Origin of the sequence: Cellulomonas sp. NPDC089187 (assembly GCF_040685135.1) — a bacterium.
Lineage (GTDB): Bacteria > Actinomycetota > Actinomycetes > Actinomycetales > Cellulomonadaceae > Cellulomonas.
In genome coordinates this window covers 397,497-628,182 of record NZ_JBFBHI010000004.1, presented here as the reverse complement: position 1 = coordinate 628,182, position 230,686 = coordinate 397,497, and the positions used below count along the sequence as shown (strand labels likewise).

Below are 230,686 nucleotides of genomic sequence, written 5' to 3'. Positions count from 1 at the left end.
GGGAGCGCGCTCAGGCCCACCAGCATCAGGGCAGCGGCCACCACGGCGGCGACTATCGATCGGGCACGCGCGGTCCATGACCGTGGTGCCAGTTCTTGCGTCCTCATGTCCAACCTGCTCTGCTCGACCCGACTCTCGGAGCGCCCCCCGTCCGGACGCAGGGGTCCGGCGCTGAGGGAGAGGCGCGGAGCCGCCTTCTCTGACCCGGTTCCCGTTGTGATCTGCGTCACACCTGCTGTGGGTGCCGGATTCACCCTGAGTCACGGCGTCACCCCCCGGTAAGGACCGTGACGAATACGGCGACTTGGGCGGCAGCACTGAGTAGCGGCCGGCGATCGATTGAGTGCACCCACGCTGAACGGGCAGGACGGTCCCGCCCGCCGTAGGGTCGCTGGTCACACCCCCGACTCACGGAGATGAGCACCTTCATGTGGTGGTCGAGCAGACCCACGGCCGAACAGGCACCCACCGACTCGGCCGCTGGTCGACTGTGGTCGGACGGCTTCGGACGGGTCGGGACCCGCGCGGTGCAGGCGCTAGCCCTGATCGCCCTGGTCGCGGTGGCGGCCTTCGCGCTGACCCGGCTCACGTTGGTGCTGATCCCGGTGCTGATCGCCCTGGTGTTGGCCAGCGCGATCCACCCGCTGGTCTCCTGGCTACGTCGGCATGGCTGGCCGTCGATCCTGGCCACCTGGACCGCACTGCTCGGCATCGTGGCGGTGTTCGGCGGGGTGCTGACCGCGGTCGTCTACGCCGTCGCGAACCAGTGGCAGGAGCTGGCGGACCAGGCGGTGGCCGGACTCGGCGAGTTGCAGGAATCACTCGGCGACCTGCCGATCCAGATCTCCGACCAGCAGATTGAGGACGCGAAGGACGCCGTCACCGGGTTCCTGACCTCCAGCAGCTTCGGCTCCGGGGCCATCGCCGGATTCTCCGCCGGGGCGAACTTCGTCACCGGGATGGTGCTGACCTTCGTGGTGCTGTTCTTCTTCCTCAAGGACGGGCCGCGGATCTGGGAGTTCCTGCTGCGCCCCTTCGACGGGCCCGCCTATGAGCGCGGCCAGCGGGTCGGCGGCCGCACCGTCACCACGATGGGCGGGTACGTGCGCGGCACCGCCATCGTCGCCGCGGTGGACGCCGTCGGCATTGGGGTCGGACTGGTCATCATGGGGGTGCCGCTGGCGATCCCGCTGGCCGTGCTGGTGTTCCTGCTGGCATTCATCCCCCTGGTCGGTGCCACCCTCGCCGGGGTGCTCGCAGCACTGGTCACCCTGGTCGCCAACGGATGGGTGGACGCACTGATCGTGGTCGCCATCGTGATCGCGGTGAACCAGCTGGAGGGCAACCTGCTTCAGCCCATCGTGATGGCCCGTTCCCTGGCGCTACACCCGCTGGTGATCCTGGTCGCGGTCACCGTCGGCACCGTGCTCGCCGGGATCACCGGAGCCGTGCTGGCCGTCCCGGTCGCCGCGTCGATCTGGGGTGCGATCCAGGTGTGGAACGGCCCCGACGAGCCCGCACGACCGATGCGCAAGAAGAGAGTGGAGACCGCCGAGGGGCGATGAGCCTCAGTCCAACGTCAACGGCAGCCGACGCACACTGCGGAACTCGCGCTCGGTCCCGTCCACCGGATCGATGAATCGCAGCTCCCCCGCCAGCAGCTGCAACGGTGCCGAGAAGTCGTCGACGTCCACCTCCCGCACCACCGGGTACAGCGGATCGTTCACGATCGGGATGCCCAGGCCGTTCAGGTGCATCCGCAGCTGGTGCGTCTGCCCGGTCCGCGGCGACAACCGGTACACGCCATGGCCGTCCAGCTCGGACTCCAGCTCGATCAGCGTCTCCGCGTTCACCGGCGCCCCGGGCACCACCTGCACCTGCCACTGCCCCCGCTCCTTGCGCAGGTGGTTGCGCACGGTCATGGGGAAATCCAGCTCCGGGCGGACCGGGGCCAGCGCCCAGTAGGTCTTCTCCATCGCCCGACGCTCGAACGCCGTCTGGTACGGCCCGCGCCAGCGTTGCTCGGTGGCCAGCATCAACAGCCCGGAGGTCACCCGGTCCAACCGGTGCAGCGGCGACAGCTCGGGCAGCCCGAGTTCAGCCCGCAACCGCACCACCACGCTCTGCATCACATGTCGCCCGCGCGGGATCGAGCTCAGGAACGGCGGCTTGTCCACCACCACCAGACGGTCATCGCGGTGCACCACATGGATCGTCCCCGGCACCTCCGGCTCCTCGCGCAGGTCCCGGTGGAAGAACACGAACAGCCGAGGACGGAACGGGTCCTCCGGGCGCACCGGGCTGCCGTCCTCGGCGACGAACCTGCCCTCCGCCAGCATCGCGTCCACGTCCACGTGCTCCGGGAGGCGGTGATGCAGCCACTGGGCCATCGTGCGCCACGGCGTCGCATCCGGGCGGGTGCTGTCCGGGTCCGGGGTGCGCAGCCACGCGGCACTCAGGCCGTGACGGGGTGGGAGCGGGGAGCGGGGCGGCACGGTCAGGAGGGTACGGGGGTCGACATGGCGGCGATCAGCACCTCGGCCACAGCCCGCGCGGTCGCGGTGTCACTGCCCGGCTCCCGCAGACGCATCGCCAGCGATCCGGTCATCAGCAGCAGCATCCGCTCCGCCAGCTCGGCTGCATCCTGCGTCACTGGCTCGGCCAGTGCGGTCAGTCGGGCGCGCAGCGTGGCGGTGTCCCGCTGGACAGCAGCCGCGACCTCCGTCGGCGGGTCGGCATACTCGGCTGCGGACCCGAGGAACGCACACCAGCGCGCCCCGTCCGGTCGACCCCGGAACTCGTCCAGTGCGTCGAAGACCGCCAGCAGCCGGGTCCGTGCCGTGCGTCGACGCCGCACCGCTGCCTCCCAACAGTCGAGCCAGGCACGGTGCCGCCGGTCCAGCGCCGCCGCTACCAGCGCCTCCTTGCTCGGGTAGCCCCGGTACAGCGTCGCCGCGGACACCCCCGCCCGGGCCAGCACCGCATCGACCGGGGTGGCCGCGATCCCCCGAGTGAAGAACAGCTCCTCGGCGGCGTCGAGCAGCCTCGCCTCGGTGCTGATGCGGATCGCCATGACCTGATCCTAGGCTGCCGTGATGAAACGGTCGTTTTCGTTCATCGCCGCCGGGACGCTGCTGATCGCCGCCACCTACGGCCTGGTCCGGCTCGCCTACGGGCTGTACCTGCCGGACATGCAAGCGACCCTCGGATTCGACGACGGCGCGGCCGGACTCATCTCCTCCGGAGGGTCGTTGGTCTACTGCGCGGGTGCGCTGGTCGGCGTCGCCACCGCCACCCGATTCCCCCGCGCACTCGTCGCCGCCGCCGGACTCACCGCCGCCACCGGCAGCCTCGGCATGGCCCTCGCCTCCGGCACCGCACTGCTCGCCGCCGCGGCGGTGCTCAGCTCCGCCGGTGCCGGACTCGCCTCCCCCGCCCTGGTCGAGACCGTGCGCCGCTCGGTCCCCGCCGCGGACCGCGACCGCGCGCAGACCCTGGTCAACTCCGGCACCGGCCCCGGACTGATCGCCGCCGGAATCCTGGCCCTGGCGCTGCTCCCGCACTGGCGGGCCGGATGGTGGGTCGCCGCCGGGGTATCCCTCTGTGGTGCGCTCGCCGTGCTCACCACCAGCCGCAGTCGACGCTCGGCCGGCTCCCGGGTCGACCTGCTCCCGGTCCAATGGCTGCGCACCCACCGCGCACCCATGATCGCCGCCCTGCTGCTCGGTGCCGGGTCCGCCGCCGTCTGGTCCTTCGGTCGGAACCTGCTGGATTCCGCCGGATCGACCTCAACCCTCGCGTGGATAGCCCTCGGCGTCGGAGGCACCCTCGTCCTGCCGACCGCCCCGTTGATCGTCCGACTCCGGGTCGGCCACGCTTGGGCCCTGACCACCGGCAGCGTCGCTGTGTCGACCCTCGTCCTACCGCTACTCGTCGACCACCTGCCGCTCGCACTGCTGGCCTGCACACTCTTCGGTTGGGGCTACACCGCCGCCACCGGAGTCCTGATCACCTGGACCGGACGCCTCGACCCCAACCGAGCCGCCACCGGCACCGCCGTGCTGTTCGTGCTGCTCGTCCTCGGTCAAGCCATCGGTGCCGCCGCCGTCGGCGCCCTCATGACCAGCAGCACCGTGGCCTTCACCGCGGCTGGCCTCACCGCTGCCCTCAGCACCTGCCTCGCGGCGACTGCCCCGCAGCCCTCGCGGCAGGCCACCTGACCGCCTACCGTGCGATCCATGGGGCACGGGGGCGAGCGTCTACTGCGGGCAGCCTGGGCACTGGTCGGCATCGCCGTCCTCGCCCTCGGCTCCGCCGCCCTACTCAGCGCCCACGTCGGCGTCGACCCCTTCACCGCCGCCAACATCGGCGGCAGCTCCCGCCTCGGCATCGACCTCGGCGTCTACCAGCTCGCCGTCAACGCCGTCCTGCTGATCCCCGTCCTGCTCTGGGGCCGTCGCTACCTCGGACTCGGCACCGTCATCAACATGGTGCTTACCGGCTTCTTCGTGCAGTGGTTCACCGCCGCGATCGACCCCCTGGTCCCCGACCCGCCCACCCACCTCATGCAGGCCGGGCTGTTCCTGGTCGGCATCCTGCTGTTCGCCGCCGGAGCCTCCGCGTACATGACCGCCGGGATCGGCACCGCGCCCTACGACGCGGTGGCACCCATCGTCGTGGACCACAGCCGGTTCCCGTACCGGGTGGTGCGGGTGGCGCAGGACCTGGTGTTCGTGGGGTTGGCCGTGGCGCTCGGCGGGCCGGTGGGGGTGGGGACGGTGATGACGGCGTTCTTCGCGGGGCCGCTGATCGACTTCTTCACGCGGCGGGTGAATCGGCCGCTGTTGGGGCGGGTGGTTGGCACCGAGGGTGCGCCCTGACAGCCTGCTCAGCGCCGTCGCCGGTCAGCCCTCCGCGCGACCCTCGCGCCAGTACCCCATGAACGCCACCGCCTTTCGATCCACCCCGCACTCGGCCACCAGGTGTCGCCGCAGCGTCTTGATCGCCCCGGCCTCCCCAGCGAGCCAGGCGTACAGCGCCGCGTTCTGCCGCAGCGGCTGACCCTCGGCGTCGACGGGCAGCTCCCAGAGCAGCCCGTTCTCGATGTCGACGTCCTCCAGTTCGATGCCCTCGGTGCGCGGAGCCTCGCGGGGCATGAGTCGGACGCAGGCGGCCTGGACGGCGGGGACCAGGCGGGAGCCGTGGGCGGCACCGTCGCGGGGCAGCCAGGTGATGGCGATGCCGGCGGGGGCGCGCAGGTCGAGGCGATCGCCGGAGACGGGGACCTCCAGGACGACCTCGCCGCGGGCGTCGGCGGGCAGACGCTCCAGGATGCTGGCGATGGCGGGGACGGCGGTCTCGTCGCCGGCGAGCAGCAGGCGGTCGGTGTGGGCGGGCGGGATGAAGTCGACGCCACCGGCGTTGCCGTCGTGTTCGGCGTTGGGGCCGAGGATGGCGAGCGGGTCGCCGATGCGGGCTTCGGTGGCCCAGCGGGAGGCGGGTCCGGTGGCACCGTGCAGCACCAGGTCGACGTCGATCTCGCCGAGCTGCTGGCGGACGGCGCGGACGGTGTAGGTGCGGATGGGGTGCCGCAGTTCCTCCGGCAGGTCGCGCCACTCGGTGTACCACTCGGGGCCGGTGGGGAGGGTGTCGTAGCCGCAGGGCAGCGGGAGGAAGAGTTTGATCCGCTGGTCAAAGCCGTTGTCGGCGAACAGGTGCAGGTCGTCGCCGGTGAAGGTGATCCGGCGGAAGGACGGGCACATGTCCTGGATGCGCGACACCCGCACGTCGAAGGTCCGGAAGGGCAGGACGGGCGACGGGGTGACCTCGGCGGCGACTGCGGTCATGGCACCACGGTAAGGGCAGCCAAACCTCATCTGACAGCCCTGTGACTCAGATCACCCGATAGTGGTGCCGAAGGCCAGGCCCAACAGGTAGGTCGCGGCGGCGGCACCGAAGCCGATGGCGAGCTGCCGCAGGGCTCGACGGCCCGGTGCGGCACCGGAGAGCACGCCGACGGTGGCACCGGTGCCGAGCAGGGCGATCCCGACCAGTCCGCTGGCGACGGCGACCGCGGCGAGGCCGGTCATGCCGAACAGGTAGGGCAGCACCGGGATCAGGGCACCGGAGGCGAAGAAGCAGAAGCTGGACACCGCGGCGGCGATGGCGCTGCCCACCGTCTCGTGCTCGTCGACCTCGGGCAGGTCGGCGTCGGTGGTGGTGAGTGCCTGGTCGATGGGCAGGTTCTGCGCGATGTCGTTGAGCACGGCGGCGGCACGAGCACTGGCGGCCTCGGGGTCCATGCCGCGAGCGCGGTAGACCAAGGCCAGCTCGTTGGCGTCGATGTCCAACCGGCCGAGGGCGGCGCGGGCCTCCGGGCTGGGGCGGGCGGCGTCCAGGAGTTCACGCTGGGAACGCACGGAGACGTACTCCCCCGCACCCATCGACAGCGCCCCGGCGAGCAGTCCCGCCAGGCCGGTGACCAGCACGGTGGCGGCGCTGACCCCGGATGCGCCGATACCGAGCACCAGAGCCAGGTTGGACACCAGACCGTCGTTGGCACCGAAGACCGCCGCACGGAAGGTGCCGGAGATCCGACTGCGACCGCGGATCGCCAGTGCCCGGACGACCTCACCGTGGATCCGCTCGTCGGCGGCCATCGAGGCGGTGGCGTCGGCGTCCTGCTCGTACTCCGACCGCAGCTCGGCCCGCTGAGCCAGCGCGAGGACGAACACCCCGCCGAACCGGCGCGCCAACCAGCCGAGCATCCGGGAGCGAATATCCCCGGGCAGCGGACGACCCACACGGTCCCCGAGCAGGTCCAGCCAGTGCGCCTCGTGGCGACCCTCCGCGTCGGCGAGCGCCAGCAGGATGTCCCGTTCCTCACCGGTGCGGCGGGAGGCCAGGTCGCGGTAGACCGCAGCCTCGGCGCGCTCGTCAGCCAAGTACCGCCGCCACCGGCGGACCTGACGGGCGGTCGGGGCAGCGCTCGAGGTCATGCGGTCATGATTCCAGAGCCGGAGCGGCGGCCCGGAGCTTGTCGAGCAGCGGACCAGCAGCCTCGTCCAGGAACCGCTGCTGTGCGGCGTCGCCGACCTGGACCAGGGCGATGTCGGTGAACCCAGCCTCCCAGTACGCGGACACCGCCTCGACGATGGCGTCCAGATCCGGTCCGCAGGGGATGGACTGAGCGACATCCTCGGGTCGGACGTACTGGGTCGCCGCGTCGAAGGCCTCGGTGGTGGGCAGGTCCGCGTTGACGTGCCAGCCACCGGCGAACCAGCGGAACTGCTCGTGTGCACGCTGTGTCGCGACCTCCGGGTCGGGGTCCCAGCTGATCGGGATCTGACCGATCGCGCGCGAGGGGCCGTCGTGGGCGTCGTTCCAGCGCTGGATGAGCGAAGACTCCGGGTCGGTGGCGACCAGGTGGTCGGCCAGCGGGGCGAAGCGGGAGATCGACTGCGCGCCGGAGACCGCCACCGCAATCTCGACCGGGTCCTCCGGCAGGTCCCAGAGCTGCGCGGAGTCGGTGCGGAAGTGCACGCCGTCGTAGGTCAGCCGCTCACCCTCCAGCAGGGAACGAATGACCTCGATGGCCTCCTCAAGCATGTCGTGCCGCTCGCCGACCGCGGGCCAGCGCTCTCCCACCACGTGCTCGTTGAGGTTCTCCCCGGCACCGAGTCCGAGCGTGAACCGCCCGCCGGAGAGCACGCCGAGAGTGGCGGCCTTCTGGGCGACGACTGCCGGGTGGTAGCGGACGGTGGGACAGGTCACGTAGGTCATCAGGTCAACCCGGGATGTCACCTGGCTGACCGCGCCCAGCACCGACCAGGCGTAGGGCGCATGGCCCTGCTCCTCGATCCACGGGAAGAAGTGGTCGGAGCTGACCTCAAAGTCGAATCCCACCCGCTCGGCATCGGCGGCGTACCGCACCAGCTCCCGCGGGCCGGACTGCTCGGTCATCAGGGTGTAGCCGAATCGCGTCATAGGACGACCCTCACCCCGGACCTGTCACCGCGCACCCGGAGACGGGCCGAGGGTGCCTGACCCCGGCCCGTCCGCGTGGGCTCAGCCCCGGGCGGCGCGCAGCGCGTCCACCAGCGGCGTGGTCGGACGACCGATCAGCCGGGACAGCTCGCCGGTGACCTCCGCCAGCTCCCCGGTCGCGACCCGCTCGTCCATGGTCAGCAGGAACCCGATGGTCCCGGCGTCCACCCCGGCGGACTCCAGGCCGGCGCGGCGCTCGTCGAGGGTCACCCGCTGGTAGGTCACCGGGCGGCCCAGCACCTCGCTGGCCGCGGTGGCGAGCTGGTCGAAGTCCCAGGCCTGGTCGCCGGTGAGCTCGTAGACCGCACCGTCGTGCCCCTCAGTGCGCAGGACGACCGCAGCAGCAGCCGCGTAGTCGTCCCGGGCGGCGGAGGCGACCCGACCGTCCCCGGCAGCGGCGACGATGGTGCCGGACTCGGCGGCCTGCGCCAGATCGCCCAGGTAGTTCTCCGAGTACCAGCCGTTGCGCAGCAGGGTGATCACCAGGCCGGACTCCCGGAGCATCGCCTCGGTCTCGACGTGCTCGGGTGCGACCGGCAGCGTGGAGCGGTCGGCGCGCAGCACGGAGGTGTAGACGATCCGGCGCACCCCGGCGGTGACGGCGGCGTCGATGGCGTTGCGGTGCTGGGCGGTGCGCTGACCGACCTCGGAACCGGACACCAGCATCAGGGTGTCGGCACCGGTGAAGGCCTCGACCAGGCTGTCCGGTCGGGTGTAGTCGGACTCGACCACCCGGACCCCCTGCTCGGCCAGGTCAGTCAGCCGCTCGACCCGGCGACCGGTGGCGGTGATCTGCTCGGCGGGCATCCCGTCGGCAAGCAGGTGCTGGACGATCAGGCGGCCGAGCTGGCCGGTGGCCCCGGTGACGACGACAGACATGGGAACTCCTTGCGAACGTGGCCGGGCGGTCCGGCGACCAGCGACAACGCGGCATCGGCGCTCAACCCTTCCGGATCACAGGTACCCACTTTCTGGTCAGGTGCTGTCGCCACGGTAAGGATCGAGGTCACAGCGGCGTACTGTGAGCGGCATGACCATCGTCGACTCCCCACGGTCCCTGCTGACCGCGCTCAAGGCGGACGGAGTGCTCCAGCAGGGCTGCCCGAGCCGGACCGTGCTGGATCACATCTCCAGCAAGTGGGGGGTGCTGGTCCTGGTGGCGCTGGCCGAGCGGGGACAGCGCTGGGGTGAGCTGCGCCGCAGCGTGGAGGGGATCAGCGAGAAGATGCTCGCCTCCATCCTGCGCACCCTGGAGCAGGACGGGCTGGTGCACCGGGAAGCCCAGCCGACCATCCCGCCACGGGTCGACTACTCGCTGACCACACTGGGTGAGGAACTGGCCACCGTGCTGCTCCCCCTGGTCGCGTGGGTCGCCCAGAACGCGACCCGAATCGTGTCCGACTGACCTACTCAGTCCAGCCACACACACCACTCAGATCCGCCCAGATCGTCTTGCGTCCACCCCGATCACTACCCAGGTCTGGCCCGATCCACCGAAGCCTGTGATCCCCGGGCGAAGACTGGGCGTCGACACCGCCACCCCGGGCCGTGTCCTCAGCCGCGGAGGTGGACGATGCACGCACGCCAGTCGACAACGACCCGGGTGGACCTGCCCGCCGCACACCGCGGCGTCGTGGCGGTGACCGCCGAGCAGGCAGCCGACCTCTACCGCGCACTGCGCGAACTCGACCAGTGGCAGCGGGCCAGCGCGCTTGACGGTGCCCCGGTGGACATCGAGCAGGAGTGCCGCACCCAGACCGCGCTGCTGATGGTCGAGCTGATCGCCGCACGCGGCGGGGAGATCTCCGCCGAGCTGGCCTCGGTGCTCGCGGCTCTGGGGCTGGCCCGCCTCGGCTGACCCAGGACTGGCCCGGCCTCGCCTCGAGCTGGCCTGGGACTGATCGAGGCACCGATCGGCACAGCTCGCCGGTCTACCATCGACCCCGCCCGGCCTCGGCGTCCTGCGTCGACGGCCCGCCCCTGACGTAAGGATTCTCTGTGCGCCGTACGGCTGCCGTCATCATCGCCGCCACCCTGCTGCTCGCCGGTTGCTCCGGCGGCGGTGAGGACCCCGCGCCGTCCGCCAGTGCGTCGAGCAGCGCGAGCGCCGCCTCCGGTTCACTGGACGACGTCACCGTCACCGGTGAGCCCGGTGAGGAGCCGCAGATCACCGCCGAGTGGCCCTTCGAGCTGAGCAAGGAAGCCGCCAAGGTGGTGGACGCCGGCGACGGTGAGCAGATCGCCGACGGGCAGCTGATCAGCATCCACCTGCGCGCGGTCAGCGGCATCGACGGGGAGGACCAGGGCGGCTCCTACGCGGGTGCCCCGCAGAGCTACTGGCTCAGCGACCAGGCCACCACCGGTCTGCCAGCGGTGCTGTCCGACACCCTGATCGGTCAGCAGGTCGGTGCCCGCGTGCTCTACGCCGGACCGGGCACCGCCGCCTCCGGCGATGACGCCACCCTGATCTGGGTCGTCGATGTCACCGCCGCGCAGAACGTGCTGGACGCCCCCAGCGGCGAGGCAGTCACCCCGCAGGACGGCCTGCCGACGGTCACCCTGGCCGACGACGGTGAGCCCTCGATCACCCCGGTTGACGGCGAGGCCCCGACCGACCTGATCGTGCAGCCGTTGATCGAAGGCACCGGCCCGGAGGTCACCGCCACCGGCACCGTGGTCGCGAACTACAGCGGCTGGCTGTGGGACGGCACCGCCTTCGACTCCTCCTGGTCGCGCGGTGCGCCGACCGCGTTCGGCCTGAACCAGGTCATCGCGGGCTGGACGCAGGGTCTGGCCGGGCAGAAGGTCGGCAGCCAGATGCTCCTGGTCATCCCGCCGGAGTTGGGCTACGGCGACGAGGACACCTCCTCGATCCCGGGTGGGTCGACGCTGATCTTTGTGGTGGACATCCTCGCCGGGAGCTGACGAGCGGGATCGGTGCGATCCCTCTAGCGTCGAGGGGACCCACCCGTCGGCGATCAGGGAGATCCGATGAAGCTCCGCCACCTGCCGCTCCGCCTCGGAGCCGGCGCGTACATCCTCAACTCCGGGCTGGACAAGCTGTCCGCCTCCGACGATGCCGCCTCGGGCTATCACGGCATGGCCGCGGGCGCGTTCCCGGTGTTCAAGGACGTTGACCCCAAGACCTTCACCACCGTGCTCGCGGGGACGGAGGTCGCATTGGGTGCATCCCTGCTGGTGCCGGTGCTGCCCCGGACCGTGGTCGCCGCGGGATTCACCGCGTTCTCCGCGGGGCTGGTCGGGCTGTACCTGCGCACCCCGTCGCTGCACCGCGGCCCCGGCGACTACCGGCCGAACGCGGACGGCATCGGGGTGGCCAAGGACGTGATCATGCTCGGGGCTGCCGCGTCGTACCTGCTGGACGCGCTGGGTTCCAAGGCGAAGAAGTCCGCGAAGAAGGCCTCCAAGAAGGCCAGCAAGGCGCTGCACCACTGAGCGCGGTCGGGCGGGGCTACGCTCGGCCCCGCCCGACCCCGCGATGAAGGAGAACCATGCGCCAGCCGACCCGCTGGGAGCAGATCGGCCAGGCCAACCCGGACCGCTCGGTCTGGTACATCGAGCGATTCCGCACGATGGCCGCACAGGGCGCGGACCTGGCCGGTGAGGCGCGGATGATCGACGCCATGGTGCCGCGCGGGTCACGCATCCTGGACGCCGGGTGCGGACCGGGCCGGGTCGGTGGCGAACTCGCCGCCCGCGGACATGTGGTCACCGGTGTCGACGTGGACCCGCTGCTGATCGAGGCCGCCCGCACCGACCACCCGGAGTCGACCTGGCTGATCGGCGACCTGGCCGAACTGGAGCTGGATGAGCGCTACGACATCGCGGTGATGGCCGGGAACGTACTGACCTTCGTTGCGGAGGACACCGAGGTCGAGGTGCTGCGCCGGCTCGGGAACGTGCTGACCGCCGAGGGTCGCCTGGTGATCGGATTCGGGGCTGGGCGCGGGTACGCCTTCGAGCAGCTGACCGGCGATGCCGAGGCGGCTGGGCTGCGGATCGATCACCGGTTCAGCACCTGGGACCTGCGGCCGTTCGGGCCGGAGTCGGAGTTCCTGGTGGCCGTGCTGTCCCGCGCCTGAGCTGCCCCCAGGCGATCCGCCACGGGCCGTCATCGGCGGTCCGGCCTACGCTCGGAGGCATGGCCCGCTACCTGGACGTCCACCCGCACGACCCGCAGCCCCGCGCGCTGGCGCAGACGGTGGCGGCGCTCCGGGACGACGACGCGCTGATCGCCTACCCCACCGACTCCGGCTACGCGCTGGGCTGCCGGATCGACTCCACCACCGGGCCGGTCCGGATCCGCACCCTGCGCCACCTGAACGACAAGCACCACTTCACCCTGCTGTGCAGCGACTTCGCGCAGCTCGGCCAGCTGGTGCACCTGGACAACGGGCCGTTCCGCGCGATCAAGGCGGCGACCCCCGGGCCGTACACCTTCATCCTGCCCGCCACCAAGGAGGTGCCGCGGCGGTTGGCCCACCCCAAGAAGAAGACCGTCGGCGTGCGTATCCCGGACAGCCGACTGGTCCAAGCACTGCTGCGAGAGCTGGGCGAGCCGCTGCTGTCCTCCACGCTGATCCTGCCCGGCCAGGACGCCCCGATGATCGACGGCTGGACGGTCAAGGAGGAGCTGGACCACCAGGTGGATCTGGTGATTGACACCGGCGAGTGCGGCACCGAGCCCACCACGGTGATCGACTGGTCCGACGGCTTCCCCGAGGTGGTGCGGGTCGGGGCGGGTGACCCCGACCGGTTCGCGTGAGCAGGTCGGCCGTGGGCCTCACTGACGGGCCCGTCCCGCGACGCGACCTGGGTCCCCGCCGTGAGTCCTGAACCGTCACCCCGGGTCCCCGACGACCCGGACTTCCCCGCCGCGACCGCTCCCCGGGCGCTCGACCTGCTGGAACTCGACGGTGCCATCGCCGAGTGCCGGGCCTGCCCACGCCTGGTCGAGTGGCGTGAGCGGGTCGCGGTGGACAAGCGCGCGGCCTTCCGTGACCAGACCTACTGGGGTCGACCGGCACCGGGCTTCGGTGATCCGACCGCAGGCATCCTGATTGTCGGACTCGCCCCGGCCGCCCACGGCGCGAACCGGACCGGGCGGATGTTCACCGGCGACCGCTCCGGGGACTTCCTGTTCGCCGCCCTGCACGCCGCCGGACTAGCCAACCAGCCGACCAGCACCCACCTCGACGACGGGCTACGTCTGACCGGGGTCCGGATCACCGCCCCGGTGCACTGCGCCCCGCCGGAGAACAAGCCCACCCCCGCCGAACGGCAGCGCTGCGGACCCTGGCTGGCGCGGGAGCTGGAACTCGTGCAGCCGCGCGTCGCAGTGGTGCTCGGGGGGTTCGGCTGGGACGCACTGCTGCGCACCCTGGACGAGCAGGGCTGGCAGGTGCCCCGTCCACGGCCCCAGTTCGGGCACGGTGCGGAGGTGACGCTGCGGCGCGACGACGCGGAGCTGACCCTGCTGGGCTGCTTCCACGTGAGCCAGCAGAACACCTTCACCGGGCGGCTGACCCCGGCGATGATCGACGTGGTGCTGCGCCGGGCTCGGGTGATCGCCGGGGTGTGAGCCCCGCGCGAGTTCGGTGCTTCGGCACCGAGGTCGGACGCCCCCGCACCGAACTGGTGACTGGAGCACCGAACTCGGGGCGAGGGCGGCCCCAGGGGCCCAACCCGCGGTCAGGGCAGAGGGCGTCCGCCGGTGACGCCAATCCGGTCCCCGGTGATGTAGCTCGACTCCTGGGAGGCGTAGAACACGTAGGCGGGGGCCAGCTCCGCGGGCTGACCGGCGCGGCCCAGCGGGGTGTCCGCACCGAACTGCTCGACCTTCTCCTCCGGCATGGTCGCCGGGATGAGCGGGGTCCAGATCGGGCCGGGGGCGACCGCGTTGACCCGGATGCCCTGCTCGGCGAGCTGCTGGGCCAGGCCCTTGGTGAAGTTCCAGATCCCGGCCTTGGTGACCGCGTAGTCGAGCAGCTGCGGGCTGGGCTCGAAGGCCTGGATCGAGGTGGTGTTGATGATGCTCGCCCCAGCGGACAGGTGCGGGAGCGCGGACTGGGTGATCCAGAACATCGCGTACAGGTTGGTGCGGAACGTCCGGTCGATCTGCTCGGTGGTCAGGTCGGCCAGCCCGCCGTCCTGCGACATCTGGAACGCGGCGTTGTTGACCAGGATGTCCAGCCCACCGAACTCGGCGACCACGCTGTCCGGCAGTGACCGGGCATGCGCCTCGTCCCGGATGTCACCGGGCAGGGTCAGCACCCGACGACCGGCCTCACGCACCCAACGCGCGGTCTCCTGCGCGTCATCCTCCTCCTCGGGCAGGTAGGCGATGGCGACATCCGCGCCCTCCCGGGCGAAGGCGATGGCCACCGCGCGCCCGATCCCGGAGTCGCCACCGGTGATCAGTGCCCGCTTGCCCTCCAGTCGACCGGACCCGACATAGGTCTGCTCGCCGTGGTCCGGCTGCTGCGCCATGTCCTCGGTGTGGCCCGGGTGCGCGATGGTGTGCGCGGGCTGCTCCGGGGTCGGGTGCTGGGTGCGAGGGTCCTGGGGGGTGGTCTGGTCGCTCATCCCTCCATCCTGCGGACTTCCTGGCTGACCGCCACTGGTGACAGGAATCACCCGGGTCTGCACAGCCCGAACACACCCGTGCCACGGCACATGCCACCCCCGCGACCTAGGGTTATCCGCGGCGCGGGACCTGTGAGCCCGCGATGGACCTCATGGAGGGCACGTGCACGACGGCGACTACGTCGAGATCTGGGGTGACCGGCTCTCCCTGCGGGATCTGCTGATCGCCCTCGCGGCCTGCGCGGTGCCGACGGTGGCCGCGGTGCTGATCGGCACGGCGGTCGGCGGACAGCTGCTGTTCTGGGGGCTGGGTGGTGCCGCCCTCGGCTTCCTGATCGCGTGCCTGGTGATCACGCCCAAGCGTGACGTGCAGATCGTGGACGACTCCGAGTGGAGCTGACCGCGCTCGCGCCGATGGTGCTGGCCGCACTGGCCGCCGTCGTGCTCTACACCCTGATCGGGTTCGTGCCGGGCACCGACGAGACGTCGGTGCTGCTCCCGGTGACGCTGACGTTGGTGCTGGCGGGGGTGGACCCGCAGGTGGTGCTGGCGTTCTTCATCGCCGCCGTGGTCACGCTGAACCTGACCAACTCGATCCCGACCGCGCTGGTCGGGCTACCCGGCGGGGTGCTGTCCGCGCCGATGATCGACCATGCGCTCACCCTCAAACGCGAGGGCTTGGCCGCGCAGACCATCCGGAAGATGGCCGCCGGGTCGGTGATCGGCACGCTGGTGTCGGTGCCGCTGGCGCTACTGATCGCCGGTGCGCTGGCGCCCTTCGCGGAGGATCTGCGCCAGCACGGGTCGCTGCTGTTCGTGATCGGTGCGGTGGTGCTGGCACTGATCGGCAAGAACCGGTTCGTCTCGCTGCTGTCCATCGTGCCGCTGATCCTGCTGTTCCAGGGCGTGCAAGCCCTGTACCGGCAGGTCGGGGTGATCGAGCCGGACGCGACCATCACCGTGTCGTTCTTCCTGTCGATCACCGCCGGGCCGTTGCTGGTGTCGCTGTTCGAGGTGCTGAACCCGACGCTGCGGGCGGCGATGCCCCGCTTCGGCCGGACCCCGGTGCGGATCAGCCGGGAAGAGCTCAAGGGCCAGTCGCTCAGCCCGCGCAAGCTCCTCACCCGCGCCGAGCTGGGCACCAGCGCAGCGGTCTCCGCGGTGTCGACTCCGCTGTTCTTCTTGAGCCCGGTGGCGTTGACCTTGCTGCTGGGTGAGGCAGCGGGTGCGCGGGCAAAGGACCCGGGTCAGCGGTCCAGCCGGGCGATCACGGCGATGGCCGCTCTGGCGCACTCGACCTACCTGGCCGGGTTGATCATCCCGCTGCTGGCGATCGGTCTGCCACTGTCCCCGGTGGCGGTCGGCCCGGCGAATGCGCTGTTCAACGCCCCGCCGGTGTTCACCCCTGACCACAACATCCACCACATCCTGAGCACGCCGCAGTTCATCGTCGCGGTCGTCGTCGGTGGGGCCATCGCCCTGGTGCTGTCCTATGTACTGGCGGTCCGGTACTCGTTCCGGCTCACCGCCATCGTGACCCGGAGAGTCCCACACGAGGCCGTGCTGGCTCTGTTCCTGGTGTTCGTCCTGCTGCTCGCGTACCTGGACGCGGGCTGGATCAATGTCTTCGCCGTGCTGCTGGTCGGCCTGACCTGCGGCACTCTGAACCGGATGGGCGTCAGCTACGGGGTGCAGTTCATGTCGCTGTACGCCGGCCCGTGGCTGATCACCCAGCTGATGTGAGGAACCGATGATCGAGAACCGCACCGGCACGGGGCACACCCGCGCCAAGGTGATCCTGACCGGGGAGCACGCCGTGGTCTACGGCGAGCCCGCCATCGCGCTGCCCCTGGCCAGCCTCCCGATGCGCGCCACCGTGCGGCGCGAGCCTGGTCCGCTGGGCATCGAGTCGGTGCTGTACTCCGGCGAGCTGGCCGACGCCCCGGAGGAACTGTCCGCACCACGCGCCGCCATCGAGGCAACCCTGGACTTTCTCGGACTGCCGCACCGTGACCTGGTGCTGAGCACCGAGTCCAGCATTCCGGCCGCCCGGGGACTGGGATCGTCGGCGGCAACCGCGGGGGCGCTGGCGCTGGCCCTGGCCGATCTGGCCGGGCGAAAGCTGACCGCGCAAGAGCACTTCGATCTGGTGCAGGTCGGCGAGCGGGTCGCACACGGCAGCCCCTCCGGCCTGGACGCCCGGACCACCGCGTCGACGGTCCCGGTCTGGTTCCAGGGCGGGGCGATGCGCCCACTCGATCTGCATTTGAAGGCGCACCTGGTGGTGGCCGACACCGGGGTGCACGGCCGGACCCGGGTCGCGGTGGCGGATGTCCGCTCCTTCCGCGAGCGCCACCCGGCTCGTGGCGCGCAGCTGATCACCGAGCTGGGGCAGATCACCCGCGGCACCGTCGAGGACCTGCGCCTGGACCGGCCGGTCGAACTGGGCGCACGGCTGACCCAGGCGCACCACGCGCTGGCCGAACTCGGGGTGAGCTCTCCGGAGCTGGACCGGTTGCAGCGGGCGGCGTTGGACGCGGGCGCGCTGGGGGCCAAGCTCACCGGCGGTGGCCAGGGCGGATGCCTGCTCGCGCTCGCCGGTGACGCGGCCTCCGCTGGTACGATCGCGGCTGCCCTGCGCCGCTCGGGCGCTCCGCACACGTGGTTGCATCGGATCGACGCGCGGCAGCCCGCCGCCCCCTCTCAGGTGCCCCTCGCATGACTGCTCCCGCGACCGCCGTCGCCCACGCCAACATCGCGCTCGCCAAGTACTGGGGCAAGCGCGATGAGGCCCTCGCCCTGCCGGCCACCTCCTCGCTGTCGCTGACGCTCGACGCGTTCCGCAGCACCACCACCGTGGTGCCGGACGACCCGGAGGCGCAGGCCGCCGGCGCGGATGTCGCCACCCTGGACGGCGCTCCGATGACCGGGAACTCACTGGACCGGGTGCGCCGGTTCTTGGACCTGATTCGCGAGCAGGCGGGTGGCGGCGGGTACGCCCGGGTCACCTCCACCTCCACCGTGCCGATCGGTGCCGGACTGGCCTCCTCCGCCTCCGGCTTCGCGGCGCTGGCCGGTGCCGGGGCACGCGCCTACGGTCTGGACCTGGACGAACGCGGGTTGTCCCGCTTGGCCCGTCGTGGCTCCGGGTCGGCCTGCCGGTCGGTGTTCGGTGGTCTGGTGGTGTGGCATGCGGGAGTGGACGACGCCAGCAGCTACGCCGAGCCCGTCCCCGGCGGTGAACCCGGGGGCGCACTGGACCCGGCGATGGCCGTCGTCGTCCTGAACCCGGGCGTGAAGTCGATCTCCAGCCGGGAGGCGATGCGCCGGACCGTGCAGACCTCCCCGTTCTTCAGCGGGTGGGTGGAGTCCACCGAGCAGGACGTCACGCTCATGCTGGAGCGAGTGGCCGCCGGTGACCTGGCCGGGCTGGGTGAACTGGCCGAGTCCAATGCGCTACGGATGCACGCCACGATGCTTGGTGCCCGCCCCCCGGTGCGGTACTGGACCGGGCAGACGGTCGCGGTGCTGGACGAGGTCGCTGCGCTGCGCGCCGAGGGTCTGCCGTGCTGGGCCACCATGGACGCCGGACCGAACGTCAAGGTGCTGTGCGCCGCCGCCGATCTGGAGCGGGTCGCCACCGCACTGGCCAAGGGCCTCGACGGCGACCAGGACCGCCTGGTGATCACCGCCCGCCCGGGCCCCGGGCTCAGCGTGGCAGGGGTGAGTGCATGATCGAGGCACGGGCGCACGGGAAGCTGTTCGTCGCCGGGGAGTATGCGGTGGTCGAGGCCGGGTATCCGGCGATCCTGATCGCCGTCGACCGGGACATCACCGTCCGGTTGGCCCCTGCTGAGGACGCCGGATCGATCACCTCCGACCAGTACGGGCGGTTGCCCATCGTCTGGCGGCGCAATGGGCACCGGGTGGTACTCGACCACGACTCGCGCCCCTTCGACTACGTGCTGGCCGCCATCGCCGTGGTGGAGCGCTACGCCACCGAGCAGGGCCGGGCGTTGTCCTTCTACGACATCACCATCAGCAGCGAGCTCGACGACGACTCCGGGCGGAAGTTCGGCCTGGGCTCCTCCGCCGCCGTCACCGCCGCCACCGTCCGGGCGCTGGACACCTTCTACCAGCTGCATCTGGAGACCGAGCTCCTGCTCAAGCTCGCCCTGCTCGCCACCATGCGGGTCAACCCGATGGGCTCCGGCGGGGATGTCGCAGCCAGCCTCTACGGCGGGTGGATCCGCTATGCGGCGCTGGATCGCGAATGGGTGCGGCTGCGGTTGGAGACCGGCACCCCGCTGACCGACCTGCTTGCCGCCGACTGGCCGGGCCTGTCCGTGCGTCGCTTGCCGACCCCCCGCACGATGGACCTGGTGGTGGGGTGGACCGGGCAACCCGCCTCCACCACCCGCCTGGTCGAGGCGATGCAGTCCCGCAAGGGAGCCGACGAGTCGCACTACCCGGACTTTCTGGCCGAGTCGCGGGACACCGTGGACGCCCTGGCTGATGCCATCGCCCATGACGACGCCCCCGCCGCCAAGGTCGAGCTGCGCCGGGCCCGTCGGCTGCTCACCGCCCTGGCCAGCGCCGCCGGGGTCGACGTGGAGACCCCCGCCCTGCGTGCACTCTGCGAGGGTGCCGACGCGGTGGGCGCCGCGGCCAAATCCTCCGGTGCCGGTGGCGGCGACTGCGGGATCGTGCTGGTCGACCGGGGCAGCGACCTCACCCCGATGATCCGCGCCTGGGAGTCGACCGGGGTGCGGCACCTGGATCTGCACGTCGCGGAGCCGACCCCGTGAGCGGGCCCGTCGACCCGGTGACACCCGCACCGTCCCCCGTGCCCCACGGACCCACGGCGACCCCCGCCGAGCAGGACGCCGCGCGTAAGGCCGACCACGTGCGCCTCGCCTCCGCCCAGCACGCCGAGCCCGGCCCGCACGACCTCGACCACGTGCGCCCGATGAACCACCCGCTGACCGCCGGGAACCGCGCCGCCGTCGACCTGTCCATCCACGGCCGAGTGCTGCGCTGGGGCGTGCCGCTCTACATCAACGCGATGACCGGCGGCACCGCGCACACCCTCACCATCAACCGCGCCCTGGCCCGCGCCGCGCGGGAGACCGGCGTGCCCATCGCCAGCGGCTCCACCGGCATCCTGCACCGCGAGCCCGCCGCTATCCCGTCCTTCCGGGTGCTGCGCGAGGCCAACCCGGACGGGTTCGTGATGGCCAACATCAACGCGAACCTCAGCCCCGAGCAGGCCCGCCGGTCGGTGGAGATCCTGGAGGCCGACGCGCTCCAGATCCACCTCAACCCGGCGCAGGAGATCGTGATGCCGGAGGGTGACCGCGACTTCACCCGCTGGTCGGACAACCTGGCCGCCATCGTCACCGAGGTCGGCGTCCCCGTGATCGCCAAGGAGGTCGGTGCCGGAATGTCCCGTGGCACCGTCACTGCCCTGCGCGACCTGGGCGTGGCTGCTGTCGACGTCTCCGGACGCGGCGGCACCGACTTCACTGCCATCGAGTCCGATCGGCGCACCGACGGCGGCATGCCCTACCTGGCCAAGTGGGGGCAGTCCGCCGCCGAGGGACTGCTCGACGCCGCCGGGACCGAGGTCGACCTGCTGGCTTCCGGCGGACTGCGCCACCCGCTGGACGCGGTCCGCGCACTCGCGCTGGGGGCTCTGGCGGTCGGAGTCGCCGGCGGGTTCCTGCACACGCTGCTGACCGACGGGGAGGCCGCCCTGGTCGCCCGGATCGAGACCTGGCTGAGTCAGATCGGCGACATCATGACGCTGCTTGGTGCGTCCACTCCCGCCGAGCTGCGTCAGACCGATCTGCTGATCACCGGGCCGCTGCGGGAGTTCTGCGAGCTGCGCGGGATCGACGCGGGGGCCTACGCGCGGCGGTCGGGGCTGTAGAGGCGGTGCACGCACGTCATCCCGCACTCGCACGAGCGCTCATGGCGATGCCCTTGCTGCTGACCGCCTGCGGGTCGGGCCGAGGGGGTCCAGGTCGCTGTGACGGGCATGGCGCGCTGCTCCTGAAGCGCGATCAGCCCTCGGTCAGCCCCGCCCGGTCCACCAGCGTCGCCAGCTGCACCCGGTTCTCCAGCCCGAGTTTGGTCATCGCCCGGGCCAGCTGGGTCTTCACCGTGGCCTCGCTGACGAATGCCCGCGCCGCGATCACCGCATTGGACATCCCCTGCGCCACCGCCACGGCGACCTCGCGTTCCCGGTCGCTCAACACCTCGAGTCGACGCCGGGCCTCGGCCTCACGACGGGCACCGGTGTCCGCACCGACGTGGTCGACCAGCGCGCGGGCCGCCCGGTCGGACAGTCGACTGCCCCCGGCGGCCACGGCTCGGACGGCATCGGCGATCTCGGCCGGAGCAGAATCCTTGGCCAGATAGCCGCGGGCTCCGGCATGGAGTGCGGCGATCACCAGATCCTCCGCATCGAACGAGGTCAGGACCACCACGGCGGGCGGGTCCGACAGTCGGGTGACCGCAGCGGTGGCCTCGACGCCGGACATCCGGGTCATCCGCAGGTCCATCAGGACCACGTCCGGACGGTGCGCCTGCACCGCGGCGACCACCTCGTCACCGTCGGCGGCGTCGCCGACCACGGTCACGCCCTGCTGCTCCAGGATGGTGCGGAGCAGCGAGCGGACCAGCGCGTCGTCGTCCACGACCAGAACCCGGGTCACGCAGCCAGGGTAGTGCGAGCTCAGTCCGCCGCGGGCCAGGGAAGATGCGCGGTGAGCACCCAGTTCTCGCACTGGGGTCCGGCCTCGACTGTGCCGCCGACTGCCGCGACCCGCTCCCGCACCCCGAGCAGTCCGGTGCCCGATCCTGGCGCGCCCACCGGGGACGGTGGCAGCGGGTTCACCACCCGCAGATGCACGCCAAGGCCGGGGCCCGCCCGCAGATCCAGATCGATCCGACCACGCGGCGCGTGCTTGATCGCGTTGGTCAACGACTCCTGCACGATCCGGTACACGGCCCGGGTCAGCGCGGGTGGGGCGTCCTCACTGCCGGTGATGAACACATTTGCTGCCACATCCGCGCCGGACTCCCGGGCAGTGGCGATCAGCTCGGGCAACTCGGTCAGTGTGCGGCCGGGGCCCGGTCCGGCGGTGAGCGACATCTGCCCGGTGCGGAGCACACCGATCAGGTCGCGCATCTCCTCCAGGGCCTGGTGGGTCGATGAGCGCACCGACTCGGCGGCCTCCTGCACGCTGGTGTCCCCGCTGACCTCCAGGGCGGCGGCGCGCAGTGAGACCACGGACAGGTGATGGGCGACGGTGTCGTGCAGTTCCCGGGCGATCAGATCACGCTCGTCCTGTCGACCCAGCTCCGTGGTCAACTCGGCCCGCAGTTGACGCTGAACGCTCTGCGCCTGCTCGACATTGTGCCGGTTGCGCCGCAGCAGTCCGGAGCCGATGGACATGGTGAGCACGAACAACCCGATCGCGAGGAAGGTGGGGGCGGGCCACTCGGTGTGCTCACCGGTGACCTCATCGACCGAGCTGAACAGCGAGTGCGACGGGTCGAGCAGGAAGTCACGGACCAGCGCCACGATCACAGCGACCGTGGCCAGCGCCCCTACCCAGCGCGCGGTGCGGGCCGGGCGGCTGGCGATCACCCAGGGCAGGCAGATCAGCACGGCCAGGTTGTCCAGCGGGAGCAGCAGCGTGCCGACCGCGGCGGCGACGGTGGCGGCGACCGGTCGCGTGCGTCGGAACAGGATCGTGCTGGCGATGGCCAGCGCCGCCAGGCTGAAGAGCACGAGCCACGCACCGGTGTCGGCAGCCTGGATCAGCGCCGTCCCCAGCGCGAAGAACATGCAGACCAGGAGCAGTGCGACATCGATCAGGACGCGCAGCCAGGCCGGGAGCGGACGACGAGGGCGAGGTCCGACCGCCGGGCGTGGCGTCGGGATCGAGGCGGAGGGATAGCGGCCAGGCCCGGGGCGCGGCGGGGCCGGGTGCGATACCGGACCGCTCGGGTAGAGCACCGGGTGACTCGGGTAGGGGACCGGCCCAGAGGCAGGCGGGGGCGGCACCCTCGCAGAGATCGGGCCGGGGTGCTGCGGGATAGCGCCCCCCGGGTACGGCATGGGGTACGGGGCTGGGCCGCCCGGGTGGGGGGCACCGGCGTAGGGAGACGGCCCGGGGACGCCGGGGTGGGCGGTGTACGGCGCGGGACCGGAAGCCATCGGACCTGGCCGCCTACCCGGGTCGAATGCGGGGACGCCGGGACGAGGGCCAGCTCCACCCGGATACCGCGCGGGCGCTGACGGGGCAGCCGAAGGCCAGCCGGGAACCGACCCCGACCCGTCCCGGATCGGCGCCCGCGGATCCGGTAGCGCGAACCTGTTCCTGGTCGGCCCCTCACCTCGGGTCTCCCCCGCGTCGGACCCGGCAGGCTGCTCGGGCCCGGGCACGGGTGGCGGAGTGGACATGGCCATGAGCGTAGGGGCGCTGTTCACCGGGCACGTCGTCCGTTCGGCGTGACCCGGCTCGGCGCGTGTCATCCGATCGGTCAACCGACTCGATCCGGAGCGGGGACGCGGCACGGATGAGCCGCTCGGGAGGCTGCCACCAGGCGTCACACCGACGCTGCCACCCGTCAAGGAGATCGTCATGTCGCAGCCCACCGCCCCGTACCCCCAGCAGCCCGTCCCGCCCATTCCGCCCACCGCACCCCGCCGGTCCTGGTTCGCCCGGCACAAAGTGCTGACCGGCCTGGGGGCCGTCGTCGTGGTGGCGATCGTGGCAGCGGCCGCCGGCGGCGGCGGGGACGACACCGCGCAGACACCCACGTCCCCCACCGTCGCGAACGACACCACCGCCACCACCGAGGCTCCCGCCGAGCAGGCCCCTGCCGAGCCGAAGGAGCCTACCCAGCCCGGACTGAACGAGCCCGCCGCCGATGGCTCCTTCACCTTCACCGTGACCGGCGTGGAGACCGGGCTGACGCAGGTCGGGAGCCAGTACCTGACCTCGGACGCTCAGGGGCAGTACGTGCTGGTGCACCTGACGGTGCAGAACACCGGGAACGAGGCGCAGTACCTGTTCGCCAGCTCGCAGGAGGCCACCGACACCCAGGGGCGCACCCATGCCGTCGACTCCACCGCGACCCTCTACGCCGGGGAGACTGACACCTGGGCCAGCCAGATCAACCCGGGCAACCAGGTGACCGGCACGCTCGTGTTCGACATTCCGGCCGACGCGACGCTGGACACCGTGACCCTGCACGACTCGCCGTTCTCCAACGGCGTGCAGATCCGGTTGGGCTGACCGCCGTGGCGTGCCGGGTCTGTCCACAGTTGTCAGACCCGGCGGTCGGCCGCTGCGGAACAACTCCGAGGGGCGTCGACGTTGCGCACCGCGTGAGCATCCTCCTGAGCCCCTTGACCCTGCGTGGCACGACGTTCCGGAACCGGATCTGGCTCGCGCCGATGTGCCAGTACTCCGCCGCGGACGACGGCCTGCCCACTGACTGGCATCTGGCCCACCTGGGTGCCCGTGCGGTCGGCGGATTCGGGCTGGTGCTGACCGAGGCGACTGCGGTGGTGCCGGAGGGTCGGATCTCCCCGCAGGACGTCGGGATCTGGAATGACGATCAGGTCGTCGCCTGGCGGCGGATCACCGACTTCATCCGGGCCCGCGGCGCACTCTCCGGGGTCCAGTTGGCCCACGCCGGGCGCAAGGCGTCGACCTTCCGGCCGTTCGGCGAGGGACACGGGTCGGTGCCGGTCGAGGACGGCGGATGGACGGCGGTCGGACCGACCGGTGAGCCCTTCGCCGGGTACGCGGTGCCGCAGGAGCTGCCCGAGGAGGAGATCCTGGCGGTGCCCGGGCAGTTCGCCGCCGCGGCCCGTCGCGCACTGGCCGCGGGCTTCGACCTGGTCGAGGTGCACGCCGCCCACGGGTACCTGCTGCACCAGTTCCTGTCCCCGCTGTCCAACACCCGCACCGACCGCTGGGGCGGCGACCTAGCCGGTCGGGCCCAGCTGCTGCTGGACACGGTGGACGCAGTGCGTGCCGTGCTGCCTGACGATCAGCCGCTGCTGGTCCGGGTGTCGGCCACCGACTGGACCGAGGGTGGGCTCACCGGCGAGGACACCGCGCAGATCGCCGTCTGGCTGCGCGAGCACGGCGTGGACCTGGTGGATGTCTCCACCGGCGGCAATGTGCACGCGAGCATCCCGGTCGGCCCCGGCTACCAGGTGCCCTTCGCCCGGCAGGTCCGCGACACCGGCATCGCGAGCGGCGCGGTCGGGATGATCACCACCCCGCACCAGGCGGAGAAGGTGCTCACCGAGGGTGAGGCGGATGTGGTCTTGATCGGTCGTCCCGCGCTCTACGACCCGTCCTGGCCGTTGCGCGCCGCCCGCGAACTCGGCGATGACACCCCGGTGCTGACTCACCGGCCGGGCAGCCCGGATGCGGCGGTCGTCCCCGGTCAGGTCACCGGGTGGGTGCCGCAGTACGGACGCGGCAGCTGGGACTGATCACCGCTCAGGACCGTCAGGTCGGCGCTCGGAACGCACGGTTCTTGGCCTCAGTGCTAGGTGGCACGGGCCGGAACGCCCTCAAAGCCGCACCGTCAGCACTCAAATCGCCCGACGGCTGATCGAATCCCTCCTGGGGCTCCCTACTGTCTCCCCCATCGCACGAACAGGGGGCAGACATGCAGGCCATCGAGGTACCCGCCGAGGAGATCCGCGCCGCCGCGACGCAGCTTGAGGCTGCGGTGGAGGTCGTCCGAGCCCGTCGGCACGGGGATCAGGTCGGCCAGGTCGCCGCCGCCATGCCCGGCAGTCAATCTGGGCCGCTGGCGGATCGGCTGGCACAGTCCTGGCGGCAGTGGGTCACCGATTGGTGCCGATCCGCGGACAACCAGGCCAGCCGGATGCGATCCAGCGCCACCGCCAGCATCACCACCGACCAGGACGCCCGGACCCGGTTCCAGGGCATCACCATCCCGGTGGCGCGATGACCACCCTCGCCGACGTCCTCGCCTGGCAGCCGGAGACCCTGACCGGGATCGCGGACCAACTGAACGCCGAACGTCGCGCACTGCTCGGTCTGGAACCGGACCTGGACGCGGGACGACCACCGACCGCCTGGGTCGCCCCCGCCCAGCAGCAGGCCACCCGCGCCCACCGCAGCCTCGAACTCACCCTCGCCGACGCGGTGTCCGAACTCGCCGCGGTCTTCCAGGCAGTCGACGACGCCGCCGCTGATCTGACCGCACTACGCCGGGAACTGGACTCCGTCATCGACTGGTGCGGCCCACACGGGTTCGCCGTGAACCGCAGCACCGGAGTCATCACCGACCTACACCCGGTGATCGGCGACGACGACGCCCAAGCCGACCGCGACCTCACCCGCACCGAACTCTCCGAGCGGATCGCCCAGGCCGTTCAGGCCGCCGACCACATCGACACCCAGCTCGCCGACCTGCTGCGCCGCGCACTCTCGGGCAGTCTCCACGTCGCCGGCACCGACCTGTCCGACGCCGACGCCACCGGCAGCGCCGCCGGGCAGCTCGCCGTCACCCCGCCCCCGACCGACGGCAGCGCCTACGAATCCTCCGCCTGGTGGCGCTCACTCAGCCCCGAAGACCAACAGTGGGTGCTGGACAACCACCCCGAATGGCTCGGCAACACCGACGGCATCCCCGCAGGCATCCGCGACCAGGCGAACCGGGTGCTGCTCGACCGGGAGCAGGAGCGGTTGCAATCGGAGATCGACGACCTCCAGGCGCAGATGGACGCCACCCTTGACCCGACCGAACACGAGTACCTGCGGCTCCAGATCGTCGCCGCGCAGGAGAAGCTCGACGGGATGGCGGTGATCGAGCAGATCTTGGCGTCCAGCGAAGACCGGTACCTGCTGGTGCTCGACGCGTCCGGGCCGGTGCTGAAGGCCGCGGTCGCGGTGGGGGACGTCGACGCCGCCGACCACGTGTCGGTGTTCACGCCGGGGATGGGGACGACGGTGGCGGGGAGTTTGGGGAGCTACGACGAGAACATGCAGAACCTCAAGATACTCACCCAGAAAATGCTGAACGACCTTGGGGCAGGCGAAACGGCTGCCTGCATCGCGTGGTTCGGTTACGAAACCCCAGATGTGTCGAACGTTGCGGGGACCGGCCTGGCCAAGCGCGGCGGTGCCGACCTCGCCGACTTCCTGCAGGGAATCAACGCGTCCCGCAGCGACGATCCGCACCTGACCGCACTCGGCCACTCCTATGGCTCGACCACGACCGGCTACGCGCTCCAAGAACCGACCGGCACGGACAGCGCGGTGATCTTCGGGTCGCCCGGCATCGCCACCGACAACCTCGCTGATGTTCAGGTGCCATCTGACTCGATCTACCGCATCGAGGCGCGCAACGACCCGGTCGCCGACTTCGGGCGGTTCGGCGTTGACCCGACGCTCCTGCCGATGACCGGCCTCACGTCCAGCGAGGCGACGCTCCCTGACGGCACCGTGCTGACCGAGTCCACCGGACACAGCGACTACCTCACCAACGGCAGCACGAGTCAGTACAACCTCGCGGCGATCGGCGCGGGCCAACCGGACCTGGCGTTCATGGGCGACAACATCGGCTTCGGGGATTACTTCATGGGTGGGCTCTGGGCAGGCATCGAACTCTGGGGAGGACGATGAGGCGCATCTGCATTGTGGTGATCACTCTCGTCTTCGCCATCTCTGGCTGTGGAGCTGTCCGTGACGCCATCGACCCGAACCCACCCCCCGAGTACTTGGAGCCCCCGTTGGAACAACGGCCGACGATGGAGACCGTCATTGCCGACTTCCGCCAGATGCGGGCGGAGATCATCGAGGCGTTCAACGCCGAGTTCGGCACCACCACCTGGCACGACGACAATCCGGCGTACTCCTCGACGCGTTCGGGTTGTACCGAGGAGGACCGGATCGACGGCATGGGTCAGCTCTCCCTGCCCCTGCTATCCGTCGACCGGTCCTTCCACGGAGCCGAACGCGAGCGCGCGATCGAGCTCGTCCAGCAGATCGGAGCGCGACACGGGTTCGAGACCCCCCGGACCGTCGTCAACCAGTCGCAGAACTTCTCCATCTACGCTCAGGACCAGTACGGCAGCAGCTACAACTTCGGTGGCATCGTCCACAGCAGCATCAGCATGTCCACCGGCTGCTTCTTGTGGGAGACACCCCCGGACGAGACTTGGACCTACACCCCCGACGCCCCCTCACACTGAGGTCAGCTCTCCGTGACCGGCCCCATGGAGCCACCGACGCGCTCGCCCAGGACGAAGCGCACCACGGCGGCGTTGCTCTGTCTCATCCTGAGCTTGGCGGGTTGCGGAGCTGTTTGTGACGCTGTCGATCCGAACCCGCCCCCCGAGTACCTGAAGCCTCCGTTGGAACAACGCCCCACGATGGAGACCGTCATCGCCGACCTCCGCCAGATGCGGGCGGAAATCATCGCCGCGTTCAACGCCGAATTCGGCACCACGAACTGGCATGACGACAACCCGACAGCCCCCTCGAGGCGTTCGGGCTGCACCGAAGTGGATCGGGTCGACGGGATGGGTCAGCTCTCGCTCCCCCTGCTCATCGTCGAACGGTCCTTCCACGGAGCCGAACGTGAGCGGGCGATCGAGATCGTCCAGCAGATCGGAGCGCGGCACGGGTTCAAGACCGCGCACACCATCGTCAATCAAGAGCAGAACTTCTCGATCTACGCCCAGGACCAGTACGGCACCAGCTACGACTTCGGTGGCAACGTCCACAGCAGCATCAGCATGTCCACCGGCTGCTTCCTGTGGGAGACACCCCCGGACGAGACTTGGACCTACGCCCCCGACGCCCCGTCGAGCTGACTCCCCCAGATCGGGCCGCTCACCCCACCGTCGACCCTCGAACCACGACCCGTGGGGCCACCGACTCCACACCGGGGGTGACCTCGCCCCTGACCGCCTCGGCCAACCGCTCGGCGGCGCGTCGGCCCATCTGCTGGAAGTTCATGTCCACGGTGGTCAGTCCGGGGCGGGCGCCAGCGGTCATCGGTTCCCAGTTGTCGAAACCGATCACGGCGATGTCGTCGGGCACCCGCACACCGCGGTCGCAGAGGGCGTCGAGGACACCGCGGACGATCTGGTCCGCGTCGACCATGCGGGTGTGGATGCCGCGCGAGTGACCGTGGACCGGCCGCTCAGCCCGCCGCGTACATCGGCTGGTTCGCATCAACGATCCAGTCCTGGTCCTCGGACCGGTCCGCGGCGGCCTGAGCGTCGGTCTGGAGGAAGAAGCGCTCGGAGCCGACCCAGGGCGAGTCATTCCAGGTGCTGTCCACCACCCGCCAGGCCCCGTCGACCCACACCTTGTTCCAGGCGTGGCCCTCGCCGCCGTCGACCGCGACCCCGGTAACCATCACCGAGTCCAGTCCAGCGGCGTCGGCGAGCGCCTGGAACGCCGAGGCGTAGGAGACGCACACCCCGGTGCCGTGCAGCAGCACACCGGTGGGCAGCCACGCCTGCGGATAGGCGTCAGCGTTGCCCCCGAGCTGGGCGTCATAGGCGTCGTCGTCGTACGCCGCCACCGACAGCAGGTGCGCGTTGATCGCGCGGACCCGCTCGGTCTCGGACATGTCCGGGGTGATGATCCGGGCCACAGTGTCCTGCACCGTGGCGGACAGGGCGGCTTGATCCGCCGCGCGCTGCTCCGGGGAGTCGGCGTAGGTCAGCACCAGCACCTGCTGGTCGGGCAGGTACACCGCATCCACCCGCGCATAGGCCAACGCCATCGGGGTCTGGTACGCCGCCTCGTAGAACGCGTCCCACAGGTCGGTGCCGTCGGTCGCCGACATCCCTCGTCCGGCCATGTAGGCACTGAGGTCGACGTACTGCTTCCCGGCGATCAACTGCGCGGACAGGAAGCGGACGAACTCAGTGGTGCCGTGCACGGGATACGGCACCTCCGGGGCGGTGTCACTGATCTCGACCTCGGACAGCACCACCGCTGCCGGCTGCTGGTAGGCGTACTCGGCGGGCGGGTCGGCGGCGTCGGTGCGGGCCTGATCAGCGCGTTCGCTGGCTGCCTGGATCGCCTGCTGCGCCGAGCCGACATCCGCGCTGGTGATCGGGATGGTCAGTCGGAATCGGGTGCCGTCGACGGTCATCGACGCGCCCCAGCCACCGGCCGCGGACACCGGCTCGGCCAGGTAGCTGACCGGGAACATCCGGGTACGACCGTCCGCCATCGACACCGGAACCTGCGCGGGGAGGGTCCCGGGGTCGATCGGTTGATCCAGACTCAGACCGAGCTCCGCCAGCGCGTGCACCGCCACCGCGTCGGGCAACCGGGCGGGCAGATCCGTGGGCACCGTCGCGACCCCGGAGGCGCGGTTCTCAGTGGTCACCGTCTGCACCAGGTAGGTGACCTGATCGGTGGGGTTGTCCTCGATGAAGTCGTCGCCGCGCAGGGCGTCATCGGAGTAGCGGACCGTGACCAGGTCCTCGTGCTGGTGCTCGCTCTGCGCCGACCAGGAGGAGGCGAGCGAGGTGATCGGTTGCTCCGTGGTCGCCCACCCGGGATCGGTCTCGGAGTGCAGCACCCGCACCCCGTCGGAGCCGAGGCGCAGCACCCGGTAGCCGGTCGCACCGTCCACCGGTTGCCAGCCGACCTGACCCACACCGTCGTCGTCGACAGTGACATCGAGGGTGGGCGCAGCCACCGGCGTCCGCACCGTGAACGCGCTGACCTGCGGTTCCTCGACCGGCTCACCGGTGCCGGGGTCGACCAGCAAGGCCAGGTAGTACACCTGCGCGAAGCCCCAACTGCCGGACTCGACGCCGATCTGCTGCGCACCAGCACCCGCCCACGCGGTCGAGGTCTGCGGCGTCGCGGCATACCCGTCCGCGGTGTCGGCGATCTGGGCGTCCGGGGCACGCACGGTCAGGTCACGGTCCAGGTACACGGCCAGGGCCTGATCGGCGGGCACGCTGCTCGGGTCGAAGTCCACCGGCACCGGCACCGAGTCGGTCAACGGCACATCCTCGATCACCTCGGACAAGCCCTGATCGGCCAGATCCTCAGCGCTCAGCCACGGGCCGCGCTCGGGCCAGAACCGCACCGCCGCCAGCGTGCCAAGGGCGACGGCCACCACCGTGACCAGCGCGGTGAGAACCGAACGGCGGGTGCGACGTGGGCGGGGTGAGGGTGCGGCACCCCCGGGAGGCGGTGGCGTCATACCGAAGGACACCGAGGGTTCGGCAGACGCAGATCCCCCGGCGAATGCCGGAGTGGGTGCCGGGGCTTCGGTGGGCGGGGGTCCCCAGGTGGGTACCGGAGCGGATTCCGGGGCCGCGGGACGCCAGGCGGAGTCGGCGGCAGCGTGCGGCACTGGGGCAGACGGATGCGCGGGGCCGTTGGGCGGCGGGACCGAGGCCGCGCTCGGGGCAGGCGTGGACGCCTGGCCCGAGCCGTAGGTCGGCGCAGGCGGCTGGTCCGTCGGCCCGGTCGGTGCACCCCAGGGCATCGGCGCGACCGGTGCCCCCTCCGGCATGCGAGGGTCGGGATCCCCTTGCTGTCGTGGCTCGCTCACCAGGCAAGAGTGCCGCGTCTCGGCTGCGAGTCGGGAAAAATCCGCGCAACAGCGGACCGGCTGAGTGCATGCGGGGCCACGGTGAGTAGGACGGTTGCGAGGCAGGGGCGTTAGCGTGACCGACAGTCGAGGAGTGAGGTCACCAGATGGCGGGGTCGACGGTGCGCGGAGTGCCGCGCACGCGCTTGATCGTCGCGGTGCTGTTGTTGTTCGCGCCGCTGGTCGCTGTGGCCGCCTCGCCGTGGCATGCCGAGGCGTACCTGGTGTTCCTGGCGCTGCCGCCAACCCTCGGCGGATTCCTGCTGTCGCCCCGGATGGCGTGGGCCGGTGCGGGGCTGACCACGGCGGGCATGGCGGTCGGGGTGGCGCTGAGCCCATGGCCGGTGGCGGGCGCGCTGGTGATGGCGGTGGCCTGCGCCCTGGTGGCCCGGGGATCGCGGCTGGGCGGCATCCTGATGGGCACCACGGCCACGACACCACTCGGGCTGGCGCTGGTGTCGCCTCCGACAATGAGTGCATTGGGCATCGAGGTCGGCGATCCGGTCACCGTGACCCGGGTGCTGGCGGCCGCCGGGTTCGTCGCGTTGGGCGGGCTGTGGACGGCGCTGGTGCTGACCGTGCTGGCGCGCGGGTTGCGCACACCCGAGCCGCGCCGGGAGTCGATGGTGGCAGCGCGCCGGTATGCCGCGGTGTTGGTGCCGCTGATGGCCGTGGCGACATTCGTGTGCATGCAGTGGTTCCCGGATACGCACGCGTGGTGGTTGCTGCTCACCGTGTTGGTGGTGTTGCACCCCCGGTATGAGCGAATTCGCAGTCATGCCCGTGCGCGAGTGCTGGGGACCGTGGCGGGCGGGTTCGTCGCGGCGCTGCTGGTGGCGGTGGTGCCGGAGGGTCGGGTGCTGACCCTGCTCGGTGTGCTGTGTGGCCTGGTCACCGCGTGGGCGAATCTGGCGCGGCCCTACTCGCAGTACTCCGCGCTGCTGACCCTGACAATCATCCTGCTCACCTCCGGCACCGGGGACGCCTTCGTCACCGACCTGGAGCGGGTGGGGTTGACCGTGCTCGGGGCGGTGCTGGTGTTGGCGGTGGTGGTGCCCGGTCGGGCGTTGCTGGCGCGCCGGGAGGACGGTCCAGCGGCGGGCTAGTCGTCAGTACTGGTAGGGCTCGGGCGGGCCGTGCGGGTCGCGCTGGGTGTCCAGCGCGGCGTTCCGCGCGCGCACCGCCTCAGCCGCCTCAGCCTGCGAGTCGGCCACGACGGTCACGTAGCCGGGCTCACTTGGCCGTGCACCGTGCACGATCAGGGGCACCTTCCAGCTCCCGCCATAGTGCGCGGTGAGCCCATCGGGGTCGTAGGAGGTCGGGAGCAGCATCGTCGACCCGTCCACCATCTCGAACGGAACCGCGCCGGGCAGCTGCGGCGCACTCTGCTGTCCGGACAGATCCTCCTGGCTCCACGCGTGTGACGCCGTCTGCAGCGGCACCTGGGCGAGCAGGGCGGAATCCACCGGGACCACCGAGGGGCGACCGTCGCTCAGGACGGCCGTCACCGCGATGCCCCGAATCTCGCGAGGTGTGGTGCTGGACGGACCGAGAATGGCCTCCGATTCCTCACTGCCACTGCTGAGGTACGCCAAGACGGCGTTCTGCCGGTATCCGCCCTCCTCGTCCTCGACATCCGAGGACCAGGAGGTGCCGTCCGTGGCCCCAAACGAGCTGAACCCGTAGGTCGGTTCCAGCACGTCGTAGCGGACAGCACCATCGACCGGCTCCCAGGCGAGCTGCAGCACTCCCTGGTCGTCGACATGCGCGTCCACGACCGGGCGCGGACGGGTGTCCTCCACCTCGAACCGTTGCACCGGGATGCGGTCGAGTGGCTCGCCGGTCTGCAGGTCACAGAGCTGGGCGATGTAGTAGACCGGCGACGCCCCCCAGCGCTCTCCGATGGACACATCGACCTCGTCGTCGTCGCGGCTGGACATGGAGGAGACGCGCAGCGTGGTGTCGTAGCCTGCGCTGACCGTGATCTCGTCCTTGCCCTCGTAGGAGTGCCGAACCTCGGCGTCAGGTGCCGCGACGGTCAGCTCCGGATCGAGGTAGACCCGGACCATCTCGCTCGCGGGCCGCCACCCGTCATGGTGGTAGTCGGTCAGGTCCGGGTTCGCATCGAAGGTGAAGGTGTGGTCGGCGGGCACCACTCCGAGGTCGTCCATGTCGATCGGCAGGCCGTAGGGGGACAGGCGACTGCCGATCGCAGGATCGCTGCTGGTGGAGGTGCCCGAGCCCGTCGTCCCGGTGTTCGCTGTGCTGCTGCCTGCCCGGTCGTCACCGCTGCTGACCACTCCGGCGACCAGGGCGAGCACCACGGCGATGCCCAGGCCGGACCAGGCGGCGGCGCGCTTGGCGCGGGCACGTCGACGGGCAGGGGTGGCGGTGGTGGACCACGGGTGGCCGGGGTACGGCGCTGTGCCGTGACCCGTGGCAGGGCCGTGGCCCGTGGGAGCGACATCGCCCGGGGGTGGCATGTGTCCCGACGGAGCCCCGGGTTGCCCCGCGCCGGAGACCTCCGCGTGGAACGCACCCAGTCGCGCCACGCCCGGGTGCGGCATCCCGGGGTGGGACAGCGACGGCCGGGGACCGGTGGGCACCGGGACGACGGGCGGTTCCTGCCGCCGACGCCGTCGACGCACCCGGGGAGCCGGTGGCGGCGTCGGATGATCGGGGATCTGCCACTCCTGCGGGTAGGCACTGGCCGAGGACGGTGCCACCTCACCCGCCCAGTCCGCCAACAGGTCGTCCGCGTGCTGCTGCCGCGGAGTCTGCTGCCAGGGCACCTCGTCCCAGCTCATGGTGCGGTCACCGTCCATCGACCGGCGGCCAGGTCCATCAGCCGCGGGAGGATCACGTCACCGGCGGCACGCAGCCCGTCATGCAGGTACTCATTGGTCGCCCACACCTGGGCGTTGCCGACCGACGACGCGGTCTGCTGGGCCAGCTCGATGTCGACATAAGGGTCGTCGAGGTACTGCGCAGCGGCCAACGGGACCTCATTGGCGGCGAGGCGGTCGACGTCGTAGAGCAGCGGCCACTCGGTGCGGGCCGCGAGCAACTCTGCCGCGCCCTGAAACGGTCGCAGTGCGGCGATGTCGCGAAACATCCACCTGAAGACGGCCTCACCGGTCAGGGTGAGGGGTCGGGCCGTGGGGTGGAAGGCGGGTCGGCGGTCACGCTCCTGCTCCGCTGCCCAGCCGCCGGTGCGGGCACCCTGGTGATAGATCACTTCTTGCAGGGTCATGTACAGCGGGTTGGCGTCGTACCCGGTCTGGGCCTGCGCCCAGTGCAGGAACGCGGGCGAAGGCACGCCGTCGGTGTCACGGTCGATGGTGTCCAACGCCCAGTGCAGGGCATCGATGCCGGTGCTCATCCCGAAGCCGGCGCCCAGCGTTTGCAGACGTTCCACGTGGAACACGTCCCCGCCCGGCAGGTGCACGTCGCCCGCGGCCAGGCGGTCGGCGAGCTCCGCGATCAGCTGGGCGTCGTGCGGGTAGCGCGCAGCGAACGCCCGGTTGCGCGCCTCCTGCCGGGTGAAGGTCCGGGCGTAGACATCCTCCGCGGTGGCGGTGATGCCGGGCAGTCCCCCGGTGACATAGCAAGCGGTCAATGCCTCGGGGTGCCGGGACAGATAGGTCAGCGTGCAGAACCCGCCGTACGACTGCCCGAGCGTCGACCAGCGCCGCCCGCCGTAGATCTGGTGCCGCAGCAGCTCGGCATCCTCGACGATGGCATCCGCACGGAAGCAGGCCAGATAGTCGGCGGCGGTGGCATCAGTCATTCCCGCGACCGTGCGCCCGTCGATCCGGGACGACCGCCCGGTGCCCCGTTGGTCCAGGAGCACCACGCGGTGGGTGCGCAGCGCGGTCGACCACCATCCGCCGCCGAGCGGACGCGGGCTCGCACCACCTGGGCCGCCCTGGAGGAACAACAGCAGCGGCAGATCGTCACCGTCCCGGGCCGGGTCGACCAGCTCACGGGCGAACACCTGGATGCTGCCGAACCGTGCCGGATCGCGATGATCGACCGGAACAGTGATCTGGTGGTCACGCACCCGGTACGGGGGCAGGTCGTGGCTCATTCAGTCAGGGTAAGCGGCACTGGTGCGTCCACGGTGTTTCCGGACGGTCACCGCGACGAGTTGGGGTAACACCTACGTGAAATCCCATCCGAGCGCCTTGTCGGCATTCTGGGGCATTCCCGAGACTCGTTTGAAGTCGAGGGCGGGGGACGACGATGGACATCACACGACCGCAGCAGCGTCACCCGGGCCCCGTGGCCGGGCTGGTGGCGCTGACCTGCCCGCCGGAGTGGCTGCGGGTATCGATCTGCGCGGCCTGGGGCTGGGATGTGCAGCACACCCGACTGCACCTGATCGCCGCCGACCTGCACGCGAGCTTCCTGGTGGTGGTGGACGACCTCCCGGTGGCGGTCGCCCGGCTCTCGGTGCCGCCCTACATGGAGGACACCGCTGCCGCTGAGTCCGAGGTCGCCTGGATGATGGACCTGGACGCCGCCGGGGTGGTCCGGGTGCCTGCGGTCATCACCCCCGCGGATGGCCGCGACGTCGCGCTGCTGGCCGATGAGGACGACCGGCACTGGATCTGCCTGGCCACCACCCTGGTCCCAACCACACCGCCAGGCGACGACGACAGCCGGCTCCGGATGCTCGGGACCACCGCCGCCCGGATGCACGAGCACGCGTTGAGCTACCACCGGCCACGCGACTTCATTCGGCCGACCTGGGACACCACGGATCTGGTCGGGCCGGATGCCCGCTGGGGGAATTGGCGCACCATCGGGCTGGACCCGACCGACCACACGGTGCTCGCCCGGGCCGAGCAGGCGGCGCTGGACGTGCTGCACCTGGCTTCACGCGCCCCGGACTCCTGGGGGTTGGTGCACGGCGACCTGCGACCGGAGAAGGTGGTGGCCGGTCCGGACGGGGTGACCGTGCTGGACTTCGACAGCTGCGGGTTCAGCTGGTTCATGCTCGACCTGGCGGCCGCGCTGTCCGCCTCGGCCGGGTCGCCGCGCGCACCGGAGCAGGCCCAGGCGTGGATCGAGGGCTATCAGGAGGTTCGACCGTTGACCCTGGAGGACGCTCGGGCAGCCTGTGCGCTGGTGGTGCTGCGCCAGTTGCAGTGGTTGGGGCGGTCCGGTGGTGCGGACGAGGCGCACGAGGCGGTCCGGGTCGGGCGGGCGTACCTGCGGGACGCGGGCTGGCTGGTCCGCTGACTGGTTGCCGTTGCCGCGGTTGGTCTGTCCACAGACGGCGGCCCGCGGCGGTGGTCCCCAGAGGGCCGGTCACACCTTCGATCCGTCGGGCTGCTGCGCGCACCCTGGGCGCAGCCGAGAGGAGGCCACGATGACCCCCGCACACACCAGCGCCCCCACCGTGTACGCCACCAGGTCCGTGGCGACAAAGGTGGTCCCCAGCACCAGGCGCGCCAGCGGCACCGCGTCCACAATCGTCCCCGGGACGCCGGTCAGCTGCGCGAGCTCCACCAGCACACACCAGCCCAGCCCGATCGCGAGCTGCCACCGCCAGGAGCTGCGTGGTGCCAGCACCCGGACCAGCAGCACCGCCATCGCCGCGTACAACCCGTCACCGATCGCATCAGCCCACGGACCGGAGCCCCCTCGGGTCACGGCGAGCCCGACGACGACCACCAGCGCGGCGGCGAACGCGGCCCGAGTCCTGGTCATGCCCGCGAGCCTAGGCACCGCCCTGGGGGTCACCGGTGCGCATCCGGTGTGGGTGTGATGTGCCATCGTTCCGCCGTGCCCCGTCCCACCCCTGCTCGCAGCGCTCCCCGACCCACCCACACCCGTCGACCTGCCCGTGCCCCTCGACCCGCTGGACGCACCGCGGCCCGCCGACCTCGCACCGGCGGGTCAGCCTCCGCACAGGCACCCCGGCACCGGACCCGGTGGCTGTGGCTGCTGCTGGTGCTCGCCGTGGCGGCGGGTGCCGGGGTGCCTGCCTGGCAGCAGCACCAGGACTCCGCGCGGTACCCGATCACCACCGCGGACCTCGACCGGGCACGACAGGAGTTGGCCGGCCTCGACGTCAAAGGCCGCGCACCCACCACGGGCTACAGCCGGGAGGAGTTCGGCCCGGCCTGGGCGGATGTCGACCGGAACGGCTGTGACACCCGCAACGACGTGCTGGCCCGCGACCTGTCCGACCTCACCTTCAAGGACGGCACCCAGAACTGTGTGGTGCTGACCGGTGTGCTGGACGACCCCTACGGCGGAGACACCATCGACTTCGAGCGAGGGGAACGCAGCGCGGACGTGCAGATCGACCACGTCGTCGCCCTGTCCGACGCCTGGCAGAAGGGTGCCCAGCAGTGGGACGCCGCCACCCGGCAGGAGTTCGCCAACGACCCGGCGAATCTGCTCGCGGTGGACGGCTCGATCAACCAAGCCAAGGGCAACGGTGACGCGGCGACCTGGTTGCCGCCCAGCACCGGATTCCGCTGCGCCTATGTGGTGCAGCAGATCCGCGTGAAGGCGGCCTACGGGCTGTGGGTCACCGAGGCGGAGGCCTCCGCGATGGACCGACAGTTGGACGGCTGCATCACGGTCGACTGAGCACGGTCCCATCGAGCAGCCACCAGCCACCCAGCACCAGACCTGCCACACATACCAGCAGCAACGCACCGACCCAGAACCCGCCGGGCAGCGGAGTCAACCGGGCGAGCACATCCGCATCCGACCCGCCCGAGCCGCGACCACCACGCCGACGACCGGCCTGCATCTCCAGCACCGCCCGCGGCGATCCGAGCAACAGGAACCAGGTCACCGCATAGGCCACCGCCACCTGCAACGCCGCACTGCCCCACCAGCTCACCGCCACCAGCAGCACGCCCGCGACCAGCACCGTCCACAGTCCGTACCAGTTCCGGATCTGCACCACCAGCAGCGCCAACGCGAGCAGCAGTGCCCACAGCAGACCTACCGCGTAGCCCCGACCGAGCAACCACGCCGCTGCCAGACCCAACACCGCCGGACCCGGATACCCCGCGAAGGCAGTCGCCACCATCCCCGGTCCGCGCGGTTTGCCCACCGACACCGTCAACCCGGAGGTGTCCGAGTGCAGTCTGACCCCGGACAGTCGCCGCCCGGACAGCACCGCCACCAGCGCATGCGCCGACTCGTGCACGATGGTCAACAGATGCCGGGCCAGGTGCCACGCCCACGGCACGACCAGCACCGCGAGCACCAGGGCCAACGCACCGAGCACCACCAGCGGTTCGGCAGTGGGTTGCGCGGTGGTGGCCCGGTGCCAGATCTCGTTGACCAGCGATCCGATCCGGTCCCACCCGCTCATCGGTCCACCCTCGACCGACCAGGCCGTGTGCACCCGCCGCGAGTCGCCGGACCGGTCACAGGTCGTCCAACAAGACGTCGCGCAGGTTCAGCGTGACCCGCAGACCGCCGTCCACCACCTGCGCCTCAGTGAGGGTGGCCTGTGCCGCGAGCTGGTCGGTGATCCCCGCCAGGTTGCCCAGCTGGTCGTTCAACCCGAGCGGCAACTGCACCGCGTCCACCGTGATCCCGCCGATGGTCGCCTGGGTGATCGTGGCGACCAGCTCACCGTCCGCAGCGGCGACCTGAAGGCTGGCGGTCACCGGCACACCGAGCGCCTGTCCGGAGAGCACCAGCTGCCCGTCCTGCTGTGCGACCTGCACGTCCCACCCGGTGCGCTCGGCCAACTGGCTCTGCAGTGTGGCGGGCGGCAGCGTCGCGGTGACCGTGACGTCCTGCGCCCCCCGGGCGCCTCGGATGCGCACCCCGGTGGCCTCGGCGTCCACATCGACGATGTCCACCCCGCGGATCTGCGCGGTGGCCGCCTGCACCTGGACGGCCCGGAGCTCACCGCGGATCAGCTGCGGAAGCACCGGATGCTCCGGCACCTCGACCCGCAGGTCGGGATCGGTGTTCAACCCGTTGCGCAGCGCGTCGCTGGCCACGCTCTGCACCAGCGAGCGACTGCCGTACTCGGCGAGCAGCGTCCCCGCGCCGAGCAGCAGCACGGCGAGCACGAAGGTGACCAGGCAGCCGCGTCGGCGGCGTCGATCGGCAGGCACGCGCCCGACCCTACGGGCCCATGCCGGCACCGAGCGCGCCGAGTGCCCGATCTGCGCCGGACGTTCACCAGTCGCCTCCGGTGCCACCGCGAGGCACCGGAGGCCCACCGGCCCAGCACCGGTTGCGGACCACCGCCGCCCCGCGTTCACTCGAACCGACGTCGGCGAGCGGTCCGACAAACCCCCGCGAGCGAGGAGCAGATCGATGGGCATCGGCGACTACGTGGACAAGGCAAAGCAGGCGCTGGCCGGGCACGAGGGCAAGGTCACGGACGCGCTGGACAAGGCCGCCGACGCGGTGAAGTCCCGCACCTCGGATGACACCGACCGCAAGATCGACTCCGCGGTCGACAAGGCGAAGGATTTTCTGGCCAAGCAGTCCGACGGACCCGGCTCCGCCGACACCCCGCGCAGCGACAGCGACCGCCCGCGCCCCCAGCACTGATCGGAGCGCCGTGCCGCACCCGCACCCGGACACCTCGACCGACCACCCTGTCCTGCTGGTGCTGCATGGCGCCCGCGGTGACCTGTCCCGCCGTCTGGTGCTCCCGGCCATCGCCGACCTGGCATCCGCCGGACTGCTGCCAGAGCGCTGGTTGGTGCTCGGAACCGGTCGTCGGTCGATCACCGACGACGAATTCGCTGAGCTGGCCCGCGACGCCCTGGACGAGTTCGGCAACGGTGATTCCACCCGACTGGACGGCCACCTGCGCTACGCCACCACCTTCACCGAGGACGAACCCGGCGAGCTGGTGCAGGCCATCGCCGCCACCGCCGAGGAGCTCGGCGCGGACACCACAGTCGTGCATTACTTGGCAGTGCCGCCCAGTGCCTTCGCCCCGACCACCCGGGGCTTGCGCGCCCACGGGCTGACCGAGGGCATTCGAGTCGTCTACGAGAAGCCCTACGGCACCTCGGCCGAGAGCTTCGAGGAGCTGGACACCCTGGTGCACGAGGTCCTGGATGAGCAACAGGTGTTCCGGATCGACCACTTTCTCGGCAAGGAGGCCACCCAGAACCTGCATGTGCTGCGGTTTGGCAACCAGCTGTTCGGCGGGGTCTGGAACCGGGAACACGTCGCACAGGTGCACATCGACCTGCCGGAGACTCTGGACGTCGCCGACCGCGCCGAGTTCTACGACGCCACCGGTGCCGCGCTGGACATGCTGGTCACGCACCTGTTCCAGGTCGCCGCCGAGGTGGCGATGGAACCGCCGAGCCGGTTCGACGCCGAGCACCTGGCCGCCGCACGCGAGCGGGTGATCGGGTGCTTCCGTCCGTTGGACCCGCAGCAGGATGTGGTGCTCGGGCAGTTCCGCGGGTACCGGGAGCTGGACGGCGTCGCCGACGACTCACGCACGGACACCTTTGTGGCCGCGCGGTTGTGGGTGGACAACGACCGGTGGCGGGGAGTGCCGTTCCTGTTGCGGACCGGCAAGCGGATGGCCCGCTCCGCCCAGCAAGTGACGCTGGTGCTGCGCACGCCCCATGAGCTGTTCGGCGAGCCCGCCGGCCCCGGACGGATCGCACTGTCCCTGGCCGGGGACGGTGCCATCGACATCACCACCACGGTGAAGCAGCCCGGCCCGGATCTGCGCCTGGCCACCGGCACCGCATCCTTGGCGTTGCAGCAGGTCGACGGCGGCGAGCCGCTGTCGGCCTACGGGTCGCTGCTGCACGACGTGCTGGTCGGCGACCGTTCCCTGTTCACCACGCCGGAGGGGCTGCGCGCCGCGTGGCGGACCTTCGCCCCGTTGCAGGGTCCGACCCGACCGGAGCCGGTGGAGTACGAGCCGGACGGGTGGGGCCCGGGGCAGGCCGACCGGTTGGCCGGACCGGACGGGTGGGTGCTCGGGCCGGAGTCCTGAGCCGCCCCGGCCCCGCTGGCCGACCTGACCCGCGCCGAACCTGCCCGCCCCACTGCCCGACCCCGAGCCACGTGTCGGACCTGCCCGGCGACCCCGAGCCACGCCGGCCCGGGCACACGGCGGGTGCGGAGCCCTCCTTCGACCCCGCACCCGCCGCCCACGCTCACTCGTACGCGATCGAGTCCAGCACCTTCATCCGGGCCGCCCGTGCACCGGGCCACAGCGCGGCCAACACACCGACCACCACCGCGAGCCCGAGCATGCCCACCAGGCTGCCCCAGGGGATGGACAGCTGGTTGAAGCCCATGTCGGCCATCAGATCCGGCAGGGTGGCCGCCAGCCCGACACCGATGCCCAGCCCGATCAGGGTGCCGAACACCGAGGTCAGCACCGACTCGACGATCACCGTCGCGGATAGCTGCAACCGGCCCAGGCCGACCGCCCGCAGCAGCCCGATCTCCCGGGTCCGCTCGATCACCGACAGCGCCAGGGTGTTCACGATGCCGAGCACGGCGATCACCACGGACAGCCCGAGCAGGGCATACATGACCGCCAGGATCATGTCGACCTGACCGGCCAGCTGCGACTTGTAGTCCTCCGCGGTCATCACCGAGACCACCACGTAGGGCTTGGCCACCTCGACCAGCTGATCGTGCACCGCATCCAGGTCAACACCCGGCACCGCATGCACCATCACGGTGTCGTACTGCCGCAACGCGGGGGGCACCAACTCGTCAAAACCGTCCGCCGGCATCATGAACGGGGCGCCGATCGTCTCGGTGGAGATCAGTGCACCGATGGTCGCCGTGAACTGACCGGACTGGCCGGTGATCGTCACCGAGTCGCCCAGCTTCCAGCCCGCCGCCTCGGCGTTCTCCTCCTTGACCACCAGCTGCCCGTCCGCCAATGACGCGAGGTCACCCTCGGTCACCTCAACGTTCAGCGACCGGCCGAAGACCCCCTCGGGCATACCCGCGACGATCTGCGCAGAGGACGGCAGATCCCCGACGGCCACCTGGGCGGTGGTGAAGCCCATCGCGTCGACCGCCTCGACATCCGGCAGCTCACGGACCTGATCGATCAGCTCCGCGGGCACCGCCCCAGTCATCTCGGTCAGCACAAAGTCGCTGTCCATCTGCGAGTCGATGATCTCCGACATCGACGACTTGGCGGAGACCGCGATCACCGAGACCGCACCGACCAGCGCCATGCCGATCATCAGCGCGCCGGCGGTGTTGGCCGTGCGCCGCGGGTGACGGACCACATTGCCGCGGGCCAGTCGACCGATCGGTCGCAGGAGCACGACGAACGGCCAGGCCAACACCCGGATCACCGCGCGGGCCAGCACCGGGGACAGCATGAGCACCCCGACCAGCACCGCAGCCGCACCCAGCCCATCAGCGGTCAACGCCCAGTCGAGCCCAGGGTTGGCGACCGCGGCGATCACCGCGGCCAGGCCCAGACCCACCAGCACCGTGCCGATGATCGAACGCAGGCGCAGCGACTTCTCCCCGGTGACGACCTCTTCACGCATCGCCTCCACCGGCGGGACCAGCGCAGCGCGTCGGGCGGGCACCGCGGCGGCCAACACGCTGACCAACGTGCCCACCAGCAGCGAGACCACGATGGTCGTGACATCGACCGGCACCGAGGTGCCCATGTCCATGCCCATGGAGCCGATCACCACACGAATGACCTCGACCAGCCCGAAACCGGCGGCCACACCGAGCACCGACCCGAGCACACCGACCACAGCGGCCTGCAACACGATCGATCCGAACACCTGCGCCGGCGACGCCCCGACCGCACGCAGCAACGCGAACTCCCGCATCCGCTGGCGGACGGACATCGCGAAGGTGTTGGAGATGATGAACCCGCCGACGAACAACGCGATCCCGGCGAAGATCAGCAGGAACGTGGTGACGAAGCCCAGGATCTCGTCGATGCTCTCCTTGGTGTCCGCACGCAGCGACTCGCCAGTCACCGCCCGCACCGAGCTGCCGGTCAGCGGGGCCAACCTCTCCACCAGGGTCTCGGGGTCGACGCCCTCAGCAGCGGTCACCTCAATGTTGTCGACCATGCCGTCGGGGGACAGCCGGGCCATCCCGCTCTCGGCGTCCACCAGCACGATGGTTGCGCCCATCATGGCGGCGTCGATGTCGAGCTGGCCGACCACGGTGACCTCGGTCAGCTCACCGGCCAGCACGATCGTGGTGGTGTCCCCCACCGACAGTCCGGCGTGCTCCAGGGTGACCTTCTCCAGGGCGATCTCGTCCGCGTTCTGCGGGCCCCGGCCCTCGAGCACAGTCCAGGACGGGTCATCGGCGGCCCACAGCATCGCCATGCTGGGTGCCATCCCGCCGCGGACTGCGGTGCCGTCCGCGCCGACGAGCACCACCGGCACGGAGAGCGTCGGCTCGGCACGCTCCACCCCGTCGATCTGCTCGGCCTCGTCGACCAGTGAGATCGGCACCCCGGTGGCGCCGAAGCCGCCGGACACGGCCGTGTCGGTGTCATTGGTCGGTGCCTGCAGGTACACGTCGCCGCCCGCGGAGCTCTCCACGATCCCGTCGAAGGAGCCGGACATCGCCGACCGCAGGGAAAATGTCCCCGCCACGAAGGCCACGCCCAGCGTCACCGCCAACAGCGACAGGGCGAAGCGACCCAGATGCGCCCGGATCGAGCGCCATCCCACCCGGGACATCAGCCCACCGCCCCGGCCCGCTGCGCGGTGAGGGAGCTCAGCGTGGACAGCACCGTGTCCGGCGTCGGGTCCTTCACGTCGGCGACCAGGCGACCGTCGGCCAGGAACAACACCCGGTGTGCGTAGGACGCGGCGGTCGGGTCGTGGGTGACCATCACCACCGACTGGCCCAGGTCCTCCACCGAGCGGCGCAGGAAGCCCAGCACCTCACCGGAGGAGGTGGAGTCCAGGTTGCCGGTCGGCTCGTCGGCGAACACCACCGCGGGCCGGGTGACCAGCGCGCGGGCACACGCCACCCGCTGCTGCTGACCACCGGAGAGCTGACCGGGCTTGTGCGAGAGCCGATCCCGCAGACCGACCGCCTCCACCACCTGATCCAACAGCTCGCGGTCCACCGGCTTGCGGGCGATGTCCAGCGGCAGGGTGATGTTCTCCAGCGCGGTCAGGGTCGGCACCAGGTTGAACGCCTGGAAGACAAAGCCCAACCGGGTGCGACGCAGCTTGGTCAGCTCGCGCTCGTTCATCCGGGAGACCGGCTCCCCATCAACCTCCACCTGACCGGCATCCACCCGGTCCAGGCCCGCCATGCAGTGCATCAGCGTCGACTTACCGGAGCCGGACGGGCCCATGATCGCGGTCATCCGCCCGCGCTCGAAGTCCACATCCACGCCATCCAACGCACGGACGGCGGCCTCGCCCGAGCCGTAGGTCTTGACCAGCCCGCGCGCCGTGGCGATCGCTGCTGTGGTCGTCATGGGGATTCCCTCTCCTCGTACCGCGTGAGACCCGCACCTCCCTGGCGCGAGCCGTGTCGAACGTACTGAGGAGGGCAGCTCTCGCCCCATCGGGGATTCCCCCGAGTCACCCCCGGATTCCCAGATCAGCGGGCGATTTCGTCTCAGGGTGACCACGGCACTCGCCTCCGGTTCGAATTCGCCCGTGCCGCCCGATCAACCCGGATTTACCCTGGTCCCGGGGTCCTGACGATGACGTGGTCCTGGCTGCTCGTGGTGCTGATTCCGGCGACGGTCACCGGTGCCGTCCTGGTGCTGCGCCAACGCCGACAGCGGGCCCGGACGGCACTGGCCCGGTTCCCCGACCCCTTCGACGCGCTGCTGGTGCAGACCCGGCTCGGCATCGTCGCCCAACACCTGCGACGGCTGGAGGACGACCCGCATGCGTGGGCCCGGGCGGAGCGGATCATCGCCGGTCAGATGGCCTACGACCAGTTGCTGGCGGAGGCCTGTCGGCTGGCCGGGGTGGAGGTGTTGCCCCGGGCGAAGGGCGACCCGTGGGAGCGGCTGCGCGAGGAGGTGGAGCTGACCGCACGTGGCTGGACGTGGTGACCTCGCCGACGCCGGCCACGTGGGCCAGCGCCGAGACGCACGTCCAGGTCGCGACCCCTGCGATCCCCGCCCCGGTGCCCGCGCCAGCGGTCCACGTCCAGGACGTCGCGCCCGTTCACCCCGCGATCACGGTCAGCGAGGACGACCCGTCCGCCCGCCGCCGCACCGCGATCCGCTCTGCGATGGCGGACTTCATCGCCTCGACATGGGACACCAACCCGACCACCCGGCCACCAGCCCGCAGGTGCGCCAACTCGGTCAGCACCGCGTCCAGCATCTCAGGGTCGAGGCTGCCGAAGCCCTCGTCGATGAACAGGGTGCCCAGCTCGATCCCCCCGGCCTCCGCACTGACCACATCCGCGAGTCCGAGCGCGAGGCACAGCGACACGTAGAAGGTCTCGCCCCCGGAGATGGTCCGGGTGCTGCGCACGTCGCCGCTGTGGTGGTCGACCATCCGCAGCCCCAGACCGACCTTGCGGCTGCGGGACTCCTTCTCCTGCGAGGTGACCAGCTCGAACCGCCCGTCGGACATCGGCCGCAGCCGGTCGTTCGCGGCCGCGACCACATCCTCGAACCGGCGCTGCAACACGTAGGTGCCGAGCGAGAGTCCCTGACCCCCGTCCTGCCCGGCCGCCAGCCGCGCCATCCGGCTGATCGGTGCGGACCGGCGCAGCAGTTCGGCCGCGCTATCCGCGGCCGCCCGGACCTGGACCTCCGCGTCGGCGGCGTCCTCGGCCCGGCCACGGTCCACTGCGGCGGCGGCTGCCGCCTGCTCCGCCAGCGCCCGGTGTTCGGCGGCGACGGCTGTGACCCGTTCCTGCTCGGCGCGGGCGGCGTCGAGGTCGGTGGTGGCGTCGATCCCGGCGAGCTCCGGCTCGGCCAGCCCGGCGGTCACCCGGTCCACATCCGCGAGGTGTCCGCGCACGGCGGCGTCGAGTGCCGCGGTGTCAGCCGGGTCCAACACCCCCGCGCGCGCGGCATCGGCGTCCGGTGCGCCGGTGTCGTCGACAAAGTCGTATTGCCGCAGGGCGTCGTCGACCCGCTGCCGCCAGTCCGCCACCGCGGTCCGGGCAGCTGCCAGCGCCCCCCAGGCATCCAGCACCGCATCCGCCGCCTCGGCCCGGGAACGTTCCGCGCTCTGCCGGGCCGCCACCGTGGGGTGCCCGTCCCGTGCCGCGGCCACCTCGGTCCGGTCGGCGTCCAGGTCGCGCTCGGCCTGCTCGGCGGCGTGCTCCGCGCCGGTCTGCTCGGTGACGGCGGACTCCCGGCGGGTGCGCAGCTCCTCGGTGGCCCCGTCGTGCGCGGCGAGCCGGTCGGCGCAGCGTCGGCGGTCGGCCTCAGCGGCACGGGCCTCGTCCAGCGCGGCTGCGGTGGAGCGCACCTCCGATTCGGCGGCGTCCAGGTCGCGACCACCTGTGCGCTCGGCCAGTGCGGACAGTCGACTGCTCAGCGCGCTGACCTCGGACTCGGCGACGCGCAGCCGCTCCTCCGCCTGACGGCGCAGCTCCTCGGCGGCCTCGACCTGCTCCGCGGTGATGTGGTCGGCGGCCAGCGCGGTCGGTGCCGGGTGCTCCACCGCACCGCACACCGGGCACGGCTCGCCGTCGGTCAACGTCCCGGCCAGTTCCCCGGCGATGCCGCGCAGCCGGGCCTGACGCAGGGCGTGCTCGCGCTCAGCGGCCTCAACGGCGGCCGCTGCTGCCTGGCCCCGGGTCTGGGTCGCCCGGGTGTGCTGCGCTGCGACGTCGGCATGCTCGCGGACGGCAGCCAACACCTCGGTGGCGGTACGCCAGGTCTGCTCCCGGGAGGGAATGGTGTGGGCGAGCTCGGTGGCGGCGTCCAGGGCGGCGACCAGCTCCACCCGCTCCTGTGGCCGCTGGGCCAGCGCCAGGTCCAGCTCGGTGACGGCAGTCCGGCAGCGGTCGGCGGCGGCACGGAGCTGGTGCAGCACCTCGGCGCGCCGGTCCAGCGCGGATTCGAGGTCGACCAACCGGGACAGTGTGGCGACGTGGTCCCGAGCCCGGTCGCGCCACGCGGTCAGCTCTGCCACGGCAGCCGGGTCCACGTTCAGGTCGGCCCCCACGCCCAGATCCGAGCCCACGCCCAGGTCCGGCCCGCCGTCGAAGGCACCCGTCAGCGCATCGCGCGCGATCGAACGCCCCTGCCCCCTCCACCCCGGGAAAGCCACCCCGTCGAACCACCCGGCGGGCACCCGGTCCACCGCCGCGTCCAGCTCCTTCGCAGCGGAGGTCACCCGCTCGCGGGACTCGTCCCATCCGCGCAGCAGCGGAGCGACCGCCCCGGCCCGGCGCGCCAGGTCCACCCGTTCACGGTCGCGGTCGTGCTGCGCGGACCGTGCGACCAACTGCGCCTGCTCGGCGGTCAGAGCCGCCCACCGTTCCACCCGCCGAACCCGCTCCACCGCGGCCTGCACCTGCTCCGCGGACTGCGCCGCCCGGGCAGCAGTCGCCTCCGCCGTGGTCGCGCTGGCAGCCGCCGTGGCACGCACCGCGCTCGACAGCTCACCGATCTCCTGCACCACGGCGGGCAGGTCTTCCGCCACCCGCGCGGTCAACGGTTCGGTGAGTTGGGCAGCCCCCGCGAACCGGTCCACTGCGCTCTGCACCGCGGCCCGGCTGCTCTCCACCTCGCGTTCGGCGGCGCGCCGCGCCTCGGCCAGCTGCTGCTCCACCCGGTCGTAGATCTCGGTGCCGAAGATCCGCTGCAACAGCATCCGGCGCTGTTCCGGCTCAGCGGCCAGGAAGCTCGCGAACTCACCCTGCGGCAGCACCATCGTCTGCACGAACTGCCCACGTTCCAGCCCGATGATCCGGGTCAGCTCCGCACCGGCCTCGTCCAGTCGGGTGGAGACGATCTCCCCCACCGGTTCGGCCTGAGGGTCGTCAGGCACGGCGGTCAGTCGCCACAGTTTCACGGTGGCCTGCTGCCGGACGGTGCCGGTGCCGCGCTTCTTGGGCCGGTCATAGGCAGGAGTCCGGCGCACCCGGTAGACGCCGTGCCCGGTCTCGAAGCACAGGTCCACCACGGACTCGACACTCTCGTCGGCGAAGGCGCTGCGCAGCCGGTCCTCACTCGCCGAGGCGGCCGCGACCTTGCCGTAGAGCGCGAACACCACCGCGTCGATGATCGTGGACTTGCCGGCACCGGTCGGACCTTCCAGCAGGAACAACCCGCCGGCGGACAGCGCCGCGAAGTCGACGGTGTACCGCCCGGCGAACGGGCCCACTGCGTGCAGGGTCAGGGTGTGCAGGCGCATCAGGCGCTCCGCTCCGCTGCGATGACCTGCTCATAGGCCGTACGCAGCACAGCCGCCTCCTGCGGTGTGGGCGCGGCACCGCCGACATGGGCGATGAAGTCGCCGACCACCTCCAACGGGTCGCGCCCCGGCGTGATCGTGGCGGTGTTGCGGGTCAACGCGGAGACCGGCGGTTGGTGCTGGATGACCAAGGCGTGCGGGAACCGGGCCTTCACTCGGCGGAACAGGTCTCCCGGTCGGGCAGGGTCGGTGACGGTGACCCGGACCCAGTCGTCGCCATGCCCCTCCGTGGCCAGGATCTGGTCCAGCGTGCCGGTCAGGTCGGTCATGGCGCGGGGCACGGGTGCGGGCAACAGGGTCACGCGCGCGGGCTCGGTGCCGTCCAGCTCCACCAGGGTGGTCGATTTGTGCTGGCGCGCCTCGGAGAAGGAGTAGGCCAGCGGCGATCCGGAGTACCGGATGGTGTCGGTGATCCGCTGCGGGCCGTGCAGGTGGCCGAGCGCCACATAGTCGATCCCGTCGAAGATCCCGGCTGGAGCGTGATCCACTCCGCCGACCCGGATGTCCCGCTCGGAGTCACTGGCCTGGCCGCCCACCACGAAGGCGTGCGCCAGCACCACCGAGCGGACCTGCCCCTGCGCCGCCAAATCCTCCCGCACCCGATCCATCGCGGCACCGAGCACCGCGGCGTGCGAGCGGGGCAACACCTCTCCCTCCGGGGCCAGGGTGTGCCGGGCGACATCCGGGTCGAGGTAGGGCAGGCCGTAGATGAGCACCTCCGGCCCGTCACCACCGGGTAGCCGGACCGGGGTGTCGATCCGACGCTGGTCGGCCAGGATGCGCACCCGATCGGTGAGCAGCTCCGCACCAAAGCCCAGGCGCGCCGCGGAGTCGTGGTTGCCGGGGGTAAGGATCACGGTGGTCCGCTCCGCCAACCGACGCAATGTCGCGGACAGCAGCTGCACGGACTCCACCGGCGGGATGGCCCGGTCGTAGACATCCCCGGCGATCAGCACGGCGTCCACCCGGTGCTCGGTGACAAGCTCCACCAGGTGGTCGCAGAACGCGGACTGGTGCGCCGTCAGGTCGACCCCGTGCAGGGTCCGACCCAGGTGCCAGTCCGAGGTGTGCAACAGCCGCATACCCCGAAACTAGCCGCGCTCACCGACACATCCGTGCACCCGCTGCATCGGCTGGGGACCACCGGCGTGGCGGCCGCGCTGTGGACAGTCGAACGCCCCGTGATTCTCAGACCTGAACCGGGGTGCCCTCCACCTCGAACTCCTGCTCCATCCCGATCAGCGCCAGGCGGTCGATCACCTGACGGTCCGGGTCGCGCAGCGTTACCCGCTGTCCGGTCTCCCCCGCCGCCAAGTGCAGTTGCAGCAGAAAGGCCAGCCCGGAGGAGTCGATGAAGCTCAGACCGGTGGCGTCCACCAGGATTGGCCGGTCAGTGCTCAGTGCCTGGGCCATCGACGTGCTCGCATCAGCGCGCAGCGCCCCGTCCACTTCCCCCCACAAGCGGACCAGCGTGCGACCGTCCGCGGTCGCCACGTCGATCCCACCGACACGGGTGGGGTCGTCATTCGGGTCCATCGGTCCTCGGCTCTATCGAAGGTGCGGCCGGAGGATCATGCCCCCGGTGCGAGCGGTCCGCATCCGCTGGACCCGCCGCCCGGAGACCGAGGCGGCCGCCGTGACACACCCAGAAGAACGCGTCGACACCCCGTGTCGTTCCCGAGGCACGCAACAGTCCCTTGACCTGCACATGAACGTCACGCGACCGGTTCAGGCTCCGTCACATCCGCCACGGTGGCACCCAGCACCCGGATCATGTCGTCCGCGTCCAGCGTCGCACCCACCCCGTGCCCGCCCCCGCCGATCGACACCGTCCGCCCCGGCACCGTCGCATCGGCGATCACCGGCCAGGCCCGCAACGACCCGAAGGGAGTGATGGTGCCGCGCTCGTAACCGGTGACCTCCTTCGCGGTGGCCGCATCCGGCATCGACATCCGCTTCACCCCGAGCAGGTCGCGCAGCTTCGGCCAGGAGATCGACCGCCCGCCCGGCACCAGCACGAACAGGTAGTCGTCCTCACCCCGGCGCACCACCAGGGTCTTCACGATGTCCTCCGGTTGGACGCCCCGGGCCGCCGCGGCCTCGGCCAATGATCCCACCGGACCGTGCCGGGTGATCGTGTGGGCGATGCCGGACTCGGCCAGCGCCTGGGCGGCGCGCTCCTCGGTGCTCATGCGTTCAGGGTAGGCATCAGGGTCAGCTCGTCGCCGTGCCACCCCCGCCGCAACCAGCGGTCGTGCGAGGCCACCACCACCGCCCCCGGTGCGGAGCGCAGCGCGTCGCCGAGCTCATCCGCCAGCGCCAGGGAGATGTGGTTGGTCGGCTCGTCCAGCAGCAGCACATCCGGGGTCTGCGCGACCAGCAGGGCCAACACCACCCGTCGCCGCTGCCCCACCGACAGCTCCCGCAGCGGACGGTCCAGATCCCGCGGCGCGACCAGCCCCAGCTCCTGCAACGGCACCGGGTCGGAGAACCGGGCAGTCACCAGGTCGTACACCGCCCGCGGCGTCCGGTCGTCGTCGGCCAGGCCCACGTCCTGCTCCAACAGCGCCACCGTCGCGCCCTTCGCCCGCCACGCCGTGCCGATGGTCGGCACCAGATCGCCCGCCAGCACATGCAGCAGCGTCGACTTGCCGGAGCCGTTCGGGCCGGTGACCAGCAGCGCGGTGTCGGCGTGCACATCCAGCGCCGGGATACTCACCCGCCCGGGCACCACCACATCCCGCACCGAGATCAGCGTGCCCTCCCGCCGGGTCGCGGCGGTCAACGGGGCGGCGAACCGCAGCTCCCGGGGCGGACGACGCACCTGCTCGCGTTCCAGGTCGTCCAGTCGTCGCTGGGCGTTGCGCACCCGGCGACCCACCTGCTGCTGCACGAAGTCGCCGTGCCGCCCGTAGGACATCTTGTTCCGGTCCTTCATCGCGCGGCCGTGCACCACCTGACGGGCCTTGCCGTCCGGGGCCACCGAGGACCGCAGCGCGGACAGCTCCTCGCGTTCGGCCAGCCAGCGCTGCTGCCACTGCTCCCGAGCGATCCGCTTGGCCTCCCGGAAGTCGGTGTACGTCCCGCCGACCACCCGCGGACCGTCCAACCCGGGGTCCAGGTCGAGGATCTCGGTCACCACCTCATCCAGGAACACCCGATCATGGCTGGCCAGCACCACCGCACCCGGCAGCTCCGCCAACGCGGTCGCCAGGAACTCCGCCGCGTCGTCGTCCAGATGGTTGGTCGGCTCGTCCAGCAGCACCGCCCGGGGACGACGGACCAGCACCGCGGCCAGCGCCAGTCGGGACCGCTGCCCGCCGGACAGCGAACCGGAGACCCGGGTGGGGTCCAACTCCCCGAGCCCGATGCCCGCCAACACCCGCTGGGCCCGGCCGTCGGCGTCCCACACCTCGGCGGCCTCGGCATGGGCGAGCGCCAGGTCGTACCGGGTGGCCGCCTCCTCGGTGCCCTCCGCGAGCGCCAGCGCCGCCGCCTCAAGGTCGGCCGCCACCGCCCGCACCTCGGACAGCGCCGCCCCGATCACGTCGTCAATGCTGGCGTCCGCACCAAAGGGCGGCTCCTGCGCCAGGTAGGCGAGATCGGCGGGCCGCTGCACCTCACCGGTGTCCGGCTCCTCGACCCCGGCGAGCAGGCGCAGCAGCGTCGACTTGCCGATGCCGTTCTCCCCGACCAGGCCGAGCCGGTGCCCGGGGTCGACCGCGAAGGACAGATCCGTGAGCACCCGGCGGTCGCCGTAGGCCCGGGACAGACCCGTGGCGCGCAGGACGGGCGTAGAGGACTGGAGAGACATGAGGGATCACCACCGGCTGCCGACACGCACGAGGGGTCGGCGGGAGTCAGGACGAGGGGACTCGGGGCCGGTCAGATCCACATGAGGACGACCCTAGAACCGCTGGTGACGCACTGTCCAGGGATTTATCGACCGCTACGGTGACGGCCATGCCCACCCGCGCCCGGCTCGCTCTGCTGTGCCAATTCGCGCTCTTCGGCATCCTCAACGTCTCCTGGACCAGCCGGTTGCCGTCGCTGATGACGGCGTTGGACATCGACGCGGCGCGGCTCGGTCAGCTGTTAATCGTCGGTGGCGTCGGGTCGCTGATCGGGGCGCTGTCCAGCGGTGCGGTGGTGACCCGGATCGGCGCGCGGGCGACGTTGGCGGCGGGGGTGCTCGGGCATCTGGTCGGCTTCGGCCTGCTGGCGACTGCGGCCTTCACCGGATCGGTGGCCGTGTTCATTCCCGGTGCACTGATCAACGGGGTGTCCAGTGCGCTGACCAACGTGTCGATCAACGTCAGCGCCGCCGCGGTGGAGCAGCGGATGGGCCGGGCGATCATGCCGCAGTTCCACGCCATGTTCTCCGTCGGGGCCGCGCTCGGTGCGCTGATCGCGGCGGGATTCGCCCGGGCCGGACTGGGCATCGGGGTGCAGGTGGTCGTCGTACTTGCGGGGGCCACGGTGCTGCGAGCGCTGCTGATCCGGCCCGCGACCTCGATCACCCTGGCGGGGAGCCGCGCTGCGACCCGGGGCGGGGCGGCACGTGAGGCACTATCGGCCTGGCGGGAGCGGCGCACCCTGCTGCTCGGGCTGGTGTTGATGGCCGCCTCCCTGACCGAGGGCGCCGCGGGCACCTGGCTGCCACTGGCCGTGGTGGAGGGCTTCGCGGCGAATGAGGATGTCGGGGCATTGGCCTATGGCAGCTTCGTGGCGGCGATGACGCTGGTCCGGATCGGCGGCACCCGGCTCATCGACCGTTTCGGCCGGGTTCTGGTGCTCCGCCTATCCGGGGTGTCGGCGCTGATCGGGTTACTGCTGTTCGTCACCGGGCCGTCACTGGCCCTGGCCTGGGTCGGGGTGATCCTCTGGGGATTCGGTGCGGCACTGGGCAACCCGATCGCCACCACCGCGGCCGCGGACGATCCGCTGCGGGCCAGTGTGCGGGTGTCGGTGGTGACCTCCTTCAGCACGGTGACCTCGCTGGCGGCACCGCCGTTGCTGGGGTTGCTGGCCGCGGCGGTGGGGACGCGGCAGTCGTTGCTGGTGGTGGGCGCGTTCATCGTGCTGAGCCTGGCGCTGGCTGGGAACGCGCGGCGGGAGCAGCCGGACACTATCCGCTGAGCAGTCCGCCCACCGCGAATCCATTCGCGCACACGCTCCGCCAGCGGCGACAATGACGGGTCGTGACTCCCGCCGATCCCACCCCGCCGACCGCCGATCCCGGTGGTCCCGTCGGCGACGGTGCACGCCCGGAGGGTCGGCCGCGTCGACGTCGGGGCGGTCGGGGGCGGCGGCCCGGGAGTCGCGAGGAGTCCACCGGCACCGAACCGCAGGGCACCCGCAGCGGTCATGGTGGCCGTCCGACCACGGATGACCCGCCCCGCCGCAGCCGGCCAACCGGTGATGACCCCACCCGACGCACCCGCCGTCCGACCGGCGACGACCCCGCCCGACGCACCCGTCGCCTGACCGCCCTGGCCGACGCCCGCCGCGCCGTCGTCCTGCCGCCGGTCGCCTACCCCGAGCAGCTGCCGGTCTCCGCGCGCCGGGCCGAGATCGCCGACGCGATCCGGGAGCACCAGGTGGTGATCGTCGCGGGCGAGACCGGCTCCGGCAAGACCACCCAGCTGCCCAAGATCGCGCTCGAACTCGGCCGCGGTCGGGACGGGCAGATCGGGCACACCCAGCCGCGTCGGATCGCCGCGCGCACCGTCGCGGAGCGGATCGCCGAGGAGCTGGGCACCGGCATCGGGGAGCTGGTCGGGTATCAGGTGCGGTTCACCGACGAGTCGTCGGAACGGACGCTGGTCAAGGTGATGACCGACGGCATCCTGCTGGCGCAGATCCAGCGTGATCCGGAGCTGCGCGCCTACGACACCCTGATCATCGACGAGGCGCATGAGCGGTCGTTGAATATCGACTTCATCCTGGGGTACCTGGCCCGGCTGCTGCCGCGTCGTCCGGATCTGAAGCTGATCATCACCTCGGCCACCATCGACTCGGCGCGGTTCGCTGCGCACTTCGCGGATGCCGACGGGGAGCCCGCGCCGGTGGTCGAGGTCACCGGTCGGACGTACCCGGTGGAGATCCGGTACCGGCCGCTGTCACCGGATGCTCCCACGGATGACCCGAATCAGGGACCGACGTCGAAGGCTCCGGCCCGCGAGGACCGCGACCTGATGACAGCGATCTGCGAGGCGGTGGACGAGCTCGCCCACGAGGGGCCGGGCGACGTACTGGTGTTCCTGTCCGGAGAACGGGAGATCCGGGACGCTGAGGAGGCATTGCGCAGCCACCTGGGCTCCCGCGTCACCGATCAGCGACGCCCAGATGCGGTGGAACTGCTGCCGCTCTATGGCCGACTGTCCGCCGCCGAGCAGCACCGGGTGTTCCAGCCGCACGGCACCCGCCGGGTCGTGCTGGCTACCAACGTCGCCGAGACATCGCTGACCGTGCCAGGCATCCGCTACGTCGTCGACCCGGGCACCGCCCGCATCTCGCGCTACTCCAAGGCCACCAAGGTGCAGCGCCTGCCCATCGAGCCGATCTCCCAGGCGTCGGCCAATCAGCGGTCCGGCCGGTGTGGCCGTGTCGCTGACGGCATCGCGATCCGGCTGTACTCCGAGGACGACTTCACCTCCCGACCACGATTCACCGAGCCCGAGATCCTGCGCACCTCGCTGGCGTCGGTGATCTTGCAGATGGTCGCGGTGGGTGTGGCGAACGGGCCGGAGGATGTGGCGCAGTTCCCGTTCGTGGACCCGCCGGATGTGCGGGCGGTGCGGGACGGCGTGCAGTTGCTCACCGAGTTGCACGCGCTGGAGCAGACTCCGCGCGGCACCCGACTGACCGACACCGGGCGAGCGTTAGCGCAGCTGCCGATGGACCCGCGACTGGCCCGGATGATCGTCGAGGGCGGGCGCCGCAATGTCGCCCGTGAGGTGATGATCATCGCCGCCGCGCTGTCCATCCAGGACCCGCGCGAGCGCCCGGTGGAGACCCGCCCCCAGGCCGACGCGATGCACGGGCGGTTCGCGGACAGCACCTCGGACTTCCTGTCCTATCTGAATCTCTGGCAGTACATCCGGGATGCGCAGCGGGAACTGTCCGGCTCGGCATTCCGGCGATTGTGCAAGGCCGAGCACCTGAATTACCTGCGGCTGCGCGAGTGGCAGGACGTGGTGACCCAGCTCAAGGAGTTGGCCAAGCCGCTGGGCATCACCCTGGCCCCACCGCGCCGCTCCGACCGGGACGCCGACGCTCTGACCGCCGCGCGGGCGGACCTGACCAAGGGGTCGCTGCGCCTGGAGTGGGACGGCGACCGGATTCATGTCGCCCTGCTCGCCGGGCTGCTGTCCCAGCTCGGCATGCAGGAGGTCACCGAGGTCCGCGCCTCCGCCCAGAAGACCTCGCGCAAGGACAACCGCCCCCGCAACGAGTACCTGGGCGCACGCGGTGCACGCTTCGCGATCTTCCCGGGATCGGCGCTGGCCAAGAAGCCACCGGCCTGGGTGATGGCCGGCGAGTTGGTCGAGACCTCCCGGCTGTGGGGCCGCGATGTCGCGCGCATCCAGCCGGAGTGGGCCGAGGATCTGGCCGCGCACCTGGTCAAGCGCAGCTATTCCGAGCCCACCTGGTCCACCAAGCAGGGCGCGGCGATGGCCACCGAGCGGGTCACCCTCTACGGCGTGCCCATTGTCACCGGACGTCGGGTGCTGTTCGCCAAGGTCGACCCCGAGCAGGCCCGGGAGCTGTTCATCCGGCACGCGTTGGTCGAGGGCGAGTGGACCACCCACCACGCGTTCTTCGCCGAGAACCGTCGGCTGCTGCGCGAGGCCGAGGACCTGGAGGCGCGCTCCCGTCGTCGTGGCCTGGTGGTCGATGACGACGCGCTCTTCGACTTCTACGACGAGCGCATCCCGGACACCGTGGTCTCCGCGCGGCACTTCGACCAGTGGTGGAAGACCGCCCGCCGTGAGCAGCCCGACCTGCTCAGCTTCACCCGGGAACTGCTGGTCGCCGACGACGCCGCCGTGGACGAGTCCGACTTCCCCTCCGCCTGGCCGCAGGGCGATCTGCGTCTGCCGCTGACCTACCAGTTCCAGCCCGGCGCGGACGCTGACGGAATCACTGTGCACCTGCCGCTGGTCGCACTGGCCCGGGTGCAGCCGGACGGATTCGACTGGTTGGTGCCGGGGCTACGCGAGGAGTTGGCCACCGCCACCATCCGGGCACTGCCCAAGCCGGTCCGCGTCCAGTTGGTGCCCGCCCCGGATGTCGCCCGCGATGTCGTCGCCTGGTTGGACGGTCACACCGCCTCCTGGGAGGACACCGTTCGCGCCGGGGATGCCGCCCCGTCCTTCCCGGAGAGCTTCCGGCAGGCGGTGCGCGCGCTGCGGGATGTCGACGTGCCCGCGGATGCCTTCGACGACGACCGGCTGCCCGCACACCTGCGCGTGACCTTCCGGGTCGAGGACGACCGCGGACGGGTGGTCGACGAGGGCAAGGATCTGGCAGTGCTCCAGCGCCGACTCGCGGCCCGCACCCAGGACGCGGTGTCGACCGCCGTGCGCAGCGCGGTCCGGGACGCGATGGCCGAGGCCGTCGGGACCAGGGAGAAGCACCCCACCCCGCGCCGACCGTCGACCACGTCGATCGCCACCCCGCTGCCGGTGGTCCCCGGTGTCACCGACACCGACCTGACCACCTGGCCCGAACTCCCCGATGGCACGCTGCCCGAGCGGGTCGAGGCGCAGGTGGAGGGCCTGACCGTCCGCGGCTACCCCGCCCTGGTCGAGCAGCCCTCCGGCACCGTGCGCGTCCAGGTGCTCGCCGATGCCGGTGAACAGGCCACCGCGCACCACCGCGGGCTCCGCCGCCTGCTGGTGCTCGACGTCGGACTCGCCCCCGGCCGGATCACCAGCCGCTGGACCGGACCCCAATCACTCGCCCTCGCCGCCAGCCCCTACCCCAGCACCGAGGCGCTGGTCACCGACCTGCAACTGGCCGCCGCCGACCAGCTCCTCACCGCCCACCTGGCCGGACGACCCGCCACCATGGTCCACACCGCCGACAGCTACACCGCCCTGCGCGCCGCCGTTCGCGACCGCCTGGAAGACACCGTCCACCAGCTGGTCGGCACCCTGGTCCAGGTCCTCACCGCTGCCCGCGACCTCGACTCCGCGATCCGCGGCACCCGTTCCCTCGCCCTGCTCGGCACCGTCCAGGACGTCAAGGACCAGCTCGGCTCCCTGGTCTACGACGGATTCATCTCCGCCACCGGCACCGACCGCCTCGCCCAGCTCCCCCGCTACCTGCGCGCCGCCACCCACCGCCTGGACAAGGCCGGGGACAACCCCACCCGCGACGAGCAACTCGCCTGGCAGGTGCACGACCTGGAACAGCTGCTCGGTCAGACCCGGGCACGTGTGACCTCCCGCGCCCCGGTGCCCGCCGAACTGACAGCGGTCGAGGACGTGCGGTGGATGATCCAGGAATTGCGGGTGTCCCTCTTCGCGCAGCAGATCGGGACGCCGGTGCCGGTGAGCGAGAAACGGGTGCGCAAGGCGCTGGCGTCGATCGGGTAGCACCCCCGGACACACCAGAGGCCGGCACCCCCGCAGGGACCACCGGCCTCAGGCGCGCAGGTCAATCCACCCGCGAGTAGTCCTGGTCCTTCGTCTCCCGCGACAGCACCAGCGCGATCAGCGTCAGCACCGCCGCGCCGGTGAGGTACAGCCCGACGATCCAGGTCGACCCGTCCGCGGCCTTCCACAGTTCCAGCGCGATGATCGGGGCCAGCGCCGCACCCAGGATCGAGGACACGTTGTAGGCGATGGCGGAGCCGGTGTAGCGCACGGTGGTGGGGAACAGCTCGGGCAGGATCGCGCCCATCGGTCCGAAGGTGACGCCCATCAGGGTGAAGCCGATGACCAGGAACGCTTGAGCCAGTGCTCCGGTGAAGGCCACGTCCTCACGGACCATGAGGAACACGTCGAAGGTCAGCCCGAAGACCGCGATCAGGCTGGTCACCCAGATCAGCAGCTTGCGGCGACCGATCTGGTCGGCGACCGGGCCGGAGAGCAAGGTGAAGATCCCGAAGAAGACCACGCCGATGACCTGCATCAGCACAAAGTGCACGTAGGGGATGCCCAGACCGTGGGTGCCGGCGTCGGTGGGCTCGACCGCGGTGGTGCCGTAGGTCAGCGTGAACGTGGTCATCAGGTAGAAGAGCACGTAGGTGGCCAGCATGATGAAGGTGCCGAGCAGCACCGCGCGCCAGTGGTGCTTGAGGGTGGTGCCGAGCGGCAGCTTGGTGATCTTGCCGGCCTTCTCGGCGGTCTTGAAGGCGTCGGACTCGACCAGCTTGAGCCGCACCCACAGCCCGACGATGACCATCACGGCGGAGAACAGGAACGGGATCCGCCAGCCCCAGTTGAGGAACTCCGGCGAGTCCTGGCCGAGCACCCCGTTGATGATCAGGAACAGCGTGTTGGCGATGATGAAGCCGATGGGTGCCCCGGCCTGCGGGAAGGTGCCGTACCAGGCGCGCTTGCCGGCGGGGGCGTTCTCGGTGGCGACCAGCGCGGCACCGGACCATTCACCGCCGAGCGCGAAACCCTGGGCCAGCCGCATGATCAGCAGCAGGATCGGCGCGAGCAGCCCGACCCCGTCGTAGGTGGGCAGCAGACCGATGACGAAGGTCGCCACACCCATGGTCAGCAGCGAGGCGACCAGGGTGGATTTGCGGCCGTTGCGGTCGCCGAGGTGCCCGAAGAAGATCGCGCCGACCGGGCGGGCGACCATCGCCGCACCGAAGGTGGCGAAGGACAGCAGCAGCGCCGTACTGGGGTCCGCGGAGGGGAAGAAGAGCTTGGGGAAGACCAGCACCGCCGCCGTGGCGTAGACGTAGAAGTCGTAGAACTCGATGGTGGTACCGACCAGGCTCGCCGCGATGACCCGGCCGGGTGAGTTCACCGGCGTGGTCGGGGCGGGCGGTGTGGCGGTGGCAGTCATGCGGGCAGCTCCCGGGTCGTGGGTGGTGTCGCGCGGCGGCACTGTTGGTCCGGCCGGGCGAGACCGCAGGGGCGGCGTGGATCGGTGTCGTGCGCGGTTGGTGACGGTAGTCCGGCAGCCCGTCCGTCTCAAGTGACAGACTACGAATGTCCACCATGCGGACATGTGGGTGCGGTGCGTCAGACTGCCGGACATGGAGTCCACCCCCGGTGCCCGCTGCTTCGGCGACGGCGATCCGCTGTACGAGCGCTATCACGACGAGGAGTGGGGCGTGCCGGTCCACGGCGACCGCGCGCTGTACGAGCGGATGTCGTTGGAGGCCTTCCAATCCGGACTGGCCTGGATCACGGTGCTGCGCAAGCGCGAGGGCTTCCGGGCCGCGTTCGCCGACTTCGACCCGGCGGTGGTGGCCGAGTACGACGAGTCCGATGTGCACCGCCTGATGTCCGATGCGGGGATCATCCGGAACCGGGCCAAGATCCTGGCCACCATCGCCAATGCCCGTGCTCTGCTGGCGTTGCAGCGGGACGGCAGGAGCCTGGACACGATCTTCTGGTCGCACGCCACCCCGGTGGCCGACCGGGTGCCGCCGGCCACGTATGCGGATGTCCCGGCGGTGACCCCGGCCTCCACCGCCCTGGCCAAGGAGCTGAAGAAGGCGGGCTTCCGATTCGTCGGACCGACCACCGCCTACGCGGCGATGCAGGCCTGCGGACTGGTCGACGACCACCTGGCGACCTGCCCGGTAGTGCTGGCCCGGACCTGAGCGCCGCCAGCCCGGCCGCGCTGGGTTGACGCACGGGCGACCTTCATCGGATCAACCGCCACTGGGTGCCGCGGCTCAGGGCGTACAGTCCCCGGCATGGACCCGATGAGCTTCCTCGGCTGCTCAGCGCGCCGCGGCCCCTCGGCGGTCTGAGGCCGCACCCTCGCCCCTGCGTCCATCGCGCAGGGCCTCCGGTGCTGCCCTCATAACCCGCCGACTCTCATCGTGAGGACATCCCCATGCGCTCCACCCCGCGCCACAGCGCGCTGATCGCCACCGGCTGCGTGCTGATCGGCTCCGCAGGCATCCAACTGTCGGCGGCCCTGGCCGAGGGACTCTTCGGGCGGCTCCCGATCCCCGCGGTCTCCGGCTTCCGGATGACCATCGCCGCCGCCGTCCTGCTCCTACTGACCCGCCCCCGGCTGCGCGGTCGTAGCCGGTCGGCTTGGTTCGGCATCGTGCTCTACGGCGTCGCCATGGCGGCGATGAACGTGCTGTCCTACCACGCGGTCCAGCGCATCCCGCTGGGCGTCGCAGTCACCCTGGAGTTCTGCGGACCGCTGGCCGTCGCGGCGGTGGGTGCCCGCGGTGCCCAACGTCTGCTCCCCGCGCTGACGCTGATCGGGGTCGCACTCGTCGCCGGGCCGCAGGGCGGTCTCGATCCGGTCGGGGTGCTTGCCGGGCTCGGGGCGGCCGCCGCCTTCGGCGGGTACACGGTGCTGGCCGGTCGGGTCGGGGACGACGACGCCGGACTGGGCGGACTGGCGCTATCCGTGACGGTGGGGGCGGTGGTGCTCGCGCCATTCTCGGTGCCCGCGGTACCGCTGGTGCAGTCCGGGGACCTACTGCCGTTGGCCGGCTCCGGGCTGCTCGGGGTGGCGCTGGCGTTCAGCCTGGACTTTCTGGCGGTGCGGCTGACCTCACCGCGGGTGGCCGGGACGCTGTTCGCGGTCGACCCGGTGATGGGCGCGTTGGTCGGTGCGGCGCTGCTCGGCGACCGGCTCACCGGGTGGATGGTGGGCGGGGTCGTGCTGGTGGTGCTGTCCGGGGCGGCGGTGATCTGGTTGTCCGGGCGGGCACCGGGTGAGCCCACCGAACGCCTTCCCGCCGACGAGCTCGGGGCCGTCCTGCGCTGAGGCACCACCGCCCTGACACGTCAAGGATGCTTGCCAGGCGTCTGAGGCCCGACCTACGTTGAGCCAACCCATCCAGAGCGACCGAGAGACCTGGCTCGTCGACGTCGCAGCAACCCCCCGCGCGAGCGGGTGCGGGTGCTTCCGCCAGGACCGATGGAGCGACGAATGAGCGTCAGCAGCACCCCCGGCGACTGTCCGGCACCTGCCGTCACCGACGGGCTCGGCGCGGTCGACCGACCCACGGTGTCCTTCGAGCTGTACCCGCCGCGCAATCCCCACGCCGCACCCAAGCTCTGGGCCACCGTGCAGGCGCTGGCCGAGGTGCGGCCGGACTTCGTGTCGGTGACCTACGGGGCCAGCGGATCGACCCGCACCACCACCCGCACCCTGGTCCGCCGACTACTGCGCGAGACCTCGCTGACCCCGATCGCGCACCTAACCTGCGTCGGCACCTCCACCCAGGAGTTGGCGGACACCGTGGGTGAGTTCCTGGACGAGGGGGTGCGAGCCTTCTTGGCGCTGCGCGGCGACCCGCCGGCGGACGGCTCCTGGCAGGCACACCCCGAGGGGCTGCCCACCGCGAGCGCCCTGGTCGGTCTGCTGCGCCGGATCGAGGCCGAGCGGTGTGCGTCCAGCCCCGCGCAGGCGGTCCGGGCCACAGTGCGACCGCTGTCGGTCGCGGTCGCCGCGTTCCCCCGGGGTAATGCCGGTGCGGGCAGCAGCCGGGAGCAGGACATCGCCGCACTGCTCGCCAAGCAGGCCGCCGGTGCAGACTTCGCCATCACTCAGCTGTTCTACGACGCACCGTCCTACCTGGAGCTGGTGGCGCTGGCCCGCGACGCCGGGGTGACCATCCCGATCGTGCCCGGCATCATCCCGATGACCGACCCGGCCCGGCTGCGCCGCGTCCAGCAGCTCACCGGCGTCGAGGTGCCCGAGCACGTGCTGGCCACCCTGGACGCCTTCGATCCGGAGACCGAGACCGCCGCCCGGCACCGCGCCGGCACCCGCCTGGGTGTCGACCTGGTCAATGCCGTGCTCGACGGCGGCGCCCCCGGCGTCCACCTCTACACCTTCAACAACGCCGGACCGGCCCTCGACCTGATCGACGGCGTCGGACTCGGCGGCTCCGGCGCACCCCGCACCCGGGTGGCCACCCTTCCTGTTCCCGTTCCCACCAGCTGAGGCGAGAGATGACCCACACCCACCCGTTCCCCGCCGGCATCGTCCTGGGCTACCCGCGCATCGGGCCCCGGCGTGAGCTCAAGAAGGCCATCGAGTCCTTCTGGGCCGGCCGTTCCACTGCGGAGGAGGTCGAGGCAACCGCCGCCGACCTGCGCCGCCGCACCCGCACCCGCCTCGCCGAGCTGGGTCTGAGCACCACGCTGCCCGCCATCCCGAGCGCGTTCTCCTTCTACGACCAGGTGCTGGACGCCGCCGTCGTGCTCGGTGCGGTGCCGGAGCGGTTCGCCGATCTGCGTGACGCCGACGGCGGGCTGGACCTGGCCGGGTACTCCACTGTGGCGCGCGGCCGGGGGGATGACCTGCCGCTGGAGATGACCAAGTGGTTCGACTCCAACTACCACTACCTGGTGCCGGAGATCGGCGCGGACACGGTGTTCTCCTACTCCTCCGACCGTCCGGTGCGGGAGTTCGCCGAGGGCCTGGCCGAGGGGGTGCTGACCCGCCCGGTCATCGTCGGCCCGGTGACGTTCCTCGCGCTGGCCAAGAGCACCGACGGCACCGCCCCCATCGACCGCCTGGACGACGTGCTGGCCGTCTACGTCGAGCTGCTGACGGCGTTCCGCGCCGCGGGTGCCACCTGGGTGCAGCTGGATGAGCCCGCACTGGTCTCCGACTCCACCGGTGTCGATGCCGACCGGCTCCTGGCCGCCACCGAGCACGCGTACCAGGTGCTCGGCGAGGCGCAGGACCGTCCGGCCCTGTTGGTCGCCGCCCCGTACGGTGAGCTGCGCGGCGCGCTGGACGTGCTGGCGGCGTCCAGCGTTGACGGCATCGCCCTGGACCTGGTCCGCGGCACCCTGCCGATCGTCTCCGACGCCACTCGCACCGCGCTGGGGGACAAGGTGCTAGTCGGTGGCGTCATCGACGGGCACAACATCTGGCGCGCCGACCTGGACGCCGCACTGACCACCCTGGAGCGGCTGGAGGGTCTGGGTGCCGAGCAGACCGCAGTCGGCACCTCGACCTCGCTGTTCCACGTGCCGCATGACGTGCAGGACGAGCCCGACCTGGACGACACTTTGAAGTCCTGGTTGGCCTTCGCCGATCAGAAGGTCGCCGAGGTCGTCACCCTGGCCACCGGTCTGACCGAGGGCCGCGAGGCCGTACACACCGAGCTGCTCGCCGCCGCCGACGCCCGCCGCTCCCGCGCCGAGGCCGCCGGAGTGGTCCGCCCGGAGGTCCGGCAGCGCGCCGCCGGACTGGACGAGGCCGCCTTCCACCGTGGCGACTACAGCGGTCGTCGGGATGCCCAGCAAGCCCGGCTGAACCTGCCGCCGCTGCCGACCACCACCATCGGGTCCTTCCCGCAGACCCCGGAGATCCGCAAGGCGCGCGCCGCCTTCACCGCCGGGGAGCTGACCGCCGCGCAGTACGACGAGGCGATGAAGGCCGAGATCCGCGGCGTCGTCGAGTTGCAGGAGCAGATCGGACTGGACGTGCTGGTGCACGGCGAGCCGGAGCGCAACGACATGGTGCAGTACTTCGCGGAGAACCTGGACGGCTTCGCGGTCACCCGCAACGGCTGGGTGCAGTCCTACGGTTCGCGCTGCACCCGCCCCTCGATCCTGTGGGGCGACGTGTCCCGTCCGAAGCCGATCACCGTCGACTGGACCAGCTACACCCAGTCGCTGACCAGCAAGCCGGTCAAGGGCATGCTCACCGGCCCGGTCACCATCCTGGCCTGGTCCTTCGTCCGCGACGACCAGCCGTTGGCCGACACCGCCAACCAGGTCGCCCTCGCCCTCCGCGACGAGATCACCGACCTGGAGTCCGCCGGGATCGCCATCGTCCAGGTGGACGAGCCCGCCCTGCGGGAACTGCTCCCGCTGCGCGCCGAGGACCACGCCGCCTACCTCGACTGGTCCGTGCGGTCATTCCGGCTGGCCACCGCCGGGGTCCGCCCCGACACCCAGATCCACACCCACCTCTGCTACTCGGAGTTCGGCGAGATCATGGGCGCCATCGACGGTCTGGACGCGGATGTCACCTCCATCGAGGCGGCCCGCTCCAAGATGGAGATCCTCACCGACATCGCCGCCGCCGGGTACCCGCGCCAGATCGGCCCCGGCGTCTGGGACATCCACTCCCCGCGGGTGCCATCGGAGACCGAGGTCACCGGGCTGCTCAGCACCGCGGTCCGCGACATCGACCCGGCGCAGCTCTGGGTCAACCCGGACTGCGGCCTGAAGACCCGTCGCTACGCGGAGGTCACGCCGTCGCTGGAGCACATGGTCGCTGCCACCGGGACGGTCCGCGCGGGCTTGGCGGTGCCCAGCGCCTGACCGTCCGAGGCCGGGCCGGAGCGCCCTGCTCCGGCCCGGCCTGCTGCCCCACGGGGCCGAGTTCGGTGCTCCGGACCCGAAGTCGACCCCCGGACCTCCGAACTCGGCGCCGAAACACCGAACTCGACAGGCAGGGGCGGGGGACGCACGGAGAGCGCCGAGGCTCGACCTCCCGGGCTGCCCCGTCCGGCGAGCTCAGCGCCCGACCCGCTCCGCATGCGCCGCCAGCGCATCGACGATCCGGACATCCGCGTCCAGCCACGGCACCTGGTGCCAGTCCCCCGCGGGCAGCCAGCGCAGCTCGTCATGCTCGACCAACGGCCGCGGCTCCCCCTCGGCGACCTCCGCCAACCAGAGCCGCATCTGGTACTTCTCCGACAGTCGCCAAGCACCGTCGTCCGGTCCGACCAGCTCATCACCGAGCCGCAGCCCGATGCCCAGCTCTTCGCGCAGCTCCCGGTGCACGCCCTGCTCCGGCGTCTCCCCCGGCTCGATCTTCCCGCCCGGGAACTCCCACCGTCCGGCCAGGGACACCGGCCCGGATCGACGGGCAGCGAGCAGGGACCGCGGGTGATCGAGGTCGTCGACGATGGCGGCGGCAACCACGAGAATCGGGGAATCAGGCACGGTCGCAGTCTGCCAGCCGGGGCCGTCGACATCAGGGCCGGTCAGCGCAGAGCGCAACGGGGAATGCCTCACACCAGCAACAGCCCCGCCAGGCTCACCCCGCCCGCCACCAGCGTCGCGAGTCCACCCAGCGCCAGGGGCCGACCCCCGGTGCGGATCAGTCGCCCCAGGTGGATCTGGCTGCCCAGCCCGACCATCGCCGCGCCGAGCGCCAAGGTGGTCACCGGCTTCACCCAGCCCAGCGCGACGTCCGGCAACACACCGGTCGTACGCAGCAGCACCGCGAGGACGAATCCGATCACGAAGCCCGGGATCAGCGGCGCGGTCCGCTCTGCGACGGTGCTGGACCGGCGGCGACGGACCACGCCCACACCGGTGACCAGGGGCGCGAGCAGCAGCACACGGGCGAGTTTGGCGACGATGGCGATGGTGAGTGCCACGGCGGAGACGGTGCCAGCGGCGGCGACCACCTGGGCCACCTCGTGGACGGACATCCCAGCCCAGAGCCCAGCTGTCCGGTCGTCCAGACCGATGACCCGGCTGAGCACCGGCAGCGCCACGATGGCCACCGAGCCGTAGACGGTGACCAGGGCAACCGCCGTGGCGACATCCTCCTCATCGGCGCCGGCCACCGGGCTCATCCCCGCCACCGCCGCCGCACCGCAAATCGAGAACCCGGTCGCCACCAGCAGTGTCAGCGCTCGACCGACCCGCAGTCGCCGCCCCAGCCACAGAGTGGCACCGAAGGTCGCGCACACCGTGACCGCCAGCACCACGACCTCCGCCCAGCCCAACCGGAGCAGATCACCGACCGACAGTTGCAGCCCGAGCAACACCACCCCGGCCCGCAGCAGGAACCGTGCCGCCCATGCCAGTCCGGGCTCCCAACCGACCGGGATCCACCCGGCGCCCCGGGCGAGAGCGCCGAGCAGGATGGCGATCAGCAGCGCGGGGGCCGCGGGCGCGACGGCGGTCAGGGCGAGGCAGAGCGCGGAGACCCCGACGGCGACCAGCGCGCCGGGGAGGATGCGGGTCACACGGGTGCGGCGGTCCAAATCGACGGGGGCGTTCACGATCACCCAGCGTGGGCGTCCACGCGGGTTGGGCGGAAGACCGGGCTGCCTGGAACCCCCTAGCCGGAGGCTATGGCGGCGTGGATCTACTCCCCCGGCATGACGAGTCCGCAGCGATAGGCCAGGATCACGGCCTGCACCCGGTCGCGCGCGCCAGTTTTGGCGAAGACCCGTTTGACATGGGTCTTCACCGTCTCCGCTGAGACGACGAACTCCGCCGCGATCTCGGCGTTCGACAGTCCTCGCCCTATGGCGGTCAGCACCTCAACCTCGCGTGGCGTCAAGTCCGGCGGCAGCTCAGAGCCCTGACGACTGACCGCTGTGCCCGCCAACGCAGCGATCACCGCCCTGGTCGCCGTGGGACTGAGTACGGCATCCCCACCGGCCACCGAACGCACTGCCCGGATCAGCCCCGCCGGATCGGTCGACTTGCCGATGAACCCACTCGCTCCGGCGCTGACAGCTGACAAGGCGTACTCGTCCAACTCGAACGTAGTCAGCACCAGCACGCGGGTCGTTGCCCCTCCCGCAATGATCCGGCGAGTGGCCTCGATTCCGTCCAGATCCGGCATGCGGATGTCCATCAGGGCAACATCCGGGCTCTCGCTCGCGATCAGATCGATCGCCCCGCAGCCGGTGTCCGCCTCGCCGACGACGGCGATCCCCGGATCCGACTCCAGTGCGAGCCGAATCCCCAACCGCGACAGTTCCTGATCGTCGATCAACACAACACGGATCGGGGCGGAGTCCATTCGACCAGCGTAGGTCGCGGATGCGGTCACCCCGCGGGGGGACCGCCGAATCCCTAACTGGGGTGACGACCACCCGGGTGGCGTTCTTCGACGCTGGTGACCATGACCTCCGCCGAACTGGACCGACCCCACGCCACTGCGAGATGGCAGCGAGCTGCACCATGGGTGTGGATGGCTTACACCGCCGCTGCGATGCTGATCGGCACCGTCATCTCCGATCCCACACAACCCGGCTCCGGCGTGATGGCCATGTACTGGATCATCGCTGTGCCCATGCTCGGAGGGATGCTCTGGCACGCGTTCCATCAGGTGCGACACAGCGCCTTCCACGCCCTGGTCGGCGTGACACTGGGTATCGCGGTCGCGGTCGGGAATCTGAACGCTGCCACCGGATCTGCTCCCGAACGGGCGGTCGGCTTCGGCGTGCTGTCCGGCCTCGGCTGGTATGCGGCTACACGCATCCTGGAGCAGCACCCCGGACTCCTCCCCGGATGGGATGGCGGTCCACGCACCTTGCGGCGATTGATGATGATCGGGCTCGGGTTCGGAGTAGTGCTCGGCGCAGTCAACCTGGTGCTTCCGGTACTGGGCGGATCCACCCTCGTGGTCACCGACGTTCCACGCGCCGTGATCAGCGCGCTCGAACCTGCCATCCACGAGGAGGTGGTGTTCCACTTCTTCCCGCTCGCCTGGTGGGTGGCATGGCGCGGGAGCCTGCCCACCAGCCGCTGGGGGCGACTGGGGCTCTACGCGTTCCTGGTGGTCCCGCACGACCTGCTGCACTTTCCCGACATGATCACCACCGATCCGATGAACGCGATGTTCGGAGCGCTCTACACGTCGCTGCTGTTCGGTGTTCCCCTGGTCTACTTGAACCGACGAAGAGGAGTGCAGGCCGCCATGACGACCCACTGGACGATCGACGCGGTCAGATTCGGCGTCGGCATGTGAGCAGCACCGTGGATCTCACCCGTGCCCCTATCCAGCAGTGGCTGCGTCGACATCCGCGCGCGTTGGACGTCGCGGCGGCCCTGCTGTTCGTCGTGATCAACCCCGCGCTGCTCGATCTGAGCACACCGCGCGAGCTCACGGCGCTCTCCGTCAGATCGACGGTCGCGGTGCTGATCCTGTCCCTCGTGGGTGCGGCGTTGGTGCCCTGGCGTCGGCGCCATCCTCGGGTGGTCGGCGTGCTGTGGGTCGGCTTGGCAGCCGGCATCTGGCCGCTTGCTCAGCAATGGCCGCTCGCGATGCTCGGGGTCGCCGGCTACAGCGTCGGTGTCGCACTCCGCGCTCAGTGGGCGGGGTGGTGGCTCGCGGCCGAGGCAGCACTGACCTTCGGCGTCTCTGTCTGGGTGAATCCAGTTCTGGCCGACGGGTCCAGTGTGGAAATGGCCCCGTGGCTGGTCGGTCAGATCGTCACCATTGCTGCTTGGGCGCTGGGCGTCGTCATCGCACGCAACCGACTCTTCGAGCAGGAAATCCTCCGGCGCACGGAGGAATTCGCCACGCTTCGGGCTGAAGTCGCCGTCGACCGCGAACGGCGACGAATCGCAGCAGAACTCCATGATGTGGTCTCGCACTCCCTCACGGTGATGGTCAACCTCGCAGACGGGGCGTTCGCGGCCCGGGACCGCGCACCGGAACAGGCATGGTCAGCGGTGGGGGCCTCGGCTGAGACCGGCCGCGCTGCCATGGCCGACATGACCTCGTTGCTCGACGTGTTGGGTGCCGACCGCTCACCTGCCACGCCGACACCGGCCCACCCCACCCCCGATGCGGTCGTGGCGCGAGTTGTCGCCACCGGCCTGCCGGTCGACTACCGGCGTGCAGGCCCTGAACCCCGCGATCCGGAGCTCGCACTCGCGGTGCGGCGTGCGGTCCAAGAGGGGCTCACGAATGTGCTGAAGCACGCGCCCGAGGCGCGGCGCACCCGGGTCGAGGTGGAGTCCTCTCCCACCAGCGTTCGGATTCGCGTCACGAATGACCTCCCGACTGGCCCCGCCACGCCCGCGTCGGACAGCGGGTATGGACTCCTTGGTCTGACCGATCGTGTCGAACGGCTCGGCGGCAGCCTGTCCGCTGGCGAGAGCCCAGAGGGTTGGGAGTTGCTGGTGATGATTCCAGCGGACCCGAATCGTGGGTCGCCTGGCACCCCCTAGCCTGAGGCGATGCCGCAGCTCCCACCCCCCGGCCCGTCGTCCCGCGACCGCATCCCGCTGGCCGCACTCGACCTGCTGGACGCGGTGGCCCGGCACGGTTCGTTGACGGCGGCCGCTCAGGCGCTCGGCATCGCGCAGCCGTCGGTGAGTGCGGGGCTGCGCCGACTGGAACGGCGGACCGGGCTGTCCCTGCTCACCCGTTCCGCGTCGGGCACCCGGCTGACGGCGGAGGGTCAGGCGGTGCTTGATCGTGCCCGGCGGGTGCTGGCGGCATCGGACGCGCTGGAGCGTGAGGTGGCGGAGCTGCGTCAGGGGGACCGGGTGCGGGTGGCGGCGAGTCTGAGCATCGCGGAGTACCTGGTGCCGGTGTGGCTGGCCGGGCGAGGGCCGGAAGCTGCGGCGGTGGAGTTGACGGTGGCGAACTCCCGCGAGGTGATGGCGGCGGTGCGAGATGGTCGCGAGGATCTGGGGTTCGTGGAGGGGCCGCGGGTGACGGACGGGCTGCGGGAACGCATCGTGGGCGCGGACGAGTTGCTGGTGGTCGTGACGCCGGATCACGCCTGGGCCGGGCGTCGGACACCGTTGCGTGCGACGGAGTTGGCGGCGGGGCCGTTGGCGGTGCGCGAGTCAGGGTCGGGCACGCGGGAGGTGTTGGAGGAGGCGTTGGCGGCGGCCGGTGCGGCGCTGGACTCCTCGGTGGCGCAGCTGGGGTCAACGTCGGCAGTGAAGACGATGGTCCGCACCGGGCGGGTTGCTGCGGTGCTGTCAGAGCTCACGGTGGTCGAGGAGGTCGCCCGGGGTGAGCTGGTGGTGGTGGCGACGACGGTGGATCTGCGTCGACAGCTGCGGATGGTCTGGTCGGCGGGTCGTCACCCGTCGGCGGCGGTCCGGGCCTTGGCGGCGGACGTGCTGGCGGCGACGGAGGCCTAGACCGGGCGAGGGCTGGGAAACAATGGGCCAGGCAGCCGGCCCGTGGCGCACCCGGCATTCACAGGCCGGGAAAGGGGCCGACCAGGCAGGAACGGGTCACGCAGTCATGGGCCGCGCCGAGTCCGGATCAGCCGACTCACAAGTGAGCCGCACCCCGGGGACGGGCCGCGCACCTCGGCCCATCCCGGTGCGGCGAGTCGTCGTGTCGTCAGGGGGACGACGCGACGGATCAGCGCATGCCCGCGGCGCGCGCCCAGGCGACAGCCTCGGTCCGGGTGGAGACGCCGATCTTGCGGTACACGCTCCGGACCTGGGACTTGACGGTGTTGCGGGTGACGAAGAGTCGACGCGCGATGTCTTCGAGCGTGACGTCCTCGGTCAGTTCGGCGAGCACGACGCGCTCACGGGTGGTGAGTGGTTCGCCGAAGATGTCGCTCCTCGGGCTCGGGGCGATCTCCATGGTGGTCATCTGGTCCTCCGGTGGGTGACGAGGCGCGGCTGCAGGGGGATGTGCGGCCGTCTCCCGGTTGTGATCGGCAAGTCTGCGCGCCGACCTCGGGTTGTCCGCTAGGGCCCCAGCACCCACCTGCGGGACAAAACGCCCAAAACACCCCGGATTGCGAGCCCGAAGTCCCAGGTCATTCGTCGGGAAACGCTTGCCCTGCTGACGAGCGAGAAACACCCATTCGGAGCAGCGGGTGAAGTTCTCCGTCTCAGCCGCTGATCAGCTGTCGGACCCGATACAGTCCTCGCCCACGCGACGCCGGGTCACCCGCTCGGAGGCAGCGGGGACCCGGCGTCGACCGTCAGCCGGCGTCGAGCGCCGCGTACTCCTCCGCGGACAGCAGCGGTCCGGTGGACTCGACCTCGACCTTGAACAGCCAGCCCGCGCCGAAGGGGTCGGAGTTGACCACCGACGGCTCGTCGACGGCGGCCTGGTTGACCTCGGTCACGGTGCCGGTCACTGGCGAGTACAGCTCGGAGACCGACTTGGTGGACTCGACCTCGCCGATCACGGACCCGGCGGTGACGGCGGCACCGACCTCCGGCAGCTCCAGGTAGACGATGTCGCCCAGGGCGTCCGCGGCGGTGGCGGTGATGCCGATGGTGCCCGCGGCGGCGTCGATCCACTCGTGCTCGGCGGTGTACTGCAGGTGGCTGGGGGTCTGGCTCATGTCAGGGGCTCCTCAGTGGGCTCGACGGTAGAAGGGCAGGGTGACGACGCGGACCGGCTCGCGGCGGCCACGGATGTCGACGGCGAGTTCGGTGTCCGGGGCGCTGACCTCGGGGCTGACGTAGGCCATGGCGACCGGCACTCCGAGGGTGGGTGACGGCGCACCGGAGGTGACCTCGCCGATGGTGGGCGCGTCGTCGGCGGTGGACATCACCACCGGGTAGCCGTGCCGGGCGGCGCGACGACCGCTGCCGACCAGGCCGACCAGCACCCGCGACGGGTTCGAGTGTGCCCGGGCGGCCAGCGCCTCCCGCCCGACGAACGGCCCGGGCTTGTCCAGCTTCACCACCCGACCCAGACCGGCGTCGTGCGGGGCGGTGGTCCGGTCCAGCTCGTTGCCGTACAGCGGCATCCCGGCCTCCAACCGCAGGCTGTCCCGGGCCGCCAGACCGGCGGGCACCAGACCGTGCGGCTGACCCGCGGCCAGGATCGTCCGCCACAAACCCGGGGCCTGCGCGGCGGGCACGAACAGCTCGAAGCCGTCCTCGCCGGTGTACCCGGTGCGGGCGACCAGCGCCTCGACGCCGCCGACCACCGCCGGGACCGACGCGTAGTACTTCAGCTCCCGCACCGCGTGGGCGGTCTCCGGGGCGGTCAGCCCCACCACCAGGTCGGCGGCCACCGGGCCCTGCACCGCGATCAGCGCGGTCTCCAGCGAACGGTCGGTCAGCACCGCGTCGAAGCCGTCCAGCCGATCGGCCAGCTCCTGGGCCACCACCGCGACATTCGAGGCGTTGGCGACGACCAGGTAGGACTCCTCGGCCAGCCGGTAGACGATCAGGTCGTCGATGATGCCGCCGTCCTCGGCCACGATCATCGTGTACCGGGCACGGCCCACCGCCAGCGCGGTCAGGTTGCCGACCAGGGCGTAGTCGAGCGCGGCTCCGGCGTCGGGGCCGTCCAGGTGCAGCTCGCCCATGTGCGACAGGTCGAACAGCCCGGCGGCGGTCCGCACCGCCTGGTGCTCGGCCAGATCGGAGCTGTAGCGCAGCGGCATCGACCAGCCCGCGAACGGCACCAGGGCGGCACCGAGCGCGACGTGCTCGTCGTTCAGCGGGGAGAGGACGGGGTCGCTCACAGGGCGGCTCCTTCGGCGTAGGCCTCGATCGGGGGGCAGGCGCAGATCAGGTTGCGGTCTCCGCGAGCGCCGTCGATCCGACGCACCGGCGGCCAGTACTTGCCGGACCGCAGCGCAGCCACCGGGTAGGCAGCCAGCTCACGACCGTAAGGGTGCTCCCAGGTGTCGGCGGTGACCGACGCGGCAGTGTGCGGGGCGTTTCGCAGCGGGGAGTCCTCCAGCGGCCACCGCCCAGCGGCCACTGCGTCGATCTCGCCGCGGATGGCGACCAGTGCGTCGACGAACCGGTCCAGTTCGGCCAGGTCCTCGCTCTCGGTCGGCTCCACCATCAGGGTGCCGGCCACCGGGAAGGACAGGGTCGGGGCATGGAAGCCGTAGTCCATCAGCCGCTTGGCGACATCCTCGGCGGTGACCCCGGTCTCCTTGGTGATCGGGCGCAGATCGAGGATGCACTCGTGCGCCACCAGCCCAGCGGGACCGGTGTAGAGCACCGGGAAGTGGTCGGTCAGTCGGGCGGCCAGGTAGTTCGCCGAGGCCACCGCGGTCTGGGTGGCCCGGCGTAGACCCTCACCGCCCATCAGCGCCACATAGGCCCAGCTGATCGGCAGGATGCCCGCCGAGCCGAAGGGTGCCGCCGACACCGCCGGTGCACCGGTCACGCCCAAATCCAGCGAGGGCAAGTGCGGGATCAGGTGCTCGGCCACGCCGATGGGTCCAGCGCCGGGACCACCGCCGCCGTGCGGGATGCAGAACGTCTTGTGCAGGTTGAGGTGCGAGACGTCGCCACCGAACTCCCCCGGCCGGGCCAGACCGACCAAGGCGTTGAGGTTCGCCCCGTCGATGTAGACCTGCCCACCGGCGGCATGCACCAGATCGCAAACCGTGCGGACGTCCTCCTCGTAGACCCCGTGCGTGGACGGGTACGTGATCATGATCGCCGCAACCTCGGGGCCGTGCTGGTCCAACTTGGCCCGCAGGTCGTCGAGCAGGATCGACCCGTCCGGGGCGGTCGCGACCACCACCACGCGCATCCCGGCCAGGGCGGCGGAGGCCGCGTTGGTGCCGTGCGCGGACGCCGGGATCAGGCAGATGTCCCGCACCGGTGCGCCCTCGGCCCGGTTCGCCTCGTGGAAGCCGCGGATCGCCAACAGCCCGGCGAACTCGCCCTGCGCGCCGGAGTTCGGTTGCACGGAGACCGCGGCGTACCCGGTGATCTCGGCCAGCCAACCGGACAGGTCATCGATCAGCTCCGCATACCCCGTGGCCTGGTCGGCGGGGACAAAGGGGTGCAGCCCGGCGAACTCCGGCCAGCTGATCGCCTCCATCTCCACGGTGGCGTTGAGCTTCATGGTGCAGGAGCCCAGCGGGATCATCGTCCGGTCCAGCGCCAGATCCTTGTCGGAGAGCGCGCGCAGGTAGCGGAGCATCGCGGTCTCGCTGCGGTGGGTGTGGAACACCGGGTGGGTCAGGTAGTCGCTGGTCCGACGCAGTTCCGCGGGGATCACTGACTTCCCGGCACCCGGCTCTCCCGCACCGAAGGCGGCCAGCACGTCAGCGATGTGCGCGGCGGTGGTCACCTCGTCGCAGGCGATCTGCACGTGGTCCGCATCCGGGGCGTACAGGTTGATCCCGCGCTCCAACGCGGCGGCCAGCACCTGCGCGGACCGGCCCGGCACCACGGCCCGCACGGTGTCGAAGAACACCGCGTGCTCCACCTCGATCCCAGCGGAGGTCAGCCCTTCGGCCAGGGACACCGCGTGCCCGTGCACCCGCTCCGCGATCGCCCGCAGCCCGTCCGGACCGTGGTAGACGGCGTACATCGAGGCCACGATGGCCAGCAGGGCCTGGGCGGTGCAGATGTTGCTGGTGGCCTTCTCCCGGCGGATGTGCTGCTCCCGGGTCTGCAACGCCAGGCGGTAGGCCGTCGCCCCGTCCGCGTCGATGGACACCCCGACCAACCGGCCGGGCAGCATCCGCTCCAATCCGTTACGGACCGCCATGTACGCCGCATGCGGACCGCCGTAGAACAGCGGCACGCCGAATCGCTGCGAGGAGCCGACCGCGATGTCCGCGCCCAGCTCACCGGGGGCGGTCAGCAGGGTCAGCGACAGCAGGTCCGCCGCCACGGTCACCAGCGCACCGCGCTCCTTGGCCGCGTCGATCAGCGGACGCAGGTCACGCACCGCCCCGGAGGCACCCGGTGCCTGGATCACCACACCGATCAGGTCCTGGTCCAGCTCGGGTAGACCGTCGGTCAGGTCGGCGACCACCAGTCCCAGCCCGGCGGCACGCGCCCGACCCTCCGTGACCGCACGGGTCTGCGGCAGGCAGTCGGCGTCCAACACCACCACACCGGTGCGGCCCTTCGCGGCCCGGTGCATCAGGGCGACCGCCTCGGCGACCGCGGTGGCCTCGTCCAGCAGCGACGCGTTGGCCACCGGCAGTGCGGTGAGGTCGGCGACCACGGTCTGGAAGTTCAGCAGTGCCTCCAACCGACCCTGGGAGATCTCCGGCTGGTACGGGGTGTACGCGGTGTACCAGGCGGGGGACTCCAGCACATTCCGGCGGATCACCGGCGGGGTCACCGTGTCGGAGTAGCCGAGTCCGATCATCTGGGTGTGCACGGTGTTCTTGGCCGCGATGGCGCGCAGATCCGCCAATACCTCCGCCTCCGACCGGGCATCCGGCAGGTCCAACGGCCGGTCGGTCCGAATCGCCGCGGGCACTGCGGCGTCGGTCAGCGCGTCCAGATCGGCGTAGTCGCCGATCGGGGCGAGCAGGGCGGAGGTGTCGGTGCGGCGCGGACCGATGTGCCGGTCGGCGAACACGTCCAGAGGGTGGGTCACGCGGCTGCTCCAGGGACGACGGGCGAAGGTGGCGTCCTCCCCGCTCTGTCATCCGTGCCGGGGCACGACCTGAGAGTTTTGCCGGTCCGCCGTTGCCGGGGCGCGCCGACTTGCACCGTCGGTGGACCGGCGAACCGGTCGCTTTCCAGAGTTGCCTGGCCACGACGGTACGGGTGCCTGAGAGATTCCCGGGGAGGGTTTGCTCCTTCGGCGCCACCGCGCGGGGTGGACTCTCCCGCCGTGGTTCGAGCAGCGTGTGAAGTTTGGGCTCAGCGTAACCGGCGCCGCGCCGCCCGTCTGCCCCTGTCCCCAGCGGGGATCAGCTGCCCGCGACGACCTCGGAGACCAGCTCCACGAACCGGTCCTGCTCGATCAGGTGCGGGTAGTGCCCGACCTCACCCCAGACCTGGTACTCGTTCTGCGGGATCTGCGCGTCCAGCCAGGCCGGGTAGTCCTCCGGCACCGCCATGCCCTGCACGGACAGGTAGCGGACGTCCTCCGGGATGGTCGAGTAGTCCTCGACCACCGCGGTCAGCTCCTCGGCGTCCAGGTCGAGCAGCACGCCCCAGATACCGAGCACGGCGTCCTGGTTCGGGGAGCGGATCGCGTCCAGCCGGGTGACGTCGTTCTGGTCGAGGTCGCCGTACATCCCGGCGAACATGCCGAGCATGGTGTCGTTGAAGGCGTCCGAGCGCAGGTCGTCCTCCATCGCCAGGACGTTCCCCTGCATCGCGCCCAGCTCCAGCGGCTGGTCGACATTCACGACGGCCTCGGTCGGGAAGTCGGAGGCGTAGGCGGTGGCGACGATCCCGCCCAGCGAGTGCCCGATCACGATGGGTGCCTGGTCGTCCTCCGCGTACTGCTCGACCACGGCGTGCACATCAGCGGCCAGGGTGGTCGGTCGGTAGTCACCGTCGGTCGGGGCGGCGGGCGACTCGCCGTGCCCGCGCAGGTCCACCCGCAGGACGGTGGCGGATTCGGCCAGCTGCGGCGTCACCGGGTCCCAGGAGCGACGGTCCTCCGTGATGCCGTGGATCAGTACCACCAGCGGTCCGGAGCCGGAGACGTCATGCGCCAGCTCAACGGTCTGACCGTCGGTGCTCGCGGCGGTGGTGGCGGTGCTCGACTCCGCGGACGGGGTGGCGGTGCTCTCCGTACCGCCGTCCCGCAGGGCCATGGTGCCCAACGACCCGGCGAGAACGCCGACCGCGGCTGCTGCCACGACGGCGGTGATCATCCGGCTGCGGCGCGGACTTGTGCTGGTGGACATGCAATTCCCCCTTGTTCAGTGAGCGTCGACACGCTCGGGACGAGGGGGATTCTGCGCACGCATCATGGCCGGTCAGGCCCCGAATGAGTGGATTCCGGCGACGATGACGAGGAACCGGAACTCACATCGGGGGGATCGCCGCGACCGGTCGGGTCATGAACACGCTGAGCGGGTCGGGGCGGTACTCGCCGAAGGGCGGGTGAGGTCGTCGACCTCGATCCGGAGCTGGTCGATCACGGTGCCACCGCCCGGACCCGGACCTGTCGCACCGACTGCAACCGCGCCACGGTGCGGATCAACAGCCGCTGTCGACGCTCGCTGGCGGTGAAGGTCACCGTGATGTCCCCGGCACCGTCCCGGGTGTCGCCGGTGTGCAGCGAGTCGAAGGACACCCCGCGGCTGGCGAACACGCTGGCCACCGCCATCAGGGTGCCAGTGCGATCGTCGCCGGTCAGCTCGGCCACCCACCGCTGCTCAGTCCGGGCCCCACCGATGCCGGTGGTCGCCCGGGTCGATCCGGCATCCCAGCGGTCCACCGGCCCACTACCGGGCACTCCACCGTCGCGGCCAAGCCCCCAGGGGGTGAGCAGCGCATCGATCCGGTCGGCGGCGGTGTGCAGGCGACGGGCCTCCTCCTCAGCGGGCTCGTCCAGGATCACCCGGGACCAGCCCTCCGGACCGAGCACGACGGGGACGCCGAGCACCCCGCGCAACGGCTGCCCCGCCACGGTGACCTCCCCGTCCAGGACGACCTGCCCGGCCACCACGATGTCCCGACCGTCCAGCACGGTATCCACCAGATCCACGGTCGCAGCGGCGGTGCCGGAGGCGGTCTTGGCCCCGCTTTGGTGAGTCAGCCAGGGCCGGGCGACCGCACGCAGATCCGGTGGCCAGCTCTCCACCAGCGCGAATGCCCGCTCCGGGTCGTCGGCCATCAAGCCGCCGAGCTCGGCCTGGGCGGCGCTGATCTCTGCCCCGAACTCATCCAGCGACCGCCCGCCACGCAGTCCGGCCACGGCCCGGGCACGCTCCTCGGCGTCCAACCCGCTGATCCGGACCGTCGACCACAGCGGCACCAGATCGTCCCCGTGCTGCCCGGCCACGAACCCACCCACCCGGTGTCGACGCAGGCCCAACGCCACCGCGATCTCCCGCCGAAACCGCAGGGTGTCCAACCAGGCACCCATCCCGATCACCCGGTGGCGGCCCAACTCGGCGGCGACGGTGGCCACGGCCAGCTCCACCGGGTTGGCGACCACGATCACCACCTCGTGCCCGGAGCCGTGCTCGGCGATCGCCCGGGCGTAGGAGGCGAAGACCTGCTGGTTCTCCGCGGCCAGGGCCGCGCGGTCAGTGACGACACCGGCGGTGGCGGGGGCGGTGCGTCCGGCAGCCAGCACGATCACATCCGCGACCACGTCGGCCGGGTCCAGCGCCACGTCGATCAGCGGGGCGTGCTCGTCATAGGCGTCGATCAGGTCCGCACGCAGCCCGTAAGACGCCCGCCCCGACGAGCCGCCCGGACGACCGACCAGTTGCAGCCGGGAGGTCGTCGGCAGCACCCGCCGTTCGATCACCTGGGCGCATACCTGTCGCCCGACATCACCTGTCGCCCCGAGCACCGCCACATCCACGTCCGCTGACGCTAGGGCAGTGATGTGTCCGGCGCATGACGCGACGGGTCACGCTCAGAAGTCGAAGAGGTCCTCCAGCCACGACTCGCGGCGCTTGCGCTTCTTGCCGTAGGGCTGGCGCGGGTCGCCCCGGTAATCGTCGCGGTATCCCTCCCGGTAGCCCGCATCGCGGTAGCCGGGGTCGTAGCCACCGCGCGGATCCGGTGCGTAGCGCGGGTCAGCGGGCGGGTACTGCGGCTCCGGTGCGCCGTAGCGGGGGTCCGCGGTCGGCGGCAGCGGGTCGAGCCCGGGAGTCGGGGTGGCGGTGGCCCGCTCAAGGATCTTGTCGAGCTCACCGCGGTCCAACCAGATGCCACGGCAGGACGGGCAGTAGTCGATCTCGACACCCTGGCGCTCGGACATCACCAGCGCGGCGCCGTCAGTGGGACACCTCATGTCGTACTCCTCGTGGGTCTGGAACCTGCGGGCATTCAACGCGCGGGGGCCACGGGGGGTTCCCGTCAGGATGTGCGCTGCACCGCCCGCGTCATCTGGGAAGTCCCGGTGGACTGCTCCCCAGTGGACAGGCTCAGCACCGACCGCCCTGCGGCACCTGCGAGCGCGAGGAGACCGTCATCGGTCCATCGTGCCGCCGAGCGCGCGGCGCAGCATCCGCCGGCCGTCCTCGGCGAAGTCGTCGAAGCCCCGGTCGCTGGCCCACACCACCGTCGACACCCCCTGGTAGAGACGCTCCGCCCACCAGCCCGCCCCGTCCCACCGTCGGATGCCCAGACCGTCGACCAGCGCGTCCACCCGCGGGTCACCCTCCGGGTACCGGTGCCAGACCCGCACCAGATCGGTGTACGCCGGGCGCAGGGCGTAGCGACCGAAGTCGATCAGCCGCACCGTCGCCAGCAACCGACCCATGGCGGCGAACACCACCGGATCGTCCTCTGCTGGGGCGTCCTGGACCAGTTCCCCGGGTTGGAAGCGCAGCGCCAAGACCCGGTCCGGCTCGGACGCGGCGAGCAGCTCCGGCAGGCCCGGACCATGGAGCTGCCGTCCCGCCGCGATCTCTCGAGGCGCGTGCCCCGCCATCACCTCACCGGCGGCCTTCACCACCACATCCCCGTCGAGTGTCCGCAGCCGCAGAACCCGGGTCAACGCCTCCGGCCAGGACAGATCCGCCACCAGCTCAGCGCCGGGGAACCAGGCGTCGACCTGTGCCTGCTGCGCGAGGGTGAGCATGGGCCGAGCGTAGGACCGACGTCGAGGCCGATGTGGGTGACGGGGCGTACGGTCCGGAACCGTGCCCACCCTGACCCGCACCCGCGCCGACCTCGACTACTCGCTCACCGGCGACGGCCCCGTCGCGATCACCGCGCACGGGTTGACCTCCAGCCGGGAGATGGCCGCCGCGGAGGGACTCTTCGACTGGTCGGCGCTGGCCGGGACGCACACCCTGGTCGAGTACGACGCCCGCGGGCACGGACGCTCCACCGGCGCACCGGTCCCCGCCGACTACACCTGGTCCGCGCTGGCCGGTGACCTCCTGGCGCTGATCGACCAGGTGAGCCCGGACGCCCCGGTGGACGCCGTCGGCGCGTCAATGGGCAGCGCCACGATCCTGTGGGCCGCCGTGCTGCGCCCCGACCGGTTCCGCCGCCTGGTGCTCAGCATCCCGCCCACCGCCTGGGACACCCGCGCCGCCCAGGCCGACAGCTACCAGCGTGACGCCCGCGCCGTGGAGCAGCACGGCATCGACCCCTGGGTGCGCGCCGCCGCAGCCGCCCCCGGACCGGAGGTGCTGGGTGGGCTCGACTTCGACCCGCAGCCCGCCGTACCCGCCACCTTGCTGCCCAGTGTGCTGCGCGGTGCGGGTGCCTCCGACCTACCGGACCCCGCCCTGCTGGCCCGCGTGCCACACCCCACCCTGCTGCTGCCCTGGACCACCGACCCCGGGCACCCGATCACCACCGCCACCGCGCTCGCCCGCACCCTGCCGGAGGCGGACCTGCGGATCGCCGCGGACCTCACCGCGATCCGGGGCTGGGGTGCGGCGGCGGCGGATTTCCTGGCCTGAACGGGCATCACCATCGAGGCGTGGAACGCTGGACGAGGCATCGCCTCCCCATCCGGGATGCGCTCAATGCGTGCTGGGACGAGGTGACCCGGGGTTCAGCCCGCGAGCGCCGCCCGCACGTGCTCCACCACGCCGTCCGCCGCCGCCTCAATCTCATCCAGGCAGTGCTCGAAGTTCTCCGGCCCGCCGTACCAGGGATCGTCCACATCCAGCGCCTGCTCGGAAACACCCTGGGGCGCGGCGGGGTCGAAGGACCGGTACATCACCACGTGCTCGGACTCGTCAGACCCGGCCAACCGGCGCAACGCCCGGGCATGCGAGGCGGTCATCGCCAGCACCAGATCCCGCTCCGCCAGGTCCTCGGGCTGCACCTGCCGCGCCCGCCGCTCCGGCACCGGGTACCCCCGCGCCGCCAACGCTGCCCGCGCCCGTCGGTCGATCGGGTTGCCCCGCTCCTCGTCGCTGACCCCCGTGGAGTCGACCACCACCCGGTCACCCAGACCGGCCCGTTCCAGCCGGTCGCGGAGCACCACCTCCGCCATCGGGGAGCGGCAGATGTTGCCGGTGCAGACGGTCATGATGCGGTAGGGCTCGGTCACGTCTACCACCATGCCACCTCCGCGACCCCCGCACGCGGGTCGCTCACCACGCGCAGCACCGCCCCGGCAGCTACCGTCACCGCATGGATGACCTGATCGTGGTGACCGGTGCCTCTGGCCGGGTGGGACGACGACTGGCGGTGCGCCTGGCCGCTGAGGGTGCGCATCAGCGTCTGGTGGTGCGCTCCGCGGATCGGGCACCGCAGCTGCCGGGCACGGAGACCGAGGTCGCGCTGAGCCCGGGGTATGCCGACGTCGACTCGATGCGGGCGGCCTTCGAGGGTGCGAGCACGGTGTTCCTGGTGTCCGGGCGGGAGGACCCGGACCGGGTGCAGCAGCATCAGGCGGCCGTCGATGCGGCGGTGGATGCCGGGGTGCAGCGGGTGGTGTACCTGTCGTTCATGGGTGCGGCACCGGAGGCGACCTTCACCTTCGCCCGGGATCACTGGGCCACCGAGGAGCACATTCGCGCGTCCGGGCTGCGTTTCACCTTCCTGCGGGACTGCCTCTATCACGATGCGATCGCGCACTTTGTCGGCCAGGACGACGTGCTGCGTGGCCCGGCGGGTGACGGTGTGGTGGCGGCGGTGTCGCATGACGACGTGGCCGATGTCGCCACCGGGGTGCTGTTGGCGGCGGATCAGGGGCCGTTCGACGGGCAGACCTTTGATGTGACCGGGCCGACGGCGTATTCCTTGGCGGAGGCCGCGCAGGTGCTGAGCCGGGCGACCGGGCGGTCGATCCGGTATCAGCCGGAGACGTTGGAGGAGGCCTACGCCTCGCGGGCGGTCTACGGGGCACCGCAGTGGGAGGTCGACGGATGGGTGTCGTCCTACGCGGCGATCGCGACCGGTGAGCTGGCGACCACAGCGCCGACGGTGAAGCGGTTGGCGGGGCGTCCGGCGCAGTCCTTCGCGGAGTGGCTGGACCTGAACCCGGACGATTGGGCGCACCTGCGGCGCTGACGTCCGCCCGCTGCAGCAGATGATTCAGTCCCGTGCGGTCAACACCACCGGTCCGTCCGCAGTGATCGCCACGGTGTGTTCGGCATGCGCGGCCAGTGACCCGTCGGCGGTGCGGATCGTCCACCCGTCCGGGTCGACGGTGTAGCCGTCGCCGCCGGCCATGAACCACGGCTCGATGGCGATCACCAGGCCGGGGCGGAGCTTGAGTCCGGTCCCGCGACGGCCGACGTTGGGCACATGCGGCTCCTCGTGCATGGTGCGCCCGACACCGTGCCCACCGAAGTCCGCGTTGATCCCGAACCCGGCGGCGCGCCCGATCTCCCCGATGGCGGCGGAGATGTCGCCCATCCGGTTGCCGGGGCGGGCCTGCGCAATCCCGGCGGCCAGTGCCTCGTCGGTGAGCGCGATCAAGCGCTGGGCGTCGGGGTCGGGGGTGCCGAGCTGGAAGGTCAACGCGGAGTCGGCCACCCACCCGTCAACCTCCGCGGCGAAGTCGATGCTGAGCACGTCGCCGTCGGCGAGCACCCGGTCCGAGGGCAGCCCGTGCAAGGCGGCATCGTTGACGCTGGTGCACAACACGCCGGGGTAGGGCATCGCCCCGAAGGACGGGTGGTACCCCAGGTAAACCGAGCGGGCACCCGCCTGGTCGATCATCCGGTGGGCGTGCGCGTCGAGGTCGCGCAGGCTGGTCAGCACACCGGCGACGAACCGTCCGGCGGCCCGCATCTGGTCGATCTCGGCAGGGGTCTTGAGTGCAGCCACCGATTCAGCCTGTCACACCGGATCACGGTCAGGGGCAGGCAACAGCCCGTGGGCTGGACCCTTGATCAGGGGGGCCTGCCGCGAGGGACGAGTTCGCGGCTCCCACGGGCTGCGGTGACTGCCTGGGATTCGCCGGTGGCCCGCCCGATGCGGGGACCAGCGGAACGGCAATCCGTCCGAGGTACTCGGGCGACTAGCGGACAGTCACCTCACGCGTCCAAGAAGACTTCATGTCTCGGATCACCTCCTTCCGGTGTGCGACGAACGTACGTCCGCACCAGAGCCCGTGCCAACGGTTTTATCCGACGATCTGGGCGATCTCGCGTTCCAGCAGGTAGCCGCGGGTGCGGACGGTCCGGATCCACGGCGGGTGGTCCTGCGCGTCACCGATCTTGCGGCGCAGATTGGCCAGGTGGACCTCGATGCCGCGCCGGGTGGAGCGGGTGGGGACCTCGGCCCCGAGCAGGCGCGCGAGGTCATCCTTCGCCACCGGGACGCCGGGTCGGCGGGCCAGCGCGAGCAGGATGTCGAATTCGCTCCGGGTCAGGTGCACCTCGCGGCCCTGGACATGCACGCGCCGGGCGGGGGCGTCCACCACCAGCTGCACCATTCCCGCACGGTAGGTCAGTCACCTGGGACGGGCATCTGCGGAGGGTGTGAGCTAGAGGGTCCCCGCGTCGGGCCAGTGCGACCAGTGCGTGTTCGGTTTCTCGGTCGGCCGGTACTGCGCCGGATCCTGGTGGGCCAGCGCCTCGGCGATCAGGCGGAAGCTCTCGGTGTTGGAGGGCAGTTCCCCGGCGGTGACGTCGGGGTGTTGCCAGTCGTCGAGCCGCAGGATCTCCGTCATGGACGACGGCAGCTGGCTCATGCGCTCCTGCGGTGTGGTCAGCACCTGATCCCGATGGGTCTGGGCCAGCGAACGCAGCACCGCGACCACGCGCTGCTCCCGGTCGGCGGCGGCCGGCACCGACACCTTGGTGGGAACTCCGCGCAGATCGACCACGACGACCTCACGACCGTCGAGCCCGATGGACTGCCCGGCATCCGGGATCGGGAAGACCTCGTGCGTCTCCATGTGCGCGTGCACCCGCTGGTACCGCTGGAAGGCCTCGGGGGTGGCGAACCGCTCGGGTGCGCTGGCGAGCCGGACCGTCGACCCCAGCGTGGTGACGATCACCGAGGCCTCGTCGGCCCGGGTGGCATAGCCGAAGACCTCGATGATCACGGCCCAGTCCTGGGCGGAGCGGTACGCGCTGAGCCGCGTCGCCGCCGGGTAGAAGTAGCCGTTGTCCAGGGCCGGGAAGTCGAGGTCGGCGGCCTGCGCGTCGAGGATCTGGAGGATGGACGGCGCGCTGTGGGGCATCGACGGATCGTAGCCGCGTCAGCAGCGATCGACGACGTACTCCGCGCTCCCCGGTGTGGCCAGGTCACGGTCGCGCAGCACGGTGGAGGCGGGCAGCTGTGGGTCCGCGCAGACCTCGGACCAGCTGCCGGACAGGTCGTCGGCGTATTCGATGTCGATCACCGCCGTGCCGTAGACCTCGGTATACGCGGCGCACTCGTCGTAGCGCTGGCACTCCTCGGCCACCGCGAAGTCGAATCCGGCCTGGTCACGGCCGCGGGTGCCCAGATCCGGGGCGTTCTTCTGCCCGACCGCCAGTCCGGCCTCGTGTCCGGCGGCGACCAGCAGCGTGGCCATCGCCACCGCGTCGTCCTCGGTCAGTCGGCCGTCGGAGCGGGTCCAGGTGTCCAGGTTGTCCAGCTCCACGGCGTCGAATCCGCGGGTGGCGCAGGCGGTGATCGTGGGGGCCTGGGCGGCGGCGATGGCGGTCCGCTTGGCGTCGGTGGAGATGTCCAGCAGCAGCTCATCCGGCCAGCCCGGGTCGATCACCGGGTCGCCGTCCTCATCGCGGAGCACCAGGTCCGGGTGCTCGGCCAGCCAACGGTCACGCTCGGCGGGCTGGGTCTGGAACCCGTTGACGTAGCAGCCTGACCACAGGCCCGCGGCGGGCTGGTCGGTGACGTCCCGGACGACGCCGGTGACGCCGTCGGCCGGGTCGTAGCCGCCGCCCAGTTGGTAGTCGACGACGCCGGCGGTGGGCGGCAGACCGGGGGCGGGCTGCTGCGCAGCCTGTGGTGACGCTGTGCTGGACAGCTCAGCGACGGTCGACGACGGGTCCGTGCCGCCGCAGCCCGCGAGAACCGCCGACAACATCAGGACGGGGACGAGGCGGCGGCTGGACACGTGACCAGTGGACCACGGCCGGGCACGGGTGACTGGTCGGGTCAGCAGCTCACCGGTCGGGGTCAGCAGGTGCCCGGTGGAGCGTCAGCGGGTGACGGCCAGCGTCGGGAGGGTGGCGGCTGACGGGTCGGTGACGGTCACGGTGACCTGACCGTCCAGCACCTCCCCCGCCTCGAAGGGTCCGATCCCCGCACAGGTGGTCACATCGCCGTCCTGCTCGCAGTGCCGGTACCGGGCGTCGACCACCACACCGGCACCACCCACGATGGTCAGCGTCGCCGCCCGCTCCGATGCCGACTCCGCGACGATCCGGAAAGTCAAGGTCAGCCGGGTATCGGCGGCAGCCCCGACCAGCGTCGACCCGGGTGTCCACTGCACGTCGATGCCCTCGACCGGCTCCGCCGCGACCTCCGGGTCCGCCACGGTCACCACCGAGGGCACTGCCTGGGGTGCATCGGCAGCCGAGCCCGAAGGAGCCAGCACCGCGCTGCCGCCCAGCACACCGAGGACCGTCACGCCGCTGACGATCATGCCCGCCTTCACGGGGGAAGACAGGGAGCGCAGCCGTCGCGGGTGCCGCTGACCGCGCAGTCGGAACCAGAGCGGCAGCAGGCCCAGCAGCCCCAGGGCACTCGCCCGACGGCCCCGCCAGCGGTGTTCACCGTCAATGGCGGCCACCCGCAGGCTGCACCCGGAGCACCCGTTCAGATGGCGAGTGACCCGGCGTTCCATCTGGCGCCCGGCGGTCCCGGTCAGGTGCCGGGCCAGCTCCAACTCCGAGGGGTGGGTGTCATCGCTGGCCGCCGGGATGTGCTCGGCGATCCACGCGTCGAAGAGCGCCCGACGGGCCTCGTGCAGCAACCGCCCCAGCGACGGACGCTGCACCCCCATCCGTTCGGCCGCCTCGGCATAGGACAGGCCGTCGACGTCGACCAGCTCGATGATCTGCCGTCGCCGGGGCGGCAAGCGCCGCAGCGCCCGGGACGCGGCATCCCGGTCCGCGCGGGCCAAGGTGGATTCCTCCGGCGAGAGGGTGCCAGCCACCCCGACCAGGCGGTCCTCCTCCACCTCCAGGGTGGGGATCACCGCATCGGTCGGGGCCAGCATCCGGGCCACCTGGTGCCGCAGTGCGGTGGCCAGGTAGGGCCGAATCGGGCCCTGCGGACCGTTGCCGCGGACCAGTGCGGCGAGCAACGCGGCGAAGGTCTCGGCCACCACGTCATCGGCCTCGTCGGCACCGACCATCCGGACCGCCACCTGGCGGGCGTAGTGCCGGTGCCGACGGAAGACCTGCTCGAAGGCGCCCGTGTTCCCCGCGCGTACCTGATCGCACAGCGCGGCGTCCATCCGGTCCTCGGTGGGGAGGACCGTGCGAGCGGCGTGGATGGTCACCCCTCCTCGTCAGCCCGACGTCGACGACCGATCACGAGCAGCCACCAACCACCGAGCAGTGCGGCCAGCGCGAGCGCCATCACACCGGTCAGCTGCGCACCGGTGATCGCGAGCACCCCGGACCGCGGGGCACTGGTGGTGCGCTGATCGGCCGGATCGGTCGGCTCGTCACCCGGGGCGGGCGGCGCGGCGACGACCTCGACGCAGACCGTGATGGTGCGGAGCTGTCCGACCTCATCGGTGTAGGTCACCGTGAACGAGTCGTTGCCCGCGAACCCGGTGTCCGGCGTGTAGGTCACCGTGCCGTCAGCGTTCAGCCTCGCGGTGCCGTGCGCCGGGTCACCGGTGGCGAGCACGCTCACCGCGGTGCCGGTCACGGTCTCCATCAGATCGATGGTCACCGGGGTGTCCTGATCCGTCGTGGCCGCGAGGTCCTCGGCGGTCAGAGCCAGCACGGTCACCGTGATCGTCGCGGTGGTCTGCTGCCCGTAGTCATCGGTCACCGTGTAGGTGAAGGACGTCTGGCCGGAGAAGCCCGGGTTCGGCACGAAGGTGATGGTGTTGTCGGGGTTGATCTGCGCGGTGCCATCCGGGCTGGTGCCGACCAGGGTCGGGTGCCACGGTGCCAACAGCGCGCCACCGGTGTCCGGCACCACCGAGCTCGGGTCCAGGATCACACCCATCTCCTGCCCGGTGGTCGCGGTCAGGTCCGGGGCGACGGGTGCGCCGTAGACCAAGATGACCAGGGAGGCCTCGACCACGCCCTCCAGACGGTCGACCGCCCGGTAGGTCACGGTGTCGGTGCCGGAGAACCCGGGGTTCGGCGTGTAGACGATCTGACCGTTGACCATCTGCGCGGTGCCGAACATCGGCGGGTCGATCTCCGTCAGCGTCAGGCCCTCGCCCAGGTCGTTCGCCAGCACATCGGCGGTCACCGGCTGGTCGGTCAGGGTGACCGCCGTGTCGTCATTGGCCGCCGGCGTCTGTGCGACGTCGACCACCAACGTGACCGTGACCGTCTGCCCCACCGAGTCGGTCCAGGTCAGCTCGACCTCATCGGGTCCGACGTATCCCGGGTTCGGGGTGTAGGTCAGGGCACCGGTGACCGGGTCCGTGACGGTCACGGAGCCGTGCGCACCCTGGGTCGTCACGGACAGGGTGATCTGGTCGCCGCTGGCCAACCAGCCTAGCGACGTATCCACCGGGGTATCCGCCCAGGTGCTGACCGAGGCACCGTCGGCGGTCGGCATACCGATCACCGTGACGGTCACCTGCCCGACGGCGACCTGTCCGGCCGCATCGGTGATCCGGTAGGTGAAGGAGTTCAGCCCAGTGAATCCCGCATTCGGGGTGTACGTCAGCGTGCCGTCGGCGTTTACCACAACCGTGCCAGCCGAGGGGTTGCTGCCGATCTCCACGGTGGGTTGGGTGGCGGTGTCGTTGGCGAGCACGTCGATGGTGACCGGCATCTGCTCACCGGTGGTGGCGTGGTCCGGCTCGGCGATGATCGGCTCCACCACGATGACGTTCACCGTGGCCCACTTGCTCTGGCCCCACTCGTCCTTCACCCGGTAGGTGAAGGTGTCCGTGCCGGTCCACCCCGGCTCCGGGGTGTACGTGATCGTGCCATCCGGGTTGACCGTGGCAGTGCCGTTCCCGGGGGCGTTCTCGATCGAGACCACCACATCCTCGGAGTAGATGTCATTGGCCAGCACGTCCACCTCGACAGGGGTGCCGGTGGTGGTCCAGTCGTTGTCACTGATCAGCCGCAGCTCAGGCCAGGTCACGATGTGCAGGTTCGCGGTGGCGGTCTTGCCCATCGAGTCGGTCACCGTGTAGGTGAAGACATCGGTGCCGACGAATCCGGCATTCGGCGTGTAGACGACGTCACCCGCGGCATTCAGCACCGCGGTGCCGTTCTGCGGTGTCCCGATGGCGGTCAGCGTGAGCTGATCGCCGGTGGCGCCGCTGAGGACGTCGGAGCCCGCCATGTCCAACACAGTCTCAAAGAAGTTGCTGCGGGTGACATCGGTGGCCGTGGGCAGCGGGACGACCGTCACCGTCACGGTGGCCGTGGCGGTCTGACGCGCCTTGTCCCGAATCGTGTAGGTGAACTCGATCTGGCCGTTGCCGTCCGCGGGAGCGGTGTACTCCAGCTCACCCTCGCCCGCGTTCCAGCTGACCGATCCCTGCTCCGCGTTCAGGGTGTCGACCTCGTACAGTCCGGCGGAGGCATCCGCGGTGTCGTTGTCCATCACCGGGATGGTCACGGTGTCACCGGCGGAGACCCGCAGGGTGTCGTCCACCGCCACCGGGGCATCCACCGGCTCGATGAAGCCGAAGTTCACCTCGATCTGGTCGGTGGGGGCCAGCACCACGGGCTGCTCGGCCTGCTCGGCGGTGGTCAGACCGGCCGGGGTCGGGACCGCCAAAGTCCAGGATCCCGGGGACAGGCCGTCCAGGACGTAGTGGCCGGAGGCATCGGTGACCGCGGTCAGGCCGTCCGCCGCGGTGACCGGGTGGTCGTCGCCCGCGCCACCGTCGTCGATGCCGTTGGCACCGAAGGTGTACCCGGTGACCGTCACGGTGATCCCGGACAGGTCCACATCACCGGTGTTCCGGTCCCAGGAGTAGTCCTGGTCCTGGTAGACCTGCCCACTGATCTGGGCGGCACCCGACTCCAGGTCCAGGGCCGCCACACCGGACACCGGCTGGTCGAGCCCGGTGACCACACCGGAGACGTCATTGACCACCGAGCCGTTCAGGGAGAGCACACCGGGCACCACCTGGATGGTGGCCTCGCCGGCCTTACCCGCCTCGACCTCCCCGGTGACGAATCGCACCGCCGTCACGCCGGAGACCGCACCGCTGGCGGGCCAGTCGGACCAGGTCACGCCAGTGTTCCCGGAACGGTCCGCCTCGACGGCGGTCATCACGTCGGCGGAGGCGTCGGAGGTGTACTGGATCTGCACCGCCATCTCCGCGGTGACCTGGACGTCCGAGACCTCCAGGCCCATCAGACCGCTGGTGCCACGCCCGTCCCCGTCATAGGGCAGCACGTCCACGATGTTCCCGGTGCCCACCGAGTAGTCCAGGCCATTCACCCAGCCCACCGTGTAGGAGACCGGCACACCCGGGATCGCGTAGGCACCATCGGCGGTCTTGGTCACCGCGAAGGCGGCTGGGGCATTGACCACGATGCTGGCCGAGTCGGCCCGGTACTGCTCCGCACGGGGGTCGGCGCTGCTGGTGATCACGGCGGAGGCGGTCAGGGTGGTCGGCATGGTGAGCACCGACTTCACCGTCACGTCGAAGGTGATCGCCGGGAGGGTCGCATTCACGGTCTGCTCACCCAGCGCGAAGGTGTAGGTGGTGCTGCCATCCGGGTTGACCACCGAGGTCGGTGCCATACCGGCGGGCCAGGAGTTCGCCACCATCGTCACCGTCGACGGCAGGGTGACCGACACTGAGGTGTCCTCCACCGTCAGGTCCACCGGTCCGGTGAGGGTCGGCTGAGCGGAGAGGGTGTGTGTGGTGCCCGGCGTGGCGGTGGCCTGGTCCCAGCTCAGGTCCACATCGGCCTCGGCCCCGGCGACGACGGCCTTGGTGCCCAACGGCGAGTACGCCTCGGTCTCGGGGAGATAGACGGACTTGATCAGGCCAGTGCGGTCGCTACGGCTCTGGAAGAACACCGGCAAGGGGGTTCCTGCAGGCAGCTCCGCGTCGGTGCGGGTGAGCGACACGGCGCTGTATCGACTGACCTTGTCCGGCACTTCATACCAGATGTACCGGACAGCGTTCACCGCATCGGCACCGCCGACCACGCCGACCTGGGTGCCGGACCACCCGGCAGCACCGTCCCCGACCTGCCCACAGTCAACGGCACGGCGCGCGTCGTCGCTGCCCAGGTCGAGGTGCGCGTACTCCACCCCATCCGGTGCGACCGAGGGCACGGTGATCGCGCCGCCGGTCATCAGTGACTCGTCCCAGACCGCGCACACACTCACGTTCGTGTCCGGTGACTCGTCCGCGGTGCGGGGGCTGACGTAACCGCCGAATCGGAGCGTTTGCCCGACCAACATCGGGGCATCGCCGCTCTGGGTGGTCGTGGCACCCGGGGGGATGGGCGCGAGTTCGCTGAGCGTGCCCGTCTCGGCGTAGGTCCGCCGCATGGCGGTGACTATGCGGTCTTCCAGTCGGATGCTGAACCCTCCGCCGTTGACCCCGGACTGGTAGGCCGCGCCCGGCTCGTATCCGGGCGCGCAGCCCTCGCCGTAGTTGGACTGGCCGCTGACCGACACCGGGTCGAAGTCCGTGGTCCGGAGGGTGACGGAGCGGGTGGTCGGGTAGTCCTCCACCGGCACCCAGATCCGCACCACCATCGAGGTCACGTAGGCGCGCTCGGCGTTCAGAGTGGCACCGCTCGGTCGAGTGGTCGGATAGGTGCGGCCGTCGGTGATCGCACCGGTCGAGGTCAGGGTGATCGGCTGACCCGGCGCGGACTGCGCGCAGTCCCACGAGCCGGCGTCCGGCACGGTGTTCTCCGCGGTCCGCCCGGCTGTGCCGTTGAGCGCCGTGTAGTAGTAGTTGCCCGAGTGCATGGTGCACAGCGCGCCGATCTGCGCATTGGGCCCGAAGTCGGAGACGTCGACCTGGAGCGAGAAGGTGTCCGCCAGGGCTTCGCTGCCGAGGTTGCGTCGGGCACCGTCCACCGGCTGGTAGACGAAGACGTACAGGTTGGTGGAGCGACCCATCACACCGTTGAGCGACTCGACGCCGACCACGCTGGGCAGGATCTCGGTGTTGAACCTCGGCGTGGCGGAGACGGTGACCGCCGCGGGTGCGGAGTCAGCAGCGCCGGGCGAGGACAGCACGGAGGACAGCGCCGCACCATTCGCGCCGTAGAGCACCTCGGCCCGCACCTGGTAGGTGGCAGCACCGGTGGTCTGGTTCGCCCGGGTGCAGCTCAGGGTCCGGCCGTCGGCGGAGACCGCACCGGTGCCCTCGACACAAGCGGCTGTGGACTCGGCGGCGACCCAGGCCATCCCCTCGGGCAGGGTCTGGGTCAGCGTGACGTCACCGGCGGTGGCCACCGAGTAGCCCCACTGGTAGGTCACGTAGTCGTGGGTCCGCACCCGACCGTTGGTCGGCGAGGAGTCCTGGCCGGGTTCATCGCTGGCGTCCCAGGGGGCTTCACCGTCGGAGGTGACCTTGAGGGAGAGGCCGGTTGCCGATCCGCTGGCCGCAAAGGCAGGCGGGAGGCCGACCACTACCAGCAGGGCGGAGACGATCGTCGCCAGGACGAGGCGCGTTCGGGCGCGCAGCGTCGTCGTTGCCGTACCTGTGTCCATCACTCACTCCACCCACCTGGCGGCGCGGGCCCAATACCCACACCCGAACTCGGCCGTAGCCCTCGGTACCAGTGGAGGAACCGACTGCCGACGGGATATTCGGCAGGTTGTGATGCGAGTCTTGTGATTCGCATCACGTGGGTGGCGAAGTCCTCTCAGGGTCGGCGATGCGCGGGACGACCGGGGCGGTTTCGGCGATGATGCAGCGCAGTCGGGGCGAATGTCGAGTAGGGCAACCGCGTCAGACAGGTACGAATCGGGGCGTCATTCCCCCAGCACCGGTTTGAGTTGGGCGAGGGCCCACCGCCGACGCCAGGCCGCCGCGGCGATCCCAGCCGCCACGCCGAGCAGCCCGATGCCCCCCACCACCAGGAAGTCCCGCAGCAGTCGATCACCCGGCCCCCCGGTCATCGCGATCCGCAGGCCGTCGACCACGTAGGTCATTGGCAGCAGCGGGTGCACGGCCTGGAATGGCGCGGGCAGGGTCTGCACCGGGTAGATGCCCGCACAGCTGGTCAGCTGCACCATGAGCAGCACCAGCGCTACCGCCGACCCCACCACCCCGAAGGCGGTGCGCAGCGCGTGCGCGATGGCGGTGAAGGCCAACGAGCCCACCGTGACCAGACCGAGCGTCGCGGGCCACGAGCGCGCGTCCAGGCCCAGCCCGACACCGACGATCCCGGTCAGCACCCACCCACCGGCCACACCGATCACCGCCACCGGCAGGAACCCGGCCAGTGCCACCGTGATCGGTCGTGCCCGGGACGCCAGCCCGCGCGGGTTGATTGGCCGCAGCACGGTGAACCCGGCCACCCCGAACACACACAGCGCGATCCCGAAGAAGAACGGGGCGAGACCTTCGCCGTAGAACTCGGCGTCATTCTCAGCCTCGGTGCGGATCGTGGTGGGGTTCGCCACCTGGTCGGCAGTACCTTCCGGGTCGTCCTGCCCGAGGTCGGGGATCTGGTTCACCGCGGAATCCAGACCGTCCGCCAGGGTGGTGGCACCGGTGAGCAACTGGCCGGTGCCGTCGTTGAGCTGTTGCGCACCGGACACGGCGGTGTCCAGTCCGGTGCCGAGCTCGGTCAGCCCATCGGCGACCTGCCGCGAACCGGAGGCCAGCCGGTCGATGTCGCTGCGGCCCTGACGGAGCTGTTGCTGGATCGCCGGGACCTGGGCGTCGACGGCGGCGGCCCGGGAAGCAATGTCCTGAGCGGCGGCATTCACCCCGGTGGTGACCTCAGTGATCTGCCCGGCGCGCTCGTTGGCCAGCGCGGCAGCATCCCGGGCGGCCACCAGGGCCTGATCCCCGGGGTTGGCGGCGACCAACGCGTTCAATTGGTCCAGGACGCTGCCGGTCCGGGTGGCGATCCCGTCCTGGGCGTCGGCCACCACCGAGGTGAGCTGTGCGGTGGCGGAGGTCAGATTCGCCGCGGCGTCGGCCACCGGTGGGATGGCCGGGATCAGCTCATCGGCGATCGGGTCCACCAGGTCGGCGATCTGCCGGTTGCCGTCCGCGACCTGATTCGCGCCGTCGGTCAACTGGGTGACCCCACTGCGCGCGGTGCCCAAGCCGTCCGCAAGCGTGCCCGCGCCGTCGTGGGCGGTGCTCAGCCCGTCCTCCAACTGGTGCGCACCATCGGCGGCGGTGGCCAGTCCGGAACGGAGCTCACCGAGCTGCTGGAAGACCACCGTGAAGTAGGCGGCGGTGGCGGCCGCGTTGATCTTCTCCTGCAACTCGATGGACAGACCACGGGCAGCGACCCCGACGATGAAGCCATTCGCCCCGTCCCGGTGCAGCACGATCTCCGCGGTCTGCGGGTCGTCGTTCTGCACCGAGGCCAGCCGGGCGGTGAAGTCCGCGGGGATCGTGATGCTCATCAGATAGGTGCCGTCGGCCAGCCCGGTCGCGGCATCATCGGCGTCGGTGGGAGTCCAGTCCACGATGGGATCGGCCTCCAGCTCGTCCACCACCTGGTCACCGGCCCGGACCGGAGCGTCCTGACCCTCGACCTGCACCGCCTCGTCCTCATTGACGACCGCCACCTTGATATCGCCAAGGTTGCCGTAGGGGTCCCAGTTCGACCACAGGTACAGCCCGCCATAGAGCGAGGGCAGCAGCACCAGGAACGCCAGCGCGATCCGCTGGACCGGCAGCCGGTAGCGGCGCAGCTCGGACAGGGCGAGGCGGATCACGACTCCTCCACGTGGGTCGGGTGCAGGTCGACGACCAAGCGAGCGAATCGGGGCAACAGCGCACCGGCGGCCCCGGGCCCGCGCGGGTCGGTGGAACGGGTCGGGGTATCCGGCGGCAGTGCACCGGCGGTGCTGGCGATCATGACCGCGCGGTCGGCGTCCGCAGCGGTGTGCAGGGCGGACCACACCCGGGCCTGCTCGGTGGCGGACAGCCCGACATCCAGGTCGTCCAGCAGCACCAGTCTCGGTCGGGACAGCAACGCCAGGGCCACAGCGATCACGGTCTGCTCCACCCGGGGCAGGCCCGCGATCCTCTCGCGGTCGGCGGCGACCAGACCGGTCAGCTCACGCACCTCGTCCCGGCGGTAGCCCAACCCGTCCGAGCCACCCGGGTGCACCCGATCCCATCGGGCGCGCTCCACCATGGCCTGACCCACGGTCTGCTCCGGCTCCGGACCGATCACGTCATGCACCCGCGCCACCGCGGCCACCGGGCGGATCTGTGCCGGGTGGACCTGGCCGAACACCGACAGCGTCCCGGTGGAGGGCCGGGCCCGTCCGGCCAGGGTCAACAACAGCATCGACCGGCCACTGCCGCCCGAGCCCCGCACTTCCACCACGTCACCCGGCGATGCGGTCAGGTCTACATGGCGGTAGACCCAGCCCTCGCCGGTGCGCATGCCCAACCCCTCGGCGGTGACCGTCGCGGTCTCCTCCGTCAGGTCGAGCGGGGGCAGCTCCTGCGTGTTCTCGGCGCTCATCCGCACCACTCCGTTCCCGGGCGGCATCGCGGCTGAGCGCCGCCCGAGGTCAGCGTGGCAGAGGCGGACCGGAGCGGCGAGGCGTCAGCTCAACAGCCCCTCCCCGATGTACCCGCCCTCCTCACACCCCGGCGGAATGGCGAACACCGCGGAGCCGGTGGGCGTCGTCCACTCGTTCAGCAGATCCAGCTCGTCCAACCGGCGCTGCAACGGCACGAACTGCGCGTCGACATCCGCCTGGAAGGAGATGAACAGCAACCCGGACTCGGTGGCGTCGTCGTAGTTGTATCCGCGGCGGAAGATCCGCTGTCGGGTGTCGTCGCTGCGTGCCCGACGAATGTGCGCGTACTCAGCGATCACCGGGAAACCCACCGCCGTAGTCGCCTCGAAGTCCGGCTCATCGTGCTCCCGTGTCCCGGTCAGGGGGGCACCATTCGCCAGGAACCGCCCCGTGGACTGCTCCCGTCCGTCCCGGTCCAGCTGGTCCCAGGTGTCCAGCTCCATCCGGATCCGGCGCAACACCAACGACGTCCAGCCGTTCGCGTCCCACACCACCTGATCGAAGTCCGCCGTCCCCGGCACCGGGTTCACCGTGCCGTCGACCTGGCCGAACAGATTGCGCATCGTGGTACCCGCGGCTTCGCTGCCCCGCGCGCGACGGAACCCGGTCTGCACCCACCGCACGGTGGTGAAGCTGCGCAGATCCTTGCGCAGCATCCGCACCGCGTGCGCCACGGTCAGCGGATCGTCCGCCGCCACCTGGAGCAGCAGATCGCCGTGACTCCACCGCTCCTCCAACCGGTCCACCCCGAACGCGGGCAGCGGGTGCAGCCAGGACGGGGCCGCGTCGGGATCGGCCCGCCGCACCAGCTCCGGCCCGAAGCCGAAGGTCACGGTCAACCGGGCGGGCAGCACAGCGAGTTCGGGTTCGGAGTCCGCGAGCGCCGCCCGTCCCTGGGTCAGCCGCGCCGCATCATCGGTCAGCAACCGCATCATCCGACCGAGCGCTTCCCGGTCGGTCTCCGGCAGCAGGTCCACTGCCAGCAGCGTGGTGTGCGCCTGCGGCGGGGTGTCGATCCCGGACTGGTGCTCGCCGTAGAACGGCAGCGTCTCCTCCCCGGTCAGTTGCTCCGAGGTCGCGACCTGGCCGGGGGTGTGCTGGTCAGCCGCGTCGGACGACCGCCGGGTCCACGCATCCACCCCGACCGCCGCCACCGCACCCGCCCCGGCGACCGCCCCGCCCACCAACAGCTGCCGACGACTGGGGCCGCGCCGCTCGGCGGGCATCAGTGCCCCGCCCCGTAGTTCTCATTCGCGCCGGAGTAGTCCTTGGCCGGAGCCGTCACGGTGAGCTCGGTGCCGTCATCAAAGCTCAGCGTGAACTCCACCTCGTCCCCGGCCCGGACCGGCTCGGTCACGTCCATGAACATCAGGTGGTTGCCGCCTGGTTCCAGGGTCAGGTCCTCACCGGCGGGGATCGTGAACCCGCCATCCTTCTCCTGCATGAGCATCGCGCCGGTGCCGTCGTCCACGGTCTCGTGCAGCTCCACCATCGACGCGGTTGGGCTGGTCGCGGACAGCAGGGTGACCGGCTCCGTGCCCCCGTTGTGCACCACCCCGAAGGCGGCGGTCATCCCGGAGTCGGTGGCCTTCACCCAGGCGTCCTGCACGGTCAATAAAACGGACGGCGACGTGGTGCCGTCGACAGTCGGCGCTGCGGTGCCCCCGGTGGACGGGGACGCGCCGCCCGACGACGTGCCCGTGCAGGCGGACAGGGTCAACGCCAGTGCGGCGGCGGACAGGGACAGGGCGATACGGGCAACGGACATGGGGAACTCGCTCTCGTCAGAAGAAGGTCAGGACGTGGGGTCGGCGCCGGACCGACGGCGGCGGAGCCAGAGCCCAAGCGCATACAGGCCTCCGGCGAGCACGGCACCACCAGCCGCGATCAGCACGGTGCGCAGCGGGCCGTCCGTAGCGGGGCCGGACTCCGAGGCGGGGGTCGTGTCCGAGACGGCCGCGGTCTGCGGGGCGGCACTGACGGCGGGCTGCTCACGTGCCGCACCGTCGCCCTGCTCAGCCGACATCGCCGCCACCGGATCGGCCTCCCCCACCGTGAACGGCACCACCCCGGAGATGGCGTGCCCATCGGAGGACACCACTCGCCACGCGGCGCGGTACGCCCCCTCCGGAAGCTCCGGGTCGAGCGGCACCGTCACCACCGGCCCGTCCAGCACTGGCTCACCGTCCGTCCAGTCCGCGTCGGCGGCATCGATTACCCGGACCGCGGTGCCCACATCCATCACCTCGGCGGAGAAGGTCAACCGGATCTCGGTGGGAGCGGAGTCCAGATGCTGATCGGCAGCTGGTGAGCTGTCGATCAACTGATCGTGGGCGGCGGCGATCCCGGTGGCCGGGAGCAGCAGCGAACCAGCCAGCACGGTGGTAGCCAGTGTGCGCCCGAGGGCGCGCAGAACAGGGCGGGGCATGACGGGGCACCTTGGGGTCGATGGGGGCACGGCAGCAGCGCGGCCGCAACCATGCAGGGGAGCGTCACCCGGGCACGGCCACCACAGCTCCACCGACCCGTGCCACTCAGGCAGTCGGGTCGTGGAAACCGCCAATCAGCAGCTCGCGCCGACCCTCGCCGGTGGGCCCCGCCGCACCACTCCACCGCGGACGACCTCCGTCACCCGCACCACAACGGGCTCCGACCACGACAGTCGCGCCCGGACCACTGCCACCAGCGGCGTCGACACCACGCGGATCAGTCGCACCACCACCCGGCGCAGCACCGCCGCGATCCGGGTCAGCAACTGTTCGCCGTGCCGCAGCATCAGCACCGTCACCAGCGCCGCCACCGCGTGCGCGCCCCACATCCCGGCCGCGGACGACTGCCCCGCCCCGGACACCAGCAGCACCGGGTGGTGCCCATGCGAGGTCGCAGCGACGACCGACGACGACCCCGCCGACCCCAGCACGAACAGCGTGTGGAAGCCGAGTTGGCCCACCGCCACCGACCCGGACAGCCGCAGCCATGGCAGCCGCACCCCGGCCAGCAGCACACCGGCGGAGGTCGCCACCAGCAACGGCACCAGCACACCCAGCGGCCCGGGCATCGCCCCACCGCCGATCAGGTGCGACAGCAATGCGATCAGGGTCGACGCCGCCGCCGCGGTGAACCCGCGCGCGAGTCGTCGATGGCCCTGCATGCCGTTCATCATGCCAATCGAGGTGCGGACACCACTGTCCTGTCCCTGTGACCTGTGCCACCGTGTGCGGCGTGAGCACCACCGACCCGTTGTTCCCCGGCAAACAGTTCATCAGCACCGCCTTGGAGGTGCTGGAGACCAAGACCACCATGTCCGGCGCGCTGGCCCGCCGTTACCTCCAGCGCGCGGCGATGGCCGGGATCATCATCGGTCTGCTCTACGCCACCAACTATGCGATCGTCGCCGCCTTCGACACCATCCCCGCCGGGGACGGCAGCTTCCGTCAGCTCGGACGGTTCGTCGGCTCGGTTACCTTCGGCTGGGCGCTGATCTTCATCTACTACTCCCGCTCCGAGCTGCTGACCAGCAACATGATGATCGTCTGCGTCGGCGCCTATCACCGTCGGACCACCTGGCTGCGCGCCCTGCGCCTGCTCGGCCTGTGCCTGATCGGCAACCTGCTCGGTGGACTGCTGATCGCCGTGCTGCTGCGCTTCTCCACCCTGGCCGAGGGCGGTGCCATGGCCGAGATGTCCGCCGCCGTCGAGCACAAACTCGCCTACCTCGACGGTGGCCCCGCCGGCTGGGTCGACCTGCTCATCCGCGCGATCCTGTGCAACTTCTGCATCAACATCGCCATGCTGCTGGTCTACAACGGGCTGATCGACTCGGACCTGGTCAAGTGCCTGGTCATGATCACCGCCGTGTTCATCTTCGCGTTCCTGGGGCTGGAGCACTCGGTGGCCAACAGTGTGCTGTTCGGCATCGTCGGGCTGCGCGAGGGCCTCGACCTGGCGGCGGCGCTGGGGAATGTCGGCATCGCCCTGGTCGGCAACTTCATCGGGGGCGGGCTGCTGATCGGGCTGTACTACGCGTATGTGAACGACGACTCGCGGTGGTTGCGGAACTGACCCTGTGGATAGACCTTGAGGCCGCCTCGGCGCGGGTGAGAATCGGCTGGAGAGACAGAAGAACCCCGGCCGCGTCATGGCTCAAGTCCAGAGAGGCGGATCCGGGGAATACCCCCACAGTCTACGCCTGACCAGCAATCGAGACCAGCACCGATGGAACAGCACCACGCCGCCGCGCTCGACCACGCGATCTCAGCCGCGCGCTTCGACACCTTCCTGCGCGTGGCCGACGGGGATCGTGAGCGCGCACGGAAGCTGTACGTGTGGGACCGCGACCTGGCCTCGGCGATCCTCGCCGACCTCGCCATCGTCGAGGTCGCGCTGCGGAACGCCGTGAACGAGGCCTTGACCGCGATGTACGGCAGCGAGTGGTACCGCCACGAGATTGGACTGGATGATCGGCTCCGCCGACAACTGGCACAGGCCTGGCGGCGACTCCCTCGAGACCGGCACGACCCTGGCCACGTCGTCGCACAGCTCATGTTCGGCTTCTGGACCGACATCCTGGACGCGGGAGGAACGGTCGGCGCGCTTCCACAGCAGTGGCCCGCGCGACATGAAGAGCTCTGGCGTGGCGGCCTCCGGCGCGCCTTCCCCGGAGGGCGCGCCGAGGCCGAGCGCACAGCGGGACGATTCACGCGGCACTGGGTCCATCAGCAGGTCCAGCTCGTCCATACCTTGCGCAACCGCGCGGCACACCACGAACCGCTGCTTGGCGGTATCCCTCGGCCAGGACAACGGCAAGCTGCCGTCCCGCGATTCTCGGCGCAGGAAGGGCATGACGGGTATCTGCTCGTGCTCCGCCTCATTGACCGCGACCTCGCCGAGTGGGTGGCCCAGCAGTCCGCGGTGCCGGCCGTGATCGCCGCCGCACCCTGACGCGAAACCCTTCGCCCGGACCGCACGCCACACCTACCCTCGCCCCATGCGCACCACCACCCCCCGCCTGACCCTGCGCCCCTTCACCACCGCCGACGCCCCCGCCCTGCACGCCTACCTCGGCGACCCGGAGGTGGTCCGATTCGAGCCCTACGGGCCGTTGAGCGCACAAGAGGCCGAGACGGAGACCCAACGCCGGGTGGACGATCCCCGCTTCATCGCGGTGGAGCGCACCGAGGACCGGGTACTGATCGGGCACGTGTACCGGTCCCTCACGGAACTGGCGGCCTGGCGGACCTGGACGGTGGGCTACGTGTTCAATCCGGAGTTCGGCAGGCGGGGTTACGCGACCGAGGCGGTGCGGGCGGTGATCGACGACTGCTTCCGCGTGCAGGGCGCACATCGGCTGACGGCGCAGTGCGATCCGGTGAACGTGCGGTCGTGGCAGCTGCTGGAGCGACTGGGTCTGCGCCGGGAGGGGCATGAGCTCCGGTCCGCCTCGTTCAGCACGGGACCGGATGGCGAGCCGGTGTGGCACGACGCCTACCGGTACGCGGTGCTGGCCGAGGAGTGGCGCGGCTGAACGCCACGAGGGGCCGCCCCGCACCAGGCGGAACGGCCCCTCGTCGGACGACTGGTCAGGCGACGGTGAACCCCGCCCGCAGCAGGTCCTCGTCCAGCGACGACCGCCCGACCAGCAGCTCGAACGCACCGGCCTCGACCACCCGGTCACCGCGGGCGTCGACGATGGTGCAGTCCGCCACCGGCAGTTCGACCTCGACGGTGACCGACTCCCCGGCGGGGACGTCAACCTGGCGGTAGGTCTTGAGTTCCTTGTCCGCCCAGGACACCGAGGTGACCGTGTCGGAGACGTACACCTGGACGGTCTCCCGGGACGGGCGGGTGCCGGTGTTGGTGAGGGTGATCCGGCCGCGGATGACGTCGTCGCGGCTGAGCTCGGTGGCATCGAGCACCAGGTCCGAGTAGTCGACGGTGGTGTAGCTCAGGCCCTGACCGAAAGCGAAGGCCGGGCGTTGGGTGAGGTCGGCGTAGCGGTCGCCGTGCTGACCGCGCAGCTGGTTGTAGTAGGTCGGCTGCTGTCCGACGTGCCGGGCAAAGCTGATCGGCAGTCGACCGGAGGGCTCGGTGAGACCGAGCAGCACCTCGGCGATGGCCTGACCGCCCTGCATGCCCGGGTTGGCGACCCAGAGCAGCGCGGCGGCGTCGAGGGCGGAGTCCGGCAGCACCAGCGGCTTGGAGGCGAGCAGCACGACGATCATCGGGGTGCCGGTGGCGGCGAGTGCGTCCACCAGCGCCTTCTGTCCGCCGATCAGCTCGAGGGTGGCGGTGGAGCGGCCCTCGCCGACCAGCTCGATCCGGTCACCAACGACGGCGACCACATAGTCGGCGTCCTGAGCTGCGGCCACGGCATGGTCGATCATCGCCTGGTCCGGCTCGACCGGGACGACCACCGGCGGGCGGGGCTGACCGTCGGGGAAGAACGCCCCCTCGGGGTCCGGCTCCAGGGTGAGGATGTCGGCACCGCGGCTGTGGGTGACGGTCCAGTCGCCGGGGACGCTGGCGCGCAGGCCGTCGAGGACGGTGGTGATCATCTCCACCGGCTGGCCGTCCGGCAGCCAGTCGGCCTGACCGGAGTTGCCCGCCCAGTCGCCGAGCTGGGTCTGGGCGTCGTCTGCGAGCGGTCCGACCACGGCGATCCGCTTGGCGGCGCCGGTGGGAGCGGCGCGGAGGGCACCGGCGGGACCGGTCTCGGCGGACGCGGTCAGGCCACCGGCCAGCGGCAGCACCCCGTCGTTGCTCAGCAGCACCAGGGACCGCCGAGCCACCGCGAGGTTGAGCTCGGCGTGCTCGGCGGAACCGACCACAGCAGCCTGCGCGTTCGCGTCCGGGCGGCGCGGGTCCTCGAACAGCCCGAGCCGGAACTTCAGGGTGAGGATGCGGGACACCGCGGCGTCCAGGTCGGACTCGGCGAGCAGCCCGGACTCGATGGCTTCCAACGCCCCCTCGAAGAATCCGGGGGTGGTCATCACCATGTCGTTGCCGGCCTTCACCGCGGCGGCGGCGGCGTGCGCGTAGTCGGGCTGGACCTTCTGCTCCCAGACCATCCGCCCGACGTTGTCCCAGTCGGTGATCAGGGTGCCGGTGTAGCCCCACTCGCCGCGCAGCACGTCGTTCAGCAGCCAGTCGTTGACCGTGATCGGCACGCCGTCGGTGGTCTGGTAGCCGAGCATGAAGGTGCCGCAGCCCTCGCGTGCCACCCGCTCGAACGGGGGCAGGAACCAGGAGCGCAGCTTGCGACGGGAGATGTCCGCCTCGGAGGCGTCCCGGCCACCCTGGGTCTCGGAGTACCCGGCGAAGTGCTTGGCGGTGGCCAGGATCGCGGTGGGGTCGTCCAACCCGGTGCCCTGGTAGCCGCGGACCATCGCGGAGGCCAGCTCACCGATCAGGAACGGGTCCTCGCCGAAGGTCTCGTCCACCCGGCCCCAGCGCAGGTCGCGGGCGATGCAGAGCACCGGGGAGAAGGTCCAGTGCACACCGGTGGCGGCGACCTCGACGGCGGTGGCGCGGGCGACCTGCTCGGTCAGCTCGGCGTCCCAGGTGGCGGCCATGCCGAGCTGGGTCGGGAAGATCGTCGCGCCGACAAAGAACGAGTGCCCGTGGATGCAGTCCTCGCCGACCAGCAGCGGGATGCGCAGCCGGGTCTGCTCGGTCAGCCGGTGCGCATCCATCAAGCGCTCGGGTGAGGTGTGCAGGATCGATCCGACGTGGACGTTCAGGATGTCGTGCGCGTAGTCGCCCCGGGCGTCCAGCTGCATCATCTGCCCGACCTTCTCCGCCGGGGTCATCCGGCCGAGCAGATCGGCGACGCGCTCCTCGATCGGGCGGGTCGGGTCCTGGTAGGGGGCGGTGGTGCTGGTGACAGTCACGATGAGTCCTTCGTCGGCGGCATTGCCACGGTGTCGTTCGGCTGGCTCCGACCCGCGGATCGGCAGTGTGGGAGCGTGACCACTCTAGGTTGTGCGGGTAGGTGGTCGATGGTCGGAAGGGCCCGGGGTGGGCGGCTGACCCACCCCGGACCCGGAGTCACTCGGTGGAGTGTCGGGGCGCGGGAGTCACCGCGTCCGGATCGGGTTCGGCCCGGACCGGCTCGTGGTGCGGTCCCGACGCGAGGCGGTCGTCGGGTTCCGGATCGGCCCGCACCGCCGTCACCCCGCTGCTCGGGCTCAGCCCCTTCTTCCGCATCGCCCGCGCCCGCTCCCCCGCCGACCGCAGCCGCGGGTTCACGTACTCGTCGATGCCGAAGTTGATCAGCGACAGCGCCATGCCGAGCAGCGCGATGCACAGTCCGGCCGGCACGTACCACCACCAGAAGTCGGGGAACGCCCCGTTCTGCTGGGCCCAGTACAGGATGGTGCCCCAGTTCAGGTTGGTGATCGGGATGACGCCGATGAACGCCAGCGTGGTCAGTCCGAGCACCGCCGCGGTGACCGTGCCGACAAAGGACGACGCGATGATCGCGGTCAGGTTCGGCAACATCTCCACCGTGATGATCCGGTGCAGCGGCTCGCCGTTCGCCCGGGCGGCCTGCACGAAGTCCCGGTTCCGCAGCGACATGGTCTGCGCCCGCAACACCCGGGCACCCCAGGCCCAGCCGGTGATCGCCAGCACCGCCGCGATCAGCAGCAGCGAGGGGTTTTCGTACTGGGAGGCCACAATGATCATCAGCGGCAGCGCCGGCAGCACCAGGAACACGTTGGTGATCGCGGACAGCGACTCCGAACGCCACCCGGCGATGTACCCGGCGGTGACACCGACGATCACGGCGATCAGGGTGCCGATGATCCCGGCGGTGAAGCCGACCACCAGCACACCCCGGGTGCCGTAGACGATCTGGCTGAACACGTCCTCACCCATGTGGGTGGTGCCGAGCCAGTGCTCAGCGGACGGCGGCTGACGCAGCGAGTCGAAGTCCTTGTCCAACGGACCGTAGGGCGCGATCAGGTCACCGAACACCGCCAGCAGGACGAAGACGCCCAGGATGCACAGCCCGGTGATCGACTTCCCGTTGCGGAACATGGCGAACCCGCGGCCGAGCTTCGCCAGGCCGGACGCGGGGCGGCCGGTGGGCAGGTCCGGCTCGGCGACGATGCCCTCAACAGTGGGGACGGTCATCTCAGGCCTCCATCTGACGGGTGCGCGGATCGAGCACGGCGTAGGCGACATCGGCCAGGATGTTCGCGACCAGCACGGTGAGCGTGATGATCAGGAACAGCCCCTGCATCAGCGGGTAGTCCTTGGCCGTGGTGGCGTCCAGCAGCAGCTTGCCGACGCCGGGGTAGCTGAACACCAGCTCCATCACCAGCGTCCCGCCGACGATGAACCCCAGGGACAGCGCGAAGCTGGACAGCTGTGGCAGCACCGCGTTGCGGGCGGCGTAGTTCACCAGCACCCGACGCTGGGACAGCCCCTTGGCCTGCGCGACGGTGACGTAGTCCTCGTCCAGGACCGTCACCATCATGTTGCGCATCCCGAGGATCCAGCCGCCCAACGACGACAGCACGATGGTCAGCGCCGGGAGGGTGCCGTGCTGGATCACCTGCCCGATGAACTCGAAGCTGAAGCTCGGCGACGAGCCCTTGTCATAGGCGTGCGAGGCCGGGAACCAGCCCAGAGCGGTGGAGAAGACCGCGATGGCGATCAGCCCCATCCAGAAGTACGGCACGGTGGAGAAGAAGGTCGCCACCGGCACCACCAGGTCCGCCTTGGACCCGCGCCGCCAGCCGATGAACGCCCCGATGGACGTGCCGAGGAAGAAGCTCAGGATGGTGGCGATGCCGACCAGTCCGACCGTCCAGGGCAGCGCGCTGGCGATCACGTCGGTGACCGGCGCGAGTCCCTTGGAGAACGACCGGCCGAGGTCACCGGTGAACAGCAGCCCCCAGTAGTCGATGTACTGCTGGAAGACCGACTTGCCGTCGTCCAGCCCGAACAGTGTGCGCAGCGAGTCCGCCGCCTCCGGGCTGATCCGGCCCTGATTCTTGGCCAGGTACGCCGACACCGGGTCGCCCTTGAGCATCCGCGGCAGGAAGAAGTTGATCGTGATCGCCGCCCAGGCGGTGAACAGGTAGAACGCCGCACGGCGCAGGAAGAACCGCATCGCTCAGCCCTCCGTCGCGGTCGAGAAGTGGCGGTCGGGGTCCGGCGAGGCGTTGCGCAGCGAGCGGGTGTACTCGTGCTGCGGTCGCAGGATCACGTCGTCGGCGGGGCCCTGCTCCACCACGACACCGTGGTGCAGCACCATGATCCGGTCGCTGAAGTGCCGCGCCGTCGCCAGGTCGTGGGTGATGTACAGGACGCCGAGGTTCGACTCGCGTTGGAGCTCGGCCAACAGGTTCAGCACGCCGAGCCGGATCGACACGTCCAGCATCGACACCGGCTCGTCCGCCACCAGCAGCTTCGGCCGGGAGGCCAGCGCGCGGGCGATCGCCACCCGCTGCCGCTGCCCACCGGAGAGCTCGTGCGGACGCCGGTCGATCACCGACGACGGCTCCAGCCGCACGCGTTCGAGCAGACGGTGGGTCTCGGCCTCGACCTCATCGCTGGGCACCACATGGTCCAGCCGCAGCGGACGCTCGATGTGGTGCCGAATGGTGTGGTACGGATTCAGCGAGGCGAACGGGTCCTGGAACACCATCCGCACGGTCTGCCGGTAGCGGCGCAGGCCACGGCCCCGGGTGGGGATCGGGGTGCCGTCCAGCAGCACCCTCCCGGTGGTGGCCTTCTCCAGCTGGGTGATGATCTTGGCGATAGTCGACTTGCCGGAGCCGGACTGGCCGACCAGGGCGACAGTCTCCCCGGAGGTCAGGCTGAAGCTGACGTCATCCAGCGCCAGCATCTCCCCCGCGCCCCGGACCCGGTACTTCTTGGTCACGTGCGTGAACTCGAGGGTGGTCATCAGGCGGCCCCTTCCCGTCCGGTCCGCACAAAGTCGCCCCGCTCACCGGTCAGGCTGGGGAACGAGCCGAGCAGCTTCTGGGTGTACGGATGCTGCGGATGGCGGTAGATGTTCTCGGCGGTGTCCAGCTCGACGATCCGGCCCTCGCGCATCACCGCGATCCGGTCGCTGATCTCCAGCAACAGCGGCAGGTCATGGGTGATGAACACGACCGAGAAGCCGAACTCCCGGCGCAGGTCACTGATCTGCTGCAGGATCTCCCGCTGCACCAGCACGTCCAGCGCGGTGGTCGGCTCGTCCATGATCATCAGCTGCGGCTTGAGCGCGAGGGCCATCGCGATCATCACCCGCTGCCGCATCCCGCCGGACAGCTCATGCGGGAACGACCGCAGCCGGTCCTTGCCCACCCCGACGATCTCCAACAGCTGAGCGCACTCCTCCCGGCGCTGCGCCGCGGACATCTGCGGCCGGTGGGTGAGGAACACGTCGTCCAGCTGCTTGCCGATCGCTGTCACCGGGTTGAGCGCGTTCATCGCCCCCTGGAAGACCATCGACACCTTGTCCCACCGGAAGGCACGCATCTGCTCCGCGTCCAGGCCGAACAGGTCGACATCCTCGCCGGTGTCGGCATCGTGGAAGGTCGCACTCCCAGAACTGATCACCGCCGGGGGCTTGAGCAGTCGTTGGATCCCGTAGGCCAGGGTCGTCTTGCCGCAACCCGACTCGCCCGCCAGGCCCAGGATCTCCCCGCGCCGGATGCTCAGGGACACGTCCTGCACGGCCCGGACCGGCGGTTCCACCTCGTAGACGACGCTGAAGCCGTCCACCGTCACCACATTCTCGCTGGTCACTGCACCATTCCTATCGAGGGGTGCGCGGGTGGCGGCCGGTCGACCGCCACCCGCGCAGGGGTCAGTTCGCCGGCTCCAGCGAGGTGAGGATCAGCGACGCGGTCGGCTGCGTCGGGTCCGGGTTGGTGTACGGGTCGTCCTCGGACGGCCAGCCCACGTAGTTGCGCGTGTTGTACTCGGCGATGAATGGCCGGGTCCCGATCGGCAGCGCCGGCACCTGCTCGACAAAGATCTGCTGCACGGTCTCCAGGGCGGCGGCCCGCTCCTCGTCGCTGGTCGCGGTGGCGTAGGCGTTCAGCGCCTCGGTGGCCTCCGGGGAGTCGAAGCGGCCGAAGTTGTAGTCGGCGGCCTCGCCCTCGGCGACCAACCAGCGGCCGTCCATGATGTCGCTGTACAGGTCGTATGGCGTCACACCCGTGTCGGTCCAGTGCAGGATCGCCTGGAAGTCACCGGTGGTCTTCATCTCCCACCAGGTGTCCGAGTCCGGGGTGTTGATCGTGGTGTCGACACCGAGCTCCGTGGCCGCATCACCGATCAGGCTGATCCCGGTGACGTAGTCGCTCCAGCCCTGCGGCACGCTCAGCTCGAAGGTCACCGTCTCCCCGTCCGGGTCGACCAGCTTGTCCGCGGACCAGGTGTACCCGGCCTCCTCCAGCACGTCCTTGGCGGCGTCGACGTCCACCGCGAACTCCTCGCCCTGGTACTCCTCGCTGATGAACGCGTCACCGGCGGGGGTGGGCAGACCGGTCACCGAGGTCAGCTCCGGCACGCCACCCTCGCGGGCGATCTGCTGGTGCTTGCTCCGGTCGACCACCAGGTTCATCGCCTGACGGAAGGCCGGGTCGTCGAAGGGCTTGGCGGTGGTGTTCATGAACATCGCGTCGATGCCCAGACCGGCGGCCGCCCAGTAGACGTTGGCGTCGTCCTTGGACAGGTACGCCGAGTCGACATTCGGGATGAAGGCCTGCGCCCAGTCCGCGTCACCGTTCGCCAGCGCGGTGGTCAGCGCGGTGTTGTCGTTGTACGACACGTAGTAGAGCGTCGGCACGGCCAGCTCGCCGCCCCAGTAGTCGTCCCGGGCGGACAGCTCCACGCTCTGGTTGGTGAAGCTGGTCAGCGTGTACGGCCCGGTGCCGACCGGGTCGAGGTTCTCGAAGGTGGCGGGGTCCTCCACCGAGGCCCACACGTGCTCCGGGACGATCAGCTTGTGCAGGACCTTGTCCCGCTTGGCGTACATCGAGTTCGCGAAGCTCAAGGTGACGGTGTTGTCCGCCAGGGTCACCTCCTCGATGCCCAGTGCCGCACTGTCCAGCTCCGGGGTGTCCTTGAGCAGCCGGAAGGTGAAAGCGATGTCCTCGGCGGTGAAGTCCTCGCCGTCGCTCCACTGCACGCCGTCCCGGGCGGTGAGCTCCACCTGGGTGTAGTCGTCGTTCCAGGTGATCTCCGAGGCGAGCCACGGCGTGGTCTCCTCGGTCGGGTCGACCAGGTTCACGAATCCGAGCGGCTCCATCAGCGCGTTGACGTAGCCGAGCTTCATCGCCGACGCGTCACCCACGAACGGGTTGTTCGACTCGGTGGCAATGGCGCCGTCCGGCTTCGCGATGGTCAGCGGGGCACCGGCTGCGCCCGTGCTGCCACCACCGTCCGAGCCACTGTCTCCGGTGCCGCAGGCCGCCAGCGTCAGGGCCGCTGCCAGGCCCAGCGCGACGACGGGGATCTTGACCTTCATCGGTTTCTCCTTCGAAACGTCAACGGGGCTGCACGCCCCCGATGTCAGGCCGCAGCACTGCGGTCGGCCCCCGTCCTCGGTGACGTGTTGCGGGGAGGTTACTACACTGTCAGTAAGTTGAGGACGGACCGTCGGGTCACGGCATGATCACGATGACTGCGCCCCTACACTCGCTGCCGGGGCGAACGTCGACCCGATCAGCACAGGCGGAAGGCAGGCAGATGAGCGCCCCCAAGCGCACCCCCAAGGCGCGTCCGGAGACTCTGGAACGCCGCCGGGAGATCCTGCGCGCCGCGATGACCACCTTCGGGTCCAAGGGTTACAAGAACGGTCCGCTGACCGAGATCGCCGAGCAGGTCGACATGACCCACGCCGGAATCCTGCACCACTTCGGCTCCAAGGATCAGCTCCTGCTCGAGGTGCTCAAATACCGCGACAGCTCCGACGTCGAGGACTTCACCAACCAGCGCATCCCGGACGGCATCGACCTGTTCCGGCACCTGATCCGCACCGCCTTCACCAACGAGCAGCGCCCCGGCATCGTCCAGGCCTACGCCGTGCTCTCCGCCGAATCCGTCACCGACGACCACCCCGCCCGGGAGTACTTCCAGGAGCGGTACACCACCCTGCGCCGGGAGATCCGCGAAGCATTCGAGCTGATCTGCCGCCAGCGCGGCATCGACGAGCCGCCCACCATCGACCGCGCCGCCGCCGCGATCCTGGCGGTGATGGACGGGTTGCAGGTGCAGTGGCTGCTGGACCGGGAAAATGTGGAGCTGGCGGAGACGTCGGCGTTTGCGATCGAGGCGCTGGTGAGCGCGGTGATCGGGGACAAAGCCGAGGTCTGAGAGACCTACCGCATCGAGGGTCGGTGAGGTCGCGCGAATACCGTGAAAGGCATAAACCCCCAGATCGCCTAAAAAACCACTCTTCGCCAACGCCGGCAGGTGTGGATAGCGTGCCTGTGAATGTCGAGAATTCGCGGGCAGGGGCGTGGTGATGGTGCGGCCGGTTGATTGGCATCTGGTGGGCTTAGTGGCTGACCCGACCCCGGGTGATGCGTGGGGCACACGGGCGGTGGCGCGGGTGTATGGCGACACTGCCGCAGCTGCGAACCAGATGATGCAGTTGGTACGTGCGGTGCAGTCTGCCAGTGGCACCGGGATCTGGCACGGGTTGGCTGGTGACACATTCCGGACCCAGTTGGAGGATTTTCCATCCCAGATTCAGGCGTGTGAGACGTCGTATCGGGGGGCGCGTGATGCGATGAACTGGTGGGCTGGGCGCATCGAGGATCATCAGGCCAGCGCAGATCGAGGTTTGGAGCAGGCTCGGGCCGCCGATGATGACCTGCGTCGGGCCCGAGCGGCGTTGCGGACCGCGATCGCGAACGCGCAACGTTCGAGCTCAGCGCTGGCCGATATCGAGCGGGATCAGGTCCGATACCGCGCCAGCGAGGCTGCTGGCGCGCCGAGCCCGTCGCAGATAGCTCGTGCCCGGCGTGCCTCGCAGGACGCAATTGCGGCTCAGCGAGCTGCCAGCGGACAGGTTGAGGATGCCTCCGCTCGCCTGGACGCGGCCGCCCGGCTGGTTGCAGAGGCGGCGTCAGCGTATGAGTCCGACGCGCAGAACACGGTCACACGCATGGGCCAGGCCCATGATCAGGCTCTCGCCGAGAACAACATCTGGGAGAAGATCCGCAGGTCGGGTGCCTGGCAAATAATGGTCGCGGTCGCGACAGTCGTGGTGATCGTCGCGGCGATCGCCGCGTTCTTCTTAACCGGACCGATCGCGTTGATCGCTGGGCTGATCGCCACCGTTGCGGGGGCGCTACTGGCCATCAACGACGTCCTGGAGTGGCGAGCGGGGATGCAGTCAGGGTGGCAAGCGGCCCTGTCGGTCCTGTTGACCGTGATCCCGGGCGGGCTGCTCCTCAAGGCTGGCAAGAGCGGGGTCACCGTGGTCAGCCGGGTGGGGATGTCGCTGGCTCCGAAGCTCACCACCGCCATCACCGCGAACATGCGCGCTCTGGGTGCGAGCCTAGGCACGGCTCTGACCCGCCTCCGCCGCCTGGGTGCCTCACCATCGGCAGCGATCAACCAGCACATCCCCGAGGCGATCACCGACGGGCTGAGCGCACTACAACGCTCCAAACTCGACATGTACGACCGCCTGATCGCCCGCCACTCTGATTCGCCCCTCCTGCAACGGTTGTTTGACGGATCACGCTTCAACTGGGAACGCGCCGGACACTTCGACTTCAACGAAGTCTCCCTCGCCCGACCCGGCGGCGGACGACCTACCCGCGTGGACTCCTACAGTCCCGGTGGTGAGGTCGTTTCACGGAAGGCCACCCAGCTCGCGCAAGTCCAAGAAAATACCGCGCTGGGCTACATCGACGAGGCCGTGACCAAATACGGGCCACGAACCGACGGCATCACTATCGCCGACACCCCCGCCAATCGCACCAAACTCGGCGACCAAGCAGGCAAGCTCATCGGCGAACAACTCGAAGGTCAGCTCGTCTTGGAGGTCCCCATCCAAGACGCCCCCATCCCACAAACAATCCTCGACCACGCGGCTATTCGCGGTGTCGAAATTCGTCAGGTTCCGCGCGTTCGATAGGATCACACCCATGACCCTTCCAGTACACCACACCGACCAGGGCTGGATCGTCGCCTACACCGGCCGCTGGGTCGAGAGCACCCTGCGGCCTTTCCCAGGAGAGTCGTGGTTGACGGTCGACGAGGCCCGCCAGCGGTATGAGTCGGAACTCGGGGTGTTCGAGACCGTAGAAGCCTCAACCAGCAACGGCACCGAACTCACCGCGCCACGCTGGGTCTTCGGCGCCACCCGCCGCGAAATGATCCGAACGCAGTTCTTCAACCAAGCACTATCGATCATCGCGTCCATCACCTACACCGGGCATGACGGGCAATTGTTCCTTAATCAGCGCTCGGACTATGAGTATCCTGATGCACAAACGCGGTACACCCGATCCAATGCCACCCAGATCGTGTCCTCGTACTACAAGACCGACGGCACCGGGTATTTCGATGTCCGCGACAACACGACACGCCAGACGCAGTCAACGGCATTCAAGGACGCTGACTTCAGCTCATTGTGGTTCGACTGGCCCGCCTTTGGTGACTGGGATGTATTCGCAAACCCCGAGAACGGGATCCTCCCACGCGACTTCCCGATGACACCGCTGTGACCGGAGCCTGAACCACCAGCACAACCACCACACCCGACCCGGCGGCGGACGACCAGGAATGGTGCACAGCGCCACGAGGGGCGCACCTCACCGCATCCAGCGGAGTGCGCCCCTCGTGGACTCGCGCCGTCAGCGCGCCAGCCATCCCCCATCCACCGGCAGCACACTGCCGTGGACATACGCCGACGCATCCGACGCCAGGAACACCGCAGCCCCCATCAGGTCGTCCGGCGTCCCCCACCGCTCCGCCGGGATCCGGTCGAGGATCGCCTCGGACCGGGCCGCATCGGCGCGCAACGGGGCGGTGTTGTCGGTGGCCATGTAGCCCGGAGCGATCGCGTTGACCCGGATGCCACGCCCAGCCCACTCGTTCGCGAAGGCCTTGGTGAGCCCGGCCACCGCCGACTTGGTGGCGGTGTAGGACGGCACGTTGATGCCGCCCTGGAAGCTCAGCATCGACGCGATGTTGATGATCGAGCCGGTTTCCATCACGCGGGCCGCGGCCTGGGTCAGGTGGAAGACGGCGGTCAGGTTGACCTGGAGCACGTCGTCCCAGTCGGCCTTCGGGAAGTCGATGGCCGGGTGCCGGCGGATGATGCCGGCGTTGTTGACCAGGATGTCCAGGCGGCCGAGCTCGGCGACCACCTGGTCGACGACGGCGTTCAGATCGTCGGGTCCCGCGGCGAGCAGGTCACAGGTGATCGTGGTCGCGCGCCGGCCCATGGCCTGGATGCGCTCAGCGGTCTCGGTGCAGCCGGAGCGGTCGAGCAGGGCGACATCAGCACCGGCCTCCGCGAGCGCCAGTGCCAACCCTTGCCCGAGGCCGCGGCTGCCACCGGTGACCAGGGCGACCTTGCCGTCGAGTCGGAATCTGTCGAGGATGCCCATGTCTCAGTGCCCCAGGTCGCGCAGCATCGGAACGGTCTTCTCCACCCAGCCGTGGTTCGGGTCCGGCACGGCACCCTGGGTGCGACCGACACCGCCGAGGAACCACAGGTAGTAGGTCTGGCTGCCGGGGGCGCTGACCACGGTGTGATAGCCCTCCCACATCATCTGCACAGCGTGGTCGCCGACCGAGTAGTTCTCCGAGTAGCCCTCGTCGGTGTGCACCCGGGAGATGCCGAGCCCGCCGGGGCTGACCCGGAAGTAGTAGCCCTCCTCGTGCTGGGCCTCACGCGGCAGGTCGTCGTTCTGGTGGCGGTGCGGGGGGAAGGTCGACCAGTTGCCGGACGGGGTGTAGGTCTCGCCGACGATCAGGCGCGAGGCGGGCAGGTCCGGCTGGGCGATCTCGGTCAGGATCTGGTGGAAGTTCCGGCCGAAGTTGGCCGCGCCCCACCGTCCGGCGGCGACCCGGTCCGGGCCGATCACGTAGGGGTCGAGGTCCAGGTCGCTGGGCGCGCTGGGCAGGATGATCTCCACCGCGGTGACACCGGTGACGGTGAACTCCTTGCCGCGCGGGATGTAGACCGAGTGCGGCTTGCCACCGAACACGTTCGGCCGTCCGCCCACCGCCTCGAAGGTGGTCCCACCGACGGTGAAGGTGGCCTTCCCGCCGAGGATCACCGCCAGGTACTCCCGGTCACCGGACTGGCCGGTGTAGCTCTGCCCCGGCTCCAGCCGCAGCAGGTTCAGGTCGATCACCGAGCAGCCGTTCTGCGGCAGCGAGTTCCAGCCGGACTCGGCCGGGATGTCGGTGTGGTAGCGGTAGTCCACCATCGTGTTCTCCTTCGTGAAAGGTGGGAGGTCGGTCACCAGGGGCGCTGCCAGTCGGACACCGTGTGCCGGACCAGCGCCTCGAGGTAGAAGTAGTCGCCCCACAGCGAGCCCTCGTCGACGCCGATCCCGCGGGGGGCGTCGTAGACCGAGTGCAGGAGCAGAGCGTCGGAGGCGTCTGGGGCCGGGGTGCAGGTCTCGACCAGGCGGACCAGCAGATCCTCGGCGGCGACGCGGTAGGTCTCGCGGCGCTCCGGGGTCGATCCGAGCCGGGCTAGCTCATGCAGGCCGCAGACGGCGATGGCAGAGGCGGAGCTGTCCCGGGGGGCGTCGCTGCCGTCGGTGTAGACCAGGTCCCAGTAGGGCACCCGGTCCGCGGGCAGATGCGCCAGGAAGTAGTCCGCGCAGGTCTCCGCGGCGGTCAGCAGGCCCGGGTCCCCGGTGGCCTCGTGGTTCAGCGCGAAGCCGTAGATCCCCCACGCCTGACCGCGCGACCAACACGATCCGTCCCCGGCACCCTGCTCGGTGTTCCCGCCCACCGGCTCACCGGTCTCCGGGTCCCAGACGAAGGCATGGAAGGTCGAGCCATCCGCGCGGACGATGTGTCGGCGCAGCTGCTCGGTGTGACGGCGCACGATGTCCGCGAACACCGGGTCACCGGTGATCTCCCCCGCCCAGGTGAGCAGCGGCATGTTCATCAGGCTGTCGATGATGGTGCGACCGCGGTGCGCGGGGTCGGTGAGGTCGCCCCAGGCCTGGACGATGCCCGCAGGCTCCAGCACTCGACCGAGCAGCAGGCGCGCGGCTTCGACCGCGGTGTCCCGGGACTGCTCGTCACCGGTCGCCCGCCAGTCGGCGACACAGCTCAGCGTGTACAGGAACCCCAGGTCGTGGTGGTCCAGCTCCTCACGGGCGACCACCCGACGGCGGAAGTCCGCGGCGTGCCGCTGGGCCGGGTCGATGAGGTCCCGTGCACCGGTCTGCACAGCCAACCACTGCATGCCGGGCCAGAAACCGGTGGTCCAGCCCCGGTTGGCACCCTCGGCGAATCCGGGGGCCGCCGGACGCAGCGGGTAACGGTCGTCGGCGGTGGTGTCGTCCGGGTACAGCATCCCGAACCGGTCGACATTGGCCCGCACGCGGTCGACGGCCGCAGTGGTCGCGGCGGTCAGCAGGGTGCGGCGGTCGTCGGTGCTGGTCGTCATCGTGGGTCCTCGCTGGTGAATCGGGTCGTCATCGGATCGGCTCCCAGGCGATGCCCCCGGGCGGAACGGTGCGGGTGACGGTGCTGCCGTCACCCAGCCGGACGGTGGTGGTGCGCTCCTGGGTGCTGCCGTTGGTCAGGCACCACCACCCGGACTGCGGGTACGCGTGCACCTCGCAGTCCGGGTGCGCGGCGGACCAGATGCCCAGCACGTCCTCCTGCCCGGCGGCCCAGTGCAGGGCGCGCAGCAGCAGTCGGGTGTTCTGGGTGGAGTACGGCAAGCCCGCCAGGTAGACGGACCGCCCCTGCCCGGCCCGATACGCGGCAGCCCGCACGCTGTGGTCCGTGGCGGCGAGCACCTGCACGTCCTCGCTGATCGGCTGCACGCCGGGCACCGGGTCACCGGTGTCCAGCGGGTCGATCAGGTCGGCGATGATCGGGTGCTCGGTGGTCGACTGGGGCCAGTAGCAGTCCGTGGACTGCCCCCAGCCGCGTTCCCGGTCCACGCCCAGGCAGTCGGCCAGCTGGAAGAACCGGCCCTGGTGGGCGGTGGCAGAGGGCTCACCGATGCCGATGATCCCGCCGCCGGAGCGCACCCAGCCGCGCAGCACCGGGGTCAGTTCCCCGCGCCACACGTCCCCGCCGGAGAAGGCGGTGTCCGCGGCCCCGGCCAGCACCAGCACATCGATGCCCTCGGGCACCCCGTGCGCGGTCACCGAGTCGAAGTCCAGGAACTCGACATCGACGCTCATCCCGCTCAACGCCTCCAGCACCCCGTAGTACGACGACGACCGCGGGTACGGCAGTGCGTGCGCGACGGTGAAGGCCTGCCAGGAGCGCAGCCGTCCCCAGGCATTGAGCACCCCGACCCGCAGCCCGCTGTAGGGCCGGGTGCCGGCGATGTGCTCGTGCAGCTCGCGGAACTGGTCGGTGATCCCGGCGACCTCGTCGACGAAGTCCGGGAAGTCGGCGGCCAGGCTCAGGTACCCGCCGTAGCCCATCCGGTCGATGGGTCGGCGCAGGATCGCACGCCGGGCCTGGAGCCAGTTCTGCCGGGCCTCGCCTGCCGGGTCCCCGCCCGGGCGGAAAGTGTCCGGGAAGAAGTACGGCAGGAACCTGCCCTCGGTGTACCAGACACCGGGGATGTCGGCGATCATCCGCAGCGTGGTGCCGTCGCCGACACTGCCGACCACCGCGTCCATCCCGAGCCCGGCGAACCGCTCCCCGTAGGGCTCCGTGCCGATCCACTGGTCGCCGAGGAACATCATCGCCTGCTTGCCCGCGGCCTGGGTGGCCCGGACCAGCGGCTCGGCTGCCTCGGTGACGACGGCACCGACCACGTCGATGTAGTCCCGGTAGGCCTGGCTCGGCGGCCGGAAGGTGGAGTTCGCGTACCCCTGGTCGACAAAGTCCTCGGCGCGCAGCCGATAGCCCTTGCGCCGCTCGAACTCGTCCAGCATCGCCGGGGAGACCGACGCGCCGTAGCCGAACCAGTCGACGAACTTCTCCCGGTCCCGGTCATCGAACACCAGGCTGAACTGGTAAAAGAACGTGGTGAACCGGACCACGTCGACCTCGGGATGCTCGGCCAGCCAGGCGGTGTAGGCCTCGACGGTGAACGCCCGACACTCGGGGTGCACGATGTCCAGCGGGATGTCCCGCTCCCGGTCGCCCCAGTTGTTGGTCAGGTGGTTGTACATCTCCACCGGGTCCCAGGCGACATATGCCAGGAACGACACCGTGTACTCGTGCCACCGGACCGGCTCCGGGATCACCACCGCATCGCCGTCCACCGACCACTCGGCCACCAGCTCACCGGTGGTGCGGTCGACGACCTCCCAGAACCGGCGCGGGTCGTCGTCCAGGTTGAGCTCCAACTGGTCGGTGGAGTACCCGGCCAGCGGGCGGATCCGCAGCGGACCACCCTCGGCAACCGCTCGGTCGGACAACAGGAACATCTGCGGACGCAGCCGTGGCCGCGGGCCGATGAACTCGTTGTGCCCCCGGGCCGGGAAGTACGTGTGGTAGATCGACGCCTCCAAACCGTCGATCCGCTCCAACTCCGTACCGTCCGAGTTCCGGACCGCGTCGGCCCCCCAGAGCCGGGCGATCCGCAGGGTCTCCTCGGCGAAGCCCTGCTGGGTGGGGATGGTGACCCGGCCGGTGCGGCTGTTCTCGGGCATGCGGGCGCACTCCTCCTCGGGAGAGACGTGAAGAAAGAAGAAAGGGGAAGGGGATCAGGCCTTGACGGAGCCGGCGGTCAGACCGGCACGCCAGAAGCGCTGCAAGAAGATGAACGCGACCAAGAGCGGGATGATCGACAGCAGCGACCCGGCGAGCACCATCGGGTAGTACTCCGGGAAGGACGTCGTCTGGGCGTTCCAGTTGTAGAGGCCCAGCGACACCGGGTAGAGCCGGGAGTTGCTGAACATCATCAGCGGGAGCATGAAGTTGTTCCAGATCCCGACAAACTGGAAGAGCACGATCGTCACGTAGCCCGGCGCCATCATCGGCAGGGCCACCCGCCGGAAGATCTGCAGCTCACCGGCACCGTCGATCCGCGCCGCCTCGACCACCGAGTCCGGCACGTACCCCTGGGAGAACGTGCGGGCCAGGTACACGCCGAACGGGTTGGTCAGGAACGGGATCATCACCGCCCACATCGTGTTGGTGAGGTTCACCGCCGATGCCAACAGGTAGAGCGGGATCGCGGTGGCGGTGGCCGGGATCAACACACCGGCCAGCACCGTGGAGTACCACAGGCTCTTGCCGCGGAACTGGAACTTGTCGAAGGCGTAGCCGGCCAGCAAGGCGATCAGTCCACCGACCACCGCACCGACCCCGGCGTACAGGATCGAGTTGCCCAGCCAGCGCAGGTAGATCCCGTCGTTGGCTTGAATGACGGTCTGGATGTTCTCCCAGAGCCGGATGTCACTCCACGGGATGCCGTCGGCGCGGTACAGCGCACCGAGCGACTTCATCGAGGAGGTCACCAGCCACAGCAGCGGGAAGACCATGTAGCAGGTGGTCAGGACCAGCAGCCCGTTCACGCCGAACAGCGAGCCGATGTAGCCCTTGCTGCGACGGGTCTTGCGCTGCGGGAGCGGGGTGTCGACGACGGCGGCGCTCATTTCTCGCTACTCCTGTTGCTCCAACGGGTGACCACCAGCGACAGTCCGGCCGCCAGTAGCGCGAGGATCAGCGCGGCAGCGGTGGCCTCACCGAGGTTGTCCCGACTGAAGGCCGCGTTGTAGGCCCACATGTTGGGGACGAAGGTCGAGTTGACCGCCGTGCTCATCTGCCGGAGCACCAGCGGTTCGGAGAACAGCTGCAGACTGCCGATCACCGTGAACAGCAGGATCACGGCGTAGGCCGGACGCACGATCGGGGCCTTCACCGACCAGGCGATCCGCCAACCGGAAGCGCCGTCGATCCGGGCTGCCTCGATCAACTCGCGGTTCACGGCCTGCAAGGCGGTGAACAGGATGATCATGTTGTAACCGGTCCACTCCCACACCGCGATGTTGATGATCGACGGCAGGACCCATTCGGTGGACAGGAAGTTGATGGAGATGCCACCGTCGGCCAGTGTCCGCACCAGCGGCGACACCGACGGGGTGTACAGGTAGCCCCAGATCAGCGCCGCGATGATGCCGGGCACCGCGTGCGGCAGGAAGATCAGCAGCTGGAACATCCGACGCAGCTTGGCGGTGGCCGCGTCCAACAGGAGGGCGGCGCACAGGGCCGCGATCGTCATCAGCGGCACGTAGACGATGAAGTACATCGCCAGGGTGCGGAAGCTGCTGAGGAACGCGGGGTCGGTCAGGACAGTGGAGTAGTTGCCCAGTCCCACGAAGATCGTCTCGCCACCGCCGAATCCGAGCCCGGAGCGCTGCTCGGAGTGCAGCGACAGCCAGGCCGCGTAGATCAGCGGCGCCAGGTAGGACAGCGCGAACAGCACGATGAACGGCGAGATCAGCATCGCCGCCAGTCGACCCTGCCCCCGAACGCGTCGGGAGCCCCCCGGGCTGCGCCGACGAGATGCCCTCGTCGGCGCAGCCACGGTGGTGGTCGACTCGCGCGTGGCCTTCGCCTCGCGGGAGGTGACCATGTGAATGCCCTGCCGTTACTTCGAGACCGACAGGCCGAGCGACTCGGCCTCGCTGACGGCCTTGCTCTGCGCGGAGGCGAAGGCGTCGTTGACGGTCGATCCGCTGGTGACCTTGCCCAGGTCGTCCTGCATCTGGGTGACCAGGCCGGTCATGGTCGGGCCCCAGGTCCAGCCCGGGACGATCGACTCGGAGGCGGCGTCGAAGACCTCGTAGACGTCCTGTCCACCGAAGTGGCTGGCGTCGAAGGCCTCAGCAGCGACCTTGGTCAGCTCCGGGTCGGCCAGCACAGCGGCACCCACCGAACCACGGGCGGCGACTGCCTCCTCGCTGGTGGTCAGCCACTGCGCGAAGGTCGCGGCGGCCTCGGCGTTCTCGGCGTCCTTGGTCACCGCGAAGGTCGAGCCACCCCACATGCCGGAGGCAGGCTCGCCGTCCGGGGTCGGGATCGGGGCCACGGCCCAGCTGCCCTCCTGGCCCTCGGTGCGGGAGATGACCGACGTGGCCAGCCAGTTCGCGCCGAGCGTGCCGGAGACGGTGCCGGTGGACAGCGAGTTCGCCCACTCGTCGGAGTAGGCCTGCTCGACCTTGATCAGGTCCTCGTCGATCAGACGCTGCCAGTAGTCACCGACCTCGGTGGTGGCGTCGTCGTCGATGGAGATGGTCCAGCTGTCGTCAGCGGTGTCGAACCAGCTCGCACCGTTCTGCCAGGCCATCGCGGACATCAGCAGCGGCTCGTTCGGGAAGAATGAGGCGATGTACCCGTCCGGGAAGGTCTCCTTGTAGGTCCGGGCCGCGGCCTCGAACTCGTCCCAGGTGGTCGGAGCCTCGATGCCGGCCTGCTCGAACAGGTCGGTCCGGTAGTAGTACACCTGGATCGGCGCGTCGTAGGGCAGTGCCCACACGCTGTCGCCGAGGGTGACCAGCGACTCGAGTCCGTCGGAGTACGGCTCCAGGACGTCGCCGTCCAGCACGGAGTCGATCGCGGTCAGGTCGCCCGCAGCGGCGTAGCCCGGCAGGGACGGGTACTCGATGGTCGCCACGTCCGGGGCATTGCCCGCCTCGAGCGCCGCGGACAGCTGGGCGTATCCGCCCGCGCCGCCGGATGCGGTCTCCTCAAAGGTGACCTCGATGTCGTCCTGGGACTCGTTGAACGCGGTGACCACGTCCGCGAATCCGGGCAACCAGGACCAGAAGGTGATCTCCACCGGTTCGCCGCTGCCGCCCGTGGAGGCCGCAGTGGTGCTGTCGTCAGTGCTCGAGTCGCTCGAGCAGCCGACCAGGCCGAGTCCGACCGCGAACACCGTTGCTGCCGCAGCCACCCGCCGATTGCGCTTCATGCCACTCCCTCGTGTCATGGCCCGGGACGTCCGGGCGTTTGCGCACACCGAAGCACGGACAGCCCTCATAAAGAAAGTTTTCCGTGCACAAACGATCCGAATCGATCTGATCGGTCACAGGTCGGCCACAACGGACCGAAATCATCCCACCGGCGATATGGTCGATTTACGCACTGTGAGAGTCGGCAGCAACGCCACACGACGAGTGGTCGAGGGCTCCATCAGTGGGGCGGACAGCCTGGTCATCGCCAACATCACCGCAGTACGACCGAGCTCCGCCTTGGCCGGTGCCACCGCGGTCAACTCCGGCTGCGCCAACCCCGCCTGCTCATCGTCGTAGGCGATCACGGACAGCTGCTCCGGGATCGACAGCCCCAGGCGCGGGGCCAGCTCGGTCAACGTGATCGCGTAGTGATCCGGGTGCACCAGCACCGCGGTGGCCTCCGCCTCCCGACACACCCGCACCAGCTCGTGCACGGCCTGATGCACCGCCTCGGAGTCCGCCGCCGCCCGGGGCAGCCCGACCCGCGGCAGGCCGGTCACCAACCCGAGCGACTCAGCCACCTGGTCGAACGCCTCGCCGATGCGCAGACTCGGTGCGGTGTGGGTGTCCAATGCCAGCACCACCCGGCGGTGTCCCAGCTCCGCCAGATGCGCGAGGGCCAACTGCACCCCGTGCCGGTGATCGCTGAACACCGCGTCATGCGCCAGAGTCTCCGGCACCAGCCAGGACTCGCGTTCAACCACCACCACCGGCACCGGCAGCTCCCCCAGCCGGTGCCAGGTCGCCGCCCCCTCCGGCGCACCCGCGGGCGCGGCAGGAGCCACCAGCAGCGCATCCACCCCGATGTCGACGAACCGCTCAATCAACGCCGGCTCGGACTCCGGGTCGTTACGGGAGACCGCCAACACCAGACGAACCCCCTGGCGGGCGGCCACCTCCTGCGCACCTCGGACCGTCTTGGCGTAGTAGTAGTCCGCCGAGGGCAGCAGCACGCCGAGCACCGCGGAGGGGTCATCCCGGCGGGTCGGATGATGCGGGGAGTGTGGGGCCGGTGCCGCGGTCGCACCGCCGTGCACCTTGATCACCGCGCCCTCGTCGGCGAGTTCGCGCAGATCGCGGCGCACCGTCACCGGTGAGACACCCAATCGCTGGGCCACATCCTGGGTGCGCACCGCCCCCCGGAGTCGGATCTCCCGCAGCAGGGCCGACTTGCGCTCACTTTCCAGCATGACCCCGAGGCTACGACGCGAACCGTGATCAGGTGATCCGAATCGATCATCTGAATCGTCCGGAACGCCGGTTCTCGACTCGAGGCCACTTGCCTCCACCTGGCCCACCCCCGCACGATCAACCCATGCCGGTCACCCTCGACGTCGCCCTCCGCTCCGAGACCGGACCGCATCGCAGCGGCAACCAGGACTCCGTCGGGGCCAGCGTCGACTACGCCCTGGTCGCGGACGGGGTCGGCGGCAACGTCGGGGGCGACATCGCCTCCTGGACCTTCACCCACCGCGTGATGTCCACCCTGGCGACCCGCCCGGCACGCACCTTCACCGCGGAGAACATCGCCGAGCTGATCGCCACCGCCAATGCGGAGATCGGCCACCGCATCCGCCGCGAACCGGAGCTGGAGGGGATGGCCACCACCGTCACCGCCCTGTTCTGCGGCGAGGACTCCGTCCGAGTCGGACACCTCGGCGACTCCCGCGCCTACCTGGTCCGCGACGGCGTCGGATACCGGGTCACCCGGGACGACTCCTACGTCCAGATGCTCGTCGACTCCGGCGCGGTCGATCCTGCCGACGCCCGGACTCACCCGCTGCGCAACGTCATCCTGCGCTCCCTGTCCGGTCGCAGCGAGGACACCACCGACCTGCCGGTGATGGAGGTGCCCGTCCAGTCCGGCGACCGCTGGCTGGTCACCTCCGACGGCCTCACCGACTACGTCGAGGAGGAGCGCATCATCGGCATCCTGACCGCCACCCCCGACCGCGAGGACGCCGCCGACGCACTGCTCGCCGCCGCGCTGGCCGCCGATTCGCGGGACAACATCAGTCTGGTGGTGGCCGATGTGGCACTCGACACCGGGGAGACGCAGGGGGCGCGGCCGTACCGGTTCTTGGGGGCGGCGGCGGGGGACGACTTGGGAGCTGTGGTCGATCTGTCGCGGTGATATCATCCTTGATATCACGGAGGTGATCCATGGCTCAGCTACTGGTCCGGAACCTGTCGGACGACACCAAAGAGGCGCTCCGACGACGCGCCGAACGCCATCAGCGCTCACTCGAGGCGGAGGCGCGGGAGATCCTGTCCTCCGCCGTCCGCGTCGACCCTGTCCTCACCTGGCTGGAGGACAGCGCCGAACTGCGGGAGACCGAGGGCGGGATCGAGCTCCCGGAGGTCGATCGCTCCGCGGCACGTCCGGTCGACTTCCCATGATCGTCGTCGACACCAACGTCTGGTCCGAACCGCTGCGACCGACCCCCGACCCCGGCGTGATCGCCTGGATCCAGCAGCACGCCACCGACCTCGTGATGCCGGCCCTGGTCGCACACGAGCTCCAGTTCGGTGCCGCACTGCTGGCAGCCGGACGACGTCAGGAACGACTCATCGCGCAGGTCGACGCGATCATCTCCGGTCTCGGCGACCGACTCCTGAGCTACGACGGCGCGGTGGCGGCCGCCCACGCCCGACTGCGCGCCGCAGCACGACATGCCGGACATGAACCCTCCGCTCAGGACGGTCAGATCGCGGCCCACGCCGCCCAGCTCGGAGCCCCGCTGGCTACCCGGAACACCCGCGACTTCGCGGGCCTCGGCGTGACACTGATCGACCCGTGGAGCGTCGGGGACTAGCGCATCAGCGCCCGAGGGCTCACCACACCGGTGCCCGCCGCTCCCCCCACCGCAGCACGTCCTCCAGCTCCGCCGACAACCTGAGCAGCGTCCGCTCTCCCCCGGGCTGACCCACCAGCTGCACTCCCATCGGCAGCCCACCCGGTGCGTCCGCAGTCGGTGACGTCCAATACACCGGAGCCGCCAGGGCGGGCAGTCCGGCGACGTTGATCATCGAGGTGTACGGCGTGTACTCGCACTGCTGCGCGAAGTTCCGCTCGGGGTCCTCGGCGTCGTACCAGCCGATCGGACGCGGAGTCATTGCCATCCCGGGCAGCAGCACCGCGTCGTACGCCGACACCCGCTCGACCATGGTCCGCTCGAAGCCCGCGAGCGCCGTCACCGCCTCCACCACCTGCCGGGCGGGCACCTGTCGTCCGACGCCGATCAGCCAGCGGGTCAACGGTTCCAGCAGGTCCAGCGCCGCCGGGTCGTCCAGCGGCACCGCTGACGCGCCAGCCATCCACAGGGTCCGGAACGCGGGTGCGTAGGCCGGGTCCGGTTCCCAGTGTCCGACGTCGACCACCTGGTGCCCCAGGTCGGTGAGGGTGTCCGCCGCCAGGTCCAGAGCGGCGCGGGCCTCGTCACCCAGGCGGATGTCGTAGGCACCCTCCCACGCACTGAAGGTGCTGACCCCGATCCGCAGTCGTGGACCCTCCGGGTGCTGCGTCGCCGCGAGGTACGAGCCCGCCGGACCCGCCGCCGTCCGCAGGGTGCGCGGGTGCGGCACCGCGCCGCCCGGGTCGCGGGGCAGCATCCCCTCCAGCAGCAGGGCGGCGTCCGCGGTGGTCCGGGCGATCGGGCCGTGCGTGACCAGGCCACCCAGTGACTCCACCCCGCCACCCGCGGGCAGCAGCCCCCGGGTGGTCTTCAGTCCGACCAGTCCGCATGCCGCGGCGGGGATCCGGATCGACCCGCCACCGTCCGAGCCGGGCGCGACGGGCAGCATCCCGCTGGCCACTGCCGCGGCCGCACCTCCGCTCGATCCCCCAGCGCCCCGGGTCAGATCCCACGGATTGCGCGCGGGCGGTCCGACCAGGGTCTCGGTGTAGGACGGGAAGCCGAGCTCCGGTGCCGCGGTCTTGCCCAGCGACACGATCCCCGACGCGTCCAGCACCCGCACGATGTCGTCCGAGGTCTCCGGCACGAATCCAGTGAAGGCCCGTGACCCGTACCCGGTGGGCACCCCGGCCCGGTTGGACAGGTCCTTGTCCGCGGTGGGCAGGCCCCACAGCACCCCCTCCGGCGCACCGAGGGAGGCGGCACGCTCCCGGGCCAGATCCGGGGTGACCGTCGCCATCGCCCCGACCCGGTCGTTCAGCGCATCGATCCGGGCCAGAAAGTGCTCCGTCAGCTCGGTCGGGTCCAGGTCGCCCGCCCGCAGCTCGGCGACGAGGTGGACGGCGGTGTGCTCATGCAAGGCGGCCATGTCCTCCACGGTAGGCCGGCGGGTCAGGCCGCTGGGAACTGCCTGCCCGCACCACGCGTTGTAGCCGCCGACCGAAGTACCTCGATCAGGAGAGAGATGGACGGCGACAGTAGTCACCCCCCGAGTAGCCACCCCCCGCGCTGGGGCGAGCCGGTGACGGGGGGTGAGATCTGATGTGGGTGCTGTCCTTGCTGCTCGGCCTCCTGGTCGTGCTGGCGATCACTGGTGTCACGGGGTACTTCGTGGCGCAGGAGTTCGCGTACATGGCGGTCGACCGGTCACGGTTGAACGCCCGCGCCGCCGACGGTGACGCCGGGGCACGTCGGGCACTGTCGGTGACCCGACGGACCTCGTTCATGCTCTCCGGCGCCCAGCTGGGCATCACAGTCACCGGTCTGCTGGTCGGCTACGTCGCCGAGCCGATGATCGGCGGCGCGCTCGGTGAGGCGCTGGGCGGGGTCGGTGTGCCCACCGGGGTCGGCATCGCAGTCGGCACCGTGCTTGCGCTGCTGCTGTCCACCCTGATCCAGATGCTGTTCGGGGAGCTGTTCCCCAAGAACCTGGCGATCGCCCGCCCGGAGCCGGTCGCCGTCAAGCTGGCCAGGTCGACCACCGCCTACCTGACCGTCTTCGGCTGGCTGATCACGGTCTTCGATTCCGCGTCCAACGCCCTGCTGCGCCTGCTGCGGATCGAGCCGGTGCACGACGTCGAACACTCCGCCACCGCCCGCGACCTGGAGCACATCGTGGAGGAGTCCGCGCGCAGCGGTGACCTGCCCCGCGAGCTGTCCGTGCTGCTGGACCGCATCCTCGACTTCCCGGAGCAGGACGTGGAGCACGCGATGATCCCCCGCAGTCGGGTCGGCACCGTCCGGGTGGGCACCCCGCTGTCGCAGATCCGTGCGGAGATGAGCGACGGGCACTCCCGCTACCCGGTGCTGACCGAGCAGGACGAGGTGATCGGCGTGGTCCACCTCCAGGACGTGCTGGTCGCCACCGATCCCAACGAGCCGGTGGAACGGATCATGCGCCGACCGGAGCTGATCCCGACCTCGATGTCCCTGCCCGACGCGCTGCGCACCCTGGCCGCCGGTCGCAACCAGCTGGCGTGCGTGCTGGACGAGTACGGCGGACTGGCCGGGGTGCTCACCTTTGAGGATCTGGCCGAGGAGTTGGTCGGGGAGATCACCGACGAGCACGACCCGGAGACCCTCGCGCCCCCGGTGGATGACGACGGGTCCTGGATCATGTCCGGCGACATCCACGTGGACGAGGTGGAGCGTGCCATCGGCCGTGACCTGCCGTCCGGCGACCACGAGACCATCGGCGGTCTGCTGATCGCCGAACACGGGTCGCTGCCCGAGGTCGGCACCAGCGTCGTCGTCCTGCTGCCCGGTGATCCCGGTGACCTGGCCCTGGCCGAGGAGCCCGACCCGGTGTGGATGCGGGTGGAGGTGCTGGAGATCGAGCGGCATGTGCCCGCCCGGGTCCGGGTCACCGTGCCCGCCGATCCACCGCCGTCCGATGCTGAGCGCACCCAGTGGGAGGCGACCCGATGAGCGCCCTGACCGTCGTCATCCTGACCGTGGCGCTGATCGCGCTGTCGGCGTTCTTTGTCGCGGTGGAGTTCGCCGCGCTGGCCGCCAAGCGTTACCGCCTGGAGGAGGCCGCCCCGAGCAGCCGTTCCGCCCGGGCCGCACTGCGCTCATCCACCGAGCTGACCGTCCTGCTGGCCGGGTCCCAGCTCGGGATCACCGCCTGCACCCTGGCCCTGGGTGCGATCACCAAACCCGCCGTGCATCACTGGCTGACCCCGGTGTTCGAGAGCTGGGGTGTGGCGCTCTGGCTAGCGGATGTCGTCGGATTCGTGCTGGCGCTGATCATCGTCACCTTCCTGCACCTGGTGGTCGGAGAGATGGCGCCCAAGTCCTGGGCGATCGCGCACCCGGAGACCTCGGCGATCATGCTGGCCACCCCGATGCGGGCGTTCATGTGGCTGACCCGGCCGCTGCTGCGGGCGCTGAACGAGGCAGCGAACTGGTGTCTGCGCCGGGTGGGTGTCCAACCAGCCGATCAGGTCGCCACCGGCCAGAACCCGGATGACCTAAGGCACCTGGTGGAGCACTCGGCGAATGTCGGGGCCCTGGACACGGTCTACTCGGCACAGATCACCGGTGCGCTGGAGCTCCAGCACCTCACCGTCGGCGACCTGGTGCGTGGCGGCACCCCCACCGCGGTCGACCCGGCCGCCACGATGGCGGATGTCCGCAGTGCCACCCGCACCTCCGGGCATCTGCGGGTCCTGGTCGGTGACCAGGGGGTGGTGCATGTCCGCGACACCCTCGCGCACCCGGACGACGCACCGGTGGCCCCGCTGGTCCGTCCGGTGCTGCGGCTGCCCGCCGACACCCCGGTGGCGGATGCCCTGACCCGGATGCGGGAGGGCCGTCAGCACCTGGCGTTGGTGGAGGGCCGGGGCGTGGTGACGCTGGCGGATGTGCTCGCCCGGTTGTTCCCCGTGGCCCCCACGGCGGAGCAGGCACCCGCGAGCGCCTGAGACAGGGCGGCGGCCCGACCTCTCCGGTCGGGCCGCCGACAGCAGAAGGCCCCGTCCGGATCTGATCCGGACGGGGCCTTCTGTCGGGGTGCGCGAGGGGGGATTTGAACCCCCACGCCCTTTCGGACACTGGCACCTGAAGCCAGCGCGTCTGCCGTTCCGCCACTCGCGCGCTGGAGAACAGTAACACGATCCGCCGGTCTGCCTGCACATCCGCTCGTACACCGCATATGACCCGACTCACCACAGACCGGAACGGCACGGTCTGCACACAGTCGGACACAGCACCGCCGCGATCCCCGCCCGCGCGCCGTCGCGTCTGTGACGCGAACCGCAGCCCCGCGTCGCTACCATCTACCGAGACTGTCGCCGCTGATCCGGCGTGCGACCTGACCGGACGACCAGCCGTGCTCGGCGAGAGAGGTGGTGGACATGGGCATCCTCGACCGGTTCGAACACGGGGTCGAGCGCGTCGTGAACACGGCCTTCGCCAAGGCGTTCCGCAGCGAGGTGAAGCCGGTGGAGCTGGCCAGTGCGCTGCGCCGCGAGGTCGACGACCGCGCCGCCGTCGTGGGCCGGGACCGCACGGTGGTGCCGAACGAGTTCATCATCGAGCTGTCCCCCGGCGACTACGACCAGGTCGAGGCGTGGGGCGCGGAGGCGCTGGCGGACGAGCTGGCGGCGAATGTCACCGACCATGCCACCGGTCAGCGCTACGCCTTCGTCGGGCCGGTGACCGTGGCCTTCCACGAGTACGAGGACCTGGAGACCGGGCGGTTCCGGGTGAAGTCGGCCACCGTGCGCGGTGCGGCCGCTCCGGCCACTGCCGCCGCACCCAGCCCGCGACACCCGCTGATCGACATCGATGGCCAGCGCTACCTACTCACCGGTCCGGTCACGGTGATCGGTCGTGGCTCGGAGGCGGACATCGTCGTCGACGACCCCGGGGTCTCCCGCCGGCACCTGGAGATCCGGGTGACTCCGCAGGGCGTGGTCGCCGCCGACCTGGGATCGACCAACGGGCTGTATGTGGAGGGCCACCAGGTTCCGGCCGCGACCCTGCTCGACGGCAACACGCTGACCATCGGCCGGACCCGGATCATGTTCTGGACCGGAGACGGCGACGGCGAAGGCGACGAGTGAACGGCAGTCATGAGTGAGCTGACGGTCACCCTGCTGCGGCTGGGGTACCTGGTCCTGTTGTGGGCACTGGTGCTCTCCGCGATCGGTGTGCTGCGCCGTGACCTCTACGGCACACGGATCACCAACCGTCGACGCGGAGCCGCCGCCCAGGCCGCCGCCGCGCCGACGCATCCGGCTCCGGCCGCACCGGCTGCCAAACCCCGCGCCCGCCGCTCCGATCCCACCCGTCTGGTGGTGACCGAGGGCCCGCTGCGCGGCACCACACTCCCGCTGGGCAACTCGGCGGTGCTGATCGGCCGGGCACCCTCGTGCACGCTGGTGTTGGACGACGACTACTCCTCCTCCCAGCACGCGCGGATCTTCCAACAGGACCAGCGCTGGTACGTCGAGGACATGGGCTCCACCAACGGCACGTTCGTCGACGACCGCAAGGTCTCCGGCACCGTCGAGGTCCGCCCAGGCACGCCGATCCGGATCGGCCAGAGCGTGATCGAGCTGCAGGGGTAACGCCGGTGACCATCGCATTGCGGTACGCCGCCCGGTCCGACGTGGGCCTGGTCCGGTCCAACAACCAGGACTCCGCCTACGCCGGTCCGCATCTGTTGGTGGTGGCCGACGGGATGGGCGGGCACGCCGGTGGCGATGTGGCCTCGTCGGTGGCGATCGCCGCGCTGGCACCGCTGGACGGCGAGTCGCACGGGCCGGATGACGCCCTGGACGAGCTGGAGCGGGCACTCGACGGTGCCCGGGACGAGATCATCTCGCTGTCTCAGGAGCACCCGGAGCTGGCCGGGATGGGCACCACGGTGACCGCCATCCTGCGCTCCGGCAACAAGCTGGCGATGGTGCACCTGGGCGACTCGCGCGGCTACCTGCTGCGCGACGGGGTGCTGACCCAGGTCACCAGCGACCACACCTTCGTCCAACACCTGGTGAACACCGGCAAGATCACCGCGGAGGAGGCCGAACACCACCCGCAGCGCTCGGTGGTGATGCGGGTGCTCGGCGACTTCGACTCGGACATCGCCCCGGACCTGTCGGTGCGGGAGGCACGCGCCGGTGACCGGTGGCTGCTCTGCTCGGACGGGCTGTCCGGATTCGTCAGCGGCGACACCATCGCCCGCACTCTGCACGAGATCGAGGACGTCGACACCTGCGCCGAGCGCCTGGTGCAGCTGGCCCTGCGCGCCGGCGGCGGCGACAACGTGACCGTGGTGGTCGCCGACGTGCTGGAGCTGGACGAGCTGCCCGACGGTGCCGGCCCCACCACCAACGCCGTGGTCGTCGGATCGGCAGCGACCACCCGGAACACCCCCACCGCCGCCTCGGACGGTCCGGCCGCCCGCGCCGCTGAGCTGTCCCGGCAGGCCAACACCCCGGCCGCTGGTGTGCCGGTGGTCGAGGACGAGGACACCGACGACGAGCACGAGGCGCAGGAGCGTCGGCTGCGTCGTCGCCGCCGGGTGCGCGCCTGGGTGCTCAGCCTGCTGGCCGTGATCGTCCTGGTCGTCGCCGGGTTCGGCTTCTACCGGTGGACGCAGACCCAGTACTACGTCGGCGAGTCCGAGGGCCACGTCGCGATCTACCAGGGCATCCCGCAGAGCATCGGGCCGCTCACGTTCTCCGATGTGGTCGAGGTGTCCGACCTCGCGCTCGACGACCTGCCGCCCTACGTGCAGCAGCGGGTGGAGCAGACCATCCACACCGGGTCCATCGCCCAGGCTCGGGAGCGGGTGCTCGCTCTGGCCGAGGACGCCGAACCGGAGCCGACTCCGACACCCACCCCGTCGCCGAGCATCAGCCGCAGCGCCACCGATAGCACCGACGGCACCAGCACAGGCGGTGCGTGATGGCCACCGTCCAGGCGCACCCGGTGCGCGCCGGGCGGGGCACCGAACTCGGACTCCTGCTGCTGGCCCTGCTCATCGCCATCGCGTCCTACGCCCTGGTCGGACTCGGTGCCACGGATGAGTTGCCCGCCGATGTGATCGGCTACGGCGCGGGCATGACCGGCCTGGCACTGCTGGTGCATGTGGTGGTCCGCTGGCGCGCGCCCTACGCCGACCCGGTGATCGTGCCGGTGGTGGTCGCGCTGAACGGCATCGGTCTGGCGATGATCTACCGGATCGACCTGGCCCGGGAGTCGCGTGGGCTGACCACCATGTTCGCCTCCAAGCAGCTGGCCTGGTCGGCAATCTCGGTGGTGCTGGCCTGCGTGGTGCTGGTGCTGCTGCGTGACCACCGCACCCTGCGCCGCTACACCTACACCGCGATGATCGCCGGCCTGGTGCTGGTGGCGCTGCCCCTGGTACCCGGCCTGGGCGTGACGATCAACGGCGCGAAGATCTGGGTCCGGGCGCTGGGCTTCTCCCTCCAGCCTGCCGAACTGGCCAAGATCGCGCTGGCCATCTTCTTCGCCGGGTACCTGGTGACGCACCGGGACACCCTGGCCCTGGCCGGTCCTAAGATCCTGGGCCTGCAACTGCCGCGGTTGCGCGATCTCGGTCCGATCCTGGTGGTCTGGGGGGCGTCCATCGCGGTGCTGGTCTTCGAGCGGGATCTGGGCACCTCGCTGCTGCTGTTCGGTCTGTTCGTCGCGATGCTCTACGTCGCCACCGAGCGCCTGAGCTGGATCATCATCGGCCTGCTGCTGTTCGGCGGTGGGGTGGTGCTCGCCGCCTCGACCTTCGGGCACGTGGCGGCACGCTTCGACGTGTGGCTGCATGCGCTGGACTCCGACGTGTTCAACCGCTCCCCCGGTGGCTCCGGCCAACTGGTCCGCGGGCTGTTCGGCCTGGCCAGCGGTGGACTCTTCGGCACGGGGTGGGGTCAGGGTCGCCCGGATCTGGTGCCCTTCGCTGAGTCCGACTTCATCGTGGCGTCGCTGGGTGAGGAGCTCGGTCTGACCGGGCTGATGGCGATCCTGGCGCTGTACCTGGTGCTCTGCCAGCGCGGCATGCGCACCGCCATCGGCGTCCGGGACGGCTTCGGCAAGCTGCTGGCCGCCGGTCTGGCCTTCGTGATCGCGTTCCAGTGCTTTGTGGTGGTCGGTGGCATCACCCGGATCATCCCGCTGACCGGTCTGACCACCCCCTTCCTGGCCTACGGCGGATCGTCGTTGCTGGCCAACTGGATCGTGGTGGCCCTGCTGCTGCGGATCTCCGACGACGCCCGCCGTCCGGCTCCAGCGCTGACCGGTGAGCTGGTGGCGACCCCCGCTGGTGGCCTGTCCCTCGGCATGGCACCCGCCCGCGCACTGCTGGCGGCGCAGCAGCAGGTCGAGCCCACCGATGACCAGCCCACTCAGGCCCTGCGCCGCTCGGACGGAGGTGACCGGTGAATACCGCGCTGCGTCGACTCGCCAGCATCACGATGGTGATGTTCCTGGTCCTGCTGGTTGGGACCACCTACGTCCAGTACGTCAGCGCGTCCTCGCTGAACAACGACCCGCGCAACGTGCGCACCCTGTACCGCGAGTACGGCAAGCCGCGTGGCCCGATCATCGTCGGTGGTGAGGTGGTGGCCCAGTCCACCCCGGTCGACGACCCCTACGGCTACCAGCGCAGCTACCTGCAACCGGAGCTGTACTCCTCGGTGACCGGCTTCTACTCCGTGGTCAACGGCGGCTGGGGCCTGGAACGTTCCGCGAATGACCTGCTCACCGGCTCGGCCGACTCGCTGTTCTGGCAGCGAGTACAGGATCTGATCACCGGTGCACAGCCGCAGGGTTCCTCGGTGGAGCTGACCATCGACCCGGCGGCCCAGCAGGCGGCACTCGATGCCCTCGGCGGGCAGCAGGGCGCGGTGGTAGCCATCGAGCCGTCCACCGGTCGGATCCTGGCGATGGTCTCGACTCCGGGCTACGACCCGAACACGCTGTCCACCCACGACACCGCCGCGGCCAACGCCGCCTACCAGGAGCTGCTCGGGGCGGAGGGCAACCCGCTGTCGAATAAGGCCGTCCAGGAGAACTACCCGCCGGGGTCGACGTTCAAGCTGGTCACAGCGGCGGCCGCACTGGAGTCCGGAAAGTACACACCGGAGTCGATGCTCGCTGCACCCCGGCTCTACACCCTGCCGGGCACCAGCACCACACTGCCGAACTTCGGTGGTAGCTCCTGTGGTACCAACGATCAGACGACACTGGCCGACGCGATCCGGATCAGCTGCAACACCGCGCTGGCCGGATTGGGCGCCGACCTCGGCGACGACGCGATCCGGGAGCAGGCGGAGAAGTTCGGCTTCGACGATGCCTCACTGGCCATCCCGACCACCGTGGCGCGGTCCACCTATCCGACCGACCCGAATGTGGCACAGACCGCCCTGTCCGCCATCGGCCAGGAGTCCGTGCGGTCCAGCCCGCTGCAGATGGCGATGGTGGCCTCCGCGATCGCTAACGACGGCGAGCTCATGACGCCGTACCTGATCGACACCGTGCGCACCGCGGACCTGGATGTGATCAGCCAGACCGACCCGAGCAGCTACTCCCAGGCTGTCTCCCCCGACACCGCCCAGCAGCTCACGGACATGATGCTGAGCGTGGTGCAATCCGGGTCGGGCACCGCCGCACAGATCGGTGGGGTGCAGGTCGCTGGCAAGACCGGCACCGCGCAGACCGGTGTGGACGGGGAGTCCCCGCACGCGTGGTTCACCGGATTCGCCCCGGCCGACAACCCGCAGGTCGCCGTTGCCGCCATCGTGCTGAACGGTGGCGACACCGGCTCGGAGGCCACCGGTGGCCGGGTGGCCGCACCGATCGCCCGCGCGGTGATGGAGGCGGTGATCAACCAGTGAAACCCGAGACCGGGATCGTGCTGGGCGGCCGCTACCGCTTGGTCAGCCGAATTGCCGTCGGTGGCATGGGCGAGGTCTGGGTGGCTCATGACGAGTCCCTGGCCCGCGATGTCGCGGTCAAGGTGCTGCGCGAGGAGTTCGCCGGGGACCCCGGGTTCCTGGCCCGGTTCCGCACCGAGGCTCGCAATGCCGGGTCGCTGTCCCACCCTGGCATCGCCGCGCTCTACGACTATGGCGAGCAACAGGGGTCGGCCTTTCTGGCGATGGAGCTGATCGTCGGCGACCCGATGAGTGACCTGCTCGAACGCGAACCGGTGATCCCGCCCCGGCGCCTGCTGCCGATCCTGTCCCAGGCCGCCCGTGCCCTGCATGCCGCCCATCAGGCGGGTGTGGTGCACCGGGATGTGAAGCCAGGCAACATCATGATCACGCCCACCGGTCGGGTGAAGCTGACCGACTTCGGCGTCTCGATGGCCAACAACCAGGTGCCGATGACCGCTACCGGCATGGTGATGGGCACCGCGCAGTACCTGTCCCCCGAGCAGGCGGTGGGTGGCCCGGCCAGCGCCGCCTCCGACATGTACGCGCTCGGGATCATCGCCTACGAGGCCACCGCCGGGAAGCGCCCGTTCACCGGGTCGACCGCGGTCGACATCGCCGTGGCGCACGTCAACCAGGCTGTCCCGCCGCTGCCCGCCTCGGTGCACCCGGAACTGGCCCGATTGATCATGCGGTTGCTGGCCAAGGACCCGGTGGAGCGACCGGCCACTGCCGAGGAGCTCGCCGACCTGCTGGACGACCTGGTGCCCCGCACTCCCGCCGGTGGCACCCCGTCGGTCAGCACCCCGCTGCCCCCGGCCTCGATCCCGGTCGGTGGCAGGCCGCGCAACACCGGCACCCCGCAACGCCCCTCCGCCGCCGGCGCGACCCGGGTCCGCGGTCAGGTCGGGGGGCCCGATCCGCTGCCGGACGACGAGCCACCGCCGCCCGCCTTCGACCCGCGCACCGGTCGACCGCTCGGTCAGCAGGTGCCGGACCGGGCCGGGACGCCGACCACCACCCGAGCGCACGCCCGAATCGATCCTCGACGCCGGTCACTGCAACGGATGCAGGTCCGCTGGCCGCTGCTGGCCCTCGCGGTGCTGGTGGTGGCGTTGCTGGGCGCGGCGGTCGCGGACCGGATCATCAGTTCGGCAGGACCTTTCCCGCACGATCACGATCTGAGCACGACCAGCGTGGGCCTCCAACTGGCTGCAGGGGACAATGACATGATGCGCGAGCGCGTGACCGGGCTCGACCCGATCACCGAGACGACGACAGTGAAGGACGCCTAGTGGTGGACGACGGATCCCGGATCCTCGCCGGACGGTACGAGGTCGGCGAGCTCATCGGCCGCGGTGGCATGGCCGAGGTGCACATCGGGCACGACACTCGGCTCGGCCGCACCGTGGCCATCAAGATCCTGCGCTCCGACCTGGCCCGCGACCCGTCGTTCCTGGCGCGGTTCCGTCGGGAGGCCCAGGCAGCCGCAGCGCTGAATCACCCCGCCATCGTCGCGGTCTATGACACCGGCGAGGACACCTTCACCGAGCCCAGCGGCGCACTCTCCCATGTGCCGTTCATCGTGATGGAGTACGTCGAGGGCCACACCGTTCGCGACATCCTGCGCGACGGCCAGGCGGTGCCCATCGAGGAGGCCATCGAGATCACCTCCGGTGTGCTGTCCGCACTGGAGTACTCGCACCACGCCGGGATCGTGCACCGGGACATCAAGCCCGCGAACGTGATGCTGACCCCGACCGGTGCGGTCAAGGTGATGGACTTCGGCATCGCCCGCGCGGTGGCCGACTCCGCCGCCACCATGACCCAGACCCAGGCCGTGATCGGCACCGCGCAGTATCTGTCCCCCGAACAGGCCCGCGGCGAGACCGTGGACGCCCGCTCCGACCTGTACTCCGCCGGGTGCCTGCTGTTTGAGCTGCTCACCGGGCGACCGCCGTTCATCGGTGACTCCCCGGTGGCGGTGGCCTACCAGCACGTGCGGGAGACTGCCCCGGCACCCAGCTCCATCGCCTCCGATGTGCCCGAGGTGCTCGACCGGATCTGCGCGAAGGCCCTGGCCAAGGAGCGGGAGAACCGCTACGCCTCCGCTGCGGAGTTCCGCGCCGACCTGGAGGCCGCTGCCCGCGGTGGACAGGTGTCCGCACCCACGCTGGCCGCCGCCGGTCTGGCCGCCGGTGCCGCGACGCAGGTGATGTCGCCGCAGCAGGCCGACGCCACCCAGGTCATGCCCGGCTCCGCCGCCCCCGCCTGGGCCCCCACCGCCCTCGAGCCCACCGGTGCGCCGGAGGAGGACGAGGAGGAGGAGACCACGTCCAAGAAGTGGCTCTGGATCACCCTGAGCATCGTGGGCGTCCTCGCGGTCGCAGGCATCATCTGGGTGCTCCTACAAGGCAACCAGACCGAGGAAACCCCGCAGGTCACCATCCCCACCGTTACCGGTCAGGCTGAGGCGGAAGCCACCACTGCGCTCACCGACCTCGGGTTCGAGGTCAAGCGGGTGGAAGAGACCTCCGCTACCGTCGCCGCGGGCATGGTCACCAAGACCGATCCCGCTGAGGGCACCTCCGTCGACGAGGGCTCCACCGTCTCGCTGTACGTCTCGACTGGGCCGGACACCGCCTCGGTGCCCGACGTCACGGGCATGACCCAGGACCAGGCCCGCGACCAGCTGGAACAGGCTGGCTTCACCGTCGGGAACGTGACCCCGGAGGACAGCCCGGACCAGAGCGCGGGGCGCGTGCTGCGTACCGACCCGGCCCCCGGCCAGGCGGTCGAGGCCGGCAGTGAGATCGCCCTGGTGGTCGCCTCCGGCAACGTGCAACTGCCCGACCTCACCGGTCAGGCGGAGGCCGACGCCTCGGCCACCCTGAACGGACTGAAGCTCACCGCGGTCATCCGGAACGAGGAGAGCAGCGACGCCGCACCGGGCACCGTGCTCCGGCAGGACCGTCAGGCCGGGCCGGTGCCGCAGGGCACCACGGTCACGCTGACCATCGCCAGCGCGCCCACCACGGTGACCATCCCGGACAGCATCGTCGGGATGAACTCCGAGCAGGCCACGTCGGCACTCCAGGATCTGGGCCTGACCGTCCGCACCGAGGGCGCCCAGTCCGAGACGGTGCCGGAGGGCAACGTCATGTCCGTGAACCCGCCGGCCGGGAGCTCGGTCAAGATCGGCAGCACAGTCACGATCACGGTCTCCGAGGGCGCGCCGAACAGTGGCGACAACGGCAACGGCGGCGGTCAGGGCGGCAACGGCTGATCGACCGCAGAGCATGACGAGGGCCCCGTCACCGGGTGGTGGCGGGGCCTTCGTGTTTGTCCGGAATCGCCGCAGGCCACCGGGATCTGGACCGAACGGCCGCGACGTGCCCGCGTGGCCTCAGCCGATGCGCGATGTCAGCCTCGGACCAGCGGTCGCAGATCCACCGACCGCGCCACCGCCTCCGGGTCACCGGTGACCGCCAGCCAGTTGGCCAGCAACCGGTGACCACCCTCGGTCAGCACCGACTCCGGGTGGAACTGCACCCCGTGCAACGGCAGGTCGCGGTGCTGAAGCCCCATGATGATCCCGTTGGCCCGGGCGGTGACCACCAGCTCGTCGCCAACCGTCCCGTCCACCACCGCCAGCGAGTGGTACCTGGTCGCGGTGAACGGGGTCGGCAGTCCGGCGAACACACCCTGCCCGTCGTGCTCGACCTGGCTGGTCTTGCCGTGCATCAGCTCCGGCGCGTGCGTCACGGTGCCGCCGTAGACCTCGCCGAGAGCCTGGTGCCCGAGGCAGACCCCCAACATCGGCAGCCCGCTGGCCGCACAGTCCCGGATCACCTGGATCGACGCGCCGGCCTCCGCGGGTGTGCCGGGCCCGGGCGAGATCAGCACCCCGTCGAATCCGCCGCGCTCGGCGACCGGGGGCACAGCGTCGTTGCGGACCACCACCGTCTCGGCCCCGAGCTGATCGAGGTAGCCGACGATGGTGTAAACGAAGGAGTCGTAGTTGTCCACGACCAGGATGCGGCTGCTCACGGTGCTACTCCTCGCCGACGGTGGCGTCGTTGAACGGCATGTACGGGGCGATCTCGGGGAACACCCACAGGAAGCAGGCGGCCAGCACCCCGGCCGCGAGGATCAGCATGATCAGGGTACGGACCACCGCAGGTCCGGGCAGGTGTCGCCACAGCCAGCCGTACATCAGAGCTCAACGCCTTCCAGCTCGGCGGGGATGCCCTCGGAGGTGGGCGCCCAGTAGTCCAACTCCCCCCAGACGATGTACCGCTCGCGCGCGGAGTACATCGGGTGGCAGGAGGTCAGGGTGATCAACCGCTGGGTGGCGGTCTCATTGGTGACCGACGGGTCCTGCGGGTCCGGGGCTATCGTCCACACGTCCTTCGGGTAGACGATGTCCGACCCGGTGACCCGGTAGACGTACCAGGTGTCCTGGGTCCACACCACGATCGGGTCGCCAGGCTGCAACTCCGCGATCCGGTTGAACGGCTTGCCGTAGGTGGTCCGGTGCGCGGCCAGTGCGAAGTTGCCGAGGCCACCGGGCATCGCCACCCCGTCGTAGTGCCCCACACCCAGCGGGTTGAGCACATTGGGCCGGTCAGTGCCCTGGGTGATGGTCCGAGTGGGCTCCCCCTCCCAGCGCGGCACCCGCATCGAGGCGAAGGTGGTCAGGTACTCGGGCTGCTCCAGCACCGGCGGGTCGTCGTAGCGGGGCGTGACGATCTGGGTGGCGTTCTCCAGCGGGTCGTTCCACCCACCGGCCTCAACCACCGCTGCCTGTTCACGGTTTCCCTCGATGTCCGTCCACCACAGCTGCCAGCCCAGGAACGCCAGCAGCAGCACACCGGCGGTGATCAGCAGCTCGCCGACCACACCGATCAGGCCGAGCACGGCACCGGCGAACCCTCCACGGCGACGACGCTGGGCACGACCGTGCCGGCCCTCCTGCACCCGGCGGGCGCGTCGACTGTCCGTCCCAGCACCGACGATCGCGTCGTCGAAGCCGGGCACCTGAGAGTAGGTGCCGCTCATCCTGCGGAATCCTCCTGGTCGGGACCAGCCGATCCGCCCGCGGCGGCGACCAGTCCCGGCAGGATCTCGGTCCCCTCCGGCACGCTGGCATAGGTCAGATCGGCGGGGCCATCGTAAGCGGGCAGGCTGAGATCGTCGCTCTCCTCCACGGACCAGCCCAGTCCCACCGCCGCCACCCAGCTGCGATACGCCCGCACCGCCGGGTCCGCGTCGAGTGCGGCACGCAGCTTGTCGGGGTCGCCGACCGCCGTCACCACGTAGGCCGGCGAGTACCGACGACCCTGGAGCGAGAGCACGTTGCCGATGCACTGGAACGCGCTGGTGGAGATGACGCGCTGGTCCATCAGCATCATCGCCTCCGCTCCCCCGGCCCACAGCGCGTTGATCACCGCCTGGAGGTCCTGCTGGTGCACCACTAGGTCGTCCGCGCTGACCCCGGCGGGGCGAGGACCGTTCGGGTCGGCGTCATCCAGTTTCACCACCAGGCCGCCGCCGGTCACCGGCACCTGCCCGGCAGCGACATCCGCAGCGATCCCCGCCGTCGACCAGTCGACCCCGGAGTGCGCGTTCTGTTCCGCGGTCAGAGCGTCGACTTCGGTGCGCAGCTGCTCGACCTGGGTGGCCAGCCGTTCCCGGCGCGTGTCCTCGTTGGCTTGCAACCCGGGCAGGTCGACTGCCTGCCGTTCATTGGTGCCGCGGGCCAGCCGCGCGTTCGCAGTGAAGAGCGATCCGGACAGCGCCATCACCAACGCCACACTCACCGTGCCGCGCAGGGCACGTCGCCGCCCGGCTCGATGCTGATGGTGCTCGGGGCGGCGCCGCGCACCCCCGGGTTCGGGTGCGGCGGACACCTGGTCCGACCGCCCCGTACCACCGGTCTGCTCGGTCACGCACCCTCCCCGGGTCGACCCCACTACGCTAGGGCACGTTCTCCGGCCGACACGGCATCTGCCCGGCTGGATCTGGTCGACGTATCGAAGTCAGGAGCATCCCCGTGCCGAAGTCGAGGACGCGGAAGAAGGCGCACTACACCGCCCCGCAGGAGAAGGCCGTCGCCAAGATCGGCAACCCCTCCTGGTTCATCCCGGTGATGGTGGGCCTGCTGGTGTTCGGTCTGGCCTGGATCGTGGTGACCTACTTGACCGGGTTTAATTACCCCATCCCCAGCATCGGTGCCTGGAACCTGGCCGTCGGCTTCGCGTTCCCGCTGGTCAGCCTGGGTATGGCAACCCGCTGGCGCTGAGCTCTCCACTGGCGCCGTTCGCGCCGGGTCGGCATTGTTCGCCTGGGCAGGCGCTGGATCCCCTGCACCACCCGATGCGATATCGACGCGCAGACGGGCACCGAGGGCCGGACTCCCATGACTCCTTGAACCGGAGCGATCGGGGGTGCCGGCCCTCAGTCGTCTCCGCAGCGTTGTCCCCAGCCGACGCCGGTGCCGTCCCCAACCCTTCGACCCGATGGTTCCGGCCCGCGAGGCACGGTGACCGTGATCTGTCCCCAGCAGTGCACAACCCTGTGGATAACTACACCGGTGTAATTCCACAGCTGTGAGTAACGCTGGGGATGACCACTCAGCCGATGAAGCCGAAGTGCGCGTACAGCGCCACCGGTACCGCGATCAGGACCAGCGCCATCGCCACGCTGCTGATCACGGCAGTCAGCTGCTGCTTCTCCCGTGGGGCGTAGGCGAAGATCGCGCCCAACACCGCACCGACCACCAGGCCACCCAGGTGCGCCTGCCAAGCCACTCCGGGCAGCACAAAGCCGAGCACCGCGTTGATCACGATGACACCGACGATCGTCCCGGCGGACCGCCCCACCCGACGCAGCACCACCAGCACCGCACCGAAGAGCCCGAAGACCGCTCCGGAAGCGCCATAGAGCCCGGTCACCCAGTCGTTCGGGAAGTGCAGCGCACCGAGCGCCATGAACATCACCGAGCCGCCCAGCGCACTGAGCAGGTACAGCACAGCGAACCGCCACCGACCGAGCGCCTGCTCCAAGAACGGCCCCACCGACCACAGCGCCACCATGTTGAACAGCAGGTGGAACGGCTGGCTGGGGGCGTGCAGGAACGCGCTGGTCAGGAACCGCCAGGGCTCGTTCCACCCGATCACCGGCGCGAACAACCAGTCCCGGGTCCAGGTGTCGGTCACCTGCTGCAACACGTAGCTGACCACGCACAGCCCGATCAGGGTCAGCGTGACCACCGGCCGCCCCTGACGGGCCACCCCACCAAAGATCGTCCGGTTGCTCGGCGTGCGAGCAGCGGACTCCCGCACGCAGTCGACGCATTGGATACCGACCGCGGCCGGGCGCTGGCACTCCGGGCAGGTCGGCCTGCCGCACCGCTGACACCGCACATAGGAGATGCGGTCCGGGTGCCGCGGGCAGACCGGCGGCGGGGGAGTGGGCGCAGCGCCCGGCTGCGGGTAGCTCATCGGTGTCTCAGGCCTCGATGTCGACCGACTCGATCACCACGTCCTGTGCCGGACGGTCACCAGGGCCAGTCCGGGTGGTGGCGATCTCGTCCACAACCTTCTTGGACGCCTCGTCGGCAACCTTGCCGAAGATGGTGTGCTTGCCGTTCAGGTGCGGGGTCTCGGTCACCGTGATGAAGAACTGCGAGCCGTTGGTGCCACCGACCTTGCCGCTGATCGGGTCCCGGCGCAGACCCGCGTTGGCCATCGCCAGCAGGTAGGGCTCGGAGAAGCGCAGCTCGGGGTGGATCTCGTCGTCGAAGGTGTAACCGGGGCCGCCGGTGCCACGGCCGAGCGGGTCGCCGCCCTGGATCATGAAGCCGTCGATCACCCGGTGGAAGACCACGCCGTCGTACAGCGGGGTGTTCTTCTGCTCCCCGGTGGCCGGATCGGTCCAGGTCTTCTCACCGGTGGCCAGGCCGCGGAAGTTCTCCACGGTGACGGGCGCGTGGTTCGGGAACAGCTCCAGGCGGATGTCGCCACGGTTGGTGTGCAGAGTCGCGTACATGGCGGTCATCCTCGCACGGGGGTCTGACCGTCGGCTGGGTGAACGGAATGTGCCGGTGTGTCCATCTCGGCGCGTCTGCCACCTGCGCGAAAGCCGACACAGTGGCAGAGTGGGAGGTCATTCGACCAGCGTGGAGCGGGAGTGAGTGGACATGCCCTTTCTGACCCGACGGAGCAAGCTCGATCGCGTCGCCGACAAGTTGCAGGCCGAGCGCCTCAAGGACCAGGCCGCTGACGTGGGTGCCGCCCTCGCCGAGGCCCGGTCCAAGGCCGCTGACCAGGCCGGCAAGCTCGCCGTCGTCGCCAAGGAGCAGGCCATCGTCAAGGCCGGCACTGCCAAGGAGGCTGCCGGACATGCCGTGGAGTGGAGCCAGCCCCGGGTGGAGGCCGCCATCGAGTGGCTGGCACCCCGGATCGACCACCTGTACAAGGAGGGCGTGAAGGCCGCCGCTCCCCGGGTGGAGAAGGCTGCCGAGAAGGCCAGCCCGGTGATCGACACCGCGCACGACAAGCTCGTCGACGAGCTGCTGCCCAAGCTGGTCGCCGCGGTGAACGACGCCGCCGACCGCGCCGGATCGGCCGTCGCTGCTGTTGCCGACAAGGCGCAGGACGCCCCCGCCGTCGTGTCCAAGGCCACCAAGAAGGCCGCAGCCGCGATCGAGAAGGCAGAGAAGCCGAAGGGCAAGGCCGGCAAGCGGTTCCTGATCGTCGCCGCCGTCGTCGGTGCCGGTGCCGCTGTCTTCGCCTGGACCCGCAGCCGCAGCCAGAACGACCCGTGGGCTGAGCCCTGGGAGCCCGAGGCCCCCACCGGTGACCAGGTCCGCGCCCGTGCGCAGACCGTCCGCGAGGACCTGGGCGACCAGCTCGGTGACGCGGCGGAGGCCGTGGGCGAGGCCGCCGGTGAGGCGGTCGCCAAGGGTCGCGAGGCCGGTAAGAAGGTCGCGGAGAAGGCTGCCGAGGTCCGCGAGGCCGCCGCTGACAAGGCGCAGGATGTGCAGGAGAAGGTCTCCGAGGCCACCGAGAAGGTGCAGGGCGCTGCCAAGAAGGCAGCCCCGCGTCGCAGCCCGGCCAAGAAGCCGGAGGGCGAGGCCGACCAGGCCTGACCCCACCAGACACGACGGCCCGGTCCCCGCACGGGGGCTGGGCCGTCGTCATGTCCAGGCGGTCGTCATCCCTGGGCGGCGATCAACTCCCGCGTCCCGACCACCGTGGCGAACTCCCCGTGCAGATTCGCCGCCGTGATCGCCGACAGCGTGGCCGCGGGGATCGTCGTCCCCTCGAGCCCCTCGCGGTCGAAGGTGTGCGTCGCGTCGATCGCGAAGTACGTCTCGTACCCGAGGTTGCCGGCCAGTCGAGCGGTGGTCTCACAGCAGTGGTTGGTGGTGATCCCGCAGATCACCACCTCGTCGATGCCCGCCCCGCGCAACCAGGCGTCCAGATCCGGCGTGCCGTGGAAGCTCGAGTTCACCGACTTCCGCACCAGCAGATCGGGCTCGCCGGTGATCACGTCCTTGAACGCGTGGCCCGCCGCACCCGGCGCCAGCACCGACCCCGGCGTGGTCGAGTCGTGCCGCACGAACACCACCGGCCACGACCGCGACCGCCAGAACGCGAGCAGCTCCGCCACATGCGCCTCGCACTCCGGGTTGTCCCGCGGACCCCAGTAGCCCGCGTCGTCGAACCCGCGCTGCACGTCCACCACGATCAACGCCGGGTTCCGCAGCGGTGTCATGCCCGGATCACCTTCGCCATCGGCTTGCCCTTGGCGAGCTCGTCGACCAGCTTGTCCAGCCACCGGATCTGCTGCATCAACGGGTCCTCGACGTCCTCGACCCGCACCCCGCAGACGACCCCGGTGATCAGGTCGGTGTGCGGGGTCATCGGCGCCGCAGCGAAGAAGTCCGCGAATGTCGTGCCGGCGTCGAGGTGCGCACGGAACTCCTCGTCGGTGAAGCCGGTCAGCCAGAGGATGACCTCGTCCACCTCGGCGGCGGTCCGGCCCTTGCGCTCGGCCTTGGCGATGTACGCGGGGTAGACCGCGGCGACGGGCTGGCTGAAGATCCGGCTCATCCGGCGAGGGTAGTCCGCGGGCGGTGTCGGAGGTGGCCCCAAGGGTGACGGCTCAGCCGCCCGAGCCCATCTCTGGAGGTCGCCCCATGCCCACATCCCCGATCCACGTCGTCTCCCGCCGCCGGTCCGCCGACCGGATCCGCGCGGACTTCCCGGACGCCACCATCGTCGACGTCACCTCGCGGGGTGCCGAGCCCTGGGTGCAGCTGAGCCCGTTCTACCCGGTCGGCGGACTGCCGGTACCCGGCATGCCCGACCACACGTCGGCGTCCGTGGAGGGTGTCTGGCAGGGGTTGAAGGTCTTCGAGCACGCGGATGTCGACCCCAGCCGGTTCGACGTCGACACCATGCGCGGACTCAAGCGCACCGTGCGGCGCTTCGGACCCGTCCGCGGCCACCGGCTCGGTGATCGTCTGCTCGGGTACGTGGAGGCTCGGCAGCAGATCTACCTGCCCACCTACCGGGTCGTCCTGGCAGAGCGGGAACGCGACCTGGTCGAGCGGATCCGTGGGGTGGGGGAGTTGGTCCTGCTGGACTACACCACGAACGGCGACCTCACCGATCCGCGCGCCCCGCTCTCCCATGCCGCTCTCATCGCTCGCTGGCTTCGGGACGACTGGCCCCACTGAGCCGATCCATCAGTTCCAGGCTCGCCGCGACGATCTGCCGCTGCGCCTCCGACCGGGACACCGTCGGGGAGCCGTCACCAGGCTGCGCACCGTAGTCCGCGAAGAACGCGTGCACCGCGCCGGCCACCTCCACGTACTCGGTGTCGAGCGGCAAGTCCGCGCGGGAGGCGGCGATCTTCGCCGGGGTGCTGAGCCCGTCCTCGGACCCGGAGATCGAGGTCACGGCCAGCGCCGCGTCGCTCATGTCGTCCAATGGGTAGGACGCGTGCAGCAGCAGACCGTCCAACAGCTCCGGGTGCTGCTCGGCGAACCGTGCCGCGGCCACCCCACCCAGCGAGTGTCCACCGACCGCCCCGTGCTCGATGGAGTCGAAGGTGTCGATCGCCCCACCGGACTGGTTCAGGTCGGTCAACGCGATCCCCAGCGGTTCCTCGAGCACCACCACCAGGTACCCCACCTCGGCCAGTGGTCGCAGCACCGCCGTGGTCGCCCGGACGTCGACCCGGGTGCCGGGGGAGTAGACCAGCCCGATGGTCGCCGGGCCGTCCTGCGGCGTGAAGGTGTACCAGTCATTCTCCTCCTGGACCGTCACCGCGTCGTCAGAGACCAGCGCCGCACGTGCCGCGTCGGTGGCGGGGAACGGCCGGAGCCAGTCGGAAGCGCCCGCGAGCGCTACCAGCACGAGCAGCCCCGCCACTGCCCCGACCGCACGGAGCATCCCGCGCGTCTCCCGGGGTCGTCGCCAGGCCCGGACCGTGGTCGCGAGCAGCAGCACCCCGGCGAGCAGGGACACGATCAGCAGCGCCGCGAGCGTCCAGTGCTGGTGCGGAACCGTGTCACCGGTCGATGCCCAGGTCCATACCGGGGCGACGACCAGGGCCAGCCCGACCACGGCACGGAGAACCAGGAACTGCCAGGAGGTGCTCATCCGGTCACAGCAGGGCGACCGGGATCAGCCGCGCACCAGCGTGGTGCCGTCCACCGCGCGGAGGTCGATGTCGGCGAGATCGATCAGCTCCTCCGCGGTGACCCGGGCGGCGTCGGAGCCGGCACCGGTGGCCTCGACCCCGCCGGCGATCTGGACCTCCCACACCGGACCGTCGACCTCCAGCGTGGTGACACCGGCACCCGCGGTGCGCAGTCGACCGCCGATCCGCAGCGACTCCACCGATCCGCCGGACTCCACGCTGAACGCGATGGCCCGGAGCGACACCTGGACGCCCTTGACCAGGCTCATCCCCTCGCCCCCGGTGGTGCTGACATCGCCGTCGACCGTGAGTGATCCCATCGGCTTGCTGATCTGGATGCCCACCGACCCGTCCCCGGTCGTGGTGATGCTGTCGAATCGGGCCGCCCGGAGACCGCCGTCGTAGAGATTGAATCCCCGTGCGCCCCGCCCGGTGGTGACGATCGGGGCCTGGATGTCGAGCCGGTCGATGTCGCCGAAGTTCACGAACCCGATCCCGCTCGGTCCGTGCGACGTCACCGGCGCGGTGACGGTCCAGGTGCCCACGGTGCCCCAGTTGTCGAGCACCATGTCGTTCGGGCCGCGGGTGGTGACCGGTCCGGCGGTGATCACCTCGTCGACGTCGGCGCCGCTGATCACGAACACCCCACCGGAGATCAGGTCCGGGGTGCCCTCGGGGACGCCGCCATCGGTGTGGATCGCACCGGTGTGCAGGCGACTCACCACCAGTCGGCCGCCGTGCGCGCTGCCGTCCCGGTCGCCGTGTCCGCCGACGAACACCCCGGAGCCGCGCACGGGCTCTTTGGCGCTGCCGACCGAGACATCCACGAGTTCGGCGGTCACTCGCACCGCAGGATCGGGCTGCCGGTTCCACAGCGTGACGGCACCCTGGAGTGCGTCGACGCCGAATCCGTGCGGCCGGTGCAAGCGTCCCCGCAGGTCGGCGGCGATCACATGAACGTCCTCGACCTGGACATGTCCGGCCCGGACCCGGTTCTCGGCCAGGATCACGATCTGCCCCCGGGTGGTCACTCCTCGCAGGGTGAAGGTGCCGAGGTCGTCCACCTCGGTGTCATTGAGGATCGCAGCCTCGTGATCGGGCACCAGAATGGTCAGGTCCTCGAGGGTGTTGTCGGTGGTCAACCGCACACCCTGCGCAGAGAGGCGCAGGGTCCCGCCGCGGAGTGTCGTGCCGGGCGGCAGGGTGACCATCGGGGATCCGGTGATCTCGCCGTCGATCGTGATGTCCCGCGCTCCCGCGCTCAGGGCGTCGGCGAGCTCGGTCGCCGTGGTCACAGTGGTCGTCGTGCCGGTCATGGCATCTCCTTCGGACCTGGGCCACGGGGGTGCCCACCCTCCAGGGTGAGCAGGATCGCGCGGAGCTCGGCCGTGACCTCGGGGTCGAGCGGGGCGAGAAGCTCGTCACGGACCGACCGGACGAGTGGTGTGGCGTCACGGAGCGTCCGTGCACCTGTGGTCGTGAGGCTGAGGCGCTGTCGACGGCGGTCCTCCGGGTCAGGTTCCCGGGTGACCAGTCCGGACGCCTGCAACCGACCGATCAGATTCGCCGTCGTGGTGGGCTCCACCGCCGAGGCCTCGCCGATCGACCGCTGATCCGCACCGGGCAGCCGGTCGATGCTCAGCAGCACGCTGTACTGCACCGGCGTCAAGTCGGGGAGCCGTTCCCGCCACAGCGCGTTGTGCCGCTGCATCACCCGCCGCAGCAGGTGGAAGGTGCTGTCGTTCCGCCACATCAGCCGATCCGTCACTAGTTGGTATACCAACTGTCGGGTCGTCGACGGCATCTGTCAATAGCGAAGGCCGCCCCCCGAAGGAGACGGCCTCGACGTGGTGGAGCCAAGGGGACTCGAACCCCTAACCCCCTGCTTGCAAAGCAGGTGCGCTACCAATTGCGCCATGGCCCCGGACGGGCCGTGTGGCCCAGGGTGGTCAGTCGACCGAGTCGGTGACCTCGGCCCACAGGTCCCGGTCGTCCCGCTCGGCGGCGTACCGCGTGTAGGCGACGTAGCCGACTGCGGCGACCGCCGCGAGCAGCAGGAGCTTCTTCATGGGATCCCCCAGTGGGCTCGGGAGTGGGCCTAAGAGGACTTGAACCTCTGACCTCTTCCTTATCAGGGAAGCGCTCTAACCGTCTGAGCTATAGGCCCGTGTGTCGCGCGGTGCGGACCGGATGAGGTTACCCGATCAACACCCCTGCTCCCAAACCGTGGCCGGTCGACGCTCCGACCGGCCACGGTGGGATGAGGTCAGTCGTCCGTCATGGTCAGGTGCACGCCACCGACCAGGGCGGCCGAGATGTTGTAGATGAACGCGCCCACGGTGCTCAGCGCGGTGATCAGGAAGACGTTGACGATCGAAATCAGCGCGGTGCCGGCGAGGACCCGCTCATAGGCCACGTAGTCCAGCAGGTCGAAGTTTGAGTCCGCGAGGATCTCGGTGACCAGGTCATTGATGCTGCTGAACACGTGCATGCCGTTGAGGGCCAGCCAGATCGCGCTGACCGCCACGACCAGCATGATGCCGATCGCGAAGGACACCAGGAACGACAGCTTCATCACCGACCACGGGTCGACCCGTGACACGGTGAGCCGGACCCGGCGCGGCCCACTGCCCGCGTCGGCGGCGGCCTTGGCCGGACGGTCCTTGGCCGGGCGCTCCTTGGCGGGGCTGAGCGAGATGGCCGAGGTCTCCGCCGGGCTGGTTGCCGCGGGGGCCGGTGCCGGCGCAGTGGCCGGCTTGGCGGTGGAGGTCTCGGTCGTCTTGGGCTCCGCGGTGGTGGTGCCGGACTTCGCGGCGGAGCCGGAGCCACCGGACTTCACCGCGGCACCCCGGGCGGCAGCTCCGGTGCGGGGCTTGCTGCTGGGGGTGGACGTGGTGTCGTCGCTGCCCGACTTCTTGCGCGGCGGGATCGACGGCGGCTTCTGACTGCTGCTCACTCGTCGGCCTCCTCGGTGGTGTGGTCAGCCTCCGGGGAGTCCGGCGCTGTGCTGGCAGGTGCGGTCTCGTCCGTGGTGTCCGCGCCCAGGTCGTCGTCAACGGTACCGGCATCGTCCTCGTCCTGGCGCTCCGCGTTGCGGGCGACGGCGATGATCCGGTCGTTCTTGTCCGGCTTGGCGAAGATGACGCCCTGCGTGGTCCGCCCGGTGGCGTTGACCTCGTCGACGGCGGAGCGCACGATCTTGCCGCGCTCCATGATGACCATGACCTCGTCGTCGGCGTCGACCACCAGGGCACCGACCAGGTCACCGTTGGACTCGGGCAGGTTGGCCACCTTGATGCCGAGACCACCACGGCCCTGCTGCCGGTAGTTCTCCACCGTGAGGGCAGTGCGCTTGGCGATGCCGCCCTCGGTGACGGTGAACAGGAACGCGTCCTCGCGGACGACCTCCATCGCCAGCAGGTCGTCGTCGCCACGGAACTTCATGCCGGTGACGCCGGAGGTGGCGCGGCCCATCGGGCGCAGCGTGTCGTCGGAGGCGGTGAAGCGCACCGACTGGCCCTTGCGGGAGACCAGGATCAGGTCCTGCCCGGAGTCGACGATCCGAGCGGAGACCAACTCGTCGGAGTTGCCGTCGGCGTCCTCGCGCAAGTTGATCGCGATCACACCACCGGTGCGGTTGGTGTCGTACTCGGTCAGGCGGGTCTTCTTCACCAGACCGGAACGGGTGGCGAGCACCAGGTACTCGGCGGCGTCGTAGGTCCGGATGTCGAGCACCTGTGCGATCTTCTCGCCCGGCTGGAAGGCCAGCAGGTTCGCCACGTGCTGACCCTTGGCATCGCGGCCGCCCTCGGGCAGCTCGTACGCCTTGGCCCGGTACACCCGACCGAAGTTGGTGAAGAACAGCAGCCAGTTGTGCGTGGTGGTCACCGAGAAGTGGTCGACGATGTCGTCCTCACGCAGGGTGGCACCGCGCACGCCCTTGCCCCCGCGCTTCTGCGCCCGATAGGCGTCGGTGCGGGTGCGCTTGGCGTAGCCGCTGCGGGTGATGGTGACGACGATGTCCTCCTCGGCGATGAGGTCCTCGACGGACACCTCACCGTCGTAGGGCAGGATCGTGGTCCGCCGCTCGTCGCCGTAGCGCGCGACGATCTCGTCCAGCTCCTCGCGGACGATGCCGCGCTGCCGCTCGCCGGAGCCCAGGATCGCCCGGTACTCGGTGATCTCGGCCTCGAGCTTGGCGTAGTCGTCGAGGATCTTCTGCCGCTCCAGCGCCGCCAGTCGGCGCAGCTGCAGAGTGAGGATCGCGTTGGCCTGGACCTCGTCGATCTCCAGCAGCGCCATCAGGCCGGTGCGGGCCTCGTCGGCGTCGGGGGAGCGGCGGATCAGCGCGATCACCTCGTCCAGCGCGTCCAGCGCCTTGAGGTAGCCACGGAAGATGTGGATCGCTTCCTCAGCCTTGCGCAGCCGGAAGTTGGTGCGGCGCTGGATGACGTCGATCTGGTGGGAGGTCCAGTGCCGGATGAAGGCGTCGATGCTCAGCGTGCGCGGCACCCCGTCGACCAGGGCGAGCATGTTCGCGCCGAAGGTCTCCTGCAGCTGGGTGTGCTTGTACAGGTTGTTCAGCACGACTTTGGCGACCGCGTCGCGCTTGAGCACGATGACCAGGCGCTGACCGGTACGCCCGGAGGTCTCGTCCCGGATGTCCGCGATGCCCTGCACCCGGTTGTCGCGCACCAGGTCGGCGATCTTCTTGGCCAGGGTGTCCGGGTTGACCTGGTACGGCAGCTCGGTGACGACCAGGCAGATCCGGCCCTGGATCTCCTCGACCTCGACCACCGCGCGCATCGTGATCGAGCCACGTCCGGTGCGGTAGGCCTCTTCGATGCCCTTGTGCCCGAGGATCGTCGCGCCGGTGGGGAAGTCCGGACCCTTGATTCGGGTGAGCAGTGCGGCGAGCAGCTCCTCGTGGCTGGCCTCCGGGTTGTCCAGGTGCCAGCGGACTCCCTCGGCCACCTCGCGCAGGTTGTGCGGCGGGATGTTGGTAGCCATGCCGACCGCAATACCAGCCGAACCGTTGACCAGCAGGTTCGGGAAGCGCGACGGCAGGACCGCCGGCTCCTGGGTGCGACCGTCGTAGTTGTCCTGGAAGTCGACGGTGTCCTCGTCGATGTCCCGAACCATCTCCATGGCGAGCGGGGCCATCTTGCACTCGGTGTACCGGGGTGCCGCGGCCGGGTCGTCACCGGGGGAGCCGAAGTTCCCCTGACCGGCGACCAGCGGGTAGCGCAGCGACCAGTCCTGCACCAGGCGGACCAGCGCGTCGTAGATCGCGGTGTCACCGTGCGGGTGGTACTTGCCCATCACGTCGCCGACGACGCGCGAGCACTTGGAGAACTGACGGTCGGGGCGGTACCCGCCGTCGTACATGGCGTAGAGCACGCGGCGGTGCACGGGCTTGAGGCCGTCGCGGACCTCGGGCAGCGCACGGCCCACGATGACGGCCATCGCGTAGTCCAGGTACGACTGCTGCATCTCCAGCTGGAGGTCGACCTGCTCGATGTTGCCGTGCTGGATGTTGTCGCCGGTCAGTTCGGTCACGAACTCAGTCCTTCGTCAGGTGCTGCGGGAGGCTCAGATGTCCAGGAAGCGCACGTCGCGCGCGTTCTGCTGGATGAAGCTGCGGCGGGATTCGACGTCCTCACCCATCAGGACGGCGAACACACTGTCCACCGCGGCGGCCTCCTCGAGGGTGACCTGGAGCAGCGTGCGGTGCTCCGGGTCCATCGTGGTGTCCCACAGTTCGGAGTAGTCCATCTCACCCAGACCCTTGTAGCGCTGGATGCCGTTCTCCTTGGGGATCCGCTTGCCGTTCGCCTGACCGTCGGCCAGCACGGCGTCCCGCTCCCGGTCGGAGTAGACGTAGTCGTGCGGGGAGTTCGACCACTTGATCCGGTACAGCGGCGGCTGGGCCATGTACACGTGACCCTGCAGGATCAGCTCCGGCATGTACCGGTAGAGCAGGGTGAGCAGCAGGGTGCGGATGTGCTGGCCGTCGACGTCCGCGTCTGCCATCAGCACGATCTTGTGATAGCGCAGCTTGGTGATGTCGAAGTCCTCGCCGATCCCGGTGCCGAAGGCGGTGATCAGCGCCTGCACCTCGGCGTTGCCCAGCGCCTTGTCCAGGCGGGCGCGCTCGACATTCAGGATTTTGCCGCGCAGGGGGAGGATCGCCTGGGTGCGCGGGTTCCGGCCACGGACCGCCGACCCACCGGCGGAGTCACCCTCGACGATGAAGATCTCGCACTCGGCAGCGTTGTTGGACTGGCAGTCCTTCAACTTGCCGGGCATCGAGTTCGACTCCAGCAGGCCCTTGCGCCGGGTGGCCTCGCGGGCCTTGCGGGCCGCCATCCGGGCCTGCGACGCCTGGATCGCCTTGCGGATGACGTCCTTGGCCTCGTTCGGATGCGAGTCCAGCCAGTCGCCGAGCTGCTCGTTCACCACGCGCTGGACGAAGGTCTTCGCCTCGGTGTTGCCCAGCTTGGTCTTGGTCTGGCCCTCGAACTGCGGCTCGCCGAGCTTCACTGAGATGACCGCGGTCAGGCCCTCGCGGATGTCGTCGCCGGTGAGGTTGTCGTCCTTCTCTTTGAGGATGGACTTGTCCCGGGCGTACCGGTTGATCAGCGAGGTCATCGCCGCCCGGAAGCCCTCCTCGTGGGTGCCACCCTCGGTGGTGGCGATGGTGTTGGCGTAGGTGAACACCGACTCCGAATAGGCGCTGGTCCACTGCAACGCGATCTCCAAGGAGATCTTGCGCTCGGTGTCCTCGGCCTCGAAGTCGATGACCTCCGGGTGCACCAGGTCGACCTTCTTGGTCGAGTTCAGGTGCTTGACGTAGTCGACCAGACCACCGTCGTACTTGTAGCTGACCGTGCGGGGACCGGTGGGTGCCTCGGTGCCGGTCACCTCGTCGTCGACGTCCTGGCCCTGCGGGCGCTCGTCAGTCAGCGTGATCCGCAGGCCCTTGTTGAGGAACGCCATCTGCTGGAACCGCGAGCGCAGCGTCTCGAAGTCGTAGTCGGTGGTCTCGAAGATCTCCGGATCGGCCCAGAACGTCTGGGTGGTACCGGTCTCCTCGGTGGCCTCGCCCTGCACGATGGTGCCCTGCGGGTGTCCACCGTTGGCGAAGTCCATCGACCAGGCGTAACCGTCGCGCTTGACCTCACTGTGCACCCGGGTGGACAACGCGTTCACCACGGAGATGCCCACCCCGTGCAGCCCGCCGGAGACCGCGTAGCCGCCGCCCCCGAATTTGCCGCCCGCGTGCAGGATGGTCATGACGACCTCAAGGGTCGGCTTGCCCTCGGTGGGGTGCATCTCGACCGGGATGCCACGGCCGTTGTCGGAGACCCGGACGCCGCCGTCAGCCAGCAGCGTCACACCGATGGTGTCGCAGTAGCCGGCCAGCGCCTCGTCGACCGAGTTGTCGACCACCTCGTAGACCAGGTGGTGCAGACCGCGGGCACCGGTGGAGCCGATGTACATACCCGGACGCTTCCGGACCGCCTCCAGTCCCTCGAGGACGGTGATCGCGGAGGCGCCGTAGTCGCCGCCGTTCGGCTTGGGTGTCTGATCGGCCACTGTCGGTGGTGCTCCTCAGTCCTGCGCAGCCCGGGCTCTGCTGCCACGGGCATGACCCACCGATTCTACCCTGTGCACGTGTCGAATCGGTGGTCGACCCGCGCGAAATCGGCACCAGACGGGCCGCTGACGGCTTGAAGGGTCGGCTCGCGTACCCCTCCCCGAGTCCGGGGGTCGAGCCGTCTCAGCCCCAGGTGTCCCGCGGCCCGCGGCCCTTGACTGACCGCTTGCCCCGTCCGAAGCCCGGTCCTGCCGGTCCCAGCACCCGGACCTCCTTCACCACGCCCTCGCCGATGTCCTCCGCCATCCGCCCGACCAGCTGTGGCGCGAGGAGCTTCAACTGCTGCGCCCAGGCGGTGGAATCGGTCCTGACGACCAGCACACCGTCGGTGAAGGTCTCCGGAGTGCAGTGGTCGGCGACCTGGTCACCGACCACATCCCGCCACCGACCGATCACGCCGCCCACCGAGATCTCCGGCACCCAGCCGCGATCCCGGAACAGCGCGGACATCGTGCTGGCCACCATCTGCGGGTCCCGGGGGTGGGCACCGGCACCGCCGCGCTCGGCCGGACTCAACGGGGAACGACGGGTGGCGGTCTGGCCGGGTCGGTAACCCTTGGAACGGGCAACGGCCTTGAACCGGCCGAGTGCCAGGCGGGCCATCTGCGGTGCCGGGGTCATGCCCTCGATCTGCTCGCAGACCGGCACGGTGGGGTCGATGGGCCGCTTACTCGACACGGGTGACCTCCGCGGCGAGGACGTCGAATCTGGTCCCGGTCAGTTGCTCCGGTACGTCCCCCGGCACCGCGGCGGTGACGAAGACTTGCCGGGCATCCGCCACCATCGAGGCCAGCCGACGACGACGCTTCACATCCAACTCGGCGAAGACGTCGTCCAACATCAGCACCGGTTCACCGTCCGGGCCGGAGTCCGCCACCCACAGGTCGGCCTCGCCGTTGATCGTGCCGGCGACCGGACCGTGGCTGAGCAGCTGGTACGAGGCCAGGCGCAGTGCCAACGCGAAGGACCAGGATTCCCCGTGACTGGCGTAGCCCTTGGCGGGAAGACCGCCGAGAGTCAGCACCAGGTCGTCGCGGTGCGGGCCGACCAAGCACAGCCCGCGTTCGAGCTCCTTGCGCCGGACCCGCTCCAGGGCGGCGAGCACATCGGCGTGCACCGCCTCCACCGGCCGAGGTCCGGGATCGGGCATCGCCTCGTCGTCGATGGTGCTGCGGTACGTCAGCTGGGCAGCGCCCTGATCGTCGGAGACCTCGCGGTACGACTCCGCGACATAGGGGGTCAGAGCGGCGACGACCGCGTGCCGGGCGACGATCACCCGCGCGGCGAGCTCGGCCAGCTTCGCATCCCACACGTCCAGGGTGCCCAGGTCGAGCTTGGCACCACGGAACCCCGCTGCCGATTTCAACAGGGCCGTGCGCTGTTTGACCACCCGGTCGTACTCGGAGAAGACGCTGGCCAACCGGGGGGTGATCTGCACGCACAAAGCGTCGATGAACCGGCGTCGACCATCCGGATCGCCCTTGACCAAGGACAGGTCCTCCGGCGCGAACAGCACCGACCGCAGCGCACCGATCACCTCCCGGGAGCGCGAGGGACTGCCGTTCAGTTTGACCCGGTTGTGCCGCCCGGAGCCGAGCTGGATGTCCAGCACCAGGGCCCGCTGCGACCCGTCGGGTTGCTCGCGCACGATCCGGGACCGCACCACCGCCGCCGACGCCCCGGCACGCACCAGCGGGGCATCGGACGGCACACGGTGACTGGCGAAGGTCGACACATACCCGATCGCCTCGACCAGATTGGTCTTGCCCTGCCCGTTCGGCCCGACGAAGGCGGTGATCCCCGGCTCGAAGGTCAGGTCGACCTGGTGGTACGAGCGGAAGTCCGTCAGGGACAGGTGAGAGACGTACATGCCGGTGCGGCGTCAGCCCTCCGAACGCACGCCGGAAGGAGTGCCACCGGCGACCTCGCCACCAGCGGACTTCACGGCGTGGCCACCGAACTGCTGACGCAGAGCGGCGACGGCCTTCATGGCGGGGGAGGCGTCCTGGCGGGACTGGAACCGGGCGAAGAGCGCAGCGGTGATCACCGGCAGCGGCACGGCGGCGTCGATCGCCTCGTCCACGGTCCAGCGGCCCTCGCCGGAGTCAGCGACCCAGCCCTCGATCTCGTGGAAGTCCTGGTCCTCTTCCAGTGCCTTGACCAGCAGCTCCAGCAGCCAGGAGCGGACGACGGTGCCACGCTGCCAGGCCTTCACGGTGCCGGCGACGTCCTCGACGATGTCCTTGGCCTCGAGCAGCTCATAACCCTCGGCGTAGGCCTGCATCAGGCCGTACTCGATGCCGTTGTGCACCATCTTCGCGTAGTGCCCGGCACCGACCTTGCCCGCGTGCACGAATCCCTCGGCCCGCGGGCCCTCCGGACGCAGCGCGTCGAAGATCGGCATCGCACGCTCGACATCCGCCGCGTCACCGCCGACCATCAGGCCGTAGCCGTTCTCCAGACCCCAGACACCGCCGGAGACACCGACATCCAGGTAGTGCACGTCCTTGGTGGCCAGCGAGTCGGCGTGGGTGCGGTCGTCGCCGTAGTAGGAGTTCCCGCCATCGATGACCAGGTCGCCGGGGGAGAGCAGCCCGGAGAGCTCCTCGATCACCGCGTGGGTCACCGCACCGGCCGGGACCATCACCCAGACGATCCGCTCACCGGCGGGCAGCGACTCGACCAGCTCGGCCAGGGACGCGACGTCCGAGACCTCCGGGTTGCGGTCGTAACCGGTGACCTCGATGTCCGCCCGACGCATGCGCTCCCGCATGTTCGCGCCCATCCTGCCCAGACCCACCAGGCCGATCCGCATGTCTCCACCTCTCTACGCCCGACAGCACACGGGCCGACCCCGTGGCGGCACTGTCACCGGCCATTCTCGTGCCGGTGGACCCGTGCTGACGACCGGAACGACCGTCTGCCCGGTCACACCGCCGTCGGTCGGCTCAGGAGGCGAAGCGGATCGGGACCAGCAGGTAGCGGTACTCCTTGAGGTCCTCGCCCTCCAACGACTCCTGACCGGTGAACTCCACCGGCTTGTTGGGGTGGGTGAAGGCCAGTCGGACGAAGGGCGTGTTCAGCGCGCTCAGACCGTCCAACAGGAACTGCGGATTGAAGGCCACCGCGATGTCGTCACCGACCAGGCTGGCCTCCAACGCCTCGGAAGCCTGCGCGTCATCGCCCTGACCGGCGTCCAACACGACCTGCCCCTCGGAGAAGGTCAGTCGGATCGGGGTGTTGCGTTCGGCGACCAGGGCGACACGCTTGGCTGCGTCGGTCAGCAGTTGGGTGTTGACCACCGCGTGGATCGGGGACTCGTCCGCGAAGAGTCGACGCACCGGCGGGTAGTCGCCGTCGACCAGCAACGAGGTGGTGTGCCGGCCGCCGGCCTCGAAGCCGATCAGGTCGACACCCTGCCCGGTGGCGAGTCCGATGTTGACCGAGCCGGACGCACCCAGGGACTTCGCGACGTCGTTCAGAGTGCGCGCGCGGACCAGCGCCACATCGGAGATCGACGGGTCCGACGGCTTCCACACCAGCTCGCGCAGGGCGAGGCGGTAGCGGTCGGTGGCGAGCAGGGTGACCTTCTCGCCCTCGATCTCGACCCGGACGCCGGTGAGCAGCGGCAGGGTGTCATCACGGCTGGCGGCCACGGAGACCTGAGCGACAGCCTTGGTCAGCTCGTCTCCGTCGACGGTCCCGGACAGGCCGGGCATGGTTGGCAGCTGCGGGTAATCCTCGACCGGCATGGTCAGCAGGGTGAAGCGGCTGGCGCCACAGGTCACGGAGACCTTGGTGCCATCGAGCACCACATCGACCGGCTTGGCGGGCAGGGCACGGGAGATCTCGGCGAGCAGTCGTCCGGAGACCAGGACGGTGCCCGGCTCGGTGACCTCAGCGGGGATCTCGGACCGTGCGGAGACCTCGTAGTCGAAGGAGGCCAGACGCAGCACCCCATCGGCCTCGGCCTCGATGCGCACACCGGCCAGGACCGGCACGGGCGGACGGGTGGGCAGGCTGCGAGCGATCCACGTGACGGCTTCAGCGAGGACGTCACGTTCGACGCGGAACTTCATGCCCCACCCTCTCAGTCGTGGGACCGTGCGATCCCAGGCGTGTGATTCCAGCCGAAGACTACAGGTCGGGGTACCTGTGGACAGTGTCGACGGGCCTGGATCGTTGTCCTGGATCGATCCTCAGCGGTCGGAGGTGGGTCGGATCGGCCCGGCAGGGCTTGGACGGTCTGTGGATCTTCTTCTAGAGAAATCTGTCGTCGTTGTCATCGCGTCTGTGGATCCTGTGGAGAACCGATGTTCGCGCTGGTCAGCGAGGATTTCCGGTTGTGCGTCCAGCCTGGGGACGTCCCGGTGGACAACGTGTCGGCCCGTGCACATCGTGGAGACGCCGTTCGGCTGTCCACTGTCACCCCAGGATCCGTCCACACGAACGCTGGGGGTCATCCACCGGTGTCCACAGCTCTGTCCACAGGTGTGCGTAGTCGTCCCATCGCTCCTTGAACCGTGGGATGAACCGACGGTCAGGAGCGGGATTCCTGCTTGATCCGGTTGGTCAGCTCGGTCACCTGGTTGAAGATCGACCGGCGCTCGGCCATCAGCTCACGGATCTTGCGGTTCGCGTGCATGACGGTGGTGTGATCACGCCCGCCGAAGGCCTGGCCGATCTTCGGCAACGACAGGTCGGTCAGCTCACGGCACAGGTACATCGCGATCTGCCGCGCAGTGACCAACACCCGCGACCGGGAGGACCCGCACAGGTCCTCGATGCTCAGCCCGAAGTACGCAGCAGTCTGGCCGATCACGGCGGTGGCGGTGATGTCCGCCTGGTCGTCGTCGGTGATCAGATCCTTCAGCACGATCTCGGCCAGCGACATATCGACCTGCTGGCGGTTGAGGTTCGCGAAGGCGGTCACCCGGATCAGGGCACCCTCCAGCTCACGGATGTTGGTGGAGATCTTCGAGGCGATGTACTCCAGCACGTCATCCGGCGCAGACAGATTGTCGTTCGCGGACTTCTTGCGCAGGATCGCGATCCGGGTCTCCAGGTCCGGCGGCTGGACGTCGGTGATCAGCCCCCACTCGAACCGGGACCGCATCCGGTCCTCGAACCCGTTCAGCTGCTTGGGCGGCAGATCGGAGGTCAGCACGATCTGCTTGTTTGCGTTGTGCAGCGTGTTGAAGGTGTGGAAGAACTCCTCCATCGTCTGTTCCTTGCCCTGCAGGAACTGGATGTCGTCGATGAGGAGCACGTCAACCTCGCGGTAGCGGCGCTGGAACGCGCCGGCCTTGCCCTCGGAGATCGAGTTGATGAAGTCGTTGGTGAACTCCTCGGAGTTCACGTACCGCACGCGGATCGACGGATAGAGGTTGCGGGCGTAGTGCCCGATGGCGTGCAGCAGGTGGGTCTTGCCCAGGCCGGAGTCGCCGTAGATGAACAGCGGGTTGTATGCCTTGGCCGGAGCCTCCGCCACCGCCACCGCTGCGGCATGCGCGAACCGGTTGGACGAGCCGATGACGAAGGTCTCGAACAGGTACTTGGGGTTCAGCCGGGCGGGCTCAGCACTCGGTGTCGGGCCCGCGGGCTGACGACGATAGGGCTGCACCGTCTCGACCGGCTCGGAGTCGACAACCGGGGCGGCCTCGACGGTCTCGGTCTCAGACTCGGCGGCGGTGGATGTACTGCCGGTCGACGAGGTCAGGTGATCGCCCTGACCGGTCTCCAACGCAGGATCGACGGTGATCGCGAACCGGGCCTCACGGCCAAGCGCCGAACTCAGCGCCTCGGTGACCTCGGCACGGACCCGGGTCTCCAGGTAGTCCTTGGTGAGGTCATTCCCCACGGCCAGCAGCATGGTGCCGTCCAACAGACCCAGGGGAGCGGCCAATCGCACGAAGGCCAGCTGGCGCGGGGTGATGTCCGGGCTGACCTCGAGTTGGGCGACGGCGGTGGCCCACACGTGGTTGAGCTGGTCGTCCTGGGATGGCACCTGTGTCCTCGCTGCTGTCGTGATTCCTTGGCGGATCCTGGGTGGCACCGCGGTGGTCGAGTGTCGCACGACCCTACGCTGTCCACAGAGTTGTCCACACCTGTGTGCGACGACTCTGAGCGCTCGATCGGGGGCACGGGCATTGGTTGTCCACAGGGACGCAATGCGCTGTCCACGGGGTGGGGAGAGAGCGTCCAGGCGACGCTAGTCCCGCTGCTGTCGGTGTGGGAAGAGCCTCTGGTCCCGCGTGATCACGCGACCTGCGCGGATACCACGGTTTGACCCATGCGGGCGAAGCACGTAGCGTTGAGCAGCCTTCTGATGGCTCCTGCTGGCGCGCCCATACGCCGGTGCATTCGCAAGATGCGGGATCGGAGCAGTCGAGCACAGGCACCCCGAACTTTGGCCGCGATCGCGGCCGATGCAGCGAAGTAACTGGAGACCATCGTGAGCAAGCGCACCTTCCAGCCGAACAACCGGCGCCGGGCGAAGACCCACGGCTTCCGTCTGCGGATGCGTACCCGTGCGGGTCGCGCGATCCTCCAGGCGCGTCGCCGTAAGGGCCGCTCCGAGCTGTCGGCCTGACACCAGCGCTGCGGTGCTGCCTGCCGAGCACCGGATGCGCGAGTCCGCGCAGTTCGAGCGGACCGTCCGCTCCGGTGCGCGCGCCGGGCGGAACACGCTCGTGGTGCACCTGATGACGCGAACCGACCCCGGACCTGGTCCGGCGGTCGGTTTCGTCGTGTCCAAGGCCGTCGGCAACGCCGTGGTGCGCAACCGGGTGAAGCGTCGGCTGCGCGCACTGATGGCCGGACGGCTCGACACGGTCGGTGACCGCAGCGACCTGGTCATCCGGGCGCTCGGTCCCGCTGCGGATGCCGACTACGCCGGGCTCGGCCGTGATCTGGACGGGGCACTGCGCTCTGCCGGTCGACGGTTGGCCGAGCGGGGTGCCGCATGAACACCGTCCTGCGAGCCCCGCGCCGGCTGCTGATCTGGCTGGTCCGCGGCTATCAGCGGTTCATCTCCCCGATGACACCGCCGACCTGCCGGTTCTACCCGTCCTGTTCGTCCTACGCCGTGACCGCGATCGAGCGGCATGGTGTGATCCGGGGTGGCGCGATGGCCGTCTGGCGGCTGTTGCGGTGCAACCCCTGGAACCCCGGCGGCGTCGACGACGTTCCTCCTGTCGGTCACCGACACCCGCACGACGCGGCCCCCGCCGCGCACTGATCCCTGGAGAGACCCTGTCATGAGCTGGTTTGACGGCTTGCTTTACCCGATCATGTGGGTGGTCGCCTGGATCATGTACGCCTTCCACTGGGTGCTGGACCTCGTGGGGCTCGACCCCGCAGGCGGCGCCGCGTGGGGGCTGTCGATCGTCGGCCTGGTGATCGTCATGCGGATCATCCTGATCCCGCTGTTCTTCCGGCAGATCAAGGCGCAGCGCGGACTGCAACTGGTCCAGCCGGAGATGCAGAAGATCCAGAAGAAGTACAAGGGGAAGACCGACCCCGCGTCCCGTGAGGCGATGAGCCGCGAGACGATGGAGCTGTACCGCAAGCACGGCACCAACCCCTTCGCTTCCTGTCTGCCGATCCTGGCGCAGTCGCCGATCTTCTTCGCCCTGTTCCGGGTGCTGAACTCGCTGCCGCAGATCGCCAACGGCAGCTACGGCCGTGACTCGGTCGGCCCCATCACGCAGACCGTGGCCAGCCAGGCCGAGTCCGCTTCGATCTTCGGTGCGCCGCTGTCCGGCACGTTCATGAACGCGGCCGCGTTCGGGGACGGGTCGCAGGCCGTGCACATCCGCGTGGTCACCGTGGTCCTCATCATCGCGATGTCGCTGACGACCTTCACCACGCAGCGTCAGCTGACCATGAAGAACATGCCGCCCGCCGCCCTCGAGGGCCCGATGGCGCAGCAGCAGAAGATGCTGATGTACGTCTTCCCGCTGATCTTCGCTTTCTCCGGCGTGAACTTCCCGATCGGTGTCCTCATTTACTGGACCACCACCAACCTGTGGACGATGGGCCAGCAGTTCTACACGATCCGCCGCATGCCGGCGCCCGGCTCGCAGGCCGAGATCGCGCTCAAGGCCCGGAAGGCGAAGAAGGCCGCTGCCCGCGGAGAACTGCTCACCGACGAGGGTGACGTTCCCGGTATTGAAGAGGCCCGCCCGGTCGGCGGTCAGCGCCAGCAGCCGGTGGGTAAGGCACGAGCCAAGAAGAAGGGCCCGGCGGGTGGCACCACTGCCCAACCGTCCGGTGCATCGTCCGCCGCCGCTGATTCCCCGACTGCCGCCCCGTCGTCTGTGGGTGGTTCGTCTTCCGTCGGTGCGGCGTCGTCCGTGGAGGCCTCGTCCGCCGAGAGTTCGGACGACGAGTTCGACCCCAAGGCTGGACCGACGAGTTCCCACGGTGGCTCGTCCGGCGGCAAGGCTAAGAAGCGTAAGGGTTCCTGACCCAGCCGCGGGCCCGCTACCCGCATCGACCTCCGCGCCGGTCGGGCGCGACACGACACAGGAGTTGAGATGACCACACCGAGTGAGGCCCCCGATATCAGCCCGACCACCTCCCGACTGGAGGAGGAGGGCGAGATCGCAGCGGACTACCTCGAGGAGCTGCTCGACATCGCGGACCTGGACGGTGACATCGACATCGACGTCGACAACGGCCGGGCTTCGGTGGAGATCGTCGCCGAGGAAGGAACCGAGCGTGCGCTGCGTCGACTGGTCGGCAAGGACGGCGAAGTGCTCGACGCTCTCCAGGAGCTGACCCGACTCACCGTGCAGGCGAAGACCGGCGACCGCTCACGACTCATGTTGGACGTCGCAGGATTCCGGGCCGCGCGGAAGACGGAGCTGATCGGTCTCGCCGAGGCAGCGATCGCTCGGGTGAAGGAGTCCGGCAGCGACCAGTCGATGGAGCCGATGAACCCGTTCGAGCGGAAGGTCGTGCACGACGCGGTTGCCGCCGCTGGGTTGTCGTCCGACTCCGAGGGTGTGGAGCCGTCGAGGTACGTGGTGATCCGCGCGAAGTGAGTGTGTGTGGCGCGGCAGGGCGTTTTCGGGCGTTCTGCTGACGTGATCGAGAGGCCGTCTCCGGATTCGGGGGCGGCCTCTTGTGTGGGGCATGGCGCTGTCGATGGCTTCTGAAGAACTCATCTCACGTGCGATGATCGGCAGAATGTCTTGGTACGTAGAAGACGTGCCACTGAGCTTTGACACGCTGTCGCCAGGTGTTCCGTGCACACCAGAGTGCGTTCGGTTCCTCGCGGGTGCTCCGCGGTGGCTCACGAGGATGTGACCGGTGGCTTATGAGGGTGTGGCTGGTGGCTGGACCGGGTTGCTGGTGATCCAGATCTGGCCGCTTGTGTCGGGACGTGCGTGTGCGAAGAGATCGGCAACTCTTGTGTGCGGCGGCGGTGATGCCGGACTGTCGGTAGCGGGTGGTCAAAGTCTGACTCCGGGGAGCGATTGAGGGCATCGCGTTTCACGTGGAACCAGGACGCGAAGCGGCTCCTGGTCCGCGAGGGCGTGGACGTGTCGACGTGGTCCGTGTGAAGCCCGCCGCTCTTGACGGCCGAGTGGCGACGCCACGGCGTCGGTCAAGCTGGTGTTTGGATGGGTTCGGGTTCACGGGTTTGTAGGTTTACGGACCCGTGGATTCATAGGAGGCCTTGTCACTTGCGACTCGGACCGCTGGTCGCGAATGCCGGGGTCCGGAGAGATGCAGCCAAACGTCAGCCGGAGTCTCTGAGTAGCGGTGCCGGGGGTCGCCCGCCGCGCCCGGCGCTGCCTACGGTGGCTGACCTCGGACCTCGGACCTCGGACCTCGGAGCTCTGAGGGGGCCATTGCGCGAACTCTGGCCATGATGCGGCTCAAATCGATGTTTCACGTGGAACGCCGCGAGCAGTCGCACCTCGAGGCGGCGGGTATGGGGCGTGCGGGCGTGCGGGCGTGCGAGCGGCCCTGGGTGGCACCCGAGACTCCGCGCCGATAAGCAGGCAACATCACCCTCACGCTGGACCATCCCGAGGCAGACCTGCACTATCGAGCGATCAAGCCGCAGTCCCAGTCGCCATTGGTCGAGGTGCCGCACCGAGTGGATTGAGGTTCACTCGCTCCCGCCGAGCAGTAGATGCGGAGGATGCATCAGCACGGTGCGTAGCTGAATCAGGCGGGCTTGTTGAGCGGGATACTCGGGAGACCCGAGGAATCGGGCTGTCGATACTTCATCACGGCGTTCGGCAGCGAGCACCCCTCATGTTCCACGTGAAACGGCCCGGTCCGGATCGGCCCGAAGCCCGTCCTTGGGAACGAACAAGCTCAGAGCCCGAGGGTCGGCCGCAACGCTCAATCGACCGTCGACGCCGCAGGACCCGCAGCGCTCCCAGCTCGTGATCCGCCGTCGGGCCTAGGACAGTTCGGCTGGTCACTGTGAGGTTGTCTCTCTGCTGCGGACCCGTGAATCCGGCGTTCAGTGCTCTGCCGTGAGCCGGGGCGTTGAGCGCACCGACTTGTGCCCGCCACTGCGCGTCACCATGGACAGTCCTCACCCTGGATGCCGTCAGGTCGCGTCACCGTCTTGCACTCGGAGCCCATTGCGACCCGTCAGAACGTCGATCTATCGCGTGCGGCCATCATCTGAGCCCGCGTGGTACCACCTCGGGATCGTGGTGAAGTGACGTCCCGCCGGGCGCCCATACACATTGGCGGCTGATCTCGCGTGCACGGGCCAGATCCGCGCTCTGTACGGTGCGTTCGGGGAGAGATCCATTGTGATGTGGCGGTCCTGGGTCGAGGAGCCACCATAGACCGACTGCACAGGGTGGCCGGTGGCGCGAGCACCTGGTCACTCTCGAGACTCCAGTGTGCGCCGTGATATCCGCGGGAGAGGGCGGCCCTGCTGCGTGACGGCGACGCATCGCCGTCCCGTTTCACGTGGAACATCGGATCTGCAGCTCGTGCGCGGCGGAGCAGATGGCGACGCCGGGCAAGCGGCTGCCCGTGACCGGCGACACGTGCGCCGTCGTGCGGCCCGTTGCGTCCCCAGGCTGGTCGTCGACACCCCAGTCGGGCAGCTGCGCGAGGTACCGTTGTCCTCAGCCGCGTGGAATCGAACCCGCCTGGGCCGATTCGCCGAAAGAGCCAGCCCCGACCAGCCAGGATCAGGAGTCTCCGTGTGCCCAGCCCACGCGCCCGAGCATGAGGGGTCGAGTTCCGATGTCGCGCCGGACGGGCAGGTAGAGCGAGACCCGCTGGACGGAGACACGCGTCTGCCAGACCTCTTCGGCGAGGCGTGGCCGGCGGTGCTCGGGTTCCACGATCTGCTCGCTGACCAGGGGGTTCTCCGCGGACTAGTCGGCCCGCGTGAACTGAGTCGCCTGTGGGAGCGGCATCTGGTGAACTCGGCTGCGGTCGTACCGTTCCTGCCGGAGTCCGGACAGATCGTCGATGTCGGCTCAGGAGCTGGACTGCCCGGCGTGGTGATCGCAGCGATGCGCCCAGCAGTGGATGTCGTCCTGTTGGAGCCGATGGAACGTCGCACGGACTGGCTGTCCGAGGTCGTGGAGCGGCTGGAACTGTCCAACGTCACGGTTGTTAGGGGTCGGGCAGAGGAGCAGGTGGGTCTCTTGCAGGCCGATGCGGTGACCGCCCGTGCGGTGGCGGCGTTGGCCAAGCTCTACCCGTGGACCATGCCGCTGCTGCGGGTGGGTGGCGAGCTGGTGGCACTCAAGGGTGGGCGCGCGGCGGATGAGGTCACCGCCGGTGCCGACGTACTCATGCGGCACGGCGGGGGAGAGGTACGGATCGAGGCCGCGCCGACCTTGGATGGGCTGGAGGCGACCACGGTTGTCATCGTCAAGAAGGAGTCGGAGGGCGAGGCGCCGACGCGCTCGCGCTCGGTTCCACGTGAAACAACGGGCCGCCGTGGGCGCCGTTCTGCAAAGAAGGGATCTCGGCGGTGACGACTGAGCCGAACCGGAACCCGGGGCCGACATCGGACGATGACCAGCGCCGTCGCGCCGCGCTCGTCGCGTCGCTCCCGTCCGCGGATGACGACACACCCCTGATGGCGGCATTGCGGGTGGACGCCGGTCGGCGCATCACGTTGTCCGGTCGGGTGTTCCCCAAGCCACCGCACACTCGGGTGATGACGGTGGCGAATCAGAAGGGCGGCGTCGGCAAGACCACGACCACCGTCAACATGGCCGCAGCACTGGCGAAGTCGGGCCTGAATGTGCTGGTCATCGACAACGACCCGCAAGGCAACGCTTCGACAGCGCTGGGTGTCGAGCACCGAGCGGGAACCCCGTCGGTCTACGACGTTCTGGTCGACGGCGCACCGATGGCGGGCACGGTCGCTCCCGCGGCAGGTGTACCGAATCTCTGGTGTGTGCCCGCGACGATCGACCTGTCCGGTGCGGAGATCGAGCTGGTCTCGATGGTGGCTCGGGAGACCCGGCTGCGGAACGCTCTGCATGCGTACCTCCAGCAGCGGGTCGACAACGGGGAGCCCCGGATCGACTACGTGCTGGTGGACTGCCCGCCCAGCCTCGGGCTCTTGACCGTCAACGCCTTCGTGGTCGCGGACGAGGTGATGATCCCGATCCAGTGCGAGTACTACGCATTGGAGGGCCTGAGCCAGCTGCTGAAGTCCGTCGAGTTGATCCAGGCGCACCTCAACCCGGGGCTGCACGTGTCAACCATCCTGTTGACGATGTTCGACGGGCGCACCAATCTGGCGCAGCAGGTGGCGCACGAGGTGCGAGAGCACTTCCCGGCGCAGACGTTGAAGACGACGATTCCCCGGTCGGTGCGCGTGTCAGAGGCACCGTCCTATGGGCAGACGGTGCTCACCTACGACCCGTCATCGAGCGGTGCGCTGGCCTATCTGGAGGCAGCGAGTGAACTGGCCGAGCGCGGAGCGTCCGCGTCGACCCAGGAGGAGGGCGAGTGAGCGAGAAGCGTCGCGGACTGGGTCGTGGCTTGGGTGCCCTGATCCCGACCGCGGATACCCGACCGGATGGTTCGGCCAGGCCGGTGGATGTCTTCTTCCCCGACCGGTCCGAGGGTTCCGCAGCCGAGCCGCAGAGCACGCCCTCCGATCGGCAGGACACGAAGCAGGACACGAGCACTCGGGGTGGATCGGCAGCACCGTCCAGAGCTGCGACGGCGTCTACCGCGACCGGTGATGTCGTCCCGGCGACCGCCGAGAAGCGCGCAGCCTCCAATCCCGGACGTGCCGGTGCCGCAGCACCGAGTGAGGCCGATCTGGTGCCGGTGCCAGGTGCCAGTTTTGCCACGCTGCCGGTGACCTCGATCCGCCCGAACCCCCGTCAGCCGCGCACGGTCTTCGACGAGGACGCGCTGGCCGAGCTGGTCGGATCGATCCAGGAGGTCGGTGTCCTCCAGCCTGTGGTGGTGCGCCCCGCGGAGGGGGGCTACGAGCTGATCATGGGTGAGCGCCGGTGGCGTGCGACCCAGGAGGCAGGCCTGGACACGATCCCGGCGATCATCCGGGAGACCGAGGAGGGTGACCTGCTGCGCGACGCGCTGTTGGAGAACCTGCACCGGTCGCAGCTGAACCCATTGGAGGAGGCGGCTGCCTACCAGCAGCTGTTGGACGATTTCGGGTGCACCCACGAGGAGCTGGCCACCCGGATCCACCGCTCCCGCCCGCAGATCTCGAACACGCTGCGACTGCTCCGGTTGCCCCCGCTGGTACAGCGTCGCGTGGCGGCGGGTGTGCTCTCGGCCGGTCACGCCCGGGCGCTGCTGGGGCTGACGGACGGTGCGGCGATCGAGCGGCTGGCGCAGCGGATCGTGGCCGAAGGCTTGTCCGTGCGTGCGGTGGAGGAGATCGTTGCGCTGGGTGGGCAGGACGGTGCGACAGCCAAGCAGCGTGCACCGCGGGCGGGGGTGCGCAATGAGGCGCTTGATGACCTCGCCAGTCGGCTCTCCGACCGGTTCGAAACTCGGGTGAAGGTCGACCTCGGCAAGAAGCGCGGCAAGCTGACGGTCGAGTTCGCCTCCGTGGAGGATCTGAACCGGATTCTCGGCAGCCTGGCTCCGGACGACCCGGGCATCTTCAAGCCGTGACAGCCGAACGCCCCAGGACCCGCACAGGTCCTGGGGCGTTCGCGGTCATGGGATGACCCACGATCAGTCGTCAGTGAGCGCACCCTCGACCACGCGGCGGTACAGCGCGGGCAACTCGTACCCTCCGGCCTCCGCGGCCTGGGGGAAGAGCGAGGTTTCGGTCATCCCCGGTGCGACGTTGACCTCCAGGAACCAGGGCGTGCCGTCCGCATCGATGATCAGGTCGGTGCGGGACAGGTGGTTCAGGCCGAGCGTCTGGTGTGCGACGAGGGCGGCCTGGGTCGCGCGCTCGGTGACCTCGGGGCTCAGTCGAGCCGGGGCGAAGTACTCGGTGCGCCCGGGGTTGTAGCGCGCGTCGTAGTCGTAGGGACCATCCGTGACGATCTCGACCGGTGGCAGGGCGACAGGTTCGCCGTCGAGCTCGACCACGCTGACCGCCAGCTCCGTCCCCTCGACGGCGCGCTCGATCAGGGCGGTGTCGGAGTAGGCGAAGCACGCGACCATCGCCCGGGGGAGGTCCTCGGCGGTGCGCACCAGCGTGACCCCGAGCGCCGACCCACCTTGCGCGGGCTTCACCACCAGCGGCAGACCGAGCTTGTCGACCACGGCGTCCAGGATGCGCCCGGCACCGAGCTCGCGGAACAGCGACTGCGGCAGGGTCACGAACTCCGGGGTGGCGAGTCCGGCCCGGGTGACGCTGGTCTTGGCGATCGGCTTGGACCACGCGATCCGGCTCGCGCGGGGACCGGTGCCGACGCTGCGCAGCCCGAGTAGCTCCAGCACGTCCCGCACCGCGCCGTCCTCACCGGAGGCACCGTGCAGCAGCGGCCAGACCAGATCAGGGCGGGCCTCAGTCAGCACGGGGACCAAATCGGCGTCGACATCGTGGACGCTGACGTCGACGCCGGCGGTGCGCAGGGCGTCGGCGACCCGTCGACCGGAACGGATCGACACGTCACGCTCGTGGGAGAGCCCACCGGCGAGGACGACGACGCGCGGGCTGGCGGGGAGTGCGGGGGGCACGGAGTTCCTCCGAGGACGGTGGGCCGAGGTCGGTGTTCAGCCTAGTGAGAGGCGATGACGGGTGCGCACACCGGTCATCGCCGATCAGGCCAGGTTGGGGCCGGGGGACTGCACGCTGTCGCCGGGTGCGCTGGCACCGGTGCCGAACAGGGACACCAACTCGGTCTCACCCTGCACGACGCCGGCCAACCGTCGGACACCCTCACGGATCCGCTCCGGGGTGGGGTAGCAGAACGACAGTCGGACGTGGTCGGTGCCCTGACCGTCAAAGTAGAACGCCGTGCCGGGCACGTAGGCGACCCGGGCCGTGACGGCGCGGGGCAGCATCGCCTTGGCGTCCAGGCCGTCGGGCAGCTTGACCCAGGTGTAGAAGCCGCCATCCGGGACGGTCCAACTGGCATCGGGTAGGTGCTCGGCCAGCGCGCCGATCATCGCGTCCCGGCGTTCGCGGTACAGCTCGCGGAACTGCTTGATCTGCCCGCGCCAGTCGCAGGTCGACAGGTAGGCGCTGATCGCCAGCTGCGAGGCATTGGACGGGCACAGGATCGCGGACTCACTGGCCAGCACCAGCTTCTCCCGGACGGCGTGCGGCGCGACGGCCCAACCGACCCGATAGCCTGGTGCGAAGGTCTTGGAGAACGACCCGAGGTAGATGACCCCGTCCTCGTCCATCGAGCGCATGGCAGGCAGCGGATCGCCCTCGAATCCGAGCAGACCGTACGGGTTGTCCTCCAGCACGAGGACGTTGTAGCGGGCGCAGATCTCCAGAATCCGCGGTCGGCGCTCCAGCGAGAGGGTGACACCGGCCGGGTTGTGGAAGTTCGGCACCGTGTACAGGAACTTGACCCGTCGCCCCTGCCTGGCCAGGTCGGCCAGCGTGGTCTCCAGCGCCTCGGGGATCAGCCCGTCGGCGTCGAGCGGGACGTGTACGACATCCGCCTGGTAGGCCCGGAAGACGCCGAGCGCGCCCACGTAGGACGGTGCCTCGGCGACCACCACATCGCCGGGGTCGATGAACAGCCGGGTGACCAGGTCGAGCGCCTGCTGCGAGCCGGTGGTGACCACCACATCATCCGGGTGCGCCTGAATGCCCTCCAGACGCATCACGTCCAGGATCTGCTCGCGCAGGCCCTCGTCGCCCTGTCCGGAGCCGTATTGCAGAGCGACGGCGCCACGGGTGGCCACCACGCGCTGGGTCAGGTCCGACAGCACGTCCATCGGCAGCACGTCCAGGCAGGGCATGCCCCCGGCGAGGGAGACCACTTCGGGACGGTTGGCGACGGCGAACAGGGCGCGGATCTCGGAGGCGCGCATCCCGTGCGTGCGGTCGGCGTAGGAGCCGATCCACCGGTCGAGTCGCGTGCCGTTGGCGGCTGAGGTCGGGAGGGGGCCCGACGTCTGCTCGCCGGGCCGCGATTCTGCGGTCATTCCCCGAGTGTGGCACGCCATGTCCAGTGGCAGCGGTGGCGTCCACGATCGGCGCGCCGGACATTCACCGGTTCACTGCGTGCTGCGGGCGGGTCGGATCAGAGCGTGGCGGCCTCGGCGAGTGCCGCGTCGAACTCGGCGGCGTACTCGAGTTTGGTGCGGGCACCCGGGATGGCACGCAGCAGCTCGCCGGAGTGGAAGACGTAGAGGGTCGGGATGGAGACGATGCCGTAGCGACCGGTCAGTTCGTGCTCCGCCTCGGTGTCGACGGTGACGATCCGCAGTCGACCCTGGTACCGGTCCGCCAGTTCCGCCAACACCGGACGCACGGCGCGGCAGGGCGCACACCAGTCCGCGCCGAAGTCGACCGCCACCGGCAGCTCGGAGCCGAGCACCTCCGCATCGAAGGTGGACCCCGAGACTGCCGGCAGGGTCATGTCGGTCAGCCCTCGGCGATGGCCGCAGCCACCTCAGCGCGCTCGGCGTCGGCCTCGGTGACGTCGTCGCCCAGCTGCTCGACCGCGGCCGGGATCTGGTCCGGGGAGGCCGGGTCGGCGTCGGCCAGAGCGGCCAGATAGTGCTGGGCGTCCAGCGCGGCGGAGCAGCCCGACCCCGCCGCGGTGATCGCCTGGCGGTAGGTGTGGTCGACCGCGTCACCGCAGGCGAACACACCGGGCAGGTTGGTCCGGGTGGAGCGGCCCTCGACCAGGATGTAGCCGTTCTCGTCCAGGTCGACCTGACCGTGCAGCAGCTCGGTGCGCGGCACGTGCCCGATCGCCACGAACACACCGGTGGCCCCGTGCTCACGGGTCTCGCCGGTGACGGTGTCGCGCAGGGTGACGCTGGTGACCTTGTCCTCGCCGTGGATGCCCACGACCTCGGAGTTCCACGCGAAGCGGATCTTCGGGTCGTTCTTGGCGCGGTCGGCCATGATCTTGGACGCCCGCAGCTCGTCACGGCGGTGCACGATGGTGACCGTCTTGCCGAACCGGGTCAGGAAGGTGGCCTCCTCGACTGCGGAGTCGCCACCACCGATCACGATGATGTCCTGGTCACGGAAGAAGAAGCCGTCGCAGGTCGCACACCAGGAGACGCCCCGGCCGGACAGTCGCTGCTCGTCGTCCAGGCCGAGCTGACGGTAGGCGGACCCCGTGGCCAGGATGACCGCCCGGGCCTGCACCACGTCGCCGCCGGCGGTGGTCACGGTCTTCACCGGGCCCTCCAGCTCAACCTTGGTGGCGTCGTCCCAGACGACCTCGGCGCCGAACTTCTCGGCCTGCTGCTGCATGGCCTCCATCAGGTCCGGACCCATGATGCCGGTCGGGAAGCCCGGGAAGTTCTCCACCTCGGTGGTGTTCATCAGCGCACCACCGGCGGTCACCGACCCGGCGATGACCAGCGGGGCCAGACCCGCACGGGCCGCGTACACCGCAGCGGTGTACCCGGCAGGGCCGGAGCCGACGATGACGATGTCGCGGATGGGGGTCTCGGTCACGGGACTGCCTCTCGAGGGTGGAACAGGAAAGTCGTGCAGAAGAACAGTGCGCGGGTGGCTGGTGTTCCCGGCCGCTCAGCCGACGCTGAGCTCGGAGATCTCGATCCGGTTCTTGCCGTCCGGGGTCTGGGCCAGCGCGGTGAACCAGAGCACGATGTTCTGGGTCTCGGTGGGCTGGCTCAGGGTGAGGACGGTGGTGCCGTTCAACGGTCCGGATGCCAGAACCTCACCGGCGGTGGGGTTGGCGGCGTCGGTGGCGCGCACCTCGACATTGCCGCCTGCACCGTTGACCTGGAGTGTGACCTCGTTGACCGTGGCGGGTTCGGTCAGGGTGATGGCGATGCCCACCGCGTCCTTGAACCCGGCGAAGTCCGGCCGGTTGTAGGTGTGGGTGTACCAGGCGGTGTTCGGGTCGCCGTCCCAGATCCGGGCGATCAACTCCTCCTTCTCCCCGTCATTGTCGGACGGGTCGATGGTGGTGATGCCGGCGATCACCGGGGCGACGGCAACGGGGGGAGCGGGCTCCTCCTCCGCGGGGGCCTCGGCCTCCTCCGTGGGTGCCTCTGCGGGCTGGGTGGTCGCGGCCGTGGCGGCCTCGTCATCGCGGCCCGATCCCCAGGGCCGGGTGACAGTGGAGATGGCCAGGACCAGGACGACCACGATGCCGACGCCGACCAGACCGAGCACCCAGCGGGTGGGGTCGAACTGGTGGCGGGGCTGGCGGGTGGTGCGCTGGGCATCCGGGTCGAAGGGCAGACCCCAGTCCGGAGTCGAACCGCCTGACCCGGTACCGCCCGTCCTGCCACCGCCCGAGCCGGAGCTAGTCACATCAGAGCCAGCGGCACCGGAGGCACCCGCACCGGAGGCACTCGGACCAGGGGCCCCAACACCAGAAGCCGCGGCACCGCTGGCACCGGAGCGCGCACCACCCGTGGGCGTGGTCGCGGCGGAGGTGGGCTGAGCCGGGAACGCAGCGCTACTGCGAGCAGCCGCTGCGCTGGGGGTGCGGGTCGGACCCGAGGCCGACGGGAGCGGCCGCGGGGACAGTGTGGCCGGGGTGGACGAGCCGCCACCAGCAGCAACTCCCGCCGCCGCAGCTCCCGCGCCCGTTGCCGCAGCACCGCCAGCGGACCGGGCTGCACTGGAAGACCCGGCGGGGGACTGACGTGTCGAGCTGCGGGGTGGGATCGCCGGAGGCGGGGTGCCGGGTCGACGTGCCCCCGCTCCCTCACCGCTGGCGAAGGAGGCGCGCACCGACTGCCGGGCCGGAGTGCTGCCGCCCGGGGCCGCGGGGGCGTCGGTGCCCTCGGTCGGCTCGTCCGGGGTCGGCTTCTGCTGGTCGGTCATGGTGGAGCTTCCCGTCGGAGGGGTAGAGGGCGCGGCGGTCGGGGCCTGCACGGAAACTGAGGCGGTGGTGTCCGAGGCGGCGGTGTCCGAGGCGGCGGCGTCTGAGGTGGGCGCGTCACCGCGGGGATCGTCCAGGGCAGGCCAGGCGGGGGCGTCCGCGACGGAGGCAGGTGCGCTCGCGGATTCCTCGGGTGCCGCTGCGGTGACGGGCCACTGCCAGCCGGTGGGGGCGGCGAGTTCGGGGGCGGTCGCGTCGGGGGCACTTGCCGGCACTGCGGCAGCGGCGACGGCAGCTCCGGTGCCACCAGCCGCCGCCCCGGCAGCAGCATCGCCTAGCGAGGGCTCTCTCGTCTGCGCGCCGGCGGCAGGTCCGGCATCGGCGGCACGGAACAGCTCCTGCGCATGCACCGCACGCCAGGGCTCCAGCTCGCGCACCACCTCGCCCGGACTGTGCGGTCCGTCGTCATGCGGCCCGAGGGTGACGGCACAGAGGGTGTCGAGGTCGGCGGGGATGCCAGGGACCAGATCCACCGGAGCCACGGAGCCGGTGTCGGCGGTGGGCGCGGCGGGTAGACCGGGATCGGGTTCGGTGGTGGCGGCCTCACCCTCGGCCCCGACCCATTCGGCGAAGGTCGGGACCGCGCCGGTGGTGGTCGGCGGTGCGGGCCAGTGTCCAGTGAGCGCGGCGTAGAGCAGGCGGATCAGGTCGATGGCATCACGCCGGGAGGCGGCGTGTGCGCTGATGTCCGCCGCGCCGATCAGGGTGCCGTCGACGGCCAGTCCACGCAGGGCGACCCGTCCAGCCGGCGTGATCAGCACTGAGCGGGGACGCAGCGCCAGGTGGTGCAGTCCGCGGCGGCGGGCCTCCTCCAGGGCGGCGGCGACCTCTCCGACGATCGCGCGGGCCTGGTCGTGTGGCAACGGCCCGGCAGCGGCGAGCTCGGCCAGGGTGCGGCCGTCGATCTCGCTGCTGACCACGATGCCCAGGTCACCCTCCTGGTCGACCTGGAGGATGCGGGCCAGTCGGGGCTCGGAGACCAGTGCGGCACGTCGGGCGGCGTCGAGGGCGGCGGGGGTGCGCGAGCCGGTGACCAGGTCGACGCGCACCGGGCGGTCGAGGATGGTGTCGGTGGCGGACCAGGGTTCGACACCGGGCAGATCGGGGGCCAGGGGCTGGTCGAGCCGGTAGCGTCCGCCGATCATCCGACCGGTGGCGCCGGTGCGGCTGCCGCCGGAAGGGGTGCCGGGGCGCTGCTCTGCCACGCTGGTCCTCCTCGGGGTCCTCGGGTCGTGGTCGTGCGGGCCATGCTAGTCAGCGAGTGTGCGCCTGCCCGGGTGATCGGCCGTGAGTCAGCGCGCCGTCAGCGGCGCAGTCGACGCAGCACCGGGGTCAGGACGGTGCGCAGCTCGGAGGTCCGCATCACCAGCAGGGCCGCCAGGTACACGCCGGACATCAGCGCCCCGCCGAGCACGCAGGCGAGCAGCGCGTCACCGAAGCTCTGCACCGGCCCGAGGACAGCGAGCAGCACCAGACCGGCTGCGGCGGCGAGGATCGCGGCGACGACGGCCTTGACGTGGGTCTGCAATACCCGGCGACCGTCCACCCCGCGCAGTCGACGCCGGATCGCGAGCAGGCCGAGGGCGGCACCGACCCAGTACGACAGCGCCATCGAGCCGGTGGCAGCGGCGACCCAGTACGCCTGGTCGAGGATGAGTCGACCGAGCAGGGTCCCGCCGACCACGATCGCGGCCATGACGACCTGGATCGGGAACATCGACTTGGCATCCTGATAGGCGTAGTAGATCCGCTGACACAGCGACCAGATGCCGAATCCGGTGAGCCCGAACACGATGGTGACGACCACCTGGGCGAGGGCGTGTACGGCGGCATCCGGCTCGTTGGTGACCAGCAGTCGGCTCAGCGGGTAGGCCAGCACGGCCAGACCGGTGGTGCCGAGCACGGTGAACAGTCCGACGGTGCGCAGGCCGAGGGAGAAGTCAGCGCGGACGGCGGCGGTGTCCTCTGCGGCGGCCTTGGCGGACAACCGGGTGAAGAGGGCGGTGGCCAGGGACACGGTCACCAGCGAGTGCGGCAGCATGAAGATGAGGAACGCGCGGTCGTAGACGGCGTTCCCGGCCAGGTTCTCCCCGTCAACGGCGGAGGCGACGACACTGACGGCCCATACCCCCACCTGTCCGACCAACAGCCCGGCAAAGGTCCAACTCGCCACCCGGCCCGCGGAACCGAGCCCGGAACCCCGCAGACCCCAGCGCGGGCGGTAGCGGAACCCGCTGCGGTAGAGCGGGACCAGCAGGATCAGCGCCTGCGCGACGATGCCGAGGGTGGCGGACCCGCCCAGGACGACGGTCTGCGCGGTGGACCAGGCATCGAGGTCGGTGGCCTGGTCGACGCTGCCGAACATCCGGGAGAACACCAGGATGCCGCTGATGAACACCAGGTTGTTGACCACGGGTGCCCACATGTACGGCCCGAAGGACCCGCGGGCGTTCAGCACCTGCCCGAGCAGGGAGTACAAGCCGTAGAAGAACACCTGGGGGATTGACCAGAAGGCCAACGCGGTGGCGATAGCGGTGGTGCGCGGGTCGGCGTAGTCGGAGTAGATCCGGACCCAGATCGGCGCGGTGGCGGTCAACAGCAGAGTCAGTCCGGCCAGGAACGCGATGCCGACGGTCAACAGGCGGTCGACGTAGACCTGACCGTCCTTCTCCCGGTAGGCGCGGACCACCTGCGGGACCAGCACCGCGTTGAGCACGCCCCCCGCGATCAGCAGGTAGAGCGTGTTCGGCAGCTTATTGGCCACCGAGAACGCGTCGGCGATGTTGGTGGTGGTGCCGATCGCCCAGCCGAGCAGGGTGATGTTGATGACGCCGAAGATGCGCGACACCGCCGTGCCCGAGGCCATGATCGCCGAGGCGCGACCCACCCGGACGGAGGCGGCGGCCTGCTGCGTGGACTCGCTGTCCGGATCGGGGGCGGTGTCGGTCATGCCTGGTCCTCGGTGGTCTCCGCCGGCCCCTCGGCCAGCACCCGTGCCCCCCGACGCTTGCTCTGCCCCCGCCGCACCGTGCGCCAGATCCCGAAGGCCAGCGCGGCCGCCAACAACACCCCGACCACAATGGTGCCGACGCTCTCGACGGTGGGGGCGACCCGCGCGTCGAACTGCTGCGGCATCGCCAGCTCACGGCCGTTCTCCGCGATCAGCGAGACATCGACGGTGACATCGCAGTTCGCGGTGGCGCGCAGGGTCAGGACCACCGGGGTCTCGGATTCGGCGCGGACCGGCACCAGCGCGGAGCGGGTGGTCTCCAGACAGCCCTTCTGCGGGCGCAACTCGACCCGGACCGTCGCGTCCTGCGGCAGCTCATTGCGCACGTTGACGGTGATCTGTGCGGAGGAGGAGATCACGGTGAACTGCTCGTTCAGCAGCACCGACAGTCCGCTCTGCCGTGCACTGGCCAGGTCGAGTGCGGCCTCAACCGCGGCGGCCCGACCGTCGGGATCGCTGCGCCAGGCCACGGACAGTGGCGCCAGGACGTCGGTCTCCAACCCGGCCAGCAGTGCCGCCGGGTCGTCGACCACACTGGCGAAGTCCTCGGCCGCTTCCCATCCGCTGGCCAGCGCGTTCACCCACGCCGGTGTCAGCTCGGTGCTGTCCCGGTCGGCTTCCACTGGTGTGGCGCGGGAAGCGTCGGTGACCTGTCCGGCCTGTTCCGCGGCGAGCAGATCCGCGACCGAGGTGCTCTGCACCCACGGGGCCGACTCCAGCGCGGACAGCTGTGCGTTGGCCGTCTCACCGTGAGGGCTCCAGTCCCGGGGTGTGGCGATGAGCACGTAGGAGCCGCCGGAGTCATCGGCCCGCGCAATCACCGCGGTCTCGGCCAGCATCCGCTGCGCGGCGACCGCGGCGCTGCTGCCCTCCTGCACGGCGGTGGGCTCCGCGAGCAGATCGGAGAGCCCGGCATCCGGGACCAGTGCGGTGAGTGCGCCGTCGGTGGTCTCCAGCGTGGTCGGGGCGGAGGCGGTGTCCGAGTCCTCGGCGGGCAGGGCGTCGGTGCCGGTGATCAGGGGTGCCCCTGCCGCCTGACCCGCAGCCAACGCGGCCGTGGTGTCGTCAAGGACGTCGTTCGATGCCAGGACCAGCGGCTCGGCGTCGCTCAGCAAGTCGTCATCGGCTGCTGCGGAGGAGCGCATCGCCAGGCTGAGCAAGTCGGCGCTGCTGGATCGCCCGGAGTGCGCCAGTGCGGCGATGTCCGGGTCGGCCCAGGGCAGACGGAACACCTCGCGGTCGGCACCCGCCTCGGTCAACGCAGACGACCAGGAACGGTCGGCGCGCGATCCGGTGGACACCTGCTCCAGCAGGGCGGGGTCGACAGCCCAGGACACCGAGTCGTGGCCGGCCGTGGCCTGCAACACGCGATTGAGTCGTCCGCCCGCGGCGGTGAGGGCATCCAATCCGGGGGTGGAGCGCGGTGTCGACGTCGGCTCGGGTGTTGCGGTGGCGTCGGCAGCGGCCTCGGGGGCGGTCGTCTGCTCGGGGTCGGCGGTCTGTTCGGGGCTGGTGGTCGACTCGGCAGTGGGCGCGGCGCTCGGTGGTGTGGTCGGCTCCGCGGTCGGCGTGGACGTCGGCTCCGTGTCCTCGTCCTGGGGCGCGGACGGGGTCACCGCGGGGCCGGTGATCGGGGCCAGCACGCTGACATGGGTCGGCTCGACGTCCTGATCGGAGTTCCACAGCAGGAAGCTCCGCTCGATCCCGACCCGGGTGCCACCGTCACCGACGTCCACGGTCAGGCCGCGCGGTCCCCAGGCGTCCGAGGTGCGGCTCAACCCGATGGACCGGGCGGGCACCGTGACCGTCATCGCGACGCTGCCACCGGGCGGGATCGGGCTGTCCAGCGTCTCGGTCGCCGCGACATCCCCGAACGGGCCCTCGTCCAGGCTGGTGGACCACTGGTCCAGCTGCTCGCGGGTCGACATCCGATACCGGTAGATCCGGACCGAAGCCCGCGGGGAGGTGATCTCCTCATCGCCGTTGTTCCGCAGTGACACCGTCACAGTGAGGTCCTGCCCGGGGTCGAGGATCTGCGGGGTGATGGCGGTCAGGCTCACCGCCACCGGCAGGTCCTCAGCTGAGGGTGCGGCGCTCGCGGGCGTGGCGACCAGGCCGGTCATCGCCGCGAGGGCGACCACCGACAGCAGCAGCGCCCACCCACGGCGCACGGACTGCGGCAGCCTCATGCCCCGTCGGCCAGCACCACGGACGCGGCCTCCGCCAGGCGCCGCTCGTTCGGGTACGCCAACCGGGTCGGCAGCTCGGAGACCGGCACCCAGGCCACATCCTCCGCCTCGCCGTCCGGGTCCCCCTCCACGGTGAGCTCGCCGCCGACCGCTCCGAGCAAGTAGTGGTGCACCATCTTGTGCACGCGCCGGTCGTCCCCGGTGAACCAGTAGTCGATGACGCCCAGGCTGCGGACGATCGAGCCGATGATCCCGGTCTCCTCCGCGATCTCCCGCACCGCCGCCTGCTCCGGGGTCTCCTCGCCCTCCAGGTGGCCCTTGGGTAGACACCATTCCAGGCGACCGGCCCGATTGCGCCGCGCGATCACCGCCGCCACGTGCACACCGTCCGCGATCCGCACCACCAGGCCACCTGCGGAGGTCTCCTCCACCACCGGTAACGACGTCCGAGGCCGTGATCCGCGTGGATCGATCCGCAGCGCGTGACCGCCCGGGGGCGCGGGGACGCCGGCCGGGGGCATGGCGCGGGTCGGCTCGGACATGCGGCCACTGTAGCCAAGGCACCTCGGCGGGCGGGGTGGGCGGCGTGATCTGGCAGGCTTGGTCACCGTGTCGGAGTCCACTGCTCGCCTTGCCGCCCTCCGTCAGCGTGCCCTGACGGTCATCGCCGACCTCGCTCCGGCCGCGTTGGAATTGGGTGAACTCTTCCGGGCGCAGGGGCACGAGCTGGCCCTGGTCGGCGGTCCGGTGCGGGACGCGTTCCTGGGCCGAGCGAGCGCTGACCTGGACTTCACCACCTCCGCCACACCGGACGAGTCCGAGCGGATTCTCGCGGGCTGGGGTGACGCGCACTGGGACATTGGCCGGGAGTTCGGCACCATCGGCGCACAGAAGCGGGCCCGCGGCGACCAGCCCGAGGTGGTGGTCGAGGTCACGACCTACCGCACCGACGCCTACGACCCGACCTCCCGCAAACCCGAGGTGGTGTTCGGCGACACACTCGACGGCGACCTCTCCCGCCGTGACTTCACCGTCAACGCGATGGCCATCCGACTGCCGGACCTGACCTTCGTCGACCCCTTCGACGGGCTCAGCGACCTGGCGCGCGGTGTGCTGCGCACCCCGGTCAACCCCCGGCAGTCCTTTGACGACGACCCGCTGCGGATGATGCGGGCCGCCCGATTCGCCGCACAGCTCGGGTTCACGGTGGACGACGCCGCCGTCGCCGCGGCCACCGATATGGCCGAGCGACTGACCATCGTCTCCGCCGAACGGGTGCGCGACGAGCTGGTCAAGCTGCTGATGTCGAGCAACCCGCGCGCCGGGCTGACCGTCCTGGTCGACACCGGCCTGGCGCAGCACGTGCTGCCCGAGCTGCCCGCGCTGCGGCTGGAGATCGACGAGCACCACCGACACAAGGACGTCTACGAGCACTCGCTCACCGTGCTGGACAAGGCCATCGCCCTGGAGACCGGCCCGGATGGTGCGGTCCCCGGCCCCGACCTGGTGCTCCGGCTGGCCGCGCTGCTGCACGACATCGGCAAGCCCGCCACCCGCCGGTTCGAGGACGGTGGCGGCGTCAGCTTCCACCACCACGAGCTGGTCGGCGCGAAGATGACCGCCAAGCGGCTGCGCGCGCTGCACTTCGACAAGAACACCGTGAAGCAGGTGGCTCGGCTGGTGGAGCTGCACCTGCGGTTCCACGGCTACGGCGACGGCGCATGGACCGACTCCGCGGTGCGCCGGTACGTCACCGACGCCGGTCCACTGCTGGAGCGCCTGCACCGCCTGACCCGCTCCGACTGCACCACCCGCAACCAGCGCAAGGCCCGCCGACTGTCCGAGGCCTACGACGACCTGGAGCGCCGGATCGCCGTGCTGCGCGAGCAGGAGGAGCTGGCCGCGATCCGCCCGGACCTGGACGGTGAGCAGATCATGGCGATCCTCGGCATCCCGCCGGGGCGTGAGGTGGGTGCGGCGTACCGCTACCTGCTGGAGCTGCGGATGGAGAACGGGCCGATGTCCGAGGAGGACGCGCGGGCGGCGTTGCTGGAGTGGTGGGCGGCCCGAGGCTGAGGCTGGCGCGGGGCCTCCCGACACCCCGGCAGAGCACCCTCACCTGCCGCCCTGGTCGCCGAGGTCGGGCCCGGCACCCTCGCTGACACCCGTCGTGCTGCCGAGTTCGGTGGTCCGGCCTCGAATTCGGATGCGCCGCATACGACCTCGAGGCGGAAAGTCCGAACTCGGGTTGTGGGTGGCGTGGGAGGTCGGAAATCGGCTCTCGGGTGGCGTGGAAGGTCCGAACTCGGGCCGGGCGGGGTGCGGCCGGGCCGGGCGGAGTGCCCGCGGGTCGGGCGGGTGTCAGACCGCCGCCGGCTCCGTCGCCCGGGTGCGGTAGACCAGCCCCGCCGCGAGGTACACCGCCGCCAGCGCCGCGAACGTCACCGGTGACCACCCGGTGTCCGGCAGGGTGAACGCCGCCAGCGCCGCCGCGCCCACGAAGGCCGCGTTGTACAGCACGTCGTAGAGCGAGAACGCTCGGCCGCGGAACTCGTCGGCGGTGTCGCGTTGCACGATGGTGTCCACGGCGATCTTGGCACCCTGCGCGGCGAGCCCGAGCAGCAGCGACCCGGCGAGCACGGCGGGCCAGGCGACGGTGAAGACCAGCAGCAGTTGGGTGGCGGCGGCCAGCAGCATGCAGACGGTGATCCACCGGTGCGGGCCGATCAGGGGGGAGACCACCGGGGTGACGACGATGGCCAGTCCGAAGCCGATGCCGGTCATCGCGCCGATCAGCCCGAAGTTGACCAGGCCCTGGTTGGCGTTGGACGGGTCGGCGAGCAGGTTGCGGGCGATCAGGATGCTGGCGATGAACACCACGCCGTAGAGAAACCGGTGCACGGTCATCACGGCCAGCGCGCGTCCGGGGGTGCCGCGGCGGACCAGGTAGCGGGCACCGTCGGCCAGTCCACGGGCCAGGGTGCTCAGCTGCTGTCGGATCTGCCGGGCGTCGACCAGGGCGTCCGGGCCCAGACGGTCGGGGGCGATGCGCCCGGCCAACAGTGAGGCACCGATCATCACGATGGCGGCGGCCAGCAGGATGACGAAGTCACGGGTGGTGGTCTGCGGCAGGAGCAGTCCCAGGCCGAGCCCGATGCCGGTGCCCAGCCCGTTGCACAGGGTGCCGAGGGTGGGGGTGATCGAGTTGGCGGTCAGCAACAGCTCACCGGCGACCACGCGGGGCTGGGATGCAGACATCGCGGACAGCAGGAACCGGTTCACGGACAGGGTGACCAGCGCCAGCACGTAGACCACCGGGTTCACACCGACGGTGAGGATGATCGTGCCGATCACCACGGCGAGCACTGCCCGGATCAGGTTGCCGATCAGCAGCACGCGTTGGCGTCGCCAGCGGTCGAGGAACACTCCGGCCCAGGGCCCGACGATGGTGAAGGGCAGCAGCAGCACCGCGAACGCGGCGGCGACCCCGGTGGCGGTGGTGGCGTTCTCCGGGGAGAAGAAGAACAAGGTCGCCAGTCCGGCCTGGAACAGGCCGTCGGAGCACTGACTCGTCAGGCGGACCACCAGCAGCTTCCGGAAGTCCACCAGGGGCCAGAGCTGCTTCAGATCGGAGACCACCTGCACGGCGGTCAGGGTAACGGGTCGCGATCCCGATTCCCCGTTCAGCGCATCGAGGCCACGTGCACGCACCCGGATCGGTGAGGTGAGCCACCCACGGTCTGCGTGCGCTCACTCAGTGGGGGCGTTCGGGTTACGTGACAGCGGGCAGGGATTCCCCTGGGCGGTACACGGTCCCTACGAGATCGAGGGTGAGCGGTCAACGCTCGAAATCCATCAGCTCAGGCGACTTCACAGGAGGCTCTCGTGGCGCCCAACGCCGATTCGGCAGGCCCCCGGTACAGCCAGCGACGTGCGTGCGCGCGCCCTGCCGCTGGGTGGAGCCGCGCTGCCGTGGTGATGCTCGCCGCCATCGCCTTGGTGGTCACGGGGTTGACCGCTGCGCAGAGCGCCACCCCGCAGATCGAGTTTCTGGTGAACTCGCTGAACACGTCCGCCGACGCCGCTCCCGGTGATGGGGTCTGCGCCGACGCGTCCGGTGAGTGCACACTGCGCGCGGCGATCGAGGAGTCGAACGCGTTGAATCGCGCCGCCGGGGAGATTCGGATCGGCGTGGAGCCGGCCTTCGCCGGGGGTCGGATCGACCTGACCGCCGCCACCTCGACGTGGATGCGCACGACGACAGTGGCGACCGGGGGGTCGATCACCGGGGACAACGGAGCGGTCTTCGAGGTTACGGCTCCGGTGATCATCGACTTGGAGCACAAGGTCACGGCGGCACCCGTCCCGACCCTGGATGCTCCCGCCGCTGCGGCGTTCTACCTCAACGGACCTGACATCGAGTTGATCGGGGTCGATGACACCTACACCGGCGAGACCTCGTTCTACGTCGGCCCGGCCGCGGCACGGGTCACCATTCGGGACGGATCGATCACCACCCCCAACGCCAATGCCGAGCGCTTCCTGGTGGTGCGAGGCGGCGCCTCGGCGATCACGGTGCGCAACTACGACGTGACCGGGTACGCCACCTCGGAGAGCGGCAACGGCTGGGGCTTTGTGGATGGGACCAGCACTGGTCAGCCACTGCAGAATCTGACGATCGACAACGTGCGCTACTACGCGGGTGCATCCGGGGCCTGCAACAGCTCGACTGCGGTCGGGTGCTCGTCGACCCCGCTGCACATGCGTAACCAGTTCGTCCTCGACCTGACCTTCACCAACAACACGGTCACCGACTTCAACCAGGCCGGTGACAACAACAATCGTCTGCTCGACGCGCGGGGATCGACGCTGCTGTCCCTGAACTGGTCCGGCAACACCATCACTAACCCGCGGGTCTATAGCGGTGAGTCGCTGATCGACTTCGGTGTGGCCGGATCGGGTGCCACCCTCGGCAACGTCACCATCGCGGACAACGTGTTCACGAATGTGACCGCCGCCAGCGAAGAGATGAACGGCATGATCCGGCTGCCTGCGAATAGATCGCTGGGGGGCTCGGGGTTGATCACCGGCAACACCTTCCTGGCCGGTGACGCGCAGACGCACGCGATCTACTGGGACGGCCCGTACTCCGATGCAGTGAACGTGACCTCCTCCGGCTTGGTGATCGAGAAGAACCACTTCGACGGGTGGGGCGACAACTCGTCCCGGTCGACGATCCGGATGTACCAGACCGGCTCGGTCACCATCCGGCAGAACACCTTCGGCACCGACACGGGCACTCAGACCAACACGGTCACGGAGGAGGGCACGGCCTCCGGCTCCTACGCCACCACGATGGTGAATAACTGGTCGTACGGTGCCAACGGCAAGATGAACACCTGGTACCCCACCGCCCGAACCAGTGCGAACGTCCAGGCCAGCGCACTGACCGCGCATCGCTGCACCATCGACATGGAGGTGGCACCGCCCAGCGACCCCACCAACAGCGCCGACATCACCGCCGCCCGCTACCCGGCGATGCCCGCGACGCTCGACCTGTACTGGACCGCCTCCCGCACCGCCGAGGTGTACCTGGAGTCGGTCACGGTCGAGGCGAATGAGCGCACCATGCTGAGCATCGATCTGCCGCTGCCCGGCGATCCGCGTCTCGCGCACCTGGCCGACGGGGCGGTGCAGCCGGTCGATCCGGTCACCGGTGTGGTCTCCGGTGGGATCCGGCTCCAGACGCAGGACCCGAACACGGGTGCGACTGTCGCGTCCTCGCAGTTCTCCCGGGTGGCGCTGATCGACGGCACCTGCCAGCCGACGCTGACCATTGACCAGTCGGATAACCAGAACGACCCGACCGTGGCTCGCGACCTGCACTACACCGTGCGTTCGACCATGCCGCTGGACCCGGGCAGTTTGACAGCCGATGACGTTGGTCTGACCGCCGTGCCGACTGCGGACACGATCGACGCGGGTCGTCTGAACCCGCGCGTGGTGTCGGTGACGCCGGTGCCCGGGACGGAGCACACGGAGTTCGTGGTGATCGTCCGGGTGGATGACTCGGCGGTGGTGACTGCCTCTCTGGGTGCGCAGACCGTGGTCTCAGAGCTGGGGCTGAGCAACTCGCTCGCCGCGACCAGCACGGACAACGAGATCACCTTCACCAACCCGCTGGTGGTCTCTCCGGAGAGGTTCACCCTGGTCACGGGTGAGCCCGCGGGCAAGGACTACTCGATCAGCGTGCGCCCCGGCGCACCGCTGCCCGCCGCAGAGCTGACCTTCGCCAGCACGATCGATCAGGTCGGCGTCGACCACGGGGTGGCTCTGTCCACTGCAACTCCGACCATGGCGGTGGGGGCGGAGTCCACCGACATGATCACCGTCACCGCTGCGGCGGGTGATGTCACCGCGAACACCCAGGTGGTCATCGCACATACCGTCAGCTCCGCGGACTCGAACTTTGACGGACTTGTGGTGCCGTCGGTGACCCCGCACCTCTTCAGCACCGATCCGACGATCGAGATCACCAAGCGGGCGTTCGTGAACGTCCGGGACCAGAGCAGCCCCGCCTCGATCGAGTCCACCGGGACGCCGGCGCTCACCGGTGAACGCTTGATGGACGGTCAGGCCGTCTGCTGGGTGTACACCGTCACGAATATCTCGGGCGATGACTGGGCGACCGAACTGACCGACGTTCGGGTGACGGACTCGGACACCCGCTTGGGCTCGGGGGGCGTGATCGGCACCGTGCCCAAGCTCGGTATCGGAGAGTCGCACCAGCTCTCGGCCTGTGCGGTGCTGATCCCCACGGACACCACGGCTGGCGGCTCCTGATGACCGTGAGCTCCACGTGGACTCCACGGCATGGGCACCTGGTCCCTCCCACCATGAGGCTCAAACCCCCACGGCCCCTGCTCGATCGCCCCCCTAGCAGGGAGCAGATCACCCCTAGATGACTGCGTAGCGATACCTAGTCCTGTCCTAGGTGCACTTGTCTACGAGCTTCCAGTGACCCAGCAAGCAGCCGAATCGCCGAAATCTCCGAATTAGGCGAAAGCATGGTTGCAGGTCAGGAGTCCGAGAACAGCTACCAGGAGGCGGTCATGACGGAACGCAACGAGCTCGCTGCGCCACGACACCGCCGTCGGCGTCCGTCTCGGCGGGTACACCGCGGGTGGGGCCGCTCCGCAACTGCCGCGCTGGCGGCTGTCGCCCTGGCCGCCACCGGGATCACCGCCGCACAGAGCGCGACTCCGCAGATCGAGTTCCTGGTCAACTCTCTGGCGAGCGACGCGGACGCCACCCCCGGTGACGGGACATGCGCCACCGCTGCGGGTGAGTGCACGCTCCGGGCGGCGATCCAGGAGTCCAACACCCTCAACCGCGCCGCGGGGGAGGTCCGGATCGGCGTCGACCCGACCTTCGCCGGTGGGCGAATCGACCTCACGGCGGTGAACTCGACCTGGATGCGAACCGCGTCGGTCACCACCGGCGGCACGATCGCTGGTGACAGCGGCGCTGTCTTCGAGGTGACAGCTCCGGTGATCATCGACCTCGAGCACAAGGTCACCGCTGCGCCTGTGACCACTCTCGACGGGCCAGGGGCTGCGGCGTTCTACCTGAACGGGCCGGACATCGAGTTGATCGGTGTCGACCAGACCTACACCGGGGAGACCACGTTCTACGTCGGCCCGAGTGCCGAGCGCGTGACCATCCGGGACGGTGCGATCGCCACACCCAACGCCAACCCGGAGCGATTCCTGGTGGTCCGGGGCGGCGCGAAGGAGATCGTCGTGCGCGATTACGAGGTCTCCGGCTACGCGACCTCGGAGTCCTACGACGGCTGGGGCTTCGTGGACGGCACCAGCGCGGCCCAGCCGCTCCAGCACTTGACCATCGACAACGTGCGCTACACCGCCGGTGCCTCCGGCGCGTGCAATGCGACGACCGCGGCCGGGTGCTCGTCATCGCCGCTGTCGATGCGTAACCAGTACGTCCTCGACCTGACCTTCACCAACAACACCGTGACCGACTTCAACCGGGCGGGTGACCGGAACAACCGACTGCTCGACGCGCGTGGATCGACGCTGCTCTCGATGAACTGGTCGGGCAACACCATCACCAACCCGCTCGTTTACACCGCTGACTCGTTGATCGACTTCGGTGCGGCCGGATCGGGTGCCACCGTCGGCTCGTTCACCATCGCGGACAACCTCTTCACCAGTGTCGAAGCCGGCAATGAAGAGATGAACGGCATGATCCGGCTGCCGGGAAACCGATCGCTGACCGGCGCGGGGCTCATCACAGGCAACACCTTCCTCGCCTCCGCCGTGCAGATGCAGGCGATCTACTGGGACGGCCCGTACTCGGACGCCGTGAACGTCACCTCCTCTGGTCTGGTGATCGAGAAGAACCACTTCGACGGGTGGAGTGATCACAGCGATCGATCGACGGTCCGGATGTACCAGACCGGCTCGGTCACCATGCGGCAGAACACCTTCGGCACCGATACCGGAACCCCGGCCAACACGGTCATCGAGGAGGGTCTGACCAGCGGTGCGTACACGACTGCCATGGTGAACAACTGGTCGTACGGTGCCAACGGCAAGATGAACACCTGGTTTCCCACCGCTCGCACCAGCATGAACGTGCAGTCGGCGCCGCTCACCGCGCAGCGCTGCACCATCGACATGGAGGTCGCCCCGCCCAGCGACCCCGCCAACGTCACCGACATCGGTGCGGCCCGGTATCCCGTGGTCCCGGCGACGCTCGACGTCTACTGGACTGCCGGCAAGAGCGCGGAGGTGTTCCTGGAGGCGGTCCCGGTGACAGCCAATGAGCGGACGACTCTGTCCGTGAAGCTGCCGCTGCCCGGCGACCCACGCTTGGCGCATCTGCCTGCTGGCGCGACGCTGCCGGTCGACCCGGTGACGGGTGCGGTCTCTGGTGGGCTTCGGTTGCAGACGCAGGACCCCAACGCGAGCGCGACCACTGCGTCCTCGCAGTACTCCCGGGTGGCGCTGATCGACGGCACCTGCCAGCCGACGCTGACCATCGATCAGTCGGACAACCAAAACGACCCGACCGTGGCCCGCGACCTGTCCTTCACGGTGCGCTCGTCCATGCCGTTGGACCCGACCAGCCTCACCGTGGACGACCTCACCCTGACCGCCGTCGCCACCGCCGACACCATCGACGCCGCTCGCCTCAACCCGCGGGCCATCTCGGTGACCCCGGTGCCCGGCACGGAGAACACCGAATTCGTGGTGATCGTCCGGGTTGATGACTCGGCGACGGTGACTGCGTCCCTCGGGGCCGACACCGTGCTGTCCGACTTCGGGTTGAGCAACACGCTCCCCGCGACCAGCACCGACAACCAGATCACCTTCACCAACCCGCTGGTCGCGAGCCCGCCGAAGTTCACGCTCGTCACCGGTGAGCCGAACGGGAAGGACTACGTGCTCAGTGTCCGCCCCGGTGCCCCGGCTCCCTCGGCCGAGCTGACCTTCACCAGCACGCTGGACCAGTCCGGGGTTGACCACGGGGTCGTCCTGTCCACCACCGCCCCGGTGATTGGGGTGGGAGGCGAATCCACCGCGCCGATCACGGTGACCGCGGCAGCCGGTGAGGTGGCCGCCAACACTCCGGTGCTGATCAGTCACACCGTCAGTTCCGCGGACGAAGCTTATGACGGTCTGGTGGTGCCGTCGGTGCGGCCATACCTGTTCAGCACGGACCCGACGATCGAGATCACCAAGCGGGCGTACGTCGGCGTCACCGACACCTCCTCGCCGCAGTCGATCGAGTCCACCGGCACCCCCGCGTTGACCGGTGAGCGCCTGATGGACGCTCAAGCGGTGTGCTGGGTCTACACCGTCACCAACATTTCCGCTGATGACTGGGCCACCACGCTGTCCGACATCGCGGTGACCGACTCTGACACCCGCCTGGGCACCGACGGTCTGATCGGCGCTGTCAGCAATCTGGCCATCGGCGCATCGCAGAAGTTCTCTGCGTGCGCGGTGCTGACGCCCACCGACACCACGGCAGGCGGCTCCTCATGACCGCCACTGCGCACCGGTGGGTGCCGCCGCTGGCCGCCACCCTCATCATTGCCGCCTTGCTGCTCGGCGGAACGCTGGCGCTCTGGGCGTCGGACGCGGGCTTCCGAGGTGGCCAGGTCACGGCGGGTGACCTGGTGCTGGACAGCGGGACGACCACGTGGCGACAGGTCACCCCGGGTGTCGATTCCCCGAGGACCGGAGTCGTCAGCAGCACCGCCCCCGATGACATGTTCACGATGCCGGGCGACGTGATCGAGTTCGTGCAGCCGGTGTCCACGACCCTGTACGGGGACAACATCGTCGGCGGCATGAGCGTCCGGTTCGCCGATCCTGACAACCTCGCGGCGGATGTCGAGGCCGGGCGGGTCGAGGTCGGATTCGTGGTGCTGGATGCCGAGGGCACCCAGGTCGCACCCCGCACCGGTGAGGCACCACTGGGCAGCACCGTCGTCGTCCCCGGCCTGACCGGGAGCAGCCCTGGAACCACCGAGGACTGGACCGTCGTGATCCGGGTCGACGTGCTCGGCGACTACGCCTGGGCGCAGGGCGAGCCGGTCACCGCCGCCGGGCTGTGGAACACCGGTGAGGTGCTGGTCGAGCTCCAGCAGGTCCGCGAAGGCGACGGGTTCGGAGGCGGCGCATGAGCAGGACAGGACGTCGCTCGAGCCGCTCGGTGATCGCCGCGGCAGCCCTCGTCCTGGCCGGCGGTCTGATCGCCAACGCCCTGTGGTCGGACAATCTGCAGCCGTTGCAGCCGTCGATGCGGACCGGTGGCGTGAGCTTCGCCGCGCAGGCGGGCTATGACACCAGCACCCGGGTGGACTCCATCGCCGGGGAGGCGGTCACGCTGACGCTGCCGGGCTCGCAGATCGTCCGCGTGCTCGACCAGCCGGGGCCCGACCCGGAACCGGTGTTCTGGCGGTTCCGGATGACCGGTGCCGCGATGGGTATCACCGGTCTTGTCGCGCACATCTCGGTCACGTCCCAGATTCACGACGACGGGTCCACCCACGACCTGTCCGGTGGCTTCGCCGAGCACAACACGGTGCTGGGCGGGTCGGTGGTCAAGCTCTACCCGGCGGCCGCCGGTGGCGACTGCTCGGTGGTGCCAGCCACCCCAGAGGGCCAGGAAGACCGCAACATCCTGGTCTACGACGGGGCCGAGTACACCGTTCAGGCCGCCGGAGTGAACCCCTCCGGTGACCTGATCACCCGTGAGTGGTGCGTGGCGATGGACTGGATCGACGACCCCGACGGGCTCTACGTCAACGAGGTCCAGGTCCGCGCCACCGCCGAGGACGGGACCTCCAGTAACGGAATCGACGAGTGGCGGTCCGCGGTCGCTTTCCCGCGGACCCTCGACCCGATCGGCAGCTACGCCAACCGAGCGTGGGTGGAAGCACTTGCCATGGATGGCACCACGTCCCGGGACAGCGACGACTGGAACGCCGTCCTCTATCCCGATCCCGCGGCGGAGCCGGATGTGCTCCTGACGATCGACCCCGCCGTCACCAATCTCAACCCCCACGTGGCGACCGGCGACCAGCCGGTCTTCACCACCCCCTGATGTCCCCCTTCCCTCGGGGGCACACCGAAAGGAACCGACATGAACACCACCTCTCCGACCCCGGTCGTCGTCGTCACCGAGGAGAAGAAGCGTCGCAAGGGCCTGCTCTGGGTCGCCGGCGGTGCGGCTCTGCTGCTCGGTGGCTCGACTTTCGCCCTGTGGTCCGCCTCGAGCTCCTTCACCGGCGGCACTGTCACGGCGGGTGACCTGAACATCGTCCAGGCCGCCGACACCTCGTTCTGGGATGTCTCCGCCGACCGCGTGGACGCCACCGGCACCGTGACCGGCACCGACGGCTCGCAGAAGGGTCACGCGATCACCAGCGTCGCCGACTGGCGGATCGTCCCGGGTGACAAGGTCGCCGCGTCCTTCAGCGCCGACGTCACCCTCGAGGGCGACAACCTGGTCGGCAAGCTGACCCTGGACGGTGCCGAGGCCAACACCCTGGCGAACACCGGGATGACCTACACCTACGAGATCTACAAGGAGGACACCCTGGTGGTGGCGGAGAAGGCGCTGCCCACCACTGCTGGTGCCAGCCTGCTGTACCTGTCCGCCCCGGCCACCGGCCAGGCCGCCGGTGCCGAGGACGCCAACGGTACGACCGTGTACTCGATGGCCAACACCACCGAGGACTTCACCGTCGTGGTCTACGGCACCTTCGACGCCGCCACCGCCACGCGGGACCAGGTCACCGTCGCCGACACCCTGGCGAACCTGACCGTGAAGCTGGAGCAGGTGCGCGACACCGGCGCCCAGTTCGTGGTGCCGACGCCGGCTCCGTGATCCGGCGCTGAACCGCGGGGGCGGTGGATCGACTCCACCGCCCCCGCACCCCACCCCGTCGTCCAGAAAGGAGTACCCGTGTCCCGTCGCACTGCCGTCACCGGCCGCCGCCCCGCGGTCCGGGTGCGCCGCGCCTGGTACGACTCGCCGTGGCGAATCGCCGGTCAGGCGGTCAGCTCCGCGATCGCCGTGTTGCTGGTCGCCCTGATCGCCGCATTGGTCGTGGTCCCCAAGGTCACCGGCGGGACCTCGTTGACCGTGCTCAGCGGCTCGATGGAGCCGACCTTCGCCCCCGGGGACGTCCTCGTGGTGCGCGGGGTCGACAGTGCGGACGTGTGCGCTGAGATCGCGATCAACGACGTCATCACCTACTTCCCCAAGCCCGACGACCCGACGCTGATCAGCCACCGGGTGGTCGGCAAGACCATCGGCACCTTCGACGACGGCACCCGCTGCCGTCTCGTGACTCAGGGAGACGCCAACAGCGCCGTGGACGACCCGATCTCTCCCGAGCAGGTCCGCGGAGTACTGCTCTATGGCATCCCCAAGCTCGGCTGGCTCCGGCAGTGGGCCGGGGACCACATCCAGCCCTTGATGATCGCCGCCGCGGTCGCCCTGATCGGCTGGGGACTGTGGTCCACGATCCGTCGACCGCAGACCCGCGTGCTCGCCGTGCCGACCACGGGTGGCACGCCGGACGTCGACATCCCCGCCGCATCGCACCCGACCACCGAGCCCGCCCTTCCGGTCCACCGTGATCTGCTGGCCCGTGAGCTCGATCTTCGCGAGCGCGAACTTGCCCTCCGTGAGCGGGAGCTGGCCTTCGCTCAGCGCACCGCCGGACTTCCCGAGCAGGAGAACGTCTGATGGCCGCTCGCACTCTCGTGATCCCCACCGGCGACGGTTCCGCGCCCCAGGTCCTGCGCTACGACGATGGCGCGCTGTCCAGTCGCGGCCGCACCGTGGCCTGGGTCATCGCGGCGATGCTCCTGTTCCTCGGCACCGGCGTGCTCAGCGCCGTCGGACTCACCCCGATCACTGGGGCGACCACGGGCAGCGGTGGCGTCGACGCCACCGGTGATGACGCTGCCCGAGTGTCCGCGCCCTCGGGCGGCGCGGGGGCCCCGGCGGTCGCTGATCGTGCGACTCAGGCAGGGCAGGCAGCCCCGGTCGGCACTGCTGGCGACCCGAACGAGCTTCCCGACGTGATCGGAGCGCAGTGGGACGGCCCGACGGTGCACGTCGACTGGACCGGGAATCACTACACCACCGTCGAGGCGGACTTTGTCGGTGACCGCGTCGCGTCTCCCGGTGACCGGGTGGAGCGCACCCTCACCCTGGTCAACGAGGGCCCCGCTGACGCGGTGATGACCGTCAACCTCCTGCTGTCCCAGACCGTCCCCGAGGGCACGACCAACCCCGATTTCAGCGAGGCCATCGATCTGTTCTGGAATGTGGCCGGAGTCGCTGGCACGGACACCTTCGCGACCCTCCTGGCTCAGGGCAGCCCCACCATCGCCGAGGTCGTGGTCCCCCGGCACGCGACCGCCCGGATCACGGTGGGCTTCCTGATGCCGGTCGACGTCGACGGTCACCGGTCCGACATCACCGTGGACTCCACCGCCCTGCACTTCCAGCTGCAAGCTCGGATGAGGGGGGACACGCCCAGTGCGCCCCCGGCCCTGGTCGCCCTGCCCGACCTCGCGATCACCGGTGCACAGGTCGCGGGTGCCGCCCTGCTCGTGGTCGGGCTCCTGCTGGTCGGCTGGCTGCTCGTAGCCGTTGCCCGGCGCCGACGCTGCGACGACTGTGGCCGCCGCATTGGGCGCGGTGAGGAGTGGACCGTGCGCCGCGGCGGGGATGCGCCCCGACGGGTGCAGTGCGCGGACTGTCAGCCAGCCCCCGGGAGTGACTGACCCGCTGCACCACGCAAAGGCCCCGCCACCGGTCACCGGTGGCGGGGCCTTTCACTGCGGGTGGGGTCAGACTGTGCTCACGCCGAAGCGCTCTTGTGGTTGCTGCTCGCGCTGACCGGGGTTCCGCCCCAGGCGGGACCCCGCTGACGCTCGGCCTCACCTGGGGCTGCGCTTCGGTCAGCGCTCAGTGCTTGCCACTCGTGCTGACCTGCGCTCCGCCCCAGGCGGGACCTCGCTGACGCTCGGCCTCACCTGGGGCTGCGCTTCGGTCAGCGCTCGATGTCACCCCGGATGAAGGCCTCGACCATGCCGCGGCCCTCGGTGTCCTCGTGCTGCACCGGCGGGGACTTCATGAAGTAGGTCGACGCCGACAGGATCGGGCCACCGACACCGCGGTCCTTGGCGATCTTCGCGGCGCGGACGGCGTCGATGATGATGCCGGCCGAGTTGGGGGAGTCCCAGACCTCGAGCTTGTACTCCAGGTTCAGCGGCACCTCACCGAAGGCACGACCCTCAAGGCGGACGTAGGCCCACTTGCGGTCGTCGAGCCAGGCGACGTAGTCCGACGGGCCGATGTGGACGTTGCGGTCGTCCTTCTTGCCGGCCAGCGGGCCGTCGTGCAGGTTGGAGGTGACGGCCTGCGTCTTGGAGATCTTCTTTGACTCCAGGCGCTCGCGCTCGAGCATGTTCTTGAAGTCCATGTTGCCGCCGACGTTCAGCTGGTACGTGCGGTCCAGGATGACGCCGCGGTCCTCGAACAGGCGGGCCAGCACCCGGTGGGTGATGGTCGCGCCGACCTGGGACTTGATGTCGTCACCGACGATCGGGACACCGGCGTCCTCGAACTTCTTGGCCCAGACCGGGTCGGAGGCGATGAACACCGGAAGGGCGTTCACAAAGGCCACGCCCGCGTCGATGGCGGCCTGCGCGTAGAACTTGTCGGCCTCCTCGGAGCCCACCGGCAGGTAGGACACCAGCACGTCGACCTTCGCGTCCTTGAGCGCCTGGACCACGTCGACCGGCTCGGCGTCGGACTCGGTGATGGTCTGCGCGTAGTACTTGCCCACACCGTCCAGGGTCGGGCCACGCTGCACGGTGACGCCCAGCGGCGGCACGTCGGTGATCTTGATGGTGTTGTTCTCCGAGGCCAGGATCGCCTCGGACAGGTCGAAGCCGACCTTCTTCGCGTCCACATCGAACGCCGCGACGAACTCCAGGTCGGAGACGTGGTAGTCGCCGAACTGCACGTGCATCAGACCCGGGACCTTGCCCGCCGGGTCGGCGTCGGCGTAGTAGTGCACGCCCTGGACAAGCGACGAGGCGCAGTTGCCCACACCGGCGATCGCAACGCGGATGGCAGTCATCCTCGCTCCTTCTGAGGTTGAGCCGCTGGGTCAGCACCCGCGGCGGTCGTGCGGGAGTCGACCTGCTGGTCGCCTCCACGGGGACGGGCACCGCGGTTGCGGCGCTCGTGGTCAATGAGGTCATCGAGCCAGCGGACCTCGCGCTCGACCTGGTCGAGCCCGTGGCGTTGCAGCTCGAGGGTGTACTCGTCCATCCGCACTCGGGTGCGGCTGAGCGAGTCCCGGATCATCTCCAGCCGCTCGGTGAGCCGGGTCCGCCGGCCCTCCAGGATGCGCAGCCGGGTCTCGGCGTCGGTCTGCCCGAAGAAGGCGAACCGGAAGCCGAAGGTCTCGTCCTCCCAGGCGGCAGGGCCGGAGGAGGCCAGCACGGTCTGGAACTGTTCCTTGCCCTCGGCGGTGAGCTGGTACACGATCCGTGCCCGCTTACCGGACAGGGCGTGCGCCGGGGCCTCGGTCGCATCGGAGCCGGAGATCCAGCCCCGGGCGGCCAACGACTTCAGGCACGGGTACAGCGACCCGTAGCTGAGGGCGCGGAAGGAACCGAGCAGCAGGTTCAGACGCTTGCGCAGCTCATAGCCGTGCATCGGGGTGTCGTGCAGCAGACCGAGGATCGCCGACTCGAGCACATCGGAGCGTGCGCGCATCTGCCCTCCTCGGCGGTGCCTGTCGACTAGATGTATCGAGTTGATACATCGCAGGAGAGTAAGGGACCGGGATGATCCGGGCAAGGACTCCCCGTCGCCGCGCGTCGACCCGTGGTGATCGGGTGAAGGTCATCGTGGGAATCGGGCAGCCCGCTCGGTCGGCAGAAGGCGCTCGCGCATACTGATTCGGGCCCGGCGTCCCCTCACGGCGGTCCAGGCAGACAGGAAGGCAACACCGTGGCAAGCACGAACCGACGGTCGACCGGCTCGACGGGCTCCTCCGGCGCGCGCCGGACCACGTCGTCCTCGACCTCCGGCAAGGGCAACAGCGGCAAGGGCTCGACCGCCGCCCGCGAGGGCGGTCGTCGTCGCCTGATCGACTACCCCCGGCGCGGGTACACCGGCCTGCACCGGTGGCTGCCGTCCTGGCGGTTCGTGGTCGGGACGATCACCGGCTTCATCTTCCTGTGCCTGGGCATCGGGGTGGCGGCCTACGCGCTGGTCGACGTGCCGGACCCAGACGAGTTCGTCGAGGCGCAGACCAGCACCGTCTACTACTCCGACGGCACCACGGAGATGGGCTCGTTCCCCGGTCCGAACCGCAACCTGGTCGACTATGGGGCGTTGCCCGAGTATGTCGGGCAGGCCGTGGTCGCCGCGGAGGACCGGACGTTCTTTGAGAACCAGGGTGTGTCGATCACCGGCATGGGCCGCGCGCTGATCAACAACCTGACCGGTGGCAAGACGCAGGGCGGGTCGACGCTGACCCAGCAGTACGTCGAGCGCTACTACGTCGGATCGACCACCACCTCCTACCTGGGCAAGGCCAAGGAGACGCTGCTAGCGATCAAGATCGCGCAGAGCGAGACCAAGGAGCAGATCCTCGGTCGCTACCTCAATACCATCTACTTCGGCCGGGACTCTTACGGCATCGACGCCGCCGCGCAGGCCTACTTCGGGCACTCCGCCGCGGAGCTGACCGTCGCCGAGGCCGCCATGCTGGCGGGGATCATCCCCTCGCCGAACAACTGGGACCCGGCAGTTAGCCCGGAGAAGGCGCAGCAGCGTTGGGAGTACGTGCTCGGCCACATGGTGGAGGACGGGTATCTCACCCAGGCCGACCGGGACGCGCTGGAGTTCCCGGCGGTGGTCCCCTTCGAGCGGTCGGACACCTACGGCGGCACCAACGGCTACCTGTTGCAGTACGTGAAGGCCGAGCTCACCGCCGCCGGCATCACCGATGAGCAGATCAGCTCCGGTGGCCTGACCATCACCACCACCATCGACCCGAGCGTGCAGCAGATGGCCGTCGACGCGGTGGCCCGGCTGCGCAGCGGTGAGCTCTCCGACGGTGAGGCCCCGGATGCCGCGCTCAAGATCGGTGTGGTCACCACCGACCCGGCCACCGGCGCGATTGTGTCCATGTACGGCGGCGAGGACTTCTTGGCCGACCAGTACAACCGCGCGACCTACCCGGTGCAGGCCGGATCGACGTTCAAGCCGTTCACGTTGATCGCCGCCCTGGAGGAGGGCATCCCCCTCACCAGTCGGTACAACGGGAACAGCCCGCAGACCATCGACGGGTGGGACGGCAACGCGGTCAACAACTTCGGCGGGAGCAGCTACGGGAACGTCGACCTGGTCAAGGCGACCGCGCAGTCGGTGAACACCGTGTACGCCCAGCTCAACCTGGAGGTCGGTCCGGAGAAGACCGCCCAGGTGGCGACCGACTCCGGCATCACCACCCCGGTGACCTCGGTGGCCTCCAACGTGCTGGGTGTCGACGACGTGCGCCCGGTCGACATGGCCAACGCCTACGGCACGCTGGCCGCCCAGGGGCAGCACCACGCGTCCTACATGGTGCGCGAGGCGGTCTACCCGGACGGTGACATCGCCTACAGCGGCCAGGGACCGGCGACCACGGTCTACGACGCCTCCGTGGCCGCCGACGCCACCTATGCGATGACCCAGGTGGTCGAGCAGGGTTCCGGGCGGACCTGGGTCAAGCCGCTGGGCCGGGAGATCGCCGGGAAGACCGGTACCTCCAATGACAACCGCTCGGCGTGGTTCATGGGCTTCACCCCGAATGTGGTCACCGCTGTGGCGATGAGCCAGGTGGGCGAGAACGGCTCCGACCGGGCGACGATCACCCCGTGGGGTGGGGTCCGCGAGGTCACCGGATCGACCTGGCCGGCCGCGCTGTGGGCGTCCTACATGGAGCAGGTGTTCACGTTGCCGCAGTACGCCGAGGAGCTGAGCTTCCCGCCCGCGGCCAATGTCGGACCCACCCAGGCCCCGACGGCGACCGAGGCCCCGACGCAGGAGCCGACCCAGGCCCCCGAGGAGCCGGTCGAGCCCACCACCGTCGCCGTGCCCTCCGGCCTGGAAGGCGCGCTCGTCGGGGACGCGCAGGCTGCGGTGACGAACGCCGGGCTGGTGCCGCAGGTGACCCAGCAGTCCTCCTCGACGGTGGCCGCCGGTCGGGTCATCTCCACCAACCCGGGACCCGGTGCCCAGGTCGCTCCGGGCTCCGCCGTGACCATCGTGGTGTCCACCGGCCCCGAGGTCGTCCAGGAACCGCAGCCAATGCCGACCCCGACCTCGGTGCCGGGTGCCCCGAACGACTGAGACCGGGTAGACTCGTGCGCTGCTGTGTCTTCCCGCCGTCGCCATCGATGGTCCGGGAGCACACGGCTACGCAGCTCGCACGTCACGTGCGAACCCTCCTGCCACGGAACGACCGTGGCCGCGAAGACCAGAGGAGGTGGGTATGAGCCTGCGTCACTACGAGATGATGATCATCCTCGACCCCGAGATCGAGGAGCGCACCGTCGCCCCGTCGCTGGACAAGTACCTGTCGGTCATCAAGACCGACGGTGGCTCCGTCGACAACGTGGACATCTGGGGCCGTCGTCGCCTGGCGTACGACATCCAGAAGAAGTCCGAGGGCATCTACGCGGTGGTCGACTTCTCCTCCACCCCGGCGACTGCCAAGGAGCTGGACCGTCAGCTCGGCCTGAACGAGGTCGTCCTGCGCACCAAGGTGCTCCGCAAGGACGCCTGAGCGTCGGAGCACGCGGATAGCGTGCAACGGAACTCACCCACTCACGACCCGAGGAGCACCCATGGCCGGTGACACTGTCATCACGGTGGTCGGAAACCTCACCGCCGATCCGGAGCTGCGGTTCACGCCGTCCGGAGCAGCGGTGGCCAACTTCACCGTGGCGTCCACCCCGCGCACCTTTGACCGTCAGAGCAACGAGTGGAAGGACGGCGACACGCTGTTCCTGCGCTGCTCGATCTGGCGTGAGGCCGCGGAGAACGTCGCCGAGTCCCTGACCAAGGGCACCCGGGTCATCGTGCAGGGCCGGCTGGTGCAGCGGTCCTACGAGACCCGTGAGGGCGAGAAGCGCACCGTCTACGAGATGCAGGTCGACGAGGTCGGCCCGTCGCTCCGTTACGCCTCGGCCAAGCTCACCCGGACCCAGCGGTCCGGTGGTGGCGGCGGCTTCGGTGGCAACGGTGGTGGCGGCGGCTACGGCGGCCAGCAGGGTGGCGGCTTTAACGGTGGCGGCGGCGGTCAGCCCGCCGACGACCCGTGGGCCACCCCCCAGGGCGGCGGTGGCGGTTACTCGGACGAGCCTCCGTTCTGATCCGCACCGGGTGACGACTGACGTCACCCACCCCTTTCACCTCCCATCCCGGGGCATGGCAACGCCCCGGGCTCCAAGAGAAGGAGCACCACGATGGCCAAGGCCGTTGTCCGGAAGCCCAAGAAGAAGCAGAACCCGCTCAAGGCGGCGAAGATCGAGTCGGTCGACTACAAGGACACCGCTCTGCTGCGGAAGTTCATCTCCGACCGCGGGAAGATCCGCGCCCGCCGCGTCACCGGCGTCTCCGTCCAGGAGCAGCGCGCGATCGCCCGGGCCGTGAAGAACGCCCGCGAGATGGCTCTGCTGCCCTACTCGTCGTCGGCTCGCTGAGAAGGAGCACCATCATGGCCAAGCTGATCCTGACCCACGAGGTCACCGGTCTGGGTGCCCCCGGCGACGTCGTCGACGTCAAGGACGGGTACGCCCGCAACTACCTCATCCCGCGCCGCCTGGCGACCCCGTGGTCGAAGGGTGCCGAGAAGGAGGTCACCGCGATCCGCCGTGCTCGCAAGAGCCGTGAGATCGCGACCCTGGACGACGCCCGCGCCGTCCGCGACTCCCTGCAGTCCTCCGGCGTCACCGTGTCTGCAAAGACCGGCAACGGCGGGCGTCTGTTCGGTGCCGTCACCACCGCGGAGATCGCCGACGCGGTGAAGGCCGCCGGTGGCCCGTCGGTCGACCGTCGCAAGATCGAGGTCGCCCAGCCGATCAAGGCTCTGGGTGAGTACGAGGTCCAGGTCCGCCTGCACCCCGAGGTCTCCGCCAAGCTGAAGGTCACGGTCGTCGCGGCCTGATTCTTCGCACTGCGGCAGCGCCCCGTCCCGGGATTCCGGGGCGGGGCGCTGTGCTGTGTGGGGTGAGGTTCCACCTCAGGGCGGAGATGGTCTGGGCGGTATGTGGCGGATCGTCGTCGGTAGTTCGTTCGCTGGGATGATCCGTGCTGATCTCCGGATCCTTAGCGTGGAGCCATGAGCACTGAGGACAAGAAGCGGACCGCCCTCAAGCCGGGTGCCTTCCTCGGGGTGGGGTGCATGTGGCTCCTGATCGGCATGGCTCAGGACGGGCCCCTTCAGGTGGTGATGCCCGTGGTGGGCACCCTGTTGATCCTGGTCGCGCTGATCGCGCAGATCCGGGTCCTTCGCGACCGGAAGCAGCGGGAAGTACCCCGGGAGGAATCGTCCCTCCCGGTCATGCCCCGGTGACCATCCACGCCTCGCCGCGCGCCCGCAGGCCAGTGGTGACCGCCCGGGCCAGCATGAACACGCCGGCGAACGCTCCCCACAGCCAGGCAAGTCCGGCCCATCCCTGCGGAGCCCAGGCGTGCACCGCCAGCGCGCACGGGATGTACGCCACCAACGTCAGCATCCCGACCCAGGCCAGGTAGCGGCCGTCACCCGCGCCGATCAGCACGCCATCCAGCACGAACACCCAGCCGGCCATCGGCATCAGCACCGCGACGACGACCAGTGAGACCGTAATCGCATGCCGCACGTCCAGGTCCGTGCTGAACAGCGCCGACAGCCACCAGCCGCCGGTGCCGAGCACCACGCCCAACACAACACCAGCACCCACCCCCCAGGTCAGTGAGCGGCGCAGCATGGCACGCACCCGCTCCACATCCCCGGCACCGAGTCCGTGCCCGATCAACGCCTGCGCGGCGATGGCGAGCGCGTCCAGGGCGAAGGCGGCGAAGCCCCACAGCGAGTTCACCACCTGGTGCGCCGCCAGCGCGATCGGGCCCAGACCGGTGGCCACCCACACCGTCACCAGGATCGCGACCCGCAGGGACAGCGCGCGTACCAGCAGCGGGATGCCAGTGCGGATGCCCGCGGTGATCCCGCCCGGCGCCGGTCGCAGAGACGCGCCCGCCGCCCGCGCGCCCCGGACCACGACGGCGACCAACACCGCACCCATCCCGAGTTGGGTGAGCGCCGTGCCGAATCCGGAGCCCGCGATGCCCATCCCTACGCCGTAGACCAGCAGCACGTTCAGGAGTGCGTTCACGCCTGCGCCGACCCCGGCCACGATCAGCGGCGTGCGGGTGTCCTGCAATCCGCGCAGCGCACCGGTGGCGGCGAGCACCAGGAGCATGCCGGGCAGTCCGGGCGCGGAGGCCCGCAGATAGTGCTCGGCTTGTGTGGCGACATCCCCGGTGGCACCGAGTGCAGCGACCGCCCAGGGTGCCCCGATCACCGCCACCACTGCTAGGACCACGCCGATCCCGGCAGCGAGCCAGAGCCCGTCCACCCCGGTCTGCATCGCTCCGGCTCGGTCGCCAGCGCCGAGCTTGCGGGCCACCACCGCGGTGGTGGCATAGGCCAGGAAGATGCACAGACCCACCACCGTCACCAGCAGCGTGGAGGCCAGGGACAACCCGGCCAACTCGGTGGTGCCCAGCCGCCCGACGATGGCTGAGTCGACCAGGACGAACAGGGGTTCGGCGATCAGTGCGCCCAGTGCGGGGACGGCGAGGCCGAGGATCTGGCGGTCAACGGTGGACGTGGGGCGTCCGGAACGTGAAATCGGAGTCAACTTTCTGGTGTCCACAGCGGTGCACGGCGTTTGGGCCGGTGAGACGGGGCAGGTCGGACCCGCTGTCCACAGTTCTCCACAGCTGTGTCCACGGACTGTGGACAACGTGGGCGGGTCGTCCACAGCCTTCCACATCGTTGTCCCCAGGCGCTGTGGACGACTCGCTTGCCCGGGCCCCGGCGAGGCACCTAACCTCGCGAGGGCGCTCGGCACAGCAGTGTGGGTGGCCCCGGGTACACCTGGTACCCAGGCAGCGCGTGCGGAGCGGGGAGAGAACCACAGTGTCCATCGAGGAACTCGACTACGCGGCCCCCTCCGACCCCGGTCGTGGCGGGGCCTACGACCGGACACCCCCGCAGGATCTGAACGCCGAACAGTCCGTGCTCGGCGGCATGATGATCTCCAAGGACGCCATCGCCGACGTGGTCGAGCAGGTGCGCGGCGCCGACTTCTACAAGCCCGCGCACGAGGCGATCTACGACGCCATCATCGACCTCTATGGGCGCGGTGAGCCCGCCGATGCCGTCACCATCGCCGACGAGCTGACCAAGCGAGGTGAGATCGGCCGGATCGGCGGCGTCTCCTACCTGCACACTCTGATCAGCATGGTGCCCACCGCCGCCAACGCCGGGTACTACGCCCGGATCGTGCGCGAGCGTGCCGTGCTGCGTCGTCTGGTCGAGGCCGGCACCAAGATCGTCCAGATCGGTTACGCCACCGACGGCGGCGACGTCGACGAGCTGGTCAACAATGCCCAGGCCGAGATCTACGCCGTCTCCGAGCGCCGCACCACCGAGGACTACCACCGGCTCGGCGAGGTGCTCGGCGGCACCGTGGACGAGATCGAGGCCGCGGGCCATCGCGGTGACGGGATGACCGGCGTCCCCACTGGATTCGCGGACTTCGACCGGTTGACCAATGGGTTGCACCCGGGGCAGATGATCATCATCGCGGCGCGGCCGGCCATCGGGAAGGCGCTCGCGCTGGACACCCCCCTCCCGACGCCGACCGGGTGGACGACCATGGGGGAGGTCCAGGTCGGTGACCAGTTGATCGCCGCCGACGGCACCCCCACCACCGTCGTCGCCACCACTGACGTGATGACCGACCGGCCCTGCTACCTGGTCCGGTTCGACGACGGCACGCAGATCGTCGCCGACGCCTGGCACGAGTGGGAGACCGCGACCCGTGCCGAACGGCGTGCCCTGACCGGGAAGACCGGCATCCGGACCACGGAGGAGATCGCCGCCACGCTGCGCTGCCCCACCGCCGACCGCCGCTCCAACCACGCCGTGCGGACCGCCGCGCCGCTGCTGCTGCCGGATGCGGACCTGCCGATCGATCCGTACGTGCTCGGTGTCTGGTTGGGGGACGGCCACAGCACGTCGGCGCGATTCACCTCGGTGGACCCGGAGATCGCGATGATGATCGAGGGGCTGGGGTACGTCACCGAGTCCCAGCTCAGTCACCGTGACGGCTCGGCCCGGCTCTATTCGATCAAGCTGCCCGAGGAGCCGACGGTCGAGGCGCGCGAGTGCGCGGTCTGCGGCGCGCCCTTCGTTCCGCAGCGCAGCCAGGTGCGGACCTGTGGACGATCCTGCGGGGGCAAGCTCACCGGCCCCGCCGACCTGACCGTCGTGCCCCAGTGCCAGGACTGTGGCGCCCCGTCCAGTGGTGGCCGCCGCTGCCAGGAATGCCACCGGGCCAACGGGTCGGTGGCGGGCCGCCTGCGTTCGCTGGGCGTATTCGGGAACAAGCACATTCCGGTCGCGTACCTCCGAGCGTCTGAGCAGCAGCGCCGTGCCCTGCTCGCGGGACTGTTGGACACCGACGGGACCGTCAACCCCACGGGCAGCCCGCAGATCGCGGTGACCAACCGACGTCTCGCAGAGGACATCCGGGAGCTTGTGCACTCCCTGGGTTACCGCACCGGGTGGTCGACCCGCGTCGTGCGGGGTCGCACGCCGGAGAGTTCGATCTGCTACACGCTCACCTTCACCACTGATGACGACGTCTTCGCCCTGGAACGTAAGCGCCTCGTCCACAAGGACCGTCGTCGCCCGAGCACCGCGCGGCTGCGCCAGCGGATGATCGAGTCGGTGACCCCCATCGACTCGGTGCCGGTCCGCTGCGTGGAGATCGACCACGCCTCGCACCTGTACCTGGCGTCGGAGAGCTTCGTCCCCACGCACAACTCCACCCTCGGCATCGACATGATCCGAGCCGCGAGCATCCACCACAACATGGCGTCGGTCGTTTTCTCCCTGGAGATGAGCCGCAACGAGATCACCATGCGACTGCTCGCCGCCGAGGCCCGGATCGCGCTGCAGAAGATGCGCACCGGTCAGATGGGCGACGAGGACTGGCAGAAGCTGGCCAGCACGATGGGCCGGATCTCCGAGGCACCGCTGTTCATCGACGACTCGCCCAACATGTCGCTGATGGAGATCCGCGCCAAGTGCCGACGGCTCAAGCAGAAGCACGACCTCAAACTGGTGATGATCGACTACCTCCAGCTGATGAGCTCCGGCAAGCGCGTCGAATCCCGCCAGCAGGAGGTCTCCGAGTTCTCCCGTGCGCTCAAGCTGCTCGCCAAGGAGCTGGAGGTGCCGGTGATCGCCCTCTCCCAGCTGAACCGTGGCCCCGAGCAGCGTGGTGACAAGAAGCCGCAGATGAGCGACCTGCGTGAATCTGGGTCCATCGAGCAGGACGCCGACATGGTGATCCTGCTGCACCGCGAGGACGCCTACGAGCGGGAGTCGCCGCGTGCGGGGGAGGCGGACCTGATCGTGGCGAAGCACCGTAACGGTCCGACGGACACGATCACGGTGGCGTTCCAGGGGCACTACTCGCGGTTCGTGGATATGCAGGCGTAGGGCATTCTTGCGGATCTGCCTCCTCGACGCCGACGCGGAGTGGGAGCCATTGACCGACCTGGGCAGGAAGGCGGCCGAGCGTGTCTTCCGGGACGTTAAGTTCATCGCGAGCAGACAGGAGGCCGCGAGTGAGTGAGCCGAGGTGCCAAGCTTCCAATGTGTCGAGCAGTGGCGGCTGCGCAGTCGGTCGAGGAGGTTCGCGATGACTGACGCCAAGGAGGGTGCGACCACCGGTGCGGCCCGAGGGGAGGTCGTGCTCTACCGGACGGGTGACGGCGGGTCGGTCGTGCAGCTCCGTGCGGTTGACGGAACTGTCTGGTTGACCCAGGCGCAGATGGCCGAGCTCTATGACACCTCGGTGCAGAACGTTCAGCAGACGATACGGCGGGTTCTGGCCGATGGAGAGGTGTCCGAGGCAACGATCAACTCTGAGTTGATGGTTCGAGTCGAGGGGACGCGCCAGGTCCGGCGTGAGGTGAAGGTCTACAACCTCGACATGGTCCTCGCCGTCGGCTACCGCGTGACCACGCCGCGTGCTGTGCAGTTCCGACAGTGGGCGACCACGGTGCTTCGGGAGTATCTCGTCAAGGGCTTCGCCCTGGCTGATGAGCGGCTCAAGGACGCGGAGGCCGCCGACTACTTTGACGAACTGCTGGAGCGCATCCGTGCCATCCGCGCCTCGGAGAAGCGGTTCTACCAGAAGCTGCGGGACTTGTTTGCCGCAACCTCCGCCGACTACGACGGTACGAGCGAAACGGCTCGAACCTTCTTCGCGACGATCCAGAACAAGCTGCTGTACGCCGTCACGGGTCACACCGCGGCGGAGATCGTTCACGATCGCCTCGACGCCTCCGCTCCGAACCTCGGCCTGACGACGTGGAAGGGTGACCGGATCCGGAAGGCTGATGCGGAGGTGGCGAAGAACTACCTCACGCCGGAGGAGCTCAGCGACCTCAATCTTCTGACCACGATGTTCCTCGATTTCGCGGAGGCACGTGCGCGTCGCCGTCAGCAGACTCTGATGGCCGAGTGGTGTGCGCAGACTGATCGGTTTCTGGAGTTCAACGAGCATGGAATCCTCGTGGGCCCCGGCCGAGTCTCGCGCGCGGCGATTGACGCCTACGTCGCTGACCAGTACACCGCTTGGGATACCGCACGCGCTGCACGTGAGGCGGAGGCGGCTGCGACCGAGGACCTCTCCGACCTTCGAGCGGCCGCGGAATCCCTAGATATGGCGCGGGAACGGGGGCAGTCAGAGGAGATCAGCGGAAGCCCGTCACCGACCTGACTGCCGCCGTTCAGCTCTCCGGGTCGTCCTGGAACGCCCGCACCTCCTGCGCGCATCGACACGCCTGCGCGATCCGCGCCGCCCAATGCAGGGCCTCGTCGCGGGTGTCCACCTTCACCACCGTGTATCCACCCTCGATCCGGGCGGTCTGTGGGTAGGTGCCCTCGGTGACGGAGCCGTCACCCTCGACCAGCACCGGCGGGACGCTCTCATCGATGCCACCGCCGAATACCCAGACGCCCGCGGCCTTCGCCTCGCGCACGACGGCGTGCGAGTCGTCGACGACCTGCTGGAATTCGCCCTCGGGGATCTGCATTGCCCCGCTGGGGAAGGAGATCAGATAGTTCGTCATTGTCCGATGGTGCGCGCGGCCGGTGCGGGCAACAACTTGAGCCGACCTTACGCTCCGACCAGGGCCCCCACTCGACCGGCCACCGCCGCCTCGAACCACACGGTCTTACCCACCGCGGGGTGCAGGTCCACGCCCCAGTTCGACGCGAGCGCATCGACGATTCGCATGCCGTTCCCACCGGGCCGCCCGGGGCTGGTGGGTCGAACCACCGGCAGGGTGGTGTCGGTGTCGGTGACCGAGACGCGCACGGCGTCGGCGCGCAGGTCGGCGATCAGGGTGACAGGGGCATGCGCGCCGGTGTGCACGATGGCGTTGGTGAGCAGCTCGCTGGTGAGCAGTTCCAGGGTGCGCTCGGCGGCGGGGCCGGTGTGGGCACGGCGGGCCAGAGTGATGACCCAGTGGCGGGCGCGGGCGACGGAGGACGGGACGGCGGGGAGCAGCAGGCGTTCGGTCATGGGCGCTCCCTTCTGGTCGGTTCCCAGGGTGACGCCATCGGGGCGCGGGCGCATCCGGTCAGGGGGTGACGACCCGAATCCGCGCGATCCGACGGTTGCTGACCTGGACGATCTCCAGCTGGTGGTCGGCGACGGTGACGGTGTCCCCGACGCGGCCGAGTCGACCGAGCTGGGCCATCAGGAACCCGGCGACGGTCTCGTAGGGTCCGTCGTCCAGGGCAAGGCCGGTGAGGTCGGCGAACTCCTCGATCGTCAGTCCGGCGTCGTAGGTGCCGGGGGCTGCGGGGCGGTGTTCGGGCCCGGAGGAGCCGGTGATGTCGTACTCGTCGCGGATCTCCCCGACCAGCTCCTCGACCAGATCCTCCAGGGTGACGATGCCGTCGGTGCCGCCGTACTCGTCGACGACGACGGCGATGTGCACACCCTCACCGCGCATCCGGGACAGGGAGGGCAGGATCTTGTTGGTGCCGGGCAGAGCGACGATCTCCCGCATGACGTGCCGGACGGATCGGCTGGTGTCGCGGGCGTCGATCAGGTCGCGGATGTGCAGGAAGCCCAGCACGTCGTCCACGTCGTCGCCAGTGACGGGGTAGCGGGACCAGGGTTGGTCGCGGACCTCGGCCAGGGCGTCGGCGAGGCTGAGGTCGACGGACAGGAACCGGACCTCGCCGCGGGGGCGCATGACCTCGGCGACGGAGCGGTCGGTGGCGCGGAAGACATCGGCGAGGATGCGGCGCTCGTCCTCGGGTAGGCCCTGGTGGGCGATGACCAGGTCGCGCAGTTCGGCCTCGGACATCTCCTCGCTGGTGGCGGTGGGGTCGCCGCCGAACAGTCGGACCAGCAGGTTGGTGGAGCGGGAGAGCAGCCAGATCACCGGGCGCATCAGGGTGGCGAATCGGTCCAGCGGTGGGGCGACGGCCAGGGCGACCTTGGCGGACGATTGCAGGGCGATCCGCTTGGGCACCAGCTCGCCGAGCACCAGGGACAGGTAGGCGATCGCCAGGGTGAGCAGGACGAGGGCGACGGTGTCGGCGGGTCCGGCGGGTACACCCAGGGACTCGATCACGGGGGCGAAGTCCGGTGCGATGGTGGACGCGCCGTAGGCGGCGGAGAAGAAGCCGGCGACGGTGACTCCGATCTGCACCGCGGCCAGGAACCGGTTGGGGTCACGGGCGACGGAGGCGACCCGGGCCCCGCGGGCGCTCTGCCGTTCCAGGCGGTTGATCTGGCTCTCCCGGAGCGAGACCAGCGCGATCTCCGTCCCGGCGAAGACGCCGCCGATCAAGATGAACAGCAGCACCAGGGCGATGTTGGCCCACGTCTCGGAGTCCATCAGGCGGTACGGCGAGGCGAGTCGTTCGACATGTCCTGATCCAAGACAACGGGCGCAGGACCGTCAACCGCTGTGCACGGGACCTGCACGCCTTCGGGTGTGGGTGGACACAGCCGGTCCCTAGGCTGCGACGGTCGGTGCCGCCATCGAGGACGGTGCCCGGACCTTGGGGGTGGCGATGCGCGCGGTGGCGGTACTGATAGCGAGCGGGTTGGTGTTCGCGCTGGCGGGATGCGGCGGCGGCGGCGACCAGCGTCAGGAGGTTGCGCAGGCACTGGCTGAGGCGCTGACCGACGGGGACTTCGCACAGGTGCCGCTGGCGGGCGCGACCGCGCAGGAGGCGGGCGACCGACGGCACGAGGTGGTGGCCGGACTTGAGCCCTGGCAGCCGACCGTGCAGGCCGGGACGGTGGTGGACGGGCAGAGCGACGATGCGGCCACGGTGACGCTGAGCTACAGCTGGGATCTCGACGGGACCCCCTGGACCTATGACACCCACGCGAATCTGAGCCGGGTGGACGACCAGTGGCAGGCGGAGTGGTCCTCGCTGCTGCTGGCCCCGGATCTGACCGATGCCGAGGTGCTGACCGTGCGGCGTACCAGCGCGGACCGGGCGCAGGTGCTCGGTGCGGGGGATGCCGTGCTGGTCGAGGACCGGATGGTGAACCGGGTCGGGATCGACAAGACCTACCTGCCTGCGGAGCAGTGGGACGGTGCGGCCCGGCAGCTGGCGACCGCACTGGAGCTCGACCCGGAGGCCTACGCCGCACAGGTGGCCGCCGCGGGCGAGAAGGCCTTTGTCGAGGCGATCGTGATCCGGGACGATGACCCGGCGTACTCGCTCGGTGCCCTGGCGGAGCTGCCGGGGGTCAACATCATGGCCGACACCCTGCCGCTGGCTCCGACCCGGACCTTCGCCCGCCCACTGCTGGGCAGTGTGGGCCAGGCGACGGCGGAGATCGTCGAGGAGTCCGAGGGTGCGGTCGCGGCCGGTGACATGACCGGGCTGAGCGGGTTGCAGCGCCAGTACGACGAGCAGCTGCGCGGCACCCCGGGCCTGGAGGTCACGGCCGGGGACCGGGTGCTGGTCACCAGCGAACCGGTGGCCGGGCAGCCGTTGCGACTGACGTTGGACGCGGGGGTGCAGTCCATCGCGGAGAACGTGCTGTCCTCGCAGACCACGGGTGCCTCCGCGCTGGTGGCGATCCGGCCGTCCACCGGAGAGGTGTTGGCGGCGGCCAGTGGTCCGGGTGGGGACGGGTCGTCCACGGCGACGCTGGGGATGTACGCGCCGGGGTCGACGTTCAAGGTGGCCAGTGCGTTGGCGATGCTGCGGACCGGTGCGACGCCGGACACCCCGGTCGAATGCCCGGCGACGCTGAATGTGGACGGTCGGGAGTTCCAGAACGTGCCGGGGTACCCGACTGACCGCCTGGGGACGATCACGCTGCGCACCGCAGTGGCGAACTCTTGCAACACGGCATTCCTGGGGGCCCGGGACACGGTGCCGCAGGCGGCGCTCGCGGATGCGGCACAGTCGCTGGGGCTGACCGAGGCGTCGTTGGGCTTCGCGGGAGTGTTGGGGTCGGTGCCGACCGATTCCACCGGCACTGACCACGCGGCGTCGTTGATCGGTCAGGGTCGGGTGCAGGCCACGCCGCTGGGCATGGCCACCGTGGCGGCGTCGGTGGTTGCTGGTGAGCGGGTGGTGCCGCAGCTGGTGGTGGGCGCGGAGCAGTCCACGGAGCCCGCGGAGGTGGCGCACCCGTTGAGCAGTGCCGAGGCGGAGGCGCTGCGGTCGATGATGCGAGCGGTGGTCACCGAGGGCGGCTCGACGTTCTTGCAGGATGTGCCGGGCGCCGAGGTGATCGCCAAGTCCGGCACCGCACAGTACGGCGACGGGTCGCAGGCGCATGCGTGGATGATCGCGGGACAGGGTGATCTGGCCGTCGCGGTATTCGTGGAGACCGGCAGCTCGGGGACGGACACTGCTGGCCCGCTGTTGGGATCGTTCCTGCGCAGCCTGTAATGGCGGCCCACTCGGGTGGGGCGCTTCCACCACCTGATGACCGGGTGAAATCCACCCTTTCGGACATCCCGCTCCCACCACCGCCTTCCGGACAGGTCGTCGCGAACTTAGAGTCTGACTCGTCAGCGACAGGGCAAACCCTCCGCGAGGAGGGGACGCAAAGCCACGGGACCCTTGAGGTCAGCCGGGCTGCCGAACGAAGGATGGGCAATGGACCAGCGCGGGTACTCCGAGCCGACCGAGAACGACCTGGCCGATCGGCTGGCGTCCCGGGTGAGCGCGTGGAGCCGGATCGCCGCCGCCCGTCTCGCGCAGGTTCCGGCGCAGACCACCAGCACCGCGCTGAGCTGACCGGCACCGACCTTGGGCGGTTACAGCTCGCCGACCTTGCGCAGGTAGCGCATCGACGCCCAGCCCACCGGGATGCGCAGCCAGTAGGTCAGCACCCGGAACAGCACCGCCACCGACGTCGCCACACCGGGGTTCACGCCGACCACGGCCAGCGCACCACCGAGGGCCAGCTCGGTGGTGCCGACGCCACCCGGGGTCGGGGCGACCGATCCGGCGGTGTTGCCGAGCAGGAACACGATGGCGACCTGCACCAGCGACAGATCCTGACCGAAGGCCCGCAGACACACCTCGAAGGCCAGCACGTAGCCCAGCGTGGTGAGCGCGTTGCCGCCGATGCCGAGCAGCAGACGGCTCGGCTGTCCGACCACCTCGATCAGCCGCGGCCAGGTCTGCTGCAGCGTGGGCAGAGTCTTGGCGGCCACCCACTGCCGGACCTTCGGTACCAGCATCAGCGCGGCGATCAGCCCGACCAGGATGCCCACCGCCAGCATGACAGTGGGGGAGATGGTGAACCGTTCCAGCTGGTTGGTGCCGGAGACGACCGACAGCACCAGCAGCATCAGGACCGTCACCACGAACTGTGACACCTGCACCAGCGCCACGGTGGCGGTGGCCAGCGGACCGGAGACGCCACGGCGGGTGAGCAGGCGCAGATTCAACGCCGCAGGACCGATGCCCGCCGGTGCGGCCAGTGCCACGAAGGTCGCCGCCGACTGGGTGACGGTGGCCCGCCAGAGCGAGATCTTCTCCGGGGAGAACGCCACCAGGGTCAGGGCCGCACCGAACAGGGTGCTCATGCCGAAGGCGAAGGCCAGCAGGCTCAGCCGCCAGTCCGTCTCTTGCAGGGCGTCCAGGATGGTCTGCAAGTTGATCGTGGTCAGCAGCACGATCACGGCGGCCACGGTCAGCAGCACGGTGATCAGGGTGCGGGCACCGAAGCGGTTCAGCGCCACCGGCTCCACATCCGCCTGCGGCAGGGTGTCGACCAGGGCGGAACGCAGCTGGGCGAGCACCTGCTTGTGCGCGCGCAGCTCCTCACGGGTGCGGCGGGGCAGAGCCACCGTCTGCAACAGCGGGCCGATGGCGGCGATGTCACCCTCGTCCAGCACGGCGACCGCCGACTGCAACGCGCGGGTCGGGCCCACCCGCAGCGCGAGCAGCGCCACCATCTGGGTCCGGTCCATCCGCTGCGCCAGCTCGGAGGAGGCGACATCGCCCTGCTCCCAGCCGATCAACCACACCTGCGGGGCACCGTCCCCGTCGCGGCCGAGCAGCACCACGTCGCTGGTCAGCGCGCGGTGCGCCAGTCCAGCCTCATGGGCCTTGCCGAGCTGCGCCCAGATCGCGCGCAGGGCGTCGTCGTCGATGGCCTCCGGGTTGAGGTCGGCCAAGGGCACCGCGTCGTCGATCCGGTCCTGGACCAGGATCATCGAGGACTCTGCCTCGGACAGTGCGTGCAGCTGCGGGGAGCACACTCCGGCGGCGGTGGCGGTGTAGCTGAGCAGCGCAGAGCGCTCGGCGGCCTGACGCAGGGACACCGTGGACCGGCCGTCCAGTCCGCGCAGTCGGATCGAGCGCCACAGTCGGGACAGGAAGCCGATCACCTGGCGGTCGCCGTCGTAGATCAGCACGTCGTAGAGCGACCCGTCGGCGGTGGTCATCTCGTACACGCGGTGGTCGGAGTACCGGGCCATGCCGCGCGCGGCGGGGGTGCCGGGCTCATCCGCGGGCACCGGCAGGTCGTCGGTCGGTACATCGTCCGGGATTCGGATCAGTAACGCGGGATCGAATCCGGCTCGGCGAATCCCGTCGACCAGGCTCGTGCCGTACGCCCGCTCGGAGCGCGCGCCGGAGACGTAGCGGGTGGCCAGACCACCGGCCCGACCGATCAGCAGGGCGACGCCGACCCCGGTGATCGACACCGACCCGGTGATGACCATGATCCCGATCGCGACCCAGACCAGATTCCAGGACCAGGCCACCGTGCGGCGGCGGGTACGCGGACCGGTGACGGTCAACAGACCGGCGATCAGGGCGATGTAGCCCGGGATCGTCACCGTCCACACCCCGCCCAGCCGGACCGACAACCCGGACACCAGCTGATCGGAGCCGATGTGCTCGACCAACCACAGCACTGTCGACGACGCGAACACCGACACCACGGATGCGCCGACACCCTCGAGGATCTGCCGTCCCAGCCGCCGGATCGCCAGCTCCGCCAACACCGCCGCCGGCACAAAGAACGTGACGATGCTCTCCAGCAGTGCGGTCGGCACCACTAGGAGGTCCTGCAGCAGGGAGGCGACGCCCTCGACGTCCTCGGCGACACCGGAGGTGGTGTTGTGCGCGTAGGTGGCGAGCACCATCACCAGCACCGCGCCGACCAGGCACAGCACCACACCCAGCAGGTCGCTGGGGTGGTGGACCCGGGTCTCGGGGGTGTCGACGATGCGGGGCGGGGTGGGCGTCGCGGCGTCGTCACCGGACCTGTCCGGCACCGCCGGCGCGCTGGTCGGTGCGTCGGACATGTCTCGGAGTGTAGGCAGCGTGGGCCCAGACTGAGCGGCAGAACAGCCCGCATCGGGAGATTCCGTCCCTGCGATGGAGTGCATCGGGCGCGGAGTCATCCCCGAGGCTGATGCGGCCTTCCCGTGGTGTGACGCCCGGGCCGGGGCTAGCGTGACCAGCGCGGGGGTGGTCGACTCCCGGACAGGAGGCCTCGGATGGACGTCAACGGACGGATCTCGGCACTGCTCGGTCGGGTCTGGTGGATGCCGGTGCTACGCGGTGTGCTGCTGGTGGTGCTCGGCCTGCTCATGTTGGTGGAGCCGCTGCGCACCCTGGACGCGCTGGGCTGGATCTACGGTCTGTTCGCCGTCGCTGACGGGTTGGTCGTGCTGGCGCAGGCATTCCTGGTCCGCGGACGTCCCGGACTGGGTTGGTGGGTGGCCGAGGCTGTCGTGTCGATCGCCTTCGGGGTGCTGATCATGCTGTGGCCCGGGCTGACCGCGCTGGTGCTGTTCTACCTGCTCGCGCTGTGGGCGCTGGTGGTCGGCATCGTGGCGCTGATCGTCGCGGCGACCCAGTTCCGGGCCCGTGACCTGGGCTGGGTGGGCACGCTGATGTTCGGGCTGGTGGCGTTCCTGTTCGGGGCGATGTTGGCGATCCAGCCGCAGGAGTCGTTGACCGTGGTGGTGGCGATGTTCGGGCTGTTCGCGCTGATCAGCGGGATGGTGATGATCGTGGCCGGATTCGTGACCCGGTCCTTCGGGCGGCAGTTGAAGTCGTTCACGGAGAGCGCGGCGTCCTCGGGGTCGATCAGCTGATCCCCAGCGCCGCCAACCATGCTGCCGGGAGCAGCGCGTAGCCGACAAAAGCCACCACATCCAGCAGGGTGTGTGCGACCACCAGCGGCATCACGCGCCGTCGTCGTCGGTAGTACTCGGCGAAGACGATGCCCATCACCACGTTCCCGAGGAACGGTCCGATGCCCTGGTACAGGTGATACGAGCCGCGCAGCAGGGCACTGGCCGCGATGATCGCCACCGGTCCCCAGCGCAGCTCGCGCAGGCGTTCCATCAGGTAGCCGACGACGATCACCTCCTCCAGCAGGGCGTTCTGCAGGGCGGAGAGCAGCAGCACCGGGATGGTCCACCAGGCGCTGTTCAGGGCCGCGGCCTGCACCTCCACCGTGATGCCGATGGCCCGCCCGACTACGTACAGGCCGAGCCCGGGCAGACCGATCAGCGCGGCGAGTCCGACACCGATGCCCAGGTCGCGCAGGGGCCGGGCACGGTCCAGACCGATCCGGCGTAGGGAGCTGCGCCCGTTCTGGGACAGCAGGTACAGCGCGAGGGCGACCGGGACCAGCGCGAAGCCGATGGACAGCAGCTGGTAGGTCAGATCCAGGTACGGGCGGGACGACTGGCTGGTGTTGAGGGCGGTGGACTGCTCGCGCAGGGAGGTGTCGGCGGTGAGGCGGGCGACGATGTTGACCAGGGCGTAGACGCCGGATTTGCCGAGGGACAGGCCGAGGACGATCCAGATCTCGACGCCGAGGCGGCGGCGACGGGCCCGCTCGGAGGGTGGCGGGGCCTGGCCGTCGGTGCGCGGGTCGGGTGTGGCCACGAGGGAGTCGTCGCCGGGTCGCGACCGACCGCCCGGACGGGAAGGGCCGCTCGGGTCGGAGGCGTCGGACCGGGATGCCGGGGCGTCACGCTGGGACACCTGGGCAGAGTACGGCTGGTGCCCGGGAGCCCGCTGGGGGAGGGCTGGGGATTCCGGTGATGGAGGCCGTGCTGGGTGCTCGCTGAGCCGGGAACGCCCCAACCTGGGCCACAGGTTGGGGCCGACTCAGCCCCGGATCGCCTGGGCCGCCGCCGCGACCAGCTCCGGGTCGGTCACCGTGTACCCCGCGTCCCCGCCCCCGCCGGGACCACCGTCCGCGGAGACCGCGCGGCTGGCCGACAGGTGCACCGCGTCCACGCCGAGCTCGGTCAGCGCGGGGATGTCCTGGGGTCGCACCCCACCCCCCGCCATGACCTGCACTCGACCGGCACTGTGCGCGACCAGTGCGGCCAGTCGGTCCACGCCGTCGATGGCGCGGGGTGCACCTCCGGAGGTCAGCACGCGGGTGACCCCGGCGTCGGCCAGCTGGTCGAGGGCGGCCAGCGGGTCGGCGACAGTGTCGATGGCCCGGTGGAAGGTGACGGCGATGTCCTCCGCTGCCTCGACTAGGCGGGTCAGCAGCGGCCGGTCGACCTCGCCGGAGGCGGTGAGCCCGCCGACCACCACGCCGTCCGCACCGGAATCGCGGGCCATCCGGACATCGCGGATCAGCACGTCGGCCTCGTGCTCGCGGTAGTGGAAGTCGCCGGGGCGGGTGCGGATCAGCACGTGCACCTCCGGTGCGGTGTGACCGGTGCCGCGGACGTACGCGCGAGCACCGAGCACGGTGCCGAGCAGTCCGGCGCTGGGGGTGAGCCCACCGGTGGCGGCCAATCCGGCGCAGAGCTCGACGCGGGCGGCACCGGCGTCGGCGGCGATCCGGTAGCCCTCGGTGTCCTGAATGGCGATCTCCAGGGCAGCGGTCACGGCGGTTCCTCCAGCACGGGTCGGCATCGACGGGTCGCCATCATGCCGCACGACGCCCGGGACCTGGTGTGAGATCCCGGGCGTCGTGTGCAGGGCGGTCAGACGCCGGTGCGGTCAGCTGAACCGGCGCAGGCGCAGCGAGTTGGTCACCACCAGCACGGAGGAGAACGCCATCGCGGCCCCGGCGATCATCGGGTTGAGCAGCCCCAGTGCGGCCAGCGGGATCGCGGCCACGTTGTAGGCGAAGGCCCAGAACAGGTTCTGCTTGATGATCCGCAGGGTGCGGCGGGACAGCCGGATCGACTGGGCGGCGGAGCGCAGATCGCCCCGGACCAGGGTCACGTCGGCGGCCTCGATCGCGACATCGGTGCCGGTGCCCATCGCCAGGCCGAGGTCCGCGGTGGCCAGGGCGGCGGCGTCATTCACCCCGTCACCGACCATCGCGACCCGCGCGCCCTGCTTTTGCAGCGCGGCGACCCGATCGACCTTGTCGGCGGGCAGCACCTGGGCGATGACATCGGCGTCGGCGATGCCCACCTCGGCGGCGACCCGGCGGGCGGCACCGGCGTTGTCCCCGGTCAGCAACACCGGTCGCAGCCCGAGCGCCCGTAGCTCGTCCACCGCCTGCGCGGAGGTCGGCTTGAGCGGGTCGCGCAGCACCAGGGCACCCCGGGCAGACCCGTCCCAGGCGACCATGACGGCGGTCGCCCCGTCCTGCTCCGCGGCGGCGAACCGTGCCGCCAGGTCGTCGTCGACGTCGAGGCCTTGTTCGCTCAGCCACTGCGGTCGTCCGACCAGCACGCGGCGGCCGAGGGTGACACCGGTGTGCGGTGCCCGGACCACACCCTCAACGCCGCGGCCCGGGATGTTCCGGAACTCGTGCACATCCAGGTCGCCGGTCTGGGCCGCGCGGGCGATGGCTTGGGCGATCGGGTGCTCGGAGCGGGATTCGACGGCAGCGGCCAACCGCAGCAGTTCCTCGCGATCCTGAGCGGTCAGCACATCGACCAGTTCCATCCGGCCCTGAGTGAGGGTGCCGGTCTTGTCCAGAACCACGGTGTCGACCGTGCGGGTCTGCTCCAAGGTTTCCGGGCCCTTGATCAGGATGCCGAGCTGCGCGCCGCGTCCGGTGCCCACCAACAGTGCGGTCGGGGTGGCCAGGCCCAGGGCGCAGGGGCAGGCGATGATCAGCACCGCCACCGCGGCGGTGAAGGCCGACTGCACCGAGCCGCCGGACAGCAGCCAGACCGCCAGGGTGCCGACTGCCAGTACCAACACGACCGGCACGAAGACCGCGGAGATCCGGTCGGCCAGCCGCTGCACTGGTGCCTTGCCGGTCTGCGCGCGGGTGACCAGGCGACCGATCTGGGCCAGTCGGGTGTCCTCGCCGACCTGGGTCGCGCGGACCACGAGGTGCCCGGAGGTGTTGATGGTCGCACCGGTCACCTCATCGCCGGGAGAGACGTCCACTGGCACCGGCTCACCGGTGAGCAGGCTGGTGTCCACCGCGCTGGTGCCCTCGACCACGGTGCCGTCGGTGGCGATCTTCTCGCCCGGGCGGACCGCGAACTCGTCTCCGACGGACAGCTGCCCGATCGGCACCCGGCGCTCGCTGCGGCGACCGTCCGGACCGGTCACCAGCAGGGCGACATCCTTCGCGCCCAGATCCAGCAGGGCGCGCAGCGCATCACCGGCCCGACGACGGGAACGGTGCTCCGCATAGCGCCCGGCCAGCAGGAAGGTGGTGACCACCGCCGCCACCTCAAAGTACAGCTCCGGCATCCCGGTGTGCTGGTCGGCGGCGGGCCACAGGGTCGGGGTCATCGTCATCCCGAGCTCACCCGCGCCACCGAGCAGCAGCGCCCACAGCGACCAGCCCACCGCGGCGATGATCCCGATGGAGACCAGAGTGTCCATCGTCGACGAGCCGTGCCGCGCGGCGCGGAAGGCGGCCCGGTGGAACGGCCACGCCGCCCAGGTCGCCACCGGCAGGGCGAGCACCGTGACCAGCCACTGCCAGCCGGTGAACTGCAACGCCGGGATCATGCTGAGCAGCACCACCGGGACGGTCAGGACGGTCGCCACCCGCAGGCGTCGGCGCAGATCGGTGCCGCGCTGGTCGGTGGGGGCGGAGGTGTCCTCGTCCGGGTCCATGTCGTGCCCGGGGGCCATGGTGTGACCGGAGAGCGCGTGCTCCACCGGGTCCATGCCGGGCATGTCGTGGTCCATCGCGGTCATGCCGTGACTGCCCGCATGACCACCGTGCTCATGCCCCGCGTGCTGCTGGGTTGTGGCTGTCGGTGTGGGTGCGCCGCTGCCGGTGCCGCCGGTGACCGTCGCCTCGTAGCCCGCCTTGCGGACCGCCTCGACCAGCGCCTCGGTGTCTGGCGTGACGCCGTCGACGGGACGCAGCTCGACGTGGGCCGACTCCAGGGCCAGGTTCACGGTGGCCTGCGCGCCGGGCACCCGGTTCAGGCGCTTCTCCACCCGGGCGACGCAGGAGGCGCAGGTCATCCCCTCGACGGCCAGGTCGACGGTGCCGAGCGGCTTGTCCTCGGTCACACCAACGATCCCTTCGGTGTCACGGCGTAGCCCGCCTCGTCGACGGCCTCGGCGATGGCGGCGTCGTCCAGCGGGGCGGTGGAGGTGACGGTCACCGGCGAGGAACCGCCCGCGACCAGGTCGATCCGGACGTCCTGCACGCCGGGGAGCGCGGTGAGCTCCTCGGTCACGTGCTTCACGCAGTTGCCGCAGGTCATGCCGTCGACGGAGAAGGTGGTGGTGGTCATGGTGGGTTCCTCTCGGGGGTTCAACTGCGGACCAGCCGGGCGATGGCCTCGGCGGCTTCCTTGACCTTGGCGTCGCCCTCCTCGGGGGACTGCCGCGCGGCGTCGACCACGCAGTGCCCGAGGTGGTCCTCGACCAGGTTGATGCTCACCGACTGCAAGGCCTTGGTCACTGCGGCGATCTGGGTCAGGACGTCGATGCAGTACACGTCCTCATCGATCATGCGGGCGATGCCGCGGACCTGCCCCTCGATGCGACGCATGCGGTTGGCGTAGTCGTCCTTGGCGGGGGTGTAGCCGTGCACGGGGGCCTCCTGGGTGTCGGTGCGACGTGGTCAACGCTATACCCCCCGGGGGTATTCCATTGCTCCGTTCGGGCGACCGAAAACCCCGAAATGGGACAGAAGGCAGTGAACCGGCATCCACGGTGTTCCCGCTGGTCAAGACTGTGCGGACTCATCCACGCACGTCAGCAGGGGGAAACTGTGTCCGCGCCCACCACCGCCAGTCCGTATCTGACACCCGGACCGCCGCCGCAGCAGTCCGCACCGTCACCGTCGCCGCGCCGATCGCTGTGGACGCGGCTGTTTGGCGAGCCCGGGGAGCGCCGTCGCCCGGTCATCCTGCTGATCGTCGGACTGGTGGTGGGCCTGGTGATCGGCACGGCGGGAGACAACTCCGCTGCTCAGGCCGAGGACCAGCGGCTCGCCGAGTGGGAGAGCACGCTCACCGCCCGGGAGGCCGACGTCTCCGAGCGCGAAGAGGCGCTGGAAGAGCAGGAGACCGGTCTGGACACCCGCACCGAGGACGTGGCGTCACGGGAGACGGCGGTGCAGGCCCGGGAGACTGCTGTGGCCGAGTCGGAGACCGCCATCGCTGCTCGGGAGGCCGATGTCGCCGCCCGTGAGGCCGCAGCCAGTACGACCACCGTCGACACCCCCGCCGCCCCGGCTGCCCCAGACACCAGCGCGAACACTGGCGGGGGCAGCACGTACTACGCCAACTGCGCCGCGGCCCGGGCCGCCGGTGCTGCGCCGGTTCTCCGGGGTGAGCCGGGGTACCGCTCCGCGCTGGACCGGGATGGGGACGGCGTCGGCTGCGAGTGACACCGGTCGATGCCACGACGGCCCGACCCCTCGGTGGAGGGATCGGGCCGTCGTCGTCCGGGGCGAGCGGTCAGCGCAGCGCCCGCCACTCCTCCCGCCGCCGCTCCTGCTCCACCGGGTCCGGCACCGGCAATGAGGCCAGCAGCCGCCGGGTGTAGTCCTGCTGCGGGTCACCGAGCACCTGCGCCCCGGTGCCCTCCTCCACCAGTCGCCCCCGGTGCAGCACGGCGATCCGGTCGGCGAGCAGGTCGACCACGGCCAGGTCGTGGCTGATGAACAGGCAGGCGAAGCCCAACTGCTCCTGCAACTGTGCGAAGAGTTCCAGCACCCGGGCCTGCACGGACACGTCCAGGGCGCTGGTGGGCTCGTCGGCGATCAGCAGCTCCGGGTCCAGGGCGATGGCCCGGGCCAGGGAGGCACGCTGCCGCTGACCGCCGGAGAGTTCGTGCGGGAATCGGTCGCCGTAGGCCGGGGGCAGCTGGACGGATTCGAGCAGCTCGTCCACCCGGGCGCGGGCCTCCTCGGCGGAGCGGGCCTTGCCGTGCACCACCAGCGGTTCGGCCACGCACTGGGCGATGGTGAGCAGCGGGTTGAAGCTGGTGGCCGGGTCCTGGAACACGAAGCCGATCCGGCGGCGCACCGGGCGGAAGTCGCGCTCGCGGACGCCGTTCATCTCGGTGCCGAGCACGCTGAGCGAGCCCCCGGTGACGGTGGTCAGTCCGGCGATGGCCCGACCGATGGTGGTCTTGCCAGAACCGGACTCACCGACCAGGCCCAGCACCTCACCGGGTCGGATCGCCAGATCGACCCCGTCGACGGCGCGGAACCCGGGGCGGCGGAACCGTCCGGGGTAGGTGATCTCCAGGCCGCGCGCCTCGACCACGGGCGGGGCGGACTCCCAGCCCTCCGGACGGGCGGCGGCGCGGGCCCGGGCGTGCGCGGTGCCGGTGCCGATCCGGGGGACCGCATCGAGTAGTCGACGGGTGTACTCGTGCGCCGGGGCGGAGAACAGCTGCCGCACCGGGGCCTGCTCGACGATCTGCCCGGCATACATCACCGCCACCCGGTCGGCCAGATCCGCGACGACGCCCATGTTGTGGGTGATCAGCACGATGGCGGTGCCGAACTCGTCCCGGCAGCGGCGCAGCAGGTCGAGGATCTCGGCCTGCACGGTGACATCCAGGGCGGTGGTGGGCTCATCGGCGACGATCACGCCGGGGTCGAGCACCAGGGCCTGGGCGATCACGATCCGCTGCTTCTGACCGCCGGAGAACTCGTGCGGGTACTGGTCGATCCGGTGTTCCGGGTCGGGGATGCCCACTCGGCGCAGGATGTCGATGGCGGCGGCGCGAGCGGCCTTGCGGCTGAGCTTCCGGTGCGCGCGCAGGCCCTCGATGATCTGCCAGCCGACGGTGTACACCGGGTTGAGTGCGGTGGACGGTTCCTGGAAGACCATCGCGACATCCCGGCCCCGGACCTGGCGCAGCGCATTGCCGCGCAGGCTGACCACGTTATGTGCGGTGCTGCCGTCCTTGCTGGTCAGCACCACGGCACCGCGGACGGTAGCGGTGCCGCTCAGCAGGCCGAGGATCGACTTGGAGGTGACGGTCTTGCCGGAGCCGGACTCACCGACCACGGCCACCACCTCCCCGGCGGCGACGTTCAGGCTGACGTCGTCCACGGCGGTGACTGTGCCGGCGTCGGTGGCGAAGGAGACGGAGAGGTTCTCGATCCGGACAACCGGGGCGCTCATCGGGCGCCTCCTTCCAGGTCGCGGGCCTCGTCGACGCCATCCGGGTCGGCGAGGTGGGCGGTCAGGGCTCCGCCGGGGACCGCAGCGGTCGGTGCGGTGTCGTCCTGTGCGGTGAGCACCGCCCGGCGACGGGTGCGCAGTCGGGGATCGGCCAGGTCATTGAGTGACTCACCCACCAGGGTCATGCCGAGCACCACCAGCACGATGGCCACTCCCGGGAAGGTCGCGGTCCACCACACGCCGGAGCTGACATCGGAGATCGCCTTGTTGAGGTCGTAGCCCCACTCGGCGGCGGCGGTGGCCTCGATGCCGAAGCCGAGGAAGCCGAGGCCGGCCAGGGTGAGGATCGCCTCGGAGGCGTTCAGGGTGATGATCAACGGCAGGGTGCGGGTGGCGTTGCGCAGCACGTGCCGGAACATGATCCGGCGGTGTCCGGCGCCGATCACCCGCGCCGACTCGACAAAGGCCTCGGCCTTGATCCGCACCGTCTCGGCCCGGACCACCCGGAAGTACTGCGGGGTGAAGACCACAGTGATGGACAGCGCCGCCGCGAGGACACCGCCGATCATCGACGACTGCCCCCCGCTGATCACGATGGCCAGCACGATGGCCAACAGCAGGGAGGGGAAGGCGTAGACCGCGTCGGCGATCACCACCAGCACCCGGTCCAGCCAACCGCCGAAGTAGCCGGAGATCAGGCCGAGCAGCACCCCGATGAACAGCGAGGCGACGATGGCGATCACGATCACCAGCAGCGCGGTGCGTGAGCCCCAGATCACCCGGGACAGCACGTCGTAGCCGCCGACTGTGGTGCCGAGCAGGTGCTCCGACGACGGGGGCTGGGTGGCACCGAACAGTCCGGTGTCCGGGCTGCGGAGCTGGCCGTAGCCGTAGGGGGCCAGCAGCGGGGCGAACAGCGCGGTGAGCAGGAACAGGCCGGTCAGGATCAGACCGGTGATGAGCATGCCGCGTTGCAGGCCGACGCTCTGCCGCAGTTGGTGGAGAACGGGAATGTGGCGCATCAGTACCTCACTCGCGGGTCGATCAACGCGGCGATCACATCGACCACGAAGTTGGTGAAGGCCACGATCACGGCCAGCATCACGACGATCCCCTGCACCGCCACGAAGTCGCGCGCTTGCAGGTACTGGGAGAGCTGGAACCCGAGTCCGCGCCACTCGAAGGTGGTCTCGGTCAGCACCGCGCCGACCAGCAGCATCGCCACCTGCATCCCGACCACGGTGATGATCGGGATCAGCGCCGGACGGTAGGCGTGCTTGCGCAGCAGCCGGGACTCCGAGACTCCGCGGGACCGGGCGGCCTCCACGTAGCCGGAGCCGAGCGTGCCGATCACATTGGTGCGGACCAGGCGCAGGAACACCCCGGCGGTCAGCAGGCCGAGGGCGATGGCGGGCAGGATCGCGTGCTGCAACACATCGGCGATGACGTCACCGTTGCCGGTCCGGATCGCGTCGATCAGGAAGATGCCGGTCGGGTTGTCCAGTCGTCGCATGGCGAGCTCGGAGCGGTTGGACGCACGCCCGGCGACCGGCAGCCAGTCCAGCTGCACGGAGAAGATCAGCTTGAGCAGCAGTCCGGCAAAGAACACCGGCGTGGCGTAGCAGGCGATGGCGAAGACCCGCAGCACCGCATCGGGCACCCGGTCGCGGAAGTACGCGGCGACCAGGCCGAGCGGGATGCCGACGATGAAGGCCACGATCAGCGCGTAGAACGCCAGCTCCAGGGTGGCGGCGCCGAAGGTGGTCAGCACCTCGGTGACCGGTCGGCTGTCGGACAGTGTGGTACCGAAGTCCCCGCGCAGCAGGTCGCCGAGGTACTCGATGTACTGGGTGAGGATCGGCCGGTCGTAACCCGCGGCGTGGATCCGCTCGGCGAGCTGGTCGGCGGGCAGTCGGCCGCCCTGGGCCGCGGTGATCGGGTCACCGGTGGCCCGCATCAGGATGAACACCGTCGTCACCAGGATGAAGACGGTAGGGATGATCAACAGGAACCGGATCAGGATGTAGCGACCCAGTCCGCCGCCGGAACGCTTCTTCACGCCCGGGGTGGGGGAATCGACCGTCGTGGGGTCGAGGGTGGTGGACGTCATGGCACTCCTGACAGACGCCCGGGGCGGACCGCATCAGGTGCGGTCCGCCCCGGAACCAGTGGATCAGCTGCGGCTCAGTGCGCCGTAGCGGAACTTGAAGGAGGCGTCGAGGGTGTCCTCCGCGCCGGCGATGTCGGTGCCGGTCACGGCCACCTGCGCCCCCTGCAGGTAGGGCACGGTCGACAGGTCCTCAGCGACCAGCCCCTGGATCTGCTCGATCAGGGCAGTGCGCTCGTCGGCGTCTGCGGTGACGGCCTGCTGCAGGATCAGGTCGTTGACCTCCTGGTTGTCGTAGTGGTTGCCCAGGAAGTTCTCGGTCAGGAAGAACGGCGTCAGGTAGTTGTCCGCGTCCGAGTAGTCCGGGAACCAGCCGAGCTGGTACGACGGGTAGACGTCGGAGGTGCGGTCCTTGGCGTACTGCACCCACTCGGTGGTCTGCAGGTTGACCGTGAACAGGCCGCTGGACTCCAACTGGTCCTTGATCAGCGCGTACTCCTCACCGGAGGACGGGCCGTAGTGGTCGTTGGAGTACTGGAGGTTCAGCGCCACGGGGGTCTCGACCCCGGCGTCGGCCAGCGCTGCGGTGGCCTTATCGACATCGGGACCGCCCTCGCCGTCGCCGTACAGCTCCTTCAGCGGCTCGGCGGCGCCGGTCAGGCCCTCCGGGACGTAGGAGTACAGCGGGGTGTAGGTGTCCTTGTAGACCTGCGAGGCGATCTCCTCACGGTCGATCAGGTCGGCCACCGCCTGCCGGACCGCCAGCGCCTTGGCCGGGTCGGCCTCCGGGGTGGTGCCACCGAAGGGCTGGGTGTCGAAGTTGAAGACGATGTACCGGATCTCACCGCCGGGACCGTCGACCACCTGCACGTCGTCATTGCCCCGCAGGTCCTCGATGTCGGTGGCGGACAGCGAGCGGAACGCCACGTCGACGTTGCCCTCCTGGATGTCCAGCTTCAGGTTCGAGGCGTCGGTGAAGTACTGCACGTCCACCGCGTCGTTCTTGGGGGCACCGAGCAGGCCCTGGTAGTCGGGGTTGGCCGCGTAGCTGATCAGGTCGTTCTGGCTGTAGTCGGTGATCGTGTACGGCCCGGCGAAGGCCTCACCGTCCACGATCTCCTGGTCGGGGGTCAGCGCGTCGGCGGCGAAGACGTCCTCGTCGACAATCGGACCGGCCGGGCTGGACAGGATCTGCGGGAAGACCTGGTCGTTCTCGGTCTTGAGGTGGAAGACGACGGTGGTGTCGTCCGGGGCATCCACGCTGTCCAGGTTGTAGAGCAACGAGCCGGGGCCGTTGCCGCCGTCCGCGCCGGAGGCGAAGATCGCCAGCTGCCGGTCGAAGGTGAACTTCACGTCCGAGCTGGTCAGGTCGTTCCCGTTGGCGAAGGTCAGACCGTCCTTCAGGGTCACCGTGTACTCGGTGGGGCTGGTGAACTCGGCCGACTCGGCGATGTCCGGCTCGACGTCCGGGCTGCCGTAGGGGGTGTTCATCAGGAAGGGGTAGACCTGGTTCATCACCGCGAAGGACCCGTTGTCGTAGGAGCCCGCCGGATCGATGGTGGTGATCTTGTCGGTGGTGCCGATCAGGATCGAGTCACCACCGCCCCCACCGCCGCCGGTGGAGTCGCCGCCGCTGTCGTCCGACGAGCCGCAGGCGGCCAGGAGCAGGCCGGTCGCAACCAGTCCCGCAGTCGGCACGAGCAACCGTCGGCGTGTGTGAACCGCTGTCATGGTGTTCCTCTTCCGTGTCGAATCCCCTGAACCGTCGCCTCCGCAGCCTGACGACGTGTGGTGCGCGCCACCGGCGAAGGCCTGTGACGTGGGGCACAGGAAAGCACAGCAATCGCCCGATGGGTACATCCCACTGTTAACGGGATGTTTCGTGACAATCTTCGTGCAGGTCAGCTCGGTGACACCGTGTCTGCATGGCGGGCGATCACGGCGCCAGCAGGTACGCGTTCGGTCCCGCCGCCGAGGTGCCGAAGGCCAACCACGCGGTCCGCCCCGCAGGTACCGACCCGATACGCAGTGCCGTCACACCCAGCTCCCCGGCATCCAGCGTCACCACCGGCCTGGGTGCGGGGCTGGTGACATCCGCCTGGACGTTCACCTGTGCGGAGACGGCATTCGGCAGGTTCGCCAGCAGGGTTTGGAGCGTCGTCTGTGCGGTGTTCACGGCGGCGACGATCTGCCCCTGCGGCGGCACCGGTGCGGTGGTGGAGGTGCCGTAGATCGTGCTGGTCAACGCATTCGCCACCGCTGCCTTGAGATCGGCCTGCCCACCGGCGGAGTTCAGCGAGTTCCTGACCGAGGTGCAGGCGCTGGCGGTCAGGATGCCGCACGAGTTGTTGACGCCCACCGACACCCCGACCGTGCCCGCGGCCTGGGCGCGCAACTGGTTCAGGGTGCCGGTGTAGGTGATCACGGTGGGTTCGGAGAGCAGCAGCCCGAGCAGCGAGATGGTGGTGTTGACCGTGATCGTGGCGACGCTGGTGTTCAGTGCGGTAGAGATCGCGTTCAACACGGAGGTCTGATACGCCGGGAGCAGGCTGCCCACCGCGGTCGAGGCAGCGGACATGACGGCCGCGGTCAGCGCCTCGGTATTCGGCGGCAGGCCGTTCACCCCGGTGGTGGCATTGGTCAGTGCGGCCAGATCGACGGTCATCCGCCCGGTGGCCAAATTGAGCTGCACCGCACCGGAGGTCAGGGTCTGCGTGGTCAGCGCGGCGACGGCGGCGGGCACATTCACCGCCACACTGAGCGACATCGATCCGGTGGAGGCACCGGGGGTGAGCAGATTGAGCAGCTCCTGCCGGGTCCGGAACACGGTGTTGACATTGGTCGCCGTGGTGGATGCCACCGCCCCGGTGCTGGTCAACGAATTCTGGATCGCCGTCGCCGCCGCGGTGGTCTGGGTCGACGCCGCGCGCAGACTGGTGCTCTCCGCCTCCAGCCGCAGCCCGGAGACCCCGTAGGCGCGGGCGGTGGTGTTGCGGGAGATGCAGGCGTCCCGGGTGGTGGTGGACGCCACGGTGCCGGGGATCAGGCGCAGCCCGCCGGTGACGTCGGTCGCGGCGGCCGACCCCAGGGCGGTGGTCAGCAGGGTCGGGGTCACCAGTGCCCGCACGTCCACGGTGGCCAGATCGGGCAGCCCGGACCCGGCGGCCTGGGTGGCGGCGTTCAGCACCCCGGCGTTCGACACCGCGCCGGAGCCACCCACCACCAGGCCGGTGCTGGCCGCGCTGCCGTACTGGTTGTTCTGCGCGGCGGTCACGCTGCCGAAGCTGACGCTGGACTCCAGCGTGCTGGTGGTCGATTGCAGAGCGCTCGCCGCCACCGGGGCCACATAGGTGTTCGCGCCGGACGAGGTGGCCGACGCGGGGGTGGCGGAGACCGACGTTCCGGTCTGGGTGACCCGCAGCGGTGTCACGGCGGACACCGACCCGGTCGACCCCGCACCGACCGTCCCCGCGAACAGCTGCCCGCGCGCGGTCGTGCGGTACAGCCCGGTGTCGCACCAGGTGGCGCGGGTGCCCAGCGTGCTGGACACGTACTCGCGGTCGGTCCACGCGGCGTCGGTGAGCTGGGCGCGCAGCGGGCCGGTGTGCAGGGCGAGTCCGGCGACCAGCACGGTGAGGAGGCTGAGGGCGGTGATCCGGCGTCGACGGCGAGTGGGGTCGAGTCGGGCGTGACGGGGCCGGGCCCGGGTGGGCTCCGGGCGGGTCACGAGTCCACCGCCCGGTGTAGGCGACGGTCGCGGCGCTCGCGGACCGAGCTGAGCAGGAGCGAGCCGATCAGCAGGGCCAGCGCCGCCCAGGTCGCCGGGCGCAGATCCGCGCCGGTGATCGCCAACCCACCCGGTTCGGCGGTGTCGGTCCCGCCCGGCTCCGCTCCGACCACCGGACCGGCCCCGCCGTGGTCAGGGTCGTCCGGCCCGGGGTCCTCGCCACCCTGCGGCGGCACCTCGCCACCCTCATCGATGATCACCGAGTCCCCGAAGGCGTCGAACCGCAGCCCGAGGTACATGTCCTGCCCCTGCGCACTGTCCGGCAGATCGTCGGCGACTTGCAGGCGCACCGCGACCTGTTGCGGCCGCTCGGTGGTCAGCGCGCCCACCGACGCGCGGTCCACCAACACGACGCCCTGATCCGCCGGGGCCGGGATGTCCCGCGCGCCATCGGGGCAGTCGCCATCGGCCGCCCAGCCTCCGTCGCACAGCCGCAGCGTCAACCGGATCGCGTCGTCCAACTCCACCAGCGGTCCACCGGCGACCAGGCTCACCCATAGCCAACCCCGGGCCGCATCCGCATCCTCCGGCGGTCGCGCGCTGGAGGTCACCCGCCAGAGCAGGTCCGTGCCCGGCTCCAGCGTCCAGTCCTCTCCGGTGGGCAGCGAGGAGGACAACGCCAGCACCCCGTCGTCCTCGAGGTAGCCACCAGGTGGCGGGGTGGTGGTCACCGGTTCGGGCACCTCGACCGCCTGAGCCACCGGGGTCGACGGGCCCCACAGCAGACCACCCGCGACGATCAGCACCCCGGCCACCGGCGCCGGGCTCCGCCGCGACCGACCCCGGTCCCCGCTGCTCGACGGCCACAGCGCCCACAGGATCAGCCCGGCCACCAGCACGGTCACCCCACCCAACACCAGGGGATCGTCCAGGCGGACCAGCGCGAAGCCGATCCCGGGCGCATGGGCCACCACGCGGCGCACCTCACTCACGTCATAGGGAAAGGGGTCCTCGGCGTCGTTGGCGTCACCGCGCAGGTGCAGCCGGACCTGGCCGTCGGACAGCGGCTCGGTGGAGATCACCCGGTGGGTCACCGGCAATGGCCCGAGCGGGGAGGGCACCGTCACCACATCCCCGACCCGAACCTCCTGGGCCGGAACCTCGCGCACCAGCGCCGCCGACCCGGTGGGGATGGTCGGGCTCATCGACCCGGTCCGGAACACGATCACCCCGAGGTCCAGGGTGACCACCAGCACGATGACCACGCCGCAGACCGCACCGAAGACCGCCGCGACGGTCAGCAGCACCTCGCGGGTCAGATCGGCGACGCGGCGCCAGCCCCGGCCCGGTGTCGCGGGTGCGCTGTGCGAACCGGACACCGGTCGATCAGGAGCTGGTCGCCACGAAGTTCCACACCGGCGTCACGGTCTGACCCTGCAACGCGGTGGCGGTGGCCGTCGACGGCATCGTGATCTGGAAGCAGACATCCACCGGCGTGCCTCCGGTGGTGGTGTTCGGTGCCGCGCCGATCGGGAACGACGCCGTGCCGTTGGCGGTCAGCGGCTGCCCGGCAGCGACGATGGTCGTCCCCGCCCCGATGCCCGCCGCGTTGCAGTTGGCCTGCGTGACGCCGGTGCGGACCTGGTACGTCAGCGCGGCGAACAGCGCGGCGTTGGTGTTCGGCCCGGCGACCGCGCCGTTCAGCACCGCGGTGCCACCGATGGACCCCGGCGCGGCGCGCAGCTGCATCGGCGCGTAGACCACCGCACCCGGGGTCAAGGAGGCGGCGGCCACGGTGAAGTTCAGCTTCCCGGCGGTGGCGTCGGTGGGCCAGTTCTCCCGGTTCTGCCAGCTCTGCCCGTCGTAGACGTTCTGCTCGATCTCAAAGACCGAGGTCCCGATCGGGGTCTCGTTGTTGGTCCCACCGAAGATCCACTCGGTGTCGGTCCAGGCCGCCAGCGTGACGGCGGCACCGATGCCCAGCACGCCCACGGCGGCCAGGATCGCGCGGAGCCGACCCGGCGAGCGACGACGACGGTCGCGGGTATCGACGGTGGACGAATCGTGTGCGGTCATGCCAAGCCCCCTGGTCATCCAGACGGATGCCCCCTGCGCCCGTCCGATACCCGAGGCGGCCGCACCGCCGCCCCGGGCCAACGCCACAGAGCCCCCTGCTCGCTGTGACGCGCAGTCAGCATCGGTCATGACGTCTCGTTGTGCAAATGCACAAAGCGGGGCGATCGGTTTGGACGGCGTGTCCAGGCGTGTCGTCGGGAAGCGCTTTCATCACGTGAGACGAAGGGCCACCCCGCGGATCGGCGGGGTGGCCCTCAGTCGGACATCGGAAGGCGGTGCTTCAGACCGGCGCGCTCGCCCCCGCCGCCGCCCGCGCCGCCCGCGGCAGGGCGTCCAGCACCCGGTCCAGCGCCACGTCGTCATGCGCCGCAGACAGGAACCACGCCTCGAATGCGGACGGTGCCGCGTACACCCCGTCGGCGAGCAGGCTGTGGAAGAACGCCGGGTACCGCCAGGACTCCGACGCCAGCATCCCGGCGTAGTCCCGCACGCCGTCGGTGACGCCGAACACGGTGGAGAACAGGTTCCCGGCGTCCTGCACGGTGTGCGCGACCCCGGCGGCGTCCAGTGCCTCATGCAGCGCGTTCTGGACGGTGGCGGAGGCGGCGTTGACCCGGGCGTAGACCTCGGCGTCGGCGGCGCGCAGAGTCGCCAGTCCGGCGGCGGTGGCCACCGGGTTCCCGGAGAGCGTGCCCGCCTGGTAGACGGGGCCGACCGGTGCCAGGTGATCCATGATCGCGGCCGATCCGCCGAGCCCGGCCACCGGGAGTCCGCCACCGATCACCTTGCCGAAGGTGAGGATGTCCGGGCTCCAGCCCTCGGGCTGCGCCTCCAAGCCCCACCAGCCCGCGGGGCCGACCCGGAACCCGGTCAGCACCTCGTCCTGGATCAGCAGGGCGCCGTGCGCGTGCGCGATCCGGGCCAGTCCGGCATTGAAGCCCGCATCCGGGGGGACGACACCCATGTTGGCGGGGGCGGCCTCGGTGATGATCGCGGCGATGGTCGGACCGTGTTCGGCGAAGGCGGCCTCGACAGCGGCCAGGTCGTTGTATGGCAGCACGATGGTCTCGGCGGCGACCGCGGCGGTCACCCCCGCGGAGCCGGGCAGGGCGAGGGTGGCGACGCCGGAGCCCGCAGCGGCGAGCAGCGAGTCGACGTGCCCGTGGTAGCACCCGGCGAATTTGATGATCCGCTCCCGACCGGTGACACCACGGGCCAGTCGGATGGCGGTCATGGTGGCCTCGGTGCCGGTGGAGACCAGGCGCAGCCGCTCGACAGCGGGCACCCGGCGACGGACCTCCTCGGCCAGCTCGATCTCGGTGCGGGTCGGAGCACCGAAGCTCAGACCACGGTCGGCGGCGGCGTGCACGGCGTCCAGCACCGCCGGGTGGGCGTGGCCGAGCAGCGCTGGACCCCAGGACCCGACCAGGTCGACGTACTCGCGGCCGTCCTCGTCGGTGACATAGGCACCCTTCGCGGAGGTCAGGAACCGGGGTGCGCCGCCGACCGAACCGTAGGCGCGCACCGGGGAGTTCACCCCACCGGGCACGACCCCCTGCGCCCGTGCGAACAGCTCCTCGTTCATGCCGGTCATCGCCACTCCTCCCGCAGCCAGTGGGCGAGCTCGACCGCCCAGTAGGTGAGCACCTGGTCCGCACCGGCCCGGCGGATGCCGAGCACCGACTCGGTGATCGCCCGTCGCCGGTCGATCCAGCCATTGGCCGCGGCGGCTTCGATCATCGCGTACTCGCCGGACACCTGGTACGCCGCCACCGGCACCGTCGAGACCGCGGCGACCTCGGCCAGCACATCCAGGTACGGGCCGGCGGGCTTGACCATCACGACATCCGCGCCCTCGGCGATGTCCAGCTCGACCTCGCGCAGTGCCTCACGCCGGTTCGCCGGGTCCATCTGGTAGGTCCGGCGGTCGCCCTCCAGCGTCGACTCCACCGCGTCCCGGAACGGTCCGTAGAACGCGGAGGCGAACTTGGCGGAGTAGGCCAGGATGCCGACGTCGGTACGTCCAGCGGTGTCCAGGGTGTCCCGGATGACCGCGACCTGGCCGTCCATCATGCCGCTGGGTGCCACCATGTGGGCCCCCGCCTCGGCCTGGACCAGCGCCATGTCGGCGTAGCGGATCAGGCTGGCGTCGTTGTCCACTGTGCCGTCCGCGGCCAGCACACCGCAGTGTCCGTGGTCGGTGAACTCGTCCAAGCAGAGGTCCGCCTGGATCACCAGCGCGTCACCGACCTCGGCGCGGGCGTCGGCGATGGCCTGGTTCAGGATGCCGTTCGGGTCGGTGGCACCGGTGCCCACCGCATCCCGCACCGCTGGGACACCGAACAGGTTGATCGCGCTGATCCCGGCTGCGGCCGCCTCCACCACCGCCTGCTTCAGCGAGTCGCGGGTGTGCTGCATGACGCCGGGCATGGAGGCGATGGGGGCGGGCTCGGACAGCCCTTCCTTCACGAACAGCGGCAGGATCAGGTCCGCCGGGTGCAGCCGGGTCTCGGCGACCGAGCGGCGCATCGCCGGGGTGGCGCGAATCCGACGGGGCCGGACCCGGCCGGGGCGTTCGATGGTCATGGTGTTCCTCCCTCAGAGGGCGTCGATCAGTGCGGTGACCAGGCCACTGGGTGACTGTTCCGTGGCGATGGCGGTCACCGGCAGGCCGACCCGGGTGGCCTCGGCAGCGGTGGAGTCGCCGATGCAGACGATCCGGGTGTCGGCCGCGGGTGCGCCGAGCAGGTCGACCAGGTTGCGGGCGGTGCTGCCCGAGGTGAGCAGCACGGCGTCGAATCCACCGTCCGCCCAGGTGGTGCGGGTCTCCGGCTCGGGCATCGGACCCGGCACGGTGCGGTAGGTCGTCACCACGTCCACCGCCCAGCCGTGCCCGCGCAGTCCCTCAGCCAGGGTGTCCGCCGCCAGGTCGCCCAGCGGCAGCAGCACCCGGCGCGGCTCGGGCTGGGAGTCGACCGGGGGCCACACCCGCAGCAGGGTCCGCGCCGACGACTGCCCGGTGGGCACGACGTCCACGCGCACCCCGGCGGAGCGCAGTGCCCGGGCGGTGGTGCCTCCGACCGCGGCGACCCGCACCGCGGACAGCAGCTCGGGCAGATCCAGTCCGGTCTCCTCCGCGCGGTCGGCCAGCACCGGCACGGCGGCGGCGCTGGTGATCCCGACCCAGCCGTAGTACCCGGCCTGGACAGCCAGCAGGGTGTCGTCCAGCTCGGTCGGGTCCTCCGGCGGCACGGTCTGGATCAGCGGCACCACCTGCGGGGTGGCACCCGCAGCGAGCAGGGCGATCAGCAACGGGTCCGGGCCTTCGGTGGCGCGGGGCACCAGCACGCGCAGCCCGGTGAGCGGTCCCTGCGGGGCGGGGACCAGGCCGGTGTCGAGGGTCATGCGCCCAACTCCGCGAGCTCGGCGGCCCCGTCGGCCAGCAGCCGGTCTGCCAGGCGCTCGCCCAGGGCGGTGGCCTCGGCGGTGTCAGTGACGACGTCGCCGGTGAGTCGGACGCGGCCCGACTCCCGCAGCTGCGCGGTGCCGTCGGTGCGCAGGACGACGGTGTCCAGCTCCAACTGGCGCGCAGTTCCGTCGTCGACCGAGGCCGTGCCCGGTCCGCCGTCGACCACCTGAGCGTGCGCACCCACCGGCGCGGCACACCCGGCCTCCAACCGGGCCAACAGCGCCCGCTCCGCCAGCG

General features: G+C 70.2%; 204 protein-coding genes, 3 tRNA genes and 3 riboswitches (2 of these 210 only partly in view). Of the genes, 88 read left to right on the top strand and 119 right to left on the bottom strand.

Annotation, left to right across the window (positions count from 1 at the left end; all coding sequences use genetic code 11):
- Positions 1 to 44 carry part of the coding region annotated (locus AB0N78_RS14105; RefSeq protein WP_363391419.1) for a hypothetical protein on the bottom strand (this coding region is incomplete at its 3' end). Its footprint begins 1,767 nt before the window's first position, so 44 of the 1,811 annotated nt are shown.
- Positions 45 to 416: 372 nt separating this feature from the next.
- Between AB0N78_RS14105 and AB0N78_RS14100 the strand changes: the two genes are divergently transcribed.
- A complete protein-coding gene (locus AB0N78_RS14100) occupies positions 417 to 1,565 on the top strand; it encodes an AI-2E family transporter (RefSeq protein ID WP_363391416.1) in 1,149 nt (382 codons plus the stop codon).
- Positions 1,566 to 1,568: 3 nt separating this feature from the next.
- Here the strand turns inward: AB0N78_RS14100 and AB0N78_RS14095 are convergent, their stop codons facing one another.
- Both AB0N78_RS14095 and AB0N78_RS14090 read right to left on the bottom strand, forming a co-directional pair.
- Positions 1,569 to 2,495, bottom strand: coding sequence for a pseudouridine synthase (locus AB0N78_RS14095; protein ID WP_363391414.1), 927 nt, complete (start codon positions 2,493 to 2,495; stop codon positions 1,569 to 1,571).
- A gap of 2 nt (positions 2,496 to 2,497) precedes the next feature.
- A complete protein-coding gene (locus AB0N78_RS14090) occupies positions 2,498 to 3,073 on the bottom strand; it encodes a helix-turn-helix domain-containing protein (protein WP_363391411.1) in 576 nt (191 codons plus the stop codon).
- A 22-nt stretch (positions 3,074 to 3,095) separates the two neighbouring features.
- Here AB0N78_RS14090 and AB0N78_RS14085 point away from each other — a divergent pair, with 22 nt between their 5' ends.
- Both AB0N78_RS14085 and AB0N78_RS14080 read left to right on the top strand, forming a co-directional pair.
- Positions 3,096 to 4,220, top strand: a complete 1,125-nt coding sequence (locus AB0N78_RS14085; protein WP_363391408.1) for an MFS transporter — start codon at positions 3,096 to 3,098, stop codon at positions 4,218 to 4,220.
- An 18-nt stretch (positions 4,221 to 4,238) separates the two neighbouring features.
- On the top strand, positions 4,239 to 4,880 hold the full coding sequence (locus AB0N78_RS14080; RefSeq protein WP_363391406.1) for a YitT family protein: 642 nt from the start codon (positions 4,239 to 4,241) through the stop codon (positions 4,878 to 4,880).
- Between the two features lie 24 nt (positions 4,881 to 4,904).
- On the opposite strand, the gene AB0N78_RS14075 is transcribed toward AB0N78_RS14080, so the two are convergent.
- The 4 genes from AB0N78_RS14075 to AB0N78_RS14060 all read right to left on the bottom strand — a co-directional run bounded on the left by AB0N78_RS14075 (position 4,905) and on the right by AB0N78_RS14060 (position 8,925).
- Positions 4,905 to 5,846, bottom strand: coding sequence for a siderophore-interacting protein (locus AB0N78_RS14075; RefSeq protein WP_363391403.1), 942 nt, complete (start codon positions 5,844 to 5,846; stop codon positions 4,905 to 4,907).
- A gap of 51 nt (positions 5,847 to 5,897) precedes the next feature.
- Positions 5,898 to 6,998 (bottom strand): VIT1/CCC1 family protein, encoded by a 1,101-nt coding sequence (locus AB0N78_RS14070; protein WP_363391400.1) that lies wholly within the window; start codon positions 6,996 to 6,998, stop codon positions 5,898 to 5,900.
- A 4-nt stretch (positions 6,999 to 7,002) separates the two neighbouring features.
- The gene (locus tag AB0N78_RS14065) at positions 7,003 to 7,986 is read right to left on the bottom strand and encodes a TIGR03557 family F420-dependent LLM class oxidoreductase (protein ID WP_363391397.1); all 984 of its coding nucleotides are present in this window, start codon (positions 7,984 to 7,986) and stop codon (positions 7,003 to 7,005) included.
- 81 nt (positions 7,987 to 8,067) lie between these two features.
- Positions 8,068 to 8,925 carry an SDR family oxidoreductase gene (locus tag AB0N78_RS14060; RefSeq protein ID WP_363391394.1) on the bottom strand — a complete coding sequence of 286 codons (858 nt, stop codon included), beginning with the start codon at positions 8,923 to 8,925 and terminating at the stop codon, positions 8,068 to 8,070.
- Positions 8,926 to 9,076: 151 nt separating this feature from the next.
- Between AB0N78_RS14060 and AB0N78_RS14055 the strand changes: the two genes are divergently transcribed.
- The 7 genes from AB0N78_RS14055 (at position 9,077) to AB0N78_RS14025 (ending at position 13,648) form a co-directional block, all read left to right on the top strand.
- Positions 9,077 to 9,451 (top strand): helix-turn-helix domain-containing protein, encoded by a 375-nt coding sequence (locus AB0N78_RS14055; RefSeq protein ID WP_363391391.1) that lies wholly within the window; start codon positions 9,077 to 9,079, stop codon positions 9,449 to 9,451.
- Positions 9,452 to 9,619: 168 nt separating this feature from the next.
- Positions 9,620 to 9,904: a hypothetical protein gene (locus tag AB0N78_RS14050; protein ID WP_363391388.1), complete on the top strand. Its 285-nt coding sequence runs from the start codon at positions 9,620 to 9,622 to the stop codon at positions 9,902 to 9,904.
- A 140-nt stretch (positions 9,905 to 10,044) separates the two neighbouring features.
- Positions 10,045 to 10,971 carry an FKBP-type peptidyl-prolyl cis-trans isomerase gene (locus AB0N78_RS14045; RefSeq protein ID WP_363391385.1) on the top strand — a complete coding sequence of 309 codons (927 nt, stop codon included), beginning with the start codon at positions 10,045 to 10,047 and terminating at the stop codon, positions 10,969 to 10,971.
- A gap of 66 nt (positions 10,972 to 11,037) precedes the next feature.
- The gene (locus AB0N78_RS14040) at positions 11,038 to 11,502 is read left to right on the top strand and encodes a hypothetical protein (protein WP_363391382.1); all 465 of its coding nucleotides are present in this window, start codon (positions 11,038 to 11,040) and stop codon (positions 11,500 to 11,502) included.
- A 56-nt stretch (positions 11,503 to 11,558) separates the two neighbouring features.
- Positions 11,559 to 12,149, top strand: a complete 591-nt coding sequence (locus AB0N78_RS14035) for a class I SAM-dependent methyltransferase (protein ID WP_363391379.1) — start codon at positions 11,559 to 11,561, stop codon at positions 12,147 to 12,149.
- 59 nt (positions 12,150 to 12,208) lie between these two features.
- Positions 12,209 to 12,832 (top strand): L-threonylcarbamoyladenylate synthase, encoded by a 624-nt coding sequence (locus tag AB0N78_RS14030; protein ID WP_363391376.1) that lies wholly within the window; start codon positions 12,209 to 12,211, stop codon positions 12,830 to 12,832.
- Positions 12,833 to 12,967: 135 nt separating this feature from the next.
- Entirely contained in the window at positions 12,968 to 13,648 is a 681-nt protein-coding gene (locus AB0N78_RS14025; RefSeq protein WP_363391489.1) for a uracil-DNA glycosylase, read from the top strand.
- 110 nt (positions 13,649 to 13,758) lie between these two features.
- Here the strand turns inward: AB0N78_RS14025 and AB0N78_RS14020 are convergent, their stop codons facing one another.
- Complete coding sequence (locus AB0N78_RS14020; RefSeq protein WP_363391373.1) at positions 13,759 to 14,652, bottom strand: SDR family oxidoreductase; 894 nt, start codon at positions 14,650 to 14,652, stop codon at positions 13,759 to 13,761.
- 163 nt (positions 14,653 to 14,815) lie between these two features.
- Between AB0N78_RS14020 and AB0N78_RS14015 the strand changes: the two genes are divergently transcribed.
- Genes AB0N78_RS14015 through fni form a run of 6 tightly spaced genes read left to right on the top strand, consistent with a single transcriptional unit; the run spans position 14,816 to position 20,584 of the window.
- Positions 14,816 to 15,052, top strand: coding sequence for a hypothetical protein (locus tag AB0N78_RS14015; RefSeq protein WP_363391370.1), 237 nt, complete (start codon positions 14,816 to 14,818; stop codon positions 15,050 to 15,052).
- On the top strand, positions 15,043 to 16,395 hold the full coding sequence (locus tag AB0N78_RS14010; protein WP_363391367.1) for a tripartite tricarboxylate transporter permease: 1,353 nt from the start codon (positions 15,043 to 15,045) through the stop codon (positions 16,393 to 16,395). Before AB0N78_RS14015 ends, AB0N78_RS14010 begins: the two co-directional genes overlap by 10 nt.
- Before the next feature lie 7 nt (positions 16,396 to 16,402).
- Entirely contained in the window at positions 16,403 to 17,374 is a 972-nt protein-coding gene (gene mvk / locus AB0N78_RS14005; protein WP_363391364.1) for a mevalonate kinase, read from the top strand.
- Positions 17,371 to 18,387 (top strand): diphosphomevalonate decarboxylase, encoded by a 1,017-nt coding sequence (gene mvaD, locus AB0N78_RS14000; RefSeq protein WP_363391361.1) that lies wholly within the window; start codon positions 17,371 to 17,373, stop codon positions 18,385 to 18,387. Before mvk ends, mvaD begins: the two co-directional genes overlap by 4 nt.
- Positions 18,384 to 19,460, top strand: a complete 1,077-nt coding sequence (locus AB0N78_RS13995; protein WP_363391358.1) for a phosphomevalonate kinase — start codon at positions 18,384 to 18,386, stop codon at positions 19,458 to 19,460. The genes mvaD and AB0N78_RS13995 overlap by 4 nt, the downstream gene beginning before the upstream one ends.
- Before the next feature lie 38 nt (positions 19,461 to 19,498).
- Entirely contained in the window at positions 19,499 to 20,584 is a 1,086-nt protein-coding gene (gene fni, locus AB0N78_RS13990) for a type 2 isopentenyl-diphosphate Delta-isomerase (protein WP_363391356.1), read from the top strand.
- Between the two features lie 133 nt (positions 20,585 to 20,717).
- Here the strand turns inward: fni and AB0N78_RS13985 are convergent, their stop codons facing one another.
- Together AB0N78_RS13985 and AB0N78_RS13980 are read right to left on the bottom strand one after the other, a co-directional pair.
- Positions 20,718 to 21,371, bottom strand: coding sequence for a response regulator transcription factor (locus AB0N78_RS13985; RefSeq protein WP_363391353.1), 654 nt, complete (start codon positions 21,369 to 21,371; stop codon positions 20,718 to 20,720).
- Positions 21,372 to 21,391: 20 nt separating this feature from the next.
- A complete protein-coding gene (locus AB0N78_RS13980; RefSeq protein ID WP_363391350.1) occupies positions 21,392 to 22,510 on the bottom strand; it encodes a histidine kinase in 1,119 nt (372 codons plus the stop codon).
- 799 nt (positions 22,511 to 23,309) lie between these two features.
- On the opposite strand from AB0N78_RS13980, the gene AB0N78_RS13975 reads away from it, so the two are divergent.
- The 6 genes from AB0N78_RS13975 (at position 23,310) to AB0N78_RS13950 (ending at position 28,543) form a co-directional block, all read left to right on the top strand.
- Positions 23,310 to 23,966, top strand: coding sequence for a DUF4352 domain-containing protein (locus AB0N78_RS13975; RefSeq protein WP_363391347.1), 657 nt, complete (start codon positions 23,310 to 23,312; stop codon positions 23,964 to 23,966).
- 92 nt (positions 23,967 to 24,058) lie between these two features.
- Entirely contained in the window at positions 24,059 to 25,183 is a 1,125-nt protein-coding gene (locus tag AB0N78_RS13970; protein ID WP_363391345.1) for an NADH:flavin oxidoreductase/NADH oxidase, read from the top strand.
- 179 nt (positions 25,184 to 25,362) lie between these two features.
- Positions 25,363 to 25,671: a hypothetical protein gene (locus tag AB0N78_RS13965; RefSeq protein WP_363391342.1), complete on the top strand. Its 309-nt coding sequence runs from the start codon at positions 25,363 to 25,365 to the stop codon at positions 25,669 to 25,671.
- Positions 25,668 to 27,350, top strand: a complete 1,683-nt coding sequence (locus AB0N78_RS13960; protein ID WP_363391340.1) for an alpha/beta hydrolase — start codon at positions 25,668 to 25,670, stop codon at positions 27,348 to 27,350. Before AB0N78_RS13965 ends, AB0N78_RS13960 begins: the two co-directional genes overlap by 4 nt.
- Entirely contained in the window at positions 27,347 to 27,919 is a 573-nt protein-coding gene (locus AB0N78_RS13955; RefSeq protein WP_363391337.1) for an LppA family lipoprotein, read from the top strand. Before AB0N78_RS13960 ends, AB0N78_RS13955 begins: the two co-directional genes overlap by 4 nt.
- Positions 27,920 to 27,931: 12 nt before the next feature.
- Entirely contained in the window at positions 27,932 to 28,543 is a 612-nt protein-coding gene (locus AB0N78_RS13950; protein WP_363391334.1) for an LppA family lipoprotein, read from the top strand.
- A gap of 19 nt (positions 28,544 to 28,562) precedes the next feature.
- Here AB0N78_RS13950 and AB0N78_RS13945 read toward each other — a convergent pair whose 3' ends face one another.
- Positions 28,563 to 28,835 carry a substrate-binding domain-containing protein gene (locus AB0N78_RS13945; protein ID WP_363391331.1) on the bottom strand — a complete coding sequence of 91 codons (273 nt, stop codon included), beginning with the start codon at positions 28,833 to 28,835 and terminating at the stop codon, positions 28,563 to 28,565.
- 40 nt (positions 28,836 to 28,875) lie between these two features.
- On the bottom strand, positions 28,876 to 30,912 hold the full coding sequence (locus tag AB0N78_RS13940) for a transglutaminase domain-containing protein (RefSeq protein ID WP_363391328.1): 2,037 nt from the start codon (positions 30,910 to 30,912) through the stop codon (positions 28,876 to 28,878).
- A 524-nt stretch (positions 30,913 to 31,436) separates the two neighbouring features.
- Between AB0N78_RS13940 and AB0N78_RS13935 the strand changes: the two genes are divergently transcribed.
- Positions 31,437 to 32,411, top strand: a complete 975-nt coding sequence (locus AB0N78_RS13935) for an FUSC family protein (protein WP_363391326.1) — start codon at positions 31,437 to 31,439, stop codon at positions 32,409 to 32,411.
- Between the two features lie 3 nt (positions 32,412 to 32,414).
- Here the strand turns inward: AB0N78_RS13935 and AB0N78_RS13930 are convergent, their stop codons facing one another.
- Complete coding sequence (locus AB0N78_RS13930; RefSeq protein ID WP_363391323.1) at positions 32,415 to 34,112, bottom strand: hypothetical protein; 1,698 nt, start codon at positions 34,110 to 34,112, stop codon at positions 32,415 to 32,417.
- Positions 34,109 to 35,395 (bottom strand): alpha/beta fold hydrolase, encoded by a 1,287-nt coding sequence (locus tag AB0N78_RS13925; RefSeq protein WP_363391320.1) that lies wholly within the window; start codon positions 35,393 to 35,395, stop codon positions 34,109 to 34,111. The genes AB0N78_RS13930 and AB0N78_RS13925 overlap by 4 nt, the downstream gene beginning before the upstream one ends.
- Positions 35,396 to 35,550: 155 nt before the next feature.
- Here AB0N78_RS13925 and AB0N78_RS13920 point away from each other — a divergent pair, with 155 nt between their 5' ends.
- Positions 35,551 to 36,552 (top strand): phosphotransferase, encoded by a 1,002-nt coding sequence (locus tag AB0N78_RS13920; RefSeq protein WP_363391317.1) that lies wholly within the window; start codon positions 35,551 to 35,553, stop codon positions 36,550 to 36,552.
- A gap of 69 nt (positions 36,553 to 36,621) precedes the next feature.
- Here AB0N78_RS13920 and AB0N78_RS13915 read toward each other — a convergent pair whose 3' ends face one another.
- Entirely contained in the window at positions 36,622 to 37,023 is a 402-nt protein-coding gene (locus AB0N78_RS13915) for a DUF2809 domain-containing protein (protein WP_363391314.1), read from the bottom strand.
- A 75-nt stretch (positions 37,024 to 37,098) separates the two neighbouring features.
- On the opposite strand from AB0N78_RS13915, the gene AB0N78_RS13910 reads away from it, so the two are divergent.
- The gene (locus AB0N78_RS13910) at positions 37,099 to 37,914 is read left to right on the top strand and encodes an HNH endonuclease family protein (RefSeq protein WP_363391312.1); all 816 of its coding nucleotides are present in this window, start codon (positions 37,099 to 37,101) and stop codon (positions 37,912 to 37,914) included.
- Here the strand turns inward: AB0N78_RS13910 and AB0N78_RS13905 are convergent.
- Positions 37,901 to 38,653, bottom strand: coding sequence for a M50 family metallopeptidase (locus tag AB0N78_RS13905; protein WP_363391309.1), 753 nt, complete (start codon positions 38,651 to 38,653; stop codon positions 37,901 to 37,903). The two genes, AB0N78_RS13910 and AB0N78_RS13905, sit on opposite strands and share 14 nt — an antisense overlap.
- Before the next feature lie 55 nt (positions 38,654 to 38,708).
- Positions 38,709 to 39,413, bottom strand: a complete 705-nt coding sequence (locus tag AB0N78_RS13900; protein WP_363391306.1) for a DUF2993 domain-containing protein — start codon at positions 39,411 to 39,413, stop codon at positions 38,709 to 38,711.
- Between the two features lie 205 nt (positions 39,414 to 39,618).
- Between AB0N78_RS13900 and AB0N78_RS13895 the strand changes: the two genes are divergently transcribed.
- Together AB0N78_RS13895 and AB0N78_RS13890 are read left to right on the top strand one after the other, a co-directional pair.
- Positions 39,619 to 39,858 (top strand): antitoxin, encoded by a 240-nt coding sequence (locus AB0N78_RS13895; RefSeq protein ID WP_363391303.1) that lies wholly within the window; start codon positions 39,619 to 39,621, stop codon positions 39,856 to 39,858.
- Between the two features lie 10 nt (positions 39,859 to 39,868).
- Positions 39,869 to 41,281 (top strand): glucose-6-phosphate dehydrogenase, encoded by a 1,413-nt coding sequence (locus AB0N78_RS13890; protein ID WP_363391300.1) that lies wholly within the window; start codon positions 39,869 to 39,871, stop codon positions 41,279 to 41,281.
- Between the two features lie 163 nt (positions 41,282 to 41,444).
- Here AB0N78_RS13890 and AB0N78_RS13885 read toward each other — a convergent pair whose 3' ends face one another.
- Positions 41,445 to 43,985: an FtsX-like permease family protein gene (locus AB0N78_RS13885; RefSeq protein ID WP_363391297.1), complete on the bottom strand. Its 2,541-nt coding sequence runs from the start codon at positions 43,983 to 43,985 to the stop codon at positions 41,445 to 41,447.
- Positions 43,985 to 44,740 carry an ABC transporter ATP-binding protein gene (locus AB0N78_RS13880; protein WP_363391294.1) on the bottom strand — a complete coding sequence of 252 codons (756 nt, stop codon included), beginning with the start codon at positions 44,738 to 44,740 and terminating at the stop codon, positions 43,985 to 43,987. The genes AB0N78_RS13885 and AB0N78_RS13880 overlap by 1 nt, the downstream gene beginning before the upstream one ends.
- Positions 44,741 to 44,971: 231 nt before the next feature.
- Between AB0N78_RS13880 and AB0N78_RS13875 the strand changes: the two genes are divergently transcribed.
- A complete protein-coding gene (locus AB0N78_RS13875) occupies positions 44,972 to 45,331 on the top strand; it encodes a hypothetical protein (protein ID WP_363391291.1) in 360 nt (119 codons plus the stop codon).
- 115 nt (positions 45,332 to 45,446) lie between these two features.
- Here the strand turns inward: AB0N78_RS13875 and AB0N78_RS13870 are convergent, their stop codons facing one another.
- The 5 genes from AB0N78_RS13870 to AB0N78_RS13850 all read right to left on the bottom strand — a co-directional run bounded on the left by AB0N78_RS13870 (position 45,447) and on the right by AB0N78_RS13850 (position 52,482).
- Positions 45,447 to 48,608, bottom strand: a complete 3,162-nt coding sequence (locus AB0N78_RS13870; protein WP_363391288.1) for an SMC family ATPase — start codon at positions 48,606 to 48,608, stop codon at positions 45,447 to 45,449.
- Positions 48,608 to 49,750: an exonuclease SbcCD subunit D gene (locus tag AB0N78_RS13865; protein WP_363391285.1), complete on the bottom strand. Its 1,143-nt coding sequence runs from the start codon at positions 49,748 to 49,750 to the stop codon at positions 48,608 to 48,610. The genes AB0N78_RS13870 and AB0N78_RS13865 overlap by 1 nt, the downstream gene beginning before the upstream one ends.
- Before the next feature lie 106 nt (positions 49,751 to 49,856).
- Positions 49,857 to 50,204, bottom strand: coding sequence for an STAS domain-containing protein (locus AB0N78_RS13860; protein WP_363391282.1), 348 nt, complete (start codon positions 50,202 to 50,204; stop codon positions 49,857 to 49,859).
- Positions 50,205 to 50,383: 179 nt separating this feature from the next.
- A complete protein-coding gene (locus tag AB0N78_RS13855; protein WP_363391279.1) occupies positions 50,384 to 50,860 on the bottom strand; it encodes a YbaK/EbsC family protein in 477 nt (158 codons plus the stop codon).
- Positions 50,857 to 52,482 (bottom strand): ABC-F family ATP-binding cassette domain-containing protein, encoded by a 1,626-nt coding sequence (locus AB0N78_RS13850; RefSeq protein ID WP_363391277.1) that lies wholly within the window; start codon positions 52,480 to 52,482, stop codon positions 50,857 to 50,859. Before AB0N78_RS13850 ends, AB0N78_RS13855 begins: the two co-directional genes overlap by 4 nt.
- A gap of 149 nt (positions 52,483 to 52,631) precedes the next feature.
- Between AB0N78_RS13850 and AB0N78_RS13845 the strand changes: the two genes are divergently transcribed.
- Together AB0N78_RS13845 and hrpA are read left to right on the top strand one after the other, a co-directional pair.
- Complete coding sequence (locus AB0N78_RS13845; protein WP_363391274.1) at positions 52,632 to 53,807, top strand: MFS transporter; 1,176 nt, start codon at positions 52,632 to 52,634, stop codon at positions 53,805 to 53,807.
- 344 nt (positions 53,808 to 54,151) lie between these two features.
- Positions 54,152 to 58,273 (top strand): ATP-dependent RNA helicase HrpA, encoded by a 4,122-nt coding sequence (hrpA, locus tag AB0N78_RS13840; protein ID WP_363391486.1) that lies wholly within the window; start codon positions 54,152 to 54,154, stop codon positions 58,271 to 58,273.
- Positions 58,274 to 58,334: 61 nt separating this feature from the next.
- On the opposite strand, the gene AB0N78_RS13835 is transcribed toward hrpA, so the two are convergent.
- Complete coding sequence (locus AB0N78_RS13835) at positions 58,335 to 59,702, bottom strand: MFS transporter (protein ID WP_363391271.1); 1,368 nt, start codon at positions 59,700 to 59,702, stop codon at positions 58,335 to 58,337.
- A 193-nt stretch (positions 59,703 to 59,895) separates the two neighbouring features.
- Here AB0N78_RS13835 and AB0N78_RS13830 point away from each other — a divergent pair, with 193 nt between their 5' ends.
- The 4 genes from AB0N78_RS13830 (at position 59,896) to metE (ending at position 65,131) form a co-directional block, all read left to right on the top strand.
- Positions 59,896 to 60,468 carry a DNA-3-methyladenine glycosylase I gene (locus tag AB0N78_RS13830; RefSeq protein ID WP_363391269.1) on the top strand — a complete coding sequence of 191 codons (573 nt, stop codon included), beginning with the start codon at positions 59,896 to 59,898 and terminating at the stop codon, positions 60,466 to 60,468.
- A gap of 239 nt (positions 60,469 to 60,707) precedes the next feature.
- A complete protein-coding gene (locus tag AB0N78_RS13825) occupies positions 60,708 to 61,604 on the top strand; it encodes an EamA family transporter (protein WP_363391266.1) in 897 nt (298 codons plus the stop codon).
- 65 nt (positions 61,605 to 61,669) lie between these two features.
- A riboswitch (SAM riboswitch) is annotated at positions 61,670 to 61,764 on the top strand.
- A 5-nt stretch (positions 61,765 to 61,769) separates the two neighbouring features.
- Entirely contained in the window at positions 61,770 to 62,789 is a 1,020-nt protein-coding gene (locus AB0N78_RS13820) for a methylenetetrahydrofolate reductase (RefSeq protein WP_363391264.1), read from the top strand.
- A gap of 8 nt (positions 62,790 to 62,797) precedes the next feature.
- Positions 62,798 to 65,131 (top strand): 5-methyltetrahydropteroyltriglutamate--homocysteine S-methyltransferase, encoded by a 2,334-nt coding sequence (metE, locus tag AB0N78_RS13815; RefSeq protein WP_363391261.1) that lies wholly within the window; start codon positions 62,798 to 62,800, stop codon positions 65,129 to 65,131.
- 195 nt (positions 65,132 to 65,326) lie between these two features.
- On the opposite strand, the gene AB0N78_RS13810 is transcribed toward metE, so the two are convergent.
- The 3 genes from AB0N78_RS13810 to AB0N78_RS13800 form a co-directional block, all read right to left on the bottom strand.
- Complete coding sequence (locus AB0N78_RS13810) at positions 65,327 to 65,758, bottom strand: (deoxy)nucleoside triphosphate pyrophosphohydrolase (RefSeq protein ID WP_363391259.1); 432 nt, start codon at positions 65,756 to 65,758, stop codon at positions 65,327 to 65,329.
- 68 nt (positions 65,759 to 65,826) lie between these two features.
- Positions 65,827 to 66,831 (bottom strand): putative sulfate exporter family transporter, encoded by a 1,005-nt coding sequence (locus AB0N78_RS13805; protein WP_363391256.1) that lies wholly within the window; start codon positions 66,829 to 66,831, stop codon positions 65,827 to 65,829.
- Positions 66,832 to 66,917: 86 nt separating this feature from the next.
- Positions 66,918 to 67,583, bottom strand: coding sequence for a response regulator transcription factor (locus AB0N78_RS13800; protein ID WP_363391254.1), 666 nt, complete (start codon positions 67,581 to 67,583; stop codon positions 66,918 to 66,920).
- A 171-nt stretch (positions 67,584 to 67,754) separates the two neighbouring features.
- On the opposite strand from AB0N78_RS13800, the gene AB0N78_RS13795 reads away from it, so the two are divergent.
- From AB0N78_RS13795 to AB0N78_RS13785, 3 genes are read left to right on the top strand one after another with little or no spacing between them, the layout of a single operon-like run.
- On the top strand, positions 67,755 to 68,534 hold the full coding sequence (locus AB0N78_RS13795; RefSeq protein WP_363391251.1) for a hypothetical protein: 780 nt from the start codon (positions 67,755 to 67,757) through the stop codon (positions 68,532 to 68,534).
- Positions 68,531 to 69,742 carry a histidine kinase gene (locus tag AB0N78_RS13790; RefSeq protein ID WP_363391249.1) on the top strand — a complete coding sequence of 404 codons (1,212 nt, stop codon included), beginning with the start codon at positions 68,531 to 68,533 and terminating at the stop codon, positions 69,740 to 69,742. Before AB0N78_RS13795 ends, AB0N78_RS13790 begins: the two co-directional genes overlap by 4 nt.
- Before the next feature lie 9 nt (positions 69,743 to 69,751).
- Entirely contained in the window at positions 69,752 to 70,672 is a 921-nt protein-coding gene (locus AB0N78_RS13785) for a LysR family transcriptional regulator (protein WP_363391246.1), read from the top strand.
- 229 nt (positions 70,673 to 70,901) lie between these two features.
- Here the strand turns inward: AB0N78_RS13785 and AB0N78_RS13780 are convergent, their stop codons facing one another.
- From AB0N78_RS13780 to AB0N78_RS13745, 8 genes are all read right to left on the bottom strand, one after another.
- The gene (locus AB0N78_RS13780) at positions 70,902 to 71,141 is read right to left on the bottom strand and encodes a LuxR C-terminal-related transcriptional regulator (RefSeq protein WP_363391243.1); all 240 of its coding nucleotides are present in this window, start codon (positions 71,139 to 71,141) and stop codon (positions 70,902 to 70,904) included.
- A 337-nt stretch (positions 71,142 to 71,478) separates the two neighbouring features.
- Positions 71,479 to 71,847, bottom strand: coding sequence for a glycine cleavage system protein GcvH (gene gcvH / locus AB0N78_RS13775; RefSeq protein WP_363391240.1), 369 nt, complete (start codon positions 71,845 to 71,847; stop codon positions 71,479 to 71,481).
- A 12-nt stretch (positions 71,848 to 71,859) separates the two neighbouring features.
- Entirely contained in the window at positions 71,860 to 72,984 is a 1,125-nt protein-coding gene (gcvT, locus tag AB0N78_RS13770; RefSeq protein WP_363391237.1) for a glycine cleavage system aminomethyltransferase GcvT, read from the bottom strand.
- Positions 72,981 to 75,830: an aminomethyl-transferring glycine dehydrogenase gene (gcvP, locus tag AB0N78_RS13765; RefSeq protein WP_363391234.1), complete on the bottom strand. Its 2,850-nt coding sequence runs from the start codon at positions 75,828 to 75,830 to the stop codon at positions 72,981 to 72,983. Before gcvP ends, gcvT begins: the two co-directional genes overlap by 4 nt.
- Before the next feature lie 155 nt (positions 75,831 to 75,985).
- Positions 75,986 to 76,078, bottom strand: a riboswitch (glycine riboswitch).
- A 71-nt stretch (positions 76,079 to 76,149) separates the two neighbouring features.
- On the bottom strand, positions 76,150 to 77,100 hold the full coding sequence (locus AB0N78_RS13760) for an alpha/beta hydrolase (RefSeq protein ID WP_363391232.1): 951 nt from the start codon (positions 77,098 to 77,100) through the stop codon (positions 76,150 to 76,152).
- Positions 77,101 to 77,333: 233 nt separating this feature from the next.
- Positions 77,334 to 78,734, bottom strand: coding sequence for a lactate dehydrogenase (locus AB0N78_RS13755; protein WP_363391230.1), 1,401 nt, complete (start codon positions 78,732 to 78,734; stop codon positions 77,334 to 77,336).
- A 54-nt stretch (positions 78,735 to 78,788) separates the two neighbouring features.
- A complete protein-coding gene (locus tag AB0N78_RS13750) occupies positions 78,789 to 79,169 on the bottom strand; it encodes a zf-TFIIB domain-containing protein (protein ID WP_363391228.1) in 381 nt (126 codons plus the stop codon).
- Between the two features lie 177 nt (positions 79,170 to 79,346).
- Positions 79,347 to 79,961, bottom strand: coding sequence for a hypothetical protein (locus AB0N78_RS13745; RefSeq protein ID WP_363391225.1), 615 nt, complete (start codon positions 79,959 to 79,961; stop codon positions 79,347 to 79,349).
- Positions 79,962 to 80,022: 61 nt separating this feature from the next.
- On the opposite strand from AB0N78_RS13745, the gene AB0N78_RS13740 reads away from it, so the two are divergent.
- Positions 80,023 to 80,796, top strand: coding sequence for an alpha/beta fold hydrolase (locus tag AB0N78_RS13740; protein WP_363391222.1), 774 nt, complete (start codon positions 80,023 to 80,025; stop codon positions 80,794 to 80,796).
- A gap of 95 nt (positions 80,797 to 80,891) precedes the next feature.
- Here the strand turns inward: AB0N78_RS13740 and AB0N78_RS13735 are convergent, their stop codons facing one another.
- The gene (locus tag AB0N78_RS13735) at positions 80,892 to 81,395 is read right to left on the bottom strand and encodes a low molecular weight protein-tyrosine-phosphatase (RefSeq protein ID WP_363391219.1); all 504 of its coding nucleotides are present in this window, start codon (positions 81,393 to 81,395) and stop codon (positions 80,892 to 80,894) included.
- 83 nt (positions 81,396 to 81,478) lie between these two features.
- Between AB0N78_RS13735 and AB0N78_RS13730 the strand changes: the two genes are divergently transcribed.
- Entirely contained in the window at positions 81,479 to 82,360 is an 882-nt protein-coding gene (locus tag AB0N78_RS13730) for an SDR family oxidoreductase (protein ID WP_363391216.1), read from the top strand.
- Between the two features lie 24 nt (positions 82,361 to 82,384).
- On the opposite strand, the gene map is transcribed toward AB0N78_RS13730, so the two are convergent.
- The 12 genes from map to AB0N78_RS13670 form a co-directional block, all read right to left on the bottom strand.
- Positions 82,385 to 83,122 (bottom strand): type I methionyl aminopeptidase, encoded by a 738-nt coding sequence (map, locus tag AB0N78_RS13725; protein WP_363391213.1) that lies wholly within the window; start codon positions 83,120 to 83,122, stop codon positions 82,385 to 82,387.
- 298 nt (positions 83,123 to 83,420) lie between these two features.
- Positions 83,421 to 83,732, bottom strand: coding sequence for a winged helix-turn-helix domain-containing protein (locus AB0N78_RS13720; protein WP_363391210.1), 312 nt, complete (start codon positions 83,730 to 83,732; stop codon positions 83,421 to 83,423).
- 51 nt (positions 83,733 to 83,783) lie between these two features.
- Positions 83,784 to 84,485 carry a hypothetical protein gene (locus AB0N78_RS13715; protein ID WP_363391207.1) on the bottom strand — a complete coding sequence of 234 codons (702 nt, stop codon included), beginning with the start codon at positions 84,483 to 84,485 and terminating at the stop codon, positions 83,784 to 83,786.
- A gap of 18 nt (positions 84,486 to 84,503) precedes the next feature.
- Positions 84,504 to 85,367, bottom strand: coding sequence for an endo alpha-1,4 polygalactosaminidase (locus tag AB0N78_RS13710; protein ID WP_363391205.1), 864 nt, complete (start codon positions 85,365 to 85,367; stop codon positions 84,504 to 84,506).
- Positions 85,368 to 85,451: 84 nt separating this feature from the next.
- On the bottom strand, positions 85,452 to 86,759 hold the full coding sequence (locus AB0N78_RS13705) for a sigma-70 family RNA polymerase sigma factor (RefSeq protein ID WP_363391202.1): 1,308 nt from the start codon (positions 86,757 to 86,759) through the stop codon (positions 85,452 to 85,454).
- Entirely contained in the window at positions 86,756 to 92,110 is a 5,355-nt protein-coding gene (locus AB0N78_RS13700; protein WP_363391199.1) for an Ig-like domain-containing protein, read from the bottom strand. Before AB0N78_RS13700 ends, AB0N78_RS13705 begins: the two co-directional genes overlap by 4 nt.
- Before the next feature lie 264 nt (positions 92,111 to 92,374).
- Positions 92,375 to 94,306 carry a YhgE/Pip domain-containing protein gene (locus AB0N78_RS13695; protein ID WP_363391196.1) on the bottom strand — a complete coding sequence of 644 codons (1,932 nt, stop codon included), beginning with the start codon at positions 94,304 to 94,306 and terminating at the stop codon, positions 92,375 to 92,377.
- On the bottom strand, positions 94,303 to 95,067 hold the full coding sequence (locus tag AB0N78_RS13690) for an ATP-binding cassette domain-containing protein (protein ID WP_363391193.1): 765 nt from the start codon (positions 95,065 to 95,067) through the stop codon (positions 94,303 to 94,305). The genes AB0N78_RS13695 and AB0N78_RS13690 overlap by 4 nt, the downstream gene beginning before the upstream one ends.
- Positions 95,068 to 95,151: 84 nt before the next feature.
- A complete protein-coding gene (locus tag AB0N78_RS13685; RefSeq protein WP_363391191.1) occupies positions 95,152 to 96,354 on the bottom strand; it encodes a Dyp-type peroxidase in 1,203 nt (400 codons plus the stop codon).
- Entirely contained in the window at positions 96,354 to 96,896 is a 543-nt protein-coding gene (locus tag AB0N78_RS13680) for a copper chaperone PCu(A)C (protein WP_363391188.1), read from the bottom strand. Before AB0N78_RS13680 ends, AB0N78_RS13685 begins: the two co-directional genes overlap by 1 nt.
- Before the next feature lie 27 nt (positions 96,897 to 96,923).
- The gene (locus tag AB0N78_RS13675) at positions 96,924 to 97,556 is read right to left on the bottom strand and encodes a copper resistance CopC family protein (protein ID WP_363391185.1); all 633 of its coding nucleotides are present in this window, start codon (positions 97,554 to 97,556) and stop codon (positions 96,924 to 96,926) included.
- A 135-nt stretch (positions 97,557 to 97,691) separates the two neighbouring features.
- Positions 97,692 to 98,279, bottom strand: a complete 588-nt coding sequence (locus AB0N78_RS13670) for a hypothetical protein (protein WP_363391182.1) — start codon at positions 98,277 to 98,279, stop codon at positions 97,692 to 97,694.
- Between the two features lie 71 nt (positions 98,280 to 98,350).
- Between AB0N78_RS13670 and AB0N78_RS13665 the strand changes: the two genes are divergently transcribed.
- The 3 genes from AB0N78_RS13665 (at position 98,351) to AB0N78_RS13655 (ending at position 100,652) form a co-directional block, all read left to right on the top strand.
- Complete coding sequence (locus tag AB0N78_RS13665) at positions 98,351 to 99,190, top strand: formate/nitrite transporter family protein (protein ID WP_363391179.1); 840 nt, start codon at positions 98,351 to 98,353, stop codon at positions 99,188 to 99,190.
- Between the two features lie 153 nt (positions 99,191 to 99,343).
- Entirely contained in the window at positions 99,344 to 100,069 is a 726-nt protein-coding gene (locus tag AB0N78_RS13660) for a hypothetical protein (RefSeq protein WP_363391177.1), read from the top strand.
- A gap of 46 nt (positions 100,070 to 100,115) precedes the next feature.
- Positions 100,116 to 100,652, top strand: a complete 537-nt coding sequence (locus tag AB0N78_RS13655; protein ID WP_363391174.1) for a GNAT family protein — start codon at positions 100,116 to 100,118, stop codon at positions 100,650 to 100,652.
- Positions 100,653 to 100,707: 55 nt separating this feature from the next.
- On the opposite strand, the gene AB0N78_RS13650 is transcribed toward AB0N78_RS13655, so the two are convergent.
- The 6 genes from AB0N78_RS13650 to AB0N78_RS13625 all read right to left on the bottom strand — a co-directional run bounded on the left by AB0N78_RS13650 (position 100,708) and on the right by AB0N78_RS13625 (position 108,626).
- Entirely contained in the window at positions 100,708 to 103,017 is a 2,310-nt protein-coding gene (locus AB0N78_RS13650) for a glycoside hydrolase family 3 N-terminal domain-containing protein (RefSeq protein WP_363391171.1), read from the bottom strand.
- Positions 103,018 to 103,174: 157 nt separating this feature from the next.
- The gene (locus tag AB0N78_RS13645; RefSeq protein WP_363391483.1) at positions 103,175 to 104,167 is read right to left on the bottom strand and encodes an ABC transporter permease; all 993 of its coding nucleotides are present in this window, start codon (positions 104,165 to 104,167) and stop codon (positions 103,175 to 103,177) included.
- A gap of 97 nt (positions 104,168 to 104,264) precedes the next feature.
- Entirely contained in the window at positions 104,265 to 105,248 is a 984-nt protein-coding gene (locus AB0N78_RS13640) for an ABC transporter permease (protein WP_363391168.1), read from the bottom strand.
- 3 nt (positions 105,249 to 105,251) lie between these two features.
- A complete protein-coding gene (locus AB0N78_RS13635; protein ID WP_363391165.1) occupies positions 105,252 to 106,046 on the bottom strand; it encodes an ATP-binding cassette domain-containing protein in 795 nt (264 codons plus the stop codon).
- A complete protein-coding gene (locus AB0N78_RS13630) occupies positions 106,046 to 106,897 on the bottom strand; it encodes an ABC transporter ATP-binding protein (RefSeq protein WP_363391162.1) in 852 nt (283 codons plus the stop codon). Before AB0N78_RS13630 ends, AB0N78_RS13635 begins: the two co-directional genes overlap by 1 nt.
- Before the next feature lie 61 nt (positions 106,898 to 106,958).
- On the bottom strand, positions 106,959 to 108,626 hold the full coding sequence (locus tag AB0N78_RS13625) for an ABC transporter substrate-binding protein (protein WP_363391160.1): 1,668 nt from the start codon (positions 108,624 to 108,626) through the stop codon (positions 106,959 to 106,961).
- 221 nt (positions 108,627 to 108,847) lie between these two features.
- On the opposite strand from AB0N78_RS13625, the gene AB0N78_RS13620 reads away from it, so the two are divergent.
- From AB0N78_RS13620 to AB0N78_RS13610, 3 genes are all read left to right on the top strand, one after another.
- A complete protein-coding gene (locus AB0N78_RS13620) occupies positions 108,848 to 109,474 on the top strand; it encodes a TetR/AcrR family transcriptional regulator (RefSeq protein ID WP_363391157.1) in 627 nt (208 codons plus the stop codon).
- Between the two features lie 187 nt (positions 109,475 to 109,661).
- The gene (locus AB0N78_RS13615; protein ID WP_363391154.1) at positions 109,662 to 111,251 is read left to right on the top strand and encodes a hypothetical protein; all 1,590 of its coding nucleotides are present in this window, start codon (positions 109,662 to 109,664) and stop codon (positions 111,249 to 111,251) included.
- A gap of 10 nt (positions 111,252 to 111,261) precedes the next feature.
- Positions 111,262 to 111,843: a hypothetical protein gene (locus AB0N78_RS13610; protein ID WP_363391151.1), complete on the top strand. Its 582-nt coding sequence runs from the start codon at positions 111,262 to 111,264 to the stop codon at positions 111,841 to 111,843.
- Between the two features lie 129 nt (positions 111,844 to 111,972).
- Here AB0N78_RS13610 and kduD read toward each other — a convergent pair whose 3' ends face one another.
- The 8 genes from kduD to AB0N78_RS13570 all read right to left on the bottom strand — a co-directional run bounded on the left by kduD (position 111,973) and on the right by AB0N78_RS13570 (position 121,442).
- A complete protein-coding gene (gene kduD / locus AB0N78_RS13605; protein WP_363391148.1) occupies positions 111,973 to 112,731 on the bottom strand; it encodes a 2-dehydro-3-deoxy-D-gluconate 5-dehydrogenase KduD in 759 nt (252 codons plus the stop codon).
- A gap of 3 nt (positions 112,732 to 112,734) precedes the next feature.
- Positions 112,735 to 113,559: a 5-deoxy-glucuronate isomerase gene (locus AB0N78_RS13600; RefSeq protein ID WP_363391145.1), complete on the bottom strand. Its 825-nt coding sequence runs from the start codon at positions 113,557 to 113,559 to the stop codon at positions 112,735 to 112,737.
- Positions 113,560 to 113,591: 32 nt separating this feature from the next.
- The gene (locus AB0N78_RS13595) at positions 113,592 to 114,761 is read right to left on the bottom strand and encodes a glycoside hydrolase family 88 protein (RefSeq protein ID WP_363391143.1); all 1,170 of its coding nucleotides are present in this window, start codon (positions 114,759 to 114,761) and stop codon (positions 113,592 to 113,594) included.
- A 28-nt stretch (positions 114,762 to 114,789) separates the two neighbouring features.
- On the bottom strand, positions 114,790 to 116,943 hold the full coding sequence (gene gnpA, locus AB0N78_RS13590; RefSeq protein WP_363391140.1) for a 1,3-beta-galactosyl-N-acetylhexosamine phosphorylase: 2,154 nt from the start codon (positions 116,941 to 116,943) through the stop codon (positions 114,790 to 114,792).
- Positions 116,944 to 116,997: 54 nt separating this feature from the next.
- Positions 116,998 to 117,891, bottom strand: coding sequence for a carbohydrate ABC transporter permease (locus tag AB0N78_RS13585; RefSeq protein WP_363391137.1), 894 nt, complete (start codon positions 117,889 to 117,891; stop codon positions 116,998 to 117,000).
- The gene (locus AB0N78_RS13580; protein WP_363391134.1) at positions 117,888 to 118,742 is read right to left on the bottom strand and encodes a sugar ABC transporter permease; all 855 of its coding nucleotides are present in this window, start codon (positions 118,740 to 118,742) and stop codon (positions 117,888 to 117,890) included. The genes AB0N78_RS13585 and AB0N78_RS13580 overlap by 4 nt, the downstream gene beginning before the upstream one ends.
- Positions 118,743 to 118,886: 144 nt before the next feature.
- On the bottom strand, positions 118,887 to 120,209 hold the full coding sequence (locus AB0N78_RS13575) for a sugar ABC transporter substrate-binding protein (protein ID WP_363391131.1): 1,323 nt from the start codon (positions 120,207 to 120,209) through the stop codon (positions 118,887 to 118,889).
- A gap of 141 nt (positions 120,210 to 120,350) precedes the next feature.
- A complete protein-coding gene (locus AB0N78_RS13570) occupies positions 120,351 to 121,442 on the bottom strand; it encodes a LacI family DNA-binding transcriptional regulator (protein ID WP_363391128.1) in 1,092 nt (363 codons plus the stop codon).
- Positions 121,443 to 121,567: 125 nt separating this feature from the next.
- On the opposite strand from AB0N78_RS13570, the gene AB0N78_RS13565 reads away from it, so the two are divergent.
- The 3 genes from AB0N78_RS13565 to AB0N78_RS13555 are packed head-to-tail and all read left to right on the top strand — an operon-like array spanning position 121,568 to position 123,068.
- Positions 121,568 to 122,386, top strand: a complete 819-nt coding sequence (locus tag AB0N78_RS13565) for a protein phosphatase 2C domain-containing protein (protein WP_363391125.1) — start codon at positions 121,568 to 121,570, stop codon at positions 122,384 to 122,386.
- A 29-nt stretch (positions 122,387 to 122,415) separates the two neighbouring features.
- The gene (locus AB0N78_RS13560; protein WP_363391122.1) at positions 122,416 to 122,652 is read left to right on the top strand and encodes a plasmid stabilization protein; all 237 of its coding nucleotides are present in this window, start codon (positions 122,416 to 122,418) and stop codon (positions 122,650 to 122,652) included.
- Complete coding sequence (locus tag AB0N78_RS13555) at positions 122,649 to 123,068, top strand: PIN domain-containing protein (RefSeq protein WP_363391119.1); 420 nt, start codon at positions 122,649 to 122,651, stop codon at positions 123,066 to 123,068. Before AB0N78_RS13560 ends, AB0N78_RS13555 begins: the two co-directional genes overlap by 4 nt.
- A gap of 19 nt (positions 123,069 to 123,087) precedes the next feature.
- Here AB0N78_RS13555 and AB0N78_RS13550 read toward each other — a convergent pair whose 3' ends face one another.
- Complete coding sequence (locus AB0N78_RS13550) at positions 123,088 to 124,536, bottom strand: amidase (RefSeq protein ID WP_363391116.1); 1,449 nt, start codon at positions 124,534 to 124,536, stop codon at positions 123,088 to 123,090.
- A 173-nt stretch (positions 124,537 to 124,709) separates the two neighbouring features.
- On the opposite strand from AB0N78_RS13550, the gene AB0N78_RS13545 reads away from it, so the two are divergent.
- Positions 124,710 to 126,095 (top strand): hemolysin family protein, encoded by a 1,386-nt coding sequence (locus AB0N78_RS13545; RefSeq protein WP_363391113.1) that lies wholly within the window; start codon positions 124,710 to 124,712, stop codon positions 126,093 to 126,095.
- Positions 126,092 to 127,093, top strand: a complete 1,002-nt coding sequence (locus tag AB0N78_RS13540) for a hemolysin family protein (protein ID WP_363391110.1) — start codon at positions 126,092 to 126,094, stop codon at positions 127,091 to 127,093. Before AB0N78_RS13545 ends, AB0N78_RS13540 begins: the two co-directional genes overlap by 4 nt.
- Before the next feature lie 89 nt (positions 127,094 to 127,182).
- Here AB0N78_RS13540 and AB0N78_RS13535 read toward each other — a convergent pair.
- Positions 127,183 to 127,265: transfer RNA gene (locus AB0N78_RS13535), tRNA-Leu, on the bottom strand.
- A 260-nt stretch (positions 127,266 to 127,525) separates the two neighbouring features.
- On the opposite strand from AB0N78_RS13535, the gene AB0N78_RS13530 reads away from it, so the two are divergent.
- From AB0N78_RS13530 to pknB, 7 genes are read left to right on the top strand one after another with little or no spacing between them, the layout of a single operon-like run.
- Entirely contained in the window at positions 127,526 to 128,236 is a 711-nt protein-coding gene (locus AB0N78_RS13530) for a DUF3662 and FHA domain-containing protein (protein WP_363391107.1), read from the top strand.
- A gap of 9 nt (positions 128,237 to 128,245) precedes the next feature.
- On the top strand, positions 128,246 to 128,743 hold the full coding sequence (locus tag AB0N78_RS13525; RefSeq protein ID WP_363391104.1) for an FHA domain-containing protein: 498 nt from the start codon (positions 128,246 to 128,248) through the stop codon (positions 128,741 to 128,743).
- A gap of 5 nt (positions 128,744 to 128,748) precedes the next feature.
- The gene (locus AB0N78_RS13520) at positions 128,749 to 130,086 is read left to right on the top strand and encodes a Stp1/IreP family PP2C-type Ser/Thr phosphatase (protein WP_363391101.1); all 1,338 of its coding nucleotides are present in this window, start codon (positions 128,749 to 128,751) and stop codon (positions 130,084 to 130,086) included.
- The gene (locus AB0N78_RS13515; RefSeq protein WP_363391098.1) at positions 130,086 to 131,576 is read left to right on the top strand and encodes an FtsW/RodA/SpoVE family cell cycle protein; all 1,491 of its coding nucleotides are present in this window, start codon (positions 130,086 to 130,088) and stop codon (positions 131,574 to 131,576) included. The genes AB0N78_RS13520 and AB0N78_RS13515 overlap by 1 nt, the downstream gene beginning before the upstream one ends.
- Positions 131,573 to 133,030 (top strand): penicillin-binding protein 2, encoded by a 1,458-nt coding sequence (locus tag AB0N78_RS13510; RefSeq protein ID WP_363391095.1) that lies wholly within the window; start codon positions 131,573 to 131,575, stop codon positions 133,028 to 133,030. The genes AB0N78_RS13515 and AB0N78_RS13510 overlap by 4 nt, the downstream gene beginning before the upstream one ends.
- A complete protein-coding gene (locus AB0N78_RS13505) occupies positions 133,027 to 134,364 on the top strand; it encodes a serine/threonine-protein kinase (RefSeq protein WP_363391092.1) in 1,338 nt (445 codons plus the stop codon). The genes AB0N78_RS13510 and AB0N78_RS13505 overlap by 4 nt, the downstream gene beginning before the upstream one ends.
- Complete coding sequence (gene pknB / locus AB0N78_RS13500; protein WP_363391089.1) at positions 134,364 to 136,355, top strand: Stk1 family PASTA domain-containing Ser/Thr kinase; 1,992 nt, start codon at positions 134,364 to 134,366, stop codon at positions 136,353 to 136,355. Before AB0N78_RS13505 ends, pknB begins: the two co-directional genes overlap by 1 nt.
- A gap of 137 nt (positions 136,356 to 136,492) precedes the next feature.
- On the opposite strand, the gene AB0N78_RS13495 is transcribed toward pknB, so the two are convergent.
- The 4 genes from AB0N78_RS13495 to AB0N78_RS13480 are packed head-to-tail and all read right to left on the bottom strand — an operon-like array spanning position 136,493 to position 139,020.
- Positions 136,493 to 137,119 carry an aminodeoxychorismate/anthranilate synthase component II gene (locus AB0N78_RS13495; RefSeq protein WP_363391086.1) on the bottom strand — a complete coding sequence of 209 codons (627 nt, stop codon included), beginning with the start codon at positions 137,117 to 137,119 and terminating at the stop codon, positions 136,493 to 136,495.
- Between the two features lie 4 nt (positions 137,120 to 137,123).
- Positions 137,124 to 137,285 carry a hypothetical protein gene (locus AB0N78_RS13490; protein ID WP_363391083.1) on the bottom strand — a complete coding sequence of 54 codons (162 nt, stop codon included), beginning with the start codon at positions 137,283 to 137,285 and terminating at the stop codon, positions 137,124 to 137,126.
- Positions 137,285 to 138,130 carry a class E sortase gene (locus tag AB0N78_RS13485; RefSeq protein WP_363391080.1) on the bottom strand — a complete coding sequence of 282 codons (846 nt, stop codon included), beginning with the start codon at positions 138,128 to 138,130 and terminating at the stop codon, positions 137,285 to 137,287. The genes AB0N78_RS13490 and AB0N78_RS13485 overlap by 1 nt, the downstream gene beginning before the upstream one ends.
- Positions 138,127 to 139,020, bottom strand: coding sequence for a DUF881 domain-containing protein (locus AB0N78_RS13480; RefSeq protein WP_363391077.1), 894 nt, complete (start codon positions 139,018 to 139,020; stop codon positions 138,127 to 138,129). Before AB0N78_RS13480 ends, AB0N78_RS13485 begins: the two co-directional genes overlap by 4 nt.
- A 104-nt stretch (positions 139,021 to 139,124) precedes the next feature.
- On the opposite strand from AB0N78_RS13480, the gene AB0N78_RS13475 reads away from it, so the two are divergent.
- Positions 139,125 to 139,373: a cell division protein CrgA gene (locus tag AB0N78_RS13475; protein WP_363391074.1), complete on the top strand. Its 249-nt coding sequence runs from the start codon at positions 139,125 to 139,127 to the stop codon at positions 139,371 to 139,373.
- A gap of 331 nt (positions 139,374 to 139,704) precedes the next feature.
- Here the strand turns inward: AB0N78_RS13475 and AB0N78_RS13470 are convergent, their stop codons facing one another.
- On the bottom strand, positions 139,705 to 140,415 hold the full coding sequence (locus AB0N78_RS13470) for a rhomboid family intramembrane serine protease (protein WP_363391071.1): 711 nt from the start codon (positions 140,413 to 140,415) through the stop codon (positions 139,705 to 139,707).
- Positions 140,416 to 140,581: 166 nt separating this feature from the next.
- Positions 140,582 to 141,121: a peptidylprolyl isomerase gene (locus tag AB0N78_RS13465; protein WP_363391068.1), complete on the bottom strand. Its 540-nt coding sequence runs from the start codon at positions 141,119 to 141,121 to the stop codon at positions 140,582 to 140,584.
- 151 nt (positions 141,122 to 141,272) lie between these two features.
- Here AB0N78_RS13465 and AB0N78_RS13460 point away from each other — a divergent pair, with 151 nt between their 5' ends.
- The gene (locus tag AB0N78_RS13460; protein WP_363391065.1) at positions 141,273 to 142,223 is read left to right on the top strand and encodes a hypothetical protein; all 951 of its coding nucleotides are present in this window, start codon (positions 141,273 to 141,275) and stop codon (positions 142,221 to 142,223) included.
- 65 nt (positions 142,224 to 142,288) lie between these two features.
- On the opposite strand, the gene AB0N78_RS13455 is transcribed toward AB0N78_RS13460, so the two are convergent.
- Both AB0N78_RS13455 and AB0N78_RS13450 read right to left on the bottom strand, forming a co-directional pair.
- Positions 142,289 to 142,852: a cysteine hydrolase family protein gene (locus AB0N78_RS13455; RefSeq protein WP_363391062.1), complete on the bottom strand. Its 564-nt coding sequence runs from the start codon at positions 142,850 to 142,852 to the stop codon at positions 142,289 to 142,291.
- The gene (locus AB0N78_RS13450) at positions 142,849 to 143,190 is read right to left on the bottom strand and encodes a DUF2200 domain-containing protein (protein ID WP_363391060.1); all 342 of its coding nucleotides are present in this window, start codon (positions 143,188 to 143,190) and stop codon (positions 142,849 to 142,851) included. The genes AB0N78_RS13455 and AB0N78_RS13450 overlap by 4 nt, the downstream gene beginning before the upstream one ends.
- A gap of 86 nt (positions 143,191 to 143,276) precedes the next feature.
- Here AB0N78_RS13450 and AB0N78_RS13445 point away from each other — a divergent pair, with 86 nt between their 5' ends.
- Positions 143,277 to 143,819 carry a hypothetical protein gene (locus AB0N78_RS13445; RefSeq protein ID WP_363391057.1) on the top strand — a complete coding sequence of 181 codons (543 nt, stop codon included), beginning with the start codon at positions 143,277 to 143,279 and terminating at the stop codon, positions 143,817 to 143,819.
- Here the strand turns inward: AB0N78_RS13445 and AB0N78_RS13440 are convergent.
- The 14 genes from AB0N78_RS13440 to dnaA form a co-directional block, all read right to left on the bottom strand.
- Positions 143,782 to 144,747: an alpha/beta hydrolase gene (locus tag AB0N78_RS13440; protein ID WP_363391054.1), complete on the bottom strand. Its 966-nt coding sequence runs from the start codon at positions 144,745 to 144,747 to the stop codon at positions 143,782 to 143,784. The two genes, AB0N78_RS13445 and AB0N78_RS13440, sit on opposite strands and share 38 nt — an antisense overlap.
- A gap of 24 nt (positions 144,748 to 144,771) precedes the next feature.
- Positions 144,772 to 146,103, bottom strand: coding sequence for a hypothetical protein (locus AB0N78_RS13435; RefSeq protein ID WP_363391051.1), 1,332 nt, complete (start codon positions 146,101 to 146,103; stop codon positions 144,772 to 144,774).
- The gene (locus AB0N78_RS13430) at positions 146,100 to 146,540 is read right to left on the bottom strand and encodes a MarR family transcriptional regulator (RefSeq protein ID WP_363391048.1); all 441 of its coding nucleotides are present in this window, start codon (positions 146,538 to 146,540) and stop codon (positions 146,100 to 146,102) included. Before AB0N78_RS13430 ends, AB0N78_RS13435 begins: the two co-directional genes overlap by 4 nt.
- Before the next feature lie 95 nt (positions 146,541 to 146,635).
- Positions 146,636 to 146,711, bottom strand: a tRNA-Ala gene (locus tag AB0N78_RS13425).
- Between the two features lie 25 nt (positions 146,712 to 146,736).
- Positions 146,737 to 146,856 carry a DLW-39 family protein gene (locus tag AB0N78_RS13420; protein ID WP_210732611.1) on the bottom strand — a complete coding sequence of 40 codons (120 nt, stop codon included), beginning with the start codon at positions 146,854 to 146,856 and terminating at the stop codon, positions 146,737 to 146,739.
- Between the two features lie 24 nt (positions 146,857 to 146,880).
- Positions 146,881 to 146,954, bottom strand: a tRNA-Ile gene (locus tag AB0N78_RS13415).
- Between the two features lie 99 nt (positions 146,955 to 147,053).
- Positions 147,054 to 147,743 (bottom strand): DUF3566 domain-containing protein, encoded by a 690-nt coding sequence (locus AB0N78_RS13410; protein ID WP_363391045.1) that lies wholly within the window; start codon positions 147,741 to 147,743, stop codon positions 147,054 to 147,056.
- Complete coding sequence (gyrA, locus tag AB0N78_RS13405) at positions 147,740 to 150,346, bottom strand: DNA gyrase subunit A (protein ID WP_363391042.1); 2,607 nt, start codon at positions 150,344 to 150,346, stop codon at positions 147,740 to 147,742. The genes AB0N78_RS13410 and gyrA overlap by 4 nt, the downstream gene beginning before the upstream one ends.
- A gap of 33 nt (positions 150,347 to 150,379) precedes the next feature.
- Positions 150,380 to 152,386, bottom strand: a complete 2,007-nt coding sequence (gene gyrB / locus AB0N78_RS13400; protein ID WP_363391039.1) for a DNA topoisomerase (ATP-hydrolyzing) subunit B — start codon at positions 152,384 to 152,386, stop codon at positions 150,380 to 150,382.
- Between the two features lie 184 nt (positions 152,387 to 152,570).
- Complete coding sequence (locus AB0N78_RS13395) at positions 152,571 to 153,125, bottom strand: DciA family protein (protein ID WP_363391036.1); 555 nt, start codon at positions 153,123 to 153,125, stop codon at positions 152,571 to 152,573.
- On the bottom strand, positions 153,115 to 154,317 hold the full coding sequence (gene recF / locus AB0N78_RS13390; protein ID WP_363391033.1) for a DNA replication/repair protein RecF: 1,203 nt from the start codon (positions 154,315 to 154,317) through the stop codon (positions 153,115 to 153,117). Before recF ends, AB0N78_RS13395 begins: the two co-directional genes overlap by 11 nt.
- Positions 154,318 to 154,329: 12 nt before the next feature.
- Entirely contained in the window at positions 154,330 to 155,262 is a 933-nt protein-coding gene (gene gnd, locus AB0N78_RS13385) for a phosphogluconate dehydrogenase (NAD(+)-dependent, decarboxylating) (protein WP_363391031.1), read from the bottom strand.
- Positions 155,263 to 155,395: 133 nt separating this feature from the next.
- The gene (dnaN, locus tag AB0N78_RS13380; RefSeq protein WP_363391028.1) at positions 155,396 to 156,526 is read right to left on the bottom strand and encodes a DNA polymerase III subunit beta; all 1,131 of its coding nucleotides are present in this window, start codon (positions 156,524 to 156,526) and stop codon (positions 155,396 to 155,398) included.
- Positions 156,527 to 156,987: 461 nt separating this feature from the next.
- Entirely contained in the window at positions 156,988 to 158,454 is a 1,467-nt protein-coding gene (gene dnaA / locus AB0N78_RS13375) for a chromosomal replication initiator protein DnaA (RefSeq protein ID WP_363391025.1), read from the bottom strand.
- Positions 158,455 to 158,901: 447 nt separating this feature from the next.
- On the opposite strand from dnaA, the gene rpmH reads away from it, so the two are divergent.
- The 8 genes from rpmH (at position 158,902) to AB0N78_RS13335 (ending at position 166,562) form a co-directional block, all read left to right on the top strand.
- Entirely contained in the window at positions 158,902 to 159,039 is a 138-nt protein-coding gene (rpmH, locus tag AB0N78_RS13370) for a 50S ribosomal protein L34 (protein WP_363391022.1), read from the top strand.
- Positions 159,040 to 159,052: 13 nt separating this feature from the next.
- A complete protein-coding gene (gene rnpA, locus AB0N78_RS13365) occupies positions 159,053 to 159,415 on the top strand; it encodes a ribonuclease P protein component (protein WP_363391019.1) in 363 nt (120 codons plus the stop codon).
- Positions 159,412 to 159,687, top strand: a complete 276-nt coding sequence (gene yidD / locus AB0N78_RS13360; RefSeq protein ID WP_363391016.1) for a membrane protein insertion efficiency factor YidD — start codon at positions 159,412 to 159,414, stop codon at positions 159,685 to 159,687. Before rnpA ends, yidD begins: the two co-directional genes overlap by 4 nt.
- A 19-nt stretch (positions 159,688 to 159,706) precedes the next feature.
- The gene (yidC, locus tag AB0N78_RS13355; RefSeq protein ID WP_363391013.1) at positions 159,707 to 160,918 is read left to right on the top strand and encodes a membrane protein insertase YidC; all 1,212 of its coding nucleotides are present in this window, start codon (positions 159,707 to 159,709) and stop codon (positions 160,916 to 160,918) included.
- A gap of 69 nt (positions 160,919 to 160,987) precedes the next feature.
- The gene (locus tag AB0N78_RS13350) at positions 160,988 to 161,497 is read left to right on the top strand and encodes a R3H domain-containing nucleic acid-binding protein (RefSeq protein ID WP_363391010.1); all 510 of its coding nucleotides are present in this window, start codon (positions 160,988 to 160,990) and stop codon (positions 161,495 to 161,497) included.
- A 2,142-nt stretch (positions 161,498 to 163,639) separates the two neighbouring features.
- Positions 163,640 to 164,428, top strand: coding sequence for a 16S rRNA (guanine(527)-N(7))-methyltransferase RsmG (rsmG, locus tag AB0N78_RS13345; RefSeq protein ID WP_363391007.1), 789 nt, complete (start codon positions 163,640 to 163,642; stop codon positions 164,426 to 164,428).
- The gene (locus AB0N78_RS13340) at positions 164,425 to 165,420 is read left to right on the top strand and encodes a ParA family protein (protein ID WP_363391004.1); all 996 of its coding nucleotides are present in this window, start codon (positions 164,425 to 164,427) and stop codon (positions 165,418 to 165,420) included. Before rsmG ends, AB0N78_RS13340 begins: the two co-directional genes overlap by 4 nt.
- Positions 165,417 to 166,562: a ParB/RepB/Spo0J family partition protein gene (locus AB0N78_RS13335; protein ID WP_363391001.1), complete on the top strand. Its 1,146-nt coding sequence runs from the start codon at positions 165,417 to 165,419 to the stop codon at positions 166,560 to 166,562. The genes AB0N78_RS13340 and AB0N78_RS13335 overlap by 4 nt, the downstream gene beginning before the upstream one ends.
- 63 nt (positions 166,563 to 166,625) lie before the next feature.
- On the opposite strand, the gene AB0N78_RS13330 is transcribed toward AB0N78_RS13335, so the two are convergent.
- From AB0N78_RS13330 to AB0N78_RS13295, 8 genes are all read right to left on the bottom strand, one after another.
- A complete protein-coding gene (locus tag AB0N78_RS13330; protein ID WP_363390998.1) occupies positions 166,626 to 167,585 on the bottom strand; it encodes a D-alanine--D-alanine ligase in 960 nt (319 codons plus the stop codon).
- Between the two features lie 84 nt (positions 167,586 to 167,669).
- Entirely contained in the window at positions 167,670 to 169,013 is a 1,344-nt protein-coding gene (locus AB0N78_RS13325) for a PLP-dependent aminotransferase family protein (protein ID WP_363390996.1), read from the bottom strand.
- Positions 169,014 to 169,111: 98 nt separating this feature from the next.
- Positions 169,112 to 169,450 carry a thioredoxin domain-containing protein gene (locus AB0N78_RS13320; protein ID WP_363390993.1) on the bottom strand — a complete coding sequence of 113 codons (339 nt, stop codon included), beginning with the start codon at positions 169,448 to 169,450 and terminating at the stop codon, positions 169,112 to 169,114.
- Between the two features lie 5 nt (positions 169,451 to 169,455).
- Complete coding sequence (gene trxB / locus AB0N78_RS13315; RefSeq protein ID WP_363390991.1) at positions 169,456 to 170,508, bottom strand: thioredoxin-disulfide reductase; 1,053 nt, start codon at positions 170,506 to 170,508, stop codon at positions 169,456 to 169,458.
- Between the two features lie 75 nt (positions 170,509 to 170,583).
- On the bottom strand, positions 170,584 to 173,118 hold the full coding sequence (locus AB0N78_RS13310; RefSeq protein ID WP_363390988.1) for a protein kinase family protein: 2,535 nt from the start codon (positions 173,116 to 173,118) through the stop codon (positions 170,584 to 170,586).
- A gap of 98 nt (positions 173,119 to 173,216) precedes the next feature.
- The gene (locus tag AB0N78_RS13305; protein WP_363390985.1) at positions 173,217 to 174,863 is read right to left on the bottom strand and encodes a lipid II flippase MurJ; all 1,647 of its coding nucleotides are present in this window, start codon (positions 174,861 to 174,863) and stop codon (positions 173,217 to 173,219) included.
- On the bottom strand, positions 174,860 to 177,112 hold the full coding sequence (locus AB0N78_RS13300; protein ID WP_363390982.1) for a DUF6049 family protein: 2,253 nt from the start codon (positions 177,110 to 177,112) through the stop codon (positions 174,860 to 174,862). The genes AB0N78_RS13305 and AB0N78_RS13300 overlap by 4 nt, the downstream gene beginning before the upstream one ends.
- Complete coding sequence (locus tag AB0N78_RS13295; protein WP_363390980.1) at positions 177,109 to 177,654, bottom strand: NUDIX hydrolase; 546 nt, start codon at positions 177,652 to 177,654, stop codon at positions 177,109 to 177,111. Before AB0N78_RS13295 ends, AB0N78_RS13300 begins: the two co-directional genes overlap by 4 nt.
- Before the next feature lie 67 nt (positions 177,655 to 177,721).
- Between AB0N78_RS13295 and AB0N78_RS13290 the strand changes: the two genes are divergently transcribed.
- Complete coding sequence (locus AB0N78_RS13290; protein ID WP_363390977.1) at positions 177,722 to 179,188, top strand: CCA tRNA nucleotidyltransferase; 1,467 nt, start codon at positions 177,722 to 177,724, stop codon at positions 179,186 to 179,188.
- A 285-nt stretch (positions 179,189 to 179,473) separates the two neighbouring features.
- On the opposite strand, the gene AB0N78_RS13285 is transcribed toward AB0N78_RS13290, so the two are convergent.
- Positions 179,474 to 180,757, bottom strand: coding sequence for an MFS transporter (locus AB0N78_RS13285; RefSeq protein ID WP_363390974.1), 1,284 nt, complete (start codon positions 180,755 to 180,757; stop codon positions 179,474 to 179,476).
- A gap of 327 nt (positions 180,758 to 181,084) precedes the next feature.
- On the opposite strand from AB0N78_RS13285, the gene AB0N78_RS13280 reads away from it, so the two are divergent.
- The 7 genes from AB0N78_RS13280 to AB0N78_RS13250 all read left to right on the top strand — a co-directional run bounded on the left by AB0N78_RS13280 (position 181,085) and on the right by AB0N78_RS13250 (position 191,454).
- Entirely contained in the window at positions 181,085 to 183,955 is a 2,871-nt protein-coding gene (locus AB0N78_RS13280; RefSeq protein ID WP_363390971.1) for a hypothetical protein, read from the top strand.
- Between the two features lie 269 nt (positions 183,956 to 184,224).
- Positions 184,225 to 187,185: a hypothetical protein gene (locus AB0N78_RS13275; protein ID WP_363390969.1), complete on the top strand. Its 2,961-nt coding sequence runs from the start codon at positions 184,225 to 184,227 to the stop codon at positions 187,183 to 187,185.
- Positions 187,182 to 187,829, top strand: a complete 648-nt coding sequence (locus tag AB0N78_RS13270) for a hypothetical protein (protein ID WP_363390966.1) — start codon at positions 187,182 to 187,184, stop codon at positions 187,827 to 187,829. Before AB0N78_RS13275 ends, AB0N78_RS13270 begins: the two co-directional genes overlap by 4 nt.
- A complete protein-coding gene (locus AB0N78_RS13265) occupies positions 187,826 to 188,752 on the top strand; it encodes a hypothetical protein (protein WP_363390963.1) in 927 nt (308 codons plus the stop codon). The genes AB0N78_RS13270 and AB0N78_RS13265 overlap by 4 nt, the downstream gene beginning before the upstream one ends.
- A 39-nt stretch (positions 188,753 to 188,791) precedes the next feature.
- A complete protein-coding gene (locus AB0N78_RS13260) occupies positions 188,792 to 189,538 on the top strand; it encodes an alternate-type signal peptide domain-containing protein (protein WP_363390960.1) in 747 nt (248 codons plus the stop codon).
- 78 nt (positions 189,539 to 189,616) lie between these two features.
- Positions 189,617 to 190,405 (top strand): signal peptidase I, encoded by a 789-nt coding sequence (locus AB0N78_RS13255; protein WP_363390957.1) that lies wholly within the window; start codon positions 189,617 to 189,619, stop codon positions 190,403 to 190,405.
- Positions 190,405 to 191,454, top strand: coding sequence for a hypothetical protein (locus AB0N78_RS13250; RefSeq protein WP_363390954.1), 1,050 nt, complete (start codon positions 190,405 to 190,407; stop codon positions 191,452 to 191,454). The genes AB0N78_RS13255 and AB0N78_RS13250 overlap by 1 nt, the downstream gene beginning before the upstream one ends.
- 269 nt (positions 191,455 to 191,723) lie before the next feature.
- Here the strand turns inward: AB0N78_RS13250 and AB0N78_RS13245 are convergent, their stop codons facing one another.
- Together AB0N78_RS13245 and AB0N78_RS13240 are read right to left on the bottom strand one after the other, a co-directional pair.
- Positions 191,724 to 192,818, bottom strand: coding sequence for an inositol-3-phosphate synthase (locus AB0N78_RS13245; protein WP_363390951.1), 1,095 nt, complete (start codon positions 192,816 to 192,818; stop codon positions 191,724 to 191,726).
- Positions 192,815 to 193,462: a PadR family transcriptional regulator gene (locus AB0N78_RS13240; RefSeq protein WP_363390948.1), complete on the bottom strand. Its 648-nt coding sequence runs from the start codon at positions 193,460 to 193,462 to the stop codon at positions 192,815 to 192,817. Before AB0N78_RS13240 ends, AB0N78_RS13245 begins: the two co-directional genes overlap by 4 nt.
- Before the next feature lie 237 nt (positions 193,463 to 193,699).
- Here AB0N78_RS13240 and AB0N78_RS13235 point away from each other — a divergent pair, with 237 nt between their 5' ends.
- The 6 genes from AB0N78_RS13235 (at position 193,700) to AB0N78_RS13210 (ending at position 198,317) form a co-directional block, all read left to right on the top strand.
- Positions 193,700 to 196,090: a transglycosylase domain-containing protein gene (locus AB0N78_RS13235; RefSeq protein WP_363390945.1), complete on the top strand. Its 2,391-nt coding sequence runs from the start codon at positions 193,700 to 193,702 to the stop codon at positions 196,088 to 196,090.
- Positions 196,091 to 196,232: 142 nt separating this feature from the next.
- The gene (gene rpsF / locus AB0N78_RS13230) at positions 196,233 to 196,526 is read left to right on the top strand and encodes a 30S ribosomal protein S6 (protein WP_363390942.1); all 294 of its coding nucleotides are present in this window, start codon (positions 196,233 to 196,235) and stop codon (positions 196,524 to 196,526) included.
- A 61-nt stretch (positions 196,527 to 196,587) separates the two neighbouring features.
- Positions 196,588 to 197,115, top strand: a complete 528-nt coding sequence (locus AB0N78_RS13225) for a single-stranded DNA-binding protein (RefSeq protein ID WP_363390939.1) — start codon at positions 196,588 to 196,590, stop codon at positions 197,113 to 197,115.
- Positions 197,116 to 197,208: 93 nt separating this feature from the next.
- Positions 197,209 to 197,445 carry a 30S ribosomal protein S18 gene (gene rpsR, locus AB0N78_RS13220; protein WP_013772910.1) on the top strand — a complete coding sequence of 79 codons (237 nt, stop codon included), beginning with the start codon at positions 197,209 to 197,211 and terminating at the stop codon, positions 197,443 to 197,445.
- A gap of 14 nt (positions 197,446 to 197,459) precedes the next feature.
- Positions 197,460 to 197,909: a 50S ribosomal protein L9 gene (gene rplI / locus AB0N78_RS13215; protein ID WP_363390935.1), complete on the top strand. Its 450-nt coding sequence runs from the start codon at positions 197,460 to 197,462 to the stop codon at positions 197,907 to 197,909.
- Between the two features lie 174 nt (positions 197,910 to 198,083).
- On the top strand, positions 198,084 to 198,317 hold the full coding sequence (locus tag AB0N78_RS13210) for a hypothetical protein (RefSeq protein ID WP_363390932.1): 234 nt from the start codon (positions 198,084 to 198,086) through the stop codon (positions 198,315 to 198,317).
- Here the strand turns inward: AB0N78_RS13210 and AB0N78_RS13205 are convergent.
- A complete protein-coding gene (locus tag AB0N78_RS13205) occupies positions 198,304 to 199,647 on the bottom strand; it encodes an MATE family efflux transporter (protein WP_363390929.1) in 1,344 nt (447 codons plus the stop codon). The genes AB0N78_RS13210 and AB0N78_RS13205 overlap by 14 nt on opposite strands.
- A 281-nt stretch (positions 199,648 to 199,928) precedes the next feature.
- Between AB0N78_RS13205 and dnaB the strand changes: the two genes are divergently transcribed.
- Positions 199,929 to 202,523, top strand: coding sequence for a replicative DNA helicase (gene dnaB / locus AB0N78_RS13200; protein ID WP_363390926.1), 2,595 nt, complete (start codon positions 199,929 to 199,931; stop codon positions 202,521 to 202,523).
- Between the two features lie 202 nt (positions 202,524 to 202,725).
- Positions 202,726 to 203,811, top strand: coding sequence for a RhuM family protein (gene rhuM, locus AB0N78_RS13195; RefSeq protein WP_363390923.1), 1,086 nt, complete (start codon positions 202,726 to 202,728; stop codon positions 203,809 to 203,811).
- A gap of 10 nt (positions 203,812 to 203,821) precedes the next feature.
- On the opposite strand, the gene AB0N78_RS13190 is transcribed toward rhuM, so the two are convergent.
- From AB0N78_RS13190 to AB0N78_RS13180, 3 genes are read right to left on the bottom strand one after another with little or no spacing between them, the layout of a single operon-like run.
- Complete coding sequence (locus AB0N78_RS13190) at positions 203,822 to 204,163, bottom strand: YciI family protein (RefSeq protein ID WP_363390920.1); 342 nt, start codon at positions 204,161 to 204,163, stop codon at positions 203,822 to 203,824.
- 47 nt (positions 204,164 to 204,210) lie between these two features.
- A complete protein-coding gene (locus AB0N78_RS13185) occupies positions 204,211 to 204,618 on the bottom strand; it encodes an ATP-binding protein (protein WP_363390917.1) in 408 nt (135 codons plus the stop codon).
- A gap of 58 nt (positions 204,619 to 204,676) precedes the next feature.
- Positions 204,677 to 205,951, bottom strand: coding sequence for a hemolysin family protein (locus tag AB0N78_RS13180; RefSeq protein WP_363390914.1), 1,275 nt, complete (start codon positions 205,949 to 205,951; stop codon positions 204,677 to 204,679).
- Positions 205,952 to 206,129: 178 nt separating this feature from the next.
- On the opposite strand from AB0N78_RS13180, the gene AB0N78_RS13175 reads away from it, so the two are divergent.
- On the top strand, positions 206,130 to 207,980 hold the full coding sequence (locus AB0N78_RS13175; RefSeq protein WP_363391480.1) for a penicillin-binding transpeptidase domain-containing protein: 1,851 nt from the start codon (positions 206,130 to 206,132) through the stop codon (positions 207,978 to 207,980).
- Positions 207,981 to 208,102: 122 nt separating this feature from the next.
- A riboswitch (cyclic di-GMP riboswitch) is annotated at positions 208,103 to 208,177 on the top strand.
- A gap of 13 nt (positions 208,178 to 208,190) precedes the next feature.
- Complete coding sequence (locus AB0N78_RS13170; protein ID WP_363390911.1) at positions 208,191 to 208,331, top strand: hypothetical protein; 141 nt, start codon at positions 208,191 to 208,193, stop codon at positions 208,329 to 208,331.
- Between the two features lie 20 nt (positions 208,332 to 208,351).
- On the opposite strand, the gene AB0N78_RS13165 is transcribed toward AB0N78_RS13170, so the two are convergent.
- Positions 208,352 to 210,859: a flippase-like domain-containing protein gene (locus AB0N78_RS13165; RefSeq protein ID WP_363390908.1), complete on the bottom strand. Its 2,508-nt coding sequence runs from the start codon at positions 210,857 to 210,859 to the stop codon at positions 208,352 to 208,354.
- Positions 210,860 to 211,054: 195 nt separating this feature from the next.
- Here AB0N78_RS13165 and AB0N78_RS13160 point away from each other — a divergent pair, with 195 nt between their 5' ends.
- A complete protein-coding gene (locus AB0N78_RS13160; protein ID WP_363390905.1) occupies positions 211,055 to 211,657 on the top strand; it encodes a DUF308 domain-containing protein in 603 nt (200 codons plus the stop codon).
- On the opposite strand, the gene AB0N78_RS13155 is transcribed toward AB0N78_RS13160, so the two are convergent.
- From AB0N78_RS13155 to AB0N78_RS13135, 5 genes are all read right to left on the bottom strand, one after another.
- A complete protein-coding gene (locus AB0N78_RS13155; RefSeq protein ID WP_363390902.1) occupies positions 211,650 to 212,459 on the bottom strand; it encodes a CPBP family intramembrane glutamic endopeptidase in 810 nt (269 codons plus the stop codon). The genes AB0N78_RS13160 and AB0N78_RS13155 overlap by 8 nt on opposite strands.
- A gap of 225 nt (positions 212,460 to 212,684) precedes the next feature.
- Positions 212,685 to 213,425: a copper homeostasis protein CutC gene (locus tag AB0N78_RS13150; RefSeq protein WP_363390899.1), complete on the bottom strand. Its 741-nt coding sequence runs from the start codon at positions 213,423 to 213,425 to the stop codon at positions 212,685 to 212,687.
- A gap of 114 nt (positions 213,426 to 213,539) precedes the next feature.
- Positions 213,540 to 215,987: a heavy metal translocating P-type ATPase gene (locus AB0N78_RS13145; protein ID WP_363390896.1), complete on the bottom strand. Its 2,448-nt coding sequence runs from the start codon at positions 215,985 to 215,987 to the stop codon at positions 213,540 to 213,542.
- Positions 215,984 to 216,214, bottom strand: coding sequence for a heavy-metal-associated domain-containing protein (locus AB0N78_RS13140; protein ID WP_363390893.1), 231 nt, complete (start codon positions 216,212 to 216,214; stop codon positions 215,984 to 215,986). The genes AB0N78_RS13145 and AB0N78_RS13140 overlap by 4 nt, the downstream gene beginning before the upstream one ends.
- A gap of 20 nt (positions 216,215 to 216,234) precedes the next feature.
- Positions 216,235 to 216,516, bottom strand: a complete 282-nt coding sequence (locus AB0N78_RS13135) for a metal-sensitive transcriptional regulator (RefSeq protein ID WP_363390890.1) — start codon at positions 216,514 to 216,516, stop codon at positions 216,235 to 216,237.
- Positions 216,517 to 216,696: 180 nt separating this feature from the next.
- On the opposite strand from AB0N78_RS13135, the gene AB0N78_RS13130 reads away from it, so the two are divergent.
- Positions 216,697 to 217,317 carry an excalibur calcium-binding domain-containing protein gene (locus AB0N78_RS13130; RefSeq protein WP_363390887.1) on the top strand — a complete coding sequence of 207 codons (621 nt, stop codon included), beginning with the start codon at positions 216,697 to 216,699 and terminating at the stop codon, positions 217,315 to 217,317.
- 70 nt (positions 217,318 to 217,387) lie between these two features.
- Here AB0N78_RS13130 and AB0N78_RS13125 read toward each other — a convergent pair whose 3' ends face one another.
- The 11 genes from AB0N78_RS13125 to hemC form a co-directional block, all read right to left on the bottom strand.
- A complete protein-coding gene (locus AB0N78_RS13125; protein ID WP_363390884.1) occupies positions 217,388 to 219,070 on the bottom strand; it encodes an ABC transporter ATP-binding protein in 1,683 nt (560 codons plus the stop codon).
- The gene (locus tag AB0N78_RS13120) at positions 219,067 to 220,092 is read right to left on the bottom strand and encodes an ABC transporter permease (RefSeq protein WP_363390881.1); all 1,026 of its coding nucleotides are present in this window, start codon (positions 220,090 to 220,092) and stop codon (positions 219,067 to 219,069) included. Before AB0N78_RS13120 ends, AB0N78_RS13125 begins: the two co-directional genes overlap by 4 nt.
- Entirely contained in the window at positions 220,092 to 221,180 is a 1,089-nt protein-coding gene (locus AB0N78_RS13115; protein WP_363390879.1) for an ABC transporter permease, read from the bottom strand. The genes AB0N78_RS13120 and AB0N78_RS13115 overlap by 1 nt, the downstream gene beginning before the upstream one ends.
- A gap of 63 nt (positions 221,181 to 221,243) precedes the next feature.
- Positions 221,244 to 222,908, bottom strand: a complete 1,665-nt coding sequence (locus AB0N78_RS13110) for an ABC transporter substrate-binding protein (RefSeq protein WP_363390876.1) — start codon at positions 222,906 to 222,908, stop codon at positions 221,244 to 221,246.
- Positions 222,909 to 223,113: 205 nt separating this feature from the next.
- Positions 223,114 to 224,904 (bottom strand): choice-of-anchor G family protein, encoded by a 1,791-nt coding sequence (locus tag AB0N78_RS13105; RefSeq protein WP_363390873.1) that lies wholly within the window; start codon positions 224,902 to 224,904, stop codon positions 223,114 to 223,116.
- Positions 224,901 to 226,283: a signal peptidase I gene (locus AB0N78_RS13100; protein ID WP_363390870.1), complete on the bottom strand. Its 1,383-nt coding sequence runs from the start codon at positions 226,281 to 226,283 to the stop codon at positions 224,901 to 224,903. Before AB0N78_RS13100 ends, AB0N78_RS13105 begins: the two co-directional genes overlap by 4 nt.
- 7 nt (positions 226,284 to 226,290) lie before the next feature.
- A complete protein-coding gene (locus AB0N78_RS13095; protein ID WP_363390867.1) occupies positions 226,291 to 226,980 on the bottom strand; it encodes a SipW-dependent-type signal peptide-containing protein in 690 nt (229 codons plus the stop codon).
- 280 nt (positions 226,981 to 227,260) lie between these two features.
- Positions 227,261 to 228,574: a glutamate-1-semialdehyde 2,1-aminomutase gene (gene hemL / locus AB0N78_RS13090; protein ID WP_363390865.1), complete on the bottom strand. Its 1,314-nt coding sequence runs from the start codon at positions 228,572 to 228,574 to the stop codon at positions 227,261 to 227,263.
- A complete protein-coding gene (gene hemB / locus AB0N78_RS13085; RefSeq protein WP_363390862.1) occupies positions 228,571 to 229,566 on the bottom strand; it encodes a porphobilinogen synthase in 996 nt (331 codons plus the stop codon). The genes hemL and hemB overlap by 4 nt, the downstream gene beginning before the upstream one ends.
- Positions 229,567 to 229,578: 12 nt before the next feature.
- A complete protein-coding gene (locus AB0N78_RS13080) occupies positions 229,579 to 230,385 on the bottom strand; it encodes a uroporphyrinogen-III synthase (protein WP_363390859.1) in 807 nt (268 codons plus the stop codon).
- Positions 230,382 to 230,686: the final stretch of a hydroxymethylbilane synthase gene (hemC, locus tag AB0N78_RS13075; RefSeq protein WP_363390856.1), read on the bottom strand. Its footprint extends 691 nt past the window's final position; the window shows 305 of its 996 coding nt (coding positions 692-996); the start codon falls outside the window, past its right edge; the stop codon is at positions 230,382 to 230,384. Before hemC ends, AB0N78_RS13080 begins: the two co-directional genes overlap by 4 nt.

Excerpts from the sequence above, each read along its gene's own strand:
- AB0N78_RS14100 (WP_363391416.1), top strand. The coding sequence starts at position 417 with ATGAGCACCTTCATGTGGTGGTCGAGCAGACCCACGGCCGAACAGGCA.
- AB0N78_RS14090 (WP_363391411.1), bottom strand. The coding sequence starts at position 3,073 with ATGGCGATCCGCATCAGCACCGAGGCGAGGCTGCTCGACGCCGCCGAG.
- AB0N78_RS14085 (WP_363391408.1), top strand. The coding sequence starts at position 3,096 with ATGAAACGGTCGTTTTCGTTCATCGCCGCCGGGACGCTGCTGATCGCC.
- AB0N78_RS14080 (WP_363391406.1), top strand. The coding sequence starts at position 4,239 with ATGGGGCACGGGGGCGAGCGTCTACTGCGGGCAGCCTGGGCACTGGTC.
- AB0N78_RS14075 (WP_363391403.1), bottom strand. The coding sequence starts at position 5,846 with ATGACCGCAGTCGCCGCCGAGGTCACCCCGTCGCCCGTCCTGCCCTTC.
- AB0N78_RS14070 (WP_363391400.1), bottom strand. The coding sequence starts at position 6,998 with ATGACCTCGAGCGCTGCCCCGACCGCCCGTCAGGTCCGCCGGTGGCGG.
- AB0N78_RS14065 (WP_363391397.1), bottom strand. The coding sequence starts at position 7,986 with ATGACGCGATTCGGCTACACCCTGATGACCGAGCAGTCCGGCCCGCGG.
- AB0N78_RS14060 (WP_363391394.1), bottom strand. The coding sequence starts at position 8,925 with ATGTCTGTCGTCGTCACCGGGGCCACCGGCCAGCTCGGCCGCCTGATC.
- AB0N78_RS14055 (WP_363391391.1), top strand. The coding sequence starts at position 9,077 with ATGACCATCGTCGACTCCCCACGGTCCCTGCTGACCGCGCTCAAGGCG.
- AB0N78_RS14050 (WP_363391388.1), top strand. The coding sequence starts at position 9,620 with ATGCACGCACGCCAGTCGACAACGACCCGGGTGGACCTGCCCGCCGCA.
- AB0N78_RS14040 (WP_363391382.1), top strand. The coding sequence starts at position 11,038 with ATGAAGCTCCGCCACCTGCCGCTCCGCCTCGGAGCCGGCGCGTACATC.
- AB0N78_RS14035 (WP_363391379.1), top strand. The coding sequence starts at position 11,559 with ATGCGCCAGCCGACCCGCTGGGAGCAGATCGGCCAGGCCAACCCGGAC.
- AB0N78_RS14030 (WP_363391376.1), top strand. The coding sequence starts at position 12,209 with ATGGCCCGCTACCTGGACGTCCACCCGCACGACCCGCAGCCCCGCGCG.
- AB0N78_RS14020 (WP_363391373.1), bottom strand. The coding sequence starts at position 14,652 with ATGAGCGACCAGACCACCCCCCAGGACCCTCGCACCCAGCACCCGACC.
- mvk (WP_363391364.1), top strand. The coding sequence starts at position 16,403 with ATGATCGAGAACCGCACCGGCACGGGGCACACCCGCGCCAAGGTGATC.
- mvaD (WP_363391361.1), top strand. The coding sequence starts at position 17,371 with ATGACTGCTCCCGCGACCGCCGTCGCCCACGCCAACATCGCGCTCGCC.
- AB0N78_RS13995 (WP_363391358.1), top strand. The coding sequence starts at position 18,384 with ATGATCGAGGCACGGGCGCACGGGAAGCTGTTCGTCGCCGGGGAGTAT.
- AB0N78_RS13980 (WP_363391350.1), bottom strand. The coding sequence starts at position 22,510 with ATGTTCTTCGCGCTGGGGACGGCGCTGATCCAGGCTGCCGACACCGGT.
- AB0N78_RS13975 (WP_363391347.1), top strand. The coding sequence starts at position 23,310 with ATGTCGCAGCCCACCGCCCCGTACCCCCAGCAGCCCGTCCCGCCCATT.
- AB0N78_RS13965 (WP_363391342.1), top strand. The coding sequence starts at position 25,363 with ATGCAGGCCATCGAGGTACCCGCCGAGGAGATCCGCGCCGCCGCGACG.
- AB0N78_RS13960 (WP_363391340.1), top strand. The coding sequence starts at position 25,668 with ATGACCACCCTCGCCGACGTCCTCGCCTGGCAGCCGGAGACCCTGACC.
- AB0N78_RS13955 (WP_363391337.1), top strand. The coding sequence starts at position 27,347 with ATGAGGCGCATCTGCATTGTGGTGATCACTCTCGTCTTCGCCATCTCT.
- AB0N78_RS13945 (WP_363391331.1), bottom strand. The coding sequence starts at position 28,835 with ATGGTCGACGCGGACCAGATCGTCCGCGGTGTCCTCGACGCCCTCTGC.
- AB0N78_RS13940 (WP_363391328.1), bottom strand. The coding sequence starts at position 30,912 with ATGACGCCACCGCCTCCCGGGGGTGCCGCACCCTCACCCCGCCCACGT.
- AB0N78_RS13930 (WP_363391323.1), bottom strand. The coding sequence starts at position 34,112 with ATGAGCTGGGACGAGGTGCCCTGGCAGCAGACTCCGCGGCAGCAGCAC.
- AB0N78_RS13925 (WP_363391320.1), bottom strand. The coding sequence starts at position 35,395 with ATGAGCCACGACCTGCCCCCGTACCGGGTGCGTGACCACCAGATCACT.
- AB0N78_RS13920 (WP_363391317.1), top strand. The coding sequence starts at position 35,551 with ATGGACATCACACGACCGCAGCAGCGTCACCCGGGCCCCGTGGCCGGG.
- AB0N78_RS13915 (WP_363391314.1), bottom strand. The coding sequence starts at position 37,023 with ATGACCAGGACTCGGGCCGCGTTCGCCGCCGCGCTGGTGGTCGTCGTC.
- AB0N78_RS13905 (WP_363391309.1), bottom strand. The coding sequence starts at position 38,653 with ATGAGCGGGTGGGACCGGATCGGATCGCTGGTCAACGAGATCTGGCAC.
- AB0N78_RS13895 (WP_363391303.1), top strand. The coding sequence starts at position 39,619 with ATGGGCATCGGCGACTACGTGGACAAGGCAAAGCAGGCGCTGGCCGGG.
- AB0N78_RS13885 (WP_363391297.1), bottom strand. The coding sequence starts at position 43,985 with ATGTCCCGGGTGGGATGGCGCTCGATCCGGGCGCATCTGGGTCGCTTC.
- AB0N78_RS13880 (WP_363391294.1), bottom strand. The coding sequence starts at position 44,740 with ATGACGACCACAGCAGCGATCGCCACGGCGCGCGGGCTGGTCAAGACC.
- AB0N78_RS13875 (WP_363391291.1), top strand. The coding sequence starts at position 44,972 with ATGACGTGGTCCTGGCTGCTCGTGGTGCTGATTCCGGCGACGGTCACC.
- AB0N78_RS13870 (WP_363391288.1), bottom strand. The coding sequence starts at position 48,608 with ATGCGCCTGCACACCCTGACCCTGCACGCAGTGGGCCCGTTCGCCGGG.
- AB0N78_RS13865 (WP_363391285.1), bottom strand. The coding sequence starts at position 49,750 with ATGCGGCTGTTGCACACCTCGGACTGGCACCTGGGTCGGACCCTGCAC.
- AB0N78_RS13860 (WP_363391282.1), bottom strand. The coding sequence starts at position 50,204 with ATGGACCCGAATGACGACCCCACCCGTGTCGGTGGGATCGACGTGGCG.
- AB0N78_RS13855 (WP_363391279.1), bottom strand. The coding sequence starts at position 50,860 with ATGAGCACCGAGGAGCGCGCCGCCCAGGCGCTGGCCGAGTCCGGCATC.
- AB0N78_RS13850 (WP_363391277.1), bottom strand. The coding sequence starts at position 52,482 with ATGTCTCTCCAGTCCTCTACGCCCGTCCTGCGCGCCACGGGTCTGTCC.
- AB0N78_RS13845 (WP_363391274.1), top strand. The coding sequence starts at position 52,632 with ATGCCCACCCGCGCCCGGCTCGCTCTGCTGTGCCAATTCGCGCTCTTC.
- AB0N78_RS13835 (WP_363391271.1), bottom strand. The coding sequence starts at position 59,702 with ATGACTGCCACCGCCACACCGCCCGCCCCGACCACGCCGGTGAACTCA.
- AB0N78_RS13830 (WP_363391269.1), top strand. The coding sequence starts at position 59,896 with ATGGAGTCCACCCCCGGTGCCCGCTGCTTCGGCGACGGCGATCCGCTG.
- AB0N78_RS13825 (WP_363391266.1), top strand. The coding sequence starts at position 60,708 with ATGCGCTCCACCCCGCGCCACAGCGCGCTGATCGCCACCGGCTGCGTG.
- AB0N78_RS13820 (WP_363391264.1), top strand. The coding sequence starts at position 61,770 with ATGAGCGTCAGCAGCACCCCCGGCGACTGTCCGGCACCTGCCGTCACC.
- metE (WP_363391261.1), top strand. The coding sequence starts at position 62,798 with ATGACCCACACCCACCCGTTCCCCGCCGGCATCGTCCTGGGCTACCCG.
- AB0N78_RS13800 (WP_363391254.1), bottom strand. The coding sequence starts at position 67,583 with ATGGACTCCGCCCCGATCCGTGTTGTGTTGATCGACGATCAGGAACTG.
- AB0N78_RS13795 (WP_363391251.1), top strand. The coding sequence starts at position 67,755 with ATGGCTTACACCGCCGCTGCGATGCTGATCGGCACCGTCATCTCCGAT.
- AB0N78_RS13785 (WP_363391246.1), top strand. The coding sequence starts at position 69,752 with ATGCCGCAGCTCCCACCCCCCGGCCCGTCGTCCCGCGACCGCATCCCG.
- AB0N78_RS13780 (WP_363391243.1), bottom strand. The coding sequence starts at position 71,141 with ATGACCACCATGGAGATCGCCCCGAGCCCGAGGAGCGACATCTTCGGC.
- gcvH (WP_363391240.1), bottom strand. The coding sequence starts at position 71,847 with ATGAGCCAGACCCCCAGCCACCTGCAGTACACCGCCGAGCACGAGTGG.
- AB0N78_RS13760 (WP_363391232.1), bottom strand. The coding sequence starts at position 77,100 with ATGTCCACCAGCACAAGTCCGCGCCGCAGCCGGATGATCACCGCCGTC.
- AB0N78_RS13750 (WP_363391228.1), bottom strand. The coding sequence starts at position 79,169 with ATGAGGTGTCCCACTGACGGCGCCGCGCTGGTGATGTCCGAGCGCCAG.
- AB0N78_RS13745 (WP_363391225.1), bottom strand. The coding sequence starts at position 79,961 with ATGCTCACCCTCGCGCAGCAGGCACAGGTCGACGCCTGGTTCCCCGGC.
- AB0N78_RS13730 (WP_363391216.1), top strand. The coding sequence starts at position 81,479 with ATGGATGACCTGATCGTGGTGACCGGTGCCTCTGGCCGGGTGGGACGA.
- AB0N78_RS13720 (WP_363391210.1), bottom strand. The coding sequence starts at position 83,732 with ATGGTGCAGCTGGTGGTGGACGCCCCCGCCCGGCGCGTGCATGTCCAG.
- AB0N78_RS13715 (WP_363391207.1), bottom strand. The coding sequence starts at position 84,485 with ATGCCCCACAGCGCGCCGTCCATCCTCCAGATCCTCGACGCGCAGGCC.
- AB0N78_RS13700 (WP_363391199.1), bottom strand. The coding sequence starts at position 92,110 with ATGGACACAGGTACGGCAACGACGACGCTGCGCGCCCGAACGCGCCTC.
- AB0N78_RS13690 (WP_363391193.1), bottom strand. The coding sequence starts at position 95,067 with ATGAGCGCCGAGAACACGCAGGAGCTGCCCCCGCTCGACCTGACGGAG.
- AB0N78_RS13685 (WP_363391191.1), bottom strand. The coding sequence starts at position 96,354 with ATGCCCGCCGAGCGGCGCGGCCCCAGTCGTCGGCAGCTGTTGGTGGGC.
- AB0N78_RS13680 (WP_363391188.1), bottom strand. The coding sequence starts at position 96,896 with ATGTCCGTTGCCCGTATCGCCCTGTCCCTGTCCGCCGCCGCACTGGCG.
- AB0N78_RS13675 (WP_363391185.1), bottom strand. The coding sequence starts at position 97,556 with ATGCCCCGCCCTGTTCTGCGCGCCCTCGGGCGCACACTGGCTACCACC.
- AB0N78_RS13670 (WP_363391182.1), bottom strand. The coding sequence starts at position 98,279 with ATGCAGGGCCATCGACGACTCGCGCGCGGGTTCACCGCGGCGGCGGCG.
- AB0N78_RS13660 (WP_363391177.1), top strand. The coding sequence starts at position 99,344 with ATGGAACAGCACCACGCCGCCGCGCTCGACCACGCGATCTCAGCCGCG.
- AB0N78_RS13655 (WP_363391174.1), top strand. The coding sequence starts at position 100,116 with ATGCGCACCACCACCCCCCGCCTGACCCTGCGCCCCTTCACCACCGCC.
- AB0N78_RS13645 (WP_363391483.1), bottom strand. The coding sequence starts at position 104,167 with ATGTTCCGCAACGGGAAGTCGATCACCGGGCTGTGCATCCTGGGCGTC.
- AB0N78_RS13640 (WP_363391168.1), bottom strand. The coding sequence starts at position 105,248 with ATGCGGTTCTTCCTGCGCCGTGCGGCGTTCTACCTGTTCACCGCCTGG.
- AB0N78_RS13635 (WP_363391165.1), bottom strand. The coding sequence starts at position 106,046 with ATGACCACCCTCGAGTTCACGCACGTGACCAAGAAGTACCGGGTCCGG.
- AB0N78_RS13625 (WP_363391160.1), bottom strand. The coding sequence starts at position 108,626 with ATGAAGGTCAAGATCCCCGTCGTCGCGCTGGGCCTGGCAGCGGCCCTG.
- AB0N78_RS13620 (WP_363391157.1), top strand. The coding sequence starts at position 108,848 with ATGAGCGCCCCCAAGCGCACCCCCAAGGCGCGTCCGGAGACTCTGGAA.
- AB0N78_RS13610 (WP_363391151.1), top strand. The coding sequence starts at position 111,262 with ATGACCCTTCCAGTACACCACACCGACCAGGGCTGGATCGTCGCCTAC.
- kduD (WP_363391148.1), bottom strand. The coding sequence starts at position 112,731 with ATGGGCATCCTCGACAGATTCCGACTCGACGGCAAGGTCGCCCTGGTC.
- AB0N78_RS13600 (WP_363391145.1), bottom strand. The coding sequence starts at position 113,559 with ATGGTGGACTACCGCTACCACACCGACATCCCGGCCGAGTCCGGCTGG.
- AB0N78_RS13595 (WP_363391143.1), bottom strand. The coding sequence starts at position 114,761 with ATGACGACCAGCACCGACGACCGCCGCACCCTGCTGACCGCCGCGACC.
- gnpA (WP_363391140.1), bottom strand. The coding sequence starts at position 116,943 with ATGCCCGAGAACAGCCGCACCGGCCGGGTCACCATCCCCACCCAGCAG.
- AB0N78_RS13585 (WP_363391137.1), bottom strand. The coding sequence starts at position 117,891 with ATGAGCGCCGCCGTCGTCGACACCCCGCTCCCGCAGCGCAAGACCCGT.
- AB0N78_RS13580 (WP_363391134.1), bottom strand. The coding sequence starts at position 118,742 with ATGCTGATCTCGCCGTTCATCGTGCTGTTCGCGCTGTCCTACCTGGCG.
- AB0N78_RS13575 (WP_363391131.1), bottom strand. The coding sequence starts at position 120,209 with ATGAAGCGCAATCGGCGGGTGGCTGCGGCAGCAACGGTGTTCGCGGTC.
- AB0N78_RS13570 (WP_363391128.1), bottom strand. The coding sequence starts at position 121,442 with ATGCTGGAAAGTGAGCGCAAGTCGGCCCTGCTGCGGGAGATCCGACTC.
- AB0N78_RS13565 (WP_363391125.1), top strand. The coding sequence starts at position 121,568 with ATGCCGGTCACCCTCGACGTCGCCCTCCGCTCCGAGACCGGACCGCAT.
- AB0N78_RS13560 (WP_363391122.1), top strand. The coding sequence starts at position 122,416 with ATGGCTCAGCTACTGGTCCGGAACCTGTCGGACGACACCAAAGAGGCG.
- AB0N78_RS13555 (WP_363391119.1), top strand. The coding sequence starts at position 122,649 with ATGATCGTCGTCGACACCAACGTCTGGTCCGAACCGCTGCGACCGACC.
- AB0N78_RS13550 (WP_363391116.1), bottom strand. The coding sequence starts at position 124,536 with ATGGCCGCCTTGCATGAGCACACCGCCGTCCACCTCGTCGCCGAGCTG.
- AB0N78_RS13545 (WP_363391113.1), top strand. The coding sequence starts at position 124,710 with ATGTGGGTGCTGTCCTTGCTGCTCGGCCTCCTGGTCGTGCTGGCGATC.
- AB0N78_RS13540 (WP_363391110.1), top strand. The coding sequence starts at position 126,092 with ATGAGCGCCCTGACCGTCGTCATCCTGACCGTGGCGCTGATCGCGCTG.
- AB0N78_RS13530 (WP_363391107.1), top strand. The coding sequence starts at position 127,526 with ATGGGCATCCTCGACCGGTTCGAACACGGGGTCGAGCGCGTCGTGAAC.
- AB0N78_RS13525 (WP_363391104.1), top strand. The coding sequence starts at position 128,246 with ATGAGTGAGCTGACGGTCACCCTGCTGCGGCTGGGGTACCTGGTCCTG.
- AB0N78_RS13515 (WP_363391098.1), top strand. The coding sequence starts at position 130,086 with ATGGCCACCGTCCAGGCGCACCCGGTGCGCGCCGGGCGGGGCACCGAA.
- AB0N78_RS13490 (WP_363391083.1), bottom strand. The coding sequence starts at position 137,285 with ATGTACGGCTGGCTGTGGCGACACCTGCCCGGACCTGCGGTGGTCCGT.
- AB0N78_RS13485 (WP_363391080.1), bottom strand. The coding sequence starts at position 138,130 with ATGAGCGGCACCTACTCTCAGGTGCCCGGCTTCGACGACGCGATCGTC.
- AB0N78_RS13465 (WP_363391068.1), bottom strand. The coding sequence starts at position 141,121 with ATGTACGCGACTCTGCACACCAACCGTGGCGACATCCGCCTGGAGCTG.
- AB0N78_RS13460 (WP_363391065.1), top strand. The coding sequence starts at position 141,273 with ATGCCCTTTCTGACCCGACGGAGCAAGCTCGATCGCGTCGCCGACAAG.
- AB0N78_RS13455 (WP_363391062.1), bottom strand. The coding sequence starts at position 142,852 with ATGACACCGCTGCGGAACCCGGCGTTGATCGTGGTGGACGTGCAGCGC.
- AB0N78_RS13450 (WP_363391060.1), bottom strand. The coding sequence starts at position 143,190 with ATGAGCCGGATCTTCAGCCAGCCCGTCGCCGCGGTCTACCCCGCGTAC.
- AB0N78_RS13445 (WP_363391057.1), top strand. The coding sequence starts at position 143,277 with ATGCCCACATCCCCGATCCACGTCGTCTCCCGCCGCCGGTCCGCCGAC.
- AB0N78_RS13440 (WP_363391054.1), bottom strand. The coding sequence starts at position 144,747 with ATGAGCACCTCCTGGCAGTTCCTGGTTCTCCGTGCCGTGGTCGGGCTG.
- AB0N78_RS13435 (WP_363391051.1), bottom strand. The coding sequence starts at position 146,103 with ATGACCGGCACGACGACCACTGTGACCACGGCGACCGAGCTCGCCGAC.
- AB0N78_RS13430 (WP_363391048.1), bottom strand. The coding sequence starts at position 146,540 with ATGTGGCGGAACGACAGCACCTTCCACCTGCTGCGGCGGGTGATGCAG.
- AB0N78_RS13420 (WP_210732611.1), bottom strand. The coding sequence starts at position 146,856 with ATGAAGAAGCTCCTGCTGCTCGCGGCGGTCGCCGCAGTCGGCTACGTC.
- recF (WP_363391033.1), bottom strand. The coding sequence starts at position 154,317 with ATGTACGTCTCTCACCTGTCCCTGACGGACTTCCGCTCGTACCACCAG.
- gnd (WP_363391031.1), bottom strand. The coding sequence starts at position 155,262 with ATGCGGATCGGCCTGGTGGGTCTGGGCAGGATGGGCGCGAACATGCGG.
- dnaN (WP_363391028.1), bottom strand. The coding sequence starts at position 156,526 with ATGAAGTTCCGCGTCGAACGTGACGTCCTCGCTGAAGCCGTCACGTGG.
- yidD (WP_363391016.1), top strand. The coding sequence starts at position 159,412 with ATGAACACCGTCCTGCGAGCCCCGCGCCGGCTGCTGATCTGGCTGGTC.
- yidC (WP_363391013.1), top strand. The coding sequence starts at position 159,707 with ATGAGCTGGTTTGACGGCTTGCTTTACCCGATCATGTGGGTGGTCGCC.
- AB0N78_RS13350 (WP_363391010.1), top strand. The coding sequence starts at position 160,988 with ATGACCACACCGAGTGAGGCCCCCGATATCAGCCCGACCACCTCCCGA.
- AB0N78_RS13325 (WP_363390996.1), bottom strand. The coding sequence starts at position 169,013 with ATGACCGCAGAATCGCGGCCCGGCGAGCAGACGTCGGGCCCCCTCCCG.
- AB0N78_RS13320 (WP_363390993.1), bottom strand. The coding sequence starts at position 169,450 with ATGACCCTGCCGGCAGTCTCGGGGTCCACCTTCGATGCGGAGGTGCTC.
- AB0N78_RS13305 (WP_363390985.1), bottom strand. The coding sequence starts at position 174,863 with ATGACCGACACCGCCCCCGATCCGGACAGCGAGTCCACGCAGCAGGCC.
- AB0N78_RS13300 (WP_363390982.1), bottom strand. The coding sequence starts at position 177,112 with ATGAGGCTGCCGCAGTCCGTGCGCCGTGGGTGGGCGCTGCTGCTGTCG.
- AB0N78_RS13295 (WP_363390980.1), bottom strand. The coding sequence starts at position 177,654 with ATGTCCGAGCCGACCCGCGCCATGCCCCCGGCCGGCGTCCCCGCGCCC.
- AB0N78_RS13275 (WP_363390969.1), top strand. The coding sequence starts at position 184,225 with ATGACGGAACGCAACGAGCTCGCTGCGCCACGACACCGCCGTCGGCGT.
- AB0N78_RS13270 (WP_363390966.1), top strand. The coding sequence starts at position 187,182 with ATGACCGCCACTGCGCACCGGTGGGTGCCGCCGCTGGCCGCCACCCTC.
- AB0N78_RS13265 (WP_363390963.1), top strand. The coding sequence starts at position 187,826 with ATGAGCAGGACAGGACGTCGCTCGAGCCGCTCGGTGATCGCCGCGGCA.
- AB0N78_RS13260 (WP_363390960.1), top strand. The coding sequence starts at position 188,792 with ATGAACACCACCTCTCCGACCCCGGTCGTCGTCGTCACCGAGGAGAAG.
- AB0N78_RS13250 (WP_363390954.1), top strand. The coding sequence starts at position 190,405 with ATGGCCGCTCGCACTCTCGTGATCCCCACCGGCGACGGTTCCGCGCCC.
- AB0N78_RS13245 (WP_363390951.1), bottom strand. The coding sequence starts at position 192,818 with ATGACTGCCATCCGCGTTGCGATCGCCGGTGTGGGCAACTGCGCCTCG.
- AB0N78_RS13240 (WP_363390948.1), bottom strand. The coding sequence starts at position 193,462 with ATGCGCGCACGCTCCGATGTGCTCGAGTCGGCGATCCTCGGTCTGCTG.
- rpsF (WP_363390942.1), top strand. The coding sequence starts at position 196,233 with ATGAGCCTGCGTCACTACGAGATGATGATCATCCTCGACCCCGAGATC.
- AB0N78_RS13225 (WP_363390939.1), top strand. The coding sequence starts at position 196,588 with ATGGCCGGTGACACTGTCATCACGGTGGTCGGAAACCTCACCGCCGAT.
- rpsR (WP_013772910.1), top strand. The coding sequence starts at position 197,209 with ATGGCCAAGGCCGTTGTCCGGAAGCCCAAGAAGAAGCAGAACCCGCTC.
- rplI (WP_363390935.1), top strand. The coding sequence starts at position 197,460 with ATGGCCAAGCTGATCCTGACCCACGAGGTCACCGGTCTGGGTGCCCCC.
- AB0N78_RS13210 (WP_363390932.1), top strand. The coding sequence starts at position 198,084 with ATGAGCACTGAGGACAAGAAGCGGACCGCCCTCAAGCCGGGTGCCTTC.
- rhuM (WP_363390923.1), top strand. The coding sequence starts at position 202,726 with ATGACTGACGCCAAGGAGGGTGCGACCACCGGTGCGGCCCGAGGGGAG.
- AB0N78_RS13190 (WP_363390920.1), bottom strand. The coding sequence starts at position 204,163 with ATGACGAACTATCTGATCTCCTTCCCCAGCGGGGCAATGCAGATCCCC.
- AB0N78_RS13185 (WP_363390917.1), bottom strand. The coding sequence starts at position 204,618 with ATGACCGAACGCCTGCTGCTCCCCGCCGTCCCGTCCTCCGTCGCCCGC.
- AB0N78_RS13180 (WP_363390914.1), bottom strand. The coding sequence starts at position 205,951 with ATGGACTCCGAGACGTGGGCCAACATCGCCCTGGTGCTGCTGTTCATC.
- AB0N78_RS13175 (WP_363391480.1), top strand. The coding sequence starts at position 206,130 with ATGCGCGCGGTGGCGGTACTGATAGCGAGCGGGTTGGTGTTCGCGCTG.
- AB0N78_RS13170 (WP_363390911.1), top strand. The coding sequence starts at position 208,191 with ATGGACCAGCGCGGGTACTCCGAGCCGACCGAGAACGACCTGGCCGAT.
- AB0N78_RS13165 (WP_363390908.1), bottom strand. The coding sequence starts at position 210,859 with ATGTCCGACGCACCGACCAGCGCGCCGGCGGTGCCGGACAGGTCCGGT.
- AB0N78_RS13160 (WP_363390905.1), top strand. The coding sequence starts at position 211,055 with ATGGACGTCAACGGACGGATCTCGGCACTGCTCGGTCGGGTCTGGTGG.
- AB0N78_RS13140 (WP_363390893.1), bottom strand. The coding sequence starts at position 216,214 with ATGACCACCACCACCTTCTCCGTCGACGGCATGACCTGCGGCAACTGC.
- AB0N78_RS13125 (WP_363390884.1), bottom strand. The coding sequence starts at position 219,070 with ATGAGCGCCCCGGTTGTCCGGATCGAGAACCTCTCCGTCTCCTTCGCC.
- AB0N78_RS13120 (WP_363390881.1), bottom strand. The coding sequence starts at position 220,092 with ATGCGCCACATTCCCGTTCTCCACCAACTGCGGCAGAGCGTCGGCCTG.
- AB0N78_RS13115 (WP_363390879.1), bottom strand. The coding sequence starts at position 221,180 with ATGACGTCCACCACCCTCGACCCCACGACGGTCGATTCCCCCACCCCG.
- AB0N78_RS13110 (WP_363390876.1), bottom strand. The coding sequence starts at position 222,908 with ATGACAGCGGTTCACACACGCCGACGGTTGCTCGTGCCGACTGCGGGA.
- AB0N78_RS13095 (WP_363390867.1), bottom strand. The coding sequence starts at position 226,980 with ATGACCGCACACGATTCGTCCACCGTCGATACCCGCGACCGTCGTCGT.
- hemL (WP_363390865.1), bottom strand. The coding sequence starts at position 228,574 with ATGACCGGCATGAACGAGGAGCTGTTCGCACGGGCGCAGGGGGTCGTG.
- hemB (WP_363390862.1), bottom strand. The coding sequence starts at position 229,566 with ATGACCATCGAACGCCCCGGCCGGGTCCGGCCCCGTCGGATTCGCGCC.
- AB0N78_RS13080 (WP_363390859.1), bottom strand. The coding sequence starts at position 230,385 with ATGACCCTCGACACCGGCCTGGTCCCCGCCCCGCAGGGACCGCTCACC.